Source organism: Vibrio tapetis subsp. tapetis, from assembly GCF_900233005.1.
In the GTDB taxonomy this organism is placed as follows: Bacteria; Pseudomonadota; Gammaproteobacteria; order Enterobacterales; family Vibrionaceae; genus Vibrio; species Vibrio tapetis.
Genome location: NZ_LT960612.1, coordinates 1,441,787 through 1,672,472 on the forward strand (window position 1 = coordinate 1,441,787; position 230,686 = coordinate 1,672,472).

General features: G+C 43.3%; 206 protein-coding genes, 10 pseudogenes and 1 riboswitch (2 of these 217 cut by a window edge). Of the genes and pseudogenes, 123 read left to right on the forward strand and 93 right to left on the reverse strand.

The window, feature by feature from the left end; genetic code table 11:
• From nirB to VTAP4600_RS23470, 9 genes and pseudogenes are all read left to right on the forward strand, one after another.
• Positions 1-705: the 3' end of a nitrite reductase large subunit NirB gene (nirB, locus tag VTAP4600_RS23430; protein ID WP_102525110.1), read on the forward strand. The gene continues 1,899 nt to the left of window position 1, outside the view; only the last 705 of its 2,604 coding nucleotides appear in the window; the start codon falls outside the window, past its left edge; the stop codon is at positions 703-705.
• A gap of 11 nt (positions 706-716) precedes the next feature.
• Positions 717-1,049, forward strand: coding sequence for a nitrite reductase small subunit NirD (gene nirD, locus VTAP4600_RS23435; protein ID WP_102525111.1), 333 nt, complete (start codon positions 717-719; stop codon positions 1,047-1,049).
• Positions 1,050-1,076: 27 nt separating this feature from the next.
• Positions 1,077-2,546: a NarK family nitrate/nitrite MFS transporter gene (locus VTAP4600_RS23440; RefSeq protein WP_102525112.1), complete on the forward strand. Its 1,470-nt coding sequence runs from the start codon at positions 1,077-1,079 to the stop codon at positions 2,544-2,546.
• A gap of 110 nt (positions 2,547-2,656) precedes the next feature.
• Positions 2,657-4,441, forward strand: coding sequence for a bifunctional protein-serine/threonine kinase/phosphatase (locus tag VTAP4600_RS23445; protein WP_231897945.1), 1,785 nt, complete (start codon positions 2,657-2,659; stop codon positions 4,439-4,441).
• Positions 4,442-5,077: 636 nt separating this feature from the next.
• Positions 5,078-6,647 (forward strand): annotated as a pseudogene (locus VTAP4600_RS23450) (L-lactate permease).
• A gap of 146 nt (positions 6,648-6,793) precedes the next feature.
• On the forward strand, positions 6,794-7,513 hold the full coding sequence (locus VTAP4600_RS23455; protein WP_102525114.1) for a (Fe-S)-binding protein: 720 nt from the start codon (positions 6,794-6,796) through the stop codon (positions 7,511-7,513).
• A gap of 15 nt (positions 7,514-7,528) precedes the next feature.
• The gene (locus tag VTAP4600_RS23460) at positions 7,529-8,938 is read left to right on the forward strand and encodes a LutB/LldF family L-lactate oxidation iron-sulfur protein (protein ID WP_102525115.1); all 1,410 of its coding nucleotides are present in this window, start codon (positions 7,529-7,531) and stop codon (positions 8,936-8,938) included.
• 41 nt (positions 8,939-8,979) lie between these two features.
• Positions 8,980-9,729 (forward strand): LutC/YkgG family protein, encoded by a 750-nt coding sequence (locus VTAP4600_RS23465; protein WP_102525116.1) that lies wholly within the window; start codon positions 8,980-8,982, stop codon positions 9,727-9,729.
• Positions 9,730-9,889: 160 nt separating this feature from the next.
• A pseudogene (locus VTAP4600_RS23470) lies at positions 9,890-10,357 on the forward strand (LysR family transcriptional regulator); the annotation flags it as partial.
• Between the two features lie 177 nt (positions 10,358-10,534).
• On the opposite strand, the gene VTAP4600_RS23475 reads toward VTAP4600_RS23470, so the two are convergent.
• On the reverse strand, positions 10,535-12,064 hold the full coding sequence (locus tag VTAP4600_RS23475) for a transposase (RefSeq protein WP_102525117.1): 1,530 nt from the start codon (positions 12,062-12,064) through the stop codon (positions 10,535-10,537).
• Positions 12,065-12,192: 128 nt separating this feature from the next.
• On the opposite strand from VTAP4600_RS23475, the gene VTAP4600_RS23480 reads away from it, so the two are divergent.
• Positions 12,193-12,624: a substrate binding domain-containing protein gene (locus VTAP4600_RS23480; protein WP_331813015.1), complete on the forward strand. Its 432-nt coding sequence runs from the start codon at positions 12,193-12,195 to the stop codon at positions 12,622-12,624.
• Positions 12,625-12,707: 83 nt separating this feature from the next.
• Here the strand turns inward: VTAP4600_RS23480 and VTAP4600_RS23485 are convergent, their stop codons facing one another.
• Positions 12,708-13,172, reverse strand: coding sequence for a YehS family protein (locus tag VTAP4600_RS23485; RefSeq protein WP_102525119.1), 465 nt, complete (start codon positions 13,170-13,172; stop codon positions 12,708-12,710).
• A 347-nt stretch (positions 13,173-13,519) separates the two neighbouring features.
• On the opposite strand from VTAP4600_RS23485, the pseudogene VTAP4600_RS23490 reads away from it, so the two are divergent.
• Positions 13,520-16,431 (forward strand): annotated as a pseudogene (locus VTAP4600_RS23490) (HD domain-containing phosphohydrolase).
• A 101-nt stretch (positions 16,432-16,532) separates the two neighbouring features.
• Here VTAP4600_RS23490 and VTAP4600_RS23495 read toward each other — a convergent pair.
• Positions 16,533-16,877, reverse strand: a complete 345-nt coding sequence (locus VTAP4600_RS23495) for a hypothetical protein (RefSeq protein ID WP_102525120.1) — start codon at positions 16,875-16,877, stop codon at positions 16,533-16,535.
• 299 nt (positions 16,878-17,176) lie between these two features.
• Here VTAP4600_RS23495 and VTAP4600_RS23500 point away from each other — a divergent pair, with 299 nt between their 5' ends.
• Positions 17,177-17,947, forward strand: a complete 771-nt coding sequence (locus tag VTAP4600_RS23500; protein ID WP_102525121.1) for a substrate-binding periplasmic protein — start codon at positions 17,177-17,179, stop codon at positions 17,945-17,947.
• 27 nt (positions 17,948-17,974) lie between these two features.
• Here VTAP4600_RS23500 and VTAP4600_RS23505 read toward each other — a convergent pair whose 3' ends face one another.
• Entirely contained in the window at positions 17,975-18,586 is a 612-nt protein-coding gene (locus tag VTAP4600_RS23505; protein ID WP_102525122.1) for a TetR/AcrR family transcriptional regulator, read from the reverse strand.
• Positions 18,587-18,692: 106 nt separating this feature from the next.
• On the opposite strand from VTAP4600_RS23505, the gene VTAP4600_RS23510 reads away from it, so the two are divergent.
• The 6 genes from VTAP4600_RS23510 to arsB all read left to right on the forward strand — a co-directional run bounded on the left by VTAP4600_RS23510 (position 18,693) and on the right by arsB (position 24,788).
• Entirely contained in the window at positions 18,693-19,778 is a 1,086-nt protein-coding gene (locus VTAP4600_RS23510; RefSeq protein WP_102525123.1) for an MBL fold metallo-hydrolase, read from the forward strand.
• An 818-nt stretch (positions 19,779-20,596) separates the two neighbouring features.
• A complete protein-coding gene (gene ltrA / locus VTAP4600_RS23515; RefSeq protein WP_102525124.1) occupies positions 20,597-21,880 on the forward strand; it encodes a group II intron reverse transcriptase/maturase in 1,284 nt (427 codons plus the stop codon).
• A 177-nt stretch (positions 21,881-22,057) separates the two neighbouring features.
• Positions 22,058-22,684 carry an HD domain-containing protein gene (locus VTAP4600_RS23520; RefSeq protein WP_415239695.1) on the forward strand — a complete coding sequence of 209 codons (627 nt, stop codon included), beginning with the start codon at positions 22,058-22,060 and terminating at the stop codon, positions 22,682-22,684.
• A gap of 15 nt (positions 22,685-22,699) precedes the next feature.
• Positions 22,700-23,167, forward strand: coding sequence for a GNAT family N-acetyltransferase (locus VTAP4600_RS23525; RefSeq protein WP_102525125.1), 468 nt, complete (start codon positions 22,700-22,702; stop codon positions 23,165-23,167).
• A gap of 113 nt (positions 23,168-23,280) precedes the next feature.
• Positions 23,281-23,625 (forward strand): ArsR/SmtB family transcription factor, encoded by a 345-nt coding sequence (locus VTAP4600_RS23530; protein WP_102525523.1) that lies wholly within the window; start codon positions 23,281-23,283, stop codon positions 23,623-23,625.
• A 107-nt stretch (positions 23,626-23,732) separates the two neighbouring features.
• A complete protein-coding gene (gene arsB, locus VTAP4600_RS23535) occupies positions 23,733-24,788 on the forward strand; it encodes an ACR3 family arsenite efflux transporter (protein WP_102525126.1) in 1,056 nt (351 codons plus the stop codon).
• A 103-nt stretch (positions 24,789-24,891) separates the two neighbouring features.
• Here the strand turns inward: arsB and VTAP4600_RS23540 are convergent, their stop codons facing one another.
• Positions 24,892-25,872 (reverse strand): DHH family phosphoesterase, encoded by a 981-nt coding sequence (locus VTAP4600_RS23540; protein WP_102525127.1) that lies wholly within the window; start codon positions 25,870-25,872, stop codon positions 24,892-24,894.
• Positions 25,873-26,279: 407 nt separating this feature from the next.
• Here VTAP4600_RS23540 and VTAP4600_RS23545 point away from each other — a divergent pair, with 407 nt between their 5' ends.
• The 5 genes from VTAP4600_RS23545 to VTAP4600_RS23565 are packed head-to-tail and all read left to right on the forward strand — an operon-like array spanning position 26,280 to position 31,823.
• Positions 26,280-27,503 carry a murein transglycosylase domain-containing protein gene (locus VTAP4600_RS23545; protein WP_102525128.1) on the forward strand — a complete coding sequence of 408 codons (1,224 nt, stop codon included), beginning with the start codon at positions 26,280-26,282 and terminating at the stop codon, positions 27,501-27,503.
• A gap of 9 nt (positions 27,504-27,512) precedes the next feature.
• On the forward strand, positions 27,513-27,965 hold the full coding sequence (locus tag VTAP4600_RS23550) for a hypothetical protein (RefSeq protein ID WP_102525129.1): 453 nt from the start codon (positions 27,513-27,515) through the stop codon (positions 27,963-27,965).
• A 12-nt stretch (positions 27,966-27,977) separates the two neighbouring features.
• Positions 27,978-28,751 (forward strand): ETEC_3214 domain-containing protein, encoded by a 774-nt coding sequence (locus VTAP4600_RS23555; protein WP_102525130.1) that lies wholly within the window; start codon positions 27,978-27,980, stop codon positions 28,749-28,751.
• Between the two features lie 40 nt (positions 28,752-28,791).
• On the forward strand, positions 28,792-30,312 hold the full coding sequence (locus VTAP4600_RS23560; RefSeq protein ID WP_102525131.1) for an ankyrin repeat domain-containing protein: 1,521 nt from the start codon (positions 28,792-28,794) through the stop codon (positions 30,310-30,312).
• The gene (locus VTAP4600_RS23565; protein WP_102525132.1) at positions 30,309-31,823 is read left to right on the forward strand and encodes an ankyrin repeat domain-containing protein; all 1,515 of its coding nucleotides are present in this window, start codon (positions 30,309-30,311) and stop codon (positions 31,821-31,823) included. The genes VTAP4600_RS23560 and VTAP4600_RS23565 overlap by 4 nt, the downstream gene beginning before the upstream one ends.
• Positions 31,824-31,920: 97 nt before the next feature.
• Here the strand turns inward: VTAP4600_RS23565 and VTAP4600_RS23570 are convergent, their stop codons facing one another.
• Positions 31,921-32,379, reverse strand: coding sequence for an Mpo1 family 2-hydroxy fatty acid dioxygenase (locus VTAP4600_RS23570; RefSeq protein WP_102525133.1), 459 nt, complete (start codon positions 32,377-32,379; stop codon positions 31,921-31,923).
• Between the two features lie 249 nt (positions 32,380-32,628).
• On the opposite strand from VTAP4600_RS23570, the gene VTAP4600_RS23575 reads away from it, so the two are divergent.
• From VTAP4600_RS23575 to trmY, 4 genes are all read left to right on the forward strand, one after another.
• Positions 32,629-32,940: a DUF134 domain-containing protein gene (locus tag VTAP4600_RS23575; protein ID WP_102525134.1), complete on the forward strand. Its 312-nt coding sequence runs from the start codon at positions 32,629-32,631 to the stop codon at positions 32,938-32,940.
• 2 nt (positions 32,941-32,942) lie between these two features.
• On the forward strand, positions 32,943-33,413 hold the full coding sequence (locus VTAP4600_RS23580; RefSeq protein ID WP_102525135.1) for a NifB/NifX family molybdenum-iron cluster-binding protein: 471 nt from the start codon (positions 32,943-32,945) through the stop codon (positions 33,411-33,413).
• Positions 33,414-33,427: 14 nt separating this feature from the next.
• Positions 33,428-33,640, forward strand: coding sequence for a (Na+)-NQR maturation NqrM (nqrM, locus tag VTAP4600_RS23585; protein WP_102525524.1), 213 nt, complete (start codon positions 33,428-33,430; stop codon positions 33,638-33,640).
• 80 nt (positions 33,641-33,720) lie between these two features.
• A complete protein-coding gene (trmY, locus tag VTAP4600_RS23590) occupies positions 33,721-34,317 on the forward strand; it encodes a tRNA (pseudouridine(54)-N(1))-methyltransferase TrmY (RefSeq protein ID WP_102525136.1) in 597 nt (198 codons plus the stop codon).
• 132 nt (positions 34,318-34,449) lie between these two features.
• On the opposite strand, the gene VTAP4600_RS23595 is transcribed toward trmY, so the two are convergent.
• The gene (locus VTAP4600_RS23595) at positions 34,450-35,007 is read right to left on the reverse strand and encodes a LysE family translocator (protein ID WP_331813010.1); all 558 of its coding nucleotides are present in this window, start codon (positions 35,005-35,007) and stop codon (positions 34,450-34,452) included.
• A gap of 149 nt (positions 35,008-35,156) precedes the next feature.
• Here VTAP4600_RS23595 and VTAP4600_RS23600 point away from each other — a divergent pair.
• Positions 35,157-36,537 (forward strand): annotated as a pseudogene (locus tag VTAP4600_RS23600) (aminotransferase-like domain-containing protein).
• A gap of 7 nt (positions 36,538-36,544) precedes the next feature.
• Here VTAP4600_RS23600 and VTAP4600_RS23605 read toward each other — a convergent pair.
• The 3 genes from VTAP4600_RS23605 to VTAP4600_RS23615 form a co-directional block, all read right to left on the reverse strand.
• Positions 36,545-37,222 (reverse strand): hypothetical protein, encoded by a 678-nt coding sequence (locus VTAP4600_RS23605; protein ID WP_102525137.1) that lies wholly within the window; start codon positions 37,220-37,222, stop codon positions 36,545-36,547.
• An 81-nt stretch (positions 37,223-37,303) separates the two neighbouring features.
• A complete protein-coding gene (locus tag VTAP4600_RS23610) occupies positions 37,304-38,176 on the reverse strand; it encodes a LysR family transcriptional regulator (protein WP_102525138.1) in 873 nt (290 codons plus the stop codon).
• A 3-nt stretch (positions 38,177-38,179) separates the two neighbouring features.
• Positions 38,180-38,482, reverse strand: a complete 303-nt coding sequence (locus tag VTAP4600_RS23615; protein ID WP_102525139.1) for an ArsR/SmtB family transcription factor — start codon at positions 38,480-38,482, stop codon at positions 38,180-38,182.
• A 108-nt stretch (positions 38,483-38,590) separates the two neighbouring features.
• Here VTAP4600_RS23615 and VTAP4600_RS26565 point away from each other — a divergent pair, with 108 nt between their 5' ends.
• From VTAP4600_RS26565 to VTAP4600_RS23630, 4 genes are all read left to right on the forward strand, one after another.
• The gene (locus tag VTAP4600_RS26565; protein ID WP_269459952.1) at positions 38,591-39,085 is read left to right on the forward strand and encodes a permease; all 495 of its coding nucleotides are present in this window, start codon (positions 38,591-38,593) and stop codon (positions 39,083-39,085) included.
• On the forward strand, positions 39,015-39,506 hold the full coding sequence (locus tag VTAP4600_RS26570; RefSeq protein ID WP_269459961.1) for a permease: 492 nt from the start codon (positions 39,015-39,017) through the stop codon (positions 39,504-39,506). Before VTAP4600_RS26565 ends, VTAP4600_RS26570 begins: the two co-directional genes overlap by 71 nt.
• 271 nt (positions 39,507-39,777) lie before the next feature.
• Positions 39,778-41,148, forward strand: a complete 1,371-nt coding sequence (locus VTAP4600_RS23625; RefSeq protein ID WP_102525140.1) for a DNA-3-methyladenine glycosylase 2 family protein — start codon at positions 39,778-39,780, stop codon at positions 41,146-41,148.
• Positions 41,149-41,208: 60 nt separating this feature from the next.
• Complete coding sequence (locus VTAP4600_RS23630) at positions 41,209-41,682, forward strand: methylated-DNA--[protein]-cysteine S-methyltransferase (protein ID WP_102525141.1); 474 nt, start codon at positions 41,209-41,211, stop codon at positions 41,680-41,682.
• A gap of 107 nt (positions 41,683-41,789) precedes the next feature.
• On the opposite strand, the gene pepE is transcribed toward VTAP4600_RS23630, so the two are convergent.
• Positions 41,790-42,521: a dipeptidase PepE gene (pepE, locus tag VTAP4600_RS23635; protein ID WP_102525142.1), complete on the reverse strand. Its 732-nt coding sequence runs from the start codon at positions 42,519-42,521 to the stop codon at positions 41,790-41,792.
• A gap of 558 nt (positions 42,522-43,079) precedes the next feature.
• Here pepE and VTAP4600_RS23640 point away from each other — a divergent pair.
• The gene (locus tag VTAP4600_RS23640) at positions 43,080-44,381 is read left to right on the forward strand and encodes a dicarboxylate/amino acid:cation symporter (protein ID WP_102525143.1); all 1,302 of its coding nucleotides are present in this window, start codon (positions 43,080-43,082) and stop codon (positions 44,379-44,381) included.
• A gap of 130 nt (positions 44,382-44,511) precedes the next feature.
• On the opposite strand, the gene VTAP4600_RS23645 is transcribed toward VTAP4600_RS23640, so the two are convergent.
• Positions 44,512-44,880 (reverse strand): DUF2700 domain-containing protein, encoded by a 369-nt coding sequence (locus tag VTAP4600_RS23645; RefSeq protein ID WP_145958611.1) that lies wholly within the window; start codon positions 44,878-44,880, stop codon positions 44,512-44,514.
• 280 nt (positions 44,881-45,160) lie between these two features.
• Between VTAP4600_RS23645 and VTAP4600_RS23650 the strand changes: the two genes are divergently transcribed.
• Positions 45,161-45,748, forward strand: coding sequence for a histidine phosphatase family protein (locus VTAP4600_RS23650; RefSeq protein ID WP_102525145.1), 588 nt, complete (start codon positions 45,161-45,163; stop codon positions 45,746-45,748).
• 34 nt (positions 45,749-45,782) lie between these two features.
• Positions 45,783-45,983: riboswitch (cobalamin riboswitch) on the forward strand.
• A 133-nt stretch (positions 45,984-46,116) separates the two neighbouring features.
• On the opposite strand, the gene VTAP4600_RS26035 is transcribed toward VTAP4600_RS23650, so the two are convergent.
• Positions 46,117-46,257, reverse strand: a complete 141-nt coding sequence (locus VTAP4600_RS26035; protein ID WP_172443216.1) for a hypothetical protein — start codon at positions 46,255-46,257, stop codon at positions 46,117-46,119.
• Positions 46,258-46,260: 3 nt separating this feature from the next.
• Here VTAP4600_RS26035 and VTAP4600_RS23655 point away from each other — a divergent pair, with 3 nt between their 5' ends.
• The 11 genes from VTAP4600_RS23655 (at position 46,261) to VTAP4600_RS23705 (ending at position 57,928) form a co-directional block, all read left to right on the forward strand.
• Positions 46,261-47,442: a cobalt-precorrin-5B (C(1))-methyltransferase gene (locus tag VTAP4600_RS23655; RefSeq protein WP_102525146.1), complete on the forward strand. Its 1,182-nt coding sequence runs from the start codon at positions 46,261-46,263 to the stop codon at positions 47,440-47,442.
• Positions 47,443-47,530: 88 nt separating this feature from the next.
• Positions 47,531-48,184 carry a precorrin-8X methylmutase gene (locus VTAP4600_RS23660; protein WP_102525147.1) on the forward strand — a complete coding sequence of 218 codons (654 nt, stop codon included), beginning with the start codon at positions 47,531-47,533 and terminating at the stop codon, positions 48,182-48,184.
• A 23-nt stretch (positions 48,185-48,207) separates the two neighbouring features.
• Entirely contained in the window at positions 48,208-49,476 is a 1,269-nt protein-coding gene (gene cbiE / locus VTAP4600_RS23665; protein WP_102525148.1) for a precorrin-6y C5,15-methyltransferase (decarboxylating) subunit CbiE, read from the forward strand.
• Positions 49,477-49,588: 112 nt separating this feature from the next.
• Positions 49,589-50,416, forward strand: a complete 828-nt coding sequence (cobI, locus tag VTAP4600_RS23670; protein ID WP_102525149.1) for a precorrin-2 C(20)-methyltransferase — start codon at positions 49,589-49,591, stop codon at positions 50,414-50,416.
• Positions 50,413-52,047, forward strand: coding sequence for a cobalamin biosynthesis protein (locus tag VTAP4600_RS23675; protein ID WP_102525150.1), 1,635 nt, complete (start codon positions 50,413-50,415; stop codon positions 52,045-52,047). Before cobI ends, VTAP4600_RS23675 begins: the two co-directional genes overlap by 4 nt.
• Before the next feature lie 12 nt (positions 52,048-52,059).
• Entirely contained in the window at positions 52,060-52,899 is an 840-nt protein-coding gene (locus VTAP4600_RS23680; protein WP_102525151.1) for a sirohydrochlorin cobaltochelatase, read from the forward strand.
• Positions 52,899-53,732: a precorrin-3B C(17)-methyltransferase gene (gene cobJ / locus VTAP4600_RS23685; protein ID WP_102525152.1), complete on the forward strand. Its 834-nt coding sequence runs from the start codon at positions 52,899-52,901 to the stop codon at positions 53,730-53,732. Before VTAP4600_RS23680 ends, cobJ begins: the two co-directional genes overlap by 1 nt.
• Positions 53,729-54,496, forward strand: coding sequence for a precorrin-4 C(11)-methyltransferase (gene cobM, locus VTAP4600_RS23690; protein WP_102525153.1), 768 nt, complete (start codon positions 53,729-53,731; stop codon positions 54,494-54,496). The genes cobJ and cobM overlap by 4 nt, the downstream gene beginning before the upstream one ends.
• Before the next feature lie 12 nt (positions 54,497-54,508).
• Positions 54,509-55,480 (forward strand): adenosylcobinamide-phosphate synthase CbiB, encoded by a 972-nt coding sequence (cbiB, locus tag VTAP4600_RS23695; RefSeq protein WP_231898013.1) that lies wholly within the window; start codon positions 54,509-54,511, stop codon positions 55,478-55,480.
• 49 nt (positions 55,481-55,529) lie between these two features.
• A complete protein-coding gene (locus VTAP4600_RS23700; protein WP_102525155.1) occupies positions 55,530-56,609 on the forward strand; it encodes a threonine-phosphate decarboxylase in 1,080 nt (359 codons plus the stop codon).
• Positions 56,609-57,928 carry a cobyrinic acid a,c-diamide synthase CobB gene (locus VTAP4600_RS23705; protein ID WP_102525156.1) on the forward strand — a complete coding sequence of 440 codons (1,320 nt, stop codon included), beginning with the start codon at positions 56,609-56,611 and terminating at the stop codon, positions 57,926-57,928. The genes VTAP4600_RS23700 and VTAP4600_RS23705 overlap by 1 nt, the downstream gene beginning before the upstream one ends.
• Before the next feature lie 67 nt (positions 57,929-57,995).
• Here VTAP4600_RS23705 and VTAP4600_RS23710 read toward each other — a convergent pair whose 3' ends face one another.
• From VTAP4600_RS23710 to VTAP4600_RS23730, 5 genes are all read right to left on the reverse strand, one after another.
• Positions 57,996-58,658 (reverse strand): HAD family hydrolase, encoded by a 663-nt coding sequence (locus VTAP4600_RS23710; RefSeq protein ID WP_102525157.1) that lies wholly within the window; start codon positions 58,656-58,658, stop codon positions 57,996-57,998.
• Positions 58,659-59,120: 462 nt separating this feature from the next.
• The gene (locus VTAP4600_RS23715; protein WP_172443217.1) at positions 59,121-60,080 is read right to left on the reverse strand and encodes a transposase; all 960 of its coding nucleotides are present in this window, start codon (positions 60,078-60,080) and stop codon (positions 59,121-59,123) included.
• 233 nt (positions 60,081-60,313) lie between these two features.
• Positions 60,314-60,925 carry an HD domain-containing protein gene (locus tag VTAP4600_RS23720; RefSeq protein WP_145958612.1) on the reverse strand — a complete coding sequence of 204 codons (612 nt, stop codon included), beginning with the start codon at positions 60,923-60,925 and terminating at the stop codon, positions 60,314-60,316.
• On the reverse strand, positions 60,922-62,004 hold the full coding sequence (locus VTAP4600_RS23725; protein WP_102525158.1) for a TauD/TfdA family dioxygenase: 1,083 nt from the start codon (positions 62,002-62,004) through the stop codon (positions 60,922-60,924). The genes VTAP4600_RS23720 and VTAP4600_RS23725 overlap by 4 nt, the downstream gene beginning before the upstream one ends.
• Before the next feature lie 17 nt (positions 62,005-62,021).
• Positions 62,022-63,026 carry a putative 2-aminoethylphosphonate ABC transporter substrate-binding protein gene (locus tag VTAP4600_RS23730; protein ID WP_102525159.1) on the reverse strand — a complete coding sequence of 335 codons (1,005 nt, stop codon included), beginning with the start codon at positions 63,024-63,026 and terminating at the stop codon, positions 62,022-62,024.
• 380 nt (positions 63,027-63,406) lie between these two features.
• Between VTAP4600_RS23730 and VTAP4600_RS23735 the strand changes: the two genes are divergently transcribed.
• Positions 63,407-64,117 (forward strand): SIMPL domain-containing protein, encoded by a 711-nt coding sequence (locus tag VTAP4600_RS23735; RefSeq protein ID WP_102525160.1) that lies wholly within the window; start codon positions 63,407-63,409, stop codon positions 64,115-64,117.
• Positions 64,118-64,186: 69 nt separating this feature from the next.
• Here VTAP4600_RS23735 and VTAP4600_RS23740 read toward each other — a convergent pair whose 3' ends face one another.
• The 3 genes from VTAP4600_RS23740 to VTAP4600_RS23750 form a co-directional block, all read right to left on the reverse strand.
• Positions 64,187-65,875: an ABC transporter ATP-binding protein gene (locus VTAP4600_RS23740; protein ID WP_102525161.1), complete on the reverse strand. Its 1,689-nt coding sequence runs from the start codon at positions 65,873-65,875 to the stop codon at positions 64,187-64,189.
• Positions 65,868-67,556: an ABC transporter ATP-binding protein gene (locus VTAP4600_RS23745; RefSeq protein ID WP_102525162.1), complete on the reverse strand. Its 1,689-nt coding sequence runs from the start codon at positions 67,554-67,556 to the stop codon at positions 65,868-65,870. The genes VTAP4600_RS23740 and VTAP4600_RS23745 overlap by 8 nt, the downstream gene beginning before the upstream one ends.
• Before the next feature lie 67 nt (positions 67,557-67,623).
• On the reverse strand, positions 67,624-68,481 hold the full coding sequence (locus VTAP4600_RS23750; RefSeq protein WP_102525163.1) for a helix-turn-helix transcriptional regulator: 858 nt from the start codon (positions 68,479-68,481) through the stop codon (positions 67,624-67,626).
• A 250-nt stretch (positions 68,482-68,731) separates the two neighbouring features.
• On the opposite strand from VTAP4600_RS23750, the gene VTAP4600_RS23755 reads away from it, so the two are divergent.
• Positions 68,732-69,568 (forward strand): MBL fold metallo-hydrolase, encoded by an 837-nt coding sequence (locus VTAP4600_RS23755; protein ID WP_102525164.1) that lies wholly within the window; start codon positions 68,732-68,734, stop codon positions 69,566-69,568.
• Positions 69,569-69,590: 22 nt separating this feature from the next.
• Positions 69,591-70,067, forward strand: coding sequence for a GNAT family N-acetyltransferase (locus VTAP4600_RS23760; protein WP_102525165.1), 477 nt, complete (start codon positions 69,591-69,593; stop codon positions 70,065-70,067).
• A 7-nt stretch (positions 70,068-70,074) separates the two neighbouring features.
• Here VTAP4600_RS23760 and VTAP4600_RS23765 read toward each other — a convergent pair whose 3' ends face one another.
• From VTAP4600_RS23765 to VTAP4600_RS23780, 4 genes are all read right to left on the reverse strand, one after another.
• Positions 70,075-70,362: a hypothetical protein gene (locus VTAP4600_RS23765; protein ID WP_102525166.1), complete on the reverse strand. Its 288-nt coding sequence runs from the start codon at positions 70,360-70,362 to the stop codon at positions 70,075-70,077.
• Between the two features lie 80 nt (positions 70,363-70,442).
• Positions 70,443-71,171 carry a type 1 glutamine amidotransferase gene (locus tag VTAP4600_RS23770; protein ID WP_102525167.1) on the reverse strand — a complete coding sequence of 243 codons (729 nt, stop codon included), beginning with the start codon at positions 71,169-71,171 and terminating at the stop codon, positions 70,443-70,445.
• A gap of 106 nt (positions 71,172-71,277) precedes the next feature.
• On the reverse strand, positions 71,278-71,976 hold the full coding sequence (locus tag VTAP4600_RS23775) for a helix-turn-helix transcriptional regulator (RefSeq protein WP_102525168.1): 699 nt from the start codon (positions 71,974-71,976) through the stop codon (positions 71,278-71,280).
• Positions 71,977-71,978: 2 nt separating this feature from the next.
• On the reverse strand, positions 71,979-72,305 hold the full coding sequence (locus VTAP4600_RS23780) for a hypothetical protein (protein ID WP_102525169.1): 327 nt from the start codon (positions 72,303-72,305) through the stop codon (positions 71,979-71,981).
• A gap of 118 nt (positions 72,306-72,423) precedes the next feature.
• Between VTAP4600_RS23780 and VTAP4600_RS23785 the strand changes: the two genes are divergently transcribed.
• From VTAP4600_RS23785 to VTAP4600_RS23795, 3 genes are all read left to right on the forward strand, one after another.
• The gene (locus VTAP4600_RS23785) at positions 72,424-73,140 is read left to right on the forward strand and encodes a hypothetical protein (protein WP_102525170.1); all 717 of its coding nucleotides are present in this window, start codon (positions 72,424-72,426) and stop codon (positions 73,138-73,140) included.
• A gap of 28 nt (positions 73,141-73,168) precedes the next feature.
• Positions 73,169-73,504 carry a hypothetical protein gene (locus VTAP4600_RS23790; RefSeq protein ID WP_145958613.1) on the forward strand — a complete coding sequence of 112 codons (336 nt, stop codon included), beginning with the start codon at positions 73,169-73,171 and terminating at the stop codon, positions 73,502-73,504.
• Positions 73,505-73,641: 137 nt separating this feature from the next.
• Complete coding sequence (locus VTAP4600_RS23795) at positions 73,642-73,950, forward strand: DUF4236 domain-containing protein (protein WP_102525172.1); 309 nt, start codon at positions 73,642-73,644, stop codon at positions 73,948-73,950.
• A 624-nt stretch (positions 73,951-74,574) separates the two neighbouring features.
• Here the strand turns inward: VTAP4600_RS23795 and VTAP4600_RS23800 are convergent.
• Genes VTAP4600_RS23800 through VTAP4600_RS23810 form a run of 3 tightly spaced genes read right to left on the reverse strand, consistent with a single transcriptional unit; the run spans position 74,575 to position 77,724 of the window.
• A complete protein-coding gene (locus VTAP4600_RS23800) occupies positions 74,575-75,303 on the reverse strand; it encodes a hypothetical protein (protein WP_145958614.1) in 729 nt (242 codons plus the stop codon).
• The gene (locus tag VTAP4600_RS25840; protein WP_145958615.1) at positions 75,218-76,873 is read right to left on the reverse strand and encodes a hypothetical protein; all 1,656 of its coding nucleotides are present in this window, start codon (positions 76,871-76,873) and stop codon (positions 75,218-75,220) included. The genes VTAP4600_RS23800 and VTAP4600_RS25840 overlap by 86 nt, the downstream gene beginning before the upstream one ends.
• Positions 76,873-77,724 carry a hypothetical protein gene (locus tag VTAP4600_RS23810; protein ID WP_102525174.1) on the reverse strand — a complete coding sequence of 284 codons (852 nt, stop codon included), beginning with the start codon at positions 77,722-77,724 and terminating at the stop codon, positions 76,873-76,875. The genes VTAP4600_RS25840 and VTAP4600_RS23810 overlap by 1 nt, the downstream gene beginning before the upstream one ends.
• Positions 77,725-78,242: 518 nt before the next feature.
• On the opposite strand from VTAP4600_RS23810, the pseudogene VTAP4600_RS23815 reads away from it, so the two are divergent.
• Positions 78,243-79,699 (forward strand): annotated as a pseudogene (locus tag VTAP4600_RS23815) (ADP-ribosylglycohydrolase family protein).
• A gap of 141 nt (positions 79,700-79,840) precedes the next feature.
• Positions 79,841-81,202: a metallophosphoesterase gene (locus tag VTAP4600_RS23820; RefSeq protein ID WP_145958616.1), complete on the forward strand. Its 1,362-nt coding sequence runs from the start codon at positions 79,841-79,843 to the stop codon at positions 81,200-81,202.
• 157 nt (positions 81,203-81,359) lie between these two features.
• Here the strand turns inward: VTAP4600_RS23820 and VTAP4600_RS23825 are convergent, their stop codons facing one another.
• Positions 81,360-83,282 (reverse strand): alkaline phosphatase D family protein, encoded by a 1,923-nt coding sequence (locus VTAP4600_RS23825; RefSeq protein WP_231897946.1) that lies wholly within the window; start codon positions 83,280-83,282, stop codon positions 81,360-81,362.
• A gap of 260 nt (positions 83,283-83,542) precedes the next feature.
• Between VTAP4600_RS23825 and VTAP4600_RS23830 the strand changes: the two genes are divergently transcribed.
• The 3 genes from VTAP4600_RS23830 to VTAP4600_RS23840 all read left to right on the forward strand — a co-directional run bounded on the left by VTAP4600_RS23830 (position 83,543) and on the right by VTAP4600_RS23840 (position 86,961).
• Positions 83,543-83,818: a hypothetical protein gene (locus VTAP4600_RS23830; RefSeq protein ID WP_145958617.1), complete on the forward strand. Its 276-nt coding sequence runs from the start codon at positions 83,543-83,545 to the stop codon at positions 83,816-83,818.
• A 157-nt stretch (positions 83,819-83,975) separates the two neighbouring features.
• Entirely contained in the window at positions 83,976-86,186 is a 2,211-nt protein-coding gene (locus VTAP4600_RS23835; RefSeq protein WP_102525177.1) for an ATP-dependent helicase, read from the forward strand.
• 19 nt (positions 86,187-86,205) lie between these two features.
• Positions 86,206-86,961: a lipase family alpha/beta hydrolase gene (locus tag VTAP4600_RS23840; protein WP_197708683.1), complete on the forward strand. Its 756-nt coding sequence runs from the start codon at positions 86,206-86,208 to the stop codon at positions 86,959-86,961.
• Between the two features lie 15 nt (positions 86,962-86,976).
• On the opposite strand, the gene VTAP4600_RS23845 is transcribed toward VTAP4600_RS23840, so the two are convergent.
• Entirely contained in the window at positions 86,977-88,695 is a 1,719-nt protein-coding gene (locus tag VTAP4600_RS23845) for a pseudouridine synthase (RefSeq protein ID WP_102525178.1), read from the reverse strand.
• A 101-nt stretch (positions 88,696-88,796) separates the two neighbouring features.
• A complete protein-coding gene (locus VTAP4600_RS23850; RefSeq protein WP_102525179.1) occupies positions 88,797-89,672 on the reverse strand; it encodes a LysR family transcriptional regulator in 876 nt (291 codons plus the stop codon).
• A gap of 82 nt (positions 89,673-89,754) precedes the next feature.
• Between VTAP4600_RS23850 and VTAP4600_RS23855 the strand changes: the two genes are divergently transcribed.
• Positions 89,755-90,174, forward strand: coding sequence for a PACE efflux transporter (locus VTAP4600_RS23855; RefSeq protein WP_102525180.1), 420 nt, complete (start codon positions 89,755-89,757; stop codon positions 90,172-90,174).
• Positions 90,175-90,260: 86 nt separating this feature from the next.
• Here the strand turns inward: VTAP4600_RS23855 and VTAP4600_RS23860 are convergent, their stop codons facing one another.
• Positions 90,261-90,608 (reverse strand): RidA family protein, encoded by a 348-nt coding sequence (locus VTAP4600_RS23860; RefSeq protein ID WP_102525181.1) that lies wholly within the window; start codon positions 90,606-90,608, stop codon positions 90,261-90,263.
• Positions 90,609-90,828: 220 nt separating this feature from the next.
• Here VTAP4600_RS23860 and VTAP4600_RS23865 point away from each other — a divergent pair, with 220 nt between their 5' ends.
• The 4 genes from VTAP4600_RS23865 to VTAP4600_RS23875 all read left to right on the forward strand — a co-directional run bounded on the left by VTAP4600_RS23865 (position 90,829) and on the right by VTAP4600_RS23875 (position 95,472).
• Complete coding sequence (locus VTAP4600_RS23865) at positions 90,829-92,211, forward strand: thrombospondin type 3 repeat-containing protein (protein ID WP_197708684.1); 1,383 nt, start codon at positions 90,829-90,831, stop codon at positions 92,209-92,211.
• Between the two features lie 24 nt (positions 92,212-92,235).
• A complete protein-coding gene (locus tag VTAP4600_RS26575; RefSeq protein ID WP_269459953.1) occupies positions 92,236-92,364 on the forward strand; it encodes a hypothetical protein in 129 nt (42 codons plus the stop codon).
• A complete protein-coding gene (locus tag VTAP4600_RS23870; protein WP_102525183.1) occupies positions 92,361-93,488 on the forward strand; it encodes a hypothetical protein in 1,128 nt (375 codons plus the stop codon). Before VTAP4600_RS26575 ends, VTAP4600_RS23870 begins: the two co-directional genes overlap by 4 nt.
• Before the next feature lie 205 nt (positions 93,489-93,693).
• A complete protein-coding gene (locus tag VTAP4600_RS23875; protein ID WP_102525184.1) occupies positions 93,694-95,472 on the forward strand; it encodes a bifunctional helix-turn-helix transcriptional regulator/alpha/beta hydrolase in 1,779 nt (592 codons plus the stop codon).
• A gap of 91 nt (positions 95,473-95,563) precedes the next feature.
• Here VTAP4600_RS23875 and VTAP4600_RS23880 read toward each other — a convergent pair whose 3' ends face one another.
• Together VTAP4600_RS23880 and VTAP4600_RS23885 are read right to left on the reverse strand one after the other, a co-directional pair.
• Positions 95,564-96,952: an SLC13 family permease gene (locus tag VTAP4600_RS23880; RefSeq protein ID WP_102525185.1), complete on the reverse strand. Its 1,389-nt coding sequence runs from the start codon at positions 96,950-96,952 to the stop codon at positions 95,564-95,566.
• Between the two features lie 201 nt (positions 96,953-97,153).
• Positions 97,154-98,059 carry a LysR family transcriptional regulator gene (locus VTAP4600_RS23885; protein ID WP_102525186.1) on the reverse strand — a complete coding sequence of 302 codons (906 nt, stop codon included), beginning with the start codon at positions 98,057-98,059 and terminating at the stop codon, positions 97,154-97,156.
• Positions 98,060-98,272: 213 nt separating this feature from the next.
• Here VTAP4600_RS23885 and VTAP4600_RS23890 point away from each other — a divergent pair, with 213 nt between their 5' ends.
• The gene (locus VTAP4600_RS23890; protein WP_102525187.1) at positions 98,273-99,907 is read left to right on the forward strand and encodes an alpha,alpha-phosphotrehalase; all 1,635 of its coding nucleotides are present in this window, start codon (positions 98,273-98,275) and stop codon (positions 99,905-99,907) included.
• A gap of 97 nt (positions 99,908-100,004) precedes the next feature.
• On the opposite strand, the gene VTAP4600_RS23895 is transcribed toward VTAP4600_RS23890, so the two are convergent.
• Genes VTAP4600_RS23895 through VTAP4600_RS23905 form a run of 3 tightly spaced genes read right to left on the reverse strand, consistent with a single transcriptional unit; the run spans position 100,005 to position 102,982 of the window.
• Positions 100,005-100,646, reverse strand: coding sequence for a sugar transferase (locus VTAP4600_RS23895; RefSeq protein ID WP_102525188.1), 642 nt, complete (start codon positions 100,644-100,646; stop codon positions 100,005-100,007).
• 9 nt (positions 100,647-100,655) lie between these two features.
• A complete protein-coding gene (locus tag VTAP4600_RS23900; RefSeq protein WP_102525189.1) occupies positions 100,656-101,843 on the reverse strand; it encodes a glycosyltransferase family 2 protein in 1,188 nt (395 codons plus the stop codon).
• Positions 101,840-102,982, reverse strand: coding sequence for a glycosyltransferase (locus VTAP4600_RS23905; protein WP_102525190.1), 1,143 nt, complete (start codon positions 102,980-102,982; stop codon positions 101,840-101,842). The genes VTAP4600_RS23900 and VTAP4600_RS23905 overlap by 4 nt, the downstream gene beginning before the upstream one ends.
• Before the next feature lie 186 nt (positions 102,983-103,168).
• On the opposite strand from VTAP4600_RS23905, the gene VTAP4600_RS26040 reads away from it, so the two are divergent.
• On the forward strand, positions 103,169-103,339 hold the full coding sequence (locus tag VTAP4600_RS26040) for a hypothetical protein (RefSeq protein ID WP_172443218.1): 171 nt from the start codon (positions 103,169-103,171) through the stop codon (positions 103,337-103,339).
• Here VTAP4600_RS26040 and VTAP4600_RS23910 read toward each other — a convergent pair.
• The 14 genes and pseudogenes from VTAP4600_RS23910 to VTAP4600_RS23975 all read right to left on the reverse strand — a co-directional run bounded on the left by VTAP4600_RS23910 (position 103,320) and on the right by VTAP4600_RS23975 (position 121,380).
• Entirely contained in the window at positions 103,320-104,744 is a 1,425-nt protein-coding gene (locus VTAP4600_RS23910; protein WP_102525191.1) for a GumC family protein, read from the reverse strand. The two genes, VTAP4600_RS26040 and VTAP4600_RS23910, sit on opposite strands and share 20 nt — an antisense overlap.
• The gene (locus tag VTAP4600_RS23915) at positions 104,741-105,859 is read right to left on the reverse strand and encodes a glycosyltransferase (protein ID WP_102525192.1); all 1,119 of its coding nucleotides are present in this window, start codon (positions 105,857-105,859) and stop codon (positions 104,741-104,743) included. Before VTAP4600_RS23915 ends, VTAP4600_RS23910 begins: the two co-directional genes overlap by 4 nt.
• 9 nt (positions 105,860-105,868) lie before the next feature.
• On the reverse strand, positions 105,869-106,609 hold the full coding sequence (locus VTAP4600_RS23920) for an acyltransferase (protein WP_102525193.1): 741 nt from the start codon (positions 106,607-106,609) through the stop codon (positions 105,869-105,871).
• A gap of 98 nt (positions 106,610-106,707) precedes the next feature.
• A pseudogene (locus tag VTAP4600_RS23925) lies at positions 106,708-108,096 on the reverse strand (O-antigen ligase family protein).
• On the reverse strand, positions 108,093-109,529 hold the full coding sequence (locus tag VTAP4600_RS23930; protein ID WP_102525194.1) for a lipopolysaccharide biosynthesis protein: 1,437 nt from the start codon (positions 109,527-109,529) through the stop codon (positions 108,093-108,095). Before VTAP4600_RS23930 ends, VTAP4600_RS23925 begins: the two are co-directional and overlap by 4 nt.
• Positions 109,529-110,749, reverse strand: a complete 1,221-nt coding sequence (locus tag VTAP4600_RS23935) for a glycosyltransferase (protein WP_102525195.1) — start codon at positions 110,747-110,749, stop codon at positions 109,529-109,531. Before VTAP4600_RS23935 ends, VTAP4600_RS23930 begins: the two co-directional genes overlap by 1 nt.
• A 1-nt stretch (position 110,750) precedes the next feature.
• Positions 110,751-112,001, reverse strand: coding sequence for a glycosyltransferase (locus VTAP4600_RS23940; RefSeq protein WP_102525196.1), 1,251 nt, complete (start codon positions 111,999-112,001; stop codon positions 110,751-110,753).
• A 172-nt stretch (positions 112,002-112,173) separates the two neighbouring features.
• Complete coding sequence (locus tag VTAP4600_RS23945; RefSeq protein ID WP_102525197.1) at positions 112,174-113,244, reverse strand: glycosyltransferase family 4 protein; 1,071 nt, start codon at positions 113,242-113,244, stop codon at positions 112,174-112,176.
• Positions 113,225-114,742 (reverse strand): sigma-54-dependent transcriptional regulator, encoded by a 1,518-nt coding sequence (locus VTAP4600_RS23950; protein ID WP_102525198.1) that lies wholly within the window; start codon positions 114,740-114,742, stop codon positions 113,225-113,227. The genes VTAP4600_RS23945 and VTAP4600_RS23950 overlap by 20 nt, the downstream gene beginning before the upstream one ends.
• A gap of 137 nt (positions 114,743-114,879) precedes the next feature.
• Positions 114,880-117,243, reverse strand: a complete 2,364-nt coding sequence (locus tag VTAP4600_RS23955) for a response regulator (RefSeq protein ID WP_102525199.1) — start codon at positions 117,241-117,243, stop codon at positions 114,880-114,882.
• A gap of 71 nt (positions 117,244-117,314) precedes the next feature.
• A complete protein-coding gene (locus tag VTAP4600_RS23960; protein ID WP_102525200.1) occupies positions 117,315-118,004 on the reverse strand; it encodes a P-loop NTPase family protein in 690 nt (229 codons plus the stop codon).
• Positions 118,004-120,154, reverse strand: a complete 2,151-nt coding sequence (locus tag VTAP4600_RS23965) for an SLBB domain-containing protein (RefSeq protein WP_102525201.1) — start codon at positions 120,152-120,154, stop codon at positions 118,004-118,006. The genes VTAP4600_RS23960 and VTAP4600_RS23965 overlap by 1 nt, the downstream gene beginning before the upstream one ends.
• Positions 120,141-120,992 (reverse strand): OmpA family protein, encoded by an 852-nt coding sequence (locus VTAP4600_RS23970; RefSeq protein ID WP_102525202.1) that lies wholly within the window; start codon positions 120,990-120,992, stop codon positions 120,141-120,143. Before VTAP4600_RS23970 ends, VTAP4600_RS23965 begins: the two co-directional genes overlap by 14 nt.
• A 58-nt stretch (positions 120,993-121,050) precedes the next feature.
• Complete coding sequence (locus VTAP4600_RS23975; RefSeq protein ID WP_102525203.1) at positions 121,051-121,380, reverse strand: STAS domain-containing protein; 330 nt, start codon at positions 121,378-121,380, stop codon at positions 121,051-121,053.
• Between the two features lie 270 nt (positions 121,381-121,650).
• Here VTAP4600_RS23975 and VTAP4600_RS23980 point away from each other — a divergent pair, with 270 nt between their 5' ends.
• On the forward strand, positions 121,651-122,835 hold the full coding sequence (locus tag VTAP4600_RS23980; RefSeq protein WP_102525204.1) for a porin: 1,185 nt from the start codon (positions 121,651-121,653) through the stop codon (positions 122,833-122,835).
• A gap of 147 nt (positions 122,836-122,982) precedes the next feature.
• Here the strand turns inward: VTAP4600_RS23980 and VTAP4600_RS23985 are convergent, their stop codons facing one another.
• Together VTAP4600_RS23985 and VTAP4600_RS23990 are read right to left on the reverse strand one after the other, a co-directional pair.
• Positions 122,983-123,768, reverse strand: a complete 786-nt coding sequence (locus VTAP4600_RS23985; RefSeq protein ID WP_102525205.1) for a helix-turn-helix transcriptional regulator — start codon at positions 123,766-123,768, stop codon at positions 122,983-122,985.
• Positions 123,769-123,840: 72 nt separating this feature from the next.
• On the reverse strand, positions 123,841-125,541 hold the full coding sequence (locus VTAP4600_RS23990) for an amidohydrolase (RefSeq protein WP_102525206.1): 1,701 nt from the start codon (positions 125,539-125,541) through the stop codon (positions 123,841-123,843).
• A 458-nt stretch (positions 125,542-125,999) separates the two neighbouring features.
• Between VTAP4600_RS23990 and VTAP4600_RS23995 the strand changes: the two genes are divergently transcribed.
• Entirely contained in the window at positions 126,000-126,284 is a 285-nt protein-coding gene (locus tag VTAP4600_RS23995; RefSeq protein ID WP_102525207.1) for a GNAT family N-acetyltransferase, read from the forward strand.
• Positions 126,285-126,342: 58 nt separating this feature from the next.
• Positions 126,343-127,170: an ATP adenylyltransferase family protein gene (locus tag VTAP4600_RS24000; protein WP_102525208.1), complete on the forward strand. Its 828-nt coding sequence runs from the start codon at positions 126,343-126,345 to the stop codon at positions 127,168-127,170.
• Between the two features lie 36 nt (positions 127,171-127,206).
• On the opposite strand, the gene VTAP4600_RS24005 is transcribed toward VTAP4600_RS24000, so the two are convergent.
• Entirely contained in the window at positions 127,207-127,812 is a 606-nt protein-coding gene (locus VTAP4600_RS24005) for a TetR/AcrR family transcriptional regulator (protein WP_102525209.1), read from the reverse strand.
• The gene (locus VTAP4600_RS24010; RefSeq protein ID WP_102525210.1) at positions 127,812-129,257 is read right to left on the reverse strand and encodes a coniferyl aldehyde dehydrogenase; all 1,446 of its coding nucleotides are present in this window, start codon (positions 129,255-129,257) and stop codon (positions 127,812-127,814) included. Before VTAP4600_RS24010 ends, VTAP4600_RS24005 begins: the two co-directional genes overlap by 1 nt.
• A 184-nt stretch (positions 129,258-129,441) precedes the next feature.
• On the opposite strand from VTAP4600_RS24010, the gene VTAP4600_RS24015 reads away from it, so the two are divergent.
• A complete protein-coding gene (locus VTAP4600_RS24015) occupies positions 129,442-130,188 on the forward strand; it encodes a substrate-binding periplasmic protein (protein WP_102525211.1) in 747 nt (248 codons plus the stop codon).
• Positions 130,189-130,262: 74 nt separating this feature from the next.
• Here the strand turns inward: VTAP4600_RS24015 and VTAP4600_RS24020 are convergent, their stop codons facing one another.
• Together VTAP4600_RS24020 and yegD are read right to left on the reverse strand one after the other, a co-directional pair.
• On the reverse strand, positions 130,263-131,585 hold the full coding sequence (locus VTAP4600_RS24020) for an IS4 family transposase (RefSeq protein ID WP_012397019.1): 1,323 nt from the start codon (positions 131,583-131,585) through the stop codon (positions 130,263-130,265).
• 96 nt (positions 131,586-131,681) lie between these two features.
• Positions 131,682-133,034, reverse strand: coding sequence for a molecular chaperone (gene yegD, locus VTAP4600_RS24025; protein ID WP_102525212.1), 1,353 nt, complete (start codon positions 133,032-133,034; stop codon positions 131,682-131,684).
• Between the two features lie 230 nt (positions 133,035-133,264).
• Between yegD and VTAP4600_RS24030 the strand changes: the two genes are divergently transcribed.
• The 4 genes from VTAP4600_RS24030 to VTAP4600_RS24045 all read left to right on the forward strand — a co-directional run bounded on the left by VTAP4600_RS24030 (position 133,265) and on the right by VTAP4600_RS24045 (position 140,200).
• Positions 133,265-137,713: a response regulator gene (locus VTAP4600_RS24030; protein WP_172443219.1), complete on the forward strand. Its 4,449-nt coding sequence runs from the start codon at positions 133,265-133,267 to the stop codon at positions 137,711-137,713.
• A complete protein-coding gene (locus VTAP4600_RS24035; RefSeq protein WP_102525214.1) occupies positions 137,714-138,520 on the forward strand; it encodes a response regulator in 807 nt (268 codons plus the stop codon).
• A gap of 144 nt (positions 138,521-138,664) precedes the next feature.
• Positions 138,665-139,261, forward strand: a complete 597-nt coding sequence (locus VTAP4600_RS24040) for a TetR/AcrR family transcriptional regulator (protein WP_102525215.1) — start codon at positions 138,665-138,667, stop codon at positions 139,259-139,261.
• 87 nt (positions 139,262-139,348) lie between these two features.
• Positions 139,349-140,200 carry an alpha/beta hydrolase gene (locus tag VTAP4600_RS24045; protein ID WP_102525216.1) on the forward strand — a complete coding sequence of 284 codons (852 nt, stop codon included), beginning with the start codon at positions 139,349-139,351 and terminating at the stop codon, positions 140,198-140,200.
• Positions 140,201-140,291: 91 nt separating this feature from the next.
• Here the strand turns inward: VTAP4600_RS24045 and VTAP4600_RS24050 are convergent, their stop codons facing one another.
• Positions 140,292-141,770: a peptide MFS transporter gene (locus VTAP4600_RS24050; protein ID WP_102525217.1), complete on the reverse strand. Its 1,479-nt coding sequence runs from the start codon at positions 141,768-141,770 to the stop codon at positions 140,292-140,294.
• Between the two features lie 440 nt (positions 141,771-142,210).
• Between VTAP4600_RS24050 and VTAP4600_RS24055 the strand changes: the two genes are divergently transcribed.
• From VTAP4600_RS24055 to VTAP4600_RS24065, 3 genes are all read left to right on the forward strand, one after another.
• Positions 142,211-142,711: a GNAT family N-acetyltransferase gene (locus tag VTAP4600_RS24055; RefSeq protein WP_102525218.1), complete on the forward strand. Its 501-nt coding sequence runs from the start codon at positions 142,211-142,213 to the stop codon at positions 142,709-142,711.
• 27 nt (positions 142,712-142,738) lie between these two features.
• Positions 142,739-143,089: a hypothetical protein gene (locus tag VTAP4600_RS24060; protein ID WP_102525219.1), complete on the forward strand. Its 351-nt coding sequence runs from the start codon at positions 142,739-142,741 to the stop codon at positions 143,087-143,089.
• 259 nt (positions 143,090-143,348) lie between these two features.
• On the forward strand, positions 143,349-144,791 hold the full coding sequence (locus VTAP4600_RS24065) for a methyl-accepting chemotaxis protein (RefSeq protein WP_102525220.1): 1,443 nt from the start codon (positions 143,349-143,351) through the stop codon (positions 144,789-144,791).
• Positions 144,792-144,921: 130 nt separating this feature from the next.
• Here VTAP4600_RS24065 and ltaE read toward each other — a convergent pair whose 3' ends face one another.
• Together ltaE and VTAP4600_RS24075 are read right to left on the reverse strand one after the other, a co-directional pair.
• The gene (gene ltaE / locus VTAP4600_RS24070; RefSeq protein WP_102525221.1) at positions 144,922-145,929 is read right to left on the reverse strand and encodes a low-specificity L-threonine aldolase; all 1,008 of its coding nucleotides are present in this window, start codon (positions 145,927-145,929) and stop codon (positions 144,922-144,924) included.
• Positions 145,930-146,104: 175 nt separating this feature from the next.
• A complete protein-coding gene (locus VTAP4600_RS24075; protein WP_102525222.1) occupies positions 146,105-147,019 on the reverse strand; it encodes a hypothetical protein in 915 nt (304 codons plus the stop codon).
• A gap of 482 nt (positions 147,020-147,501) precedes the next feature.
• Between VTAP4600_RS24075 and VTAP4600_RS24080 the strand changes: the two genes are divergently transcribed.
• The gene (locus tag VTAP4600_RS24080; protein WP_102525223.1) at positions 147,502-148,260 is read left to right on the forward strand and encodes a class II glutamine amidotransferase; all 759 of its coding nucleotides are present in this window, start codon (positions 147,502-147,504) and stop codon (positions 148,258-148,260) included.
• A gap of 22 nt (positions 148,261-148,282) precedes the next feature.
• Here VTAP4600_RS24080 and VTAP4600_RS24085 read toward each other — a convergent pair whose 3' ends face one another.
• On the reverse strand, positions 148,283-149,197 hold the full coding sequence (locus VTAP4600_RS24085; protein WP_102525224.1) for a DMT family transporter: 915 nt from the start codon (positions 149,195-149,197) through the stop codon (positions 148,283-148,285).
• 189 nt (positions 149,198-149,386) lie between these two features.
• Between VTAP4600_RS24085 and VTAP4600_RS24090 the strand changes: the two genes are divergently transcribed.
• A complete protein-coding gene (locus VTAP4600_RS24090; protein ID WP_102525225.1) occupies positions 149,387-150,280 on the forward strand; it encodes a helix-turn-helix domain-containing protein in 894 nt (297 codons plus the stop codon).
• A 73-nt stretch (positions 150,281-150,353) separates the two neighbouring features.
• Here VTAP4600_RS24090 and VTAP4600_RS26045 read toward each other — a convergent pair whose 3' ends face one another.
• Positions 150,354-150,506, reverse strand: a complete 153-nt coding sequence (locus VTAP4600_RS26045; RefSeq protein WP_172443220.1) for a hypothetical protein — start codon at positions 150,504-150,506, stop codon at positions 150,354-150,356.
• Positions 150,507-150,630: 124 nt separating this feature from the next.
• Positions 150,631-151,401, reverse strand: coding sequence for a hypothetical protein (locus VTAP4600_RS24095; protein ID WP_231897948.1), 771 nt, complete (start codon positions 151,399-151,401; stop codon positions 150,631-150,633).
• 450 nt (positions 151,402-151,851) lie between these two features.
• Between VTAP4600_RS24095 and VTAP4600_RS24100 the strand changes: the two genes are divergently transcribed.
• Positions 151,852-152,847: a GGDEF domain-containing protein gene (locus VTAP4600_RS24100; RefSeq protein WP_172443221.1), complete on the forward strand. Its 996-nt coding sequence runs from the start codon at positions 151,852-151,854 to the stop codon at positions 152,845-152,847.
• Positions 152,848-152,933: 86 nt separating this feature from the next.
• Positions 152,934-153,185: a DUF2999 family protein gene (locus VTAP4600_RS24105; RefSeq protein WP_102525228.1), complete on the forward strand. Its 252-nt coding sequence runs from the start codon at positions 152,934-152,936 to the stop codon at positions 153,183-153,185.
• 127 nt (positions 153,186-153,312) lie between these two features.
• Here VTAP4600_RS24105 and gcvP read toward each other — a convergent pair whose 3' ends face one another.
• Genes gcvP through VTAP4600_RS24120 form a run of 3 tightly spaced genes read right to left on the reverse strand, consistent with a single transcriptional unit; the run spans position 153,313 to position 157,923 of the window.
• Entirely contained in the window at positions 153,313-156,177 is a 2,865-nt protein-coding gene (gcvP, locus tag VTAP4600_RS24110; protein WP_102525229.1) for an aminomethyl-transferring glycine dehydrogenase, read from the reverse strand.
• Positions 156,178-156,204: 27 nt separating this feature from the next.
• Complete coding sequence (gene gcvH / locus VTAP4600_RS24115; RefSeq protein WP_102525230.1) at positions 156,205-156,585, reverse strand: glycine cleavage system protein GcvH; 381 nt, start codon at positions 156,583-156,585, stop codon at positions 156,205-156,207.
• Between the two features lie 42 nt (positions 156,586-156,627).
• The gene (locus VTAP4600_RS24120; protein WP_102525231.1) at positions 156,628-157,923 is read right to left on the reverse strand and encodes a serine hydroxymethyltransferase; all 1,296 of its coding nucleotides are present in this window, start codon (positions 157,921-157,923) and stop codon (positions 156,628-156,630) included.
• Between the two features lie 436 nt (positions 157,924-158,359).
• Here VTAP4600_RS24120 and VTAP4600_RS24125 point away from each other — a divergent pair, with 436 nt between their 5' ends.
• From VTAP4600_RS24125 to VTAP4600_RS24150, 6 genes are all read left to right on the forward strand, one after another.
• On the forward strand, positions 158,360-158,983 hold the full coding sequence (locus VTAP4600_RS24125; protein ID WP_102525232.1) for a helix-turn-helix domain-containing protein: 624 nt from the start codon (positions 158,360-158,362) through the stop codon (positions 158,981-158,983).
• 252 nt (positions 158,984-159,235) lie between these two features.
• Positions 159,236-160,363, forward strand: coding sequence for a glycine cleavage system aminomethyltransferase GcvT (gene gcvT, locus VTAP4600_RS24130; RefSeq protein ID WP_102525233.1), 1,128 nt, complete (start codon positions 159,236-159,238; stop codon positions 160,361-160,363).
• Positions 160,364-160,492: 129 nt separating this feature from the next.
• Positions 160,493-161,542, forward strand: a complete 1,050-nt coding sequence (locus tag VTAP4600_RS24135) for a S1 family peptidase (protein ID WP_102525234.1) — start codon at positions 160,493-160,495, stop codon at positions 161,540-161,542.
• Positions 161,543-161,703: 161 nt separating this feature from the next.
• Positions 161,704-162,702 (forward strand): S1 family peptidase, encoded by a 999-nt coding sequence (locus VTAP4600_RS24140; RefSeq protein WP_102525235.1) that lies wholly within the window; start codon positions 161,704-161,706, stop codon positions 162,700-162,702.
• 134 nt (positions 162,703-162,836) lie between these two features.
• The gene (locus tag VTAP4600_RS24145; RefSeq protein WP_102525236.1) at positions 162,837-163,316 is read left to right on the forward strand and encodes a DUF3015 family protein; all 480 of its coding nucleotides are present in this window, start codon (positions 162,837-162,839) and stop codon (positions 163,314-163,316) included.
• Between the two features lie 123 nt (positions 163,317-163,439).
• Positions 163,440-165,269 (forward strand): Lnb N-terminal periplasmic domain-containing protein, encoded by a 1,830-nt coding sequence (locus tag VTAP4600_RS24150; RefSeq protein ID WP_231897950.1) that lies wholly within the window; start codon positions 163,440-163,442, stop codon positions 165,267-165,269.
• A gap of 57 nt (positions 165,270-165,326) precedes the next feature.
• Here VTAP4600_RS24150 and VTAP4600_RS24155 read toward each other — a convergent pair whose 3' ends face one another.
• Positions 165,327-165,719, reverse strand: coding sequence for a nitrous oxide-stimulated promoter family protein (locus VTAP4600_RS24155; RefSeq protein WP_102525238.1), 393 nt, complete (start codon positions 165,717-165,719; stop codon positions 165,327-165,329).
• Between the two features lie 159 nt (positions 165,720-165,878).
• Between VTAP4600_RS24155 and VTAP4600_RS24160 the strand changes: the two genes are divergently transcribed.
• The gene (locus VTAP4600_RS24160; protein ID WP_102525239.1) at positions 165,879-166,151 is read left to right on the forward strand and encodes a hypothetical protein; all 273 of its coding nucleotides are present in this window, start codon (positions 165,879-165,881) and stop codon (positions 166,149-166,151) included.
• A 142-nt stretch (positions 166,152-166,293) separates the two neighbouring features.
• Here the strand turns inward: VTAP4600_RS24160 and VTAP4600_RS24165 are convergent, their stop codons facing one another.
• Entirely contained in the window at positions 166,294-167,208 is a 915-nt protein-coding gene (locus VTAP4600_RS24165) for a DMT family transporter (RefSeq protein WP_102525240.1), read from the reverse strand.
• A gap of 99 nt (positions 167,209-167,307) precedes the next feature.
• Here VTAP4600_RS24165 and VTAP4600_RS24170 point away from each other — a divergent pair, with 99 nt between their 5' ends.
• Positions 167,308-168,120: an AraC family transcriptional regulator gene (locus VTAP4600_RS24170; protein WP_102525528.1), complete on the forward strand. Its 813-nt coding sequence runs from the start codon at positions 167,308-167,310 to the stop codon at positions 168,118-168,120.
• A gap of 103 nt (positions 168,121-168,223) precedes the next feature.
• Here VTAP4600_RS24170 and VTAP4600_RS24175 read toward each other — a convergent pair whose 3' ends face one another.
• Positions 168,224-170,197: a tetratricopeptide repeat-containing diguanylate cyclase gene (locus VTAP4600_RS24175; RefSeq protein WP_102525241.1), complete on the reverse strand. Its 1,974-nt coding sequence runs from the start codon at positions 170,195-170,197 to the stop codon at positions 168,224-168,226.
• Positions 170,198-170,366: 169 nt separating this feature from the next.
• Positions 170,367-171,395, reverse strand: coding sequence for a dihydroorotase (pyrC, locus tag VTAP4600_RS24180; RefSeq protein WP_102525242.1), 1,029 nt, complete (start codon positions 171,393-171,395; stop codon positions 170,367-170,369).
• 211 nt (positions 171,396-171,606) lie between these two features.
• Between pyrC and VTAP4600_RS24185 the strand changes: the two genes are divergently transcribed.
• The gene (locus VTAP4600_RS24185; RefSeq protein ID WP_102525243.1) at positions 171,607-173,430 is read left to right on the forward strand and encodes a hybrid-cluster NAD(P)-dependent oxidoreductase; all 1,824 of its coding nucleotides are present in this window, start codon (positions 171,607-171,609) and stop codon (positions 173,428-173,430) included.
• A gap of 816 nt (positions 173,431-174,246) precedes the next feature.
• Positions 174,247-175,531: pseudogene (ltrA, locus tag VTAP4600_RS26645) on the forward strand (group II intron reverse transcriptase/maturase).
• Between the two features lie 92 nt (positions 175,532-175,623).
• Here ltrA (VTAP4600_RS26645) and nadE read toward each other — a convergent pair.
• Positions 175,624-176,454, reverse strand: a complete 831-nt coding sequence (gene nadE, locus VTAP4600_RS24195; protein ID WP_102525244.1) for an NAD(+) synthase — start codon at positions 176,452-176,454, stop codon at positions 175,624-175,626.
• Between the two features lie 133 nt (positions 176,455-176,587).
• Here nadE and VTAP4600_RS24200 point away from each other — a divergent pair, with 133 nt between their 5' ends.
• Together VTAP4600_RS24200 and VTAP4600_RS24205 are read left to right on the forward strand one after the other, a co-directional pair.
• The gene (locus VTAP4600_RS24200; protein WP_102525245.1) at positions 176,588-177,103 is read left to right on the forward strand and encodes a nicotinate-nicotinamide nucleotide adenylyltransferase; all 516 of its coding nucleotides are present in this window, start codon (positions 176,588-176,590) and stop codon (positions 177,101-177,103) included.
• 134 nt (positions 177,104-177,237) lie between these two features.
• Positions 177,238-177,624: a hypothetical protein gene (locus VTAP4600_RS24205; RefSeq protein ID WP_102525246.1), complete on the forward strand. Its 387-nt coding sequence runs from the start codon at positions 177,238-177,240 to the stop codon at positions 177,622-177,624.
• On the opposite strand, the gene VTAP4600_RS24210 is transcribed toward VTAP4600_RS24205, so the two are convergent.
• On the reverse strand, positions 177,621-178,229 hold the full coding sequence (locus VTAP4600_RS24210) for an AraC family transcriptional regulator (RefSeq protein WP_102525247.1): 609 nt from the start codon (positions 178,227-178,229) through the stop codon (positions 177,621-177,623). The genes VTAP4600_RS24205 and VTAP4600_RS24210 overlap by 4 nt on opposite strands.
• A gap of 277 nt (positions 178,230-178,506) precedes the next feature.
• On the opposite strand from VTAP4600_RS24210, the gene VTAP4600_RS24215 reads away from it, so the two are divergent.
• Complete coding sequence (locus VTAP4600_RS24215; RefSeq protein ID WP_102525248.1) at positions 178,507-179,625, forward strand: 1-acyl-sn-glycerol-3-phosphate acyltransferase; 1,119 nt, start codon at positions 178,507-178,509, stop codon at positions 179,623-179,625.
• 98 nt (positions 179,626-179,723) lie between these two features.
• Here VTAP4600_RS24215 and VTAP4600_RS24220 read toward each other — a convergent pair whose 3' ends face one another.
• Entirely contained in the window at positions 179,724-180,323 is a 600-nt protein-coding gene (locus VTAP4600_RS24220) for a leucine-rich repeat domain-containing protein (RefSeq protein ID WP_415239707.1), read from the reverse strand.
• A gap of 127 nt (positions 180,324-180,450) precedes the next feature.
• Here VTAP4600_RS24220 and VTAP4600_RS24225 point away from each other — a divergent pair, with 127 nt between their 5' ends.
• A complete protein-coding gene (locus tag VTAP4600_RS24225; RefSeq protein ID WP_231897952.1) occupies positions 180,451-180,738 on the forward strand; it encodes a DUF1496 domain-containing protein in 288 nt (95 codons plus the stop codon).
• A gap of 100 nt (positions 180,739-180,838) precedes the next feature.
• On the opposite strand, the gene VTAP4600_RS24230 is transcribed toward VTAP4600_RS24225, so the two are convergent.
• Positions 180,839-181,141 carry a YfcZ/YiiS family protein gene (locus VTAP4600_RS24230; protein WP_102525249.1) on the reverse strand — a complete coding sequence of 101 codons (303 nt, stop codon included), beginning with the start codon at positions 181,139-181,141 and terminating at the stop codon, positions 180,839-180,841.
• A 544-nt stretch (positions 181,142-181,685) separates the two neighbouring features.
• Here VTAP4600_RS24230 and VTAP4600_RS24235 point away from each other — a divergent pair.
• Positions 181,686-182,147 (forward strand): TetR family transcriptional regulator, encoded by a 462-nt coding sequence (locus tag VTAP4600_RS24235; protein ID WP_102525250.1) that lies wholly within the window; start codon positions 181,686-181,688, stop codon positions 182,145-182,147.
• A 122-nt stretch (positions 182,148-182,269) separates the two neighbouring features.
• Here VTAP4600_RS24235 and yiaY read toward each other — a convergent pair whose 3' ends face one another.
• Positions 182,270-183,418: an L-threonine dehydrogenase gene (yiaY, locus tag VTAP4600_RS24240; RefSeq protein ID WP_102525251.1), complete on the reverse strand. Its 1,149-nt coding sequence runs from the start codon at positions 183,416-183,418 to the stop codon at positions 182,270-182,272.
• Positions 183,419-183,833: 415 nt separating this feature from the next.
• Complete coding sequence (locus tag VTAP4600_RS24245) at positions 183,834-184,739, reverse strand: chemotaxis protein (protein ID WP_102525252.1); 906 nt, start codon at positions 184,737-184,739, stop codon at positions 183,834-183,836.
• Between the two features lie 170 nt (positions 184,740-184,909).
• On the opposite strand from VTAP4600_RS24245, the gene ppiC reads away from it, so the two are divergent.
• On the forward strand, positions 184,910-185,188 hold the full coding sequence (gene ppiC, locus VTAP4600_RS24250; protein ID WP_102525253.1) for a peptidylprolyl isomerase PpiC: 279 nt from the start codon (positions 184,910-184,912) through the stop codon (positions 185,186-185,188).
• 86 nt (positions 185,189-185,274) lie between these two features.
• Here ppiC and VTAP4600_RS24255 read toward each other — a convergent pair.
• The 7 genes and pseudogenes from VTAP4600_RS24255 to VTAP4600_RS24285 form a co-directional block, all read right to left on the reverse strand.
• Positions 185,275-186,381 (reverse strand): annotated as a pseudogene (locus VTAP4600_RS24255) (DUF3541 domain-containing protein).
• A 123-nt stretch (positions 186,382-186,504) separates the two neighbouring features.
• Positions 186,505-187,041 (reverse strand): hypothetical protein, encoded by a 537-nt coding sequence (locus VTAP4600_RS24260; RefSeq protein ID WP_102525254.1) that lies wholly within the window; start codon positions 187,039-187,041, stop codon positions 186,505-186,507.
• A 137-nt stretch (positions 187,042-187,178) separates the two neighbouring features.
• Positions 187,179-187,712 (reverse strand): YaeQ family protein, encoded by a 534-nt coding sequence (locus VTAP4600_RS24265; RefSeq protein ID WP_102525255.1) that lies wholly within the window; start codon positions 187,710-187,712, stop codon positions 187,179-187,181.
• Positions 187,713-187,820: 108 nt separating this feature from the next.
• Positions 187,821-188,744: a sensor histidine kinase gene (locus VTAP4600_RS24270; RefSeq protein WP_102525256.1), complete on the reverse strand. Its 924-nt coding sequence runs from the start codon at positions 188,742-188,744 to the stop codon at positions 187,821-187,823.
• A gap of 9 nt (positions 188,745-188,753) precedes the next feature.
• Complete coding sequence (locus VTAP4600_RS24275; protein WP_102525257.1) at positions 188,754-190,049, reverse strand: response regulator; 1,296 nt, start codon at positions 190,047-190,049, stop codon at positions 188,754-188,756.
• Positions 190,050-190,102: 53 nt separating this feature from the next.
• On the reverse strand, positions 190,103-191,734 hold the full coding sequence (locus VTAP4600_RS24280) for a sensor histidine kinase (RefSeq protein ID WP_102525258.1): 1,632 nt from the start codon (positions 191,732-191,734) through the stop codon (positions 190,103-190,105).
• 8 nt (positions 191,735-191,742) lie between these two features.
• On the reverse strand, positions 191,743-192,561 hold the full coding sequence (locus VTAP4600_RS24285) for a phosphate/phosphite/phosphonate ABC transporter substrate-binding protein (RefSeq protein ID WP_102525259.1): 819 nt from the start codon (positions 192,559-192,561) through the stop codon (positions 191,743-191,745).
• A gap of 216 nt (positions 192,562-192,777) precedes the next feature.
• Between VTAP4600_RS24285 and VTAP4600_RS26105 the strand changes: the two genes are divergently transcribed.
• Entirely contained in the window at positions 192,778-192,978 is a 201-nt protein-coding gene (locus tag VTAP4600_RS26105) for a hypothetical protein (RefSeq protein ID WP_102525260.1), read from the forward strand.
• A gap of 171 nt (positions 192,979-193,149) precedes the next feature.
• Here VTAP4600_RS26105 and VTAP4600_RS24295 read toward each other — a convergent pair whose 3' ends face one another.
• Positions 193,150-194,262, reverse strand: coding sequence for a mechanosensitive ion channel family protein (locus VTAP4600_RS24295; protein ID WP_102525261.1), 1,113 nt, complete (start codon positions 194,260-194,262; stop codon positions 193,150-193,152).
• 162 nt (positions 194,263-194,424) lie between these two features.
• Here VTAP4600_RS24295 and VTAP4600_RS24300 point away from each other — a divergent pair, with 162 nt between their 5' ends.
• The 4 genes from VTAP4600_RS24300 to VTAP4600_RS24315 all read left to right on the forward strand — a co-directional run bounded on the left by VTAP4600_RS24300 (position 194,425) and on the right by VTAP4600_RS24315 (position 198,760).
• Positions 194,425-194,874, forward strand: a complete 450-nt coding sequence (locus VTAP4600_RS24300) for a GNAT family N-acetyltransferase (protein ID WP_102525262.1) — start codon at positions 194,425-194,427, stop codon at positions 194,872-194,874.
• A 198-nt stretch (positions 194,875-195,072) separates the two neighbouring features.
• Positions 195,073-195,378: a hypothetical protein gene (locus VTAP4600_RS24305; protein WP_102525263.1), complete on the forward strand. Its 306-nt coding sequence runs from the start codon at positions 195,073-195,075 to the stop codon at positions 195,376-195,378.
• Positions 195,379-195,492: 114 nt separating this feature from the next.
• Positions 195,493-197,820 (forward strand): response regulator, encoded by a 2,328-nt coding sequence (locus VTAP4600_RS24310; RefSeq protein ID WP_102525264.1) that lies wholly within the window; start codon positions 195,493-195,495, stop codon positions 197,818-197,820.
• Positions 197,821-197,863: 43 nt separating this feature from the next.
• Positions 197,864-198,760 carry a YdcF family protein gene (locus VTAP4600_RS24315; RefSeq protein ID WP_102525531.1) on the forward strand — a complete coding sequence of 299 codons (897 nt, stop codon included), beginning with the start codon at positions 197,864-197,866 and terminating at the stop codon, positions 198,758-198,760.
• Positions 198,761-198,814: 54 nt separating this feature from the next.
• Here the strand turns inward: VTAP4600_RS24315 and VTAP4600_RS24320 are convergent, their stop codons facing one another.
• The gene (locus tag VTAP4600_RS24320; RefSeq protein WP_102525265.1) at positions 198,815-199,381 is read right to left on the reverse strand and encodes a putative hemolysin; all 567 of its coding nucleotides are present in this window, start codon (positions 199,379-199,381) and stop codon (positions 198,815-198,817) included.
• Positions 199,382-199,638: 257 nt separating this feature from the next.
• On the opposite strand from VTAP4600_RS24320, the gene VTAP4600_RS24325 reads away from it, so the two are divergent.
• Both VTAP4600_RS24325 and VTAP4600_RS24330 read left to right on the forward strand, forming a co-directional pair.
• Entirely contained in the window at positions 199,639-200,571 is a 933-nt protein-coding gene (locus VTAP4600_RS24325; RefSeq protein ID WP_102525266.1) for an exopolyphosphatase, read from the forward strand.
• A gap of 131 nt (positions 200,572-200,702) precedes the next feature.
• Positions 200,703-201,221 carry an NUDIX hydrolase gene (locus VTAP4600_RS24330; RefSeq protein WP_102525267.1) on the forward strand — a complete coding sequence of 173 codons (519 nt, stop codon included), beginning with the start codon at positions 200,703-200,705 and terminating at the stop codon, positions 201,219-201,221.
• A 64-nt stretch (positions 201,222-201,285) separates the two neighbouring features.
• On the opposite strand, the pseudogene VTAP4600_RS24335 reads toward VTAP4600_RS24330, so the two are convergent.
• Positions 201,286-201,705: pseudogene (locus VTAP4600_RS24335) on the reverse strand (tyrosine-type recombinase/integrase); the annotation flags it as partial.
• A 423-nt stretch (positions 201,706-202,128) separates the two neighbouring features.
• Here VTAP4600_RS24335 and VTAP4600_RS24340 point away from each other — a divergent pair.
• The gene (locus VTAP4600_RS24340; protein WP_102525532.1) at positions 202,129-202,656 is read left to right on the forward strand and encodes a GNAT family N-acetyltransferase; all 528 of its coding nucleotides are present in this window, start codon (positions 202,129-202,131) and stop codon (positions 202,654-202,656) included.
• A 227-nt stretch (positions 202,657-202,883) separates the two neighbouring features.
• On the opposite strand, the gene VTAP4600_RS24345 is transcribed toward VTAP4600_RS24340, so the two are convergent.
• Complete coding sequence (locus VTAP4600_RS24345) at positions 202,884-204,104, reverse strand: putative glycoside hydrolase (protein ID WP_102525268.1); 1,221 nt, start codon at positions 204,102-204,104, stop codon at positions 202,884-202,886.
• Between the two features lie 454 nt (positions 204,105-204,558).
• Between VTAP4600_RS24345 and VTAP4600_RS24350 the strand changes: the two genes are divergently transcribed.
• The 11 genes from VTAP4600_RS24350 to VTAP4600_RS24400 all read left to right on the forward strand — a co-directional run bounded on the left by VTAP4600_RS24350 (position 204,559) and on the right by VTAP4600_RS24400 (position 219,567).
• Positions 204,559-205,902, forward strand: a complete 1,344-nt coding sequence (locus VTAP4600_RS24350) for a glucoamylase family protein (protein ID WP_102525269.1) — start codon at positions 204,559-204,561, stop codon at positions 205,900-205,902.
• Positions 205,903-205,909: 7 nt separating this feature from the next.
• Positions 205,910-206,860, forward strand: coding sequence for a hypothetical protein (locus tag VTAP4600_RS24355; RefSeq protein WP_102525270.1), 951 nt, complete (start codon positions 205,910-205,912; stop codon positions 206,858-206,860).
• 12 nt (positions 206,861-206,872) lie between these two features.
• Complete coding sequence (locus VTAP4600_RS24360; protein WP_102525271.1) at positions 206,873-208,225, forward strand: hypothetical protein; 1,353 nt, start codon at positions 206,873-206,875, stop codon at positions 208,223-208,225.
• Between the two features lie 98 nt (positions 208,226-208,323).
• Positions 208,324-209,436: an ABC transporter ATP-binding protein gene (locus tag VTAP4600_RS24365; protein ID WP_102525272.1), complete on the forward strand. Its 1,113-nt coding sequence runs from the start codon at positions 208,324-208,326 to the stop codon at positions 209,434-209,436.
• 33 nt (positions 209,437-209,469) lie between these two features.
• Positions 209,470-212,826 (forward strand): GH36-type glycosyl hydrolase domain-containing protein, encoded by a 3,357-nt coding sequence (locus tag VTAP4600_RS24370; RefSeq protein ID WP_197708685.1) that lies wholly within the window; start codon positions 209,470-209,472, stop codon positions 212,824-212,826.
• 153 nt (positions 212,827-212,979) lie between these two features.
• Positions 212,980-213,966, forward strand: coding sequence for a LacI family DNA-binding transcriptional regulator (locus VTAP4600_RS24375; protein WP_102525273.1), 987 nt, complete (start codon positions 212,980-212,982; stop codon positions 213,964-213,966).
• Between the two features lie 10 nt (positions 213,967-213,976).
• Positions 213,977-215,218, forward strand: a complete 1,242-nt coding sequence (locus tag VTAP4600_RS24380; RefSeq protein ID WP_102525274.1) for an extracellular solute-binding protein — start codon at positions 213,977-213,979, stop codon at positions 215,216-215,218.
• Between the two features lie 29 nt (positions 215,219-215,247).
• Entirely contained in the window at positions 215,248-216,126 is an 879-nt protein-coding gene (locus VTAP4600_RS24385) for a carbohydrate ABC transporter permease (protein ID WP_102525275.1), read from the forward strand.
• Positions 216,126-216,944: a carbohydrate ABC transporter permease gene (locus VTAP4600_RS24390; protein WP_102525276.1), complete on the forward strand. Its 819-nt coding sequence runs from the start codon at positions 216,126-216,128 to the stop codon at positions 216,942-216,944. Before VTAP4600_RS24385 ends, VTAP4600_RS24390 begins: the two co-directional genes overlap by 1 nt.
• A complete protein-coding gene (locus tag VTAP4600_RS24395; RefSeq protein WP_102525277.1) occupies positions 216,944-217,426 on the forward strand; it encodes a hypothetical protein in 483 nt (160 codons plus the stop codon). The genes VTAP4600_RS24390 and VTAP4600_RS24395 overlap by 1 nt, the downstream gene beginning before the upstream one ends.
• Entirely contained in the window at positions 217,423-219,567 is a 2,145-nt protein-coding gene (locus VTAP4600_RS24400; RefSeq protein ID WP_102525278.1) for a glycoside hydrolase family 3 N-terminal domain-containing protein, read from the forward strand. Before VTAP4600_RS24395 ends, VTAP4600_RS24400 begins: the two co-directional genes overlap by 4 nt.
• Before the next feature lie 719 nt (positions 219,568-220,286).
• Here VTAP4600_RS24400 and VTAP4600_RS24405 read toward each other — a convergent pair.
• The 3 genes from VTAP4600_RS24405 to VTAP4600_RS24415 form a co-directional block, all read right to left on the reverse strand.
• Positions 220,287-221,168 (reverse strand): DoxX family protein, encoded by an 882-nt coding sequence (locus VTAP4600_RS24405; protein ID WP_102525279.1) that lies wholly within the window; start codon positions 221,166-221,168, stop codon positions 220,287-220,289.
• A 46-nt stretch (positions 221,169-221,214) separates the two neighbouring features.
• On the reverse strand, positions 221,215-222,402 hold the full coding sequence (locus VTAP4600_RS24410; protein ID WP_102525280.1) for an MFS transporter: 1,188 nt from the start codon (positions 222,400-222,402) through the stop codon (positions 221,215-221,217).
• Positions 222,403-222,506: 104 nt separating this feature from the next.
• Entirely contained in the window at positions 222,507-222,791 is a 285-nt protein-coding gene (locus VTAP4600_RS24415) for a Rossmann-fold NAD(P)-binding domain-containing protein (protein ID WP_197708686.1), read from the reverse strand.
• A gap of 469 nt (positions 222,792-223,260) precedes the next feature.
• Between VTAP4600_RS24415 and vapB the strand changes: the two genes are divergently transcribed.
• The 7 genes and pseudogenes from vapB (at position 223,261) to def (ending at position 226,956) form a co-directional block, all read left to right on the forward strand.
• On the forward strand, positions 223,261-223,494 hold the full coding sequence (gene vapB / locus VTAP4600_RS24420) for a type II toxin-antitoxin system VapB family antitoxin (protein WP_102524061.1): 234 nt from the start codon (positions 223,261-223,263) through the stop codon (positions 223,492-223,494).
• Positions 223,495-223,506: 12 nt separating this feature from the next.
• A complete protein-coding gene (locus VTAP4600_RS24425) occupies positions 223,507-223,908 on the forward strand; it encodes a type II toxin-antitoxin system VapC family toxin (protein ID WP_102525281.1) in 402 nt (133 codons plus the stop codon).
• A 17-nt stretch (positions 223,909-223,925) separates the two neighbouring features.
• Positions 223,926-224,027 (forward strand): annotated as a pseudogene (locus VTAP4600_RS26110) (DNA mismatch repair protein MutT); the annotation flags it as partial.
• Positions 224,028-224,248: 221 nt separating this feature from the next.
• Positions 224,249-225,085 (forward strand): helix-turn-helix domain-containing protein, encoded by an 837-nt coding sequence (locus VTAP4600_RS24430; RefSeq protein WP_102525282.1) that lies wholly within the window; start codon positions 224,249-224,251, stop codon positions 225,083-225,085.
• Positions 225,086-225,296: 211 nt separating this feature from the next.
• Positions 225,297-225,938: an AzlC family ABC transporter permease gene (locus VTAP4600_RS24435; RefSeq protein ID WP_231898014.1), complete on the forward strand. Its 642-nt coding sequence runs from the start codon at positions 225,297-225,299 to the stop codon at positions 225,936-225,938.
• On the forward strand, positions 225,938-226,249 hold the full coding sequence (locus tag VTAP4600_RS24440) for an AzlD domain-containing protein (protein WP_102525284.1): 312 nt from the start codon (positions 225,938-225,940) through the stop codon (positions 226,247-226,249). Before VTAP4600_RS24435 ends, VTAP4600_RS24440 begins: the two co-directional genes overlap by 1 nt.
• 191 nt (positions 226,250-226,440) lie before the next feature.
• Positions 226,441-226,956: a peptide deformylase gene (gene def, locus VTAP4600_RS24445; RefSeq protein WP_102525285.1), complete on the forward strand. Its 516-nt coding sequence runs from the start codon at positions 226,441-226,443 to the stop codon at positions 226,954-226,956.
• A 75-nt stretch (positions 226,957-227,031) separates the two neighbouring features.
• Here the strand turns inward: def and VTAP4600_RS24450 are convergent, their stop codons facing one another.
• On the reverse strand, positions 227,032-227,352 hold the full coding sequence (locus tag VTAP4600_RS24450) for a heavy metal-binding domain-containing protein (RefSeq protein WP_102525286.1): 321 nt from the start codon (positions 227,350-227,352) through the stop codon (positions 227,032-227,034).
• A gap of 216 nt (positions 227,353-227,568) precedes the next feature.
• Here VTAP4600_RS24450 and VTAP4600_RS24455 point away from each other — a divergent pair, with 216 nt between their 5' ends.
• The gene (locus VTAP4600_RS24455) at positions 227,569-228,312 is read left to right on the forward strand and encodes a phosphatase (RefSeq protein ID WP_102525287.1); all 744 of its coding nucleotides are present in this window, start codon (positions 227,569-227,571) and stop codon (positions 228,310-228,312) included.
• A 52-nt stretch (positions 228,313-228,364) separates the two neighbouring features.
• Here VTAP4600_RS24455 and gloA2 read toward each other — a convergent pair whose 3' ends face one another.
• Both gloA2 and VTAP4600_RS24465 read right to left on the reverse strand, forming a co-directional pair.
• Entirely contained in the window at positions 228,365-228,748 is a 384-nt protein-coding gene (gene gloA2 / locus VTAP4600_RS24460; RefSeq protein WP_102525288.1) for an SMU1112c/YaeR family gloxylase I-like metalloprotein, read from the reverse strand.
• A 40-nt stretch (positions 228,749-228,788) separates the two neighbouring features.
• Complete coding sequence (locus tag VTAP4600_RS24465; RefSeq protein WP_102525289.1) at positions 228,789-229,685, reverse strand: LysR family transcriptional regulator; 897 nt, start codon at positions 229,683-229,685, stop codon at positions 228,789-228,791.
• Positions 229,686-229,821: 136 nt separating this feature from the next.
• On the opposite strand from VTAP4600_RS24465, the gene VTAP4600_RS24470 reads away from it, so the two are divergent.
• Entirely contained in the window at positions 229,822-230,349 is a 528-nt protein-coding gene (locus VTAP4600_RS24470; RefSeq protein WP_102525290.1) for an NADPH-dependent FMN reductase, read from the forward strand.
• 7 nt (positions 230,350-230,356) lie between these two features.
• Positions 230,357-230,686 carry the 5' end (the start) of an MATE family efflux transporter gene (locus VTAP4600_RS24475; protein WP_231897954.1) on the forward strand. The gene runs 1,089 nt beyond the window's last position, so 330 of the gene's 1,419 nt are visible here — the first part of the coding sequence; the start codon lies at positions 230,357-230,359; its stop codon lies beyond the right edge, outside the window.

A 230,686-nucleotide genomic window follows, 5' to 3' on the forward strand; every position in this document is an offset into this window, starting at 1 on the left:
GGCCACGCCTATGGCAAATCCTTACGGACGGTCAAATCGTGCGTGGGCAGTTCTTGGTGCCGTTATGGTGTACAAGACAGCATGGACTTTGCCGTTAAATTAGAAAATCGATACAAAGGCTTACGTTCTCCTCATAAACTTAAGTTTGCGGTGTCCGGTTGTACGCGTGAATGTGCAGAAGCGCAATCAAAAGACATTGGCGTCATCGCAACAGATAAAGGTTGGAATCTTTTTGTATGCGGTAACGGGGGAATGCGTCCCCGTCATGCCGATTTATTCGCAACCGATCTGGATGACGAAACCCTCATTAAATATGTCGACAGAATATTGATGCTCTATGTAAGAACCGCGGATCGTTTACAACGCACGTCAGTCTGGCTAGAAAACTTAGAAGGTGGCTTAGATTACCTCAAGGAAGTTGTGATTGGAGATAAGTTAAAGCTCGCTGCCGAGTTAGAAAAAGACATGGCGTTTAACATCGAGCATTACCAATGTGAATGGAAAACAACGATTGAAAATCCGGAAAAGCTAAAACGTTTCCAACACTTCATCAACAGTGAAGATCGAGATGACGCTCTTAACTTTAAGAAAGAACGAGGGCAGCTAATACCGTGCGCCTCAGTGACGACTCCTAGTGATACGGGTGCGCAAGACAAGCAATTGGAAGCTCAAGCCGAAACACGTACAGCATCAACGGTAGAATAAGGATATGACTCATGACTAATTGGCAAACAGTATGCACCAAGGATGACTTGATACCACACACAGGGGTATGTACCAAGGTCGGGGATCAGCAAATTGCGCTATTTTATTGTGCAAGAACAGAGGGGCTTTATGCGATTTCAAATTACGACCCAATCGGTAAAGCGAATGTTTTGTCTCGGGGCATGATGGGGTCAATAACCGGGCAGCCGTGTGTCGCATCCCCTTTATACAAGCAGCACTTTCACCTTGAAACAGGGATATGTATTGAAGATCCGGATTTAAAAGTGGAGACTTTCGCCGTTCGTGAACAAGGCTCAAGCATTCAAATTTCATTATCTAAATAATTACCGTTGGAATTGAGAGGAAAAACTATGGACAGTACATCATTCTCACTATTTTCTTTTAAAGGGAAAATGAAAGTTTTACACCTAAGTTGGATGGCATTTTTTGTCACTTTTGTTGTTTGGTTTAACTTTGCGCCAATGCTTCAAATGGTGAAAACGACATTGGGTTTAACGACCGAACAGATAAAAATGTTGCTGATACTTAACGTCGCTTTAACCATTCCTGCACGGGTCGTCGTCGGCATGCTGACGGATAAATATGGACCAAGAATTGTTTATTCGGCCTTGCTTGCGCTGTGTTCGTTGCCTTGTTTTATGTTTGCTTTGGCAGATAGCTTCGTTCAAGCTGCAATCGCACGGTTTTTGTTAGGCTTTATTGGCGCAGGGTTTGTGGTTGGTATTCGCTTGGTTTCTGAGTGGTTCCCTCATCATGAATTAGGGACAGCTGAAGGTATTTATGGGGGGTGGGGTAACTTTGGTTCGGCCGCTGCAGCCTTTACTTTACCGACATTGGCTCTGCTATTTGGTGGTGAAGATGGCTGGAGATATGCCGTCGGGGTTACCGGAATGATGAGCTTGGTGTTCTCGTTTATCTTTTATGCGAATGTAACGGATACACCAAAAGGGGCGACGTACTTTAAGCCAGCGCACCTAACCGCGATGGAAGTCACCTCGAAAGGGGATTTCTTTCTCCTGATGTTGATGAAGATCCCGATGTATGGTGCCCTTGCGTTATTAGCTTGGAAGCTTTCTCCTTCCGGTGTGGGCATGTTAAGTACAGAGATTGTGAACAGTGTCTATGCCTTGCTTGGTGCGCTTTATTTGTATGAATTAGCTCAGGTATGGAAAGTAAATAAAAAGGTGTTCTCTGAGCCAGTAGAAGAAATCCACCAATATAAATTTAAGCAAGTTGCAGTACTCAATGTCCTTTATTTCGCTACTTTTGGTTCTGAGCTTGCTGTCGTTTCAATGCTTCCTTTGTTCTTCCTTGAAACCTTCGAATTAACACCAGTCATGGCTGGCATGGTTGCTTCTGCTTACGCCTTTATGAACCTAATGTCTCGTCCGGGGGGCGGTTGGATTTCAGATAAATTCGGGCGGAAACCGACGCTGTTAATTCTTACTGCTGGCCTTGCTGTTGGTTACTTTGTCATGGGTAAAGTAGACGCACAATGGCCATTGTGGCTGGCAGTGGTTGCTGCGATGGCGTGTTCGTTTTTTGTGCAAGCAGGTGAAGGTGCCGTCTTTGCGACAGTTCCATTGATCAAGCGCCGTATGACAGGTCAAATTGCAGGTATGACTGGTGCCTACGGTAATGTCGGGGCTGTTGTTTACTTAACGGTTCTTTCCTTTGTTAGTTATCAGACGTTCTTCTTTGTGATTGCAGGTACGGCAGTACTCGGTTTCATTACTCTGGCCGCTATGGAAGAACCGAATGGGCAGATAGCTGAGGTCAACGATGATGGTAGCGTAACCCTGATTGATGTATCCCATTAAAAGGTGTGATTAATTTCTAAATGAGATAATACACAGACCTCAATAAGCCCTTAACTCGACAGTTACTGAGTTAAGGGTCACTTCGTTCATCGCAGGCAAGGATGTTGGCAATGGAAAAACAACAGATAAATGAAACGAACACGCTTTCACTTCTTTATGGCGGTTTTACCGATGCGGGCCAACGTCGCGAAAATCAAGACGCGTTGGTTTTTCACCTGCCGGACTCTGATGAGGAAATAAGCAATAAAGGCTGCGTCGCGTGTATTGCGGACGGTGTCAGCTGCAGCGAAATGAGCCAACAAGCCAGTCAAACGAGTGTTATTCAGTTTGTAAATGACTACTTTGCGACCCCCAACAGTTGGAGCGTTAAACGCTCCGCGACGAAAGTACTCAGCACGACCAACTATTGGTTGTACGGTCAAGGCATAAAGCAGCCACTGAAGCACAATGGGCTCGTGACTACATTCAGTTCTATCGTTATTAAATCCAATACTGCTCATATTTTTCATGTTGGGGATTCACGTATCTATTTGTATCGTGATGATGAGCTTAGATTACTCACTCGAGATCATGTGCGGGCTGGTATGGGCAGCCAGACCTTTTTAACTCGAGCTTTAGGGATGGATAACACCGTTAATATCGATTATCAAACATTGCCAATTAAAGAAGGCGACTGGTTTTTGCTGACTACGGATGGGGTACACGATTTCAATTCGCACCAAGAAATTCAGGCTCAATGTTTTGAGTTGGTCGACAAACAAACGTTAAACCCAGAATTAGCGGCAAAACAATTGGCGCTTTTGGCACTCAAGAATGGCAGCAAAGATAACATCAGTGCGTTGTTTGTGGGGGTTAATGAGCTGCCAGAGAGTAGCCGTGCTGAACTGCAAACTCAGCTTGGTCAATTTGCTATTCCCCCGGCATTAAGAGTGGGGCAAACTCTGGATGGATTTCACGTATTAAACGTGATTTACGCTGGGAGTAGAAGCTATGTTTATGAAGTCAAAGAGCTACTGTCAGAACGAATTATGGTCTTGAAAGCTCCGTCACCAAGCATGGTCGATGATATGAATTATCTGGGCAGCTTCATACATGAGTATTGGGTTGGTAGGCAGTTGGATCACCCGCAGTTTATGAAAGTATACCCAAGCCCAAATCACGCAAAGTTTTTGTATCTGTTGTGTGAACCATTAACGGGCATAACGCTACGACAGTGGATGTATGATAACCCAAAACCTACGCTAGAGCAGGTTAGAACTATCATTGCTTCGTTGGTCACAGCGTGCCGAAAGTTGCAAAGAATGGGCATGGTACACCGAGACTTAAAACCAGAAAATATAATGGTCGACCGTGAAGGACAAGTCACGGTGATAGATTATGGCTCAATGAGTGTTGCTGCATTTGAAGAGCAGCAAGCCATGGATAAAGATGCGAATTTGTCGGTATTAGAAGAAGAAATCCCAATGGGGGATGCCAAATACATTGCTCCGGAATATTTGAATGGAGATAAGGCCACGTACGTTTCCGATTTGTTCTCTATTGGTGTTATTTGCTACGAAATGCTAACTGGAAAACTGCCATATAAATTGACGACAACGCAGTCTTTGAGAAGAGCGAGGCATCAAAACTGGGACTATTATTCAGCTTGTTTGCAACGTCCAGATTTGCCCGAGTGGGTGGATCCAGTATTGAAAAAAGTGTGCGCGCCAGCGCCAGAACACAGGTATCAAGCAATGAGTGAATTTATTGCCGACTTGTCGACGCCTAATCAAACCTTAATATTAGAAAACGAAAGACGTTCGTTATATGAACGAAACCCGCTTCTCTTTTGGAAGGGATTGGCATCTATATTCATCGGATTTAGTATCATTGAATTGTTCGTTTTGATTTCATAGCTAAAATAATAAAGCCTAATGTTTGTTGTTAAAAATAAATAGACTCATTTCGATGATGATAGATAAATAATCTAACTGAAGATTATTAGGGCGCATTGTATATTTTCTACCTACCCATTATTCGGCTTTATCTGAAGGGAATAACAAAATTCATTGCAATATGTGACATGTTATGAATAAGTTGCTTGAGTTAAAATTTACCCTAACCCGCATCGATATCTTGATGTCTAGTCACTTTTTACTGCCTTTCTCGTTCAAGTTTATCCGCTAAGTGTTACCTGTTGGTGTATTTTACACATAATAACTGTTTTGATTAGTCAACCAATTGCGTCGAATTAGGACATTCATTGTTTCCAAATGTAGAACAATGGCCATGTTAGCTTAAGTGATATTACAATTAACTTATTGTTAATTAATGACTAATGGTATTAACCTCTTTTATTGTATGTGATCCTTCTCACGAATAGCCAAAAGGCTCTGTAACGGCTTGGTAAATAAGTGATGGTCATTTGTTACACCGTGTTTACAATGACTTCCACATAAGGTCAGAAAATAAAAATATAACGACCAAAATAATAATTACTTACCTACATAATAATATTTATTTAGCCTCTACGAATAAGGTGGAATGGAAGAATGTTAAATTTAGTTATCTCTGTCGTACCGATATTGCTTCTCATTTGGATGATGACAAAAAGGAATGCACTACCATCACATTATGCACTGCCAATAAGTGCTCTGCTGGTGGGAATATTTCAAATATTCTATTTTGGTGTTGATAGTCAGTTATTGATCGCCAATATAGTTTCAGGGAGCCTGTCTGCAATTACTCCGATCTCAATAATAGCGGGCGCTATTTTACTTAATCGACTGATTGCATTATCCGGGGCTGAAGCGGTTATCCGTCAATGGTTGGAAGGGATCAGTCGTAACAAGGTTGCGCAGTTGATGATCATTGGTTGGGCGTTCGCTTTTATGATTGAAGGTGCGTCTGGTTTTGGTACTCCTGCAGCAATAGCCGCCCCAATTTTGGTCGGCTTAGGTTTTAACCCTCTCCGAGTCGCGATGTTAGCGCTTGTAATGAACTCTGTACCTGTGTCTTTTGGTGCGGTTGGAACACCAACGTGGTTTGGATTTAGCGGGTTGGGTTTGTCTGACGCTGACTTGTTGGAAGTTGGACAATTGTCGGCATTAATGCACTCCGTTGCTGCCTTCATTATTCCCGTTGTGGCGCTAAGCTTTGTTGTTTCATGGTCTACGATACGCCGTAACTTTTTGTTCATCCAGTTGAGCGTGCTGTCTTGTACCATTCCTTATTTTTTGTTCGCACAATGGAATTATGAATTTCCGTCATTGATAGGCGGTGCTATTGGTATGTCTTTATCGATAGTGATTGCACGTTTCAAAATTGGCCTAGAAAAAGAATCTGGGACAGAACTAGAACCTGTCGAGAAAGTGCCAATGGCAAAAGTGATTAAGGCTCTGAGCCCTACGCTTATGCTTATCGGTATTCTCATTGTGACACGTATCCAACAGCTTGGAATAAAAGGCCTGCTGACTGATTCAACGCCATTGTTTTCGCTAAACCTTGGGTTTGCAGATCTAAGCGTTAGCCAGGCTTTGATCATCAAGTTAAGCAACATTTTACAAACCGATACGGCTTGGGCATACAAAACACTGTATGTGCCTGCACTTATCCCGTTCTTTTTGGTTGTAATGATTTCTGTATGGATATTCAAAATGCCTAAAGAACAAGTAAAGCAAGTATTTACCGAAACAGGCAGTCGCATCAAGATGCCGTTTATTGCCTTGATTGGTGCCCTGATTATGGTCAAGTTCATGATGATGGGAGGCGAAGGCTCGCCAATCATGACGACTGGGCGCGCGTTTTCAGACTTAATGGGTACTAACTGCTTCTTACCTTGGAGCCTTGGGAGCCTTTTTCTCTGGTTCAGCCACGGTTTCAAACCTAACATTTGGTGGTATTCAACAGACGATCGCTCAAACGGTTGGACTGTCACAAAATGTGGTGTTAGCTCTGCAATCGGTTGGCGGCTCTATGGGTAACATGGTGTGCATTAACAACATCATTGCGGTTTCAACCATTCTTGGTATTTCTAATCAAGAAGGATACATCATCAAACGAACGGTTATTCCTATGATTCTGTACGGTGTGATTGTTGGTGTGGTCAGCATCGCGCTTTAACTTCTGCTAAATGTACGCAAATTATCGCTAAATTTAATAAACCTAGACAGAGCAAATCTAGATTCAACAACCAGAGCGGAAAACCGCCGATATTAAATTTAGCTTTTTCTAAAAAATTGAGCGCGCTGCGCGCTGGGAGCAATAATATGAAGGTGAACTTTTTCGCAACGTGTCTGTGTGACACGGTAAAGGCGGAAGTAGCCAAAAAATCGGTACTTCTGCTCGAAGAGTTGAACTGCGAGGTTATCTTTCCTGAGAAACAAGGCTGTTGTGGGCAACCATCACTAAATAGTGGCTACATTGAAGGAAGTAAGCCTGCAATGAAAAGTATGATTGAAGCATTCGAGTTGAACTCATACCCCATTGTTACACCAGCAGGCTCATGCGCAGCTACCATTAAAAAGTACCCAGAATATTTAGCAGACGAACCGCTTTGGGCTGAACGAGCTCAAGCACTTGCCGATCGTTTGTATGAATTGACTCAGTTTATTGTTAACGAAATTGGCGTCGAAAAAGTAGGCGCAAAACTGGCAGGTCGCGGAGTCTATCATCCATCATGCAGTTTAATCCGTAAGCTTGGCGTACGAGAAGAGCCAATAAAGCTTCTTTCTAATGTTGAAGGCTTAGAGCTACTACCGATAAAGAATCAAGAAACCTGTTGTGGCTTTGGTGGCACTTTTTCAGTGAAGATGTCTGAAATTTCCGGAGAAATGGTGAAAGAGAAGGTACAGCATATTTCTCAGGTAGAGCCGGATTACTTGATTGGCGCCGACATCAGCTGTTTGATCAACATTGCGGGGCGTATAACGCGTGAAGGTAAGCCTATTAAAGTACTGCACATTGTTGATGTGTTGATGAGCCGTTAACGAAGGGGAAGCAATATGTCGATGAAAACCAGTGATGTTAAATTTCGTGAGCGCATCAATGTACAAATGAAAGATGAGTTCATGCGTCAATCTGTCGCGAATGCTCAAGAGCGTATGTTTGCTAACCGACAAATTGCCGCTGATAAGTTGGGCAATTGGGAAGAATGGCGAGAGATGGGAATGGATATCCGTAACCATGTGCTTGAACACTTAGACTACTACTTGCAGCAATTAAGCGACAACGTAGAAAAAAACGGCGGCCATGTTTTTTTCGCTCAAACTTCTGAGCAAGCGACAGACTATGTAGAAAATATCATTAAGCAAAAAAAGGCCAAAAAAGTCGTTAAGTCAAAATCCATGGTGACTGAAGAAATCAACCTTAATGCCATGATAGAACGCAACGATTGTGAAGTGGTGGAAACCGACTTAGGAGAGTACATTTTACAAGTTGATGATTGCGATCCGCCATCGCATATCGTGGTTCCAGCGCTGCACAAAAACAGAGCCCAGATCCGAGATATATTTAAAGACAAGATTAATTACCAAGGGGGAGATGACCCTGAGGAAATGACACGTTTTGTTCGTAATCACATTCGTCATGATTTTCTGGAAGCGGATATTGGCATCACAGGATGCAATTTTGCTGTTGCAGAATCAGGTTCTATTTCTTTGGTTACCAATGAAGGTAATGCAAGGCTCGCGACCAGCCTGCCTAAAACGCACATAGCGGTTATGGGAATGGAGCGTATTGTTCCCACTTTTGAAGAACTGGACATTATGATCAGCTTACTGTGCCGCAGTGCAGTAGGGATCCCATTAACGGGGTATGTCACGGCTTTGACTGGGCCACGAGAAGACGAGCATTGCGATGGGCCAGAAGAATTCCACTTGGTGATCGTTGATAATGGACGATCAGACATATTGGGGTCTGAATTTAAAGATATCCTTCGGTGCGTTCGTTGCGCTGCGTGTGTTAATACCTGTCCGGCATATCGTCATATTGGTGGTCAGTCTTACGGATCAATCTATTCGGGCCCGATAGGTGCGGTGTTGTCACCTCTGCTAGGTGGATATGATGACTTTAAAGACCTTCCGTATGCCTGCAGCTTATGTAAAGCCTGTCATGATGTTTGCCCGGTTAAGATTCCGTTATCTGATCTGTTATTGAAACATCGTCAAAAAATGGCAGAGCAAAAGCTAACCCCAATCAGCGAGCGAGCGGTAGCCGGCGCATTCAATTTTACCAATGCACGACCGATACTTTGGGATACCACGGTTAAAATTGGCGCAAGAATGGCGGGTTACATTATTAAAGACGGCAAATTGCCAGTGAATGTTGGTGCGATCAGTGAGTGGACACAAGCCCGTGACCTACCTGAGCCTGATGGTGAATCATTTAGAAGTTGGTTTAAGAACCGTAAGTAAAACGCGCCCATAACCGAAAGTGGAAAGAGTAAGGAATCAATATGTCGAATTTGAATGCTCAACCATCACGAATTCATAGCCGTGAGTCGTTTCTAAACAATATTGCCAATAAGCTTCAAAGAGATCGTATTACGCAGAAAGTAACCAGACCAAAGCTGAAGCATAACTGCCATCATGAAGTTTTGGCCTCTTGTACTAAAGATGAGCTTAAGAAGGTGCTTGTCGACTATACACAAACCGCTCTGGGGGCGAACGCGTTAGTGACGACCAAAGCGCAGCTTTCGGAATCGCTGCGGATGGAGTGCATAAATTATTGTGAGAAAGAGGCCAAGGGCAGGCAAGAAATTTTATTATCAGCCGATGAGCGTCTACTCGATTTGATTGATGGCAACGTATTTTATAATCTCGATCATGAAGTCAATGTTTGGGATAAAAACAAAGGCTACGAGCGCAATATCACTTTGGCTGAACGAGCTAAAGTTGGCGTGGTGTTTGCTGAACAAGCGTTGGCAGAATCAGGAACGATGGTACTTTATAGTCAACCAAAGCAAGGCCGGGCGGTAAGCTTGCTACCCGAAGCGTCTATTTTCGTGGTACCTAAAAGTGCGTTGTTCGCTCGTTTAACCCAGGCTACGGCCGACTTACACCGTAAAGCGGATGCGGGCGAGCGTATTCCTTCGTGTGTTAATTTTATCTCTGGTCCAAGCTCAACCGCAGACATTGAACTGATTAAAGTCGTTGGTGTTCATGGGCCTGTTTATGCGACTTACATTATCATCGATGATATGTAGTTGATTAGCGGTAATAGGTTGCATATTAAGCCTAGAGCGTGGATCTAACCTGTAAAGTGATAGCTCGGCGTCACGTAATAAAAGGCAATAATCTTAGGGTTATTGCCTTTTGGCTATTATTGTATAATTAGAATCAGTGATTTAACCAAGGAAGTATCGCGTGCCACATATTGATGATTTAGCTATGTTTACTCAAGTGATTGAGCAGGGCTCATTTAGTAAAGTCGCTGATCTGAACGGCATTACAAAATCAGTGGTCAGTAAGCGTGTGAGTAAACTTGAAAGTGATTTGGGGGTTCAGTTGCTTTATCGAACCACTAGGAAGCTCTCATTAACGGAAGCCGGTGAAGTTTTATATTATCGGGCAAAAGGGATTAATTCATTGGCTCAATCGGCCTTTGACGCGGTTACTGGTTATAACGAAGCGCTATCTGGCCATATCAAAATGTCAGTTCCTACCATATCCGGGGAATTGTTACTCGCAGATGCGGTTTCCGACTTCTGTATGGAGCACGCAGGGCTTACGATAGACATGTCGATGGACAATAACTTCGTTGACTTATCGGCTGGAAATTATGACTTGGTAATTCGAACCGGTTATTTGGAAGATTCGAGCTTAATTGCTCGTTGAAGCTGTAGAATTTCTCGATTTTTCACCGATTTCCCATGTTTTTATCGTCATTAATCCTACTGGCAACGGCGTAAATACTGCTCGATGGTAGCGGCCTTTATCATGGTAAGGAAAGATAGAGCGACAGGATGAGAGTTAATTTGGGTTTTTCGCTGATTTTAGAGGTTTTACCCTCTAGATGATGCAATTCCGTAGCTTTTCCATGTTGTGAAGCATGCTGAACATCGCCCATTGGGCGTTCACTTTCTCTTGTCCTCTTAGCGTAAATCGATTCATCTGTTTGTTGACGGTGATGTTGCCAAAAACAGGTTCAACACACCCAAGCCGTTTACTGTATTGCCGCCTTCCTTCTGGGCTATCAATCTTGTCTTTCATGGCTTGCATGTGGTCAAAGTCTTTGGTGTTTTTGTAGATGAAGAAGACTTGTCGACCGACTTGCTTGCCAGGCGGTTTTCTCATGCACAGCGGTTGATGAACGCATTGTCTGCAGTCGTTTAGGTATCCACAAAACTGAGCACCACGCTCTCCACGGATGACGGCGTTCTTGCTGCTCAGCCGCATCATATTTCCTGCAGGGCATCGGCAAGTCATGTCGTCTTGGTTGAACTCGAACATAGAAATGGAGTAACAGGTTTTACCTGTTTTCGAGCGTTTCTTTCGTTTTTTCGCTTGCTCGGTCTGATAGGTTTCACTGTTTTGAAACAGCGGATTACGGCTGCGAAATCCAGTGTCTGCTATGTAACAATTATAAGGAGTCTCAGACAGGAACTTGAGGTTGGTTTTACTATGAAATCCGCTGTCTGCGGTGAACTTGGTGGTGCGCTTTGAGCTGTTGGGTAGCTTCTCTAATTGTTCTTTCAAAGCGAGCACTGCAGGCTTTAATGTTTGCTGTTCACCAACGCTTCCCCACACTTGGCTGTGTAAAATAATTTGGTGCTTGTCATCCGTGATGGCGATGCCGTTATAACCTTGAATCGTACCTTTTGAGGTGGTCATTTTAGCGCTGTCATTGTCCGTGATGTTGCTTTTTACGGGTTTTTTACTGCTGCCCAATTTGTCTTTAGTGCTCGCCAGAAATGAACCTATTTTATCGGCGCTGCTATCAAGCTTTTGTTTTTGTCTTAGGTCTTGTTCGATAACTTCATTTGGGAGCGAATCTTGGCTTTGATGACGCTCGATAATTCGCTGGCTCGCCCGCTGTAGTTTTTCTTTTTTACGGCGAAGCTCTTCGTGTGTGCCACTCCATTCCTTACTGGCATTGGATGAAATTTTACAGCCATCAATAGCAAACATGTTACGGCCTATTAGGCCTTGTTCATCGCATATCATGAGAACCTGAGTGAACAGTGGTTCGATGGTGTCCTTCATTTGTGCCATTAAAGCCGCGATAGTGGTGAAGTGTGGTCGCTCGTCGCCCTTTAAGCACATGAAAGTGACATTGTTGATGCAGGCTCTTTCTATGCGTCGGCTAGTTAACATGCCGAGGGAATAGGCGTAAAAAATAACCTTAAGCATGATGGAGGGTGGATAAGCCGCCGCCCCGTTTTTGTCGTTGTGGTAGTGCGCATCAAAGGGCGAGAGGTCGAGGTGGTTATCGACAATGTGGGAAATCGCATACTCAATAGTTCCGGGGATGAGTTGTTCATCGATGATGATAGGGACGAACATGTTTTGGTTCGAGTAATCGGTTTTGAAGTTGGGCATAACCGTGTCTTGTGGCGAATAATTTAGATTAGATCACAAGGAGTTAGTGCGTTCAAGTTCATATCGTGATGAAATGGCGGCAGGATCAGAATTGAGACGGGCGAGGAGAAATTCTACAGCCTCGTTATATATTTAACTCACGTTGGGTGATATGCGGTGCGCCGAGCTATTTTGAATCACATGAATGCCCGACGGAACCGAACGAGTTGCTGCGTCATAACTGCTTTGGTTACACGCATCCTAGCAGTGGAACGTTTGACTGGTTATTTAAACGCAACAGTGACACTTACATTCTTAAAGTGAATGGCAACTTTTCGTCCGACAACTCGGCCGCGCTGAAAAAAGCAGCATTAAAAGGTAATGGGTTGGCTTATTTACCGACATGCTTGGTTTACGATGAACTGCAAAGTGGCGAGTTAGTTGAAGTGTTATCCGATCACGTGGGAAAAGAAGTCGGTATTTACGCAGTTTATCCTTATACTCGGAAGCCCGCTAAGCGAATTCAAGCACTTATCGATCACATTCGTGATTGCTATCTAGAACGAAAGCACTGCTTTTGAGTACGGAAAATTATCAAATCGATTCAAAAAAGCCAAGCTGAACACGTTAGCTTGGCTTTTTATCTATTCAGTACATTGAAAAACTAGTCTTGCGGACGGAATTTCTGCTGAATACCGTTCAAGAAATTACGAAGAATTTGAGCTTTACAATCGCGGTAATGCTTGTGCTCTGGCTTACGGAAGAAGGCACTAAGTTCGTGCTTGCTCATTTCGAAATCAACACTTTTCATGATTTCTAACACATCTTCTGCTTTGTAATTCAAAGCAATACGTAACTTCATGAATATCATGTTGTTAGTCAAGTTTTGTTCTGGCGCTGGTTGTGCACCTTCTTTCTTACCGCGTTTCGTGTTGATCAGACCATTTAGGAAAATCGCCAATTCCGTATAAGTACAAGCAACGAATGCGCTGTCTTCGTCTTTCTTCAGCCAATTTGAAACTTGCTCACGGGTTACTTCGTGCTCGGCAGCAGCAAAAATATCGATCATGGTTTTGTCGTCAAAATCGAAAGTAAAGCGGATGCGGCGTAAAATATCGTTATTGGTCACTCAATTTTCCTAATGATTTGCAGCATTGGGTATGGCTGCTGAGTTTGTGGTCGAGCACTTTAACAGATTTCTAGGTTAAGGTCTGAATTATTCAAACGAATTTCACCGGCAATATGTCTTAGCGCTGCGATCCTACCGCACTTTAATGCTGAGTTATTTACGTGAAGCGGCTGATATTTACTGACCAACTTGTTCAGCGTGTGAGGCGCTGATTGGGTGATTCGGTCTTTATATCAAATAAATTGAATATAACCCGTGAGATCTGGTTCTTTTTTCAACAATTGCTTGCATAAGTTGTTATGCGATCAATACTTTAGGGTGTCAGTTGTAGAGCAAGGATGTTCATAATGAGAAAGAAGAAGCGCTACCCTCTTAGTATACATATTACGACGCTATTTTTAGCACTCGTTACCGCGATTGGGGTCAGCTTGATCACGATTAGCTATCAGCACTCTCAAACACTTTTAGAGGGGACGGCCGGCGAGCTAAGTAACGAAAATAGCCTAAAACTTCAAACGTTGTTTAAACAGCAAGTTGCGCCTGTCTTGACGACACTTGATTTTATGGCGATGAGTTCGTTTATCTCACACCAAACGGACTTAGCGGAAAAAAGTGGCTGGCTGTCATCAATCGATTTACTTTTTAACCGCAACAAAAGCTTGGTCGCTCTTTACTATGGTTCAAACGAAGGCCGCTTTACGCTTTATCGTCCACTTTCTAACCCCGTTGTTGCTAAGCAGTTTAAAGCACCTGAAGGCTCGACGATGTTATTTCGAGATACGGATCTAGAAGGGAGGAACGAAGCCGTATTTTATGATCCAAACATGAATGTAATCAGTGCGAACGTTCAATACGATAATAACTATGATCCTAGAGTTCGGCCTTGGTACAGCAAAGCAGAAAATGGCGGAAAAATAAGTTTAACCGAACCTTATCGGTTTTATTGGCTAAACGATTCGGGCGTCACCTTTGTGCGACGTTCTATTGATGATAGCCACGTAGTCGCCGCAGATTTTTCGCTATCAGGATTATCTGAAAAAATAATGGAATTGGCTTATTCAGAGCGCAGTCAACTCCTGTTATTTGATAAGAAGTTTCATCCACTTGCGAGCCATCAGGTTGATTTGGGTGAAAAAGGCAGTAGCCAAGATATTAGGTTAACACTTGCCGACAGCGTGTTTAGTGGCATTTTAAAAGAAACGGCATTAACTGGGGGTTACGATACCCAAGAAGTTGATGGCCTTGCTTGGTCTGTTGCTTTAACGCCGGTGCAATTAACCGATGGCGTTGAACTCTACTTAGTTGAAGCAACGCCGCAAAATGACCTTATGAGAGATCTGCTCTCGATGCGCGACAAACAACTCATGATGGCTTTACTCATGCTCATGGCTTGTTCTTTGATCGTAAGATACGTGGCAAAGCGTATTGCCGAGCCTTTAGATGGCTTAAACAAGCAAGCTGAAAGCATAAGACGGTTTGTTTTTACTAAGTCTAATTACTCTCGTAGCATGATAAAAGAAGTGAACGATCTTTCTCTTTCCGTTGAGTTGATGGAACACACGCTACATGATTTGATTATCTTGTTACAAGACACGGCAAGTAACCAAGATTTTAGTGTTCTGGCCAAAAATATTGCAAAGCAAAGTTATATCGTTACGAAAGCTGAAACCATCATTTTGTCTACTTGGGATAGAAAAACCAAGAAGTTTGATGTTACCGTTAATCATGCGATCATCCCGTTGCGTGTAGATATGAATACACTGCTAGCCAATGCACCATTGATGCATTCCCAACTTAAAAATGGCGAGGTCTTTCATCTTAATAAAAAGGATGAATTGCTTAAGCCATATCTTTTGCATTTCCATAATTCAGATCTTTACTTCTTTCCTCTCCTTAATCGAGACAAAGAACTGGTAGGGGTGCTTACCTTAGGTTATGAGCGCGCAGCCACTAAGTTACAGCGAGAAAAGCATGATTTCTTAAGTGAGTTACTTAATTTTGCGGCGATAGCAAAAGAGAATATCGATCAGATTCAACAACAAAAAGACATGCTTAATGCCTTTACAGAGCTACTCGCATCGACCATTGATACTAAATCTCCTTATACCGGAGGCCACTGCCAACGAGTACCAGCCCTAGCGGAAATGCTGACATTAGCTGCAGCGGAAGATAACGGGAAATTCCATGACTTTTCAATGGATAGTAAACAATGGGAAGAACTGAGTCTTGGCGCTTGGATGCATGATTGCGGAAAAATCATTACGCCAGAATACGTGGTTGATAAAGCCACAAAACTAGAAACAAACTACGACAGAATACACGAAATACGTATGCGATTTGAATTGTTGAAACAGCAAGCCCATACCGATTATTGGAAAGCGGTCTCGCAAGGTTCAGACGCGGCATTCGAAAAACTCAGACGAGACAAAACATTGCTCAGCTTAGATTATGATTTTGCCTTTATTGCGGAGTGTAATATTGGGTCTGAATTTATGAACGATCTTAAATCTGATCGGTTACAAAGAATCGCTAAGTTAACTTGGCAACGAACCATAGACGATCAAATCGGTATTTCGTGGGTCGAAAAAGAGCGTTGCGACGCTTCTCAACCCTTACCCGTTACTGAGTTAATGTTGTCGGATAAATCGGTACATAAAGTCGCATGGCCTTTGGGGCATAACCCTAAAGATACGTGGGAAGAAGCATTCAATCTCGTTCCGGGAGAATATCAATACAATAGGGGGGAACTGTACAACTTAAGCGTGAGAGTCGGGACGTTAACGGCAGAGGAGCGCTTCGTGATCAATAATCATATTGTTCAAACCATCGTTATGCTCGACAAACTACCGTATCCAGAACATATGAAGAATGTCCCTGAGATTGCCGGTTGTCATCATGAAAGAATGGACGGAGAAGGTTACCCAAGAGGTAAAAAAGGAAGTGAATTGTCGGTACAAGCCCGAGTGATGGCGATTGCTGACATTTTTGAGGCACTGACTGCCAACGATAGACCATATAAAAAGCTAAAAATTTACAAGAGTCACTGTCAATAATGACCCAACTAGCCACCACTGGCCATATCGACCCAGACTTGTATGTTCTTTTTCTAGAAACAGGCGTCTATAAGCAATATGCGGAGAGGTTTTTAAACGTAGATCAGATGGTAGATGTGAATATTGACAGTTATACCGAGCAAGTGAACCTATACCTAACCAAGATGAAGTTTGAGAAGGAACAGTCGGAATTGCTAGTTAGATAGTGCGTTATTACGGAGTGTTATTGCAATAGAGAGTCATTGCAAGAGAAAGTCATTGAGCCCGCGTTAACACTAACGCGGGCAACGAATTCAGTTGGAGGGTCTTAACTTGTTGGTGTCTCTGTTTTAACGTCTGTTTCCGCAGAGGTTTCTTTTGCTTGGTGATCCAAAGGCTCCTCTGGTGGTGTCATTTTTTTACTGACCGGGCTCTTTTTGATTTTAGGCTCATCGTGAGGCACTTTAAACATTGGCTTATAGTTTACGTTGTCGTTTCGCTCGCCGAAGATCAGATTTTTGATCAATAGCAGGAAGAACAAACCAACGGACGCAATAGCCACGTAAATTAGGGTATTAAAATCGCCACTTAAACTCTGATAAATACCATATGCAAACCCGCCAACAATAGCAATTAGCATCAGTAGTCGAAGCAGGCTGGTTTTTTGTCCCATGATGTATGGATTCCTTGTGACGTTTGAAACGTCTAGTGTGATAAAAACGTTTGTTAAACTATTACGTTTGATGCCCCAGTTTTGATGTACGGGCGTTGAAACGTTAGTAATCCTGAAGTATCTCCCGCATATTGGCAATCAAATTCGTTTTGTGATCAAGCAAAATACGATCTCTATCTAGATACTGATTCCAAAAACGACAAGGGTGTGCAAACAGATGTTTATGTTGAAGGTGTTATTAGACGAACCGCTATCGACTGCCTATGCTTAATACACAATGTGCGTAGGAGCGAGTAAGTATGTGTCAAGGTAGTCAAACTTTAGGGCTGCGATTACTGCTACTTATTGTTGTTGTCTCAATTTCCTTTGGGACGTTAGCGAGTCAGAATGTGGTTATCTATGGTGACGATAACTACCCACCTTATTCATACATTGAAAATGGTGAACCCAAAGGCATTTATGTCGACATTTTGCGACTCGTATTTTCAGAAATGGATGACTACACGGTTACGATCCGGATGGTGCCTTGGAAGAGGGGGCTAAGGTATATTGAACAGGGCAAGGGGTTTGCCTTATTTCCACCGTATTACACAGAAAAACGCGACCCATGGATGTTGTTTTCTGAGAGCATACTAAGAGAAGAAGTGGTTGTGTTTGGTAAACCGAACAAGCTTATCGGTAAGCGAAATTGGCCGGAAGACTTTCATGGAACCGTCATTGGTTTAAACCGAGGATATAACCCTTATTCTATGGGAGGCCATGAGTTCGGCGAAGCGGTTAAGTCGGGACACATAGTCGTTGAAGAAGCGACAAATGGCATTATAAATCTGAACAAGCTTGAAAAAGGAAGAATCGATTTCTATATCAATGATCGCTTAATTGACATCAGTGACTTTCCGGGCATTAAGCGCGGTATAACGGCCAACACGAATGATGGGTATCTAGGCTTTACTAAGTTAAATGTAGATTACCCATACTCTGCAGATTTTAAGGCTCAATTTGATCACGCTATTTTGCGTTTAAAGCAAACAGATACGATAGACAAAATCGTACATAGTTATGTTGATTAAGCTGAGCTACGTACTATGAGCGATAGGTTATGATTTATAGTGACTAAGGAACATCGCGACAGTTTGTTGTACTAAATAATGTTTAGCACTTTCTGAAAGCTCGGGTTGCAGACGCATTAGCTGGGGCCAAAAACACTGACCTTTAATAAGGCTATGAAGTTGGCTATTAGCAAACGCTGGATCTACGTTTTTCAATTTACCGTCCGCTGCTGCTGCGCTGATCCAACGATGTAACGTCGTTTCTTGGCTCGCAATCTTTTCCACTTCTTTAAGTAGCGCTTCTGGGTGATAAAACAGGTGGCCAAATGCCACTCTCGAAAGATCCAAATAATCTTCAGAACACATCAAATTAACTTCGGCAACCAGAATAGCGTGTAATTGCTCCTCTAGTGAAACATTGGCTTGATAGACAATATTCGGTTGAACGAGCACTTTATTCCATAGATCAGACAGAATAAACATAACCAACGCTTCTTTAGTCTCAAAGTGGTTGTAAACGGTTCGTTTCGATACGTTAGCCAACTCAGCCAATTTATCCATACTGGTGGCTTTAACGCCGTTTTCTTTAAACGAAATCATCGCGGCCTTGATGATCGCCTCACGCTTTATCTCACTTCGGGTCTTTTTCGGTTCGCTCATGTTGCCTGCTCATTCTAATACTTTTTGGCTATTTTACACCGAGTAGTTTACTTTTTAAAGATGAAACTATAAACTGCACCGTGTAGTTTACTTTTGAGTTATACAAATGAAAAAACGGTATTGGTTTTTAGGGGGTTTAATCATGGCAGCAATTTCGACGGTGGCATTAACGTCAGCAACGACCGATGAAAAAGGTAAGTTCGTCAATAGCGAGAAAGCGTACGAAACTGACGCAAGTAACCTATGGGAAATTATCAAGGCTTACACCGTGTCTAAAAGGCAGTCGGCTCAGCCAAACAATGCGCTTCCTTTGCAACCACTTACCGCTTCGAAAATTACGCAAGACGAAGGAGACCGAATTTATCGACTTGGTCATTCTACGATTTTGATGAAATTAGATGACAAACTCGTGTTAACCGACCCAGTGTTAAGTGAACGAGCGTCTCCAGTACAATGGGCTGGGCCAAAGCGTTTTCATCCAAGCCCAATTTCGATAGACGAAATGCCGCAGATCGACATCGTGGTGATAAGTCAAGATCATTATGACCACTTAGATAAGCATGCCGTTCTGGCACTGGCCGAAAAAGTTAAGCATTTTGTAACGCCTTTAAAAGTGGGTCAAACCATGGTTAATTGGGGAGTTGATGCGGCGAAAATCACCGAATTAGACTGGTGGGAAAGTGTCAGTTTTGAAGGCATCGAATTTGTTGCAACACCAGCTCAACACTTCTCGGGACGAGGGTTATTAGATAGAAACCAAACACTCTGGGCCAGTTGGGTGATCGACAGCGGAAGCCGAAAGCTATTTTTTAGTGGTGATAGCGGTTACTTTTCAGGCTTTAAACAGATTGGTGACAAATACGGGCCATTTGATGTAACAATGGTGGAAACGGGTGCATATAACGACCTGTGGAGTGATATCCATATGATGCCCGAGCATAGTTTACAAGCCCATTTGGATCTGCGTGGTCAAATTATGATGCCCATACATAACGGTACGTTTGATTTGTCATTACATGACTGGTTTGAACCATTAGAGCGGATTCAAGCGTTAGCCAAACAAAATGACGTAACTTTACTGACTCCTGTTTTTGGTCAGTCGGTATCACTTGATGATGCAGCTCAGAACCCAAAATGGTGGCGAGAGCCCGCGCTGGGTTATAAAACAGACTTGTTGGCTCAGTCTCAATAAGAGTTGCAGTCTCAATAAGAGTTTCAGTCTCAATAGAAGTTAAAAATAGTTAAAGGCGAATCAACGAGTTCGCCTTTTTGTTTGCCCAGCGAAGCTGGCAAACCCATTAGGCTGAAAGAAGCCTAAATCACCCTGATTGAGGGGAAGATAATCCGAATCGCAAGGGCGTTGCTGGCCAACGGCAGGGTTTGAAGGAAGCGATAGGAAGTTAACAGTACACAACGAAAGTGAACCTGATTCGGCAATTTAGGTGGGTAAGCGTGCAAAATAGCGTGAAGCCCGATACTCAATCAGACCTAGATTGTGCTTGAGGGTGGCATTGTTAACAGGGAGCCAGTGCAGTAACTGGGGAAGCCTGACACCACATCCGAGCAAACGTCGGAAGCATAAACTCAAGGCGAGAGCCAAGATCTATGTTGGTGCGAGGTGGCAGATGAATCCGTAGTAGTGAGTAAAGCTCGGCCGGTGAAGCCCAGTAATGGTGTGGAGGATAAAACTGAGCTGACCATCAGTAACACGTCTGATGGGACAACATTTTGCCAAAAGCAATCTGGTGTTGCGAAGGGATGAAGTACATTTTAAGTCTGTGATGAGCAGATGTTTTTTTTTTCAGTGGTATACAAGTTGATTAGCTATCGAGGTATTCCGTCTCGGTCTTTGTGAAAGCAAAGCACTGAAGCGAGAAACCGTACAAGGGAGTAACTCTGACTCACTCTAGTAAATTGCCATTGAGCTAGAAGGCTAGAGAGTGGAGTGAAATACACCAACACTGTGAGAGAGCATTTGTCCCCACACGGCACACAATCTAAAGGAAAAAGTTGAGAGTTTACTACAGTTTATATGGTCACTTGCTCCACAAAGAGCGACTCTATAAAGGATTTAAAAAAGTGTGGAAAGCGAAAGGCGCGGCCGGAATAGATAGGCAGAGCCTAAGCGACTACGCCCAAAATCTGAGTGATAACCTAGATCAACTTCTTCTGGAACTCAAAACCAAGCGATACACCCCTCAACCCGTCAGACGGGTAGAAATACCGAAAGATGATGGTGGGGTGCGATTACTTGGGATCCCAACAGTACGGGATAGAGTTGTCCAACAAGCTCTAAATGATATAGTAACCCCAATCTTCGAAGAGCAGTTTCACCCATCCAGCTTTGGGTATAGACCGAATCGAAGTTGTCACGATGCTATAAACAAAGCGACGATGTTCATCCGTCGATACGGAATGCAACACGTCGTAGATATGGACTTATCGAAGTGCTTCGATAAGCTCGACCACGAGCTTATTCTAAAAAGCATTAAGAAACGAGTCACAGACAGTAGCGTACTGGAGCTCATCAAACAGTTCCTGAAAAGTGGCGTAATGGTTGATGGAGAGTGGCAGCATACCGAGATAGGTAGTCCGCAAGGTGGAGTAATAAGCCCACTGATAGCGAACATCTATCTGGATGCGTTTGATCAAGAGATGCGAAAGCGAGGACATCGAATAGTCCGTTATGCCGACGACATACTGATCTTCTGTCGCAGCCGTAAAGGTGCAGAAAATGCGCAAGTACAGGCAACGAAGGTCCTGGAAAAACAGCTCAAGTTAACGGTGAACGAAACCAAATCACACATAGCGCACAGCGGCGAAGGTGTGAAATTCCTTGGAATAGAAATCGGTAGCCATTATAGCCGTATTCAGCCAAAGAAAATGTCGACGTTCAAAGGAAAGTTGAAGCGAGTGACAAGACGCAATGGCGGTAAGCCATTGTTAGAAGTCATTAAACAACTGAATCCACTTCTGAGAGGGTTCAGCCAGTACTTTCGAATAGCGAATGCCAACAGGGAGTTTAAGAAACTGGCCGCGTGGTTAAGGCGAAGACTTCGCAGCGTCCAATTACGATTATGGAAAAAACCGACCCGACTCCACCGCAGGCTAAGACAGCTAGGTTACGAAGGGTCATTCAGGTATATCTGTATGGATAGTTGGAGAAATGCTGCGAGTCCATTAGCCAGTTACTCGATGCCAAATCAATGGTTTAACGACCTTGGATTAGTGAATCTTGAACACGTTAGGACAGGATATGTGTTCAGCCATTATGCTGAATGGAAATGTGCATGAGCCGTATACGAGGTCCGTACGTACGGTTCTGTGAGAGGGATGAGGCGGAGACGCCTCACCCTACTCGATGCATTGAGTCGCATTCAAGTAAAGATTCATTGGAATATCTGGATAAAAAATGAATGTAATTTCATATCGGTGTATCCTCGTTAGCAAATATGCAGGAGGGAAGTACTGATGGAATCGATGCCAACAAGCATGAATCAACAAATTCAGTTAGACAGAGAGCCGATACACAAGATCTTGGATTTCATGGTCGAGATCGAGAAACTGAAAAACGTAATCAGAAAAACGAGGCCGGTCGGTCTTGATCGCTATGAGAATTCCGCCGAGCACAGTTGGCACGTGTGTTTAAGCGCCTTGATGCTAAAAGATCACGCAAACGAACCGATAGATATCGAAAAAGTGATGAAGATGCTATTGATTCATGACATTGGAGAAATCGATGCCGGTGACAAAATCATCTATGAAAGTGAGACCACAGAACAAAAAGGCCAAGAAGAAAAGGGTGTAGCGCGAATTCTTAATAACCTAAGTGAAGAGCAGGCAAGATACTATTTGTCTTTGTGGCAAGAGTTTGAACTAGGCGAAAGCGCAGAAGCGAGGTTCGCAAAGGCTATTGATCGAGTCCCCCCGTTGCTTCACAACATTCACGGCCAAGCTCATAGTTGGAAAGAGCATCAAGTCAGTAAAGAAACTGTGTTAGGCTTTAACAGCGAACGTATTTCAGCAGGGAGCGAATCTCTGTGGAAGGCGGTGGAAAGCCGTTTAAATACCGCATTTAACGACGGTATCTTAGATTAAGAAACAAGGCCAACAATGATAAGAAAAGCAGAATTGAGCGATCTGAGTGATCTGAATATTTTATACATCGAACAGAATCGTTTTCATCATAACATTACCCCCGATCGCATTGCCCTATGCGACGAATTGCTCACACACGAAGAACTGGCTGAAATGATTGCCGAGACCAGTACCTACCTTACGGTCTATGTGCTTGACGGAAAGCTTGTCGCGGCCTTGCTGGCCAACCTCCAACGCAATGAAGCGAAGCGGTGGACACCAAAACGTTGCTTTGTTTATCTCGACGAACTCATTGTGATGCAAGAATACAGAAGCAAAGGCATTGCGCGAGAAATGATGGATGCTTTTGAAGACTGGGCGATGGAACAAGGCGCCAGTTGCATAGATCTCAATGTTTGGCAGCATAATAGTAATGCGCTCGAATTTTATCAAAAGAACGGCTTTTATACAGAACAACGCTTAATGAGTAAGAATCTGGAGTAGCCGCTTCGAGCTATTCTTGTCGTAATTCTAGCCTTCATATCGCAAATAGATTGCATCAATCAAAAAGTGGCGTATAGTTAATCGTAAATCGACGATTAACTATGTGGTTAGCGATGAAAAAATCTTGTGCTGAAGCAAATAACACTGCTTTTTCTTCTACTGAGAAGCAACTGATTGAAGAAAAAGAGTTTGCGGCCCTATGTAAAGCACTGTCACACCCAGCAAGAGTAAGAATTCTTAATATTCTACTGACGCTAGATAATTTGGGAGGGTGCCTAAATAGTGATTTGGTTTCTGAACTCGGTCTTGCTCAATCTACAGTGTCAGAACACCTGCGAATTTTGAAACAGGCGGAGTTTATTACTGCGGAGCCGATTCCACCGAAGATGTGTTATCGAATCAACCGCAATCGAATTGATCTGTTTTCACAGCGTTTTTCAGGGCTAGTGAATTCATAGAAAAGTTATAAACGGTGCTTAATCGCTTACCCGCACAAGGGAAGTGGGTGAGTACCAATTTTTTAATTATATTAATCGCATTTCGACGATTGACGAATAGGTGCAATATGAATACTGAACACGCGCAACCTCAACTTGGTTTTCTAGACCGATTTTTAACACTATGGATTTTTGTCGCGATGGCGATTGGCGTCGCTATCGGGTTTGTTTTCCCGAACATTGGAGAATTCAATGAAAGTATGTCGGTAGGGAGTACCAACATTCCTTTAGCGATTGGCCTTATTTTGATGATGTATCCACCGCTTGCTAAGGTTAACTACCGTTTGTTAGGTAAAATAACCAAAGATAAACAAGCCATAACACTGTCCTTAGTGATGAACTGGATCGTTGGCCCCATCTTGATGTTTGTGTTGGCTCTGACGTTCTTGGCTGATCATCCAGGTTATATGGTCGGGATTATCCTTATTGGTTTGGCTCGCTGTATTGCAATGGTACTTGTTTGGAATGATATAGGGGGAGGCAACAAAGAATACGGTGCCGCATTAGTTGCGCTCAATAGTGTGTTTCAAATATTCACATACAGCTTTATGGCGTGGCTGTTCATCACTGTGCTGCCCCCTGTGTTTGGCTACGAAAGCATGGTGGTCGATATTTCAATGAAAGACATTGCCGAAAGTGTCTTTATCTACCTAGGTATTCCTTTCATCTTAGGCTTTGTTAGTCGCGTTGTGCTGGTGAAAAAGAAAGGCGAACAGTGGTATAACGAAGTTTTCATTCCGAAAATTTCACCGATGACATTGATTGCTTTATTAGCGACCATCGTGCTGATGTTCAGTTTAAAAGGTGAAATGATTGTTGAACTGCCAATGGACGTAGTGCGCGTTGCCATTCCACTGGCTATCTATTTTGTACTGATGTTTTTTATTAGCTTTGCAATAGGTAAAAAAATGGGGCTTCCGTTCGATAAGAATGCATCCATTGCTTATACCGCCACTGGCAATAATTTTGAGTTAGCGATTGCGGTGTCTATTGTTGTGTTTGGCATCAATTCTGATCAAGCTTTTGCCGGTGTGATTGGCCCTTTAATCGAAGTACCTGTACTTATTGCGTTGGTAAATGTTGCGTTGAAGATGAAGGGTAATTATCAAGTAAAGAGCGCTTAGAATATAAATAACAAACGACGCTGTTTAGTAGTTGAAATAGACAGTATGGCACGCGCAGCCGTTCCCAAGCATGGATTGCTGCGCTAATTGGCTCAATGCTAATCTAAACTGAACCCAGTTTTAATTTGGGGCGTATAAGATCGTAAACGAAATCTGCTTCATCGCTGAGTTGGTACATGTTATTGATAATGCCGCCAGCCATGTGAGCGTGACCACCTCCAAAGCCCAATCCAGAGTCCATTAGTGCGCCTCTTACAATATCCGCAACATTGTTATGAGTGCATTCTGAGCGTAGAGACAAAAAGGTTTTTTCCCTGTTTCGAGCGCTAAGTACAACGATATCTATCTCATCAACACTAAGTAAAAAATCCCCCAACACACCAAGCATATTCTTGGGACAACCTTCTGGTAATACGGCAAAAGCTGCGTTGTTTTCCTTTTTCATGGTAGCCAGCATTGAGTCGAATAATTTTAACTCAACAAATTCCATTTGGTTTCTACAAATCTTATTTACCATCGGCATATTGGCAATCGCCTGTAATTGCAGTAATGCACGAATATCGTTGGTGTCGACACCACGAGTGAAACTGGCCGTATCAAATGTTAACCCTACTAATAACGCGGTAGCGATGCGCTTTGGGATATCCAATTCAAAATGGTTAAAGTACTCGACCATGATGGTGGCGGTAGATCCATAGTTTGGGCGTATATCTGAAAACCAAACAAAGCTGGGAGCTTGGGTTTGATGATGGTCAATCACAGCGACTTCCAAGCCCGGTAAATCTGTCACGTTTTTCTCGCCAATACACCCATCGACGACGATTATCTTGTCGTCGGGTCTCATTTGAAGTTTATGAGGTTCCACCGTTGGGATTTCTAGCCAATCTATGAGATTGCGCAGCGAGATCCGATCAATGTAGCCCTTGTAAGAAATAAATGGCTTGAGCCCTTGCTTCTTAAGTAGATAAGCCAGAGCGAAAGCTGAGGCAATCGCGTCGTGATCAGGGAAATCGTGAGCTTGAACAATAACTCGTTCTGTATCTTTAAGTCGGCCGAGAAGCTTTTCAAAATTACGATAGTTCATGCGTAGAGGTGACACCTAATGGTAAGAAAATAAGGAAAGTAACTTATAGTTGAATGTCGCCACGGTTAGTTACATGTAGCAACGATGCGGTTAAGTGTTTCATAAGCCCATAATTAGGCGCGATATATGTTATTAAGCTAATCCTAATGATTATCAAATATCAATAGATTTATAAACGTAATATTCATTTACATGATAAACATCTCATCCCATACATTCGCTGGTTGTATGTCATTATCCGTAACGATAACTTGGCGGTTTGGTGTGATATTAGTCCCATACTGACTTTTGTAACAAAATCTAATGACATGTATTGAGCTTCATACTAACGAATTGAAGTTATTAGACGCAGGTTAAGGGACGCGTGGATCTTTAAGTCAGTAACGAGAATCATGATAAGGATATGTATGAAATTTGGAATGTGGCGAATGTCTCCACTTGCTTTACTTCTTGTTGCTTCCATAGGCCAAGCTGAAACATTAGAGCAGGCTTGCGATCTAAAACCTTCAATTAGCAACTGCCCTAGTGTTCAGCACTATATGAACAGACCTTTTGAGGCGAAGGATGATTTCGAAAAGTATAAGCTGTGCAGCGAGGCTAATTTTGAGGTCTATAAGGTTGAGAAAAACTGCGAATTTGATGCTTATCTCGCTAAGGCTGAAAAGAGTTTTAATCAGTACAAAAAACACGTTGCAAAGGTATGGGATAAACCAGAATTTAGCGACAAAAACTCGTGGATCAGCTACACACCATCGTTAAAAATGAAGCGAGAAGTTAACTTCGAAAAAAATGTTATTAAGGTAACCACCATTGAAGGCGAAACAACAACCGTTGAACAGCTGAAAGAAGAAATTGTCTCGACGTCCAAACTTAGTATTGGGTCGGCGCAAAAACAAGACAAATTTACCTCTGAGCTTATTGAAGCAACGAAAGTGAGACAGCTCAGTAAGGCTTCATTTTTGCCTTTGTCTGAGAACAAATCGACCAATAAGAAAGAGTTAAGTAAAGCTTTAGAAAACATCAAGATCACCAAGACAAAAGACTTGAAAGGAAACGAGGTTGTTTCGGCTGAGATCTCGTTTCCTTCAGCTTGGTTGACGCGCAAAGAAAAGCGCTTTATCGACTCGGTTGAAACCTACTCTAAGAAATATCAATTAGAACCTGAATTTGTTCTATCTATTATTCGTACCGAAAGTGCCTTTGACCCTCGTGCTGTATCTCATGTCCCTGCGTTTGGTTTGATGCAGATTGTACCAAGTTCTGCAGGCCTTGATGCTACAGACTATTTATTTGGTGAACAGCAGTTATTGAAACGTGATTACTTGTTTGATCCCGATAAAAATATAGAAGTAGGGACGACCTATTTGCACTTGCTCAAAAACCGATATTTCAAGGGGATTGAAAACAGTGACAGCATGAAATATTGCGTTATCGCGGCATATAACGGTGGTATGGGACCTATCTATCGAATATTCGGTAAAGGAAAAACAAGCGCAATCAACAACATTAATGCGCTTTCGCCTCAAGAAGTCTTCGATAAAATTCAGAAGAAGCATGCTGCGGCGGAAACTCGTACCTACTTAAAAAGAGTACACAGTGCCGAGTTAAAATATCAAAATAATATGATCTAAGGAATGACCATGAATAAGACAGTATTAGTCACAGCGTTACTAGCAATGAGTGCGAGCTTAAGTGCTGCAGAGCAATTTCCTGAATGGAGAAGTTACCCACAAGACGGATTAGAAGAAGGCCTAATTGCAGGAGTATCTTGTGTTGAGAGTATGGGTGACATGACACTAGACATGGACATTGCTGCTATGGAAGCAAGAGCATCTTTAGCGTCATCTTTAGAAACGATGGTGCATAAAGAAGTAGGAACCGATAGAAATAGCGAAAAGAAAACCATCATTACGGCCGATCGAAAAGATAAAGTCGTAACGACAACCATATCGGCTAACTCAACGTCGAAACAGATAACTAATCAGTTGATGAAATATACATGGATCAAAGAATCAGTATCAGTTGAAAAGGGCGTAGATGAATACCTATGTACCCGTATTGTCGCTCGCGTTCCTAAGTTCGTTGAAGAATAGAGATAATGATTCATGGCTCAAGATGCAGAAGTTGAAAAAGAACCGTCCAAAGCAGAAGATCAGTTTTTTGATAATCTAAGAAAAAAACTCCCTACACCGCTAGTGATCGGTGCGGTTTGTGCGATATCTATCGGTCAATTTAACGATACGATTGATATGGTACAAAAAGGATCTGAAGCGATTTTCTCTACATTTTCAGACGCTCCTTCAAACAATCGACTGTCGAAAATCTATATTAGGGCGTCAAGCGATGTACTTAATGAAACCTTTGGTGCACCGATCTACACCAAGTACTCAGACGGCGAAACAGCGATTAAGTACTACAAAGATGATAACTTCCTACTTTCAGCTGTTACCTCAAACGGCATCATTGATGCCTACTTGGTGTTTCCAGAATCGGGTTTTACCCCAGAAACAGCAGAGCACGCTGGTGGTGAACGTTATTTAGATGTCAGCTTTAGTCAATCGACCACACCAGTGACTGCAATTTCGAACATCGCCCGTTCAGGGAATTATTACATTGAGTCATCAGATGGTGGGCGCTATCAATTACTTTATACCTCAATCGGTGGTTACAGTGAGTACTTGTCTTCCTTGACGGGTGAGCAAACGATCAAACTCGCCAAATTTAACGATAAACTCATGATGGAAGAAGATGTAGAGGCATCGCTTAAACAAGTGAGATCTAATATTAGTCCTAATTTCTACGGCTACAGCACGGTCGATCTTGGCATTTTGGAATCTGCGATTTTGACTAGGTTAGAGTACGAGCTGATTTCCAAGTAGCAATCACGTTTATGTAGAAAGTTTTGGTAAAGGAATAACCATGAGACCGATGTATTTAGGTGCCGCCATGTTGTCATTAATGACCGGTGGAGTGCATGCCGCTGATGACGCTGTTTGTCAGTTTTTGCCCCAGTCAGATATGCCCAAGTGGGTAAATCAAGATATCAGAGACGATGATTTTTATTACGCCGTAGGTGGTGCCAGTGGTAAGTCGGGATCATCATATGTCCCAATTAATACGTTTATTAATAATGCCCGAGAAGATGCTGTTGCCAACTTATCTAACTCGATACGTAGCTCCATAAAGGTTTCTACTAAGCGCACCATTGAAAGCAAGAAGTCGAATAAGTCTAAGGCCGAAGTACGTAAAGAGGTAAAACAAAAAACGGAAGTCGTCAGTCAAGTAGCACTTGCTGCGGTCATTGACGACGCAAAGTGGCTAGACACGAAACAATGTTTGCTCTGGTACCGTGTCAAAGTAAGCAAAGCAGGGGCTGAATTCGCAGTAAAAGCGTATGTAGATGAAGTTTCTGAAAGACTTCATAAAAAAATCGAACAATTGACTCATCGTGAAATCGAACAAATACTCTCTGATAATGGCTTTTCTCCAACGCTAGAGAGTGCAGTCCAATCCTTATTAAATAATAGCCAGGCCTATTACCGTGGTCAGGTTTATGATGTTGCAGAGCTCTACCAACAGAGCGGCTTTGATTGGATTAATGAAAGCGATAATTCGTTTTTCATGCGTTCTATTTGGGGAAATAATAGCCCTATAACTCGGTTTGATTACCTCTACTACCAAAATAATGCTGTGACTTCAGTCGTAAGATCTAGCAGCAGTTTAAGTAAACAAATACACGCATTAACCCAACTCAAGTCGTTTGGTGTTGATCTTAATGACGTGCGTATTAGTGCAGGGCAGTACTTCCCAAATGGCGGCACGGACACTTATATTTCCAAGAAAACTAACTCGTTATTTTCGGAACATGATGATGCTATTTACAGAGCAACTCGTGAAGCCACGTTAGGAGGAACGTTAAAAACACCTCTAATTTATAATTTTACAACAAACTCTAAAAAAGAGAGCCTAGGATTATTACACTTTGCGGTGATTAGTCATCGTGCTGATTTAATTCAACCATTACTATCACTTGGTGTTGATATAAATCAAAAGACAACTCTAGGTTATACGTCACTTGCTTTAGCCGTAGAGTATGGCCAGTTGAGCTTTGCACAACAACTGCTTAAGTTGGGTGTTAATCCGAAAGAACAAGATTATATTGCTTATAAGATTGCTTACTTATTGCAGCACTTAAATACTCCAGATCTATATAGTGCTGAGTTTTCTGTACCGAGTGCAATGAACCTTCCCTTACTTGAGAAGGTGATGTCAGAGATGGAGTTGAATGCACGAGAGGTTAATAAAGTTAAAAAGATGATACTGAAGAAATATCCAGTCAATCTGACGGTCACGACGGTTAAGATGAGCGATGATCTTTATAACTACGATTATGACAATATAGAAAAGCAGGTATTTCTAAACGGTAAGGAAGTAAAATGAAACTAATCCTGAAAGCCTTATCTGTCGTTACGGTTATCTTAATACCATCCATCTCAGTGGCGCAAACTTGTCCTTTTGGAGAAGCATCACCTCAACCATCATGGATAAGTGATACTGAGTTTAAACAGGAGATGGTATCCGCTGTTGGAGTAGAGCAGTATGACTCATCAGTTCACAGCGATTTTTTTGCCCTACGAAAGCAATCAGAAGTACGAGCAAAAAAAGCACTTGCACAACGCTTGAGTGCTTCGATATATCATTCGATATTAAGTAACAAAACGCTATCTCATGGGCAACTAGTTAAAAAAGGTCAGTCTGTTGTTGAACAAGTAACAGAATTAACAATGCCAGATAGCCGAATTACCGATAGGTGGTTAGATAAAGACAATTGCTTATTATGGAGCAAAATAGAAGTTGGTAATGATATTGTTACTGAATACGTAGACGAAATCAGCGAAATGGAACAAGAGGTAAATGATACCCTTGAAGTAAGTATCACAAAGTCGGTAGTAGAGACTCTAAATGCAAAGCAGTTCTATTTGAACTATGATGGTTTTAGTAAAGCTCTTGACCAGCAAGCAATGTTGACCTTTCAAGGTGTTAGCAAGCCTGCACTTACTTGGATGATTGATAGCGGCTTTGACGTGTTGGAACCCTCATTCGTGCGGTCATACCTTCTTAGTGATGGAATGGCATTGCCTTATAATACCAGCTCTATTGAAACTTATATGGCAGAGAAAGACTTAACGGCTGAAAAAATGGCCTATATTGTTCGTGCATTTAAAAAGAGCCAGTATTCAATTTTTGATCTAAGAACGCCTATTATTCAGCATGAAGGAAGTAAAAATATTTTCATGGATAGGAATTCGGGTATTAATTTTCTGCAAGAGCAGGGGAATAAATTGGATGCTGCATTCGCTTTAGGGCTTCGCTTTAGTAAAGAGCAACCTTATTGGGACTATCCTAAAGTGACTAATGTGTATGAAAATGAAAAATCATTAGCTACTGGGAATCTTTCACTGTTGCATATTATGACTATTTTTCAACGTACCGAGTTAATTAGGGTTTTACTGGACGAAGGTTTTGACCCGAATGTCGAAGATATTAACGGCATGACGCCAGCTCAATATGCAGTAGTGTTTGAAAATGAATCCATTACAAAATTGTATTTAGATAAAAGTAAAAGCCTTAAAGGGGTTTATCTTATTGCTGTAAAAAAAGCAATCTATACGAGTAATAAGTATCTTTATCTAATGTCATATGACAAGGGTACGATAGATATTATGACGACAAGTACTGGTGTGGATTACGAAGGTAAGTTTCTTAAGAAATACAAGAAAGCATTTAAACGTAAAGATCCTAGTAATGTCAAAGCAGCACAAAAATTGATAAAGCAAAGTGTACATGCTCTGAATGTTTTTTGGCAAAGTGATAAGTATCATGGCGCTAATCGGTCGTTAACTAAAAATTACTCAGATAGAAACATTAAACGCCTAACTGATTTAATATAATAATTATACCTAAACGTGATGTCGTCATTGTTACCTAATGAGGCATCACTATACCGAGTACTGGTCACTATCCTGATTTCGCAATGATTTTTTCTTATCAATCATCATCTTGATTAGACAACTTATGCCCTTTAAACACCCATACAGGGCCAATCAATAGAAACGAAATGTCGTCTAAGAAAGACGGCTTTTTGCCTTCGATTTTATGGCCGATAAACTGAAATACCCACAATACAACAAACAGCCCGATAGACATGTCTAATATTGGAGCCTGTTCGTCGCTGAGAACGGCCACGATACCGATACAAACTGTGCTGTAGGCAGCCATCATCAAAAAAGTAATAACCGAAAGCAAAGCGTAAAAAGTTAACACAGGCGCAAGAGCGATGAATACCCAGTTCAAAGTGATGCCGAATAAGTTAAAGCTCGGAATACTCCATATCAGCCCAACGATAGAAAGATAGATCCCAGGTACTGCAATCGTGTGAATGCGTTTGTTCGCTGGGTTTTGGTGGCTTTCTGCGTAAGCCGCTAGCCATTGTTCTTGGGTACGCATAATCTAATATCGCTCTCATTTATCTGTTTTATTTAAATAAAGTTGGCAGTAATAGCGGCATAAATCAAATAATGATGGTTAGGATCCGGTTTTGTTTTCTTGTCATGTGCACCCCGTCATATCCTATCGATCATTTACGAAATTAAAGGTTACTGGCATATGCTAATTATTGTGTGGTGCAACATCATAATTGGCGTATGCTAGTAACGATAGAATGTAACAACAATGAATTTAAGAAGGAGGCTATTAATGGCAAGGCCCAAAAAATGTCGACGTGTTTGCGGAAGACCTGCGCACAGTTGCTTTAAGCCAAATGGCGTTCCAATGAATCAACTAAAGCAGGTTGAATTATTATCAGAAGAGTTTGAAGCCTTGCGATTGGCAGACCAGCTTGATTTAAGCCAGCAAGAAGCGGCTGACCAAATGGGGGTCTCGAGGCAAACATTTGGCAATATCGTCAAGAAAGCCCGCTTCAAAGTCGCGACGTGTTTAGTTGAAGGTAATGCATTGGTCTTAGCAGAGCCGATGACACAAGAATCGAACGAAGTAATAGGAGAATAACTATGTATGCGATCCCTTACCAAAATGATCGAATCGCTGGGCATTTTAGCAAAGCAGCCCAAATATTGTTTATTGAAGACGGGCATTTTCAGCTAATAGATAATCCCGCGGTGGCAAGTGTAACCTGTAGTGGAAAAAAATCCTTGGTGGCGTTACTGAAGCAGCAAAAAGTGACAAAACTTGTGGTTCGTAATATTGGCCAGCGAATGCTTGCGAAACTGTTTGAAGCCGATATTCGAGTTTTTCATGCTCCTGCGCGCATGCCCGTTGAACAAGTGCTTACGTGTGAATTAAGTGAACTGACCAATATTTCACAAGCACGGGAGTCAGTGAATGCTAAATCTGGTGGTTGCGGTAAACACGGAGGAGGCTGCTCGCATACCAATAAGCAAGAATCGTTGATCGAAGCGGCAGACAGGCTATGCACAATGATGGTTCGTTCGATTGGACCTAACAATCAATCTAAATCATAGATAGAGAGTAAATGATGGCAACGTTACTGGTTACTTTTGGCGTATTCCTATTGGTTATAGTGTTAATGGCAATAGGAGTATTGATGGGAAGAAAGTCGATTGCTGGAAGCTGCGGTGGGCTTAATAATGTCGGTATTGAAAAAGAGTGTAATTGCGAAGTAACTTGCGACAGCCATCGTTTGTATCAGATCTCTGAGCCTAGCGTTAAATATAAAATCAACGAATAAATAGCGTTATGCCAACTTCTTTAGCTGTGATATTGTCTGCCCATTATTGATATTAGAAATTAGATAGCAGGTCGTAACCCATGCGCGCGTTTGTTTTAAGAGCTCGTTCCGCTCCAACGGACAGTGAACAATTCCTAGCCTCAGTAGGACAAGAAGCTCACGTAGAAATATTGGCTCACACTTTGATGAATACGATCTTTGTTGCGCAGTCTCATCGTGACGATGTTATCGTTTATTTGGTATTAGAGAGTACCAAGGATTACTCAAGAACCATCTGCTTCAAGCCGAGCGAAATCAGTAATTTTGGTGGGTTTCACGAGCAGGCTTTGCTTAAGAAAATTGCAGGGGCGTTAACGCTTTCTGTGGGTATGACCAAAGAGCAAACGCGTCAGGTTGAAGACGGTATTACGGTTCAAACCATTAGCTTCGAGAAGTTGATTCAAGAGTTAGCGGAAGATTACAACATCTACATGATGGATAAAAAAGGCACTCACATTCGTGAACAGGCGTTTGAAGGCGACTCGTGCTTTTTACTTACCGACCACATTCCAATGCCGAAAAAGAGCTTTAACAGTTTAAAACGCTTAGGAACACAAAAAATCAGCTTAGGCCCTAAGATGTTATTTGCCTCTCAATGCGTGGTTCTGATTCAAAATGAGTTGGATATGCGTGAGTAAGTAACCTCGTGACTAAAGATTTATAATGATGAAAAAGCCTTCATTGTCGTGAAGGCTTTTTTTGTGCGTGTCGTTCTTCGTTTTTTAATTAAGGGATTAATAACGGCAAGATAGATAAGAGCGTCAGCAGCCCTAATGAAACTGAAAATGCTCTTTTTTTCTCGATGTGTCCAGTTTTTTGCTAATTCCTCGACCTAGAAACGCCCAGCTGGCATTGGCTATCAGCCCGAATAAGGTAAAAGCGACAATAATCACCATGACGGAGAACCAATAGTCATTGGGCAGAGTATATCCACTGATTAAAGCCAGGCAGGCCATCCATGCCTTTATGTTGCCAACTTGAAAAAAAGAGGCTTGTATCAAAGTAAGAGGTGTCGCGGATCCTGATGTGCTATCGAACCGGCTAGTAAACACCAGCTTCACTACTAACCAAAGCATATAACTGGCACCGAGATATCGAAGTATTTGATGCCAAGTCGGGTGTTGTTGTAAGGCGACGGCAACACCGCTTGCACAGAGAAGCAGCAGACCAATAATGCCTAGTCTTATTCCCAGTAGGTGATAGACCGATTTCCGTACCCCAAATTGTGCTCCCGAACTCGCAAGTAGAAAGTTGTTCGGGCCCGGTGTAAAAGCGGTAACAAATGCGAGCAAACTCATCGCAGGTAAAATATCGAAGATAGTGTTCATGAAGATTCCTTGTTTTCTTACACCCTAACCAATTTCTTTTTGCTCTCCCTAGGCTTAATGCGTCACCATGACAATAATGTTGTTTGCTTTTTTTAAGTGCCTAGCTACTCTGTTATCTATATTCAATTGTATCCGCCAAGAGGGGCACAATGTTTAAGCCAGAAATAGAAGGCCGAACTGGGCATAAGTACATTGCTTTGGCTGATGCTTTTGCTGAAGCGATCGAAAGCGGGGAATTAGAGGCCGGGAGCAAGCTTCCCCCCACAAAGGATTTTGTCATACAAAATTGGTGTTACAGTTGGCACGGTCACCCGAGCGTATCAGGAGTTGTTAAGGCGCGATTTGGTGGAACCAAAAGTTGGCAGTGGTACCTACGTAAAAGATCGTGAGAGCGAACATCATGGGTACTATTATCCCGTTGCACCGAGGGAGGGTATTGATATGGCCATATGCCGTCCTCTGTTGGTTAATCAACAAAGCCACTTTCACGACAGTTTATTGCAATTGGCGCAAGAGCCGATCGCGCAGAATGCGGTGCTAGGTTATCACAGTGCAGCCGGGCTGCATGGGCATAGTCAAGTGTTACGCTCTTGGTTATCGGAGAAGTGGCAGCACGATATCGATAGCAGAAGACTATGTTGGACCTACGGCGGGCAGCATGGATTGTCGGCGATAATACAAGGTATGACTCGGCCTTCAGATGTGATTCTAGTTGAAGGCCTTTGTTACGCTGAATTTGTTCATGCCTGCCAACAAAGTGAACGCAAAGTCGTACCGATTAAGCTTGATGAATATGGCGTAGTACCAGAAGACTTACATTTGCAGTGTCAGCGACACAGCCCGAAACTGTTGTATTTAACGGCTGCAGTTCAAAACCCTACCTGCGTGCAATTAAATGATAGCCGACGCCTACAGGTCATTGAAATATGCCGAAGGTTTGGCGTGATGATCATTGAAGATGATGTGTTGTACTGTCCTCCAGAAAATAGAAAGTCGCCTTTGATCGCCATCGCGCCAGACATCACTATCTATGTTGGTAGCTTTTCTAAGTATTTTTCTGGTGGTATCCGAGTTGGTTTTCTCATCTTTCCCTTGGCACTGCAATTGGCGTTGCAAAAGTCTTTACGAGCAAGCTGTATGAATGTGAGCCCGTTGCTGGTGGACTTAGTCTGTCGTTGGTTGTCGAATGGAGCAATGAATGCCGTTGATGAGGAGATTGCTCAGGAGTTAAAAGCGCGGTATCGAATATTTGAAACGTTCTTTCCGCATCAAGCACAACATGCAATTGCTGGGTTTAATGTATGGCTGGAGTTACCAGCCCCGCTTAACAGTGCGTCGTTTCGTGAACAATTAGCAGAAGAGGGCGTTCATGTTCGGGAGGCAGAGTTGTTTGCTGTTGGTCACCATATCATCCCACCGTGCGTGAGACTGTCTTTAACTGGGCCAACAAGCCGCAGTCAACTCAAGGAGGGGTTAAGGATCATATACGATGCGATTCATTCTGATACAACAACCTGTTTAATTGAATGATACCTGTTTAACTGAGTGATGCTATGGCTTCGGTCACTCCCATATCAGGGCTACTTAAGATAGGAATCGACTTGGTAAAATAAGCACTGCAACCCGCCATTGAAGCTTGAGCCAGCACAATGATGTCGGCGTCGATAGCTAAGATATTGAGGTAGCGAGCAATGGATTGATGATATTTTTCCATGTCGCCTTGTTCAAAATGAGTCCAAGCGTCAGGTACAACAGAGTGGGTAATATCGACGTCCTTATTTGCCTTTTGCGCTGAATTCCGAATTAGATCCATGGTTGGTCTAATGGTACTTTTCAGCGCAGCCGCCACTAAAATCCTATTGCCATCTTGTACTGCTTTGTCTGCCATTGCGCGATCAATTCGTTTTACGATAGACCGATTTAAGCCGTTGAAATCTTCAGCGATGCCACCGATGGATGAACAGGTACAGACGACCATACGGGCATTTTGACTAAGAGCGTCGATCGTATTGAACATTGCCGACTTTAAGTCGTCATCGATGCCTAGGTTTATCGCATGAGTTAAGAATGCTTCTTTAACGGTGTGGCTTATCGTTAATGACGAATTTTTCTTTTTTGCGAGTGCGTCAAAGGTATTAACGTGTACATCTCCGGTGTGCAGAAAAGCAATATCCACTTGTTTTTCAGGCATTATTTGTACGGTTAAATTGTCCATAAAGTCTTTATCCATCTCGTTCTAGAATCAAAAAAAACAACTAAAATTAGGCTATGATAATCTGGCTACGTCAGTAGAGAGTTACTCAAATGCTGAGCGTATATTTTCCAACACAAATTGGTGGATACTGTTAGCAGGCTGATTTTTAGGCCAAATAACGTCATATTGCATTTGCATTTGAGTTCGTACGAAATCAGGAGCCAGTGTGACCAATCCAGTACGATTGTGCTCTGACGTTCGACTCAAAAATGCCCAACCTACACCTGCTCTCAAAAGTTCAGCGATATTGCTGTGTCCGTTACTTTCGCAAATCGTTGGGGACATTTTAACGGCACTGACAAGCGGGTTACTTTGCATGATCGAAGAGCTGATGACTTGTGCGTGAGCCATTAAGTCATCATTAGTTATTTGCTTTTTATTCGCGAGAGGATGCTTTTGACCGCAAACGATGTCTAACTTTAAGTGGCCAACGGCTTTAAATTCGTAAACTTGGCTGTTGCCTTCAAGGCTTGGGGTGATGCCGATATCGACTTCTTGGGTCAGTATTTTCTCAAAGATGTCTTGGGTCTGTAGGGTGAGCACCGTTAATTTTAGGTGAGGCCATTTTTGTTGTAGCTGAAAAATTAAGTCGGAGAAGGGGCCCAACCCCGCATCTTCATCAATGGCAACCGTCAAGGCTGCCGGAATGCCCATAGAGAGCTGCAACGCATTTCGGCTAAATCGCTCGATACTATCGACGGCTACCTTAGCCCCATCGTACAAATTCAAACCTGCTTCCGTTAATTGTGGGTACTTGCCATTTCTATCGAACAACAAAACCCCAAGCTCATCTTCAAGTCGTGCGATATTACCACTCACTGTCGCCAGGTGTTTACCAAGCAGTCGCCCGGCGGCACTAAATGATCCCGTGTCGGCAGCGGCAATAAAGCACTTAAGTAAATCAGGTTTGATCATGTGTTAGTCCTTTGTTTGGCTTTCGTCTGCGCAGCACTCGTCTTGTAAAAAACCGATGACAGAGGCAAGTTTGTCGTATTCCGCAACGCAATATAACGTTCTGCCTTCTCTACGCTGGGTAATCAGGTTGGCTGATACTAAACTTGAGATGTGATGAGACAAGGTCGAACCGGGAATGTCCAATTTTTCTTGTAACCCACCTACAGCGATACCTTGAAACCCTGCACGTACTACGCTTTTGTAGATCGTTAATCTTGTTGGATGTCCTAATTCTTTTAGCGCTTTAGCGATGATTTCGATTGCCATCAGTATTACCTCGTTAGATTATATTTCGATATTACTGGAAATAACTTGATCCTTCCATGATTAAGGAATATATTTCGATAGTACTGGAAATAACGAAAGGTTAAATTTATGTTTACGATAGACAGCAACATGGCTTATGAAGCCCTTAATATGTTTGTGTTCCTAGCCGCAGAGCTAACCGTGTTGTTTCTGCTTATCAGCTATTTGGTAGGAGTGCTTCAAGAATATGTCCCACCCGCTAAGATCCAGTCGATTTTAAGTGGTAAGAATGGGCGGGGTTATATCATCGCCGGATTCTTGGGCGCCATTACTCCGTTTTGTTCTTGTTCTACGATTCCGTTCTTAAAAGGACTACTTAGGGCAAAAGCAGGATTTGGCACCATGATGGTGTTCTTGTTTGCTAGCCCATTGCTTAACCCAATCATTATTGGTTTGTTTGCCGTGACATTTGGCTTACAGGTGACTGTATTTTATTTTGCGGTTGCGATGGGCGTGTCGGTCATTGCTGGCTATTCTCTTGAAAAGTTGGGCTTTGAAAAATACGTTAAAGAAGAGGCTTATATCGCGCCAGAACCTAAAGGATGTGGTTCTGGCGCGATATAAGCCACCAAAAAATAAGTGGAAACGAATTTGGGACACAACATGGACTGATTTCAAAAAAGTACTGCCATATTTGATGGGTGGCATCGCATTGGGCTCTTTGATTTACGGATTCATGCCAACAGAGTTTGTGGCAAAAGTCGCGAATGGTGACAATCCGTTTGCAGTCCCAGTTGCGGCGGTAATTGGTATCCCACTATATATCAGAGCTGAGGCGGTCATCCCGCTTAGTGCTGCGCTTGCCGCGAAGGGCATGGGGCTGGGGGCAGTCATGGCGTTAATCATTGGTAGTGCAGGGGCGAGCTTAACGGAAGTCGTTTTGCTTAAGTCTATTTTTAAGAACCAGATGATTGCCGCGTTTTTGTTTGTGATTCTTTCAATGGCGATTGGCGCGGGCTATTCATACGGTTGGCTGTTTGGCTAAGGCTCATATTCTTAGCTACAAGCTACAAGCTACAAGCTACAAGCGATAACCCCGCGAGAGCAAGGTGTGGTCAGAGAGATTTGATCACACCTTGTTGCGTTGAGGCCTAGATTAATGGCACCCATCGCATGTGCCATCAGTGCGATCATATCAATGTGTTTTAGCTTAGCATCACTTGTTATCATTGAGTTCCGAAAATGGCTACTTTGAGTTTATTTAGCGGTTACACTTAACGGACACTAGCAGCAATTGCACTGAATTAGGCGCGGTTATGGAAGATCAAAAAACGAAAATGAGCCAAGAGGAATGTCAACGAGCGAGGACAGCAAGAGACGCGCGTTTTGATGGTAAATTTTATGTCGCAGTGAAAACAACCAAGATTTTTTGTCGCCCTATCTGCCCGGCGAATCTTCCTCTGGAGAAAAATGTTGAGTATTTTCATGATAAAGCGCAAGCATTGCAGTCGGGGTATCGTCCTTGCCTACGTTGCCGACCCGACAGCGCACCGAGTTCTTGGGCTTGGAAAGGCACGGAAGTTTCCTTTCAAAGAGCAGTAAAGATGATAGAACAAGGTGACTTACACAATACGACCCTAGCGCTATTGGCCGAAAGACTGGGTATTACCGATCGGTACTTACGCCAGCTGTTCGACAAATACATGGGTATGTCACCAAAGCAATACGCTCAGTACCACCAACTCATGTTTGCCAAGCAGTTACTCCATACCAGCAGTATGACGATTACCGATATTGCCTTTGCTAGTGGTTTTAATAGTGTTAGACGTTTTAATGATGCATTTAAAAAACTTCTACGCCTTTCACCAAGTCAGATACGAAAAACAAACCTGAATGACCAGAAAACGAATCAAATTCAATTGGCTTTTCAGGGGCAACTGAACTGGCATCATATGCTGAATTTTTATCGCTTGAGGGCAATTGACACTGTTGAACGTGTTGGAGATAACAGTTATCAGCGCACCTTTACGCTTAATGGTACCTCGGGGTGGTTTAAGGCAAGCATGGAAACAAATAATGCACTAACTGTGGAGTTTGATATTGCCGAACCATCACAGTTAAAAGCGTTAGTGGTAAGGCTGAGAAGAATGTTTGATTTAGACACGAATGTATTGGATATTGAAGCTCAATTAAGTCAGTTAGCTCCCGACTTAATTACGGAATCGGGCATTCGAATTCCGGGACTGTGGAATGAGTGGGAAGCCGGAGTTAGGGCGATATTAGGCCAGCAAGTCTCAGTAAAAGCGGCAATTAATCAATTGAATGTCTTGGTAGAGCAGTGTGCGGATCAAGTGGACGGAAAAATGGTTTTTCCGAGTGCTGAAACGGTATCAACTGTGGATCTGTCCTTTTTGCGAATGCCTCAAAGTCGCAAAGATACGTTAGCTCGATTTGCCCAGTTTATGCTTGAGAACCCTCATGCTCCAGCTCGCGATTGGATCGAGCTAAAAGGCATCGGCCCTTGGACAATAAATTACGCGCAAATGCGTGGTTCATCTCAGCCCGATCTATTTCTAGATAACGACTTAGTGGTCAAAAAAGCGATGACCAAGTGGCCCGAACTAAACAAAACGGATGTAGCTCCTTGGGGGAGTTACGCAACACTGCATTGCTGGAATAATGCGTGAATACAATTACCAGAGCTTAATCCAAATTGAATAAATTACAGAAAGTCTAAGGATTGAAAAATGACCTTTTATGATGAATATCACTCGCCAATGGGCCGAATCACCATCCAAGTCAGTAATGAAGGCCTACTAGGAGTGTGGTTTGATGTCCACACCACCAAACCGGATGAGTTGGGAGAGAGAAAAGTTGATCATTCACTCATCGATAAAACAAGGTTGCAACTGGCGGAATATTTCGCAGGTGCAAGGCAGAACTTTGATATCCCGTTAGCGGCGACAGGCACGGATTTTCAACAAAAAGTATGGAGAGCGTTAACGACTATCCCGCATGGCGAAACATGGTGCTATCAAGATCTCGCGAATGCAATTGATAACCCCAAAGCAGTTAGAGCTGTCGGGTTAGCGAATGGCAAAAATCCTATTTCTATTATTGTGCCATGCCATCGCGTGATTGGTAAAAGCGGAAAGCTAACAGGCTATGCTGGTGGTGTTGATACGAAAAAGAAGTTATTGGAACTTGAACGTGCTATTTAACGGGGGGAGTGGTGATGTAGGTACATATAAAAAGTTCGACGCAAATATGCGATGTCGCAAATAAATACGCCGAACTTGGGTTCTTCAGTTATGAACTGGAATGTGGGTTAGCAACCGTGGTTCATTAAGAAGCTAAAGTCATCACCTTCATTAAAGTATTCAGATTCTTGTTGGTGCCTGAACAGTTTTAACGGAGCTTGGTTAGCACTGTGGTAAGTGAGCTTATCGCCAACAACTTGGAGCATGGTTCCTTCAGGGATACCAACCACGACTTCGTGAGGATTAACGACTAAGAACTCTTCGATACGTTCGTCGCGTGTCTCACCCATATGGCCAGAAATGTTGGCCTCAATATAGTGTGGGTTAATTTGGAATGGCACTAAATTCAATGCAGGTAAGATAGCCGCTGTAACGATCGGCATGTCATTGGTTGTGCGTATGGTTGGCGTGCCAATGTTGGTTCCCGCGCTCCAGCCTATGTACAGCTTGTTGTCATTCAAGACAGCTTGGCGAATAGGGCGAATAAGCCCTAAGTCATGAAGCGTTTTATTCAGTACCCAGGTATTGCCACCGCTCACGAGAATGCCATCAGATTCTTCAATCGCTTTTACTGGATCGTCAGCTTGGTGGATGCCTACAACTTCACAACCATAAGGCGAAAGCACTTCATTAAGGGCATCAACACGCTCGCTGTAGTCTCCGCGGATCATCGCATAAGGAACAAATACGAACTTTTTGGCGCCAGTGCGCTTAACGGCTTCTTCAATCCACTCCAAACCGTATTCGAGAATTTTCTGGTTTCCAGGCAATTTACCATTGCTAAATAACATGACGTTCATATATTGAGTTCCTACTATTTGAAAGGGCACGAACAGTCCGTGCTGCCGATTTTAGATGTTGCGAATCTCTGGATACCATTTTGTATCACATCCTTGGTTTGAGTGCTCGTTGAGTTAAGTCAATAAACTGTAAAATGGTAAAAAATCAGTGTTAAGCACTGTGTGGTTGGGTTAGGGGAAGAATAATGATTATGTTTTATACGTTCACTTACTGGTTTGTAAATGCGAAGAACGACCAAGGTAAAGATAGGCATAGCCTTAGAATAAAGCCTAAACACTGAGCTAAGAATGTAATTAGATTACTATGTGGGAAGATTCATATTGTTATGTGTTTATGGTGATATATATCGCGCAGGGAGCATTTGTTTAATTATTATTCTGTTTTGTTTCCGCTTGGTGGGTCTTATGTTGGTTTTTTGTTGCGGCGTGGCGATTTGTAGTGAGTTAGATCACGTTAATGATTGAGCGGTGAAATTTAATTTCAGAAAAATTTGGATGTGCTGCTAATCTCCTTGGCGCTTTGCAATGATGGCAAAGTGTACAACAAAAGGAGTGTTCATGAAGAATACCAAAAAACCAATGTCGCTAACCGGTCGAGTAATTATCGGTATGGTAGCGGGTATATTGACAGGATTTATAATTCGCGCATTGTTTGCAGAAAACGGGTTTGTCGACGCCTATATCGTAAATGGCCTTTTTGAGGTTGGCGGCAAAATCTTTATCGCTAGTTTAAAAATGCTAGTCGTTCCTTTAGTCTTCGTTTCTCTGGTGTGTGGCACCAGTTCTCTAAAAGATGTCGCAACACTTGGGCGCCTTGGCGGTAAAACCGTAGGCTTCTATGTAGTCACCACTGCTATCGCTATTTCTTTGGCATTGGCCATGGGTACGATTTTCCAGCCGGGTGCTGGCGCCGACTTAACGGCAGCCAATTCGTTCCAATCTGCTGCTGCGCCTTCTTTGGGGCAAGTGATCATTGATATGTTCCCAACCAACCCAATTAGCGCAATGGCTGAAGGTAAAACACTTCAAGTTATCGTGTTCGCCGTATTATTCGGTATTGCAATCAGTGCCGCAGGTGAAGCGGGCGAACGTGTTGCTGCCGTCTTTAGCGATTTAAACGAAGTGATCATGAAGCTTGTCGCTTTACTGATGAACATTGCACCATACGGTGTATTCTTCTTAATGGCGAAATTGTTTACCGGCTTGGGCTTAGGGGCGATCCTTAATCTGGCCGAATACTTCTTAGTGTTGTCTGCCACTTTATTGCTTCACGGTTTGATCACCTACAGCTTTATGTTGAAGTCTTTTGCGGGTCTAAATCCAATTACGTTCCTACGTAAAATGGAAGATGCTGTGATGTTTGCATTCTCTACTGCGTCATCAAACGCGACCATTCCGGTAACACTTGAAACCGTAAAGAACCGTTTAGGTGTGCATAACAAAGTTGCGTCATTTACCGTACCGCTAGGTGCAACCATCAATATGGATGGTACTGCAATCATGCAAGGTGTGGCGACGGCGTTCATTGCGCAAGCCTACAATATTGACCTTACCATGGCGGATTATTTAACGGTTATCTTCACGGCAACGCTAGCGTCTATTGGTACTGCGGGTGTCCCTGGTGTTGGCTTGATTATGTTGGCAATGGTATTAAACCAAGTTGGTCTGCCATTAGAAGGTATCGCTCTGATTATGGGTGTAGACCGTCTGCTAGATATGATCCGTACTGCAGTTAATATCACCGGTGACAGCGCAGTAAGTTGTATTGTGGCTAAATCTGAAGGTGCCTTGGATCTAGAACGATTCAACGACCCTAAAGCTGGCGAGAAAGAAGAAGAGGTTCATCTTTCGAAGTCTTAAAAGCTAAAAGCGAAGTGCTAAAAGCTAAGTATGTATGGTGGTCATCAAGGTAGTGGGGGAACCCATTTTTGATGGCCACTTTATGTTTTTAACGGCCACAGCGAAAAGGCAGATATGATTTGCCAGGTCGCTACTGCTGAATTTTTCTGTTGCTCCATAATAACCCAAATACTAGAAAGTCGGTTATCAAAAATATGATGATGTCGACACCGATATCGCTTGTTTGTTCCCAATAAAAAAAGACAGGCATTAACATGTAATACAGTGAGTTAACCATATAGGTAACAGCAATTACACGATAAGTGTTGTGGGTAAAAACGTCTTTGTTATAGGCGAGGCCAAATAGCGCGATTAAAGTGAAAAGGATAATAGGAAACTGGAAAATATCTGTAAATTCAAAGTAACTCTCACGCAGTGAATTTGAAGGGAAATAGGTTCGAATTGAATTGGCGAGTATTAATAGCCCAAAAAAGCATCTAGATAGGTACATAGATTTCATACTTAATCAGCCTCATAGTATAAATGAGTGAAACCTAACACATATTCCTTATATCGATTCAGAGTTAGGAAAAAGTTGCGAGTGATAAGTAAGTTTTAATCAGTGAATTCTTACAACGGATCTATTTGCAGGTGACCGATGTTGATAATGAGTACTAGAGAGCTTGCCATTGGTATGTCCGTAGGAACCAGAATAAGCGGATAACCCCTTTACTTTATTGAGGTGTAACTTTATTGTTCTCGCTAAATTTACGCTCATTACTCAACCGAGATCAGGCTGAATGTCGCAAACTCGTATCCTCCTTGTTCGCCATGCAAAAACGCAATGGAATTTAGAATCGAAATTGCAGGGGTGGAAAGACAGTAAACTCAGCGCTTCTGGGAAGCGTCACTTCCAAAATGTTGATTTTTCCCGTGCGGTTCATTTAGCTAAGACTGAACATCAACCTTCGCATCCTCCTATCTATTGCAGTGATTTAGGCCGAGCCTTGTCTTCGGCTCGAATTATCGCAAACCAAGTGAATGGTTACCTTATTCCTAATGACAACGTTCGCGAAAGGCGTTTTGGCGAATTAGAGGGTAAGCAGGTAACCAATCAAGTCTATTGGGATTGCTACCATCGGCGTTTTGATCAACCCTTTGGTAATAAGTATGGGGCGGAATCAGATTCGGACTTTGAATCACGTATTGCGAGTTTTCTGAATACGTTAATAAAGAGACACCCATTTGAAACGGTTTGGGTCGTAAGCCACGGAGAATGGATACGAACCGCGCTTAATCTTGCACATGGGCGAAAAGGCTGGGAAATTGGCGAGGGCATACCGGAAAACGGTCAAATTACATTGTTAGATATGAAATCAATCAAATAATCGGTTTATAGTTCTCGTCATATCCATTACAATCCATCTGGTTATTATAAGTAATGTTTTGTTTTACAAGACCTCAACGGACGTTGAGCAGGGAATTAGGTGAGAATCCTAAACTGTACCCGCAGCTGTATGCGATGAGTATTATCAAGGCCACTGACTCTAAGATCGTGAGTTGGGAAGGCGATAATGCGTTTTAGTCGTGAGTCAGAATACCTGTTACTAACCTTTGCATCATCTGCAAAGGACATGGAATTTTCGAATACTGGGCGGGGCTACTCAGTGAAAGCCAAATTTACTGCATAATTGTCTTTAAATTATAGCAGGGCGCGGCAGTATTCGACTTTCTGTAACTCACGGTTTTGACGCTTTTATAGGCCGACGAACGAGACAGACAGGCGAGACAATAGCGCGGTGTTACACACATTTTTATCGACTTTACCCATTGCTATTTTACAACGAGCTTGCGCTTTTTTAAGCGTTAGAGCGAGCGTTTGCTTATGGGAACCCAACCCATGGTAACTCCGTCTTCGGTAACTAAGCCTACGGGGCTCCAGTCCTCAGTAACCAAAGTCAAGCGCTCTAAAAATCGTTCGGATCTTCGAACTGGTTTTACGACGGGCGCATGCGCTGCTGCCGCGAGTCGAGCTGCCGTCTATGGTTTATTGCACAACACGCCTCTTGAACACATCACAATTACTCTCCCAAACGGCGAACCCGCGACATTTGCATTACAGCGATTTGATATTACCCCGCAGGGCGTACTGACGGGTGTCATTAAAGACGCTGGCGATGACCCAGATTGCACCCACGACGCTGAAGTTCAATGTTATTCAACTTGGGGTGAGAAGCCCGGGTTTGAGGTTGATGGTGGTGTGGGGGTGGCAAGAGTCACCTTACCAGGCTTAGAGCTTCCTGTTGGTGTGGCGGCCATTAATCCTGTGCCGCTACGTAATATTCAGGACATGGCACTTTTAGAATGGGCTCAGGCCTCCCAAGAGCTGAAGTTGGCACAAGGCATGCGTTTAGAAATCCGCGTACCTGATGGCGTAGAGCGCGCCAAGCAAACCATAGGTCCGAGACTTGGTTTGATAGGCGGGATATCCATTCTGGGTACTCGTGGTACTGTGAAACCCTATTCAACGTCGGCGTTTTCCGCCTCTGTTAGGCAGTCGGTACAAATTGCGCAAACGAACGGCCAGCGCCACGTTGTGCTGACTACCGGATCTCGCTCTGAAAAATCCGCCATGACCATGCTGCCAACACTTGATTCACTTTGTTTTATTCAAGCGGGTGATTTTGTTGGAGTGGGGCTACGAGCATCGAAACGCTACGAAGTACCAAAAGTAACCGTTGTCGCCATGATTGGTAAGCTCGCCAAAATGGTGGCCGGTCATATGATGACACACGTATCAGGCCGTGCGATTGATTTTTCTCTGCTTGCTGACCTAGCCGTGCAATCCAAACTCGATGCCGATGCATGCGCGCAAATACGCCAAGCAAACACCGGAAGACACGTGTTGGATTTATGGCGAGAAACCAACCACCAACCTTTTTTAGACCTTTTATGCCAACAAGCAGCGGAGCATGCTGCTGTGTACGTTAAACATGCGGTGACAATTGAATATCGACTGATTGATTTTAATGGTGAATTGTTGGCGAAATATTGTGTTCAAGGCTTAGGGCTTAAGGCATAAGGCGGGGGAAGAAAAAGCTATGGGGAAATTGAGATATGAGCGTTTGGAATAGTCACACGGTTGATGAACAAAATTAAGGAATAGTGAAATGGAAAAGATGCGTCAAATGACTCAGCAAGGCCGTCAAATAGAGAGTGATTCGTTCACCATTATTGATGACGAAATCGAACGCTTTCATGGTGGTCATTGCTTTACTGCAGAGCAATGGAACATTGTTCGTCGCGCCATTCATACCACCGGCGATTTTGAATACGCTGATTTGTTTAAATTTAGTGACGATGCCGTGGCATCGGGTATTGCCGCGTTGCAATCGGGCGCACCCATCATTACCGATGTGAGCATGATCGTCACGGGCTTAAATAAGCCAAGACTCAATCACTTTGGCAATGAAGCGAGTTGTTTTATATCTCATCCAGATGTCATTCGTGATGCAAAAGCAACGGGACAAACGCGTGCAATCCATTCTATGCAATACGCTCGCGATAATGGGTTACTTGACGGCGCAATCGTTGGCGTCGGTAACGCACCCACGGCATTGTTAGAGCTACTAAGAATGATCGAGGTGGGCGAAGTAAAACCTGCGTTGGTGATTGGTATTCCTGTCGGCTTTGTAAAGGCAGACGAGTCAAAACAAGCTCTATACGAACAAAATAAAGTGCCGTTCATTGCGAGTTTAGGGCGTAAAGGCGGCAGTCCATTAGTGGTGTCGACCATTCATGCCCTGCTTGCTCAATCTATTTAATTGCCAGATAGGAGATCATCTAGATGGTGTGTATTGAGCAAAAAGAAGCGGCTGTGACGGTTATCGGCGTGCCGGAAGATGGCTGTTTAAGCTTGACGAGCAGAGCGGTAAACAGGGTAGAAAAGGCTCGTGTATTAGCAGGTAACACGCGCTTACTTGAATGGTTTCCCCAATTCAAGGGTACGGTACTGAACATGGAGGTCGGCTTTTCGACATGGCTTGCTCAAGTACTGGAAGAAAGCGAAGAAGGCGGTGTGGTTGTGTTGGCTTCTGGTGATCCTTTGTTCTTTGGCATCGGCAGCACATTATTAAAACGTTTACCCAATGATGAACTGCGCTTTATTCCTTCTCCAAGTTCTATGCAATTAGCTTGCAGCCGCATTGGCCTTGCTTGGCAGGATGCAAAATCCGTTTCACTGCATGGACGATCCCAACATTACGGCTCAATTCAAGGGCTGTCCAGTCAAATGCAGCAGGGTGATTTGTTTTGCCTATTAACAGACAAACAGAACCACCCGGCTCGCATTGCCAATCATTTACTGAAATTTAATAACGCGAATTGGCAGGTTTGGGTAGCAGAAAACTTAGGTGGAACCACGGAAAATATATCCGAGTGGACGGTCTCTTCACTGGCAGAGTCGGAGCGTGAATTTGACTCCCTTAATGTCGTGATATTGAAGCGCCACCTAAATCCCGATATTCAAGCATGGGGTGGGTTAGGCCAGTACGCGAGCGATGATGATTTTGAAAAACGCATGCCAAAACGTGGCCTGATCACAAAGCAATCAGTACGCCATTTAGCATTGTGTAGCATGCGAATCAAACCAACGGATGTGGTGTGGGATATAGGCACAGGTTCGGGCTCCGTCGCGATAGAAGCCGCTAAACAATGCGCTCAAGGTCAGGTGTTTACCCTTGAGTCCAACCCCGATTGCTACCCGTCGATTGAAGCGAACATTCAAGCGCACAGTACCGATAACGTGACGTTAGTGAAACAAAAAGCCCCGTTAGGGTTAGATGACTTACCGCAGCCATCTAGTGTGTTTATTGGCGGCAGTCGTGGGCAAATGGACAGCATTTTGGATACCGTTTGGCAACGGCTCGCCAATAAGGGCGTATTAGTGGCATCGGCGGTAACTGTAGATTCCGTATCTGAAATCTACAGTTGGGCAAAACGTCATGGTGTTGCCGTACAGGTGCAGTTGGTATCGATTTCAAATGGGGTGCCTTTAGCGCATTACACCCGTTATCAAGCGGATAACCCCATCCACCTGTTCATCTTTAACAAATAGAAAAGAACAACAGCAGCACTCGACCAAACCGAGTGTGACCGTCACAAATTCAAGCCTGCGAGGTCTCCACTTTCGCAAGGCAAAACAACAGAATATTAAGAGAAAGTAAATCATGACATTAGGAACTATGTACGCCATCGGAGTCGGAACAGGTGACAGCGAACTGTTAACGCTAAAAGCGCATCGCTTGTTATCTGAAGTGGATGTGGTGGCTTTTCCCGAGAAAGACTTAGGTTCTAATCATTCATTCGCAAAGCAGATTGTTGCTGGTGTTCTAGAAGAAAGCGATATGCAGGGGCAAATTTGTTACCTGCATTTTCCAATGACTCGAGATCCTAGCATCAACATGCCAGCATGGCGTAAAGCGGCAGAAACTCTGGCTGAGTATCTTAAGCAAGGTAAGTCAGTGGCGTTTGCAACCGAGGGGGATCCATCGGTGTATAGCACGTGGGCGTATCTTCAAGAAGAACTTGCAGAGCTACTACCTGCATTAAAAAGTGAAATCATTCCGGGCATTACGTCGATTACTGCGATTCCGTCTCAGACTCAAATCCCTTTGGCGGATGGTCAAGAGCGCTTTTGTGTTGTACCAGCAACATGGGGTATTGAATGCTTAGAGCGCCTGTCTAAAGAGTTCGACACAATCATGCTCATCAAAGCGGGTCGTGTTATTCCTAAATTGATCGAACAGCTAACCAAACTTGATCTACTGGAGTGTGCAACTTACGTATCTCACGCAACAACAGATAAACAAGAAATTTACTGCAACCTCAGTGACGTACCGGAAGAAAACCGCTACTTCTCTATGGTTCAAATCTCTATTCGTTCACGCAGAGGCGTATTACGCGGCACATCCGAGGCGCAAAAATGTAAGGCGTTAGATTCAGCGATAGAACCTGTGAGTGAGCGCAATGGGGTAAGCAAGGACGAAGCCGCATGAAAATAGCCATCTACGCCATCACTCTAAATGGAGCAAAGCAGGCCAAGCGGTTAGCATCAACCTTACCTTTTGCGGATGTGTTTGTCGCCCCAATTGGCCAAGAGGCCTATGAAGAGGCTCAAACGTTAACCTTACCGCTTTCAAGCTTTTTGGCGCCTAAGTTTAACCAATACGATCACCACATCTGCTTTTTTGCAGCGGGCATTGTAAGCCGTATGATTGCGCCATTATTACAAGATAAACGCACTGATCCGGGCGTGTTATGTATTGATGATCATGGTCATTTCGTTATTCCTATGTTGTCTGGACATCGAGGTGGCGCAAATAGCCTTGCTTGCCAAGTGGCAAAAACATTGGCGGCTACCCCTGTTGTTACCACCGCCTCCGATGTCGCGGGGACATTATCTGTTGATATGTTAGGCGCATCATTTGGTTGGAAGCTAGATCCGCGTTGTGAAAGTGCCATTACGTCAGTCAGCGCGGCGGTTGTTAACGAACAAAACGTGCTCGTGGTTCAGCAAGCAGGGGAACAAACTTGGTGGCCTCATAAACGTTCTATGGCAAGTAATGTGCAGTGCCATCCCGATCTATCGTCGAATCATTTACCCGAACACCGCTCTCAGTTAGAGTCGCTTGAGCCGAATAAATGGGATGGTTTGGTGCTTATCTCCGATCAGTTGGAACCGAAAGGTGCGCAGCAATGGGAAGACAAAACCGTACTTTGGCGGCCTAAGTCGTTGGTACTCGGCATTGGTTGCGACAGAAACACGCCAGCGCATGTGATAGAAACCGGCATTCGTTTGTTTCTAAATGAACATAATCTTGCTCATCAAAGCCTGTCGGCATTGGCCAGTATTGCCCTTAAAGCTGATGAAGTGGGCATATTGGAATACTCGCAAGCGAGCCAAATCCCGTTTGTGACTTATCCAGCCCAAGAACTAGCAGACATAGAAGGGATTGAAAACCCGTCTGAGTATGTCAAAAAAGTAACGGGTGTTGCATCAGTCGCCGAAGCCGCGAGCTTGAAACGTAGCAGCACCAACAAATTGGTGGTGGGTAAATGGAAGTACAAACAAGACGGCTTTAACATCACACTGGCCTGCACACGTATTCAATATGACGAACCATTAGCCCGTAAGAAATGGAAAAACTGGTTAGATGAAGTTGTCAAAATCAACGCCCATGGCAATGAAGTCGTAGAAGGTTTTGAATGCAAGCCCAAGCACGTTGATTTGAACCGACCAATGCTTTACCACAGGCACCACTTACTGGTGTGTGAAGGCGGTCGCTGCGCCAAGCAAGGTAGCCGAAACCTTGCTCATGATTTACGTCAAATCCTTAAAACCATGGGGTTAGACAAAGGCGATAAGCGCATCAAAATTAGCCGTACTCATTGTGCTGGCGCATGCAGAAATCGCGCTGCGATGGTGGTGTATGAGCGGTTAACTCAACACGAAACGCCGATCAATAACGGTGTGTGGCTAAAAGCCATTGATGAATTCACATTGGAACAATGGCAAGCGTTGTTTGATGCATTGCACACACGTACACCATTACAAAACATATTATCAGAGCAGTTTTTTGCACCCATTGAAGGTGCGAAAGAGTGTTTAGAAGAATTAAAAGATTAAGGAAAATACATCATGAAACGTTTACGTCATTATAACCAAGGCACTGCCATCGTATTAAGTTGCTTTGGCTCGGTAGTAGAACAAGACCGTTATGAGCAAGTGGCCCAGCACGTACAAAGTAACCACCCTGAGGCTCTCGTACGCATTGCAACCAGCTCCAAAATGGTGATCAAAAAGCTGGCCAGCAAAGGGGTAGAGTGCCATAGCTTACCGCAAGTGCTAGCCGATTTAGACACCAAAGGCTACCAACGAATTTTAGTGGTATCGGTGTACCTATTCCCAACCGATGAGCACCGTTATCTAACCAGCATTGTTGATGGCTTTAAGCAGTTTTCATTGGCACACATTGAGCAAACGCCAGCCATTATGCATCACAGCCAGCATACTAGCCGCCTGATCGGCGCTTTGCATCAGCGTTTTGTTTCAGATAATGGCTTCAACTTATACGTGCATCATGGTGCGCCATTGTTGGATAACCCGGGTCATCAATCTATCCATTATAGTGATAGCCTGCTGGGTAAATTATCTTCACGCAACTTTGCTTGTTCTTTGGAAGGCGCATGGCCGTTTGACTTGGTTAAAGGCGAGATCTGTCAGCAAATCAAAGCTCAAGCTAACGAAGATAAACCTCAGCTAACCTTGATTCCTCTATTGCTTGTCTCTGGCAATCATTTTGTAAAAGACATGCAAGCGATCAAATCAGAGCTAGACGATCAGTTTGATGTGTCAATTGCCAAACCGGTGAAAGGCGACAAATTCTGCATGTTAGATATGCCGGAGCTTATCACCATCATGGACAAGCAAATCAACGAAGGCTTGATTCGTTTGAACGCACCAGAGGCTAACAAATAATGGCCAAACTTACGCTAATCGGATTAGGGCCGGGCAGTATTGACTTGGTGACGCCTGCCGCTCGTAAAGCCATTGAAACCGCTGATGTAGTGGCAGGGTATAAAGCCTATGTAGATTTGATCCGAGAACTGATTTTAGCGCAAGAAGTCATTCAAAGTGGCATGACTCGCGAATGGGAACGAGCTCAAGCCGCAGTCGAAGCGGCGGCGGCAGGCAGACAAGCGGTATTGGTTTGCTCTGGCGATTCTGGCATGTATGCCATGGCCCCTTTAGTATTAGAGCTATTAGAACAAAATCCCGAACTCAATGGCAAAGTCGAGCTCGATATTATTCCCGGCATCACGGCTGCGAACGCCTGTGCATCTTTAGTTGGTGCACCGTTAGGCCACGACAGTTGTACTATTTCCTTGTCGGATCTTCTCACGCCTTGGGATGTGATTATTAAACGCGTTGAAGCGGCGGCAATGGCGGATTTTGCGGTGACGTTTTATAACCCTCGCTCTAAAAAGCGTACCGAGCACATTGAAACTGCCCGTGAAATATTACTAAAACATCGAAGCCCAGAAACCCCTGTAGCGGTAGTCAATGCGGCATATCGAGACGATCAGAAAGTGACGTTAACGACACTGGCAGAATTCACCAAAGTTGAGTTCGGTATGAACGCAGCTGTTATTGTAGGCAACAGTAATAGCTACCGTTTTGGTGACTGGATCGTCACGCCTCGTGGTTACAAAAACAAATACCAATTGGCAGACGGCAAAGTGTTAGAGGGCCAAAAACGCGGCCACTCACTGAATACTACCGAAGCACAGCCACAAGAGGTGAACGTATGACCGTATACTTTATTGGCGCAGGCCCCGGTGATCCAGATTTAATCACAGTGAAAGGGGCACGCTTGGTAGAGCAATGTCCTGTGGTGATGTACGCTGGCAGCCTAGTCCCTAAAGCCGTGATTGAACGTGCTCGCGACGATGCGCAAGTGTATAACTCAGCGGATATGGATCTTGATGACATTACCAAAGTGTATCAAGACGCTCATGAAGCCGGTCAAGATGTGGCGCGGGTTCAAACGGGCGATCTCTCTATTTATTCATCTTTGGCTGAGCAAACACGCCGCCTAGATGATCTGGGCATTGATTGGCAAGTCATCCCCGGGGTATCGTCTTTTCAAGCTTCTGCTGCGGCGTTGGGGCAAGAGTTAACCTTGCCTGAAAAATGCCAAACCATCATTTTAAGCCGCGCTTCGGGTAGAACGCCCGTGCCAGAAAAAGAGAACCTGCGCTCCCTTGCTAAGCATGAAGCAACCTTGTGTTTGTTTTTAAGTGCGACCTTGATTCGCAAAGTGGTGCGTGAATTGTCTGATGTGTATCCACAAGATTGGCCAGTCGCCGTGGTTGAAAAAGCGTCTCATCCAGAGCAGCGTATATTACGTGGGACGTTAGCCACCATTGCCGATCAAATGCATGACGCAGGCATTCGTTCAACGGCGATGATCATCGTAAGCAAAGTGTTAGGAGAGCAAGATTTTGTCGACTCAAAACTCTATGATCCGACCTTTTCTCATGCATGCCGCAAAGCCAAAGTGGTTGAGGAATAAGCCTTGTCATTAGTGCTTTGGATGGCGTTGTCTGTAATTAGCGCGTGCCTACTTGACCGATTATTTGGGGAGCCTAGAAAATGGCACCCACTAGTCGGCTACGGCAATTATCTCTATTGGCTAGAGAAACGTTTAAATCTCGATGTTCTGCGCGACAGCGAGTTTGATGTCTCCCAAGCTCATCAATATAAAACCAAACGCCGAGGAATCATTGCTTGGTGTTGCGCTACCTTACCTCTTGTGATGATAGCGGGGGGGATATTTGAACTACTTTTCCACGGATCTTTTCTTCTCTATTGGATCAGCAGTACTTTGGTCTTGTATGTGTGCATTGGTCAAAAGAGCTTATTGCAACATGCTGATTGGATTCATCGGCCCTTGGTCGCAGGAGACATAGAACAAGCAAGAGAAAAAGTGGGTTGGATAGTCAGCCGAGAAACCAGTGAAATGGATGAATATCAAATCACCTCTGCCACCATTGAGTCGGTATTGGAAAACGGCAACGATGCTATCTACGGTGCTCTATTTTGGTTTCTTGTTGCGGGGCCAATTGGCGCAATTGTTTTTCGTATGGCGAATACTATGGATGCCATGTGGGGGTATAAAAACGCGCGTTTTATTCATTTTGGCTGGTGCGCCGCCAAACTCGATGATGCCCTTGGTTATCTTCCCGCCAGACTGACCGCCATAAGCTACGCCTTAGTGGGCAATACCCATCTTGCGTTGAACTGCTGGAAGCAACAAGCTGATCACTGTGAAAGCCCGAACGGTGGCCCAGTAATGACCAGTGGAGCAGGAGCGTTAAGTATTGCGATCGGTGGCCCAGCGGTTTATCACGGCGTGTTAAAACAAAAGCAATTCATGGGGCGTGGCATCAAAGCTTCAGGGTCAGACATAGCCCGAGCGTGCCAGTTGGTTCAAAGCACAACACACATATGGTTGGTGACAATGTCACTTATTGCGGGCTTGTTATCAATACAATAACAACCGAAATAATCACAACTAACGTTTCGGATAATACAATGGATATGACATGCTAAATCATGGAGGCAAGCTTCGCCAATACGCGAAGCAATTTGAACGCCCTTTTAATGAGTGGGTGGATCTTTCCACAGGCGTGAGCCCGTTCACTTACCCAATCGGGAATATCCCAGAACCAATCTGGAATCGATTACCAGAAGACGAAGACGGACTAATTGAAGCGGCTTGTGGTTATTATCAATGCAACAATCTACTGCCTGTCGCAGGGAGCCAAGCGGCCATTCAGTTATTGCCTAAGTTGGTTTTAAATCGATACTTAACCTTGCCTAACATCGCCCAAGACGATGTGCCTATTTTTAGAGTGGGCTTGCCAAAGGTTGGTTACAAAGAGCACCAGTTAGCATGGCGTAATGCCGCTTTTATCTATAAGCAAAGTGGCGTGCTGTTAGAGTATTATTTTTATGATGGAGAGCCAGCGCCAGCCGATTTAGTTCAACTGGATGCGCTACTGGTGATCAACCCCAATAACCCATTGACGGACAAATTCACTCCAGAGCAATTGTTAGCATGGCGCCGTTCAATGAAGCCCGATGCAGTATTGCTGGTGGACGAAGCCTTTATGGACATGACACCAGAGCAAAGTATCCTTCATCACTATGCGAGTCATTTCGGTTCCAAGTCGTTACCTGAAAATATCATGGTACTCAGATCGCTTGGAAAATTCTTTGGGCTAGCAGGGCTGCGTGTCGGATTTCTATTTGCCTGTCCCCTGATATTAGAACGGGCAAGGTCTCACATTGGGCCGTGGGCGCTAACGGGCCCTAGCCGTTTTGTTGCAGCCCAAGCATTAACGGATCACCCATGGCAGCAGCAAAATCGTTCAAGATTGCTAAAAGAAGGGGATCGAATGCAGCAGTTATTGGCGACTCATTTTTCCCAGCCACCTAATGGACATTTTCTGTTTTATACAGTAAAGCTCGATAACGCAGAAGAAGTGCATATCGCGTTAGCCCAGCAAGGCATTTTGACCCGTTTATGTGATGAAAAAGACGCAGTTCGCTTTGGTCTACCAAAAACAGAGCAAGAATGGCAAAGCTTGGAACAAGCACTCAATAGAATTAAGGAAGTTTGATGAATACCAAACCTGACTCACAGCACTGTCCTGCGCTTGTTGTTGCCGCGCCATCTTCTGGTAGTGGTAAAACAACCGTCGTCGCCGCATTAGCAAGGTTACTGACTCAACAAGGAAAGAAAGTTCGGGTGTTCAAAACTGGGCCAGATTTTATCGACCCACAATTTCTTTCTTTGGCGTGTCAATCGCCGGTTTATCAATTGGATTTATGGATGTGCGGAGAAGATGAATGCCGACGCTTGTTAGCCGAAGCCGCAGCAGAAGCCGATATCATCCTAATCGAAGGTGTGATGGGCATGTTTGATGGGCAATGCTCCAGTGCCGACATCGCGGCCAAGTTTGGCATTCCCATCCTAGCGGTGGTAGACGCTGGAGCCATGGCTCAGACTTTCGGTGCCTTGGTACATGGGTTGGCCACTTATCGAGAAGACGTTTCCATCTTCGGCGTGATGGCAAATCGAGTCGGCTCGCCTCGACATGCTGAAATGTTGCAAGAAAGCTTAAAACCCGGTGTTGAGTTTTGTGGCTGGCTAGCCAAAGATACTGACCTTAGTTTGCCTGAGCGCCACCTAGGTTTGGTGCAAGCGTGTGAGCTGGAAGACATTGAACAAAGATTGGACAAAGCCGCGTCTGCATTGGCAGAACATGGTGATATACCGCTCCCTGAACCGATTGATTTCAGTTTCGAAGTTGATGCTGCTAATAAAACCTATTCTTACGCGCTGGAGGGTAAAACCATCGCCGTGGCCTTTGACGCCAGTTTTGCTTTTTTATATCAAGCAAACATCGACTTGCTACAGGAAATGGGTGCAAACATCGTTTATTTTTCGCCCCTCGCCGGTGACACTTTGCCAACCTGTGATGCCTTGTATTTACCGGGTGGTTACCCTGAGCTGAACTTGGCCGAACTTGCCAATAACGCAAGTTTGATGGCTGAGATAAACGAACATATTAGCCAGCAGAAGCCGTGTTTGGCAGAGTGTGGTGGCATGTTGTATTTGAGCCAGTCTCTAACCAACAAGCAAGGTGAAGTTCAAACTCTGGTTGGCGCGTTAAATGCCCAGTCTGAAATGCAACCGAAATTGGCCGCGCTGGGTATCGTAAAAGCGAAATTTGGTACAGAAGAGCTCAGAGGACACACGTTTCACTACTCAAGAACCATGAGCGATGAAGCGATTCTGGTGCGTCCTGTGTCGCAATATGGCAGAGAAACCGACCCAGTTTGGTACAAGCATCAAACCATTGCCTCTTACATCCATTGGTATTTTCCTTCTAACCCGAACGTGGTGGCTAAAATGTTCAATGGGGAACTGTGCTAGCGAGTCTTTTCTTTGTTATCAGCGCTTCCTAAGCTTAGTTTTCTTGGAAGCGCGAATAAGCTAGCTTTTAACAAGTGGCCTCATGTTCCGATTCAACAAGCGGGATCACATCAAATAGTGAGTCGAAAATGTGCGTAGCACGGGCGGCAATGTCTTCTCTGGGTGGTAAAATATCAGGCACCATTGCGGCCATGCAGCCAGCATCTAACCCAGATTGCATGCCATTATTGGAGTCTTCTAACACGAGGCAGTGCTTGGGCTCTATCGCTAATAACTGAGTCGCACGAAGGTAACAATCGGGTTGTGGCTTTCCGTGTTCAATATCTTCTGCTGTCACGATGGCATCAAACTGATTCAGATAGTCTGAATGTTTGAAGTGATGCTCGACTTCTGGGCGATGAGACGAGGTGACTAACGCACACTTCAAGCCGTGTTTTTTTAGCGTTGCGAATAAGCGGTCGAACCCCATTTTGTAAACCACACCAACGGCGCGTTGATTGCGCAATTCTTGTTTGCACACGCTGCGATAGCGCTCTAGATCCAACTTATCACCAAATTCCGCTTCAAGCAGCCGTTCACATTCCGGATCTTGAGTGCCGATGAAGTGCTGGTAGACATCGTCGGTCAGATCCAGTCCTTGTTCTTTGGCTGCATATTGCCACGCAGCCTTGTAAATGTGCTCACTATCGAAAATCAGCCCATCCATATCAAACAGCAGTGCTTTTATCATGGTTCTTCCTATTGATTATGACCGTACCGTTTTACCAAGTTTTGGAAGAAAAATGAGCCGCTTAGCTCACACCCTTGAGACTGTTAACCTGAATTTTACAAATTTGTGCCTCCATTGAGTGTGAGTAAGCTTCGGTCAACTACATGGACCAACTACATGGACAGGCAACTACATGGACAGGCAACTACATGGACAGGCAACTACATGGACAGGCACCTAAAGGCAACTACATGGACAGGCACCTAAAGCTCAAAAACATGGACACACACTAAATACGATTTAGCCTGAATGATTTACGCAATCAGTACAATCGAACTGTCTTGATTAATTTTGGTATGTGGGAAGAAGGTCGTAAGGTGGTATGTTTAAGAAAAGTGACTGTTTGTGAGTTTATGATTTAGATGCAGTTAGCCAACTTAATGCTGGCGTAGTGTTTGTGATTATAAAATGCGAACATTTCTTTTATTCGAGCTGATAACAGTGAATTTTTGTTTTACCTAGTGCCGTTTTGGCTTGTGCAAGACTACTCGGTGAGCCTATTGCTGTGGAACGTTTCCTTTCAAGCGTGGTACAGACTTCAAGCCAATCACTTTGATTGAAATTAAGTCTCTCCAAAATGGGTGGCAAATTGTTAGCCATTGTTGCTTTATTCTCTCGAAACTGCCTTGCTGTCCAATCTACTAATTCGATGTAATCTATTAATCTAAAAGGTATTCCATCCATCAACTTGTTTGTTGCATTGCCAATAAAGGGGTGCAAACAAGGCGCGGTTACAAGGTTGTCATTAAGCGCCTTTAGCCTTGCTTTTATTGAGGTAAATTCAGAGTGTTCAGGGGACTTCGCTATCCCCGCGCGAACCGGATTTAAGTCCACATAGGTCATGGCAGCGGCTAAGGCCTTTTCATCAAGCAGCGCTTGGCTTTTGAAGCGACTTTCCCAAAAGTGGCCAGTACATTCATCCTCCTGATTGGCTTTACATGCAATGTCGTAGTTGAGCTCTTTCATGAACCAACTTAATGACCATAACCTCTCTCGCCAGATATTGATGATTTCTATGCACTTATCTTGCTCTGCTTGGGTCTTTAATTCCTTTCTTAGCCAACGCTGAACCAAGACAGGCAACTTGTGAGACTGACTCCAACGCTCAATCACTTCATCCAGTGTTAATCTAAGAGCCTTGTCGCGATTGATGTGCAACACCAAATGGTAATGATTCGACATCACCGCATAGGCGCAGACATCAATGCAATAGGTGCGAGTGAGGGACTGAATTTTGTGCTCAATCCATTCTCTTCGGTGTTCGTAGCTCTTGTTAGTCGAGGCATCGCTGCCACATAAAAAACTTTGCCTTACACATCTCGACACACAGTGATAGTAGGGCGTTGCCTCGACGGAGATAAGCTGCTTTCTTGCTGTAGCCATGAACATTTCCAATGAGTTTTTTACTAAGATAGCAATGGCGTAGAGAAGGATAAGTTTTGAAGAATAGAAGTGGAGTGGTGTCGAGGTAAAGTCAGTCGTTTGGTCATACTATTTGGTGTGTGTCCGGTTAGGGCATGTTCTAAATAGTGAGCAGCTGTTTTAGTATCGTGGTGGTGGTTCACTCGTTACTGGCTGCTCATCGTATATTGTGTGGCTTTAGTCGTGGAGGCAGGTTAGGTGCTTGAACAGCTGTCTGTGTGCAAGGACGTTTCTGCCTTCATGCTGTTATTTGAAATCAGCAGTGCTTGGGTTAAGCATTGTTCGGTTAATGCTAGGTAGTAATCAAGACTAGGATGCGCTAATGCTTCTTCTTTGCCTAGGTCGTCAAATAATCTCACTTGAATCGCATCTTTGTGGTAAGTCTCAGCTTCAAATAGTTGTACTTCACCATCGCTCATTATTCCACCTTGGACATGCAAAGTGTCTTTCGATGCTTGGCTGAGTTTAGCCATGTAGCCGGGCTTTACCGTACACAGGTAGCGCTTTGCCGCGACATGAAGCTGAATTGGGTCAAGGATACTGCTTGGCAGATATGGGCGTAGAAAATCAGCGCCAATATTTTCGTGGAAACCGTCTATACCGTTTTCTGTTATATCTTCAGGAAGCCCTAAAATTAAATGGCCAAAATCATGCAAAAAAGCGGCGACAACCACTTCGCGAGTGCTGTTTTTCTTTTCGGCAAAGTACGCGGATTGCATCATGTGTTCAGCCATAGAGATACGTTCACCATAGGCGACATGACCGTTCTCGATGAATTGCTGGTGGATAAAATCGATAACTTTCATTGTCGCTCTCCTTGAATGGTACGCATGGTACTCAGTAAGGAGTCCTTGTCGGCATAGCATCCCTGCAAATGACGCTTACCTATAGCGGCCACTTCACGACCATGCAGCACACGCTCGTTATCAAACATCATTAATTCGCCAGGCTGTAGCTTGCAAGTGAACTTACATTCTTCACTGTGTAGCACCGCCATAAAGCATTGGTAGGCTTCGTAAAAAGCGCGCTGTTCATCGAATGGCAAGCGGATAGTTTGAATAGAGCGGTTGTTAAGGCGTACTTTCGTAACTTTACCTTGGCTATCTGTTTCAATAACACTGCCACAGCTTTGTAGGTCTGCTTCGGTGCTTTTAAAGCGGTAGCTCAGAATGGCGCTGTTCAAGATGTCGAAGTGATGCTTATAGCGTTCTTTTACTATCTGCGCAGCATAAAAGCCATCGGCTAGGGCGGTAATACCACCTTCAGGTGCCGCCACTAAACAGTGCAATAATTGCAAGCTAGGGACAGGGTGGCGATAAGGGTTATCGGTATGCAGGCTCAGTGGCTTCGGTGTAAAGGCCAGATTCTCTGGGTTATCTTTGGTGATGACTTCGAAGTATTTGCCGTAATTGGTTTCACGAACGTAACCGAATTTATCGACGACTTCTAATAGTTGCTGATCGTGATTAGGTACATGATGAAGAAACGCAATGCCATGTGTATTGACATGATTAAGCCACTGATATTTTGATTCTGGTTTATCAAGGTCGCGGTAATCAATACTGAATGCGGCTTGATCTAATTGGCTGCCCCATAGCGTTATACCTTCATCGGTATCGGAACTAAGACTCACTGCTTCAGAAGGAAATAGAAGCGAATCAGGGTAAATTGATTGATGGCCATCCTGCCATTCAACAAAGAGCTGATCGTTATCGTATCGGGCGTCAATGATCTCGATGTCGAGATTAAGGTTAATGACTTCTTGTAGTCGCTGACCAGACGGATGTAGGCACTCTGAGCATGGGCAATTATCACGCAGCCAGAAGAAATGAAAAGGCGTGTTGTTAACCGTTAAGTGTGTGTCAAAAATTGATAATACATTCATGTAAATACTACTTCTTATTAGCTTCTGTTTTCTGTGCGAGATTCAAAATGCGCAGACCATTTTTTTAAAACAGCAGCGCGGTCGTTTGCCATGGCATTAAAATCAATATCAGCAATAGCGGATTCAACATCGGGGTAGTTTGCTACCTCGCCGTTGACCTCTTTATGAGCAACGACGGGGTAGACGGTGTTGTAGAGCTCGTTGGCTTCTTTGGTGATAGACCAGTTCACCAAGGCTTGTGCGGCTTTAGAATCGGTATTAACCAATGCAACTGCTTCGGTATCCCAACCAATCCCTTTTGGTAATATCAAATCAATCGGGGCACCCTGCGATTTGAGCTTAGCGGCGCGAAGTGCGAATGAGATACCAATCACCGCTTCTCCTTGGGCTGACTCAACGCATGGTTTTGAGCCTGAATGGGTGTACCTGACGATGTTATTGTCTAAGCGCGTCATGTAATCCCAGCCTTGTTCATTACCCATTGTTTGTAACCATGCTGAAACTTGGGTATAGCCCGTACCGGAAGAACTCGGGTTAGGCATGACGATGTGGCCTTTGTAAATCGGGTTGGTGAGGTCTTCCCAGGTGGTGGGCTTAGGTAAGTTAAGCTGCTTGGCGATAATTTCGTTAAAACAGACAACGTTGAAAAAAGCGTCGTGACCATACCAAGCTTGATTTTCTTGAGGATCGATCATGGTCGATTTTAATGATTGTAAGCCCACGGGAGTAAAGGGCTTGATGACGCCTTGCTCTTTAAGTAGTGCCAGTGAAGAACCTGCCAGACCCCAAATAACATCTGCTTGGGTATTTTTCCCTTCAGCGAGCAACTTAGCGGTGATGACGCCCGTTGAATCTCGAACCCAATTAATGTCGATATCGGGATGGCTTTTTTGAAATGTATTTTTGAAATCGGCCAATAAGTCTGTTTCAAAAGCGGTATAGACTGTGATCGTTTCTTTTGAGTAAACGTGGGATGACGTAGCAAGTAATAGCGTTGCGCCGAAGCAATGTGCAAGTTTCATTTTGCATCCTTAGTGATTGTGAGCTTGGCGATAATAAGAGTGGTTAATGAAGACTTGGTGTGATTTTTGTTACGAATAGGTTAATTGTTTTGGTGGGTAGGTAATAAATACACTTTAGCTATTTTCAACAAGTACTTGTATTGCGACGGCTTAGTACTAATTGACGTCTTTAGTTCATTTTTGTCTCTCGTGACGGAGAAACATTCATCGTCGTTTCCTTGTGATGGCTCCGTTGATCTGGGTGAAAATCCATCAATCTGAACAATCGATATTGACGATCTACCATAGCTTTACCGAACGCTGACAAATCATGACTGTACCTGTTTGATTTCAAGAGTAATATGAACTCACTAAAACCTACAATTAGGAGGTAAGTTTTTATGACTACTTCAAAATCATCTTGGGCCATTGGTGTGGGCCTTGTACTTGGGCTTGCGTTGCTGGGTTTCCAGTTGCAGCAGGCTGTTATCAGTTTTAAAAGCTACGAGCGGGTAGTGACGGTGAAAGGCTTGTCTGAAAGGGAATACCCAGCAGACACCGTTATTTGGCCAATTGAGTTAACGGTTGCCGACAACGATTTGCAAAAAGTGTATCAAACCCTCGAAACACAAACCAAGCAAGTGCGGGAGTTTTTAATTGAACAAGGCATAGAGGATTCAGAGTTTTCGCTCTCTTCGCCAAGTGTCGTGGATAAAAAAGCCCAACAGTACGGCGATAGTTATGTTGAGTTTCGCTATCTTGCTAACCAGAGCATCACGATATACAGTACCAAAGTGGACACGGTTCGAGGTGTAATGAACAAACTTGGCGAGCTTGGAAAGCTAGGGTTGGTTTTAAACCAAGACAGCTATAGCAGCCAACCTGAATACCTTTTCACTCAGCTAAATGACGTAAAGCCAGAAATGGTAGAAGAAGCAACCCGTCAGGCAAGAGAAGTCGCGCAGAAGTTTGCCGCGGATTCGCAAAGCCAGTTGGGTAAAATCAAGCGTGCTTCTCAAGGCCGTTTCAGTATTTCAGATCGAGACAGCAATACCGCACACATTAAAAAATTGCGTGTTGTTTCTACGGTTGAATATTACCTTTCTGACTAAATGGTCTTAAGCGTGCTCACCCTCCGTCAAGAGAGCTTTTGGTAAGGAGAGCACGCTTTAATGGCTCGTTTAGGCGACTCTCCCTGCATACCATAACTCTTGATACTGAGAGTTGTTGTTTAACAATTCATTATGATTGCCATTGGCGACGATCTTTCCTTTGTTTAACAAATAGATGGTATCGGCATCGGTGACGGTGTCTAAGCGATGTGCGACGGTAACGAGAGTTTTGCCTTTGCAAAGTTGTTCGAGTGTACCGAGCACCTCTTTTTGTTTTACCTGATCCAAGGCCGATGTGAACTCATCCAAAAGCACGATAGGCGCGTTATGAAGTAGGGCGCGAGCCAAACTCAAACGTTGTCTTTCTCCTCCAGATAATTGGCAGCCATTTTCGCCAACCTCACTGTCTAGCCCTTGAGGTAAACGTTGCAGTAATTCATTCAATCCTGCGTTGGAAACCGCCTCTTGTAATTGCGCTAAACTCGCGTTGTTATTTGCAATTAACAGATTGTCTTTCAAGCTGCCTGCAAACAACTGTACTTCTTGCGTCACGTAGCTGATGTGCTGATACAACTGCTCTGTTCCTATGTCCTCTAGTGTTTTACCGCCAATCTTAATAAGCCCATGTGTTGGGTTATGGAAAGCCGCAATAAGGTGCAAAAGGCTAGACTTACCTGATCCACTGGGACCGACAATAGCGACGTGCTCACCCTCAGAAACAATCAAATCAATGCTATTTAATACGGTTTGCTCCCCGAACGTTAGGCTCACTTTTTCCAGCGAAATATCATAATGATTCGGTGCCTGTCCCTTCTGGGTTTGTTGAGGAGAAGAGGCGAGCTCTCGCAATCGACGAGCTGAATTGATAAACAACCGCAGAAGTGTCGAGAACAAAGCAAGACGGGCCAAAGGGCGAACCGTAGCAATGGTGGCCAAAATGGCAGCAAGGCAGTCCGTTAAAGAAATGGCACCATAGCCATACAAAGTTGATGCGACGGCGATCATAGCGGGTAGGCTCAACTCAAGTATTAACGTTGCGCCCATAACACCTGTACCCCCAGCCCATTCTAAGCCGAGCCCGCTTTGCCTTACTTGTTCGATGCGTTGGTTGAGAGGGGCAGACAACCTTTCGGAGCGACCAAAGCTTTTTAGCATCGGTAAACAAGCGATAAACTCAAAGATTTGATTAGCACTTTGGGTCGTATGCTTGTGGTTGTCTTTGGCCATACGGCTTAGTCGACCTTCTGCCATCATCAGCACTAAGATGGCGAGGGCGACAAATAAGGCCAGTACCGCCGCCAGTGTTGGTGACACCCACAGCATAAACACCAGCATACAGGCGGGGATCACCCAAGCGGCAAAAAAGTCCGCCACGAGGTGACTGAAGATGTCTTCAAATAATTTAAGGTCGGTGGTGACCAGCTTCATTCGCTCGCCAAGCCCTTTGCCGATTAATTGCGCCAAAGGCTGCTTACGTATGTCTGATAACAACTGGCTACGTAAGTGATGCGTGATGTCGTATGCACCAAGAAAACTTTGTTTAGCGGTTTGGCCCGAGAACCATTGTAATGTAACCACTGCTCCTGAAATGCATAACAACCACGTTAACTGAGGCGCATCTTGCGTATAGAGAAAAACAAATATCATGGCCCACACGATGGCGGATAATAACTCCGTGAACATTTTACCTGCAATGCCAACAAAAAAATCGTGGCTGCTGGCTTTACTGTATTGCAAAAGAAATCGAACGTTATCCATGTGTGCATTCCTTTAACGAGCCGTTATCAATAGTCCAATGCTGTGTAGGGCGAATCATGGTGCTGGCGACTGCGTTAGTCAGCGACGAACCCTTGCCGCGGGTTCTGTGGTTGATGATGATCTGAATTTGATCAGGAAAAGCGTGGTGAATTGAATCCAATATGCTGAGTTCTGATTTTTGATCCAAGTGAGCAGTGGCTTCATCCAAGACCAGAATAGGTGTGTTGGCCAACAAGGCTCGAGCGATAGCCAATCGTTGCATTTCTCCGCCACTGAATGTGCGGTGTGTTTCTCCCATGTCGGTATCAAGCTGATTAGGTAAGGCGCGAATTAATGTAGTCAGTTCCAATCTATCGAGGGTTTGCCAAACCGTAATATCGTCGCATTTTGGGTAGGAAAGTAAGAGGTTATCTCGAATGCTGCCACTGAAAAATTGACTGTGCTGGCTAACCACCGCAACATATTTGGCTCGATTTTGATCCGTAAGAGTCGAGACGGCTTGATCGTTGATATACCAACCGCCCTGTGTCGCACTCAAAGCCCCCGTGAGTACCTCGATGAGCGAGCTTTTACCAGAACCGGAAGGGCCTTGAATGAACACGCGATCTCCTGAACTTAACGAGGCATTGATGTCTCGTAGGACAGATTGCTCGCCTCTGTCTAAGTACAGTTTCTGACAGCTTAGCGTTTGCACAGAGCCTGAGTATAAGGCCAAGTTTGTTTCCGAATAACCGAACAAGGGGATCAATCGGTCTAAACACAAAAACGACTGTTGAGCTTGGCCGAAAACCTGAGTTAAGTCGAGCCATGGCTTTAACAGGCCAGCGGTAATGGCAGAGATCATGATGAGTTCGGCAATAGACAACTGACCCTGCATGGTAAAGCCAATAGCGACAGGGACCACAAGAATGAAAGACGTTTGAGCGATGGTGATAAAGCCAACCCATGCAGTGATGAGTTGCTTAGTGTAACTGGAAACCATTTTATTGTGCTTTTCCATGGCTTTATGCAGTTGTTGGTAGCTTTGCGCATCGACGGAAAACAATTTCATGACGCCAATGCTACGTAGGAATTCAAGCTGTGCTGAATGCATGGTGGCTACGATGCTTTGGTACTTCTCGAAACGGCCACTGAACCCTTTCATCATGAGAATTTGAATGGTTGCTGCAATAGGCAAGGGGATGAAAGCGATCAGCGCAATACGCCAGTCGATGTAAAAAAGCAGTCCTGAAAGCAATATTGGCATCAGTAAGCCGTTAATGATGTCGGTGCCGTGGTGCGCAATGAGCGGCTCTAATTGTTGGCAATCGTTAGAAATACGCTTTTCTAGATCGGCGCGTTTGTAGCGTTGTAGCTGCTCCAATGGCATGGCACCGAGTACTTTCACCATGTGTTGTCTTACTTTTTGAATGACATGATAAGCCACAAGGTGCGCCTGCCAAACCGCAGCGATGTAGAACACATAGCGAACCAATAGCGCGGAAGCAATGACAACAGAAAGAACAACTACAGAGCCTTGGTTCATGATGGCTTCAATTGCCAAATACACGGCAATCCAAGGGATGAATTCAACTATAGTGGCAAGCAAAGCAAATATAATCGAAGCGTACACGCGCAGTGTTTCACTTCTGAGCATGGTAAAAAACGCGTCTTTACGCGTCATGGTTTGAACTAAATGCATAAACAACTCCTTAATAGGAACTATTCTCGTTTAATGGGCAAGATCTGGCTGTCAAATATGGGAGAAATTATGTTCGATTGCGGAAATTGTTCGGCGTGATGCCTACATGGCGTTTAAAGACTTGAGTGAAATGACTGCTAGATTGATAGCCAAGGGACAAGGCTATGTCAGTGATAGGCTGAGTTCCGTGCTGGAGTTTGTCTTTGGCTAAGCTTATTCGGTGATGCTGAATCCAGTACGCAACGCCGACGCCTAACTCTTCTCGAAATGCACTTTTGAGGTAGCATTCGTTTGTATTTAACGCTTTAGCAAGTGACTTTATGGTCCAACGGGTGTCGGGCCTGTGTTGCACTTCGGAACAGGCTCTATCGACAAGGCTTTGTGGTTTTGGTCTTGTCATGATGAGCGCGAGTATTTCTAACATTTTTCCATGTAACCAGATCTTGCGTGCTTCGCCTGAGTACTCGCATTCCCATACCGTTCGAACCACGGCCGTAAGCTCTTGAAAAAGTGGCGTTTGCCAGCCCGCGCTGTAGCCTTCAAATGGCAATAAGAAGTCGTCCGACTGGCTGGTGGCAAGTGAACTGGCGATGCCATGATTGAGTGGAAACTGCATGCGAATGGCCTGCATTTTCCCGCCTTTAGGTAAGATGATGGTCTCTTTCTTCAATGGCATGCTGATGACGGTCGCCATAAAGCGGTTTTCGAATGAAGAAGCAGGGTAGTCAGGATAGTTAGGTGAATAGGCGTCATTCGCACCCATGACACTGATATAGCAGCCAGAATCGACAGGATCATTGATAACCGTATCAGCGCTAGCACGGTAATTCACGATTTGAGCAGTACACTGAGGCCCTAAAACGATCGTATCGCAGCATCCCATTAAATGTTTGGCCTGCGTTAGACTGTTGACGAGATTACCCATGACTCCTCCCTATTTAATGAGAGTTATTATCATTTATTGTAATGCGATGAGCAACCATTTGAGCATTGAGTGAGCGTCTTTTTTTGAAGATAAATACGAAATTTCAAGCGAGGGTTATAGTGTGCCGTATGGTTTATTTCGTTGTAATAACAAATAAAATCAACAGAGTAAGGGCAATTACCGCTTAAGTTGCGCTGCCTGTTGTGGCATATTGAAAGTACTAAAATTTGCTATGAAAAGGAATCACTGAGTGGAACTAAAAGTATTGGTAGACAATAACACCATCATCGATCGCTATTTTCTAGGGGAGCCGGGCGTTTCTTATTTGGTCACAGATGGCGATACGAAAATTCTTTTTGATGTCGGTTACTCAGATGTTTTCATTCAAAATGCGATTAAGATGAAAGAGTCGCTGCTCGACATAGACTTTGTGGTGATTTCGCATGGTCACAACGACCATACTGGTGGGCTCGTGCCACTTTCGAAGCTCTATTCAGAAGCCAAAGCCGAATCCACCCAACATAACAGCCCAACCTTGGTCGCCCATCCCGACGCTTTTTCGTATAAAGAATACGACGGTGGTGAAATTGGTTCGGTATTGGATGGCAGCAAAGTGGCTAAGTATTTTGATACCCAACTTAGCACTAAACCAATATGGCTCACCAAGAATTTGGTTTTTCTTGGTGAAATCCCAAGAACGAACGATTTCGAAAACATTGAACCGGTTGGATTATACGAACATGAGAGTGGGTTGCAGGACGACTACGTTCGAGACGACTCTGCAATGGTGTATCAATCAGAAGATGGTTTGGTGATCATCACTGGCTGCTCACATGCAGGGATTTGCAATATCATTGAATACGCAAAGCAGGTCTGCAATGAAGATAGAATCTTGGATGTGATTGGTGGCTTTCATCTACTTGAAGCAAGCAAGGCGCAATCGGAAGGCACGTTGAAATACTTTGAAGAACATGCCATTGATACCATTCATCCATGTCATTGCACGGGCCTTGAGCACAAAATCAAATTGTCACATTGCGCGCAAGTCCAAGATGTCGGCGTCGGTCTTTCTTTGAGTTATTCATGAGTATCTAAAAAGAGTACAAGTAATGGAATTGGTACCGTTTAAAGAAAAGGATTTTGACGTACTCTTGGGGTGGGTCGATTCAGAGCAGCTCAATTATCAATGGGGTGGGCCGCTATACGTTCACCCATTAACCGCAGAACAAATCGCCAAACATTGTGACCAACCGGAAGTGCACTCTTATCTTTTCCAAGTCGATGGACAAAATGCGGGCTTTATAGAGCTGCGTCACCTTGAGGCCAAAAAATACCGATTGTGTCGCGTTTTCATTGCCGACCCATTTCGCGGCCGAGGCTTATCTAAAATCTTGGTGACTCGCGCAATAGACAAAGCTCAGTCACGTTTTGGCTGTAATGAGCTGTCTTTGGCTGTTTTTGAGCCAAACACCAGTGCGAGGCGGTGTTACTTAGGGTTAGGGTTTATCGAGGTCGACAAGATTCAGGGCAGCCGGATCTTTAATGGCGAAATTTGGCATACCATCGAAATGCAAAAACACCTTTAAGCTGTTGTTAATGGTTGTCCATAATACGGCCATTTCGAACTAGCGCGCGCCTCACATTCTTACACATCTTCCCAAAGCGATTTAGCTCTTCAAATGTTGGCGCTATGCCTCGTTGGACTTGGTGTTCCCAATAGGTTAAATCGCTATCGACCAATTCCATCAGTTTCTTCGGGCAGCCTTGGCAGCTGTTATCTGGCCCACACACAAACGTGTCTTCGTCATACAAAGGAAATTGATGTTTTACGTCATCAATAATGTTCTGCATTGCTTCAATAAGGTTAGGCTTACCGGCCATAACGAAACCAACTTACGGGCTCAATTTGAGTGGGGCGACATTGTAGAGCAAGAAGTTTATTTGCGCAGCACAATTTGTTGCTACACCATTTGTTTGTGTACAAGGGTAAGCCACTTTGCCGCCAAATGATTGCAGATCTTTTGTTGATTAAGGAACTGATTTTTCGTTGTGTTGAGCATCGCCTGATGAATAGGGCGCGTTGTTTCATCTAGATTGGTTGCTACCCTATCGGCCCAGCCATTCACAATGTCAGCGGTTGCTTCAGGATGAAATTGAACGCCGTAGCTGAATTGACCCACTCTAAAGGCTTGGTTTTGGCAGTGCTTTCCGGTGATCAGCAATTGCGCATCGAAAGGAAGCTCTAGCGTATCTTGATGCATCTCGTACATAGATAAAGTTTCTGGAAGTCCGGATAATACTGGGTCTTGTTGACCAACTTGGTTGATGGACAAGTCAGTAAATGCCACTTCCCACCCATCATTAGAGCGATATTCACCGCCAAAAGCGCGAGCAAGAAGTTGAGCGCCTAAACAAATACCAAAAATGGGCTTCTGTTGACGATGATACTCTTTAATAAGGTCAACAACACCCGCTAAGAATGGCGCTTGGTCATCATCAAAGGCACTCATTCTTCCACCGAGTACAACTAACCCGTTAAAGTCTGCAGTGGCTAAGCTATCAAGGCTGTCGATATAAGAATGATGAGTTGTAAGCTTGCATCCTAGCTGTTGTAGCGCTTTACCGAAGTCACCAATCGGTACGATGTCATCATTTTGTATTACAAGAATTCTGCTTAGACTTTTATTCACATAGACTCCCTGTGTTCGTCGAACAGTCGAGTGGGTAGAAGGGTAAACTTGAACGTAACATTTATGATCTTATGTTACGGTGATGTTTATCATATTAACGTTACTGTTAGCAGGCACCCGAATACAACGTCTGCGCCGCATTAATTTTGCTTAACAGCTTTTGCCGTAACGCTTGCGGTTCAAGCACTTCTACAATATTGATGTGTTTGAGTAGCCACCACTCGAACCCATTGCAGTCGCGGACGTTGGCTCTTATTACAGTATAATCTTCTTGCTCCTCGACAATGGTTTGACAGTCAGATAACTTGGTTTCAAACAGAATATGCTCACCGCTGTAGTTTTCGACTCTAAGCACAACATCCATGAGATTCCCGCCAGAGAAGTAATTCCAGTTGTTCTCAATCCATGTCCCTGTATCAAATTCGTTTTCATAGTTGAGTGCGCTAAAGCTTGTTTTTAACGACTCGATACGGTGGACTGCGAATGTTCGATGTTCATCTATGTCATTTCTCTTGGCCAATAAGTAAAAACTGTTGCCGTGTAAGGTCACGCCTAATGGAGTGACATCATATTGCGATGGGGTTTGCGCACCTCGTTTACGATACGACATGGTCAGAGTAAGTTTATCCAGAATGGCCCGCTCAATTATGTTGATATGTTCATTGTTAATCTCGGCCGGAAGCAATTGAAACTCCATTGGCGCGTAAGCAAAACGTTCCCGCCATAGACGCTGCTTTCTATCACTTTCTATATTGGCGGTGCTAATTAACGCCGAAACTTCATGATGCATGCTTGGTGGCAACATGTTCAAGATTTCATGTTCAAGATTTCATGTTCTATCATTTGAAGCGATACAACAGAAGACATCGCGCTGGGATTAATCGGGTGTGCTTCTCCGCTGCGTATTTGATAGCGGTGTGGGCGGCAGTTTTCAATCTTCTCAATACAGGTGTGCTGCTCACATATGGTAGCCAGAATCCGTTGCAGCTTACGCATTTGAGAAGGGGAGTCGAGCTGTTCATCAATCAACTGGCAGTTCACCAAGATCTGTTTTAACTCAGTAGTGGAGATACTGTCTGGAGCGCATGGGATTGACTGCAACGTTTTTTGATATCGATTAAATATATTTGACATAAAATCACCTCGGATTGTTTTTAGAAAATATCAAACAATTAATCACAAAGCGACACTTTTTGTCGTCTACTGTTGGCATACTGTTTTGGTCGTGTGAGTTAACCAAGTTGAGGTAAGAATGCAGCGAGTTTTATTGGCGGTAACAGGTAATCATCCGCAAGTCGTGACTGAGACACTATTTAGTATGCATCAAGCTAAACAGCCGATGCCGGAAAAAATCATCGTTATGAATACTCCGGACAGTCGCGTTAATCGTGAGCATTACCTTCTCATACAACAAGGTTTAGAACGTTTTATTTCTGAGCATCAGTTAGACCCGATAGAGCTGAGTGAACAGTGCACGACTGGAACAAAAGAAAGGTCAGTTAAGCCCTGCCAGCGTCTTACACTGATCATCAACCCACGTAAGCTGACACTCAACATTGCTGACGAAGAAATCAAGTTAACACCCAAGTATTTTGCGTTCTATTCGTGGTTACTAAAGCGTGAATCACAAGGTCAGTCATTGCTCGAAATCGAAAGAGGTTTTGAGGACAATACCCACCTAGCGCGTGACTATTTAGATTCAGCGTACGATGTGGTTCGTGACCCTCGCTTCTATGGAACGTTTGGTATTGAAAGGGAAGACATTACAGACAACAGCTTGGGCTCGCTTAAAGGGATGGACAGAAAATACGTAGAGCAATGCCGTTCCAATTTGAAACGTAAGTTCAGAGAAGCGTTGTCGGCTGATCTGGCTAAGCGTTTGGAAGTTAAGTCAGGGAAAGTAGACAAAGTACACGCATGCTGGTTGAAACTCGCCGCGAATGATATCGACGTTCAGTGGGCGGCTTAACTCACCATGAGACGTTCTATAGGGCAGAATGATGCGCAATAAACTCAAGCAAAAGAACATACAAAGAGTCGAATTTTTTCGCCGGCAGTTACCAAAACTGTCGGTCTCTTTGCCACAGAAAATTCGCGTTTATCGCCATCTAGATCGTGTGAAACACATCCGGCGTCACTTCAATCGATTTGGCTTTGAACTTGTATGGCAAGAAGCTGAGTACTGCTCACTCATCAACATGATGCGAGTGCCTCACGTTAGCCACAAAGGTGTAACGCATCCGGCTTTCAATACGGTGTTTACGGATATAGAGGAACTGCCGTTAGAAAAACGCCATTTATGGGGGCGAATTGATGCAAAAGAACACGACTGAAAAATAATTGTTCATTGTTGTACTTACCTCTGTGGGTGACTATTATCTGTGCGGCATTTACATCGATATACTGGTGTCCAAACTTTGTAGCACGAGTGTGTTAAAAGAGCTTATATTTACACGTAAGGCAAAACAAAATGAGATTTCGTAAAAGAATTAAAATTGCCCCGGGTCTTCATATTAATTTGAACTGGTCTAGCAAAAAAGGCGTAACAACCAGCGCAAGTGTTGGTGTACCGGGTGCGAATGTGAACATTGGCAAAACCAAAGAGGGGGTTGGGTTAAAGCGGGGTACGGTAGGGCTTCCGGGGAGCGGATTTTCTCATCAGGTTAATTTGGACAATTCGAACCAAACGATACAAGTACAACCCAAACAAAGCGGAAATATCTGGAAGTACGTGTCGATATTGTTGGCCGCGATGCTGTTGATAAATATCTTTGGATAAAACAACAAATATCTAACTAAAACAGGGAAGCAGAATGTCTCAACTTTGGCTTATAGACGGAGACCAACTCATTAAGCAGGCTGTCGCCGATTTTTGCATTTAAGTGGCAAATTGTGATGGGCTATATGCCAGCGGCATTTTGTAGAGAGTCAGTCAGAGCCTGTAAAGCGTGTAACCGATCGTACACTTTAGTTCGTAGATTAAGGCTCTAAATTAAAAAGGTGTACGTTATTACACTTTTTTCTCGTTTGGCTGCACACTCAATACTAAAGTAACTGTAGTGGCTATAGTTGATTTGGTCACCTAGTGCTTCCCGAAGAGTGCAGTCCATGGAGATCCGGATGAATAGTTAGAAAAAGTAAAGTCAGGCCTAGGGATGTTACTCATCAACAAGGTTAGGGAATAAGGTAGTAAATCAGCCGCTATTGTTCTCCATCAATAGCGGCACTTTCACAATATTACGATATCAATCCTTCTGCCATAATGCAGCGCTAACACAAGAGATTGCTATGACAAATTTCGACCAATACGCTTCTCGTGCTGAAGGTAGGTGCTCTGGTAGTCACCGAATCAAGAATGGGTAAGCGTAAGAGAATGTGTGAATTACAGGCCAATAATCGCACCTTATTCTGTTATTAATTCCGGTATTTTATTGAGACCGCTATCGCCAATAGTATTTGCACCATCTATAGTTACGCCATCACAACTTACATAAACCTTGCCATTACGTCGGATTTGTGTACATTCCTCCGGGATTACTTCGACTTCTTTTTCAACTATCTTTTCTTTTTCTACTATGGTTTCGACAGGGACTTCAACTTTTTTTATCACTTCCTTGATCAGAGGTGTTTCTACTGTCCATCGGTATAAGCGATAAATCCCTAGGCATAATAGTGCGATCAGAAGCAGCGCGATTATGACAATTAGAGCGTTTTTGATGCGGTTTCGAACGACTTGTTTTTGTAACTCCTGCTCTTTTTCAATAAGCTTTAATTTTTTTAACTCATGCTCATGTTCTTTGTCGAGTATACTTTGCTTTGTATCATGGGTTTTGAGCTGCGTAGAATTCGATGTCTCTATGACTTTCGTTCGAAGTTGTTCTGTTTCAAGTTGGTTTTTAAGAGCTTCAGCTTCTTCAAGAGCTTTAGTATTTTCCGCTTCCAATCTGTGTAGCTCTGCTTCGTGCTTCTTCTTAGCTACTTCAATATCGTATTCTAATTTATCCAGCTCATTTTGAGGTGAAGAGGTTGGTTTTTCACTCCCATCATCAGTTGGCTGCGAGCGGTTGTTTGTGCTCTCTATGAGCCTCTTCCTCATTATCGCGTTGAGATCGGTTAAGCTCATGCTGTGCATTTAAAAGTGCCTCTAGTTCAGCGCCAGTAATATCTGCTGGGACAGGAATAATTCGTTCATGGATAATTACTTGTGGATCCTTTATAAAATAAGGTTCAGGTTCTTTCTTGATTTTTTCAATGAAGACAGGTACTTCCTTTGGTACTTCCACTATACGGTCAACCTCAACGGGCACTTCAACTCTTATCTCAATAGGAACTTCCTTTATTACCTCAACCGTTTTCTCCACTTCGACTTCAACGGTAACTTCTTTAATGACTTCAACCGTTTTTTCGACTTCGACTTCAACAGTAACTTCTTTAACGACTTCAACTACTTTTTCGACTTCAATAGGAACTTCAATTATCTTGTCGACTTCCACTTCAACCGGGATTTCAACGGTTTTTACCACTTCCTTTTCAATGGCTTTTGTACGGCGATGTGCCCAAACACGAAAATATTGCATCATCCGGTTATAGAGAGCTTCACGGCGAGTAGCACGACTTTCTCGAAGCTTTATTGCCGCATCAAGTTTTCGTAAGGTAGCTTTCTTTTTACGTAGGAGCCTTGACCTAAAGATGCAGACAAGCTTTTTCAATAGTTCAATACGAGTAGACTTGCGCTCCTTCTTGATGGTTTTTTCTCCAATACGCTCCTTTCTTGCTTGTATGTTTTCTGGTGAGTCTAACGCTATAAACAAATTCAAAATGAAATATACCGGGTAAATTAGCCCTGATACTAGTCCGACAAAAATGCCAAATGGATCTTTTGGTATATAACCGAAAAGGCTTGCTGAAGATCGAATAACTTTTTCATATGCGGCTTTCTTCATTTCAAAATTAGACTCAACACCCGCGTGCTGGTTAATTTCCTCTGTATCAGATAGCTTTTGCTCGCGAATGACCTTTAAAACTGTGTCGAGGTCTTCTTCTGTTTTAATTATGCGTTTGTCTAACCGATCGCGGTTTGAGTACAGATTAGGTAACTCTTTTCGTAAACGGTCAGCTTGATCTTCAAAGCTGGCTACCGAATCGCGGCAGTCTGCAACGGCTGAACAATCTAGAGCTTTTAAGCGCCTTTCACTTGCAGCTTGAGACATGATATTGATCTTTTCGTTTAGATCACCGATCTTTGCTGTTAGCTCTTCACGTTCAGGGCGCATGAGCGTAAGTTGCTCTCGTAGGGTTAGCACTTCTTTTTCTCGTGTGTCCAAATACGCAGCATTATTTGAGTTTCGAGTTCTCACCTCTTCAACTTGTCGAATTTCGTGCGTAGCGAGGGATGATAAGTAGCTGTTTATACCTGAGTAACACAAAAATGCGAAAGCAGGAACTAATATAAAAATAACACTTTTTAGAATTCGGCTGATCTCAGGCCATTTACTAATTACAGCTGACGTCCAAAGCAATACGGCTATTTCTGCACAGCCAAGAAGAATACCGAAAGGAGAAGCCAACCCAAACCATGGGTCGTCATGAAATAATTCATCGTAGCCTTTTACGTTAAAGGCGATGACCAAGAACCCCATCACAAGTAGGACTATGCGTAATAATGGGTGTCGTGGCCAATGTTTTTTTAATAGGTCAAACATTAATATGTCTCTGTGTTCATAAATTTATTTACATTGTCAGTTCGCAAGATATACATGTCGTCTCTTCCATAGTTTTTCATGAATATGTCATATAACTCTTTGTTACCACCAATGTACTGCCAGAAATATTGGTACTCTTTGTACATCTGCTGAATGATTTCAGGGGTATCAGGTTTACTTGGGAAAAACGGACGATGAAACCCGACTTCAGCACCCTTTTGAATGCGTTTCGTTGTCCCTGCTGCGTAGATAAATCCACATGAAGAATAGCAACGCATATATTTATCACTGTCTGTTGTCCAGTTATTATCATGAATATAGTAAGCAATTTGTAAACCTTCATTCACTAGTCCGCCAGGGCTGTGTAGCATGATACGGTTTAAGTGAATTCCGTTGCTTTTAAAGTGATTTACGTATTTTAAAAACTTTGAATATGCCCCTTTTACAATTGGGCCTTCACCATATAGATAATGGCCATATGAGTCTTCGCCCAACATAAACGTTAAGGAAGTTGCATTTTTTAAAGGGTGCTCTAACTTTTTCGGAGCGCTTATATTTGGTGAAAAAATGGGTAACTTGGTTTCCTCAAAGCTAGGCTCTGGCTTCCATTTCCAATCATCTTGTTTTTTTTGTTTTAATGTGGAGCTAGGCTCATTGTCTAATTCAGGCTCTTTTTTCGGATTGGTGCTAGGCTCGGTAGTGGTTTTAGGCTCTTGTTCTGGCTTGGCGTTAGGCTCGGTATTGGTTTCAGGCTCTTTATCCGGTTTGGCTCTAGGCTCGGTATTGATTTCAGGCTCTTTATCTGGTTTGGCGTTAGGTTCAGTGAAGGGGCTAGGGACAATCGTAGGCATGGATTGAGTCTCAGAAAGATTATTATCACTATTGGTTTTTGATTTGATTCGCGATTCTTTTGAGTTACGTTCGTCGGTCGCTTTTTTGTGCTACTTGATGTGATGTCGAGTTGTCCAGTGGTGGTGCTATTGGTTGAATAGCTACAACCAGACAAAGCTAGAGATAGAGTGCTGGTACATAGTAGAAGGTGTGTTATAAGACGAGGAAAGTTCATCATTTTTATTAGCTACCAATTGCCCTTGTTTATTGGAAACAAAAAAACGCCAGGGATTATATTTTCTCCCTAGCGTCATACTTAGCATTCTTTGATGTCGTATTATTGCATTATATCAGTGGTAGCACAACATAGATTGAATTTTGAGCTTAGTAAGATTGCGTATATATACGGATTTACGTGCAACTCCTATATTGGGGCTTTGAAAGCGCGCAAGATGCCTTGTGCCTATTTTCACAAGCTTTCAATATCACACCTTTTCAAAACTCCTGCCAAAATGCACCTCTAATACAGGAGATTGCTATGACAGATTTCGACCAATTCGTTTCTCGTGCCAAAGGCGCATTACTAGGCTTAGCTTTAGGTGATGCGCTCGGCACAACCTTAGAGTTTAAAGCCAAAGACTCATTTGAACCCATTACCGACATGGTAGGTGGTGGTCCGTTCAATTTGGAAGCTGGGCAGTGGACGGATGATACGTCAATGGCGCTTTGTTTGCCGACTCGCTTTTAGAGCAACGCGAGCATAATGCACAAGACCAGATGCAACGTTATCTACGGTGGCGCAATGAGGGGCACAACTCAGTGACTGGCCACTGTTTTGATATTGGTAACACGATTGCAGCAGCGCTCGACAAATTCGAGGCAACAGGTGAGGCTTACTCAGGAAGCTACGCTGGACATACCGCTGGTAATGGTAGCTTAATGCGTGTAGCGCCTGTTGTACTCTTCTACATGAACAACCACAAAGACTGCCGTAGAGAAGTGAACAATTACGTGGTGTTGAGCTCAAAAACAACCCACAGTGAAGCTCGCTGCTTAAAAGCTTGTGAGGTCTTGTCGAACCTACTGCATGACATCTTGCTTGGCGAACAAGACAAAAACACATTAATCGATAACCTAAAGTCTTATCAGTTTGAATGCCCAGAAATACTGCAGGCCATTATGGATGCGAGTAACACAAAGACGTCACGAAACGAGATATTTGGTCGTGGATACGTGGTGGACTCACTAAAAGCGGCGCTGTGGTGCTTTATGAACTCGGATGATTTCTCACAAGGAGCGTTGCTTGCCGCTAACTTAGGTGACGATGCCGATACAACCGCTGCTATCTACGGGCAAATAGCCGGTGCGTATTACGCAGAAGAGGGCTTACCTAAACACTGGCTTGAAAAACTCGCGTGGCGGGAAGAGATCAGTCAAAAAGCAGAAATGTTGGCGTTAAATGGCCCGCAACCTGAGCGAAGTGAACATGTCTTTCAGGTAAGGCTTCGAGACCCTGTAAAACAAGAGCCGCTTGAACCACAAGAGCTGCCTCAAAAAGAACTAGAAGCAATGGCAGCGAATTGCCCTGTTTTGGATATGCGTCAACCATTGACTCGCACGCAGATCTTGATGCACGTGCAAGCTTATTTTTGTCATACGTTTGATGCGCCGGAACTGGTTGTAACCGAATCAAGTAATGTGATTGAAGACCTAGAGCGTTTTTATTACGCAAAAGTTGAGGGCATATCTCAAGATGATGTGGAGTATAAATCGTTTATTGGTGCCTTATCAGACCGAGGTTTAGTTGGCTATTTGGCCATTTGCTATGAGTTGCCAGATACCATGGGCTTCGATGCCACTACCCTTGTAGAGCCTGACTTTGACTCTTATTTTGCTGTTGAAATCAAAGACACCAACGATTGGGAAACGGTCGGTGATTTTATTAATAGCTGTATGGCGATCAATCAAGCATATCTTGCAATAAGCGCCAACTGATCCGCCAGAATGACAGCGCAAGTAACGCTTATTGTTCGATATCAAATTTAGTTTAATGTAAAATAGAACAAAAGTCGCAAGTAAGGTAGCCAATGATAGGGTTACCTTACTTTCGTATCAAATTCCATGATGAGAGAAAAAATGACCAATCCGTATTTGCTTCCTAACGATCTGTATTCGTTGTTATTTATTGGTGATGTTCACGGCCGTGTTGATAAGCTTAATGCATTGTTAGAGCAAGAGTGCTTTATTGAACACGAGCTCGTTGATGAAGATGAAAAATCGGACTTTTATACTAGCCGAGTTGTGTTTGTTGGCGACCTCATTGATAACTCTCATGGCCATAACGCAGACCATATTACGACGCTTGAGCGTGTAAAATACTTGATGGACAAGGGCGTCGCACATTGTGTGATGGGCAATCATGAGCTCAATGCGATTGGTTGGCTACTTAAGAATGACCAGGGTCAACCTCTGCGTAAACATAGCGATAAAAACCGTAAGCAACACGCTCTTTTCCTTGAGCAATTAGGCGAAAACAGTGAGCTTCATCACCAATGGGTGAACTGGTTCAAAACGTTGCCTATCTTTATCGATTTTGGCTCGATTACAGCAATACACGCATGCTGGAAGTCTTCGATAATCGAGAAGTTGAAACCCTATCTTAATTCAGATAACTCACTCAAAAGTGAATATTGGCACAATGCATTTGATGAGCAACATGAATTGCTCGAATTACTTGAAGTCGCACTAAAAGGCCCTGAATACGAGCTTCCTGCCAGTTACTCATTTAAAGATAAAACGGGCTTTGAGCGTCGAAATATTCGTGCTAAATGGTGGATGGAAGATGCAACGACGTATGCCGATGTCGCTCAGGTGCCTGCTTCTGAAGTGGAAAATATCCCAGAAATCACGTTGGCTGAAAGCGCTCGAATAGAGCCGTTAGATAAGCCTGTTATCGTTGGCCATTACACACTATTTGGAGTCCCTAAGCTGCAATCTAGTAAAGTCGCTTGTGTGGATTACAACGGTGCTCGAGATTCTAATCCATTAGTAGGTTATCGTTTTGAATTGCAGCGAGATGAGTCGGATCTTGTTCAATTAGATGACGAACAATTTACTTTTTCCTTTAAACGAGAAACGATGGATAGCGTTTCGAAAGGAAAACTTGAATTACTTGAAGGTTATTTAGACTCACTCCCAGCCATTGGCGAACACGAACTTAAAAAGTATCACCATCAATTAGAAGCTATTTCGGATACGCTTCGCTTAGAGTGGGATCCTATCGGTGTAGGTAGCGAGCCTGAGATGGACGATGAGTATTACGCCTACATTCAACCGGTATTGCAGTTATTGCTACACAGTGAGCGTAATGTACTGGCGTATTACTTGCTCGCGTGTGAACAAGAATACATGGGAGTAGAGCGAGAGTGCGCAGAACTGTCGTGTGGCCTAGTTGCGAATCAATTAACTCACGCTTGGGACTTGAATCAACCTAGTTAGATTATAGCCGTCATATACAAAAGACCTCGGTGAATAAGCTCACAGAGGCCTTTTGCTTAGTTTTAAGTATTTACCCTATTAGAACAAGGGTGAAGCCAATCAAAGGCGATGCTTTAAATTGTCCTGAGGACAAGCTTTTTTTGGCAAAACGGCATTGTTAAGGAAATTTGACCTTCTCCCCTTGGCCAGTCAACAAACAAATCTCTTTTGGTTTCCCATTTTCATCGAGTCGTAATTCCCCGATGGCGCTTTGATTAACCAAGCGATAAAACTCTTGGGTATCTGGGTTGCGTTTAGTGATCTTTAGGCGTTTACGCTTGGTAAACCAGTTTAATGGAGAACGAGGGCTGTACAACACCGTGTCCAACGCATCACAGGTTTTGAGTAAGCGATCAGGAAACTGATTCTTAATGCCGCTACAGGTAATTTGATAGATGTTTGGGCTATTTTTACTGTGCCTCAGTTTTGCGTCATACGCGAAAGAGTAATGCACATCGCCAGATAGAATGACAAAGTTGGTCGGGGTTTTCGTATGGGTGAAAATACTGATAAGTGTGTTAGCGCTACCTGGATGTGCCATCCAATTTTCTGCATCAATAACGAGAGGTTTGCCAGCAATAGTCATGGTTCTTTGTAGCATCTCAATGAACTTAACACCAAAAATCGGAGCGGCAGAAATAATGATGACTTTGCTTTGATCGAGCAATTCTTGTTGAAACTCGGTCATGGCTTCCCAGTCGAGTAGCCCGGAAGGTTTGTTCATTTTAGACTCAGAACGCCAGCGTCGAGTCCGAGTATCCAAAACGACCACTTTGGGAGAGGTGTGAATGGTGTAATGCCAACCTTCAAAGCGAGATAGATGCAAAATCAGGTCATCATGAGCGTCGAGACTTGGTTCTGGTAAATTCGCTTCATCAAGGAATCTTTCCACCTTGGTGAGAAACGCTTGGTTGAACTTTTCAGGCGCATTGCCCCAACCTTGACATAACCAATAGGCGATGAGGCCATTGCCAATTATTCGACGAGAAAATAGATTGTCATACGCCGCTTTTTCCCAGCCGACGGTGAGGTTCCAGTCGTCAGTAATGTCATGGTCATCAAAGATCATGTAAGTCGGAATATGAGCCAATAACCGTTGAACTTGCTTCAGACCAGAGACAAATTTGCGGATGTGTTTTTTCTCTTCGTGCCACTTTTTTTGCCATTGAGGAGTCATGGCTTTCCCGTCAATTTCAAACCCTCGCTGTTCAAGTTGCTCAAGATCAATGAGATCCCATACTGTCGGTGACCACACCAGCAAATACATGGCGAAGTATTCCGCGAAACTGATCAGATGATTTTCACATTCGGTGGAACTGAATATCGGGATATTGCGATGTGGGAACAGTTTAGTCAGTAAGGTTCCGTCATCAACGTAATGGGGCAAGATCTTATCGCGACCATAATAGCATTCAGCGTGCTGGTACAACTCATTACTGTTGGTGATTGGCGCTTGTTTAAAGCTCTCCGATGGCAGGCCGAGTAAGCGAATGGTTTGTTCGATCGCGCTGAGCGTTGGGCCCGCTACATGATCTGCGTAGATTTGATCTCCGCTCATGATTAGCATGTCTGGTCGAGATGTCGTGTCTAGCGTTGATATTTTAGTATCCGCGGCGACTAATGCATCGTCACTAAAATGATGTGGATTGCGGCATGAACCATGCAGTACGTAATCCGCTTTTTCACTGATCACAAAACGGATACCTGCAAGACCCTCTGTATTGTGAGCGTAATTCAAATGAGGCACCAAGGTGGTAACTGGCCCATGCTGAGTGTCTATTTGGTAGCTTAAAGCCGTTTGAGTGGGGAAGTTAGCTGAAATCGTCAGCATACAAACCCACGCGTTTGTGCCTATTTGTAGCTGTTGTTGAGACTCGATTGTGTGCTGAGTGCAAAAATCGTCTGTTTCGGTACTCTTAATTTCAACGCTACCGGTTAACGGTTCAGACGTTACTAGCCATAAATTAACCTCATTGTTGGTAACTTTACGCAGTATGGGACCGGCAAGTACGAGAGGTAAACGGGTTGCTTCTACAGACAAGTCAGCTTCCTTTATATGAGGCAAAGATGGATAAAGACAGAAAATAGGATATCGAAATTTGTATTTGTTTGCACTGTGTGATGTAGCCAAATTATCAATGAGACGTTAAAAAATACGCTTTATATAAATTTTATGAGTTAAAGCTCATATTGTGACGTATGCCCTTGTTTACTTGCTGTGTTTTGATAATTTCTAACCTGAATCATGGAAATAATTTGAAGGCGAACTTAGATTCGCAGCTGCTAGGTAAGGGATTGAAAATGAGTAATTGTGTATGGAACAATTTCGGGGTGTTAACGGAAGTTAGAATTGATGAGAATTTTGTTTGGGTATCAAACCAAGATGGTCGAAGCCTAAAAATGAGTATCATCAGCTACAAAGATAAGTACCAAGATGTGTATCAAACTGCCCTCGGTTTGGTAGGCAAAAAAGTACGCCTGAATACAAGCCAAAGTAATGGCGAGCAGGCTGTTTGGTTTAGTCACATTTCAGAAGTTTCTAAACGTCGTGCTGCGGTATTAGAAACAGTAGAATAGTCAATATCGGTGAGTTTCCATCCTGATATTGTAAAGAAAGGTCGACTTTTTAGGAAGTCGGCCTTTTTGTTTGTCTAGGGCTTAGGGTTAATGCAATTCTTACCCAATCTAAGGTAAAATACCGCTCTGTTTTAATTAAACGTCCAATTCTTTCCTCATGGCGCAATTTACCGAAGAACAAAAATCAATAATCAAACACCGTGAAGGCAATGCGTTGTGTTTAGCGGGCGCAGGAACAGGTAAAACCACCACGCTTGTTGGTGTTTATCAGGCACAAACCCGCCTGGTGCCTGAGCAAAGTATTCAAGTGCTCATGTTTAATAAAACCATTTGTGATGATTTTAGAAGCAAGCTATTAGATAAGGGATATAACCCGCACCGAACGGTTAAAACCTATCACGGGTTTTGTCAGGAACTACTAACACGTCAAGGGCTTGGTTCTAGGTTGGTGTTTGAGCCCATGCGCCGCACACAGCTCATTAGAACCGTCCTGCAAAAAATGGCGCTGAGTTGTCGTCTTCCAACCACTAAACGCTTACTCAAAAAGCCTAAAACTGTCGCCGTGCTGGAAAGCTTTATTAGCTTGGTAAAAGCCATTGGGCTGAGTGAAGACGAGGTCTTCGAGGCGCAAAACTATGGCGAAGAATATGATTTTTTGCTGGACGCCTATAAAGTGGTCGAGCAAGAAAGGTTGCGCTCTGGATTACTGTTTTTCGATGATTGGTTAATCGAATCGGTAAAGCTTCTCTCAGAAGATTTGGAGTTCCGAGCGCGAATTCAGCAATCAATTCAGCTCGTTATTGTCGACGAATTTCAAGACACTAACCCAGTTCAACTTAAGCTTCTCAAGCTTATTGTGGCAGACGGCGCACGGATCATGGCTGTGGGCGATATTAACCAATGTATCTATAGGTGGCGGGGCAGTGAGCCTTCCATCATGCTGCGATTCGTTCAAGAGTTTCCACCTTGTACCACTTACAAACTGAGTCATACCTTTCGATTTGGCCATAGTTTAGCGATTGCTGCAGATCATTTGATTAGCCATAACAAAGAAAGATTCAAAGATTTTTGTACCGTGCCTGCTCAAAGTGTTGAAGACACGCAGATAGAGCACATAAAAACCTCGACCATTGCCTCGCACGTGGTGAAGGCGGTGAAAGGTCAATTAGAGGAAGGCTGCGAATCCGGTGAAATAGCCGTCTTGGTTAGGCGTTGGTCACAAGCCATGCTGATTGAATTGGCGTTTATCAAAGCGAATGTGCCGTACATGGCACCGGAGGGCAGTACGCTGGCGAAAAGCCGCGAGGTTAAACTTCTACTGCAGTTAATGAACTTAGTTATCCGCTGGCATGAACACCAAAAGATAGACAGCCAGATACTGCAAGAACTGTTCAGTTATCCTCATTGCTATTTGCGTGGCGAGATCCTACAGCCACTTTGTCGTGCACTGGCTAGCGTTCCACCAACCAGTTGGGTTAGGGAAATTGATAAATTTTCGGCTGCCAACAAACGTAAAGATCAAAATTTTGATAACGCGATTGAACGAGTCACATTGATACGTTCATTACTTAAAAAAGACATGAAAGCTCGGCAGATCTTTGAAGAATATCGAGCCGGGTCGGATCTGGATCATTGGTTAAGAAAGTCTGAAGCCACTGAAGGCGACGTTGAAGAAAGCTTAGATAAGCTCAACGCATTAACGGCGGTACTGAAAGGTTTAAATTATGACTGTAACCAAGCCAAAGACTTTTTTGAAAGCACGCAGCAAAGAGCGGCTCAAAGTTCGAAGAAATCAGACGGTGTGCGTTTAACCACGATATTTAGAGCGAAAGGCTGCGAATACAACAATGTGCATTTACCCTTCTGGGATAGAGGCATATTCCCGACGGAAGCGAAATTCGATACAGGACAAGGGCCAGATTACGAAGAGGAACGTCGCGTTGCGTATGTTGCGGTTACCCGAGCGAAGCAGAGAGCCAAAATCTACACTGGTGATTCACCGAGCCCGTTTGTGTCCGAGTCTTATCTGCCGTTGGCACACGCATTCGGGCCAAGTTTATACAAAGAACAGAGCCTACCGTACTTTGAAACCGAAGCGCTTGAATTGTATTTAACGCAATTGGGCCGAGTTGATGATTGCGCCGAAGCGCCTAAAAAGCCGCTTAATACTCGGCTAAGAGACAACAATCGTAGCCAATCAACCGAGGAAGGAGTGGCAGCGGTAGGAGACAGAGTTCGACATATTCAAGGTGATAAAGGCACTATCACCAACATCTCTGGGCCGAAATTTACCGTGAAATACGATTCCAATAAATCGCATCAATATCAAATGGTGATGTTCAGTCGATTTTTTGATTTAATCGGTTAGCGAGCAAGGTTAATAACGCATGAAAACAATGAACAAATGGTTGATTGGACTTATTTTATTGGTAACTGTTGGTTGCGCAAATATCAGCCAGGATCAGACTAATTTAAAACAAGGTGATGAGTTAGTTGTGCTTGCTCATGGCCTAGCAAGAAGTGGCAATGCTATGTGGAAGCTGGCTCAAAGAATAGAGGGTGCTGGCTTTCATGTGTGTGTCATCGATTATTCCACTATCGGCCAGTCACTTGAGTCAACATTACAAGAGACAGAAAACGAAATAGACCTGTGTTTAAAAAATGATAACCGCGTTCATTTTGTCGGTCATTCACTGGGTGGTTTAGTCATACGCTCTTATCTAGACAAGCACAAAGAGTTAAAAAATACTCAACGCTTGGGTGAGGTGATTTTTATGGGAACCCCCAACCATGGCAGCGAAGTTGCGGACCATTTTGACGGTCGTTTGTTGATGAATATTGCAGGAGGAACCAGCCAATCTTTAGTAACGGGCAATCGTTCGTTAGGCGAGGTCATTGCAGAGCCGGACTATCAAGCGGGGGTGATAGCGGGAACCAACAGTAATGGTGCAACCAATCGATTTTTCGACGGTCCTAACGATGGCTTGGTTTCTGTAAACTCAACTAAAGTCGCCAACATGAAGGATTTTATCACGATCGAAGTGGGTCATTCCATAATGCGTTACGATGAAGTGGTGGCGAATCAAACGATACACTTTCTAAACTATGGCGTGTTTGATCATCCAAACACGCCTGTCCAGTAAGAAATCGGGCAGTATTTAGAACTGGGCGTCGACCTGAAAGTGCATCGGCTGTTTGGTGTATGGGTGATCGAATGACAGGGATTCTGCGTGCAAGTGTAAGCGGTTCGCTTTCATACCATACAAATCATCGCCGATAATAGGCATATTTAACCCCAAATAGTGAGCGCAATGCACACGAAGTTGATGGGTTCTGCCAGTTTTAGGGTGCAGATATAGCTTGGTTTTTCCGTCAGCTCGCTCGATGACTTGCCACGTTGTTTCAGCCGCTTTACCGTGTTCTTCACATACCATTTGTCGTGGTCGATCATCAAGATCGCCGCGCAATGGTAATTCAATTTTACCAACATCCTGCTCTACGATGCCATCCACCAAAGCCACATAGCGTTTCTCGACATGACGAGTAATAAACTGCTTTTGTAGGCTTTTATTGGCGCGTTTAGTGAGGGCGAACACTAAAATCCCAGAAGTAGACATATCCAGTCTATGGATGACGAACGGGCCTTCTACATCTGTAAACTGTTGTTGTAAGCGATAATAAGCGGAGTCCTTAATGGTACGGCCAGGGACGGAGAGAAATTCAGCGGGTTTATTTACCACAACAATGGCTTCATCTTGGTAAAGGATATCGAGTTCTTTGCCTTCGGCTGGGTTCTTTAATAATGGGTTGTCATCCACTTTCATGCCTTTCAGCATGTGCCCTAAAATTGGCTCACATTTACTCTGACAAGATGGGTAGTATTTTTTATGCAAACGAACTTCTGATTTCGGCGAGCTCCCCCACCAAAATTCTGCCATGCAAATAGGCTCCAGTTCATTCTTGTAAGCGTAATGCAATAACTTAGGTGCAGCACATTCGCCAGCGCCGGCTGGTGGCGTAGGGTTTTTAGTCGGCTCAAAGATATCGATCAGAGACTTTTGTTCACCTAAGCGATTAAGAAAGTGATATTGAGAAAACAACCGATGTTGCAGTGCGAGCGATAAGATAGCTCGTTGTTCTTTAAGGTTATCCAGCTCCTGAGTGAGCTGAGAAAGCTGTGATTGAACTGAATCTAGTTTTTCTTGCCATGTTCGTTTTAAGATCTTCTGTTGGTTTTTTTCCGCAACACTTTGTTTACCTAGCCGGCTTTTAAGATCGTCAAATTGCTCACTGCATATAGTTTGAGCGCTCAATGATTTTTCTGCTTCAACGCGCGTAGCTTTTCTTGCCGCTCGACTCAAAATCATGCTTTGACGTTGAGCTTCAATTTCATAGTTCGCATGGTTTTGTAGCTGCTGAAGTTGAGTACTTAATTCATCAAATAGAGGGTTATTTCGATGTTGTGTTACTTGCAGGTTGATGGCGGTGATTTGATCGGTATCGTCACGGAAAAAACCGTCTTCTTTTAGCATATCAAACACTGGGGGTACAAACCCACTTAAGATATTTTGGTCAGCTATCTTTCCAGAAAACGCGCTCAAAAATCCAATCTCGCCTTGAGTGTTTTTCACTACAAGTACGCCAAACATTTTACCCGTTGCCTTTTCCGTGTCATCAAATTGATGGGCACTAATACTCGGATGCCCAAAGTGATGTTGCCATTGTGTTTGCGTTTCTAAGTGATGCTGGAGTTGACGTGCGGCTTGCTCACATAATGGGTGCGCTTGGTAATAAAAAGGGAAAGTGAACTTATCAGGAACTGAAGACGCATCAATAGGTGACGCGAAATGAGTAAAGGCGTTGTGTTGAGTAGGCATTTTCAGCTCTTTTGTCTAATGGTTATCAAATTCCGAACGTCGGATTCTAACCTCTACTGCTTACGAGAACAAATCGACCAGTAAAGGGCTGGGTGCGTTGGCTAGAACACCGATTCTAATGCATGGCATAACCAGGTACAGGCCGGCCCTTTGCTACTATCAAGTTGAGTGATCCGATCTACCGGAACTTGCCACGTTTTGATATCAAATTGCACTGGCAACCGAGTCAATTGACCTAAGTCTATGCCTATTTGAGCAATGTGAGCGGGAAGGTAAGACCAACCTATTTTTGCTTCAGCCATTTTACGCATGGCGACAAAGTCATTGGATTCAAAAATGATAGGAGAGAGCAGCGGTACGTAATCTGGAACATAGTGAGTTTCTTCACGATTGATAATCTGAGGATATTTGGTTAACTCTGTACGGGTGACTTCTTTTAACTGACTTAAAGGGTGCGTTTTATGGGCAACGGTGAAAAAGGCGACTTGCCCAATAAATCCTTGTTCAGTACCAACGTGCATATTATTGCTGATCAGCATGAGTCCGATGTCCGCTTTATTGTTTGTGATTTCCGCTGGTACACGCGCACTGTTGACAGTATTAAGAATCAGTTTTGTCGTCGGGTAGCGCTGATTAAATGATTTTAATACGTCAAAAAGCTTTGGAACCAATAGTGCCGGATCGGCACACAAAACGAGCTGAGTTTCATTTCCCACCGCCATGTTTGAGGCTGCTTGCTCCATTTCCTGAGCTTGTGTTAATACGCATTTCGCATATTCCAACAGCTTTTGTCCAGATTCTGTTAAAACAGGTGAGCGAGAGCGTCTATCAAACAACGTCTGATTTAAGTCTATTTCTAGATTTGCAATCGACTGACTCACTACCGACTGAGCCTTCCCCAACTTTCGTCCAGCAGCTGAAAAGGATCCTTGTTCGGCACATACAACAAAGGTTTGTAATTGAGCGAGATTTAACATATCTGTTTTTCCGATAGAAACTAACTTTGAGTTAGCTTAATTATAGATAGAATGGCGACATATATCTAGAGGGGTAAACCGTATGTCGAACAAAGAGCGTGCATTTCATAGTGTGCTATTTGAGCTATTTGCAATTATGTTATTGATTCCATTAGGCAGTCTGATTGGGGGGATTGATACCCATACCATGACAGGCGTCGCTATTTTCATGAGCTTGATTGCAATGGGATGGAACTACCTGTTTAACGTGTTGTTTGATAAATACTTTGGGGCTGATCGTTCGAAAAGGAGTGCGCGACTCCGCGTGAGCCACGGCGTCATGTTTGAAGGCGGATTGTTAGTCTTAACTTTGCCATTGTTGATGTGGTTCTTACAGCGCAGTTTCATGGACGTGGTGGTGTTAGAACTGAGTATGATTGCCTTCTTCTTGCTGTATGCGATCGTATATAACTGGGTTTATGACGTACTTCGAGGTCAAGTATTAAAAGCAAGGGCCGTGTAGATAACCAACCTTTGTTCTACGAAGCGACCATAAAAAAGCAGCGGGATCATCGATCGCGCTGCTTTTAAAAATAGATTCAGAATGGTTTACTTCTCAGCAGCAACCACTGAAATCTCTACAAGTAGAGTATCGCGAGCCATGCTTGCTTCAACACAAGCACGTGCAGGTGCGTGACCTTCAGGAACCCATGCGTCCCACACTGCGTTCATTTCAGCAAAGTCTTTCATATCTTTGATGTAAATAGTTGCAGAAAGCATGTGCTCTTTGTCACTACCAGCTTGGTCAAGTAGAGTCTCTACTTTGTCTAGCATGGTTTGAGTTTGCTCAGTGATGTCTTTAGTCGCATCAGCACAAACCTGGCCACATAGGTAGATCGTACCGTTATGCTTAACGATACGGCTCATGCGTTGCTTAGTTTCCATTCTTTGGATCATGATAATCTCTATTTGTTTTCGGAATACAGAAGCCGATCAGTTTATAAGAACTGACGAATCATTCAATATCTAATCAAAACTATTTGCAAAATAACGCAAAATAATAAAAATTTTTTATTTTCAAGGCTATTTTCCCCCCTTATACCCCATTTGAGTGATGCCAAGAGAAAGACATTATCTTAACTTTCGAGTGATAACTCACTTATCAAGGAAGAAGGTCATGAAAGCATCTCAATTTTACCCCGCCTTGACGCTCATTGCAGCCGCAATGCTTAGCGCATGTGGCGGAGGTGATGGCTCAGATCCTGTATCTAAGTCCAACTACTTGAACGTAACGGCCATTGATGGATACCTGAAAGGAGCCGAAGTTTGGTTGGATATAAACAAGGATTACCAGTGGAACACAGGAGAGCCTAAAGCCATAACAACTGACGGCGGTAAAGCCAATTTAAACGTAGATGGGATACCCAATTCAGAGAGCTACCCCATTGTTGTAAGAGTCATTCCTGGACAAACCGTTGACGAAACCACCCCCGATCAAACCGTGAAAACCGGTTACCTAATGTCGGCTCCGTCAGGGGAGTTGGATATCACGCCACTATCAACATTAGTACAAGTTTCAATGGTGAACGGTTCGCTAACAAAAGCACAAGCCACTGAAAAAATTGCGATGGATCTCGGAGTATCCAAAGAAGAGGTGCTGGGGGATTATATCGAGAAAAGTGCGTCCGGTGCTGCGATGAAAGCAGAAGCACTCGTGAAAGCGGAGGTGATGCCTCAAAGTGCCGTACATGCCTCTCAAGCTGATAAGGTCGTCGACCAAGCGAATTCTATTGCACCATACCTGAAAGATCTGAAACAAGATGAAATCATTATTGTTGATGGCGATACCTGGAAAGTAGGAGTTGATGATAACGATGACGATGATGACGGTGTGATCGATAGCGAAGACGCATTCCCATACAACGCGCAAGAAACCGTAGATTCTGACGGCGATGGCATCGGTGACAATGCCGATCAATTTCCCAATGATGCTAACGAACAATTTGATTCGGATGGGGATACTGTCGGTGACAATACCGATGTCTTCCCAATGGATCTCACAGAGAGCAAAGACACTGACGAAGATGGTTTAGGGGACAACGCCGACAAGTTCCCAACCGACCCAACCGAGAAGTTTGATTCTGACAAAGACAAAGTCGGCGATAACGCAGACGAATTCCCCAATGACCCCACGGAAACAAAAGATACAGACAAAGATGGTTTAGGTGATAACGCCGATAAATTCCCAATCGATCCAACTGAAAAATACGATTCTGACAACGACAAAGTCGGCGATAACGCAGACGCGTTCCCCAATGATCCGACTGAGACAAAAGACAGCGATAAGGACGGCACTGGTGATAATAAAGACAAGTTTCCTAACGACCCGAAAGAATCAAGCGATGCCGATTCAGACGGCATAGGCGATAGCAGCGATAACTGCCTTTCAACCGCAAACCCAGACCAAGCAGACAGTGATGGTGATGGGGTGGGTGATGCGTGTGAAAGCGTAGAAATAACATTTGATAATGCAGTATTTGACCAAGCGACTTGGCAATAACTCCAACGAAAAGGACGACAAATCATGATGAATTTAAATAAATATATGCTTGCTGCGATTGCTGTTGGTGGATGCTTAATCAGTATGCAGAGTATGGCGGCAGATAACTTGACGACATTTAAGCGGGTGATGTTATCAAAGCGGCTGAAATGAACGACAACTTCACCTACCTTGAGGGACTGGCTAATCAAGCAAAACTCGATTTCTCTGCCAAAACTGTCAACATTGACTGCAGTGCTGATGCACAAGCACTAAGAACGTATCTGCTTTCGGTTCAGCCTAGCCAGTTTGCTAAAGTAAAGTTAACGGGTGTTTGTGAGGGCGACAGTAAAGGGGAGCTGGCAATCACACGTAGCGATATTTGGATTGAAGGTGGAGAGATTTCAGCTCAAGTATTAGTAAGAGGGAAGCAAGACGTCAGTTTCGCGGATGTGAGTTTTACCAGTAACCTCAAACCAGAATTTTGGATCGATGGCGGTGGTTCCGCTTATTTACAGAACCCAGTTTTTACCGCGGGAGCAAACCCAGTTGTAACGGCCAACAGTGCGTTAGCCTATCGAGGTGATGTTACAGGGATCAATTTTTACGCAAACCAAGCATCCCGTCCCTTTTTCTTTTCTCCGACGGGCACTGCAAGCTCTGTGAGACTTGAAATTGGCGCCGCTATGGAGTTTGGTGGGCTTACTACGACCTCTTTAGATGCAAACACAGGGGGAAGCCTTAAAGGAACATCACTTACGGCTGACTATATTAATATCAATAATGGCGCATCTGGAATGGTGGAAACCATCGTCGCAAATGAAGAGCTTATCCTGAAAGGAAATGGTGCTTTGTTTGCGGGTAACATGACGGGGAAAAACTTGAACGTGATGCAAAGTTCCTCGCTAAAAACCACGGGTGACGTTACGGGTACGGAATTGTTTGTAAGTTACGGTGCAAGTGCACGAATCAAGGGCAATGCAACAGTAACAGACTTCCATGTAGGGTCTACCTCTAGTGCTCGTATTGATGAGAAATTAACATCGACCAACGTTTCAGTTGTTGAGGGCTCGACATTGAGAACAAAAAATCTAGCCGTTAACAATAATCTGTTTGTGCGTAGAGCAACCGTTAAGGTAGACGATGAGATTAGCTATACCACGGTGGATGCGGGTTCATATAGTGACCTGTATCTTAATATGTCCCTCTCCAAAATGTGTGCTGACTTCAACCCGGCAGCTGTAATGGCTTGGAGTACTTTAGATTCACAGTCATTCCCAGAAAACTGCAGTAATTAAAGTTGGCTAACTTAACGTAAAAACAGTCAGTGGTTGTATAAACAAAGCATTAGAATAACTTGTAGTTATGAATGGCGCCTTGCTTATTTGAATTTCATCTAAGTTAGGTGCCATTTTTTATGACTATCGCCCACTATGTGCAGATCCTAAATGCTAGTTTTAAAAAGAATTAGAGCAAAAACCCAACTTAGGGCAAGTAGGAACTATGCACAGCAGTCAACTACCAGATCGATTGGTAGGGAAAATTTATGATACCGCGCTAGAGCCTCGCTTATGGCCAGAATTGCTCGAACATATGGTGACGTATTTAAAGCCGAATATTGAGGTAGGCGAACAAGGGAAAATAAACACAAACCTGATATGGGTAAAGGAACCAAAGGAGGAAGTCCCAAGTTCTTATACACAATTGCTCGAACACATGCAGCGCAGCAGCGATATAGCAAAGCGTTTAGGTGTTGTTAAGGAGAAAGAATGCATACAGCGTAAGCTCCTTAATCAAATCCCGCTTCCCTGCGTGTTATTAAGGGCAGACAAGCAGATCGTTGAAATCAATGATTCGGCGATGCGCTATATGTCGACGAATAGAGAGTTGTCGGTCAATGGCAGTCATCTTACTTTTGAAAGTGGGCGATTAAGGGCTGAATTTGAAAGCGGCATGGCTTCGTTGTTTTTCCCCGGACAAAAGAATAAAGAAATCGCATTTGTTGTGAGGCCATCATTCGATACAAACCCTACGACGATTAATTTAACTCGCGTGGATAATCTGCAGGGCCTTGAAAGTCATGTGTTGATGTTTATTGCGACAGTGGATCAAGCGCAAAAGGTCGATGTTTCGTCATTTTCAACTCGCTTTAAATTGACGCAAGCGGAACAAGAGATCCTTAAAAGTCTCGTTGAGGGCAAGACTCTACAATTGGTGGCGGCGCATAAGAAGGTGTCGATTCACACGGTGCGATCGCAATTAAAGTCGATATTTGGTAAAACGGGTTGTCATCGGCAAAGTGAGTTGGTGAAGTTGGTGTTACTGCAATCTACACAACAAGAACGGCAACAAAAAGAAAAGCAAAACATCATCCTATTGGATGCACAGTGCTTTCACCAAACCATGCTATTACCTGATGGCAGAAAACTAGGCTATAGCGATGTCGGAAATAAGAGTCACGCGCCATTAGTTATGTTGCACCCCTCGACGGGGTCGCGTTTGCAGCAGCATCCTAATAAGCAAATCGCATTCGAACAAAGAGTCAGAGTTATATCGATAGATAGACCTGGATACGGTTTATCTGATACTTGTGAGGGAGCGAGTTTAAAGAGCGTGGCCAAAGATGTGGGATATTTGATGGATTCACTTAATATCCAACGCTTCGCTGTCGCGGGTTTTTGTGGAGGAGGACCATATGCCCTGGCAGTGGCGGCGCAATTTCGCCATCGGGTTGTGCATACCAACTTAATTAGCTCCGTTACCCCATTTCAAGAAATTAACCTGTTACACGGAGTCAAGACAACCAACAAGATGATGGCACATTTGGCGTTAAAAGCGCCAGAGGTATTGCGGCATCTCATTTTCTTGATTGCGAAAAATGTCGTGGATGAGCCAGAGCGATATTTTGACCAAGTCATCGAGCATTTGGGTGTGAGTGATGCGTCGGTCTTGCAAGAGCCTGAAGCGTTGGAAAACTTTGTCGTTGCATTTCAAGAAGCCATGAGGCAAGGCAGCGCAGCATTTGTGCATGATCTTTATACGCTATCTAACCCGTGGGAAACTGATTATTCAGCGATAACCTCTCCGATTACCATGTGGCATGGTCATGAAGACAGGCACGTTCCTATTCAGTATGCCCAGCAACTAGCTCATGTTCTTTCAAACGTAACGATTAAGAACCAGCCTCAACATGGACACTTTCTTATTTACTACTTATGGGGGGATATTCTAGCAGAATCGGCTGCTGCGTTTGAGCAAGATGAACAGATAGAAAGCGCCTAATAGAAAGTCTTTTAGTAGGCGATAAAAAATCACGGATGGTATCTCAGCCACCCGTGATTCTGTTTGAAGAGCGCTTAATTTAAATGATGTCTTAAGTCCACAATATGACCGCTAATAGAGTTAACGTCCCGATACAAGCAATGTTGAGCAAAATACCAACTTTAAGCATCTCTTGTTGTTTAATATGACCAGATGCATAGACGATGGCATTTGGCGGAGTCGCAACAGGCAACATAAACGCACAGGATGCCGCTACAGCAATTAATACAGACAAAATGATAGGTGACATACCGAAGGCCTCGGCAACCGCCGCAAATACCGGAATGAGCAGAGCGGCACTGGCCGTGTTACTGGCGAACTCAGTTAAAAACACAACAAAGCCTGCCACAATTAAGATAATAAAGAACAAGCCAAAATGAGAGATAGCATCACTCAATTCAGAAGCCAAAAACAAGCTTGCTCCGGTTGCTTTTAATACATTACTTAAACAAATACCGCCACCAAACAACAGCAACACGCCCCAGTCAGCGGTTTTTTCGACGTCTTTCCAGTGAACAACTCGAGCGAAGTTAACTAATACAATAGCCAACAATGCCACTAATGTATCAAACTTAGAAAAGCCGCCTAACATGGCATTAATGGGTTTTGAAAAAATCCATAAGCAAACGGTCAGTGCAAATATAGCAAGAGTGACTATCTTGCCTTTGTCCCAATTAACTGGCTCATAATTGATCTCGAAATTGCCCTTTAAGTCAGGCTTTAAAACAAAATAGAGTAGAGAAATAGCAACAGGAAGCAACACAATAGTTGCAGGTACGCCAAAGGACATCCATTCTGTAAATGTGAGCCCGACTTCAGCCGCTGCAATAGCATTGGGCGGGCTACCAACGATGGTCGCAATCCCCCCAATACTGGCACTGTAAGCGATGCCAAGTAACACGAATACATAGGTTTTATGGCCTGACTCTTCGTTTACTTTACTTAGAATACCAAGCACTAATGGCAACATCATTGCCGTTGTTGCGGTATTACTGATCCACATCGAAAGCCCTGCGGTTGCGCCAAATAGCATGAACACGGCGACGCTCATTTTACCTTTCGCCATGATAAGCACTTTGTCCGCAATGACTTTGTCTAGCGCTTGACGCCGCATGGCAGCCGCTAAGGCAAAACCACCTAAAAATAAGAAAATAGTAGAGTTAGCGAAATTATTGAGCGCAGTTTGAGTATCAAATACCCCGAGGCCAACGGCCAAAATAGGCACTAGAAGTGCGGTTACCGTTACATGTAAGGCTTCGGTTAACCACAAAATAGCGATGAAAGCTAAAATGCTGATCCCAAGTACGACTTGCGGATCATACGGCAGGGTGTTGTACAGAACCAAAAATAAAGCGATGTCAGACAAAATGATGATGCTGTTGCGGTTAAAAAACCATTCTCTGGTGTTCGAGGGAAGAGGGACGTTGTCGTTTCTATTCATGTTGGGCTTCCTTGAGGGCGACACAAGGTTCAAAAGACGCAAATTAACGCCTTTTGACGTTGTTATTATATGTTTTAGTATGCATATGTAGTGGAACACAAATTTACAATCGTCACTGTTAACCGCATCAAAACTATGGATAAAATCATTAGGAAGTTAAGCGCATTTGATAAAACTTTTAAGTCGCGCAGAGATAGAGAGTTAGGAGACCGTCCCTTCAGAAGCCAGTTTGATTTGACTGATCAAGGACTCAATTTTGTCGGGTAATTGGCCTAGTGGTACATATATTCCAATACTGCCGATCTTTTCATTATTGACGGTGAGGCATTTCAGGCCTTTTTGTTCCAAATAAGATTTGAGCTTATGAGTGTACGGCATCACAGCCTGAGTCATTAGCAGCATATCAATGCTGGCAGAAAGTGAATCAACGTCATATATGATTTGATTAACGGGCTGTTGTAACGGGTTATGTGCATGAGGTTGATCGATTAGCATGGAACCGTGACGAATATGATCAGGTGTTGCGCGAAGTAAAGGGAACTCATCCAATAAGTTCATCGGAGTATCGTTGATAAGCAAAGGGTGCAAAGGGTGCACATAATAAGCTTCGAACTCTTGGAAAAGAGGGATAAAGCGCACTTTAACCTGAGGGGATAAGTTCGCGACCTCATGACCGATGAAAAGGTCAAGTTCGCCTCGTATTAAATGGTGCATCAATGACAAGTTGTTGCCAAACTCAAGGTGAAACGAACTAGAAGGCGCAGTAAGCTGATATTGTTTTACGCTTTCTTTAACAAAACACTCCCACCACGCTTCACCTGTACCTAATTTTATACGGCCAAACTGTCTCTGTGATAATTCATTGAGGCTGTGAACCATCTCTAGATGTTTATCTTGCTGCTCCCGAGCATAGCGTAAAAATACATGGCCATATTCTGTCAGTTCTACCCCCTTAGAACGTCGGTCAAACAAGGCAACCCCAAGTTGTGATTCAAGCTTTTTAATGGCGGACGTTAACGAAGGTTGGCTAAGCTTAAGAGATTCGGCAGCGTGCTTAATTGATCCGTGATGGGCGACGTGTAAAAAATAACGATGATTCTTGTTCATCTAAATAGGCTCACAGTGACAAAGATTTAGTGTGATACCGCTAGAATAAATAACAAAGAAATTTTGTGATGGCTATATCAATAGTTTGAATTTCGTCACTTTAGGTAAGGTTTGTATAGTTTTAATCTATATCATTAGGGGTTGAGTCTATTTTTTTGTTGCAGGAGAAGGCGATAGGATTCACCGTAACAGTAATCAAAAAGTGTAATGAATATGGAACAGAAATGGTGGCATGACGCGGTAGTCTATCAAATTTACCCGCGAAGCTTTTGTGATTCGAATAAAGACGGTATTGGCGACATTACGGGCATTATCAGTAAGCTAGACTACTTACAGACGCTAGGCGTGAATGTTCTTTGGTTATCTCCGGTTTATCAGTCGCCAATGGACGACAACGGATATGATATTTCAGATTACCAAGAGATAGCCCAAGAGTTTGGTTCAATGGAAGATATGGAAGCCTTGTTTTATCAGGCTCAACAGCGAGACATTAAGATCGTGATGGATCTTGTTGTTAACCATACTTCCGATGAGCACGAATGGTTCAAACAAGCTCGTGAATCGAAAGACTCACCCTACCGTGATTTTTATATTTGGCGAGACGCAAAGCCAGACGGCTCAGTGCCGGATGACCAGTGTTCTGTTTTTGGCGGTTCAGCGTGGGAGTGGTGTGAAAAGTCTCAACAATATTTTTATCATATTTTTTCGCGCTGCCAGCCTGATTTAAACTGGAATAACCCAGAGATGGTTAAGCGAATCCACGACATGATGAATTGGTGGATTGACAAGGGCATCGGTGGTTTTCGTTTGGATGTGATTGACCTGATTGGTAAAAACATAGATAAGCGAATCATGGGGAATGGCCCTAAACTGCACCAGCGATTGCAAGATATGAACCAAGCAACGTTCGGAGATAAAGACTTATTAACCGTCGGTGAAACCTGGGATGCAACGCCAGAAATTGCCAAAATGTACTCAGAGCCGAACCGCAATGAATTGTCGATGGTGTTTCAATTTGAACACATTACATTGACCTGGCAAGACGGAGACAAATGGCGACCAAAGGCCAAAGATATTAACGCACTAAAAGAAGTGTTAATTAAGTGGCAATTGGAGTTAAAAGACGGTGGTTGGAATTCGCTGTTTTGGAATAACCATGATTTGCCACGTGTTGTCTCTAAATATGGCTGCGTTGGTGAGCATAGGGTTGCGTCTGCAAAAATGTTAGCAACAGCAATGCACATGATGAAAGGTACGCCGTACATTTACCAAGGTGAAGAGATTGGCATGACCAATGTCGCGTTTGATTCTCTTGAGGACTACCGAGATATTGAAACGCTTAACTTTTATGACGTAAAAACCGGTTCGGGCACCAGTCATGATGAAATGATGGAAGCGATTTATCAGAATAGTCGAGATAATTCGCGTACGCCTATGCAATGGAATGGGAGTGAAAACGCTGGCTTTACTCAAGGAAGCCCTTGGATAAACGTCAACCCTAACCACAAGGACATTAACGTCGAGCAAGCATTGGAAGATAACAACTCCATTTTTTATCATTACCAGTCTTTAATCGCGTTAAGAAAAGCGCACCCGGCGATTGTTTATGGTGATTTCACACCAATCTTGCGAGATAACGAGCAGATATTTGCTTATCTTCGTCATGATGATAACGAACGCTTGTTGGTGATCAATAACTTTAGTAATGAAGAGCAGGCGATTGTTTTGTCAGAACAATTTCAGGCCCAAGAAGTAGAGTGCTTATTGTCTAATCGGCAGCCAGTGACAGAGCTTAGCAATAAGCTGTACCTGACGCCGTATGAATCGATGGTCTTGAAGCTGAAGTAGTTGCTTGTTAAATATTGAAAAGAAAGCCCAAAACCTTCAGTAAGGTTTTGGGCTATTTTTATGACATTTTGTTGCTGTTCTGGCGCTTTCTCTACGCTTAACGGCCTCGACCGTCAACCATGATGAGAATGGTTTTGGTCAAGATACCTAAATCGGTGATTAGCCAGCTTGATAAAGAGTTCATTGAAAGCGCGTAGCTGTGATCAAAACCTACTTTACGACGAACATCATCGATGCACGTGTCGTAACCTTGATTAACTTGAGCAAGGCCAGTAATACCGGGCAATACACCATAAGTACGGTCAGCAAAGTAAGGGATAGCCGTTTCCAATTTGCTGTAGAAGGTTGGGCGCTCTGGACGAGGACCAATCAATGACATTTCACCGCGCAGAACGTTAAAAAGTTGTGGTAATTCGTCTAAACGAGTCTTACGTAAAAAGCGGCCTACCGGTGTGATGCGTGGGTCGTTCTCGGTTGCCCATACGGCACCTGAACGGGTCTCTGCGTCTTGGTACATGGTGCGAAATTTGATGATATCAAAGAACTCCATGATTTCTGGGGTCGATTTACCGACACGTTGTTGGCGGTATAACACTGGGCCTTTAGAAGTAAAGGCGATAGCCGCCGCGATGATTGGGAAAATTGGCATCAAAAGAGCTAAGCCAACCACAGAGCCAACTAGGTCAAAGGTACGTTTTGCAACAGCGATGATTTTGTTTGAATTCATTAAACGGTTCATAGGTTTTCCTTAACGATTAACTCGTGTCCATGGACTAGATTCTAAGCCGATTAGGTAGCGTAAGCCGCCTACCAAGTTTGCAAAGTGGCCGATAAGCAGGTAGCTCAACCAGCGACAGATTTTGTGACTAAAAATGTTCGGTAATAAATGACCTAGTAGGCCAATACTGTAAGCCGTTATTTGTATGATAAGCATCGACATGAAAATAATATGACTCGATAGCAAGGCCGAACTTATCAAACACGCCAGCATCAGGTATGGGCTAATGAGCCTTAAACCTTTGCCTGAAAAAAAGGTAAATGCTGTGCCTCCAAATTTCGGATTAAACAAGCTTGATAACGTAATGGCTTGCTGCATGTTGCCCGCAGAAATACGTAAGCGGCGTCTAAAATCATTGTTTAGGTCAGTCGGTTCTAATTCAACTGATACCATGTTGCTGTCGTATATCGCTTGGTATCCTTGCTCGACAATCTTCATCGGTAACACAAAATCGTCATTAATGGTGTTAGCCGCAAGCGGAGTAAATAAGTCAGTACGGAAAAAGAATAAAGCACCGTGTGAACCCAACGAAGAGCCAAGTGTGGTTTCGTTGGTTTTAACTTGGTTTTGATATTCCCAGTACTTTCTTTCTCCTTCGTTACTTGATGTTCTCAGTTGATACGTTGCGTTTACAACGCCGATATGGTCATTTTTAAAGTGAGTATCAGCGACGATTAATGCGTCCATCGCGATGAGTGCAGACACATCACTCAAGGCCGTAATATCCGTATCGACATCTTCCATTGCTCTGTTAATCACCGCCACTTTGCCTAGGTTTTCTGAATACGCTTTAACTTCAATGTGAGTATCCGCACAGATAGCTTCTTGCAATGTCATTTGTGCTTCTTCTACCGTGTTGTCTGTACAACCGTCACAGGCAATGATGACTTTTAACCTATCTCGAGGGTAATCGAGTGAAGCGATGTTACGAATTTTTTCACCTATCCACTGTTCTTCATTAAACGCTGGTACCAAAATCGTTATGCTAGGGCGAGTTTGGTCTTGGCGGTTCTTACGGTAGCCATACCATTTTTGTTGAGCATGGTTTAAAGGGTGCTTTTTTGAATACCATTTCAACAGCAGTGGGTAACCAATGTGATGGTAAACCACCAGAAATGCACAAGTTAGACAGATAATAATCAGTGTCCAATCCATCATGCTACTACTCCTGTTGTTAAGTCTAAGTATGCTTGAGCCATTTTGTTTACATCGTTGTTTTCTAAGACAAAATCTCTTGGTGATTTTTGGCTTGGGTTTTCTAACATTTCCAAGACGACACTGGCCATATTGATAGGGTTATTCGGGCTCATGAGGCGGCCAGAGTATGGGCAGAGAGTTTCTTCGGCTGCGCCCACTTGGGTAACGGCAGTCGGTACACCACAAGATTGAGCTTCAAGCGGTGATAATGGGAACCCTTCATGACGGGAAGGAAGACAAAAAATGTTTAAGGTCTGATAGAAGCGAGCCATGTCGTCAACGAGACCAACAAACTTAACGCGCTCTTCCAATTCCAATTTCTTGACCAGATTTTGCAATGCCTCTTTTTTAGAACCATCGCCTGCAATCACAAGCATGATATTGGCAGGAAGAAAGCGCATTGCACTGATGAGTAAATCGTGACCTTTTACATGCTCAAGGCGACCCGCACTACCAATGATGGTTTTGTCCATCGGGAAACCATAATGCATGCGAGCAAGCGGTAAGCTATTGGGTAAAAACTTCGCGCAATCAATGCCATTTTTTATGGTCACTGTGTTTGCGTAACCAAAACAGCTGTCTAAGTGCGCTTTTACTCGAGCGGCATCCGCAACCAATGTCGGCGTTGCAATTTTCAATGCCCATTTTTCCAAACGAACCGCTTTGGCGTTCTTAAGGTGCCATGCATCATGCTCTGTATGAATTCGATGAGGAACGCCAGAAATTTTTGCAGCGATAGAGGCATAAACAAGTGGCCCAATATGATGGGTATGAACAACATGAGGTTTAACAAGGTTGAACAGTTTGATCAGTTCTTTAAGAAGGTTAACCTGAACGCCAGCGGCTTTGTTTAGAAAGACAAGTTGATCGGCGTGCGACTCAAGTCGAGGCCAATCTTGCAGTGCTTGTTCTTTATTACCTTCAAGACTCACAATGATGACATGGTCTTGAGGTTGGGCGTGATTCGCTAAATCTAACGTTAAGGTTTCTAAACCACCAGGGGCTAATTTTTGAACCACATGAACAATGGTCTTTGCTGTTGATTGGTTGCCTAATGTCAGAGCAACTTCTGTGTTTTTAACATCTGAGAATACAGTCATAACATTTATCCTTGAGTCATTTTGCAGTTTAGAGAAAGTTAATTTTTTACCTTCTCACCGTATACAATAGATATTGCACAAGGCGTGCCATAAATGGATTGTCATTAGATACAACAACTTAGATTTTTTGTGTCAGTTTGTTATTTTGATTTCTTGTTTTGACAGTCATTTTAAAATAGGAATTGAATGTGGCAGAAAGGCAGAAAGGCAGAAAGGCAGAAAGGCAGAAAGGCAGAAAGGCAGAAAGGCAGAAAGGCAGAAAGGCAGAAAGGCAGAAAGGCAGAAAGGCAGCGCCTAGATGCCAGTAACATAGTGTATTGGGGAGCTAAAGAGGGGGTTAACGAATACGTGGAATAACCGTTAATACAGGAACGCCGGTTAATTGCTCTAATTCCTGACGAAGGCGAATGGAGGTATCGAATATTTCCATCAGCACGGCCAAGCCAACGCCGAGAAACAATCCAGCAAATAGCCCTGCGATAACAAAAACGATCGTTGGGAAGTTTGTCGGCGTACTTGGTGTATAGGGTAGATCGATTATTTTAACGCGATCGTTTTGTTCAAAGATACCAAGAGAGCCAGTCAGTTGCGCCATTTCGTATCGAGACATTAATTCTTCGTAAAGGGTTCGTTTTATTTCAACATCACGAGTTAAGCGGTAGAGTTGTTTGGTGTTATCACCAAAATTGGTCGCTTTCATTTCCAGTTCATCAATCATGCCTTTCAGGCTCTTGGTTTCTTCTTTTAACGATTCGTAATTGCCTCGAGCAACTTGCAAGTTATGCAGCTGAGATACTAATAATGGTTGAACGCTTCTAAGCTCATCGGTGTTGGTTGAACTGGCAATATCCCATAGTTGGTCACTATTTAATCCGGGTTGCTTTTGTTGCAGCATGATGGTTCTTTCTTGTTCTAATCGATTCAATTCACGTTTCTTCGCTTGTACGGCGCTGTGGTTGTCGGTGTATTTTGCTCGCAATAAGGTGAGTTCACTGCGTATGTCGATTATTTGTTCCTCGATTCGACCGACCACAGGGTTAGTTTTAGATAATTGCTCGTCAAGTGACCCCATACTTTTTTCAACGCCAGCTAACTCGGCTTGTTTTTCTGCCAAGCTTTGCTTGAGGGTCGCCAAGCGGCTCAAGCTTTGATTTTGCATATCCGGCGTCAAAGCAGAATTTAAGTTCGTGTATTGCGCCAACGCCTGTTCTGCCTGTTCAAGTTCCGTTGCTCGCTTTTTGATATGAATGGTTAAAAACTCACTCGAATCGGTAATCGAAGAGCGTTCTGGTGCTAATAGCTGTTCGATGAAATGTCGACTAACCGACTCGAGCATGGCTTTCATGCCATCTGGTGAGTTTGATGTGTGGTTGATTTTAAGGAAGTCTTTACCGAGTTGCGAGACACTCAAACTGTTTGATATTTTTTGAATGACGCGCTCTACTTCCGCAGGTGACATGTCATCGTTAATTAACTTGAGCTCAGCGGCTACAGAATGTAAAACATGGCGACTTTTTAACAAGGTTTTCACCGCGCTTAATCTTTCGTTGAGCATGGTAGAGACCGCAATATCTTCAAGGAAAGGGTTCATTTTCGCGGTTTCTTGCAACAACATACTGGTATGAGAACGGTACTGTGTTGGTGCCATTTTACTCACACTTAAGCCAATGAAAGGCATGATTAAAATGGGCACAAAAATAACGTACCGACGTCTCCAAGCTGCGCTTAATAATATCAATAAACGAAATTTTAGTTTAGTCATAGAAGTTCCAACATTCTGTCAACGAATTCGCTCCGTTTGTCCCAACTGTCTTGCCCAACCAGAGGTCGAGTGTTCGGCGTGTCGTTTTGAACCTGACGAATGGCCTGTTCCATGAGTTCGGCACTATTGGCTACTTGGACGTGGTCCTTGTAAGGCGCTAAGGCCGGAAAATCGGTGGTGACGATTGGGCGGTTAGCCGCAAGGTACTCCATCAGTTTTAGAGGGCTACAGGCTTCAATTTGCGAATTATGCTTGAAGGGAAGTAGGCTCACGTTCCAGTGTTGCGAATATTGTGGTAACAGATGATGAGGTTTTGCCCCTAAATAAAATAGGTTGTCAGTTTTAGGAAGCTGTAATTGATTTTTTTCATTTGGCCCAATAAAAACAAAATCCCAGTCGGTCATTTTTGCGGTGAGTTCACGTACGAGATCATAATCCAGCCATTCAGATAAACTTCCATAAAAGCCGGCTATAGGGCGGTCACCATTGGGTAGATCATGAGCGCGTGGGGCCGGTGTCGCAAACAGTTCTACATCGACACCATGCGGAAGTAATTCGGTTTTTTGTGCTGGGAATTTGGTTTTGATATTACTGCTTGCAGCAAAAATGAGGTCAGCTTTTTCGACCAGCTTCTTCTCATGACTTCGCACCGTGTGATGATCGACACCCGCGAGAGACTCGAAATCATCGCCGCAGTAATACACCACCGCCGCTTCATTTAACTCACCGCATAAATCGGCGGCAGTGGGCAAAGAAGACCACAAAATAGGGGACTGAAGTTGTTGCTGTTCAATAATAGGAAGCAGCTGACTCAGCATCCATTTCTTGGCCAGACTGCATGCAAAGTTTGACGCAGGAGCGGGTATGGTTTTTAAATTCACGATCGTAATATTAGGGTTGTCATTTGCTTTCGCCATCGGTTGATAATGAGCTTTACTCTTCCCCATCAATTTGTAGGCCGCGCGCTTGGCATCACCGAAAGAGAGTTTAGGTTGACGTAAACCAATGGAGTTTACCCACACCACTTTACGAGAGTCAGCCAAACGAGAAACTAGATGCTGGGTGCTCGACGGAAGACCACCAAAATCTTCTCCAAATACAATAAGATCGTGCATGGTAGCTCCTTAAGCTTGCGCTTTTAAAAGTGTAGTTGTTGATTCAAGACTGCGAACGACTTTTGCTGGATTTCCCGCTGCGATCACAAAAGGAGGTAAACTGCGCGTTACGACGCTGCCAGCAGCAACAATGGTACCTTCACCAATCGTCACGCCGCCCTTTACCGTAACGTTTGAGCCCAGCCACACATCTTTTTCCAAAATGATGTCTCCAACTTGGCTATCTTCGTCAGGCAAGCCAAGTGCTCGTTGTTTTGCATCTAACGGGTGGCCTGAATAACCAAATAGAAAGGCTTTGCCGGCAATGCGCACGTTGTCTTTAATGATAACGTTGCGTCCAACGGCGATCGTGGTTTGCCATCCAATGCCGACATTATTGCCAATTTCAAGTTTAGGATTAATGCTGGCACTGCGGCCGCTAAACGTTGTTTGGCCACTAATTCGACAATGGCTGCCAAGGTTGATTGTTAAGGGGCCAGTAACAAGAGGGACTCCCCCATAAACGTAAACGTTTTTACCGCGTTGATTAAGACGCCCTTTGAAGGCTGGTGTATGGACAAAAAGGCGTAAAGTGCTATTTAACACAGACAGCAACAGTTGATGGATAAAGTACACTGCTTTGTTAAAAAGCCGTGGCGTGGGGAACTCAAAGTTACGAACGGCTTTTAACTGAACAAACAAGCGACGATAACTTGGATTTGGGTGGTTTTGAAGCCATTGCTTAAACTGATTCGTTTTGAGAGCTAGCATACTATTCATCCTTAAAATGCGATTCTATATCTATGCTATTTCACATATCGTGCCAAAATATAAAATATTATTTATCAGTTACTTACGTTTGCTTGTATCTAGGTGGAGGGTAAGTTCTCTTTTTGAGTGGCATTTTGACTAGCGTTTTGAGTGATGTTAGCAACAGCAATGGTTAGCGCGGCGAGGATATAAATGGGCCAATTGAAGCCTTGCGTGAGGAAAGTGCCCGAGATGATGGTACCGATTAGTCCGGCATAAACAGCATTTGCCGAGGCGGTTAAATAACTTCCGCATTGTGCGGGGCTCTCATTTAACGTTGTTAAGGTTTTGCGCGCAGTGATGATAAGAGAACCAATGAAGCAAACGAATATGATTAACCCCAAGATCCCTGTTTCTGCGAGAACGCCAAACCAAGTACTGTGCACCGCGTGATTGAGGCCATCCCAATGCGAGCTATAGTAATAATAATTGAAATAGAAATTGTTAAGCCCAACGCCTGTTAGCGGATTATCAAGAGACATTTTGAAAGCGGCTTCCCATGCGTATAACCTGCCCATTGCAGAGGCATCGACGCCGGCTTCGGCTGCGCCTCCAGATGCTCGCTCACCTATCCCGGCTACGAAGTAGAGAACCAGAGCGCCGATTGCGCCCAATGACATGACCAGGGTTTTAGATTTGATCAGGCGATAGGCGTAAACAGCGAATACCGCAACTGCGCCCATTAACCCACCACGACTTTGGGTAGCGATGACGGCCATCATTAGAATGATACTCGTTATGCCACTTAACACTCGCAAATAGCTAGGGATACCTTGAGTGGTCACCAAGCTTATAGAAAACGCCAAAGGAAACATAAGGACGAGAGCCAAATCGTTAGGATCGCCAAGCATAGAACCAAAATCTCGGCCGATGGTGACACGGCTCCCTTCGACCAATCCAATGCCGTTGATAGAATTGTACATGGCAACGCAACCGACCAATAATCCGGAAAACGTGATTAAAACCGACATCCTAGCGAGATTTTTGCTGCTGTCGAGTAACCACGTAATGGCCAACGTCATCACGATGATTTTCCAGTACATATTCTTGAAGTAATCAAGCGCGATAGGGCGATTAGAAGCAAAAACCACCCCAATGATGACAAGAACCTAAAAAATGGCCAACCAAGTTAGGCTACGATGCCAATAGATTTTAAGTTCACGGCTAATAAGGCTATGCCATAGCAAAGCAGAAAGTGCGCCCAATGAAAGGAGTAGAGGTATCTTAAGCGGGTACAATGCTGGTACAACTTCATGAATTCTGAAAAATGAAAACAATACAAATAAAGTAACAAACCAAAACGTTTGGCTAATAACCACGAGTATGCCCAACGGCAAAACTGAAATGACTAACGCAACGGCCGGGTTAGGGACAAGTCGCCATACCATTGCTATTAGCAAACAGACAAAGACGGCGATGAAAACATGCGTGCGATTAGATTTGGTCATTGCTGCGTTCGCCTTGTAAAACGTTGGGATACATCATGCCAAATCGTACTTTGAGCAATCGGGAGTAACGCTAATTTCGTTGCGAGTAATAGTATGAGTATAGGTGCACTCAGTGCCATTAAGCTAATAACGGTGACTGACAAATCTTGGGCAAACAAATACAAAAGCCCAAAGGTGACGACAAATAGGGTTGAAAGTTTACTGAATTGATAAGGCAAAACAGAGAGCATCTGACTTAAGTAGGTGACGGCCAGCATACGCACGAACTGAGCACTAAATAATGCGAACAGGATCCCCCAAATACCGTAGGATGTTAGCGCAAATGCGACAGTGAGACCGAATAAGGTCGCTGCGATATTGGTATACAGTAACCATTGTGTTTTTTTGTGGAAAAGAATGCCTATATTGGTTAATTCAGTGATTTCTTTACACCAGGCAACGGCAAGAGTCGCGACCAATAATTTACTCGCATCATGGTACAAGTCAGGAAGAGCAATCAATATAAAGACTTGTCCGATGCCTGCCATGAATAATGTCAAACAAGAAATAAGAACTAAACCATATTGTGTTACCCGTAAAGTAGCGTTCGCACCTTTGTTGTTTAAGTAATCAAAACGCTTGGGCATCCACCACATTCCAAAGGGCTGCACCAAAATACACATAGCGAGAGAGAATTTGGCTGCAATAGCGTATTGCCCGAGTTCTGCGAGCGAAGTGGAAGCGGCGAGTATCCAGCGTTCTGCTCCGTTTAAACCAAAAGCGACCAAGCCGGAGAGCATCATAGGAATGCAATACGTCAAATAAGTTCGAAATGGAATGGTGTTTTTGGTCGATAGATCCAAGCGGCTATAGACTTGAATTGCTATCAGCTGGGCTAGGTGAGCGATAAAACTAGCGAATAGAATACCAGCAACACTTGGCATGAATTGCAGAACCAGTAAAACCAAGGTCACTTGAAATACACTGGTACCAATACAAATCTTGAGGAAGGCTTTGACTTGGTCTTGCATGCGTAACCAAGCTAAACCAAGGCCAATGGCACTTTCTAAAGACAGTGATAGCAGTAAGACATTGATTTCAATTTGAGAAGCAGGAATCCATTGCGTAACGGGCAAGGTGTTGGCTGCAAACAAGAGGCCGGCTGAAATGTTGCCTGAAATCATCAGCCCATTCCTAAACAATTCACTCGCAATGGCTTTTCGTTGCACTGAATTCGTTTGTTCACCTGCAAAGCGATAAAGCGCCTCATGCATGGCTAACCCCATCAGTAGGCCAAAAAACATGCCAATCGAAGCGAGCAGTTCGAGCTTCCCCAGTTGTTCAGGGAGTAAGTATCTCGCCATGATCGGTAGCATAATGAGGGATATTCCCTTAATGAAGAATAAGCCAAGTGCATAGCCAGTCATATTTTTTAACGCAGATGGGATTTTCATTAGTGAGCCCTCGTAGTTAAAGAAGAGCTAGAGTCTTGTGTACCTGACTTTGCCATTGTGCTGGCATTGAACGGCAGCGTTTCTATTGCGTTATCGTTAACCGCCTGATAGATGGCTTGATAAACCAATTCGGCTTGGAAGTGCATCGCCATTTTTTTCGCCTGCTCTCCCAGCGCCGAGATTAAGCCTGTATTTGAGGTTACTTTAATAACCGCGGCTTTTAGGCTTTCTACATCGTTAGGCAGGTATTTGATGCAATGGACATCTTCGATTAGAACGTTATCCCAATAGGCGCCGTCTGCTGGAATGATGACACACATGCCAGCCGCCATGGCTTCTAGAGTGGCGAGTCCAAATGGTTCGCTGGTACTTGTCGATACATAGATATTGCTCTCAGATCGTATTTGATCCAGGTTGTTTGGCTGTTGAAACCAAGTCACGCCTTGAATCGCAATAGGCGCATCACTCACCGTCAAAGTCGTATTTTGAGGTTTGATATAACAAATATTAGTACTGGTAAGGCTACGGTTAGGTAGGGTTTTTAAGCAATCGACCAAAAGATCCAGGCCTTTCCATTTAAGTAGCGATGCAGACCAAAACAAACGGGGTTCGTCGTATTGACATTGAGTTGGCCATTTTTGACGCGAGAGCCCATTATTAAACGTTTGGCAATGAGGCCGTTTGAGATAGGTCTTAGCCAGTGTCTCGTCGAGATCGTTGTTAATCTTATTGCGTAAATAGAGATTAAGTGCAGTAATGACCGAAGATTCGCTACTAGCCAGATAGAAGAGTTTGTCGGCGGTTGATAAACAATAGCCAATGGAACGAGAAGCGCCAACAGGGCCATGAATCAGTTGAATGATGGTATAGCTAAAGAGGAAGCAACACAGGTAAAGTGCCATATCAACGCCGGGACCTGAAGCGCCTATGGCTTGGTTAACTTTTGCAATGCGAAGCAAAGTGAGCAATAAAAACAGGCTGAAATAGCCTTGCTTTAACCAATAACTGATCCCCGATGATGCTTGGGCTAACCTAGTTGGGCAAGGCAAATAGATAATGGAAAGCTGGCCGTTATCGAGTTCAGAATTTTCCCAGCATTTAGGGCTGGCCGTTATGACGGTAAACTTGATACGGTCCTGATCACAATGTGAGAGAGCGCAGCTGGTGGCAATTTTAGAACCACCAGAGAATGGGATTGGATCAAAAATTAAGTTCATCATATTACCCTCGCATCATCAGCGTAGTTGGAAGGCGGCGCAGAGGACGCAATCCGCTAAACCAAGAAGGTTGAAAATCACCGTGACTGTTTATGCTTTCGTTAAGAGCTTGTTGATAGATGCGTTCGATCTTCTGGCAATTAATGGCTAAGGTAAATGTGCCGTGAATGTGTTTTTGCGCATTACTCGCCAGAGTTTTGTTCGGGTGTTCGGGGCTTAACTGACCGTCTAAAAACCGGGTGATGGCATTGGTTAAATCCGCGTCATCGTTATTTGAATATAAAATCCCTGTTTTTCCATCGGTTATGATTTCAGGAATACCACCAGTATCAGGCGCAAGAATGGGGAGCCGAGCCATGCCCGCTTCTGCAACGACCAAGCCAAACGCTTCACTTCGAGCTGCACTAATAAAGGCGTCCACTCCGCCTGTTAACCAGTCTTGTACATTGTGCTGTTCGCCTACGAAATGAATGCGACTTGCCAGACCGACGGTTTGTGCTTGTTTTATTAAGGTGTCTTTCTCGCACCCGTCACCAATGACGATCAGGTGTAAGTCGGGATTGGATTGCTTTAATTGAAATAAAGCGTTGATGATGCGATCAACACCTTTACGATAGATTAGAGAGCCTACTGTTACGAACACGGTGGCACTTTCTGATATACCTAAGTGTCGACGCGCGTTGAGTGCATTGCCTTGTATGGCATCGTTAACCTCTGATGCTGATGCCTGTGCCGTATCAATGCCATTATGGACGACACTGAGCTGCTCAACTGGGTAACCATCTTTAATCAGGTTATAGCTGATCGCTTTACTGACGGTGATTATACGTGGAGAAAGGTGAAGGCCAAGGGTTAAACGGTCACGAAGGGGATAGTCACTGTGCAGTTGCGTCACGACAGGGATACCGGCTAATCGACCCACTAAGCACATCCACTGACAAGGGGCTCCACTATTAATATGAATCAGATCAATTTGATTCTCTTTTACCATTTTCAGCCCCCGGTGAACCAACTTCAACCAGCCAAAGGCATTGAACTTGTTACTAGACCATCCAAGTAACACGGGAAAAGAGTCAAGTATTGATGGTACGTCATTTCGCAAAGCGACGTGGTGTAGAGCGGGATTATTGGTCCATAAATAAGGACGATATTGATGAAGGTTGAGTTGACCTAATAGATTGACAAGGCAGTGCTCACTGCCGCGTAACCAGTTGTCTCCATAATGTACGTATAAGATGTTCTGTCTGTTGTTCATCTTTATCTCTTCCTAATCGTCCTGAATGGTAGAGATATTGCAAACTCAGTGCCAAGAAATGACTATTACTATGATTTTGTATTTAAAGGAGTTTTAGGTTTTTCAAAGGTGGGGCTGTCGTGTTTCTCAATCTGAGAATCAGATTAAGGAAGAAATAAAGGGAGCTAGGCGGCTAACTTTCAAGGTGATAATGATGCAAAATTTGCGGGATAACCGCTTGGCTAGAGTAACTATGAGTCACGGTATTACAGGCATTAATGGCCACTTCATGTTGTTGGCTAGGTGACATTTGTAGCCATTCCATAAGGCAAGCTGAAAGCTCTTCAGGAGAGTTAGCTATCCAGCCATTCGTTCCATGGGTGATGAGTGTACTTAATGCGCCCACATTCATCGCGACGACAGGAATGCCTCTTGCCATTGCCTCAAGAGCAGCCATAGGTAGGCCTTCAAATCGAGAGCTGATGACCAATATGCCTACCGACTCCCAAACCTTACTCATGTTGTTTTGATGACCATGATAGACAATATTGGGTTCACCTCGATCAAGGAGTTCAGTTTCCATAGGGCCAGAACCATAGATATGAAACTCTAAGTACGGAAACTGACCCGCTAGGTTTACAAATCGGTCAGGCCCTTTTTCTCGGCTAAGACGACCAACAAAAGCGATTTGTTCTCCTTCACTGAGATGCAGTTTGTCTGTCGAGATAAAGTTGTTCAGTACAATTGAGGTTGATTGGACTTTATCTTGTACCAATTGGCTGACCGCAAAATTGGCTTGAGAGATAAATGCACTGTAGCGATCAATGGCATCATAAAGTCGGACTTTACCCGTCGGACTCTCACCGGCATGGAAGGTCGTAAACTGATTTATAGTGCGGCCACTGGGTGCGAGCTTAACAAGCTTGCTAAGAATGCTTGCCTTATAGCCATGCGCGTGGAGCAATTTGGGGCGGTGGATTCTAACGGCTCTAGACAGTGCTCGAAGTGGGTTAAGACGTTTCGGTGAGCCACTTATTTGATAGAGGTAAGAATACTGAATATTGGCCATTTGCAGGCGATCGACAAGCGGAGATGCGTGGTCGTATTGTGTCACAAATACAACGCGAACCGAGTGACCAAATTGGCTCAGCCCGTAAGATAACTCAAGAACGTGTGTTTCAATGCCACCGAAGGTTAGGCTGTCAATTAACAGCCATATTTCGTTTTCCTTAGGAAGGTGACGATCACGCTTGCTTAATGTCATCTTCTGCTTCCCACGCTTGCTTCTTACGGTATACCGTAGATGGGCTTAAATCGAGTAAAACGGCGGCGTTGAGCACATTACCATCACACAAGTTAATCGCGTTTTGAATGGTTTCTCTTTCGACCTGCCACATGGGTTTAATGTCGGTATTCGTGATTGCATCTTGATTGCGTGATGCGAAGTCTTCGTTAGCGACGTTATGTTCGGTTGCGCCTTCATCTACGTCGTTAATAGGTGCGGTGAAGCTATTTGATGAGAGGCGGTCTTGGACGTGGGTCGTCTGTGTTGACGGATCATGTGAACGTTCTGTTGCTGGTCTTTTTCGGGCTGGACCGTTCACTGGAGCCGGGATATGGGCAACAGACACAAGCGGCTCGTCATTGAGTACAACGATATTACGAATGATGTTTTGCAACTGACGTACGTTACCCGGCCAAGGATATCGCGACAATAAACTCTCGGCATCAGGTTGGAAGCCGGTGAACTTTTTCTTGTCTTGTTTTGAGTACACCTTAAGGAAGTGTTTCGCTAAGTTTGCAATGTCTTTTCCGCGTTCACGTAAAGGTGGCATGTCGATAGGGATGACGTGTACACGATAATACAAATCTTCGCGGAATCGGCCTTCTTCAACTTCCAATAAAGGATCTCGGTTGGTTGCACAGATGATCCGAACGTCTACTTTTACCTCGCGGCTCCCTCCGAGTGGAGTAAACGTACCCGTTTGAAGAAAACGCAGTAATTTCTTCTGCATTTCTAATTCCATTTCACACAGCTCATCTAAGAACAACGTTCCGCCGTTGGCTTGCATGGCGGCACCCTTTCGGTCCGTGGTTGCGCCGGTAAAAGCACCTTTGACATGGCCGAATATTTCGCTTTCCATTAAATCACGGGGAATGGCGCCACAGTTAATGGCAACGAATGGTTTGTCTTTTCGTTGGCTTTCTTTGTGAATGGCTTCCGCGCAGACTTCTTTACCTGTGCCACTTTCTCCGCAAATGAACACGCTCGCCGTTGTGGGTGCGACCGCGTCAATGGTTTGATATACCGTTTGCATTGGAAGACTTGAACCTATGAAACCGTGGAAGCGGGTACGGTCTAACTTACTTTCAAGGCTTTCAACAAGGTGCTCTAGTTTGGCTCTCTTCAGATGTAAGCTTACAGAGGTTTTAAGACGGTCTGCTTTGATTGGCTTTTCGAGAAAATCTTCGGCACCTTTTTGAATCAGACCGACGGCAATATCAACGGAGCCATGAGCCGTTGCGATCACTACAGAGCTTGGTAGTTGGTTTTCATTTATCCAGTCAAGAATGTCCTCACCGGACATGTCAGGCAACTTGAGATCTAAAATGACTAGCTGCGGTACGTTACGTTCGATGAAGTCTTTGGCTTCACGCCCCGTCTCTACGTGAAAAAGATCATAGGGTTCGTCTTTTACGTACTGCTTATATAAAATAGCAAGTGAGGTGGAGTCCTCAACGAGCAACACTTTTGGTCGCATAATCACATCCTGTATATTTTCCTAACTGACGTTTATTACTATGAAACTTATTGATAAACATTTCGAGCTAAATGATAGAAATGGCGTCTATTTTTATGAAAAGTGTTAGCGCGTACCATTCTCAATCACAAACTTGTTTACAATTTGTTCGCCGTTTTCTGTTGACTGTATTCCACAAGCGAAGCGAGAGAGAGCTGAGCTAATTCAGGTAGCCCTTGGCCTAACGCTAATGCTGTCGTGATATCGCCTTCTCGACACTCTTTCTCTATGGCTCTTGCTAAATCTGATAGTTTTCGGTTACCAAGTGCTAATGACGCACTGCCTAACGTATGGGCTTCAAATTCAAGCGATTCTGAATCTGAAGACTCGAGTGCTTGAATTACTTCACCAACCCTTAAGTGAGTCTCTTCAAGGTAGTGCTCTACAAGTATAGGCAATACCTCTAAGCTAGTGTCTTCGATCATCTGCTCCAAAATGGCCTCATCGACGATTGCACTGTCATCTTTGTTGACGGGTTGACTGTTATTTTCTTCATGGTCACTGGGCTGGCTGTTGCTTGGGTCTTTGAGCATCGGATCTTCTATCTCTTCGTTTATTAATTCTGAAGTTGACGAGTTTGGAGCGACACCCTTGATGGGAGGATCAAGCTCGTTGTTATTATTTGGAGACAAGTATTTATAAAGTACGTCGATGAGTTGGTTTTTTCTGACAGGTTTTGATAAATAGTCGGTCATACCTATGCTTAAAAAGTTTTCTTTATCTCCAGATAAAGCATGAGCGGTAAGTGCGATGATGGGCAACTGAGCTTTAACTTCGTCGGTCATTAATCGAATTTGTTGGCAGGCTTCAATTCCATCCATTTCAGGCATGGATATATCCATAAATACAATGTCATAGTCGTGCAGTTGTATTAATTCTAAGGCTTGTTGGCCATTTTCTGCGAGATCTATGTCGATGCCTGCGTGAGAAAATAAGTTTTTAATTACTAGTTGGTTGGCCTTGTTATCCTCGGCGACTAAAACAGAAGCGCTGAGCATTTCTTTAGGCAGAGCATTATTGACTTTATTACCCGTGATAGACATTACGGGTTGTTTTGATGTTTCTAGGCTTACGTGAAATTCAAAACGACTACCAATATCAACAGTACTGGTTACTGAAATTTCACCTTCCATCAAAAATGCTAACCGCTTGCAGATGGCTAGCCCTAATCCAGATCCTTCTTGTGATCGCGAGTAGGTTTGATCGACCATAGTAAACTCATCGAAAAGGTAACCTTGTGCATCTTGCGCGATGCCAACCCCTGTATCAATTACAGCGCATGAAACCGTAAAGCGTTCGTCGGCAATTTTCTGTGCGCCTATTTCAACACTAACACTACCATGCTGGGTAAATTTGAAGGCGTTGGCGAGTAAATTAAACAGAATTTGGCGGTAGCGATTTGCATCGCCATAGACGTACTCAGGAACCTCTGGGTTAATCGTATAATTCAAAATGAGTGCTTTGTCTTTGGCTAAGGGCTCAAAACTGCTTACTACATTGGATACACAAGCGTGAAAGTCGAAGGCCTCACGTTCCAATATCAGTGTGTTGGCCTCCATACGTGAAAAGTCTAAGATATCGTTAATAATCGACAGCAAAAACTCACCGGAGTCGGTTGCTGTTTTCAGCAGTTTTTGTTGCTCTATGGAGAGTTCCGTTTCTTCCAACAATGAGAGTAACCCGAGCACGCCATTCATTGGTGTTCTTATTTCATGAGACATCGACGCTAAGAATCGACTTTTCGACTCGTTGGCATTTTCTGCTTCTATTCTGGCACGCTTCAATTCTTGGTAGCTGTGTTCAAGGTTACGAGACATGTCGTCGAAGGCATCCGCCACATCACCTAACTGGCCGGTTTGGTCTAGTTGCAATTCGTATCCGGGGCCCTTTTTACTTAAGGTATGGGCCACTTTGGTCAAACGGAGCAGGTTTTTTGCGAGGTACGAGCCTAAAACAAATGAAAAGAAGGCAACCAGTAGAACTTCAAGCGAGGCGATGGCGATGATCGATTTTTGTGCCTGTGCCAACATCTGGTTAAGAGCCGATGTTCCAAACCCCATGTCTACATGACCGTAAACAATGTCGTTCTCTGTAATAGGGACTCGGGTATCGAATACACTGTCGTCGATAGAAGACAAATCTTGGTCAATGTTGGATGTTTGGCTGAGTAAGTAGCTGTCTCCGCCAACAGCCAGAACTTTTCCCTGATAGGTAATTCGCACATAAAGCACGTCTTCTTGCGTCATGATGTCATTGACTAGGTCTTCTATTGTCGCAAAATCCATGGACAAAACTGCATTGGTGCTTGCATGAACAAACATCGATGCTGTGACGTTGGCGCGTTGAATCAGTTGTTTTTCATTGGATGTGGAGAGGAAAGAAATAGAGCTGAATACCAAGATCATTAAAAGTGAGATCTGTATGATGGCGATGCCCAAAATAGTTTTGGTTACGAATGTCATAGTCTTCCTTGATGAGTCTTTTAATTCAAATGGTTGCCCCTAAACAAGCATAGCTCAGTTTCATGCGTTCACTAGACCGGAAGGTTCAAAAATGCGTTTTTCATCAACGATTTGGATATCTTATTACGCCAAGATTGAGGGATGATTTTTACGCGTTGCACTTCTCGGCTCAATTCTTCAGCTAACGTGGGTTGATCTCTTAGGTTTAGTACGGAACCTAAAAGGTGAGTGTTACCTGCCTTTAACATCGTCATTGCTTGGCTCACTTGGTTGGCGTTGGTCGTGCCTCCAAGTGTGACTAAAATGGTTTCGTCACAGGCACTTGCAACACTTTGAGCAGGGATATTTCCTCGGTTGACTTGCAATAACGGTGAGGTATCGACGATAACGCGGTCATATTTTTCTAACCAATCGGTGACGGCAAGTTGCATATTTGTGGGGTCTTTATACGCGAGTTGAGTGGAGAGATCGCGTGGAACGGCTAAACCAACAAATAATTGATGACTGCTTTCGTGCTCGATCCATTCTTCGGCGCCATCTTCTGTGCCAATTTCAATGTTACGAAAAGCCGGATTGAACATATTTAGGTCAACCAATAGGGTGGTGTGGCCTGCGAGTAAATAACGTTCTGCCAAAGCGGAAGCAAATGATGTTACACCGTCACCCGAATTGCATGCAGTGATGCACAACGAGCGACATTCTGCGAGCTCGGCCGCTAAGTAAATTTGTTCTATTTCAGCGTGGGTCGAAGGAATCATCATTACAGAGCTCCTATTAGTACTATCGTGGTGGTGAGCTGTAACACGTCAGTTAGCCCTTGACGCGCTTTTTCCAATATGCTTTCACTTTGATCCGGAATATAAATTGTGTCTCCTGCGCGTAATACGGGTAGCTGGTAGAAATCCGCTGTTTTACTAAATTCAATTAAATCAAAGGTTCTGGCTTGCCCTTGGCAGCAAGACATATTGACCACACTGATCTTTTCTAGGTAAGCACTTTCGCGTGGGCCACCCGCTTCAGCAAGTAAGTCTAAGATGGTCATGTTGTCATTGAAAACGTAACGGCCTGGTTTATTGATCGCTCCCAAAATTCTTACCGTAGATTCTTTTGAACGGTCTAACCAGTTTTTGTCTTTTTCAGGGATGTAAATTGTGTCGCCTGTTTTTACATGTGGAAGCAAAGATTCATCGCCAGTTTCGAAATATAAAGACAGGTTTAACTTACTCACTTGGGAGTAGGTTTTGTCTCGATGAGTAATACGAATGTTGTGTATGTCGGCATCCTTTGTTGGGCCATCTGCGGCGGATAGAATGTCGAGAAAGTGCATTTGGTTGGTAAAACGGTAACGTCCTGGTGCATTGACTTGACCAAAGACATAGATTGACGCATCCGAACTTTGACGAACCCATTGAGACTTGTTGTCTGAAGGGTCTTGAGGTAGGTCATGCACACGAACGATGGCGCCAGAAGTGATGACAGGTAAATTGGAAACTTGCGCGCCACCAATGATGTATTCATCCAAATTGAAAACAACCATTTTTCGGTTACCAGAGACGACTTCAATTTTAGTGGTATCGGCTCTCAATGTTGGACCACCAACGTGAGCAAGTAAGTCCATAAGGTTCATTTCATCAGACCATTCAATACGGCCAGGGCGGACGACTTCTCCAATAACACTGACCGCGCGGTTTGGTGCGATTTTTAACCAAGATTTTTCGTTCATGTCTGTTTTTTCAGGAACAAATATCGCGTCACCTGATTGTATCGCTGGTGGTTGCGCGCCTGTTAAGCCCTCGGTATAAGCAGTAAGGTCAAATTTGATGACTTGTCCTGTTGATTTCAATACTCGAATTTGGCGAGATTCAGCAAATCGGGTAGGGCCTCCCGCATTGGCTAATATGTCCATAAAGGTTGCGCCTTTTTTGCCTTCGAAAGCGCCAGGCTTCGCCACTTCTCCCATGATGTAAACCATGTTGGCGCCGGATTTGATTTCTTCTTCCATCATTGGAACGAAAATAGTAGATCCAGGAGTCAAGGCTGGCAGCATTGACGCATCGCCGGTATCTAAGTAGCGCTTGAGATTAAACAGCGTAGGAGCATTGTTTGTGATCACTCGGATTTGTTCGACGCCGGCATAACGTGTAACACCACCAGAGCGCATCAAAACGTCGACCAAATTGGTGCCTTCTTTGTAGCTAAAAGATCCGGGTGCATTAACTTCACCAAAGACTTTGATGGCTTGGCGAGCATCGGCACTGTCTCCTGCGTTCGCTAATTTCGCAGCGTCAAACTCTTGTTCGATGTTACCAACCAGTGGTGAGGCTGGGATGAATAGGGTGTCTAGCGAGCGAAGTTTAGGTAAGTCACTGTCGTTACCGCTATCTAAAAACTTCTTATAGTTGAATTTGGTTTGCTCCTTGTTACGTTTAAGGATCATAGCGTTAAGCTGTGCTCCCGAGCGCAATCCATCAGCAGCATAAAGAGCCATTTGTATACTGGCACCCTCAGACAAAGTGTATTCTCCTGGTGACTCGACGTAACCTTGAATAGACACCAAAATTTGACGCTTAGTTACGTACACCTTTGCACTGGATAGGTCTCGGAACATTTGCCCTAGCGCACCCTTTACAATTTGTTCTAGCTGTTGGTCGTTGTAACCTGCGACCAGGATAGGGCCAATTTCAGGCAAGGTTATGCGGCCACGTTTATCAACCTGAAAGCTTTTATTTAAGCTGCTTTCACCGGGGAGATTCACCTGTACTAAATCACCGATTTGTACGGTTTGCGGTTGGCTTTCCGCCTTGTTTTCGGTGCTGTTTGTCTGAGCAAAACAAGTTAATGTAAAAAACAAAGCCGCGATCAATAACAGCAGTTGTCGTGTAAATATCGATGAAGGTTTAGTAACGATCATGTTGACCTCCCAGAGCAGATTCAGCAGTGTTTGCGGGGGCGATGACTTCAATACTCACGCGTCTATTGGTGAGTTTTACCGCCGCGGTGTCGCCTTCAAATAACGGCAGGCTGGAGCCTAATGAAGAGGTCTTGATTCGTTCAGGCGCTAAGCCAAAAATACTTAGGTAACGTTTGACTTGTTTGGCGCGCCCCATAGCGAGTTTATCATTGTGTTCATCTGTTCCGCTGGAATCGGCGTGACCAGTAACCACAATAGTGAAGTCTTTGTGCTCTCTTAAAATGGTGGCAGCTTCGGCTAAGTGGCCCATATATTTTGGGTTAATTTCGATGGAGTCGTAGGCAAACTGGTTATCAACATTAAGAAGTTCAAACAGTTGATTGATGATGTCGAGACGCGATAACAAAACGGCTTGGTCTCGTGGCGGTACACAGCGGGTTTGACTAGTGACGTAATCTAGCCTGAGTTCTAGGTCATTTAATGTTCTTCTTAGGATGATGATGTCGTTCGCGGCATCCAATAGTAAACCACCTTCAAGCTCCCGAGCGATTCTGTTTTGTTTTTCCTGAGCTTGCACGACGGATGCTGGAAAGCACCATTTTGCACCTTCACGGATCAACGAATCTAAATGGAGCTTGGCAATTTGCCAATCGAAGCGTAAGCCGTGCTCCGGGCCAAGAGGTTCATCGGGCATAACGGGAGAAAAACTCGTACTCGCATAATTTGATCCGGTATAGTTTTCTGCCAGTCCTCCCGTCCCATTGTCTGGGTAGCTTGTGCACCCAGATAACCAGGCCGTCGCGAGTAATCCTATTGCATATTTAAATGATAATTTCATGCCAACGTCCTTTGTTAGAAATCTTATTATTTTTATTGTTTGTAATAGCTTAGTTCATTTACGCGAAATCTAAACTTTTTGAGTTAACTGGAATTGCATGGCCAATTCGAAGCAGTTTAATTATTTCAAGTGGCTGCCCCTTTGCGTTTTCGATGCGCATGCTGCGGTTATGTTCTACAAGACGTTTGTACAGGTAAACCATCGCGCCAACGCCAGATGAATCAAGAAATTTCACGTTGTTAAAGTCAATCTCAATTTCAGAATGCTCGTCGGTTGAAATGATACTGTCTATGTGTGGTTGGGCGGCACGAGCGCCAGTTGCATCGAAGTCACCTTCTAGTGATAGCGTTAGTACGTTTTGGTTAGTTTCAATTGTTGTAAGTTCCATAATGTTTCTCCTAACGGGGTTTAAGTAAAGCGAAAGAATGTTGTGTTGTAGTTATAACAGCAGGTTTTGTGCCAAGTTTTTACTTCAGTAAATACAGTGAGTTAAGTTGTTGTTTGGGTGTTTTCTCAAATTGGAATTGGGTTGTTTGTCAAATTGAGAATCAATCAGAATGAATGGGACTAACGCATTTGCGTTATTCCTCTTCGTTCGCACAGGTGGTGCAATGGTGGTGAATCAATTGAAGTGAAACACTCTCAAGGAAGGGACATCATGACCAACACGACACCTTTTAAATTACGTAGCAGTGCTATGTGTGTATCGGTTGCTTTATTAGCAAGCCCGACGGCAATGGCGGCGCAATTATATAGTGCAGAAGGCACCAGTATTGACTTGTATGGCGCTATTGCTGCGCATGTAACCCATAACAATTTTGATAACCCTGAAAAGCTTCTGATGGAAAACGGCATTCATGTCGAAGACCCGGGCTCATACATCGGTATCTCTGCCTTTCACGAATTGGCGCCTTTTACATTGGGTGGCGTCGCGGAAGCCGATCTAGAATTCAACACAAGCAGTGACTCGGTTCTATCGAGTTCTGAAGATTTCCTAAATAGTCGTCAGGTCTTTGTATCTATTGGCCATGAGATGGCGGGCACATTATCAATCGGTAAACAAGAGTCACCGTATATGCAAACTGACATGGGATACTTCAGTTACTGGGCGGGTGGTTCCGGAATGATGTTATCTGACGAACTAGGGAGCCGCCGTACTGCAAACACCATTGTCTGGACTAAGCAAATTGACAATCTTTATATCGGTTTGCAATATCAAGCAAAACGCAGTGAAGACAAGATAACATTTGGTAATGGTTACAATTCGGGGGCTATTTTTGTCGGGAAAAATGCATTGCCACCTTCTTACGGTGGTGATCCATCGAGCATTTCAGCCATCAAAGTTGAAAAAGGGTATGGCCTTGGTTTGTCTTATCAATTCGATCAAGGTGCCAAAGTGGCGGCGGGTTATAACAAATCAGAAGGTATTACCGGTGATGGTCTTGATCTCCTAGCCGGTACGGCCTTATCGCTTAAAGATGCAAAACACAGTTCGTGGGCCGTTGCGGCAACCGTGCCAGTGGGCGACTCATTGGATCTAGGAGGCCGTTTTGAAAGCGTTGTGAACGACTTCAATAACAATGCGGCCAAAGGTGAATATCAAAATCTTACCTTAGGTGCGAACTATCGTTGGGTGGAGTATTTACGAAGCTACGCCGGTGTTGACCGTGTATATGACCGAAGTGAAGGTGCGGCCGACAGTGAATTGTTTACTGACTTCCATGTTGGTACTGCATTTGCTCCAGTCGCATGGGGTGAGATTTACGTAGAGTATTATCAAAGTAAACACAGCAATAGCTTTAAAGGTAATGCAGTTTATATAGGTGCAGGTGCGATGTTCTAATGCCTGTTTGTTGTTTATGAATAAAGGGACGTTTACCGATAAGCGTCCTTTCTTAAAACTTTAACGTAAACAAAAAAGTGCTAACGGTCAGAAGCTAGCACTTTAAATACAAACAAAAGCAACGTTACTGATAAAGCAAAGAATAATTTAACCGGCAAGCTGTAATGGCTTGCCGTTTTCGTTGTTTGTCAGTAAACAACGTAATAACTCGCATTGACTGTTTATTTGAAGTTTTTGATAAATATTAGTGCGATGTACACGCTCTGTAGCAGGGGAAATATCCAACATCCGAGCCGCTTGTTTTGAGGAGTAGCCTTCAAACATGATCTTAACGAGTTCGGTTTCACGTGGGGTTAGTCGAGGTTTTGCAAAGTGTTCAATGGCTTGATAAACCAATTCGTTTAAAGAAACGTTGGCTTGTAGCCTGTCGTAGTGCGCGTTGATTAAACGATCAATCGTTGGCAGCCAGTGCTCCACACGAGCGATTTGATTGTCGGTAAACGTCGGAAAGTCATCCAATAGATCGAGTACTATCCAAATATTTTGGTCTTGCTGCGTTGCCGGTGGTGTGATCACTAGCTGATCGTGAATGTGTAATGCATGGCAATGATGCTTCCATTGAAACGAAAAGATATCACGAGAGGGGAAATCTCCGGTGTGTAATGGTCGATAGAGTTTTGCATGGGTGTGTTTTAGTTGATGGGGGTGCTTAATGCCATCGAGCAATTTTGTTAAACGTGTTTTATGGGTCTTTGGGCCGTAGTGATAGAGCATTTCAGCTTGATTGGGTAAGCAGTTGATAACGAAGAATGCTTGATGGGGAATAACAGACTGAAAGACCTGTTCGAGCATGGCGTAAAAGCTGGCATCACCGCAATGTTCAAACATGTTCGCGATTTCTAGTTGTTGAATGTGACTGATAGCTGCGTCCATATGAGATCCTTTTAGAACAGAAATTTTGAGCAAAAAAAAGCCCTCCTTTGAAGGAGGGCAAAAAGCCAGTGATTATTGGGCGCGGAAAACCTCTTTGCCTTCAATCACAGTACTAAGCACTCGGGTTTTATGAATGGCTGTTGCCGGGACTTTAAATGGGTTTTGATTCGTTATGATGAAATCAGCGTATTTGCCAACTTCAATCGAACCAATATGATTTTCTTGGTATTGAGCGTAAGCACCGCCAATGGTATAGGCCTTTAGCGCAGCTTTGAGGCTAATGGATTCTTGTTCAGCAAGGCCTTCTCCTTCGCCGCCAGGTTGTTTACGTGTGATCATACTTTCGATCGCAGGCCAAGGGTTAGGAGTGGCTGAAACCGGCCAATCTGAACCGACGGAAATGTGAACTTTCTTCTCAACCAATGAGCGGAATGGAAAAACCCAAGACAGGCGTTTGGCACCTACGTCTGGTTCAATCATTTGTGTGTGCGGACCGCGATACCAAAAATAAGGAGAAAACTCGGCCACAACGTCATGCTGCTTAAACAATTTTTTATCAGCGGGATTCACAAAAACAGTATGAGCGATACTGTGCCTTAGTTTACTGCCATTTTTTCGGGTATTTCCTATGCCTTCTAGGCCTTTACGAATCGCCCCGTCACCCACTGCGTGGATTTTGACTGTCAGTCCAAGTTTGTCGTATTGTTCAATTTTCTCTAAAAAATAGTCTGGGTCGTCACGCCAATAGCCATGGTTATCCGTGCCTTCAAAAGGGTCGACCATGACCGCAGTTTGACCCCCTGCCGATCCATCGAGTACAAACTTGACTCCGGCAACAGTAAGGCGGTCGGTATTGTATGAATCGATGTTTTCAATAGCCTCAGTGGCGATGTCTTTCATCCACTGGGATTGCCATTCAATAGGGTCGGCAATATATGCGAATATTCTCACGTTGAGTGCATTTTTCTCAGACAGAATTCGATAGCCGTCTAATATCCATGCACGAGCCCACACATCCGAGATACTGGTAATGCCATAACTGTTGACCATATCAAAAGCAGGCTTTAGGCCTTGGTAAGCGATAGCTTCGTTGGACGGGCGATTTTTGAGAATGAATTTTTCCCACGCTAACGTTGCAGTGTTTTCTCTAAGTACCCCAGTGGCATTGCCGTCTTTATCACGGACGTAGACACCACCAACGGGATCAGGCGTATTTTTGTCGACCCCGAGTAGTTCAAGTGCTTTGGTATTCACCAATGCCGCGTGAGCGCCTATGTCCCAAAAAAAGGCTGGGCGGTCACTTACGAATTTATCAAGAATTGAGGCGTTGGAAGGTTGGTTGAAAACATCAATGTTACCGTTGTCGTCAGATAACCAGTTAATCGGCCCGCCAAATACCCACTCACTATCTGGGTTGTCTTTCATGTACTGTTTTATGCGGTTCCCGAACTCTTCATAACTGGTGTTGTACTCGCTCATTACATTCATAATGCTTTCAGCGACCATATCTGGGTGAATATGGTCGTCGATCAGACCGGGCATAACGAATTGGCCTTCTAAGTCGATAATAGTCGATTTGTCGTCGGCGATTTCTTTTAGCGCTTTAGTTGTTCCAACTTTGACAAATTTACCGTCTTCGACAACAAACCCTTCAGCCCATGGTTGTTGTTCATTGATCGTATATACGTTGCCATTTATGTATATAACATCGTTACTTAGCGAATTAGTAGAACACAGAATTGCCAATGTCGTTAGACATGTCCTTAATTTCATTATTGCTTCCTTTGCTGGTCAATATGAGGCGAGTGAATTCTAACTCTATCGACAACAGGCATATTTTCCTCGATATATTTAACATCACATTAACAATTTAACTAACATTGGCTGGTTGATCAAATATTAATTCGAATTAAATCGAGAAATGTGAAATTGCCTTATGCAACTTGTTCGTATTTAGGAGGGTGAGATCTAGACGTTATTTGCGGGATAACCTCTTAACGAATTGATTTTATGTTGTTTTAATTGGTGCGATAAGTACGTTTATTGAAAATTGGATTTAAAGGTACGACCAGTTTGTTAGTCCCGCGCACTGTATCGTAGTGAGGGAGAACGGTCATTGTTGCAAAGGAATACAAGTTTGGCACACCGTCTGAGTTAGTTCACAATGAGATAAATCGACGGAAAAATTGAGTAGGTTCAATCTAACCCAGAGCAATGATGGAGCGAGAGATATGACGACGATAGTGCAGCACGATCAGGAAAAGAATGAATTTCGCATCGAAGTGGCGACAAATGAGTGGGCAAAGGTCAGTTATAGATTGGTTGATGATGTTGCCTATATTGACCACTCTTCTGTTCCTTCTATCTTACGGGGGCAGGGTAAAGGCGCAGTAATGATGGAAGCGGATTTGCCAGAAATAGCACGTCTTAAATGGAAAATTGTGGCGGAATGCAGTTACGTAAAACATTATTTAGATAAACATAGCCAGTGGAATCACCTGCTATATCAAGGTTAAGAAGTCAGCGCTGATCCTGTAATATAATGAATGTTGAATAAGGTACTAAGGAGCTGTGATGTTTTGGACTAAGGCGCGAGAAGTCAGCCAACGTGCGATGGAAAACGAAACGTTAGTTCCTATTGCGTCGAAGGCCTTTTACTTTGAAAGTGAAGGGTACCGATGTTTTGGGCATACGCTCAGTGATAATATTCGTAAGAAGCCGGTGGCGCATTTTTCCGATAACCCAAAAGCCGTGCGTAACCCATTTTTGCCTTATGAAAAGGCGATGTATGTTTCCGAAGCCGGTGATGATCATGTTTGCATACTCAATAAGTTTCCCGTGATCACCCCGCACCTTTTGATTTGTACTCGCCAATACGCCCAACAGAACCAGTTGCTTGACCTGTCTGATTTTACTGCATGGTTGATGGCATTTAAGTTTGAACCAAACGTTACGCCTCTGCCAAACGAAAGTCACGATGCTGACGATGTGTTGGGATTCTTTAATGGCGGCGTTATGGCAGGGTCAAGCCAACCTCATCGACATATGCAAGTCGTGAAATCTCAAATCCCTTTTGAACAGGCGATTGCAAACGGTGAGTTGCCTTTTCCGCATCAGTTATCACTCATTAGTGAATTAAACCCGAATAAAATACATCAAGGGTATCTTGAGATGATGTCTGAATTACATTTATTACCAGAGCACGATGATGGGATTTGCAAGCCTTATAATTTGTTGCTCACGAAGCGCTGGATGCTTATTGTTCCGAGGAGTGTCAACCAAGTGGGGGGCATGTATGCCAATGGTATTAATTTTAGCGGCCGCTTTGTCGTGAAAAATGAAGCGCAATTGCAATGGCTAAAACAAAGCGGTGTGTTGGCGTTTTTAGGGCAATGTACGTAACATTGCCCTTAGAGAAAGGCCTTGAATATTGGTGTGTTAGTTGACTTTCATTAAGCTGTTAAGTGCCGATGAGCAAGCTTGCTGCTTAAACGTTTCAGTATTGTGATTTGGGTACAGTAACAAAAACTCAGCATTAGAAAATATGCTGTTTTGTGCCATCAGAGCAAGATAATCTAAGGGCATATCAATCACGATACTCTCATGCAGACACTGGTCAAAGAAGTCATAAAGGTACTGGTGTAACTCCTTGAATATAGCCATAGTGTGAGCTTTGTCATCGACTTTGTTTGTAAGCGCTTCAATATTTAAATAGTAGCGTTGCAAAAAGCGTAAAGCGTTTGGATTATTAAGGAACCATTCCAATGCCTTTAGCCATAGAGTTTGCCCTTTAGAATATAAATCGCCGTCGAGATCTTGGTTTATCTCAACACTCAGTTGGGTCTTTATTTCCCGATACAACTCATCACAGAGGAGTTGTTTGTTAGCAAAGTGATGAAATAACGTACCTGTTGCCACACCGGCTCGTTTTGCAATGCTGGCGGTTGAAGTATTGGTTATGCCATTCTCGACGAAAGAGGACAGCGCTGCTTCAAGAATCAGCGCCTTCTTTGAGGGATTAACCGCCTTATTACTGTCAGTCATTATCGTAAAAAAACCTTCTGCAGGAGTTTGGTCATTAAATCACGATTTTTGAGCAGTAGTGCACTACGTGGTAACCACGAGGCGGTATGAAAGACCGTTTTACTGTGAGAAAACGTTTTAAATCCTTCGATACCGTGATAGCTCCCCAGGCCTGAATGACCGATACCACCAAACGGGGCATCTTCGGCAGCCACGTGCAATAAAGTATCGTTGATACTGAGTGCGCCACTGTGCACTTGATAGGTCGCGCGCTCAATCAACGCCTTGTCGTCGGACATGACATACAGTGCAAGCGGACGAGCACGATTATCAATATATCGGAACGCTTCATCAATGTGATCATAGGTCATGATCGGTAAGAGGCTGCCAAAAATCTCATTCTTCATGATCAACATGTCATCGTTCACGTCGCTCACCAAGGTCGGCATCAAATCAGATGGGGTATTGGCTGTTGAATCCTGGCTAACAGGGTGCAGTTTGGCGCCTTGTTTTTCTGCATCCACTAAGTAGCTTTGTAGACGGGATAATTGACGTTCATTGATGATGCAACCATGACGACTTGCTTGTACCTTTCCTCCATAGAAATGCTGGAATCGCTTAATGTAAGTCTCGATGAACTCTTGCTGCCTAGACTGGGGCAGCCAAATATAATCTGGCGCGACACAAATTTGGCCTGCATTGACGGTCTTGCCCAGAATGATGCTATCAATTGCACTTTTCATTGATATTTGGTCATCAATGATCACTGGGGACTTACCACCTAACTCAAGGGTGATCGGAGTCAGGTTGTCTGCGGCGGCACGGGCTATATGTTTTCCAACTTCAGTTGAGCCGGTAAAAAATAGATGATCAAACGGCAGTTTACTGAACGCACTAGATACTTCCATTTCGCCTTCAATGAATATGACCTGATCATTGATGCTACTCAATATGTTCTTGAGCACTCGGTTGGTATTAGGTGTGAATTCACTCATCTTAATCATGACTCGATTGCCCGCAGCCAACGCGGTAATCGCAGGGTTGATGCTTAAATTAATCGGGAAATTCCAAGGAGTAATGATGCCAATCACGCCTAACGGTTGTTGATGAACCGTAACTTTCGAAGGGAACAACAGTAATCCAGCGTGACGTTTTTCTGGTTTGACCCACTTCTTTATGTGTTTGAGTGTGTAATTAGCGTGTTGAATCGTTGCGATGATATCGGCGAGTAAGCTATCAAATTGGCTGCGGTACCCGTAATCGTCACTTAAGGCCTGAATCAAGTTTTCTTTTTCTGCCAATAATACTTGTTTGATGACTGTAATTGTTTCGATTCGGCTATCAATCGGCAAATATGGTGTTTGTTTGAATTGAGCACTCAGTGAATGGAAGTGTTCATTGAGCGCCTCAATTTGTGAGTCTTCATGCTGGGTATCTTGTTGAACGATCGTTTCGTGAACTGCCATAGTTTGTCCTTATAAATAAACCGACTGATTAGTCAGTTTATGGTGGTGCAAAATTTGGACAAGGTCAATAGGAAATTTGTACCATTGGATTAGAGGAGAAAAATCGCAATTTTTGGATAACGAGCTAACGTTAACAATATGCAGTTCAACAACAGAACGACAGTCTGTTAAATGCGAGGCTAAGATGAAAATTATTGGGTTGATGTTACTGACATTGGTTTGTCTTCCGTTGCAGGCGAAAGAAATAAAAGTAGGTATATTTTATCTTGGGCCACACATGATTGTGAAGAGCGAAGATAGGGAACATCAAGGTTACGCCATCACGCATTTTAAAGATATTGCGTCAAAAATGAGCATTGATAAAGTAACTTTCATGGCGTTTCCGTTTCCTAGAATGGTGTATGCCTTAGAGCATAATCAGATTGACGCGGCACTACTATTGGCTAAAAATAGCCAACGCTCAGAGCGGTTTGTCTATCCTGAAGAACCGTACTACAGAACAACCCCTGGTATAGCGGTGAGAGAGGATTTCCCATTAAGTAGCATTGAAACGATTGAGGACATTCTGCCGTTTACTATCGGGATCACCGCAAAAGTCTACCGTACTCCTATGATGAGAGACGAAAGAATCAAGTACGATAGAGTGGCATCCGGTAAACAAATTTATAAGCAACATTTTAGTAAACTAGAGGCGAGACGAATCGATGCGATTTACCTGCCTGACGTCGAGGGTCTTAAATATGAAGCAGATAAGCTAGGGTACGATCAGTTTCGCTACATGACGTTACCGGAACTTCCGACACTTGTGTATACCGTGTTTTCCAAAGAGTCGGCAAAAGTTTACCTTGAAGATTATCAAGATGCATTAAGGCAACAAAATTTGTCGTTGACCTATGAAGAGCTTGTGGAGAGCGAAAGTGACGGCATGTAGAGGGTAAGCCACCGAGAGCGGGGTATCAATAGAGAGCCCCTAAAAATGGGGCTCCTAAGACTAATGCCACTCGCTTAAGAGCGAGTGGCATGTTTATTGGGGTATCGGGCTGGCTTTTTTAAAACCGCTCTGGGGTATGGTTTCCTTTTCCGTTTCTTGGGGAGAATAAGCCGCTTCCCATTGTCCCTGAGAGCTTTTAAGTTTTTTGGTATCGCTCCTGGACTTCGAGTGTCGCTCGCCCAAATCATCTCATCCATAATCAAAAATAAGGCATTAATGAAGCTGATCCGTAGAGGCTCAACTTCATGTTGTTTAGCCATCTCAGCCATTTCCAGCCTCACGATGTTATAGCTGGTTAATATTCCCCATAGCTCCTGATATATCCCGACTTTTTTCTTACTTCGTAATGTTGGTTTGTTTTGTAACTGATACTGCTTTAGTTCGCCGTAACTGCGTTCGATTTCCCAACGCTCCCAATACACTTTAACTAAGTCATCAAACAGATAGCGCTCAGGGCATAAGCACGAAGTAATGAAGCCTTTGATTTCACCTTTAGGGGTTGGAATTAGAATAAGGCGTGCTTGCCATCTCTTGCCAAGATAGGGAGTCTGCTTTTGAGCTTGTGGTGAAACAGGCATCTCAATGAGATGATCATAATCAGTATAACTCTCGATTATGTCATAGCGCATTTTGGTTTTGATTGGTGTTAACCAGTGGCTGTTACTGCTAGCACCCTGCCAGCTGGTAAATAACTCCGCAGAAGTGAACCCTCTATCAAAAAGTGTTAATGAGTCATCTGGTGCTGACCCCACAAGTTGTTGGGCATATGATATTTCACTGTTTGTTACTGGTCCAAAAGCAGCATCGGACACAAGGTGGCTACGTGTAGACATTAATGTTACTGCCAACACGCTTGGAAATGATGCACCTTTTTGAGCAAACCCAAAATGCTGATTTTCTTCGGTATTGTGAGTTTTGAAATACGTTCCATCGACACTAAGAAGCTTTAAGCCACAAACTTCGTCAAAGTCTGATTGTTGCTCCCACTGTTGGGCTGTAGTTTTAAATAAGTAACGCATAGGTTTATCGCCGAGGCGTTCTTTCCCCTTGATAATACTGCTTGTTGCCATAGGTGTGAGTTCACCATCTACATCAGGGAATGCTAACTCCAACTTGTCGCAGACATCTTGAATGGAGCGATTACGTTGGAGCCCAATCCCTAATACTAACCAAACAGCTTGCTCTGCGGGGAGGCGTCGCTTTCTGAGCGATACTCGTCCAGTTTGTTGAACAGCTTCTTCAACCCATTCCCAAGGAATGTGTTTATTAAACACATCGATTGGACGTTCGTGGCAAAACTCTGCGGTAACCTGTAACTCTTTTGAAAACTCAGACATAAAAAATCGGCCGTAACTTACGTTACGACCGATTATGAGGCCTCTGGAGGATCGTTCAAGTAGCTAAACGATCGGCATTAGGCTCCTAAGACAAACTTATTTAAAGCACAGTTCAGCCCAGTGAGTAAGACCGGACGTAACAGAACCAAAGTAGTTACCACTTACCATAGGCACGTTTGGTAACTTCTCTTCGATTGCTTGGCGAAGTATTGGCGAACGAGCGGTACCACCCGTTAGGTAGATAACGTCGGGCGTTTTTGCACCTTGTGTAAGCGCTTCGCTAATCAATTCGATCATTTTTTCTTTCGGTGCTTCTATGGCTTCAGCCATTTGGCTCACGCTCACATCAATTTCCAAAGTTTCAGACAACAAATCAATATTGGCTAAATAATGGTTAGAGTTTGATAAAGCAATTTTGGCTTGTTCTGCTTGCCTTACAATGCTGTAGCCCAGAGTTTCTTGATACACCTTAAGCAGTCGATCAAGCTTTTCTGGCTCTTGGGCATCTTTTCTAAACTGCTTCAGTGCTTTTAGGTTTTCTCTGGCGTAAAAGTCACGTTGCGCTTCAACATTGTTAATGGCGATAGGGTTCCAAAACTGATTTAAAGGTATATCGATACCTGCATCGGTTTTACTGCCTTTTCCTAGTGGCGACATCAAATGTTTAAACGCCAAATAGATATCAAGGTCATTACCCCCAACGCGCTGACCGCTATGGGCCAATAAGCTGCTAGTTCTGTCAGGCTGATTAGCCCACGTTGGCCCCATTTCTATTAACGAGCAATCTGTTGTACCACCACCAATATCCACGACCAACACAGTTTGATCATGTTTTAAACTGTTTTCGTAATCAAGCCCAGCGGCAACAGGTTCAAACTGGAATTCGATGTTCTTAAACCCAGCACGTAGCGCCGCTTTTCTAAGAATGTTTTCAGCCTGAATGTTGGCGTCTTCACCACCACGTCCATGAAAATTAACAGGGCGGCCAATCACCGTATCGGTAATCACCTGTTGAGTTTGAAGCTCACTTTTCTGCTTAATGTTGCTCATCATGGCACACACTAAATCTTCAAAAAATGAAATTTGAACTTCATGTAAACCACTTGCACCCAAAAAGGATTTGGGTGACTTGACGTAATAGACTTCACGAGGGTCTTCTAGATACAAATCAAGTGCAGCTTGACCAAATAACAAATCACCTTTAAGAACTTCAATGTCTTCATCGCGGTTAAATGCGATAGAACGACGCAAGACTTGTTCTCCAACAGGGCTGCTCGGTGAGATGTTGTAATGGCGAAAAAGGTACTCAGATACCGCTTCTCGAGTAGGGGCGCATAGTGTTGAAGAAATAAAAGGGCTGTTGCCTTCTAAGTTAAGTAAATTTGGTTGGCCATTAACCATTGAAGCAACGGAACAATTGGCGGTGCCATAATCGAAACCAATAAACATCATTCAACCCCAAGTAAATAAAAGGCTGGCGATTCTACATCAATTCAAAATTCAACGCATCCGTTAATCGAAAGAAAACTAGGCATTATTCAATAATTTGCATTGCTTTTGTTCAGTTAGGGTCAATACTTAATTTCATAACCACAAAATAATAAATGCAATTACTTTGAGGTAGTTCACTGAGCTGTACACAATGGTCTTAACGTAAACGTCAAATGGATAGTGGCTCAATGAAACTAAAGCGTAAAAATGGAATATTACTTGCCGTTATATCGAGCGCGTTACTCGTCGTTGCGATGGTCCTTATCTCGCAGGCCGCACGGTATGCTGAAAATGTTGAGTCGGCTTATTATCAAAAATCTGTCGAAGAAATAGGCGATGAGGTAGAAAAATTCATTCTTGAAAGGACGAAGGACGTGAGGGTACTCCGTGAAAGTACTCAGGTTCTTGAACAAACGAGTAAAACGAGTTTTGTTGATTCATTAACCGACAAGTTTAACCTCTATATTGATAGCTATCGAGTCTATCAAAATATGGTTCTGTTTAGTCCTGATGGCAACGTATTGGTGGAAAATACTCAATCGTATGATGGTGATGACGTGAAACCGATTTTGGGTGATCCGATGACATTAAGTACTCGTCCTTGGTTTAAAGATACACTAAAAACCGAGCGAGTTAGTATTTCGCAGGTGTTCGGTAAGGACATCTATTTTTCGGTACTTGATAAACATAAGAAAGTACTGGTGTTGAGCTCACCAATTTTTGATGAAAAAGATAACGTTTCTGCGGTATTGGCGGTCGTGGTCGATATCAGCAACATTAAAAATATAATCAGTGGCCACTTTAGTCACTTAGCCGCACTATCGACGCACCGTTATTCAACGTATGCAACAACCGAGCAAGGTAATCATGTCTATGTCGTTGCCAGTGAAAATTTTGATATTAAGAGTAATTTTTCACGTACCACGGTAGCCGAAACACTGACTCACATTAGAGAAACGAATGGAGCCAATAGCTTTACCATTCAAGGTGATTACTTAGTCTCTTGGGCGCAAATAGTCAGCAATGAAAATGCTCCTCGTATCATTTTGTTCTTTATTCCTACCTCTGATGTGTTTAAAAACATAACCCTTGGTAAATGGTATGCCATGGCAATGGCTTTTGGATTAGTACTGACCTTGTGTTTTGCAGGATTTCATTTTATTTCTCGTATCGGCAGTCCATTACAGAAAATTGAGGGTGTGATTGCCAGTTTATCGAAAAATGACTTGGACGTAGATCTGCCTGAATATAAAGAGCTCGATGAGATTTCCGGTATTATTGATTCGCTCAAAATCTATAAAAATCAATTAATTGAACGCGGTGAGTTGTTTGAACGAGTGCAAACGCAAAAAGAGCAACTGGATGTTCAATTTCAGGCAATTGAATCAGCAAATGCCTGCATTTTAGTTCTAGCAGCGAAGAAAGATAATGCTGTTTTGTATGCCAATAAAGCAATGCTGTCGTTAGTCAATAAAGCTGAAGATGAAATCAAAGGAATGCGGGTACGGGATTTATATGATTCAGAACTTAACTTAATTCAAGTCGAAGAAATCATCCAGGCATTGGACAGCGAGTTATCGCTTGAAACGAGTGTCTGCTTTAAAGGACACGATGATGGGTTGATGTTTTTCAACCTATTTTTAAGCCCTGTATACTCAGACTCAAAAGAAATTGCCAGTTATATCCTGGTGCATAATGACGTGTCCGACTTAAGAAGAGTCGAAGCAGAAATTTTAGATACCAATTTCAAATTAGAAGAAATGGTTGAAAAAACCACAATGCAACTTGAAGGTTCCGAAAGCCAAATGAACCTTATTTTTCAGTCGGCACTAGATGGCATGTTGCTCGTAGGCTCCGATGAAAAAATTATGGATATTAACCTATCAGCAGAAAGGATGTTCGGCTGGAAGAAAATAGATATTGTAGGAAGCCTATTCGAGTCACTAATATCAGAAAAATTTAATATCGGTAACATCAATTACCTCAAGGATTCCAACGAGGGGAAAGAGGGCACGATTTCTGAACGCCTCCGTGAAGCGATAGGTGTGACCAAAACAGGTAATTTCATTCCCCTGGATATACTCGTGACTCAAATGTCACTCGACGACGAAACCCTCTATTTTGTGACGTTCCGAGATATCAGCGATCGAAAACACACAGAGTCAGAATTGAAATACAGCAAACGTAGTTTGCAAGAAACCATCAGGCGTTTAAACCTCACGACAGAGGCTGGTGAAATTGGTATTTGGAACTGGAATTTCATTACAGGTGGGCTGGAGTGGGACGACAGAATGTATCGCATGTACCAGAAAGATCCGGATACCTGCGATAACACATACGATACTTGGCGCACCTGTGTTCTTGAGGAAGACGTCGAACAGGCCGAAGTCGCATTGATGGAAGCCAAGAATAGCCTCACCCGATTTTTTGCGGAGTTTAGGATACGTTGGCCTAACGGAGAAATACGTTGGATAAAAGCGTCAGCCGATGTCATTTTCGACGAAAATAGTGGTGTCGCAATTGGCATGGGTGGCGTGAATCTAGACGTCACCGAAGAAAAAAATTCCCAAGAATTACTAAGAAGAGAAAGTGAGGCCGCAAATGCGGCGAACGGAGCGAAATCACTGTTTTTGGCTAATATGAGCCATGAAATTCGGACGCCAATGAATGGTGTAGTTGGCATGATTGACCTGCTTAACGATACTGACCTATCGTTTGACCAGCAAAGTATGACGACGACAATAAAAGATTCATCGTTACACCTTCTTAGCATCATTAATGACATTTTGGATTTTTCAAAAATTGAAGCGAATCAAATGTCGGTCGAACATTTACCCGTACCGTTGCAAGTAACAGTAGAGAAGACCGCTGACGTGTTATGGCTACAAGCGAACCAAAATAACGCGGCGATATACATTGTTTACGATCCTAACATTCCTAACCTTATCTTGAGTGATGGCGTTCGTTTAGGCCAAGTGTTGTTTAACGTACTAGGAAACGCTGTTAAGTTTTCTAAAGGTGATGAGAAGTCACGGGGTGAAATCTGGCTCAAAGCACAGCTTGAATCGAATGAGAGCAATGCCGATAAAAAAGGCACAAATAAAATCGCGGTTACCATTCAAGACAATGGTATCGGTATGAGTGCAGAGCAACTAGAGAACTTATTCAAGTCATTTACTCAAGGTGATGCATCAACAACGAGATTATATGGCGGCACGGGTTTAGGTTTATCGATTTCTCATTCACTTGTCGAAATGATGGGAGGAACGATTAGTGTCGAGAGTCAACAATGGGTGGGCACGACCTTCAGGGTGGAATTGCCTTGTGATGATGCTTCTGTGCTTGACGCAGAGTGTGAAGATCGATGCCTAGAGAACATGAATATTGTAACGGTTATTGGAGAAGAGTCGTTACAAACAGCAGTAAAAGAAAACCTAGAGTTGCAACAGTGCAAAGTGCTTAGTCTCAACTCCTTAGAGAAACTAAAATTACTCATGGCTAATGATGATTCATTTGATGTCGTGATTCTCGGTTCCGAGTTTAGCCATGAAGAAATGAAGGCAATAACCAAGGTCGTTGAGTTAAGAAGTACCCGTATTATCTTGCTAGCAAATGAGCCAGCCGTAAAATTGAAAGGGCTTCCAGGTGGTAATGTTGCGCTCGGGGTTTGTCCGCTTAAACCGAGTGAATTGGTCGATGCGGTTTTACAAGCCAATGGCCGAAAGCACAACAGCAATGAAATCGAAAACCAAGAATACAACGCATTAGAGGATAACTTTGATGACAATATCCGTTGGAAAATCTTGGTTGCTGAAGATCAACCAACCAACCGAGATGTGATTGAGCGTCAACTGAGTAAGCTCGGGTATCAGTGCCTAATGGCTGAGAACGGCTCAACGGCTCTTGAACTCTGGAAAAAACAAAGCTTCGACTTAGTGTTAACCGATTGCCACATGCCTGTTATGGATGGCTTTGAATTGACGCGAGCGATTCGTGACATAGAGAAAGAGCAACAGGCTAGTCATCCAGTTCCGATTGTAGCGCTGACTGCAAATGCGCTTTTAGGTGCGGCAGACTCCTGCATTGAAGCAGGGATGGACGATTATCTTTCTAAACCGATCGAATTGCAGAAGCTGAAAACCGCACTTAATTTATGGTTAAACGATGACACCGTTTCCCGTGAAAATTCAGCGCTATTGAATCATACAAATACTGACCTTACTGAAGCCGTGTCAGATTTGACCGTAGAGCTGAACACGACCCTCGATATTGACCAATCGCGTTTACCTATTGATTGTGAACGACTCTCAGAAATATTAGGCACTGATGAGGAAGAAATACTTTATCCGTTATTAGAAGGGTATTGGGAGTCAATACAGGACGATCTCGCCTCTCTTACGACCTCATTTCAAAGTAAAGATCGAGAACAAATACAAGGTATAGCGCACGCGGCAAAAGGGGCGGCTAAGTCAGCGGGTGCCGATCCACTTGGGGATACCTTTAAAATCATTCAAGATGAAGCGTTAGAAGCCGACTGGGAAGAACTAAACAATCATTTAAATCAAGCGATCACAAGAATAGAAGAGATAGAGCAATGGCTAATAGAGCGTGCGATTATCAGCAAGGGAGCCGCATAAATGAACGAGAAATCTGAACTAGAAGGTTACACGGTTTTGGTGGTGGAAGATCATCAATTTTCTCGCGCAACCTTAGTATCATTGCTACAACGTTTAGGCGTTGAAAGCGTATTGACTGCGAAAGACGGTATAGAGGCTGAAACAGCGCTTAACAGTAATAAAATAGACGCGGTGATTACTGATATTAATATGCCCAATATGAATGGCATCGAGCTGTTAAAAAGTATCAGGATGGGTAAAACTGCCAACAAATGCGATATGAGAGTATTAGCCGTGACGTCATACTCGAATGTAGAAGTCATTAGAGCTTGTATGAGCTTGGATATCAGCGCTTTTTTGGTTAAGCCAATAACGATTGATAATGTAAAAACTAAGTTGATTACCGCATTAGAAGAAAGTGCTGATCTTTCAAATCAAAAAAATTATTCTGAGGTAGAAAGCGACTTCGATTGTATCTCAGAAAACCCGACTGCTCGCAAAGCGGATAAGCACCAACCCGATCGAACGCTTAATAAGAAAATCAACTGGCCTTACGGCAAAGCACAACCAAAAGAAGAGCCTCCGCGTGTACTGCCAGAAAAAATCAAAGGCAAGTCGATTTCATATATGACCGTTAGCCAAGTGACAAACTTAGAGTCAGGGATGATTTTAATGCAAGATTTGTGTGCCAAAAATGGTGTATGTTTGATTGCATCGGGCGTAGTCCTTAATGGCAGGTTAATCAATCGGTTACACGAGCTCAGTTCGATTATTGAACTTGATCAACTTAAAGTGAAAATGCTGGTGGAAGAGGCCAAAAACAGTTGAAGGGTAACTAAAACGTATGCTGCATTTCTACCGGTAGATGCAGCGTGCCTTATATTGAATCAAAATATTAATGTCAGTTTTAGGTTGCAAAAAAGTACGAACGTGCTAAATATGATTATAGATTTGATTGATTAGTAATATTGGATGAGAAAAGGCAAGGTAACACGCGAGCATATATTGAATATTGCGTTTAAGCTAGCGAGTGAAAATGGTCTAGAGAGCTTAACCATCGGTGAGCTTGCGAAGCACTGCGGAATGTCGAAAAGCGGTCTGTTTGCACATTTCAACTCCAAAGATAATTTGCAAGTTTCAGTGTTGGAGCAAGCTAACCTTGTCTTTGTTCATCGTGTGATTTCGCCTGCGCGAGAAAACCTGCATCTGTCCATTGAAGATAAACTTCGAACATTAATGCAAAATTGGCTGGGTTGGAATCATTCGTTTCAAGGTAGTTGCATGTTTTTGGATGCTTGGAAAGATGGTGCGCATAGTGACAGTGTAACGCAAAAAGCCTTAAGGAAAACCATTACAACCTGGGTTAATTACTTAACTATTCAGATTTCAAAAGGTATAGACTCAAACGAGTTCCGAAAAGATCTCGACGCAGAGCAGGCGACATTTGAGTTGTATGGGCTGTATTTAAGTGCGCAGTTGTTTTACTCAATTAAAGGTGAGCAGGCGAGTAAATTACAGTTTTGGCAAGGAGTGTCGGATTTGATTGCTAGCTGGAAATCCACACGATAGGACTAACACTAAAAGGGATTCGTCTCTTTCTTTACTAAAAAATAGCACGGTCGTTCGAATAATTTGGCGGCCTTAAGGAATATGGTCATGAGTGAAAAAATCTATTTTAATACGTCGGATAAGTTCAGCCTTAAAAGGACGGTCGTCAATATGTCTACGAGACTGCATCATACGATAGCTCCTGATCATGCAAAAAAGACGGCGAGAAAGCTGCTATTAACACCGGTAAGGACTTCACCAAAAAATATTGAGCCTGAGGGGCTTATTAAAGGTGAATTAGAAGGCCGTGATGGCAAAGTACAAACGTATCAATTGGGCGAAGGGCCGATATGGGTTCTGACGCATGGTTGGTCTGGCACAGCGAGTCAGTTCTTTCCACTGATGGAATACATGGCTAGCAAAGGGTTTACCGCACTCGCATATGATCACCCGGGTCATGGTGCAAGTGGTGGGGTATATGGGCATCTACCTGCATTTGTAAATGGCTTAGAGACTGTGCTCGATAGTGTGGATAAAGTTGTTGGTATTGTCGGACACAGCATGGGGACGGCGTCGGCCGTAGAATGTCGCCACGCCAAAATCCAACATGTGCCAATGCTTCTAATTGCTCCGGTTTTAGAATATTTAGAAAACTTGTTTGGCAGTATTGAGCGCTCGGGTTTTTCAATGAAATTGTTTGAAGAGGTCGTATTAGAAATTCAAGACCAATATCACTATCCCCTCCAGTCGGTAGACCCATACCGAAAGCTGGCATTGAGAGAAAGTAAGACGATTATTGTCCACGATGAAAAAGACAAATTTACCAAGTTTTCAGTTTCAGAAAAAGCGGCAAAAGAAATGGACAATGTCAGCTTGGTTGCGACTCAAGGGCAGGGGCATGGACGCGTGATGACATGCCAACAAGTGTTTGATAGCTTTGATGCGTTAACGTCACTCTAGTCTGCGATTAACATTGAAAAAAAACAGGCAGCGAATTCGCTGCCTGTTTTGATTGTCCTCTAATTACCCAGTCTCAGTCAGATTTCATGCACTAACTCTTAGCTTCGGTTAGTTCGACTTCTTTCGTCAGGTTATTGGCTTTTTCAAGCATCTTACGAATGATCACTGATGCAGCCAACGCCACTATGACCATCACTACTGCAAGCATAGTTAGCAAACCAAAGTAATCGCCATAAACCGTTTGAACGATTTCTTGTGTGATCTCTTGGCCTTTTTCTAATGCGATAGAGGTAGAGAATACCGCGCCCACAATGCCACTCATCGCTATGGCAACCGAAAACAGGCTAACAGAGAAGTTTTCAATGTGCTTAGGCGCAACAGAGAGAATAAACGCAACAACCATACTGCCGACAATTACTTCAGCAAAAGCTTGGAAGAAGTGGATCAGTAGGAAAACTTCAGGGCGGATAATGACGTCTTCACCGATGTTTTTAACAGCAAAGGCAAGGATACCAAAAGCAATTGCGGTGAAGATAAATGCAAAGCCAATTTTTGTTGCGGTAGTGAAGTTTATGTTGCGCTTTTCAAGATATGAAAAAGTACCCGCGATAACCGGGCCAGCAACGATACACCAAAGAGGGTTCATCGACATCGATGCCTCAGGCGCGATAGGTAGGATACCAAATAAGTCGCCACGCATTGTGTTGATGGTTACCATTGTCATGGAAGTCATCATTTGTCCGTAATAAACAAAGAATGCGGTTGTTAGTACGGTTACGATGAGAATCGTGCCCATCTTAAGAGAATCCGATTTTTCAGCCTTTAACATCAAAGATATAAAATAACCGATGGCCGCAAGTCCGATGGCATAGACAAAATTCTTACCAATATCCATGTTAGAAAACATAAAGAATACTAATGCAATCATACCCGCAGAGACAATGCTGAAAATGATCCAGTTTTTTGTGCTTACAGGCTCCTGATCGATTTCTGCACCAATACCTGATAGTTGCTTGTTAAATGCGACAAGCAGACCTAGCGCGACAAATGCCATAACAGCCGATAGAGTGAAACTGCCATTAAAACCAATGTACGCTACGATGAATGGGAACAAATACTGGCCCAATAACGCGCCAATATTGTTGATGGAATAGTTGACTGGGTAGCCGTTCTCGAAATCTTCTTGTGTGGCAAAAGTACGTTTAAAAAGGCTTGGGTAAGAAGGAGACATTAAGCCACGGCCATAACTTGCAAGTGCAATACCAGCAAGCGCGAGGGGAACGTTCGTTGTTGATGCCCCGATAACAAGTAACGCATATCCAGCACTGAAGCCAAGATAAGCAATCGTTAATGAGCGATATGCACCTAAAAATTTGTCGGCAATAAAGCCGCCAGCAATTGCGAATAATGGACCTATTGCCGAGAACGCACCCACAACCATCATTGTGTCTGCTTCGCTATAGTTTAGAGTTTCTAGGAAGAACCTCGTTAAGATTACCATGACCCCATAAAATGATAAGCCAAACATCATTTGGCAGAACATCATGGACCCATTTAGTTTATTCCACATGTCAATATCCTTAAAATAGTTATATTGTTAGAATTATTACTTGGAAGATCTTACCAGACACAAATGGTTACAAACCGACGTTCTGTCGCATTTATCTTATAATATGCATTACAATTACTAATGAATAAGGTTAGCTTTTCTTGTTTTGATTAAGTATTAAACTTGTTTGTTTTGAATGATAAATAGAATCGAGTTTATTGTTAATGTTGTGTGTAATTTGACGTCCTTGGTGACAGCACTTATTGAGGTGCGATGAGTCTCCATCGAGAAGTCGAGAGTAGGTGGGGTTACGTACGGTAATTAAATTATGTGCATATAGTGTTGATCTGATTTTTGGAATGTGTTTTTCTTATACAACTGATTGAAATTAAAGCAATACAAATTAATTAGCGATTAGACAAGCCAAGTAATTCAGGTAATAGAACAGCAAGGAAGTAGAAATGAGCGAGATAACAGTAAGGCATTCAGAGCCAAGTGACGCAATTGCGATTAAAGAAGTATATTCTGGAGTCATGGCCTATTCTGGAACACTTCAGTTACCCTTTCCTGCTAATAGTAATTGGGAGAAGCGCATATCGAATGTGCCAGACAATGTTTATAGCTTTGTTGCTGAAATAGACGGTAAGGTTGTTGGCAATTTGGGCGTAGGTATCTGTACTAATATGCGACGTCGGCACGTCGCTGAATTTGGTATGGGGGTTAAAGACGAATTTCAAAGCCAAGGTGTTGGTAGCGCATTGCTTACTGCGTTAATCGAGTTAACAGATAATTGGCTGAACATCAGACGACTAGAGTTAACAGTGTTTGTAGATAACGAGTCCGCTATGGCTCTATATCAGAAGTTTGGTTTTGAAATTGAAGGTGAATCTAAGGATTATGCGTTTAGAAATGGCCAATATGTCGACGCTTATCATATGGCGCGGATCAAAGCTGTATCTTGATGTTGTAAGCTGCTAACAGGGAAGGCCATGTTCAAGCTGATTAAACAGGTAGCGATAGTTAACGCCATCGCAGCAATAACGGTATATATACTGTCTAACTATGTTGCCGTTTTTAAAACGACCACACTTGTGGATTTTCTCTTCTATATCGTGATTGTCATTTGGATAGTCGCAAAACTTACTTGGGAAGGCGGGATGCACAGTAAAACCTATAACTACGATGATTCCGCAAGTAGTCGTGTGCAGTCTATGGTTGAACATGATGTCGAAGCTGAGAAACAACGTAATGCGACGCAAAATTATCAATTCGGTTTTGTCATGTTTCTGGCAGGAATACCCGCATTTATAACATGCTTCATTCTTCAGTTTTTGCTTTAAGTCGCCCTTCTTGATTGAAACTTACGCCAAATATAATCCATAGCCCCAATAATGACTTTACCAGCCTTAAGTTTTATGGGGGTTCGATTTAGCGCGATGGATCATATTTTGGTTGTTAATCACGGTTTGTTAGTAATTAATGAGATATCACTCAATATTATTCCTGTTACATTCCATTAATATTACATGATTAATGTGATTCAAATCTCGTAAATGTCCAAGTGCAGACGAGATCCGTTTTATAACGCAAGGAATGAAAATGAGAGAAGTCGATTTTAGAACCATTGATCGGTTATTTGTGAAGACCAATATTACCGATAAATTCTGGGCAATGTTTATCATCATCACAATAGCAATCGTAGGGGCGGCAAGTTATCACTATTCGTCGTCTATTGAAGCGTCAAACGAACAGGCTATGGCTGTTGCTAATGCCTCGCTTAAATCAATGATTGATGTGACTTCTTCCTACGATGCGGCGGCACAAAAAAGCGCGCTTGAAGCAGAAGGTATTAGATTGTCGTCTTCAATGGTCAAATCAAACGTATCAGATAGCAGCGTTACGATATCATTGCCCCTAAATGGTGGCTATGCCATATACCAAATGCCTGTTAACACAACAGAAAACAATCCTGAACAATTAACATTCATTATTTCAATTCTTCCTTTATTGTTGATTGGGCTTGGTTTCTATTGGATTGCGACTTACTTACTTGGTGCGCTTTGGGTCATGCATCAGGCGACCAGACGCATCGCTGATGGTGATCTCACGTCTCGTCTTGGCTTCCACGTTGGACGTGACGAATTTGGTATTATCGGTTCAGAATTAGACAGAACAATGGATACCATCAGTGAGTTGGTTGATACCGTGAAACACAGTTCTTCTAATTTGGTTTCAACGTCAACCTCTTTCGAGCAGCAAGCCAGATCTTCAGAACAAAATGTCAACCAGCAGTACGCGGCCGTCGATTCAGTGGCTACCGCTGTTGAACAAATGTCTGCTGCCGCCAACGAAATAGCCAACTACGGTTCTCAAGCGGCAGAGCATGCGAATAAGGATTCCTCACGTATTGGTGAAAGCCATAACCGTGTGTTGTCGGCCATTGGTGTTATGGAGCGATTGACCGAGCACAGTCAGGAAGCATCCGGTTCGATTGCGAGTTTGAATGAAAAAACCATTGAAATAAACGATGTATTGTCGACCATTACCGCAATTTCAGAGCAAACTAACCTGCTCGCATTAAACGCGGCTATTGAAGCGGCGCGAGCAGGGGAACAAGGTCGTGGTTTTGCGGTTGTTGCTGATGAGGTGAGAACCCTCGCTGGCCGTACTCAACAAGCGACGATTGAAATTCGAAGCACGATTGATAAATTGCAAAGCGAGACTAAAGAAATTTCACAAATGACAGAAGAAACATTACTGCAGACCCAAACGAGTCATGAAATGATCACAGAAATTGGTCGAGATATGGGCAACATCGCAGAGTCTTCCAAGCAAGTTATGGATATGAGTGTGCAAATCGCGGCCGCAGCAGAACAACAAAATGCGACTGTTCATTCAATCTCCGAAGATCTGACCGAGATCCGTAGCCAGTCTAGTAACCTACTAAATGCGACCCAAGAATCTGTTACTGGAATTCAAGGGCTGTCTAGCACCTCACAAACATTAAGTTCATTGTTAACAAAATATCGCACGAATGCGTAACCTTGTGAGGAGGTAAAAGCGCTTTATCGCAGCGTCATTATAATCAGTGACAAACCGATCAGAAGGAGAAGCATGCGCTTCTCCTTTTTTATTAAAACACAACTCTAACCAGAGCGAGTCGCTCTAGAGTCTAGAGATGAGATTTGATTGCCGTGATTAATGTATCAATATCCTTTTGGGTAATGTCCAAATGAGTCACCATTCGCATTGGTGAACCGGACGATATCAAAATATCTTGTTGTTTTAGTTTGTTGCATAACGCCTTTGTGTCAATGTTGTCGGCGACTTTCGCAAAAAGAATGTTGGTTTGTACATGTTCAACGTTGACTGAAAAACCGTCGAGCTTATTGAGTTCAGAAGCCAAGTATTTAGCGTTGGCGTGGTCGTCTGCCAGCCTTTCAATGTTCTCTTCCAATGCGATTTTTGCGGCAGCAGCCAAGATACCGGCTTGACGCATGCCACCACCAAGCATCTTTCTGATTCGACGGGCCTTTGTAATTAGAGCCTTATCACCTAGTAGTAGAGAGCCGATTGGCGCTCCCAATCCTTTTGATAGGCAGATCGTCATACTGTCGAAATGCTTAGCAATCTCGGTTATATCCACATTGCTAGCGATGGCAGCGTTGTAAACTCGAGCGCCATCGAGGTGAAGGCGAAGGTCATGCTTATTGGCAAACTCTCGTGCGTCCGCAAGATATTGCATTGGCAGAACTTTACCATTAATGGTGTTCTCAATACTCAATAAGCGCGTCGGGGCAAAGTGAATGTCGTCTGGCTTTATCGCGGCTTCAAGTTTTCTAAAACACAGCGTGCCGTCTTTTTCATTTTCGATAGGCTGGGGTTGAATGGAGCCCAATACTGCAGCACCTCCACCTTCAAATTTGTAGTTGTGTGCTTGTTGGCCGCACAGGTATTCGTCGCCGCGTCCACAGTGTGCCATCAAACCAAGTAGGTTAGCTTGAGTACCCGATGTTGTAAAAAGCGCAGCTTCAAAACCGTGTCTGTCAGCAGACCATTGTTCCAATGCATTAACGGTCGGGTCGTCGCCGTAAACATCATCTCCAACAATCGCGTTTGCCATCGCTTCACGCATTTTTTGAGAAGGTCTTGTTACGGTATCAGAACGTAAATCTATCATGCTTCATCATTCCTTATTGATTTGTACGACATTGCCAAATAACATCGCATGAAATGACAAAGAAAAACAGAATAAATCGAATCTTATTATTGGTATAAAGCTCAATAGATATGTTTAACAAAAAAAGGTACGCGTAATGCGTACCTTTTGTATATCGACATCGGTTAACTACGCATTAGAACGTGTAGTTAATCGCGATGTTGTAGAACATGCGGCTTTTGTTTACGCCACGTGTTTCAGTCTTAACATTGAATGTTTTTTCTGCTTGGTAGTTCACATCGAAAACAACGGCAAAGTCGTTGCCTAGGTTGTATTTACCGTTTACACCAGCACGGTGACGGATAGGTGCAACAGAGTTGTTACCTACCGTAAGGTCACGAGACAGATCGATACGAGCGTATGGAGAAACCGTCAGGTCTGCAAATTTGTGAGCGTAAACTAAACGTAGCTGCCATTCGTTAACAGTAGAGTCTTTCGCTTCAAGTTTAGCTGCTTCATTGTATAAAGAAACACGTGCACTTTGAGTATCGTTAAACGTCATGTTTACACGGAAATCTGCTTCGTGCTTAAGATCAGAAGTGCTCTTACGGTTAGTTTTGTCTTTAGGACCTGATGATTTAAGTTTAACAGGCGCAACAAAACCGTCGAACGCTAGTGTGATCATGTCGTTCATTTTGTAAGACATGTTCGGGTGCATGCGGTACTCAGTAGCGTGAGTATCGTTAAAGCTGAAGTTGTCGTGACGGATAGTCAGCTTAGGCATGATAGTGAATGCATCTGAAACATTGTACGTGTAAGAAACGGCGTAATCTTGACGGCCACGGTCACTGCTGAAGCCGAACAGGCCATTAGCATCTTCTGCGTGCTTAGTGCTTGCAATCGTTTGTTTATCGCTGAACTTAAAAGAGAAAGCTAAAGATGAATCAGCAGATGGTTTGAAGCCAGCACCAAGGTAAGGCATTACGTTGTCAGAGTTTTTGAAATCGTCGTTGTAGTATTCCTGTTCTACGCCTAAGTCAATGTATGCAGCGTTTGCTAAAGTAGAGGCAGCCATTGCCATCGCTAGTGTAGTCAGTGTTAGTTTAGTCATTACGGTTTCTACTATTTTGTGTTGGTATTAAGAAAATAACCCCTTAGTTATGGAGGCCATTTCGAATTTAAGTTTAGTATAAAACCATTTTTTATAAATGCAATCGTGTGCGATGTTAAATACTGAACCTTTGTGCCTCCTTGTTGTCCCGTCTAAAAGTGTGATCAAGGTCATTAATGTTATGAAATTATTCCTTTATTTACATAATGTTAGTGATATTATTGTTAGCATCTTATCCATGTGCACTATCAATGGTTTGCTTTAAAGTATAATTGTGTTTGCATCTAATGCTTTAAAATCAAATGGTTATAATGTTACGTGAGATGAACGCTTGTGATGAAAAAATAGTAAAAAAAAGCAAACGTTTACGCGGTAAGTTAAGAATTTGGCATCTGTGGCTTTTTCGCCCAACAAGGTTCAATATTATCTCCAACATCGAATATCGTTATAGTTTGATGACCACCTAAGGAAGGAAATCGGTTATGTGTCGTTGGTTAGCCTATCAAGGAAGCCCCATTTATCTAGATGAGCTGGTTTATCAGCCAGAACACTCTCTAATACAACAAAGTTTGGATGCTCGAAAAGCGGTCACGCGTGTTAATGCTGATGGTTTTAGTCTTGGGTGGTATACCGAAAAGTCTTCGCCAGGGCAGTTCCATGAAGTTTTGCCTGCATGGGGGGATGAAAACTTACGATCGTTGGCACATCACATTCGGTCTCACCGCTTTATGGCTCATGTGCGATCTTCTACCGGCGCTCAGGTATCCAGAGCGAATTGTCACCCATTTGTTCACGATAATTGGATGTTTCTGCATAACGGCCAAATTGGTGACTTTGACTCAGTTAAGTTTGAACTCGAGCGCTCTTTACCTGAAGCGCTTTATTTGAAGCGGTTAGGTACAACTGATAGCGAGCTGATTTTTCTTCTCATGCTAAAAAATGGCCTAATTCAAGATCCAGTCGAAGCTATACGTGTAACCATCAACGAAATAGAGCAAACCTGTCGTTCTAAGGGGATCAGTGACCCATTTAAAGCCTCCATCTGTATTTCTGATGGCGCCCAACTCTGGGTCGTGCGATACAGTACCGACGATAATCCACCGACGGTATTCGTAAAATTGGATGAGAAGAATGTGATCTTAGCATCCGAACCACTAGACAAGGAAAAAGGTTGGCAGAGCCTAAAGAGGCAGTCTATCTCTTTGTTTCAGGCAAATCAGACAACTAATTTCGCTCTATGACATCATTTTCTTGAGTCAATTCTCAACCAGAATTGGCGTTTGCGTTTGATCGTACCCAGCGCTTCACGGGTTCCGGGAGCCCAAAAACGCGCAGGTTACCGCCAATGACTAAAAAGACGCCTAAAATAGAAAGCGGGCTCCACTGGTAACCTTCGAATACTGTTGAAAGAGATAGGGCAACGAGTGGGAAGAGCACGGTGCAATACGCTGCTTTTCCTGCGCCAATGCGTCCAACTAAAGCGAGGTAAGTGTTAAAGCCAATGACGGAGCCAACAATGGCGAGGTAAATCAGCGCACTCAGATAAATAGGCGATGTGCTCACCATTAACGACTCGCCCATCACCAATGCAATGGCGAACAAATAAATGGCGCCATATCCCATTGCCCATGCGGTTGTAGGAAGCAGGGGCATGTTATTGTTTTGAGCACGAGCTGAAACCATGTTTCCCAATGAAAAAAAGTAAGTTCCAATTAGGCTTAAAGATAAGCCAAGTAAAATAGACCAGTCCATTTTTGCATGGAGAAACTGCGACGCAAACAGAAGCACGACGCCAACGAAGCCCATCAAAGCACCTTGTATAAAAATCGGTGTTGGTTTGCGTTTTTCAAGCATCCATAAATTAAGCGCATTCAGGATCGGGGCGAGAGAAAATACAACGGCATTTAGGCCACTGGGAAGGTATTGAGTCGCCATGTAAAAGCATAAGAAATTGTTAGAAAACAGACATAAGGCTACTAAGACCGCCATTTTATGATTTCGCATCGAAAGTGAAGGCAAGGACTTCCGCCATATTAGAAGCGCAAAGAGTACGATCGACGCTAAGCCAAACCGCCACCCAACGGATACGACGACAGGGGCGTCTCCTAATTGGTACGCAATGGCGAGCCATGTGGAACCCCAGATTAAAACGGTGGCTGCGTATAGTATTCCATTCATCATGTCACTCCTTTGTGTAGCAATGAAAATATAGATTACTGTATGGCTAACGATGCTTATTCCTAGATCTTGTGGTTTTTATAGATTCTTGCGCTTTTCTAATGCGTAGTGTGTTAAAGCTCGGTTCAAACGAGTATATTCGTACTAAGTATGAAGAATGCATGAGCTGGTTAATCAGCAGGAGAATGAATGAGAAACGGATCTTCTCAGGATGAAAAAGAACAGCGCGTATTTAACGTCCTGTCAAATAATACGGCAACGCTACATAACGAGATGTGGCTTGACAACGGCATGGGTTCGGCTGTCTGGAGTAATAGCCATGGTAGCGCAACTTATGACAAACCTGGCCACCACACGCTCAGTTATTACCTGCAAGGCGGAGAAAACACCCAACGAGTGATGTCTGCTGGTAATATTTCAGGCGAACCGAACAAGTTGTGTTTAATGCCGCAAGACCACCGCTCGGACTGGTCTTTCTCTACTCATTTCCGATTTTTCCATTTCTATTTTGAGCAAGCCAATTTACAAAATTTTGCTGAGCAAGTGTTTGATAAGGAAGGACGACATATCGAGCTTAACGAAGTCACATTTGTCGATGACCCGTTTGTTACTCAGTTAGTTCGAGAGACCATGCTGAAGCTTGACTGGGAAAACTCTGCGGATAAATTGATGGTTTCGCATGCTCAACAAATGCTTTTGCTGCATTTAGTTCGCCAATATTGTCACAAGCCAGTCGCATTGCCAAAGAGATCTGGCGGGCTGTCACCGGTTAATCAACGACGAGTAAGTGATTTCATTGAAGCGAACCTGATAGGCGCATTTAGTTTGGCTGACCTCGCCGGCCTGACCCTACTAAGCGAATTTCATTTTGCACGGATGTTCAAGGCTAGCTTTAACGTCACGCCACATCAGTATGTGATTGGCCGTCGAATAGAACTCGCGAAGCACTTGTTAGCAAACAGTGATGTACCACTCGCGGAACTGGCACAGCTTTGTGGGTTTTCGTCGCAACAGCATTTATCGGGTCAGTTTAAGCAACGCGTAGGGAGAACGCTTACTGAATTTCGTAGGGCGAAAAGATAGCCATTGGCACAAGCAGTAATAGCAATAAAGGGTAACGAGAATGTCACCCTTATTGGATGAGCCAAGCGGGCGCTTAAGCTTTTTTCAAATCTAGTGAAGGGTATGTTAGTGTCATGCCGTTTACTAGAACATGCGCATAATAGCCACCTGCACTTAAACCAACAACAATCATAGGACCTAGCTCAACGCCCTTAGTCGCGACAACAACATCATCAATAGCAAACATCTTAATACCTACATGAGAATAATATAGAACCATCTTCTATGCGCGTATTTGACCAGAACTCGTTAAAGAGTCCTAATCAGGATGTTTGTCGTGAGGATAAGCGTTATCTATCATCATGAGGCCGTTAACTCTTTGCGCTACATAGCTTTACGATCAATGAACGCATTGCTGGATTCACGTTAAAATGGGTATCGAGAAAATCAAGTTGAGCTAAGATGGATTGGGGCGTGCGTTCATATCCTTGCGCAAAGGTAGGGAGCGACTGTGCGAAGTTTGGATATCGATTCTCTAAGCGCCTGTCTGCAACAAAGACATCAATGTTACCGTCTTTCGGAGTCTCTATTCGATTAACAAGGTCAATTAAGCGGTCAAGTGCAAATGACTGACAAAACCTCATCGCGGAGAGCTTTTCTCCTCGGCTATATCGGCAAATAGCGACGTATAAATTAGTTAAGGCTTCACCAAGTACCCAATCTAGATCCGTTGTGTCTTGAGGTTCGGGGCAATTCTTAGGCGTGCAACATGCATCGTCAAACTGACTGTCTTGCCATACTAATCGCCCAGCAGTGAAAGGAATGTTATCGAGCTCATCGGCTTCAAAGACCGCAAACTCGCAGAAGATATCGTCACTCATTAGCACCTTGTATCCATCTACAGTATTTCTTACTTGATAACTGATGTCTTGCACGCTCTCTAGCCACCATAAACTCTCTAAGAACACCTGTTTTTGATTAGGTTTTACAATGACGAAAAAATCGAGATCAGAGTAGTTATCTAACCTGTGCGTTTCTGTTCCTACCGAGCCAAGCCCGAGCAGTGCTAGTGCTTTACCTGAGTCTTTCAGTGACGTTCCAATTTCGTCTAATCTTTTTAACAGTAATGAGTTATTTGGCATTATCCTCTCCATTTAATAAATGAGGTGCACCTAATTCAGGCTGGCACCTCCAATGTGCCTTAACGTTTTGGCAACAAAGTTTTGAATGTACTTCACGGGCAGGCCTACATATTGTGATGGGGTTTAGATTTTATAAGAAAAGTGAAAGTTGGGTAATAGGCCTAACATGGGCTACTTTTAATTAAGGATCGCTTATTTAACAACCCCATAGTCATTATTAGCGCTATTTCACATGTACGTCTCATAAGGGAAACAGTGGATATATTTCAGTTAGACATTAGAACGCTTTCGTTTATAACCGTATTGCTATCGTTTGTGTTTGGAATAGGGTTTCTTTTTTTGTCCTTCATTCAGAAGAGTAATCGAGGCATAAAACACTACGCGCTTGGCCTTTTATGTATTGGCCTGGGCTTTTTTCTACTAAGCATGAGGGGCTTTGTTTCAGATTTAATGTCGATTATTGTTGCAAATTCATTGATATATTTAGGTTACATACTCATTGGATTGGGTTTGGAGTTGTTTAGCGGGCTATCTGGACGAGTCGGTTACATTTCCCTAGGACTGCTCACATGCTTAATCGCCATTTTCATTTATTACACTTACGTAGAGCCTTCATTACTCCATCGACTAGTATGGATGAGCCTTGCTGTGGCGTTGCAGTCAGGTTTATGTACATGGAACCTATTAAGAGGAAAAGTAAAAGAGTTAGGCATTGCAAAGTGGATGACCCTTATTCCGTTTGCATTGTCCGCCATTTACTTTGTTTTTAGGGCGCTATGGTCAACGGGCCAACGTGAACTTGTCGAATTTATGTCTGCGGGTAGCGTTCATCAGCTCGCATTTATCATACTCGATTTGCTTATTGTAACGAGTAGCTTTGGACTGCTTTGGATGATCAGCGCTAGATTAGAGAAAAAGCTAGGCAAGCAAGCCCGAAAAGACGATCTAACGGGTGCCTATAATCGCAGGGCGCTAAGTGAATTAGCGCCAATTGAAATATCTCGAGCTTATCGACATCAACTTCCGTTGTCTGTGATTATGCTAGATCTCGATCATTTCAAAGTACTTAACGACACTCTTGGTCACAATAAAGGCGATCTCATTCTCTCGACGTTTTCCATTTTATTACTGAAGAATATTCGCAAAGAAGATCTACTGTTTCGTTATGGTGGCGAGGAATTCGTAATTATCTGCCCAAACACATTAGACAGGGCAGAAATTCTTGCCGAGAAGCTGAAAAATAAAATAGAAGAGAAAATGGTCATTAAGAGTGCCAACATTAAGGTCACGGCAAGCTTTGGTATTGCGGAGTTGTCCCCGGGAGATGACCTAATTTCAATAATTGCAAGAGCCGATCAAGCGATGTACAAAGCGAAAGAAAACGGCCGTAACCGTGTAGAATGCTCGTTCGATCTGTTGCATCAGGGGCACGTAGGGGTGCATTAACGGAAAAATTACGCCTGCGAGTATAACGAAGTTGAGCCTAATGATAGACTACGCCACTATTATTTTTATAAGTTTAAGGCAATAAAATGAACCCGATTCTAGCGATATTGAAAGAAAATAATATTAGCGACCAGCAAATCAGTGAATTGTTCAAGACACTGACAGAAAACCCTCTCGCAGCTATGGCAACGATCAGCCAACTTGGCTTACCTCAAGAAAAGCTTCAACTGTTAATGGGGCAGGTCATGCAAAACCCTGTACTTATTAAAGAAGCAGTAGAAGAGTTAGGCCTAGATTTCTCTAAAGTTGAAGCTGCAAAAGAGCAACTGAACAAATAACGAGTACCACTCTGCATTTAAGAAATCAAAAAGGCGAACCACTTGGTTCGCCTTTTGTTATTTAAGTTAGTTGCAAATTTAGTTATGAGCTTCCAACTTAGTTATCTGTGATCAATCAACGCTAGAACTAGTCTTCGTAGTTATCAATGCTAGGGCATGAACAGATTAGGTTACGGTCGCCGTAAACGTTGTCGACACGGTTTACTGTCGGCCAGTACTTAGACGCTTTGGTTTGTGCGCTTGGGAAACAGGCTTCTTCACGTGAGTATGGGTGTGCCCACTCTGCACTTGAAAGGTCAACTTGTGTGTGCGGTGCGTTTACAAGCGGGTTGTCTTCTAGTGGCCATTCGCCGTTTTTGACTTTGTTCATTTCGTTGCGAATGGCAATCATGGCTTCACAGAAGCGATCTAGCTCGGCAAGATCTTCAGATTCTGTTGGTTCTACCATGAGTGTGCCAGCCACTGGGAATGACATAGTCGGCGCGTGGAAACCGTAATCCATTAAACGCTTAGCGATGTCTTCTTCACTGATACCTGTGTCTTCTTTTAGCGGACGAATGTCGATAATACATTCGTGCGCAACGCGTCCATTAGTACCACGGTACAGAACAGGGTAGTGTGGGCGTAGGCGCTCCATGACGTAGTTAGCATTCAGAATCGCTACTTTCGTCGCGTCAGTTAATCCTTCGCTGCCGGTCATCGCTATGTAAGCCCAAGATATCGGCAAGATAGACGCACTGCCTAAATCAGCGGCTGAAACGGCATAGTCTTCACCAACAACACCATTTTCAACGTGACCTGGCAAGAACGGCGCTAGGTGTGATTTTACACCGATTGGCCCCATACCAGGACCGCCGCCACCATGTGGAATACAAAACGTTTTGTGTAGGTTTAAGTGCGATACGTCTGAGCCGATGAAGCCTGGGCTAGTAAGGCCAACTTGAGCATTCATATTAGCACCATCAAGGTAAACTTGACCGCCAGCAGCATGAACCATTTCACACACTTCTTGTACTTGTTCTTCGTACACGCCGTGAGTAGATGGATAAGTGATCATGATGCTTGATAGGTTCTCTTGATGCTTCTCAATCTTGGCAGCTAGGTCAGTCATGTCGATGTTGCCATCTTCATCACATTTAACCACAACTACTTTCATTGATACCATAGAGGCCGTAGCAGGGTTTGTACCGTGCGCAGAGCTTGGGATCAAACAGACATTACGATGACCTTCACCGCGGCTTTGGTGGTAACGTTGAATCGCAATCAAACCTGCGTATTCACCAGAAGCACCAGAGTTAGGTTGCAGTGAGAAATCGTCGTAGCCCGTAATTTCACACAGTTTTTCTTTTAGATCTTGCGCAAGGGCAGTGTAGCCCGCCGCTTGTTCTAATGGTGCGAACGGGTGAATTGAACCAAATTCAGGCCAAGTCACAGGGATCATTTCAGCTGCCGCATTCAACTTCATGGTACAGCTTCCTAGTGGGATCATACCGTGAGTTAAAGAGAAGTCTTTATTTTCCAGCTTCTTAAGGTAACGCATCATTTGTGTTTCACTGTGATGCGTATTGAATACTGGATGGGTTAGGTAACGAGTTTCGCGACGAAGTGTTTCTGGAATCGCAGCCAACTCATTAGAACTGATATCTGTTGAAAGCGCTTTAGCGTTTTCATTTACGCCGAACACAGCAAATAGAGCGTCAATATCGGCTATCGTCGTGGTTTCATCAAAGCTGATACCCAATTGAGTATTCAGGTTACGCAGGTTGATGTCTGCACTTTGTGCTTTTTGATATAACGCTTGCGACTTGTCACCCGTATTAATGGTTAACGTATCGAAGAAGCTGTTGTGCGCCAGTTCGTAACCAGATTTGGTCAGGCCAGCTGCTAGAATTGCCGTCATGTGGTGCGTACGACGAGCGATAGTTCGCAAACCTTCTTCACCGTGATACACCGCGAAGAATGAAGCCATGTTGGCCAGTAATGCTTGAGCAGTACAGATATTCGATGTCGCTTTTTCACGGCGAATATGTTGTTCACGAGTTTGCATTGCCATGCGAAGAGCTTGGTTACCCTTGGTATCAATAGATACACCGATAACACGGCCAGGCATGGTTCGCTTATGTTTTTCTTTGGTTGCCATGAACGCAGCGTGAGGACCGCCGTAGCCCATAGGGACACCAAAACGTTGCGCACTCCCGATTACAACATCTGCGCCCATTTCACCTGCAGGTTTCAATAAAGCAGAGGCGAGTAGGTCGGTTGCAACGGTTACTAGTGTTTTTTTCGCTTGTGCTTGTGCAATAACGTCGCTTAAGTCGCGCACTTCACCTGTGGTACCAGGGTATTGCAATAATGCACCAAATACATCGTGTTCTGGCAAGGAATCGACAGAGCCAGTCACCACCTCAAAACCAATAAATTCAGCGCGTGTTTTTACAACTTCTAACGTTTGTGGATGAACGTCATCAGCAACGAAAAACACGTTGCTTTTACTTTTTCCAGCACGCTGACATAAAGTCATGGCTTCGCCGGCTGCTGTTGCTTCATCAAGAAGAGAAGCATTTGCGATTTCCATCCCTGTAAGATCCATCACCATTTGTTGGTAATTGAGCAAGGCTTCAAGGCGACCTTGTGAGATCTCTGGTTGGTATGGCGTGTACGCCGTGTACCATCCTGGGTTTTCAAGAACATTACGTAAGATGACATTTGGCGTGAAGGTATTGTAATACCCTTGGCCAATGAAAGTACGTTTGATCTGATTTTGGTTCGCAAACTGTTTCATTACAGTCAGCATGTCGGCTTCGCTCATTGCAGGAGCCGTATTCATTGGTGTTTCTAGACGAATTTGAGCCGGGACGGTTTCTTCAATAAGGGCGTCCATACTTACTGCGTTAATCGCTGCAAGCATTTGTTGTTGCTCTGAATCATTAGGTCCGTTATGGCGACCGATGAATTCGTTATCCGTGCTTAGGTGTTGAAGTAGCTCTGTCATATCTTAATCTACCAGAATCGAATGTGCTTATTCGTCTTCCAAAGAGTTTTCATACTCTTCAGCGTCTTTTAGGTTTTCTAGCTCAGAAGGGTCGCTGAGTTTTACTTTAACGATCCAACCGCCTTCGTACGGTTCTTCGTTAATAAGCTCAGGGCTGTCTTCTAACTCTTCGTTGATTTCAACAACTTCACCTGTGATTGGTGCATAAATGTCTGAAGCGGCTTTTACTGACTCAACCAATGCAAAGTTTTCACCTGCTTCAAGCTCATCGTCAGTATCAGGAAGGTCTACAAACACAACGTCACCCAGCATTTGCTGTGCGTGCTCAGAAATACCAATCGTTGCAGTACCGTCGCCGTTATCGCGAACCCACTCGTGACTTTCGGTAAACTTCAGTGTTTTATCCATTGCTTTATCTCCAAAAATATTTGTGTAACGTGTAATTAAAATTTATTGGTAAAGAGGGAACTTAAGGCAAAGCTGTTGAACTTGGTTCTTTACGTGTTTTTCAACGTCAGCGTTGCCCTCAGGGTGTTCAACAAGGCCATCCAGCACGTCGCCGATCCACTCACCAATGAGTTTGAATTCCTCATTGCCGAATCCGCGACTGGTTCCCGCTGGTGTACCTAAACGAATCCCCGAAGTAATCATAGGTTTCTCTGAGTCAAATGGGATGCCATTTTTGTTACATGTGATCCCGGCACGTTCAAGTGCTTCTTCAACTTGGTTACCTTTCAATCCTTTAGGTCTTAAATCAACCAGCATCAAGTGGGTATCGGTACCGCCAGTGACAATGTCACAACCGCGTGCTTGAAGCACTTCCGCGAGTACTTTAGCGTTTGAGATAACCGTATTGATGTAGTTTTTAAAGTCAGGGCCTAATGCTTCTCCAAAGGCGACGGCTTTAGAAGCGATAACGTGCATCAGTGGGCCGCCTTGGAGGCCTGGGAAAACCGCACTGTTGATCTTTTTAATCGTGCTTTCATCGTTGGTCAGGATCAGACCACCGCGAGGGCCTCTCAATGTTTTGTGCGTTGTGGATGTAACAACGTCAGCAAATGGGATAGGGCTAGGATGCGCGCCAGTAGCAACTAGGCCTGCGATGTGTGCCATATCAACCATCAACAACGCGTCTACTGCATCTGCAATAGCGCGGAATTTTTCGAAGTTAATTTTACGAGGGATCGCGCTTCCGCCGGCAATAATGAGCTTAGGCTTATGCTCTATCGCTAACTCGCGAACCGCTTCGTAGTCAATTTCAAGGGTATCTTTGTCTACACCATATTGAATTGCATTAAACCACTTGCCTGACTGTGCAGGTCTTGCGCCATGAGTTAAGTGGCCGCCAGCGTCTAGCGACATACCTAAGATCGTATCGCCAGGCTGTAACAAAGCCAGCATGACTGCTCCGTTAGCTTGAGCGCCTGAATGAGGTTGAACGTTGGCGTATTCACAGCGAAATAGCTTCTTCACTCTTTCAATCGCAATGGTCTCTACAGAATCAACATGCTCGCATCCACCATAATAGCGACGACCAGGATAACCTTCAGCGTATTTGTTTGTTAAACAAGTGCCTTGCGCCTGCATCACCGCTTTTGACACGATGTTTTCTGAGGCGATTAATTCTATTTGTTCATTTTGGCGAGTTTGTTCAGCTTGAATACCTGCAAAAACGGCATCGTCAGTGGCAGCGAGGTTGGTCGAGAAGAAATTTTCTAAGTTATGTGTTTTGAAAGATTGAGTCATTGTAGGGACCTTATAGCTGGTTCGTATTCGCTTGATTCTTTGATCATTGATAGGAATACGATCTTCCTTTTGTTATTCGGCATAGGGTGAAGTATGCGTCACCATATGGGCGTAATTCTTTGTTATTTCATTTGCCTGACATCTACGGATTTGAAAATCGTTAAACACTCTGCGTTATGCATATAAACGTTTGCTAATTTTCTTCTACCGCGTCCCTGAATGGGTGATCTGAACACAAATGAAATCGTTGAACGGCTAACAAGGTTGTAACATAGCGCTTGTCGAAGGCACATTCAACCAAAAATTTCCTATAGGAAACACGATTTCCTGTTTTGTTACCTAGCGCACTCTTTATTTGCCCTCTGCTACTTTTATGTTCAGGCGACTCTGTGCACAATGAAATAAGCGGATCAGGAAACAAAAAATAGAGGGACTTATGTCTGAAGACATGCACGATGAATACCCATCATTAACGTTAGCCAAAGAACAGCAACAAGAAAGTATTGAGCCGTTAAAGTTAGGTAAGCGAATTAAAGAGATTCGTATGGAATTATCACTGACGTTAGAAGACGCCAGTAAACGTACCGGTCTTGCGCGTTCGACACTCTCGAAAATTGAAAATGAACAGATTTCACCAACCTTTCAGGCGATGCAAAAGTTGGCGGGTGGTCTTAATATAGATATGCCACAACTATTTGAACCACCTAGAAAAAAGGTGGCTACAGGTCGAAGGGATGTGACTCTGTCAGGGCAAGGGAAACCGCACCCAACACCGACCTATGAACATGAGTTGTTAGCCACTCAGTTATCGAATAAAAAGATGATGCCCTTTAAGAGTCGAATTCACGCGAGAAACTTCGATGATTATTCTGATTGGGTGCGCCATGATGGCGAAGAGTTTCTGTTGATTCTTGAGGGGGAAGTGTTGCTCTATACCGAGTTTTACGAACCGGTTCCGTTAAAGATGGGAGACAGTGTCTATTATGATGCAAACATGGGCCACATGTTGGTGTCGACGAGTGAAGAAGACGCTCACATTCTTTGGGTGACGGCAAAATAGCATTTTTAATCAAGTTTCCTATAGTAAAGGCAAACGTTTTCTATGCGGCTTTTTTGACCATGTGAAAACGTTTTTTTCGTTTTTATGATTGAAATATCACGTTAACACCTGTAATAAACTTGTTAAAGATCACATTGTGATGGTTGCAAGGCAATTGTCGGTTTCCAATCGAGTAAACATTATCTACTATCGGAAACGCTAGCGGTTTATTGGAAAGACCAACTGAATCATCGCGCAGTAGAAACTGACGATATGGAGAATAGAATGACAGTACTCAACAAGACTTCACTTCACGAATTACACGTAGAAGCTGGTGCTAAAATGGTGCCTTTTGCCGGTTTCGATATGCCGGTACAGTATCCACTAGGTGTAAAGAAAGAGCATTTACATACGCGTGATTCAGCTGGTTTGTTTGATGTGTCCCACATGGGGCAGTTACGCTTACACGGTTCGGATGCTGCAAAAGCATTAGAAGCACTGGTTCCTGTAGATATCATCGACTTACCACAAGGTAATCAACGATACGCTTTCTTCACCAATGAAGACGGTGGCATCATGGATGACCTAATGGTTGCCAATTTTGGTGACTATTTGTTTGTTGTTGTTAATGCCGCGTGTAAAGAACAAGACATTGCGCATCTGAAAGCAAACTTACCTGACTCGGTCACAATGGAAGTGATAGAAGACCGCGCTCTACTTGCACTTCAAGGACCAAAGGCTGCGCAGGTTTTGGCTAAGTTGAACCCTGAAGTTGCTGACATGGTCTTTATGGATACGCGTGAAATTGAGTTGGTTGGTGAAACGTGTTTGGTTAGCCGTTCTGGTTATACGGGTGAAGATGGTTACGAAATCTCAGTTTCTAACGACAAAGCAGAAGAACTGGCTCGTACGTTAACTGAATTTGCAGAAGTAGAATGGATTGGCCTAGGTGCTCGTGACTCGCTTCGACTTGAATGCGGATTGTGCTTGTACGGCCACGACTTAGACACAACAACCTCTCCAGTCGAAGGCAGCTTACTGTGGGGGATCAGCAAGATCCGTCGCACTGATGGTGAGCGTGCGGGTGGTTTCCCAGGAGCCGATATCATCCTTGACCAAATCGCAACGAAGAACGTGACGCGTAAACGTATTGGTTTAGTTGGTCAGACAAAAGCGCCTGTGCGTGAAGGGGCAAAACTGTTCGACGCTGCGGATAACGAAATTGGCGTAGTAACCAGTGGTACTGCTGGACCAACAGCGGGCAAACCGGTATCTATGGGTTACGTTAAAACTGAATTTGCTGTAATTGGTACTGAAGTATTTGCTGAAGTTCGTGGTAAAAAGCTGCCAATGACGGTTGAAAAGATGCCGTTTGTGCCACAAAGATACTTCCGCGGATAATATTACTTGCTAATCATCGCTTGAAAACTCGCCAGTTGGCGAGTTTTTTTATGGAATACGCATAATCACACAGAAGTATAATCAGTATTGATGCTAGGATGCGATTAAAAGGCTTGAAAGGATAAACTGATGTTAAAAAAAAGGAACTTCATACTTTCTACTATTCTGTTTGCCATGTCGAATGTAGCAGTAGCAAGTGATGCACCAAATAGTTCTAGTATTGCACCAGCAATAATTAATGGCGATCATGCAGACGTAAGTAATTATCCATACTTTGCTAGTCTGTACTTCGATCGTATTTCCGAATCAAACTACTATGGCAACATATGTGGTGCCACAATTTATAATCAAGAGTTTGTATTGACAGCGGCCCATTGTGTTAGCGAGGCAAACGACTCGTTTCAAAATTTATTCTTGAAGGTAGCTACGGGCGTTCAATACGAGGAAGCGGGTGTCCAAGGTGGATACCAGACAGAGTTAGCCATCCCTGTGAAAGAAGTTTATCGACATCCTGATTATGTCGATAGTAACTCTGATTTTTTCCCTAATGATATCGCATTAATTAAACTGGCGTCTCCTCTACCGACAAGTCAAGTATCGCAAGCAAACTATGTGTCTAATAATGTAGCTAGCGACAAAAATTCGTACCGCAGTAATTCTGAACAGTTACTTATTATTGGGCATGGAAAAAATCAAACTTTAGGTGGGGGTATTACAGCGGATACTGCCAAACAGTTAGAACAGGCCGTCATGATTTATACACCCTCATGTAATAGCCACGGCTCTACTGGAAGCAAAAAACTTTGTGTTTTGTCTGACATAAAGTCTGACGGTAAGTACAGTTCAGCATGTAGTGGAGACTCTGGTGGCCCGTTATTGTGGCTAGATAATGGGAAGTACAAACAAATTGGCGTTGCAAGTTACGCTGTGAAAGATTGCGGCTTAGTTAATGACCCAGTAAGCGGTAATCCATACAATTATGCTAGTGCATACACTGAGATATTAGCTTATCAGGCTTGGATCGATGACGTTACCTCTGGAAAAGTTTCGCCTTCATTTACTGTAACTGATGAAGCGAAAACTAAGTTCAAAAACTACCAGACGGATAACGGTGGTTCATTTGGAACTTTCGGCATTCTCATGCTCTTTATTGCGGGCTTAAGTCGAAAAAACAAATAGAAATAGCTTTTAGTTGTCATTTCCTCCCAAAACCGCCTCAGGCGGTTTTTTTTGATCTGCTTCACATAAACCTCATATCTCTTCTAGACTAAAAAGAAAATACTCTGGCTTTTGACTCAGTTGCACTCCTCAATCTCGCGTTTATCGTACAAGGGGGATACATGAACAAATGGTTCCTAAGTGTCGTATTTCTTTGCATTACAAAAGTAACCGTTGCTGCAGAATTTGAGGCGGTGCCCATGATCGTAAATGGACACACAGCCTCAATCTCCAATTACCCGTACATGGCGAGCTTGTATTACGATCGTCGTACAGATTATGGGTATTATGGGAACTATTGCGGCGCGTCAATATTAGATTCGTGGCATGTTATGACGGCGGCACACTGCGTGCAAGATGCCGATTATAACGATCATACGACCGTGGTCTTACAACTTCAAAATGAACGTGATTTTTGGTCGGCACAAAAAATCCCAGCAGAAAGCTTCTATTTTCGTGACGATTATCGAGGTGGCGCAACCTACCTCTGGGCCAATGATATCGCCATCATAAAGCTCGCATCAGAGATTCAAAATATACCGTCCAGCAACTATGTCAGATTACCAAAATCTGGGGATGACTCAAACTACAGGGTGAGCAATGCAGTATTTACCGCTATAGGGCATGGTAACACAGCGAGTAATGTCGATAGCTCTCTCGACTTACTACAAACCCAAGTCAATTATTTATCCGCAAGCGCTTGCAGTACGTTTGGGGCAATAAACAACAGCCATCTTTGTACCCAAGGGGATTACAGTAGTTTAACCGGGTTAAGAAATGGCATATGCCAAGGAGATTCGGGCGGTCCGTTACTTTGGTTTGATGGGAATGTCTTCAGGCAAGTCGGCATCGCGAGTTTTGGCCCAGGAACCTGTGGGCATGCTGGCTCATTATCACAAGGGGTGTTTACTGAAGTTCTCGATTATACCGGTTGGATACAAAGTGTAGTGAGCGGTGCCGTTGCTGCTAAACACACAGTAAATGGTGTATCTAATCTCGAATTTGGTACGAGTCAAGCGACGGAAGAAAGCGCTGGAAGCCTTGGTGTCGTATCCGTACTCGTCGCCTTTGGGGCGTTTATCCGACGCAGACACCGAGAAAAAGAAGCGCTAAATTATTAGAACGAGCTTATTTGAGCCTCAAGCCAACGCATAAAAATTAAATGTTGTCCTATACTTAACAGTGCTGCTCGGTCGAACAATCGAATTTAGGATGGAAGCAGCTTATTGATAACCTATGAATTATGGATAATAGAATGAAAAAAATTCTTTTGGCAGTGGCTCTGATAATGGCAGCAACCCCTTCTTATGCAAACCTTTGGAAGAGCTGTGGTATTGGTCACTGGATTGCGGGTCCGACATGGAACGGCTACCTGGCGATTACGACAAACGTGACTTGGGATTTGGGTACAACCGCAACGACATCCAATTCTTTATCTCCGGGAACGTGTGGTGGGCCTTTTTGGGCAGCAGCAAATTTCATTAATGACACCTACCCACGTCTAGAAGAGGACACCGCGCAAGGTCAAGGTGAACATCTAATGGCGATGCTGGATATCTTCGAATGTGATGCATTGACACGAACTGAAGTAGTAAAAAGTATTCGTAGTGATTTTGGTGGTATGGTGGTTGAAGCTGACTACGCTTCCAAGCCTCAAAACGAAAAAGCAGAAGCTTACTTCTTGTTAGTAGAAAAGAATGTCAATCGCTATTCAGCTCAATGCAACGCGGTTTAGCTACCAGTAATTGATCAAAGCGCATGGCCAGTCCCTGCGCTTTCTCTTTGTCTCACGTTAGTTGTAGGTAAATATGGCAGACGCTTTAGTCTGCTGTTGGTTGCAATAATAGCGGTGAACGCTGTGATTATTACACCAATGGTACACGCAGCAAATACCAAGCTGTCCTCTTCCTCATCCATTTCAGATATAGCGCGAAGTAGCCAATGGAACAAATTACTTCATTTTACTGGCTCACAGAGTGACATTAATAGCTCTGAGTTTTTTCTTAGTGAAAAGGGGGCCCGTTACCCTGAATTGGAACTACTCGCGACCATCAACAGCATGAATCAGCCAGTAAAGGGCGATATAAACCTTCATGCTCAGTGCCGATTTCCAGCCCGAAGATTGTGGTTGGATAGCATCTTGGGAACCAGTTGGCTGGACAATCCAGTTATTTGCCCTAATTTTGAAGCCTGGAAAAAGGAAAACAAAACTGAATCGATCAGCCTAATATTTGTCACTGGTTATTTGGGTAACCCAGCTTCATTTTTTGGTCATTTGCTCATGAAGTTGAATATGAAGAAAGGAGGGAAAATCTCTGATTCACCATTGTTAGATCGCAGTATCAATTTTGGTGCAGACGCCTCAAGGGATGATAACCCAGTTAAATACGTAACCTATGGTTTGTTTGGCGGTTATGACGCGAGTTACAGCGACGCTGAATATTATAAACTTGAATACGGCTATGCCGAAAATGAACAACGGGAGTTGTGGGAATATGAGCTCAACCTGAGCGCCAGTGAAGTGTCCCTGCTTGAAGCGCACCTTTGGGAGTTGTCTGACGTTAAGTTCACCTATTTGTTCCTAAGTGGTAATTGCTCTACCGAAATGGCGAAGTTTATTGAAATAGTGCTCGATGACGAGTTGGGCTTATTAACGTCGTTTCAACCATGGGATATGCCACTCGATATATTTAAACACCTGCAAGATATCGAACACAATGGCCAACCTTTGATTCGAACTATTACCCGGCGCGAATCCAAATACACGCGAATTCACGACAAATATCAAGATCTCTCTACTAAGCAACAACAGATCACACAATTGATTGTTGATGACAACCAAACGTTACGTGGTGACGAGTTCTCAACCCTAAATGATGATGAGAAGCACAGAATCATCAGTTTATTGTTTGATTATTATGAACTGGCGATTACTGAGCGTAATGACGAAGCAGCTAAGGCGTCGAAACGCTTGTTAATGTTAGAGAGTTTGAAACTTCCCGTTGCTGACATCAAATGGAAAAGTAATGTCAATCAGCCGCCGCATGAAGCACAGAATCCAAATCGAATTAATATTAGCTTGGGTTACAGCAGTGAGTTTACGGGTATAGGAACGTTGAGTTACCGTGCTGGTTACTACGATTTCTTAGCCAAAGAAGCTGCTCGCTATAAAGATTCTAATGCCGTTTTTTTTGAAACCGAAATCAAGTTTACGCATGGCGAGGCGTGGCTTAGCAAGTTTGACTTATTTAACGTGACGACTTTGAATTTACTTCACGTCGATCTATTCAAAGACCGGCGCTGGGCATGGAATGGCCGTTTAACCATTGAACAAAAAGACCTGTCCACAAACAACGATGAAAGAATTCGGCTCTATGCTGGTATGGGGTGGGCAAGACACGGTTTTGGTGGCATTTCGTTTTATGCGCTGCCACAACTTAGGGCAGATTTTACCGAGTTAGAAGACACAGGAATCGGCGTAGAGTTTGGCGCTCTTTATACAGCAAGTGAGATCTGGAAGACCTATTTAACGATAACGCCTTCAGCCACATTTGGCAGCACGTCGACAAAAAAAGTGGCCGTAAAGTGGGATAACCGGTTTGGAGATAGCCAGGAATGGGATGTTCGATTTGCTTTAAATCACGATATAGCAACAGAAATGAATTTAAGTTATTCCGCTTACTTTTAATTGCCGTAACGTGATTTCTTTTAAAGCGTGATTTCTCTTAAAGAGAGACCAACAACGTTAATTTTTAGTAGGTGAGTTGTCTTTGCGTTTAAATCGATTTGAATTATTACGTGGCACACTCTCAGGCGCTGGCTTTCTCTCATGAATTAAGTGACGAATTGCGAGAAACGGATGATGCAGCAGCATTCTTGGCCCCGAGTAGCGCATCACCAAGCGCATTTGTTCTTTAGGCTCAGGTTTGTAGCAATGAATAGGGCAACGATTACATGTTGGTTTTTGATCACCGTAAGGGCAACGGTCGAGTTTGGTTTCAGCATAGGCAATTAGCTCAGAGCAGGCGCTGCATAAGCTATGTGTATTGTGATGTGCTTTACAGTAAATCTCTACCATTGCAGAAACAGTGTTGAATTCTGTATTTAGAGACTTCACTAATATCGATGAACGTTGCATTACATTTACTTATTAAGGTGCATTTCAAATGTAAGTTTATACCAACTTAGTCAGATTGAATATAGCGCATGTGAACTTTTTTCTGATGATTCGGTATGGCATAGAACCTAAACTACCGCTCTGTTACAATCGCATATTCAACTGTATATGAGAATAACAATGACGACCGAACAAGACAGCGTAATGAGCGGAGACGATCTTCGCGAGATAGTGGAAAATCAACTAAATGATGGTGATCCGATTAAAGTAAAAGAAACACTTATGCGCTTAATGATGACAGGTACAAAAAGAGAAGAAGCGATCGAAATGATGGCATGCGCTCTTGCATTAGAAGTCTTTGATGTCATGAAAAATGAGTCTGCTTTTAATTTGAAACGCTACAATTCTCATTTAGATGAATTGCCAGAAATGAGCTGGATGGACGAAGACTAATTAAATTGATAACCGCAACGTGGTGATCAAGTTCCGCAAGGCTCAATATGAATTAAGAAGGCCCGTTATTTATTCAGTAACGGGCCTTTCTAATTTGATGATAGCGTCGAAATGGGTCTGTTGCTATAAGATTGGCCCGTCGCTAAATAAGCTTCGTTGCCTGTGTCGTGGTAGAAGGGATACTGACCGCAGGGATTTGACGCTTTTTAATCTGCGCCAGAACCACACCGGAGATCACCATGAGGCCACCAATAATATGAAACTCTGAGATACTTTCTCCTAACAATGTAGAGGCAAGAGCAACTGCAATGATTGGAAGTAGGTTCATGAACATGGCACTTGAATCTGCGCCGATTGCATCGATAGATTTTACCCAAAGCCACGGAGCAATGACTGAAGCGGCTAAACTGGCGTAAGCAACCAAAGGTAATGAATCAGTCGGTGGCAATAATACATCACTGCTCAGCCATAATGGGAATAGCATAAGTACTGCAAAGGCACCTTGCATGTAGATGAATTGCCAATTGGTTAACGGCATTTTCCATTTCTTTATCAGCACGCAATACAGAGCATAAACAATCGCAGCGACCAGCATCATTGCATCACCAGGCGTGACTGAGTTTTGGAAGATAAACATGATATCGCCTTGGCCTAACATGAAAGCTAACCCAGACAATGAAATAACCGCACCCACAACACTAAGTGGAGAGATTTTTTTCCCTAATAATGGCACGCTGATGAATATTGAAATCAACGGCACAAGTGCAATGATCAATGCCATGTTCGATACGCTGGTAGTCAGGGCGGCGTAGTAGCCTAAAGATTGATTTAAAACCATGCCGAGTAAGGCGAGCGTAGCAAGTTTTAATATGAAAGGCTTAATCGTTTTCCACGATCGGATGATCGATGGTAATACAAACGGCGAGAGAAAAAGCATAGCAAAAAACCAACGAAAGAAGCTCATTGCACTGGGTTCTATGCTCTCTACGGAAAGTTTATTTACAATGGAGTTACCGCCCCAGATGATAATTGTGAACAGCGGAAATAGATAAATCATGTGAACTCCATCAAACTAATTGAACTAGACGCTAGTATGTCACGTCAATCTGATAATATATATCTCCAATCGGACACCATCGACGCAAAGTCAGACAGAATGAAAAAAACGAGTAAGGCCAGCACTGCGAATATTCATCCATCCATTTCGATCGATGAACTTCCCGCTCCAGTGTATTTTAATTTTGATGCATTTTTATCAAACACAGTAACCAGAAATCATTCTCACACTTGGGGGCAGGTTCAAATAATACGAGGTGGAATGTTGGAGTTGAATGCAGAAAGTACCCGGTTTTTAGCACCGCCACATTTGGCTATCTGGGTGCCAGCTGGTGTGATGCATTACAGTTTTAATCGAAAACCTGTGGATTATTGTTCATTGAATATTGCTCATGACAAAACCTTGGCACTACCTGATCAAACTTGTTTACTGGGCGTTACACCGATTCTGACTGCTATCATTGAAGACTTTCGTGTGCGAGGTGTGCGCATGGCAGAAACCGCAGCAGACGGTCGTTTAATGGACGTGATGTTAGATCAACTGTCGTTAGCAAAACCAGAGCAGCACTTTTTGCCAACCAGTGATCACAAGGTGTTGTCGCCAATCCTAAATGGCTTAGAAGATAACCCAACGGATGCAAAAACGTTGGGGCAATGGGCCAGTATCGTCCACACTACAGAAAGAACAGTAGCCCGTTATTGCCAAAGTGAATTGGGTATGAGTTTTACGGAATGGCGCTTGAGGATGCGTTACCTGCACGCTTTAACCTTGTTACAAAAAGGCATATCAGTGAAAGAAGCGGCGTTTTTATTGGGTTATAACCAAGCTAGCCCCTTCATTACCATGTTTAAGCGTTACGCTGGTATAACACCAGAGCAGTACAAGATGAATAAAGCGAACGCCCACGTATAAGCGAGTCGTCTGCTGAGTAACTTCAGTTATTCGAATCACGAAACGTTTTGCTGGTTATCAACTAGCCTGACTTATTGACCGTTATCTAAATAAGCTTGGTGTTTTAGTTGATTTCGTCCGTCTTGCTTGGCGCGGTAAAGTAATTTGTCTGCAAGTTGAGGGTCTCTCCCCAATTGGCCAGCAACAGCGTGCGTGGCATGTTGGTTACCGCACCACTCGAAGCGGTAATCACAAGTGGCCCAACGGAAGTTGCAAATTGGGTGGTGCTAAATGTATCGGTAATTCGGTTTAGTAACGGTACGAAGGCATCACTTTGTTTGTGTTCAATAATGAAAAGAAACTCTTCACCTCCCCATCTGGCGAGCATTCCGTCATCACCTATCAGGCGAGTTAATCGACGGCCAGCTTCAATGAGCACCTCATCACCTACATTATGGCCGTGTGTGTCGTTCACCTTTTTGAAGTGATCAAGATCCAACAAGCAGACTGAGTAACGTGCATCATCAGAACTCGTATAGGTTTCGTTATTGATGTTTTCTAAAAATGCTTCAACAAATCGTCTGTTGTGCAACCCGGTTAACGTGTCTTGCAGAGCGTCTTTAGAGAGTTCCTTGTTTGATGATGTTAGCGTCTGATTCATTGCCGCGAAGTAATGCGAACGGTTCTTTTGATACAAAAAGGCGCCAAAACCTAAAACTGCAATGGCGATGAATAAGTAAATTCGAAGTTCATCTTGTTGTTCTCGGATCTCGCTTAATGCTTTTTCTGATTTCAATAAGGCGATTTCATCTTTTTTTCTTGAGGCTTGATAGGCTTCTTGCATTTGATTAAAACTGAATTCCCGCTCACCAAACAACAACTCATTATTTCGTTGGTGATACTCTTCTAGGTACATATAGCCTACGCCAAAATCGCCCTTATTCGCATGAATATCCGCTAGTACTTTAATGGATTCGATGATATCTACTTCACTTGGCACTGATTCGTAGTAGGAGAGGGCTTTTTGGAGCTCGTCTAATGATTGTTCGTAATGACCTAAATAGACCGAAATCTCCGCTTGTTGCCTCATGCAGCGGCCAGACTCTAATAAGAAGTTATTTGCCTCAGGCAATGACAGGCACTCTAGTGTTGCTTGTTTGGCTTCATTAATCCTGCTTTCCAAAAACCGTAATTTTGACAGTGCTTCGTAAGCGATCATTTTTAATCGAGTGGGTGAAATATCGGTCAGTATGTCGAACGATGCATCAATATAGCGATTGGCATTATCGAGGTCGTTTAGGTTCATGTAAGCTGTTGCTTTAGTAATGTAAGGTACGACTAAAGCATCGCGTGATTCGATATTGCTAGCATTATAGAGTTCTATTGCGTCGTCTGTGTATTCTAGCGCTTGCTTCCAGTTCTTGGATTGAGCATACAGATAACCAAGGTTAGTTACGATGTGAGTTTGAGTGGTATCGTCAGGGTAGTTTTTCGCGATCTCGAGCCCTTTGTGATAATAGTGTAGCGCCTGATTTCGTTTGCCTTGAATGCTGTTTACAATCGCTAACACGTTGTAGTTGGCCATGGTTAAGCGTTCATAATTAATCGAACGAGACAATTCCAACGATCGAACCAATAACTCTCGAGCCTTTGATAACTCACCTCGTTTTGTGTACTGAGTTGCGATATTTTTAGTGGCCATTGCTTCTGCCCAAATAAGGTTATGAGCTTTTGCGTCTTCTAATACTTCAAACGTAATGTCCAACGATTTATTGGCTTTCCCTTGATTTAGGTATATCCGCGCCAGCGTAAAGTTAGCGTGGATTCGATAAAATGGTTGTTGATAGAGCGGGCTATGCGCTTTTATTGTTTCTATTAATACCATCGCTTTGTTTGGCGCGGAAAGAGATAGAGCGTTTACTTTAATATAGAGCTCGCCAGCAGGGCTTTTTTCAACCATATCATCAGGATTGAAGCTGTTTGTTTGGTGAAATTCTGATGTTTTGCTCTCGGTTGAGACGAATGGAAGTGTGCCCCAATAGGTGACAGAGCCTACAAGTAATATTGTCAGTATTATTGAAGAAGAGGTCAGTTGCATTAATTTGTCTCGAGAAAAAATGAGTGCAAATTATACAATGTCGTACAATTAAGGTCAATTTCATAATTAGCTCAAAACATGCTTTAAAAAAACGCTCGCAGTGGCGAGCGTTTTAAAGCTGTGTAGCTAGAGACGAGAATTACGACTTAGCCGTCGGTTTAGGCTGGTATTACTTAACTTTCCATTCGATGCTTTCGCCGCCACGAATTGGCACAACGATGTCATTGCCAAATGGCATGGTTTCGGCAACATCCCAGCTCTCTTTAACAAGAACTATTGTATCGCTGTTTCGAGGAAGGTTGTAGAAGTCCGGGCCATTATGGCTTGCGAATGCTTCTAAGTTTTCAATTTTACCTTCTTGCTCAAACACTTCAGCGTACAGCTCAACCGCTGCATGAGCGGTATAAGAACCCGCACAGCCACATGCTGCTTCTTTCATGCCTTTTGCGTGAGGAGCTGAATCTGTACCCAAAAAGAACTTTTTGCTGCCACTTGTCGCCGCGGCAACCAGCGCTTGCTGGTGAGTATTGCGCTTAAGGATAGGTAAGCAATAGAAATGAGGTTTAATACCGCCAACTAACATGTGGTTACGGTTGTACATTAGGTGATGCGCGGTGATTGTTGCCGCTACGTTGTCATTGGCGTTGTTTACAAAGTTAGCGGCGTCAGCCGTTGTAATGTGTTCTAGCACAATCTTTAGATTTGGGAAATCATTAACAACGGGAGCTAGCACTGTTTCAAGGAAAACTTTTTCACGGTCGAAGATATCAACATCGTGCGCAGTTACTTCGCCGTGAATAAGCAGTAACATACCGACTTCTTCCATGGTTTCAAGCACTGGATAAATGTTTTTTGCGTCGGTAACGCCTGAATCTGAGTTAGTAGTAGCGCCTGCAGGATAAAGCTTTGCTGCAAAAACTTTTCCGCTTGCTTTGGCTTTACGAATTTCGTCTGGTGTCGTGTTATCCGTAAGGTATAGTGCCATAAGCGGCTCAAACTGTGCCTTAGGCTTAGCAGCCATAATGCGGTCACGATACGCTAGAGCCAACTCAGTATCAGTAATAGGTGGAATGGTGTTCGGCATGATCAGAGCACGGCCATTGTAACGGCTGATATCGCGAACTGTATCTGTTAGTACTTCGCCATCGCGAAGGTGTACATGCCAGTCATCAGGACGAGTGATAGTTAATGTAGTCATTTGATGCTCCCACCGGGTGTTAGAAAACGAATAAGGAGCCTAAGCAGTAAAAACACAACAAAGTGTGATAACGCAACCGTTTAGGCGACAGGATAATAGTAGAAAACCACATAGGTTTCACGTTTTTTTTCATCTAATTACCGATTACAATGGTAAGCAACTGTGTTTAAGCGCTGATATTTATAATAAGTAACTAATTTGAGAGTATGTAATGTCGAATCCAAAACAATCCGAGTTAACCGAGATCAACGTATATCCAATTAAATCTGTTTCCGGCATCGCTATGTCTAGTGGTTGGGTAGAAAAGCAGGGGCTCTGTTTTGATCGTCGTTTTATGCTTGCATTTGCGGATGGCGCAATGGTCACTGCTCGCAAATTCCCTCATATGGTCAACGTGAAATCAAGCCTGATTCCTGACGGTCTGGTGTTGAGCTATCAAGATAAGCCTTCGTTAGTTCTTCGTTATAAAGAATTTTTAATGGAAGAAGTGAAAACCCAAGTCTGGAACGACCGATTTGTTGCATATAGCACTGTGCTGGCCGCTAACAAGTGGTTTTCAGAAGTGGTCGGTCGGCCCGTTCAACTTCTATTTAGTGGCGAACAATCGAACCGTATCCGTGACAAGGTGGGCCATAATGTCAGTTTTGCAGACGGTTACCCACTTTTGGTGATTAGCCAACCATCGCTCGACGAGTTGAATCGCCGTAGCAGTGAACAACACTTAATGGATCAGTTTAGAACGAATTTGGTGGTCTCTGGCACTGAAGCTTTCGTAGAAGACAGTTGGAAGCGAATTCGAATTGGAGAGGTTGAATTCGAAGCCGTTAAACCTTGTGAGCGTTGCATATTAACGACTGTCGACACAACAACCGGCCATTTAAGGGCGAACAAAGAACCTTTAAACACGTTAGGGAAATTTCGTGCTAACGAAAAAGGCGGCGTGTTTTTTGGTCAGAACTTAGTGGCAAAAAACGAAGGGATGATCCGCGTTGGTGATGCCATTGAAGTGCTAGAAGTTAAAGACAAAGAAATCTATCACGACGAAGAAGCGACATTAGTTCAGCTTACGTGCGTGGGTAAACGTGAAATCAGCCCTAATTTTGTTGAGTTCACTTTAGAAAGTAGTGAAGGCATATTATCTCCATTTAAAGCAGGGCAATATTTGCCAATAGAGTTGAGCATTGATAACAAAAAGCATACGAGAAATTATACGTTGTCATCGCATCCGTCAGAACTAAAGCAGTACGAAATCTGTGTGAAGCGAGTAGAAGATGGGCAGGTTTCAAATTGGTTATTAGATCACTTTAAAGTGGGTGACGGCCTCTTAGCTAAAGCCCCAAGTGGTGACTTTTGTTTAACTAATGCGGATGAACCATTGCTGCTGGCCGCGGCGGGAAGTGGGGTTACGCCGATGCTTTCGATACTGAGGTACTTAGAGCAAATAGATAAACTTTCTGATGTGATCTTTTATTATCAATGTAAGACGCTTGATGATGTCCCTTGTAAAAGTGAGTTACAGAGGTTAGAAGCTCGCCATCCTGGCTTGAAATTGCATATTGCGTTGAGTCAACCAGCTGGCGAGTGGAACGGGCTGAAGGGGCGAGTATGCCTTTCTCATTTTAAATCGCTTTCTGAGTTAACACATAGGCAAGTATTTGTGTGCGGCCCTGACGGGTTCATGAAGAAAGCCGAAAATTTATTAATGAAAATGGGCTTACCTCAGAGTCATTACCACCAAGAGGCTTTTGGCGTAGCGGCATTCGATACTGGGATCGAAAAAAGTGTTTCAATATCGATTAATGGTGCTCAGTTCATTGGGAATAATAAAGCATCCATCCTAGAACAGGCAGAAGATGCGGGTATTTTTATCGCCAACAGTTGCCGAGCGGGATTGTGTGGGGCGTGTAAAATAACTATGGCCGAGGGTGACTACCTACAACCTGATGTTCCGGCATTACTTCCGGACGATAAAGTAAACCGTCAAGCTTTGGCCTGTTGTTGCATTCCACAAAGTGACGTTGTAATAGAAAGCTAACCATCAGATATCTCTACTTACTTAAGGCTGGACTCAGAGATAACTTAAAGAAAAAGGAGCGTTTATGCGCTCCTTTTTGTTTGCCCAGCGAAGCTGGCAAACCCATTAGGCTGAAAGAAGCCTAAATCACCCTGATTGAGGGGAAGATAATCCGAATCGCAAGGGCGTTGCTGGCCAACGGCAGGGTTTGAAGGAAGCGATAGGAAGTTAACAGTACACAACGAAAGTGAACCTGATTCGGCAATTTAGGTGGGTAAGCGTGCAAAATAGCGTGAAGCCCGATACTCAATCAGACCTAGATTGTGCTTGAGGGTGGCATTGTTAACAGGGAGCCAGTGCAGTAACTGGGGAAGCCTGACACCACATCCGAGCAAACGTCGGAAGCATAAACTCAAGGCGAGAGCCAAGATCTATGTTGGTGCGAGGTGGCAGATGAATCCGTAGTAGTGAGTAAAGCTCGGCCGGTGAAGCCCAGTAATGGTGTGGAGGATAAAACTGAGCTGACCATCAGTAACACGTCTGATGGGACAACATTTTGCCAAAAGCAATCTGGTGTTGCGAAGGGATGAAGTACATTTTAAGTCTGTGATGAGCAGATGTTTTTTTTTCAGTGGTATACAAGTTGATTAGCTATCGAGGTATTCCGTCTCGGTCTTTGTGAAAGCAAAGCACTGAAGCGAGAAACCGTACAAGGGAGTAACTCTGACTCACTCTAGTAAATTGCCATTGAGCTAAAAGGCTAGAGAGTGGAGTGAAATACACCAACACTGTGAGAGAGCATTTGTCCCCACACGGAACACAATCTAAAGGAAAAAGTTGAGAGTTTACTACAGTTTATATGGTCACTTGCTCCACAAAGAGCGACTCTATAAAGGATTTAAAAAAGTGTGGAAAGCGAAAGGCGCGGCCGGAATAGATAGGCAGAGCCTAAGCGACTACGCCCAAAATCTGAGTGATAACCTAGATCAACTTCTTCTGGAACTCAAAACCAAGCGATACACCCCTCAACCCGTCAGACGGGTAGAAATACCGAAAGATGATGGTGGGGTGCGATTACTTGGGATCCCAACAGTACGGGATAGAGTTGTCCAACAAGCTCTAAATGATCTATTAACCCCAATCTTCGAAGAGCAGTTTCACCCATCCAGCTTTGGGTATAGACCGAATCGAAGTTGTCACGATGCTATAAACAAAGCGACGATGTTCATCCGTCGATACGGAATGCAACACGTCGTAGATATGGACTTATCGAAGTGCTTCGATAAGCTCGATCATGAGCTTATTCTAAAAAGCATTAATAAACGAGTCACAGACAGTAGCGTACTGGAGCTCATCAAACAGTTCCTGAAAAGTGGCGTAATGGTTGATGGAGAGTGGCAGCATACCGAGATAGAGTAGTCCGCAAGGTGGAGTAATAAGCCCACTGATAGCGAACATCTATCTGGATGCGTTTGATCAAGAGATGCGAAAGCGAGGACATCGAATAGTCCGTTATGCCGACGACATACTGATCTTCTGTCGCAGCCGTAAAGGTGCAGAAAATGCGCAAGTACAGGCAACGAAGGTCCTGGAAAAACAGCTCAAGTTAACGGTGAACGAAACCAAATCACACATAGCGCACAGCGGCGAAGGTGTGAAATTCCTTGGAATAGAAATCGGTAGCCATTATAGCCGTATTCAGCCAAAGAAAATGTCGACGTTCAAAGGAAAGTTGAAGCGAGTGACAAGACGCAATGGCGGTAAGCCATTGTTAGAAGTCATTAAACAACTGAATCCACTTCTGAGAGGGTTCAGCCAGTACTTTCGAATAGCGAATGCCAACAGGGAGTTTAAGAAACTGGCCGCGTGGTTAAGGCGAAGACTTCGCAGCGTCCAATTACGATTATGGAAAAAACCGACCCGACTCCACCGCAGGCTAAGACAGCTAGGTTACGAAGGGTCATTCAGGTATATCTGTATGGATAGTTGGAGAAATGCTGCGAGTCCATTAGCCAGTTACTCGATGCCAAATCAATGGTTTAACGACCTTGGATTAGTGAATCTTGAACACGTTAGGACAGGATATGTGTTCAGCCATTATGCTGAATGGAAATGTGCATGAGCCGTATACGAGGTCCGTACGTACGGTTCTGTGAGAGGGATGAGGCGGAGACGCCTCACCCTACTCGATGCATTAACTGTTAGAGCAAATCTCTAGTCGTAAATGGTAGGAATCGGCTCACGCTTATGTTGAGTCCCGTTATAGATTGAAATCAGGCGAGCTTGCGCATCGGCTTCTATATCTTTGCCTTCCAGAAAGTCATCGATTTGGTCATAAGTGACGCTTAGTGCATCTTCATCGGCTTTTTGTGGGGCTAGCTCTTCTAAATCAGCCGTTGGGACTTTCTTAACTAAAAGCTCAGGAGCACCAAGGTAGGCCGCGACTTGACGAACTTGGCGTTTATTTAAACCAAATAGAGGTGCGAGGTCGCAGGCACCATCGCCAAATTTTGTGTAGAAGCCTGTGATGTTTTCTGCTGAGTGATCCGTGCCCAGTACTAGGCCGCCAATGTAACCTGCAATTTCATATTGAGCGACCATACGTGCTCGAGCCTTCACATTACCTTTTACGAAGTCGATTTTAGCCGAATCGTTAGGAAGCAGAGGTGTGCCCTGTAGCGCAACATGTGAAGCGCTGTGTAACCCATCTACACCCGGTTTGATGTTAACTGATACAGAATGAGTCGGCTTAATAAAGGAAAGCGCTAACTGTGCTTCATCTTCATCTTTTTGTTCACCATAAGGTAAACGAACCGCAACGAATTGGTAGCTGTTAGTATCGTGCTGCTGGTTTAGTTCATCGATGGCCAATTGAGCCAAACGGCCACATGTAGTTGAGTCTACACCGCCACTAATACCTAACACCAATGACTTGCAACCGGATGCCGTCAGCTTTGATTTAATAAAATTCACGCGTCTTTCAACTTCGTATTGTTCATCGATAGACGGTAAAACACGCATCTCTTTGCGGATATGATGTTCCATTTCAGTTCCTTTTCATGCAGCAATTTGAAAACTGGTTTATCATACCTTAATCAATTGATTATTAAATACTGAAATCCTAGCTTGCGCCGTCTTTACAGGGCTTGAGAGGAGCAGTTGAAGGTTTATTGCTCGAATGAGAAAAATTGCGATCTTTGGAAGTGCTTTTAACCCGCCATCACTGGGGCATAAAAGTGTTATTGAATCACTGACTCACTTTGATGAAGTGTTGCTTTTACCCAGTGTTGCACATGCTTGGGGAAAGCAGATGTTAGCTTATGAATTACGTTGCCAAATGGTCGACTTGTTTATACAAGATCTAAAACTTCCTAACGTGAGGCGCTCGACGGTTGAAGAATCACTGTTAGAGCCAGGGAAGAGTGTGACAACCTATGCGGTACTCGAGGAACTTCAGTGTCAATACCCAAAGGATGAACTAACCTTTGTTATCGGTCCCGACAATTTCTTTAAATTTGCTGATTTCTATCGTGCGGAAGAGATTCTGTCTCGTTGGTCTGTGACGGTTTGCCCAGAAAAAATAATGGTTCGTAGTACAATGATTCGTGATAAGTTGAAGGCTGGACAATCAATTTCTGAGTTGACTACACCTTCTGTGAATTATTATTTGTCGACTCATTCCTCTGGTCAATAGCTTGGTGCTGTTGATTCAACGTTGTTTTTATAGGTCTCATTATTAAGCTACAGATTCTTATACCATTAGCCGCCCTGTGTGCCAGTACCTTAGCGGTACAGGCATGGGCGTATTGTGAAAATAGCACTTCTTTAATGCTGGCTGATAAAGATGACCGATCATGCTCATTTGTCTATAAGCGAACCGATGGTGTGGCCGGCAATTTCTTCGCTATCAGCGAGTTCGGACAAAAAACAAAGAAAACAGATTATTGGTCGGAATGGATATTAAACAGTGAAAGCGAACCTATTTTTACGTCGAAGTTAGACAAAAACCATTTTGGGTTTGGTGTTTGGACCCCAGAAGAATATGCCGACAGGTTTGATGATCTTAGTTATTATGAACAACTTAAAGCACAAGGATTTTTACTTAGCTTAGGGTTGGGGGAGCAAGATGGCGATGAGCCAAGAATGCGTATCGACTATCGTTGGCATAATAAAGCTGAAGGAGATGTTTATCTTCAAGTAGAAGTGCCTTTTTAAAGGCACTCACCCATAACTAATCCTGAAAGCTGCTCAAACTCTTCTTCACAGCCACCAAAGTACTCTTTGATAACGTCGTCGCGTTTCACACCCGACTGCATTCTCTTTTTCGCTTCACGCAAACTCAGCATCAGTAACAACTCTTTACTCAAATCGGAATCATGATCTGCAGACCATTGACTGATTTTTTGGCTAAGCGGTGACATATCCAAAAGAGGGCGTAATGTTCGAACTTCGTCACGTATGACGCTCATCAAATTGTTTCGATGATCCTCGCTAACATTACTCGTCAGAAGTTTTGAAAGAATAGCTTGAGAAACGGGAGGCAGATTAACGAATCCAGCTTGGCTTGGGAATTTGTCTTGTAAGCGTATCGAAAAATCAATTTGTGATACTTCGCACCCAGGCAAATAGCTAATGGATGTTAAACAGTCAAAAGGTAGCCAAATCGCAGCACCGGCTTCTAAGGCGTATTCGTTTTTACCTAATTTAACCAATACCAATCCAGATTCAACTTGGATAAGGGTAAATTTGGTTTTTTTTCTACGTGGCGTGCTGACTAAAAACGAATAGACGGTATGTTGATGTTCAACTGCATAATTCATGGTGATTTCTCAATTTTTTTGGCGTCCTTAGAGTAGCTTTTTCACCGTTAAAAGCCAATTGTTGCAAACAGAAATGTCGTGATTATTTGAGTACTAATAGTGCCTCGCGGTTATCATAATTGATATTTGTATGTAATTTGGACGCCTGAGTTCGTGTTATAGTTAAACTTTCGCTTATTAATCTGGTCTGACCTGAACTTAAGCTGTGATTCTCTAGCTGATTAACTCGGTAACTATGAGTAGAATAAGCCCGATTTTGTATTGATATTATAATTAGATGACTGACATAAACGATCCGTACCACGACATCCGTCCATACAACGACGAAGAAATTCCTGCAGCGATTGAACGCTTGATTAACGATGAAGAATTCATCAACGCAATTCTACAGCATCGCTTCAGTAATCATGCCTCTTGGTTTAAGACTTTGATGAGTCCTATTCTTAAAGTTTACCTTAAACTTAAGTGGGCAAAATTCACTTCGGTAGAAGCGATACAGATTGAAGTAGGAAAGTACCTACGTAAGTCATTAAAGGAAACCACAAAAGGCGTTACGTTTTCCGGTTTAGACAAGTTAGATAAAAACTGTTCCTATTTGTTTATGTCTAATCATCGCGATATCGCCATGGATCCGGCTCTGGTTAATTTTGGTCTCCATAATGAAGGACACAGAACAAGTCACATCGCGATTGGCGATAACTTGCTAAAGAAGCCTTGTACAACAGAGCTAATGCGAATCAACAAGAGCTTTATCGTTAAGCGAAGTGCAAAAGCACCACGCGAAATGATGAAAGCGCTCAGCCAGCTTTCTTCCTATATTAAGCATTCGCTATCAACGGGGAATTCAATTTGGATTGCTCAGAAAGAAGGCAGAGCTAAAGATGGTAACGATCAAACCGACCCAGCAATCTTGAAAATGCTTCATGTTGAAGGGCGCAAGCAAAAAATGCCGTTTGCTGATTACATTAAAACCTTAAAGATCGTACCCGTCGCTATTTCTTATGAGAATGACCCGTGTGATCTTGCTAAAGCAAAAGAGCTGTTTGAAAAGTCTGAATCTGGCAGTTACGAGAAAGGCGAATTCGAAGATATTGAAAGCATTATTCAAGGTATGATTGGCTTTAAGGGCCGGGTGCACATTAGTTTTGGTGACGTCATTGACGGCGATATCGAAACACCTGACGAACTGGCAAAAGAGATCGACAATCAAATACACAATATCTATAAGCTGTTCCCAATAAATTATTGTGCAGCGCAAGTAGACTGTGAAGAATGCACTCAAGAAGCTAAAAATACGCTAGATGAAAAATTGGCTCAACTACCAAAAGGTGCGCACGATTACTTAACGGGTATGTACGCTTACCCGGTGCAAAACCGACATAGTCTGAGTGATTAGTGTTACGCTGTTTGATTAAAAAAAGGAACCTAAATGGTTCCTTTTTTATTACTCTTCATAAGACTATCGGGGATCGTAACAGACGAAATACCATCGATTTAACGAGCAACCGCCCCGCCAAGGTTAAGATCGTCTGGCCATTTTGAAATCCTTGTCCCCCCTAGATAGAGGTTTCCGTCAATCTGGAGGCGCTCCGGTAGCTCGGTTATTGTGGTGCCGCCGATGTAAAGGTCTCCCTTAATGGTCAGCGGGGAAGGGAGCTCTGTAATCTTGGTACGTACGATACTCAAGTCACCCTCAACGGTCAGGCCTGCAGGCAGTGCTTCGATTGGTGTATCGGTTAAATTTATGTAACCTCCAACCTTAACGCCTTTTGACCATGACTTCATTTTTGAACCGAGTAAATTAGCATAACCTTTAATGGTCGTACCTTTAGCGATGGAAGTTAGTTCACTGTTGGAAGCGTCTAAACTCCCTTGAATATCTAAACCTTTGGGCAGTTTTTTAATCGGTGTTTTTGCAATATTGAGGTTGCCCTTCACGGTAAAATTCTCTGGGAGTGACGTATAATGAGTATTACGAAGGTGGAGGTTACCGTAGGAATCAATGTGATTAAGTACTTTGTATTGATCTAGCGGCGTTGCTCCGATTGTAAAGGCCACGGAAAAAGCGCCTAGAGCGATAGCGTGTTTTATGATGCTTACAGAGGGTAGAATCGTTGAAGCCCATCGTTTAATCATTGTGAATTCTCATGTTTATCTTTCGAGAGTATATAACAGAATTAGTTGCTTGGGCGGGTATTCGTTCCCAAGAAAGGAGTAAAGTTTGAAGAGCTATCTTGTGGGGTTGTTGCTTATTGTTGTTCCAATTTCCAGCGCGTGGAGTGAGGGAAAAAGCTATGGGACATCGAAAACAATAGTGACACCAAAGAACAGTGTTATTGTCACAGATGGTAAAGCAGGGGCGCGGATTTGTTATTACGACGATCGTGCGTATTCAATTGGGGCGGTAATACAGGTAGGGAAGGTATACTTGATATGCCAACGTCAAAATGACTATGAGCTAAACGGACAATTAGCATGGGTGCTACTTAACCCCAATAAGCCCCAATAGTTTAACCCGAAAAACCTCGCTCTATCGTTGTTGCTCTTGCCTCAACGGCGTATTAAAAAGACAGCCGTTAGCTGTCTTTTTGGGTAGCAGAATGAACAGATTAACGCCCTAACGTGCGGGTTTTTAGTTCAAAAATTAGCTTTTCAGCACTGCAAGTAAATTTGAAGCGAGCAGTGAGAAGCGTCGCATCTTCACTCATAGGTTGAACATCATATTCAACGTCACTTGTCACTTGCTTTGCAAGTTCAAGGTATTTCGAAAACTCGGCTTCTAGAGATGCTTTGTCGGCTGCATTAATTTCAAGTAGCGCAACTTCATCGCCCTCTTGAATGATAAAACCGATCTCGCCAGCGCATCCACAAGCTTCGCATACTTCTTGATTGTCTTTTACTTCTGTAACCATTCGCAAACCCCTTATTAAGTTGAGGACATTTTACCGATAGATGATGCGCTTAGCTAGAATAAAGTGAACAAGTTCACACTTTTATTTTGTCTGTATCGGAATGGTCAAAATCACATCAAGAAGTAAAATTCTATTTCAAGCTCACTGATTGTTTGTCGCTATTGATGTGATCATCATCACGTAATATCAAAAGGGATGAGATATTGAACATTAAGACGATTCAACACCTTGTGCGCAGATGTATTTTATAAGAAGATTCCTCAATTCGAAAGTATTCACCAGATTTATAGGCAATAAGCAGCACATCAAGATGCTGGCCATACTTATGGGCTAAAGTGCTTTCGATATTTTAAGCCGATTTAATTTTAGTTTTCGTGGTATTGAGTCTGTAACCAAGCGTTTATGTAGCTCACCATGCTAACTTTTCTCATTGTATTGAGATTTTATTATTTTCGAACATAATAGTAATAATTATGATCAACGCCCAACTAATAGTAGTGAACTATGTTGGATGTTGAAGTATGAACAGAGAAGAGCCCCAAATATGCCAAAGCGTAGTAAAGAAGATACTGAAATTACTGTACAGACAATAATGGATGCCGTCGTCGAACAGTTAATCACTCTTGGTTATGACAAAATGTCGTATACGACACTCAGCCAACAGACAGGCATTTCTCGTACAGGGATCAGCCATCATTTTCCGAAAAAGACTGACTTCACAGCAGCGCTTGATGGTCGTATTTATAAGATGTTTGTCGAGCACTTAACCCTAAATACTGATTTGGATAGCTTCAAAAACAGTTGGTTAGCGGCACTTCACAATAGAGAGTTCTTGGCAATTTTACGCTTGCTATTCCACCATACGGTTGTGTCTGAAAGCACACATCCTTTTGCTAAAGCGGGTATTGAAAGAATATATAGCTTGATTGAAGAAAAATTTGGTGAGCATTCACGAAACGATCTAGACGCGCTTCTTGGACGTAGCTTGGTTCACATGGCGTTCTAACAGCCGTTAGATCTTTCTACATCTATACTCATAAATTTAAAAACGGGCTCAGTAACGATTACTGAGCCCGTTTTGTTTGTACCTTGACTGCCGAATAGTGGAATGATTCAGCTAGTGACTGGTTACATCGCAGCGACGAAAATCTCTGAAATTTCTTCGTGAGTCGCTTGTTTTGGGTTTGTAAAGCCACAGGCATCTTTCAATGCGTTGTCTGCTAATACGGAAATATCTTCCAGCTTGGCGCCCAGATCTTTAAGGCCAGCAGGAATACCCACATCTTTTGATAGTACGCCAATTGCATCGAGTGCTGCTTGAGCACCTTGTTGTGGGCTCAGACCATCAACGTTTACACCCATTGCTTTTGCTACATCCGTTAACCTTTCAGGGCAAACTTGTGCGTTATAACGTTGTACGTGTGGGAGTAGAATCGCATTACAGACCCCATGTGGTAAGTCGTAAAATCCGCCCAGTTGGTGAGCCATTGCATGTACATAACCTAATGAAGCATTGTTAAACGCCATGCCAGCCATAAATTGCGCGTAAGCCATTTGTTCACGAGCTTCAAGATCAGAACCATTTGATACGGCGGTACGAAGGTGAGCTTGGATCAACTCGATGGCTTTAATCGCCACAGCATCTGTTACTGGCGTAGCTGCAACGGAAACGTATGCCTCAATAGCGTGAGTTAATGCGTCCATGCCTGTTGCCGCGGTTAAAGAAGCTGGCTTAGCGAGCATTAATTCAGGATCGTTTACAGAAACTAGTGGCGTTGTGTGCTTATCAACAATCGCCATTTTGATATGACGTTCTTCATCGGTGATGATGCAAAAACGTGTCATTTCAGAAGCCGTACCCGCAGTGGTATTGATTGCAATTAGCGGTAATTGAGGTTTCGCAGATTGGTCGACACCTTCGTAATCACCAATTTCTCCACCATTCGCTGCTAGTAATGCAATGCCCTTGGCGCAATCATGAGGAGAACCTCCACCAAGAGAGATAACGAAATCGCATTGATTTTCTTGCAGGAGCGCTAGACCACTTTTTACGTTTCCGATAGTTGGGTTAGGTTGTGTTCCGTCAAATACAACAGCGTTAACGCCGCGTTCAATTAATAAATTCTCAACCTGCTTAACCACACCGATTTGATTAAGCACCTTATCTGTTACGATCAAACCGTTTTTAAAGCCTTGTGCCTTAATATTGTCCATTGCCGTTGTAAGACAGCCTGCACCCATTAAATTTACGGTAGGGATGTAAAATGCACTTGTCATTGTATTGCTCCAAATATTATAGATTTTATGAATTAAAACTTTAATGTCTGGTTATAAAATTGGACATAACGCATCTATGCTTAGTTGATCTGGCGCAATTAGTTTGGCTATCTGTAGCACGGTAACGGTTAATTGAGAAGGCAATCGAAAAACCACGCAAAATAGGTTCGATGAAAGTGGAGTGAAAGGATAATAAATCGTTAAAAACTGGTGATAATATCTTTATTATCAATAGTATATATTTTTGTTAATTCAGGCTAGGCCAGTAAGAACACCAAAAACTCAGGAAATACAGACAAAAAAATCAGCACGGGAGTGCTGATTATTGAGGGGGTATTTACGCTTAGTGGCGGCTACCTAGTCGCGGCTACTCGGTTGCTACTGATGACTGAGCACGACTGAGTAATTTCGTAAGCTAGAGTGCGTCACTGCTCTCTTCTAGCTTTTTCGCGCCTCGTAACATCGCATTGACTAATTCAGTCGCATCAAACTTGGTAAGTGCTTCGTGGGCACCCACCTGGTGCGCTTGATCAACACAGATTTCGCTCGATAATGACGTATGCAAAATCCGATAAGAACGGTTAAGCGCGTTGTCATTTTGAACTTCAAATGCTAATTCATAACCGTCTAATCCGGGCATCTCTATATCACTGACTAGAATATTGACAGGGTTATGTTCACTGGCATCATTTTTCATTAACGCTAGTGCGTCCATACCATTTTTACAAACTTGGTAAGGAATGTTGATACTATCTAAAGCGTCGGACAACTGCTTCCGCGCCAAACTGGAATCGTCTACCAGTAAAATACTCAGCGGTTTTAGCCGTTCACGTTCAACGTCCGTGAGAATTGGAATGCGTTCTGAGTCATGATCGGGGTAGATTTTAGAAAGCAGTAATTCTACGTCTAGCATTTGAACAATGCGGTCTTTATGACGCGTAATACCCGTAACAAACACGTTGTCGCCTGCAGTATCTGGAGTTGGTTCTATGTTTCGCCAGTCGCACTCAATGATCTTTTCAATTTCACGAACCATAAAAGCAACCACGGTTCGTAAGCAATCAGTCACAATAAGGTAGCAATCCTTATATTCTTCAGGGGAGATCGGCCTAAAGCCAATAGCTGCCGCCATATCAATAACGGGAACAGTGATCTCCCGGATTGGAACAGTACCAATTACATGAGGATGAGAGTAGGGGATTTGAGTCGTTTGCGCATACGGAACAATTTCACGTACTTTTAATGTACCAATTGCGAAGCTATGTTGAATGGTCAACTTGAACATCAACATACCTTGAGACTGATTAGCCTTACTTTTCATATCTGATTCCAAGAGTAGGTTCTTTATTAGTGTATAATCTAACACTAGGTTTGGGGTTAACTTATATCAAATTTTTGACTGAACATCCTTTATTAATTGGCGCATAACAGATGATTTTGTGCATCGTTTTAGTTAGAATTCGCCGATAGAGACTTAGTGAGAGACGTATCATGGCAAGAACCGCAGCAGCAGTGCACATTTTAGTGAAGCATAAAGAGCAAGCAGAAGACATTATCAAGCAGCTCAAAAAGGGTGCAAAATTTCAAGTTTTAGCGAAAAAGCACTCTACTTGCCCTTCAGGCAAGAAAGGCGGTGACTTAGGTGAATTCAAAAAAGGCCAGATGGTGCCACAGTTTGATAAAGCCGTGTTTTCTGGCGAGATTTTAACGCCACAGTTAGTCAAAACAAAGTTTGGCTGGCATGTGCTTAAAGTGTTGTACAGAACCTAATAAGATTGAAAACTTAGATAAAAAAGCGGCTTTGATTTTCCAAGGCCGCTTTTTTTGTTTGAGACTAAGATTAAAGAGAATTCGAGTTATTTTTTTATTAGCCCGTAAGGAACGTTAGTCACAATCTTAGGGTTATTGGTTACATTCGGCACGGCGTGTGCTCCTTGCCAGTCTAACAACATAATGGCCAGTACATTCCTGTGTTCGCCGTACGTTAGATCTAAGTCCCCGGTAACGGAAGGGATCAAACCGTGGTCTACGTTTATAGACGCTTGAATGTGCTTTCTTGTTTTTTCAACGACCGGATCGTTGTCTAATCCTGCCAACAAAAATGCAATACCTACTTCGGCAATCACATCTTCTTTTGCTCGGTTGAGGATGACATCGATATTTTCTCTTAGATAATCATAAAGCCATTGGTATTTTTGCTCATCAATTTGGCGCTGATAGTAGCCTGAATCTGCGAAGATTATATGCGTTAGGCCGTATATTTTATTGCCAAATTGTTGTTTGGTCAGCGTGGCATCGAGATCATCCGGATACGTTTCTCTGAATGCATCGATGAAAGGTTAAACAACGTCTTGTTCACCTAGCTGTTGCAACCAAAATACTTGATTTGCCAGTTGGGCGGCCCACGCTTTGATCATTTCCTGATTAGTGACATAAGGAAGAAAGTCGTGCCTACGTAGAATGGATCTCAGCTTTTCGTCTTGCTGATGCTTAAGCCCATATTCATTAGCACGAGCCATTGACCCAAGAAGTGAGACACCCAAAAAAACGTACTCGGGCATTTTGATGGTGGCGTTGAATCGGCGTAGGCTGCGTTCATCGGTCTCGTCTAGGTAGCCTGAGAGGCGGTTAATCGAATAGGCGTGAATTTGCTCGTCAGTATAAGTTTGACCAGAAATCTTATTGAGGTTGTCAGCAACGCGCGCAATATCAGACCAGATAGCAGATTTGTATTTTGGGTCTAATGTTTGTCTGTACATTCTCAAGCCATAGTGGCCTTCTTTAAACGCGGGTAACGTATACAGTTGTGTTTCGTAGGTGTGTTTAATGATGGTTGCTGAGTCAGAATAACTCAATTTTTGATTGCTAACGGCAGGCGGTGCGGTGCTATCTTGCGCATAGGCAGGAAGACACAAAGAAAGTACTAATGCACTGCAAACGCATCGGGCCATAATAGGGAGCATATTTACCTACGAACAAGAAAGATTTTAGTAATAGTACGGCAGTAAAAATTCATAACCGTCATAGTAATGTCAGGCTTGATGACTTAATCATAAAGGCAATAGGGAGGGACTATTAGGTGAGTTTTAACCCAGCCAAGCTTTAAGCCTGTCAAAAATATTAGGCCTTTTATCAGGAATAGGGCTGGCGTTCTGGCCAACGTAAAAGGCCTGCATGATACCTGAACGTAGAATATCAGGGTCTGCACCTAGTACGTTGTTGACGAGCTTAGCCGAGTTCAACGCATGGTCGTTTGCCAAACTAAAGTCCATTTTTAAGTACCCTTGAACAAGCACCCAAAGTTTGGTGAGCATCAGCAGTTCGACTGTTGCGGTATTTTTAAATTTGTCAGCATGCTCTTCACCGACGCCTTCATTAATTGCTTGCTGCATTTTTATTAGAGAATGCAGATGGTGTTCCAGTTGAGAAGACTGTTGAATGTGCGCTTGGGTTAACGTCCCAAGTAGCATGTGAAAGCTTGGCTTGTCTTGATTGTGCTCACAGGCGTTATTAAATGTCGCTTGATAGCGATCGCACAGTTCTTGGTAAATGGTCTGATCCTGTGGATTTAGCTTTAATTCGCTTAAACCAGCCTGATCAAAGTAATCACTCAAAGAGGTCAAAATAAATCCTTGTTTGACGTAGATATCGTGGATGCATAGTTGAACTATTATTGAAGCAAAGATAGTTCATGGCAGCAAAGATAGTTCATGGCAGGAAATTTTGCCATGAACTTAATTTTATATCTGGCTCAATCTCTCTATTCTTGAAGTGTTTCCCAGTTAACTTCGCAGTCGCCATTATCTGCTGTAATGTAGGCCGAATTGCCGGTGATCATGACAGACATATCCATGGTACGCGTTAATAGTTGAGACATCGCATCAATACCACTCCAATCAAAGCGAGTTACAGAGGCCTTTAACAAGCCAAACTTACCTTTATTTTGGTTCCACCACACATCAGACTTTGTATTAAAACTGTAAACATGAACCTGTTTGGCGAGTCGAGTTGCTTTCTTAACACGTTCAGTATCGGGTTCTCCGACGTCTATCCATAGTTGAATTTGGTCATCTAAAGATTTTAACCAAACAGCAGGCTCTTCGATGTTCGATAGCCCCTTAGAGAATTGCAGATCTTCATGAGCGTTGATACAGAATGCTAATACGCGGGCCATCATTCGCTGCTCATTCTCTGAAGGATGCTGGGCGATGGTAAGGCTAAGGGAGTCGTAATAGTCGCGGTTCATATCAGTCAATGTGATACGAAACTTGTAAATGGTAGGTTTAAGAGCCACTTTATTTGTCTGCTTAGATGAGAGTGGGCCTATTGTACGACAGTTCTCAATGAATAGGGAAAATGTCGGTTAAGTTATTTTTTGGTATTTATCCAAATTATCAATATTTTACTCAGCATTCAAAGGTCGATTGTATTGAAGGCGTAACAGAAATTCTGTGTTTTTCTGGTTATTAATATTCAACGCCAAGGTCCCATTGTGTCGTTGTACGATGTCATTCGATATCGCGAGCCCCAATCCGGTTCCTTGAGCGTTTGTCTTTGTTGTAAAGAAAGGATCGAAAATCTTATCTTGTATATCTTCAGTGATGCCCATTCCATCATCGCTTACTGAGACTTCGATGTATTGCGTACCGTTGTGGGTGATTTTATGGCTTTGTACCCAAATGTTGTGGTCATTATTCGTGTTTTCTTTGTTGGCTTGCTTAGCATTGAGTAACAAATTGACCAGTACCTGTTGAATCTGGCCAAAATGAAACGGAACCAATGGTAAGGATGAATCTAGGTCTTGGTGCATCGAGATTGTGTATTTTAGTTCGTTTTTAACGGCATTAAGTGCGCTCGTAATACACTGATTAATGTCTGAAAGTGGTACGTCATCATAACTAGAGGTCGATAGGGTCTTTAGGCTATTATTAATGTCCGCGACTTGTTTTAGGCCTTGATTTGTTTCAACTAACAACTCTTTCAACTCTTGTGTGGCGTTATTCTCATCCATTCGTTGGTGTTGGATAAGATACTCATCGCTTACCGCGTTGTAGGCAATGATTTGCCAAGCAAGAGTATCGAATTGAATTAATTCATTAACGTGATTTTCAATCAATTGGAGGTTGGCCGTCGAGACACTAAGTGGGTTGGTAAGTTCGTGGTGAACTCCAGCGGCGAGGTAACCAATAGAGGCGAGTTTTTCACTGTGGTACAGTTTAGCCTCAAGCTCGTGCAACCTTTCTTCTAGTTGGCTTACCTTTGATTCTTGCTCTATAAATGCCTTTTTATAGTCGAAATCGTCAGCGTTTGCCGTTGGGTTATTCATATTGTACTCCTAAATAAAGTAGGCTAACGCGGTACGATGTTCGGATTCGTATTCTCTTAAACGATCAAGTGTTGACTGATTGATCTCGCTACCTTGGGTTAACATGGTTGTGCCGTTTGGTAATACCACGTCACGCTTGATGATGACACCAACGGCCAAATCAGACACACTCACGCAATACACAATGTTATGGATATCATCTTGAGGCCTCTCTTTGAGGACTTTCTTAAACTGAGCCAGGACACTTCGGTCGTAGATGGTGCCACAGTGCGTTTCAAGATAATTCATGGCAGCAGCAGGGGATTTAGTTTGCGATTTATTACTGTTGGTCACCATGAAATCGTAGTCTTTGACCACGCGAATAATGCGAGAAGCGATAGGAATGTCATCGCCCTTTATATGATCAGGGTAGCCTGTGCCATCAAGGTTTTCGTCTTGAAACTTAACGAGGTTTGCAAGGGCGCTAAAGCGAGACATATTGGAGATTATCTCGTGGGCTATAAGAGGGTTATTGGTTGGCGCAATATGAGATTGCGCGAAGTTTTGACTGCTTGTTGCACTCGGGTCTTCACCAATTAGCCCCAATTTGTGCATTATTCCGCTCATATAAGTCTGCTTGACGTCTGCATCACTCATATTCAATAGAATCGCGACTTGTTTACATTGATAAGCGATACGTTCTAAGTCATCGGCATCTATATCTGTACGGTACTCAATAAGAGTCGTGATGAGAGACAATATATCGCGAAATAATGCAGAGCGACTGCTGTGAGTTGCTCTAAGCTTTGTAAATGAAGCTCTTAGTGCTTCAGTACGTGTGACGACTTTCTCTTCTAGAGTGGCGTTGGCAAGTTCAAGTTCTTGGTTTTTCTGCTCGATTTCGGCCTTAAGCCTTTTCTTTTCTGATTGCAATGTAAATAAAGAGGCCGATTGCAATAACGAAAACCTCAAATTGTTGTTGTCCCACGGCTTGGTGAGGTAACTGTTCACTCCACCATCGTTTATTGCTCTGGTTGTCGCTTCGACATCTGAGTAGCCGGTAAGCAGTACGCGAATGGCATTGGGTTGAGTTTTACGAGACTGTGCAAAAAATTCTGCGCCATCCATTTTAGGCATTCGCATGTCAGAAAGAATGATGTCTACATCGTGCTCGGCTAAGAACTCTAGTGCCTCCAATGGGTAAACAAAAGCGGATATATCAAAATCTTTTCTCAATACGCGCGTAAGCGCTTTTACGATATCTGGCTCATCGTCCAAAATCAGTAATTTGGGTTTATCTATAAAATTATTTAGCGAAACGTCCATTGCTTCTCCTAAAACCGTAATTGCAATACCTATACATACTCGCCGTACTGATCTTAACTTTCAGACCGGAATGCCAATTCCAAATCTGTTTCTGCCGGAATAGAAAACGTCACCGTTGTGCCAATGTCTTCCGTACTTTCTATCTTAATCTCACCGTTATGGTTTTCTACGATATTTCTAGCAGATGTAAGACCTAACCCCGAACCATCACCGAATGTTCGGGTTGTGTAGAATGGGTCGAATACTCTCGATAGTTCTGCACTATTCATGCCACACCCTGTATCTTTTATCTCCAAAGACACAACGTTTTTAGATTGGCTAGTGGTGATCTCGATTTTTGAATTGGGTTTGTCTTTAGTTGCAAGATAAGAGTTTTTTATAATATATACAATGGCTTGTTGCAACTCTGTAGGGTTCGCGGTGAGGGCTGGAACCGTGCCAAAAGTGATGTTCAAATTGAGGTCTGCATTCAGTGTTAACTCGCTTTCCTTAACCGCTAATGCCACGAGTTCATTAACATTAACGTCATGGGACATCGTTGAATTCTCAAAGTGAGAATAATTTTTTAATCCTGCAACTATCGATTTGATTCTTGTTGCATTTTGCTGTGATTCTTCCAAACATTCTACAAAATCTTGTTGGAGGTAAGTGAAATCTTCGTTGTTTAGAAGTGGGACTATATCTTGGACTTCCGTTGTTGGCTGAGCGAGTTTAAGTTTTATCTCTGATGTCAGGTTTTGATAGTCAGCGAGATATTGAGTTGCGGATTGAAGGTTACTGTTAATCGTCGCTAACGGGCTGTTAATTTCATGAGCATAACCAGAGGCCAGCGTGCCAATAGCGGCAAGCTTCTCCGACTGTATTAACTTTGCTTGAGCGTCTTTGAGTTGAATGTTCACCTGCTCCAAGTGGACATTTTTCGCTCGTAATTCGTGCGTTCTCTCTTTAACTTTACTTTCCAGTGAGGCATTCATTAATTCCAGTTGTTTCTGATAGCTAATAGAAGCTCGTTCGGATTTGCTCAGTTTGGTCACCATGTTATTGAATGCCTTGGCTACATTCGCAACTTCATCATGACCATGTTCAGCTAAACTAATGTCCCTGCGCCCGCTGGCTATTTGTTGTGTCGCTTTTTCAAGGTGGGTTAACCTACGGGTTAAATAGGCCCCTAACACGTAAGAGAAAAGGGCAACGAGAGCCATTTCACCGGCGACGATTAGGCTACTCCATTTTTTTGCCTGATTGATCTGTCTGTTCAGTGATGACATATCAAAACCAATTTGAACAAGGCCATACCGAATACCAGACTCTTGAATGGTATAGGACACATCGTAGATACCATCGGTAACAAATTCGGCACTTTGTTCTGGCTTATGGTAGTTATTTACAAACTCATCAGGCCCTCGGGTTGAGAGAGGTCGGCCTTCATTGTCTATTACTCGTACGTAAACAATGTCTGCATTGGTCATTAATTCGGAAGTATAAGCTTCCAAAGAGGCAAAATCCCAAGATAGAACCGCGTCTTTAACCGTCGATCCAAAGAGTTTCGCGGTTGAATCTCCCCGTTTGGTTAACCCGTCAAAGTTGGTCGTTTCGAGATAACTTAAAGTCAGGGTTAACAGCAAGGCCAATAAAACGGCTTCGATTACGGCAATGCCTAAAATGGTTTTGAGTCTCAGTGACAATGTAACACCTATTCCTTAGATAGAAGTGGCTGTAGCAGTTTAATATTAAGTTGCCTCACGTCATCCCAGTCAGAGTCTTGAGCGGTGACTATGCCTTTAAAATTAATGGATTTAAGAAGCTTTTGGCCTTCAGGGTCGGTATTCATACCTAACATAGCTTGTTGAATGTCGTTGACGACTGCTTTGTCTAAATTGGGATTATAGGCGAATGCATGGGGGGTATACGCGGGGGTTTCCCACAAAACACGCAGTTGCTCTGTGACTTCAGGAGCAGCATTACCAAAAGTGCGGTAGACACCGCCTCCTGCGACGAAAAACCCTTTAGATACCCCAATGTAAACGGAGTCGTGGGACGAGACGTAGCTAGGAGTGACCTTTATACCGTCTTGTTCTAGCTTCGCCCTCGGCAGTACACTGGCCGCAAACGCCGCCGGTGAGGGAAACGCTAGAACTTTGGTGTTTAATTCAGACAAATCCTCAATGGGGCTGTCTTTAGGCACAACGATGATGCCTTTTATTTTCTTGTCTTTTTGTTTCGCGAAGGCGCTATATCCAGGTTTTTGGTTAAAAACAGTGAAATGATAGGGGTTCATATAGGCCATGTCATATTGGCCTTCTAGCAACCTAAGCTCAAAACTTGGGATGTCCTTGGCCGTGGAAAATGTGATTTGATGACCGGTCTTATCGTTCAGGTATTGGAATATTGGCCCCCATTTAGAAGCCAGCTTTTTTGCCGATTGCTGTGGAACGATTCCAAAGCTGATGTCTTTTGCTGTTACATTGGTGGCCAATGTACTTAATAATACTACCGCTATTGTTCTTAACATGCCCAATCCTTTGCCGTGTTATTAACTCTTTAATATTTAAAGAATAGCGAATCGTTAGCATAATGCGAGTACGTACGGAAATTAATGCAATGACATGCGTAAAAATGGGTACTTGAGCGTTACTGACATCAGGAGAGTATCTTGGTAGACTCGCGTCTTGGTTTTTAGCAAAATTGACTGAATAACTGCTAATTTCGTAAAAAGGATTAATGAAACATGATTAAGTACATTATGATTGCTCTTGTTGGGCTCGGCGTTTATGTTGGCGTGACGTACAGTGATGATATTAAAGATGTGATCAACAGTGATCAGGTAGAGAATGCCCAAGAGCATATCGATACGTTAAAAGATGCGGCAAGTAACATGACTGAAGCTGCTGGTGACATTGCGGATAAAGTATCCGAAACGCTGAATTAATAACGTGTTTTTATTTCGTTTCGAACTGAATGGCTAGTGCGTTCAATACGACTCGGGAAGCGATCAAAATGAAAAAGAGCCTACTTAAATAGAGGCTCTTTTTTTATGTGTTTATTATGTATAGACGGGTCAATTGCTAGTCGCTAGTCGTAAGGTCAGCATTTAGCGTTGTTATTCATGTTCAAAGTTAATGTGCTCGCCTTGCTGTAACGGTAACCCCTGAAGGTGTTTAATGTTAACCGTTTGAGTTGGGTAGGCGATATCAGCATCGTGTTTTTTTATGATCGTCATTACTTCTAGTAAAATTGCTTGTTTTACTTCATGAAATTTTACCCAATTGACGGTTTTCGTGAACGTGTAAATAAAGAAATCTAATGAAGAAGGCCCGAAACTATTAAAATTGACGATTAACGTTTGTTTGGCATCTATATCTGGGTGATTGACCAGCATTTCTTTTACATCCGCGATGATCATGGCGACTTTTTCGCTGTCGTCGTAGCGCAAGCCTATGGTTTCAAGAATACGACGGTTCTTCATTCTTGATGGATTCTCAACGACTATATTGCTAAAAACTGAGTTGGGCACATACAGCGGGCGCTTATCGAACGTGCGAATCACCTTCATTCTCCAACCAATTCTTTCCACTGTGCCTTCTATTTGTCGATCAGGTGAACGAATCCAGTCTCCAACTTTAAATGGGCGATCGAAATAAACCATAACGCCACCAAAAAAGTTAGATAGAAGGTCTTTGGCTGCCAAACCCGCGATCAAACCACCAACACCACCGAAGGTTAATAGCCCCGATAAGCTAAGCCCAAAGCTTTGCATAATGCTTAGCAAACCGAGTAGGGCGAACACCAAACGCGCAATCTTTGCGATGGCTTGAACGGTCGTTTCGTCATGCCTGTTTTGCTCGAGCATTTCAGTTTCAATGTTATTGACCAAACGGAACACAATCCAGACCGCAATCGCAATTGAAAACAACATTTGAATTGACCCCAGCCAGTTCAAATTGCTGTCTACATAGGTTTGTAAAATTAGACCAATGGAAGAAATAGCAGGCCAACACCAAATGAGTGTACTGATCGGTGTTTTAAGAGCATGTATGACCGCGTCATCCCATTTGTTTACGGTCTTCTCAGTTAGGGTTTCAATACGAGCGTAGATAATGCGCCAAGCAATCCATATAAAAAAGCTAAGGCCAGTGATGAGAAGTACGTCACTGAACCAAGATTGTTGAACGAGAAAGATATCGTTACGCAAGTAACTGATTAAAGCATCCATAGGTTATTTATGTTCCTAGAAATTGAGCCAAAATTGTAAGGGGAATTAGGTCGACTCTCAATAGAAATAGCGACTTTGTCGAGAAGCTTTTCAATTCGATTTGAAAAATGAGGTAAATCAGCAACACTTGTAAAAGCGTCAGTTAAGGAAATGGACATAATTATGGTGTGTATCAATACAGCAGGGTACCCAATTGCGGCTAATAACATAACGACGTTTGCGTTCGATGACGTGTCTGGTGTCTGCAGTAAACGATTTAAACAATCAATCGAACACGACCTGTTTCATCTGCATACGTTATTAGACGACCAGAAGCAGCCGATTGGTTACTGCTCATTTTGGACCGATATTGTGCAAAGCCCGAGAAACAACGATAAAAATGTGTATTTCTTTCAAATTCATTATGTCTATATCCGCCCAGATCATCGAGGCTTGCGTCTGGCCAATACCTTAGTCAAAATGTTTGCTTGCCATGTTCTAAATGAGTTGCGAGATAACCCCTCGGTGACTGCATTTTGCGATAAATCATACTATACCAGCGATGGGGGCGTGGCCTTTGGTCAAAAAGTGCGCCAATTACTGGCTGGAGTAAAAAACTTACGTTTTGTCTGAGTCGGGCTGTTGAACAGACAAACAATTGATAACAATGACCCCTGTCGTTTCTTAAGCCACCTCTATCACAAAATTGTTGCGCAAATACGAGGTTAGTCGTTGAAATATTGAGGCTATACGGTTTCACATGCTATGCTTTGTTAATATCAGACTAATTTTATATACATATTGTAGACTTTCCTAAAAGGACCCCGTTTAATGATTAATCCTTCCTCTAAAAAATTGGTGATTTGGTTTTGGGGGTTGGCGTTAGGTTACTTTTTTAGCGGTATTGTGCTGTCAGAGTTTCTGACTCAGTCTCAAGTTGTGTCGGTATGGCTTCCTGCTGGTGTTGGTCTATTTGGTTGTTATATCTGGTCTTGGAGATTCATTCCTGCCATTTTCTTCGCCTCTATGGCATTCAATTTATCAAATCATGATCTGTCTAATCTCATCGCTGACAATTGGCGAGAGGTTTTCATCATTGCTTCTGGCGCTTCACTGCAGGGGATAGTCGGAGGGTAAATCTTACGTCGCTGGCTCGGCAATCCATTGGATTCTAATTCTGATTTTAACTCTTTATTCTTCGTGTCCGTCATAAGTTTATTAACAAACCTAATCTCCTCAAATATTGGCGTTATGGCGCTGAGTACATACAACATCGAGTACAGTGCGGAGCGTTATTGGTACAACGTGATGAACTGGTGGCTCGGAGATTCATTGGGTGTGTTGCTGGGGACCTTATTACTTTTTTGTTTACTGAATTTTTCATCCAAAGACATCCAGATAAAAAAGGCACGTGCGGCCATTATGGTAACCACGGCGATCATGTTTTTCTCTGTGACCATGACCAGTCATTATCTGGCATCAAACAGTCGAGAAACGACAAGAAACATGGTTGAACATGAAATTAAACTGATAGAAAACAGCTTATATCGAGAGATAAATAAAAGTTTGGCTCACATTCAAACCCTCTCGAGCTTTATTCAAAATAGCCCCTATGTGAGCAAGAGTGACTTTGAGCTTTTTGCAAAAAGTCTCATGAAAGAGCAAGCAGCGATCAAGGGGATGTCTTGGAACGTTATTTTTCCTCAGTCTCACGTTGGTCAGTTTGAAGCGCAGTTAGCGGATTTATACGGTAAACCGATAAAGACCAAGGGTGCGCCCCTTAACGACGAAGATCATTTAGTCGCCGTGAAATTTATTACACCGGAAAAAGGCAATGAGGCTGCGATTGGGTTTAACGTTTACTCTAACCCTTCCCGAAAGTCGGTTCTATCAAAGCCAGATTCGTTGTTTAGGCCTCTTGCAACACCTATTATTCAATTGGTTCAATCTGAGTCTAGTGAACCCGGATTTTTGTTATTTGCTCCTGTATTTGCCGTGCCCGAAAGAGCGTCAAATAACGAGGTATCGATACCACAAAGAAAGCTAGTGGGTTACGCCACAGGGATATTCCTCGTACAGCAAATGCTCGATGTCGCAATGGAAAAAGTACCGCCAGGGTTATTCCTTTTCGAAATGGTGGAGGATGGCAGCACTGATGTTTTCTTGGGTAACACGAATGAGCAAAGCTCTAGCCTTGTAGGTGAGCCTAACCTTAAAGTCATAAAGCTAGAAATGGCAGGGCAGACATGGTCAATGAATCTTGTCGCACGAGATAATTTTTTGCTGCACTACCAAGAAGAATCTACCCGCATCATGATTTTGCTCCAATTTACGGTTGTTACGTTTTTGGTGCTTTTCATTCTTATTTCGAACAACCGAAGAATTGCGCTAGATACAATGGTAGAGGAACGTACCAAAGAACTTGAACTTGCAAGAAAACTCTCAGAACAAGCGAGTGAAGCTAAAAGTCGATTTTTGGCCAACATGAGCCATGAAATACGGACACCATTGAATGCGGTGATTGGGTTTTCTTCTTTAGTAAAACATTCCGACGAACCTGAAGAAGTCGGACTGTATCTACAAAAAATTGAACTCTCCTCAAGAACCTTGCTAAATATAGTTAATGATATTTTGGATATCTCTAAGATTGAAGCTGAAAAGCTTACTTTAGAAACCATCCCCTTCGATTTAAATCAGATATTGCACCAACTGCAAGTTATCTTTGAATCGAGTGCTGTTCAAAAGAAACTGGATTGGACTGTCTCATCAGAGATGAACTGGAACGGTTGGTTTGTTGGCGATCCAACCAGGTTAGAGCAAATATTGATTAACCTGTGTGGTAATGCATTTAAATTTACTGGGCAGGGCGAAGTCGCGCTTGAAGTGAACGAAAAAATGCAAAAAGATGGCCGAAGCTTGATCGAGTTTAAAGTGCGCGATACGGGCATTGGGATATCTAGTGAAGGGCTTGAGAAACTATTTGAAGCGTTCAATCAGGCTGATACCTCCACCTCCAGACGCTTTGGAGGAACAGGGCTCGGCTTGACGATATCGCGGGAACTTGCTAGTTTGATGGGGGGGAATATCTCTGCCAAAAGCATCGAGGGGCAAGGTTCTGAGTTTATTGTTACGTGTTGGTTTGAACAATCTCCGGCTCAAGCGACGTATCAAAGCGAGAATAATGACCATGACTTGTCCGGGTTACGAGTATTGGTTGCGGAAGATAACGCAGTGAATCAAATGATGATTCAAGCAATATTGAAAAGGGCGGGAATGGATCCTGTCTTGGCCTCAAATGGACAAGAGGCGTGTGAACTCGTTAAGAGCAATAAGTTTGATGTGATTCTCATGGACATACAAATGCCGGTCATGGACGGTTATCAAGCGACGAGAAAAATAAGACAAGACTATCCGCTTAACGTATTGCCGATAATTGCATTGACAGCAGATGTTATGCCGGAAGACAAAATAAGAGTCATTGAGTGCGGGTGTAATGATCATATGCCTAAGCCAATCGAAGTGGACAAATTGCTTGGTTGCTTAAGTGAAATAGCCGTAGCGAACAAGGCTGTTTCTTAGCTCATTCTTGTTGTTTATATTAATTGCGAAGCAAAACAAAACTATGAAAATAGAACACCTAGTCATTGTACTTGGAAAGCGACTTCAGAATAATGAACTTACGGCAGAAGGTCGCTCTAGAGTTGACGCTGTTATTGATTACATTTCATCGACCAACATGGATAGGACTCTGATTAGCTTTTGTGGTGGTATAACGGGAAGGCAAGTACGTTCTGAAGCGAGTGCGATGCACGAATACTATGTGAATCTTGCGAGTGCCCTCAACTTGAATGTCGCCGATATCCCCGTCCTGCTCGAACAAAAATCCACTAGTACAATAGAAAATATTCGTCACCTTGCTAGCGAAATAATTGAATCTGACTTTAAACTCGAACAGAAAGAGATAAAGGTAACTTTCATCTCAAATGCGTATCACCTAGAGCGTATTTTTGAAATTCAGCAATATTTGGATGAGCAAGGCCTCTTAAAAACACTAAAGGCGACGTGCTTAGACGCAGGATTGAAACTGAATATTCCTTATCAACTGGAACAACATGTATGTGTGCCGTACCCTAAAAAAACGACACAAGCGGATCTCTTTCTGGCCATTGAAGCACTAACGACTTATAGGGTTTACTTAGAAGGTGTTGTAGCAACGAGTTTTACCAGACAGCTTGCCGATGTAAGACGTCAGCCTCTTAATATCGCCTTAAGTGCTTTTGAGCGTGTGGACTTAATTTTGCGATCTCTTCCAAACTTACAAAGTGCAGATGAGTTATCAGAAAAGTGTGCGGTATTACGTCAGATTCTACCAATATTAAAACAATGTGTGCAGGCTACTCATCATGAAGCGTCATTAAGTTGTCATGCCCATTGGTTAGCCGTGTTAGATGTTAATTTGACGATGTTAAATCGGCTATTAGATCCAGAAACCGAACCCCAGTCACGTTGGTGGAGATAAAAAAATCCACGCATTTAAGCGTGGACGGTTAACTTAGCCTTTAGCTTTTCGCACTTACTTGTTGTGCTTGTGAAAATATTCCCATTCTTCAACTTCAGTTCCGTCTTTGAATACGCACATACCGATTTGTCCATCATCGGTTTCTACTATCGTACTCGTACCGCCTTGTTCGACACAAAATACTGATGACGGGTTCGCCATGCCAAGAGGTGCGTTTTGTGCGTCTTTGTTGTGATTCTGGTGGTAGAACTCCCACTCTTCGATACGAGTGCCGTCGGAAAATACGCACATACCAACGCCGTTTTCAAAGTCGAGCGTGCCGCCTTGTTCTTCACAATAAACAGACGCAGGATTTGCCATACCAATCATTCCAGACTCCGCTTCGTCATTATTGTTTTGGTTGAAGTAGTCCCATTGACCAATTTCGGTTCCGTCACTTAAAACGCAAATACCTTCGCTACCCGCGTCCGTTTCCTTGGATTTTAGCGTACCACCTTGGTCGATACAGAACGTTGCCGCTGGATTGGTCATCGTTAACATTGGTGCTTCATCGTTAGCAGAGGCGTTAGTTGAGAATAGTGCGAAAAGGCTCATTGTTACAGCAAGGATCGTTTTTTTCATTATTGACTCCAAAAAACTGAAATTTCAGTGATCTAATCAAGAATTCTAGCGATGTTAGCGGAAAAATAAATTCAATCGGTCTATATTAAAACATAGGAGCCGAATCGCTAGCGATTTCAAATTGAGAATGATCGTGTTCTTGGCAACAACTATAGACAATAATGCGTTTTATGAATAGTTGTATTATGTCAAATCTATGTCATTTGTTATATGAATGGTGAATGACTTCCATTTTAAGACAGGCTAAAGGAAGAATAATGTCTGAGAATAAGTTTCGTTTGGTTACCAGAAGTGATTTCGATGGTTTAGTGTGTGCGGTCTTGCTTAAAAAGCTAGACCTTATCGATGATATTAAATTTGTGCACCCAAAAGACATGCAGGATGGCAAGGTCGAAATCACAAGTAATGATATTGTAACTAACTTGCCTTATGTCGAAAGTGCCCATCTTATTTTCGATCACCACCTATCTGAAACCCTGCGCAATAAAGACGGGTTAGAAAATCACGTTATTGATGCAGATGCCCCTTCTGCTGCTCGCGTTGTTTGGGAATACTACGGCGGTTTCGATACATTCCCCGCCGAATGGCAAGCTATGATGGAAGCGGTAGATAAAGGAGACTCGGCACAATTTTCTCGCGATGAAGTATTGGATGCACAAGGCTGGAACCTACTGAATTTCTTGATGGACGCTCGAACAGGGCTAGGTCGGTTTAGAGAATTCCGTATCTCAAATTACAACCTGATGATGGATCTTATTGATTACTGTAAGAACCATACTATTGAGCAGATCCTTGATTTGCCTGACGTCAAAGAGCGTATAGAGCTCTATGAAGATCACAATACAAAATTTGCCGAACAAATCCAGCTAAACGCCACCGTTCACGGCAATCTTGTATTACTAGACTTAACCAATGAAGACGTCATTTATGCAGGGAACCGCTTCTTAATTTACGCTTTGTTCCCACAATGCAACATTTCGATTCATAAGATGTGGGGCTTTCAAAAGCAAAACGTTGTTTTTGCTACTGGCAAATCGATCTTCGATCGTGGATCGAAAACTAACGTTGGCGAACTGATGCTTAAATACAATGGTGGCGGCCATCAAGCAGCAGGTACTTGTCAGATCCTCGAATCTGACTCTCTGCGGGTGCAACAGGAATTAATCGACGCTATTACCGCAGACGGTTAGTTATCGGGCGTAGAGATCATTTAAATACCGATGCCTCTGAATAAGATTTAGGGGCATTTTTCTATTGGTTCTTTCTATTATTCACCAGTCCTATTACACTGCGCTCAATTACCATGAATTGAAGCTGTATTATGAGACATCTACGCATTACCACCCACCCAGATATTGGTCATTTAGATAACAAAGTCATTGTTCAACGTAAAGCGGCCCGAGCTATCGTTTTAGATGGTGACAACATACTGTTGCTTTATACTGAGCGTTATCATGACTATTCAATTCCTGGCGGCGGCTTGGATCAAGATGAAGATGTCATTGCTGGCATGGTACGTGAGCTTCAAGAAGAAACTGGCGCGCAGAACATTCATTCCATTGCTCCTTATGGCATCTATGAAGAGTTTCGTCCTTGGTATAAAGATAATGCCGATGTGATGCACATGGTGTCGTATTGCTATACCTGTAAAACGGATAAGCAGATGGGTGAGACTAACTATGAAGATTACGAAATTAAAAATGGCATGAAAGCCATCTGGATTAACATTCATGAGGCAATTGCACATAACGAGAAGACCATGGCCGAGAGCCCTAAAAAGGGCATGAGCATTGAGCGGGAAACGTTTCTGCTGCATTTAGTAGCGAAGGAAAAGCTATAGGCCAAAAACGTTTGAAAGCCCTTTTAAACGCTAAAATACATCCTCTGTCGCCGCTTTTTGGCGGCAAAGAATTCAGAGGATTAAAGTGAATAGCATCGCTCAGATGGCTCGGTGCAAAATGTGAGTAACGCATCGTCATCGAAATATCGGTGTGACCTAAAATGTTCTGCAATATCAAAATATTCCCTCCATTCATCATAAAGTGACTTGCAAAGGTATGGCGTAGAACATGCATTCCTTGCCCTTTGGGTAAATTAGGCAATGCTCGAGTAAGCCATTTATAGACAGTGCTATATGCACAGCTAAATAAACGACCTGATGTGTCTTTGTAAATCAGTTGATAAAGCTCTTCTGATATAGGCACTGTTCTATTTCGTTTTCCCTTGGTGTTAATGTAGGTAACTTTGAATTTAGAGAGTTGAGCTCCTTTTATCTCGATAGCTTCTCTAATCTTTGCTCCTGTTGCTAGGCACAATTTTATTATGGCAGTGAGCTCTTCACCCATTGGGCTACCTTTTACTTCATCAAGCAGGTGAGTCGATCTCATCGACGATTAGAAACGCTTACAGCAAATGGAGGTGGCACTACAAAGTAAATGACGCATAGATGTGACTAATCGATGATTAATTATCAATTATCAATTATTTAATTACATTCCGGGTTGAAATAGGACGACTGTATTATCGTCTACTCTTCTTCGTGTTACAGCTTGAATTAAACAGGGTATGGAAAGAATATTTTCGGACGTTATTGGGCGCGACATAGTAGAATCGGGTGGGGGTGAGTCAACTGGAGTAGCCTGAGCATAGGTCATGTAGCCACAATAATACGCGAATTGGTCTTAAACATGATTAACGAGGCGCTTGTCAATACGTGGAACATCAGGCGGCAAAACATTGAGGGAAATATGGAATCAACTCGGATTATATTAACGCCGCCGTCACATAAATACACCAATGCAATGTGGCGCGTGATCACCAATAGTCAGACCGAATTGTCAACGTTTTTGCCGTGGGTGACCGAGTCATTGACGTTGCAAACGTTGGAAAACAATGTGCAAATGGCCGTCGATAACTATCATCAATTTACCGATGGATTTTGGTTTAATATCGTTGAAAAGCAGACTCAGTCGTTTATCGGTGTTGTGGGGTTTATTATACGAGATGCGACCGTGCCTTATTTCGAATTGGGGTATTGGCTGGACTCAGGGAAAACAGGACAAGGGTTCATTTCGGAAGCGTTGCCCTTGGTAGAGCGTTATGCGTTTGACGAGAAAAAGGCTAAGCGACTAGAAATAAAGATGGCTGGATCTAATCAACAGAGTCGGGCAGTCGCAGAACGATGTGGCTTTTGTCTGGAGGCGAAGTTAAGCCATGCTCGGCGTTTGCCCTCGGGCGTTATCGATAGCACTTGGGTATACGCTAAATTTGCCTAGGGTACGATGAGAATTTAAGCGACGAAACCTATGGGTTTTTACGCTTATTCACAGAAAAATCAAATGAATCTCAACCAATTAAACTGATTGCAGCAATTGGCTCGTTAGTCATTATCGGCATACAGTTCTTTCATCAACTCATAAATATATGTTTAATGTTTTCATCCTTGATGAAAGCCAATACTCACATCACCAATAGAGGATTAGTGATGTGAGTCATTATAAGCTTAAGGGTTCATTACTAGTTTCACACCAGCAATGGTGTATTTCATTCCTGCTAGTGTGTCACCATCGCTCACCCATTCAGGAAACAGAGACATAGGTTTATCGATATTTCTTAAAACGTTAATATCTATGTTTCCATCTTTGCTGGTAAAGAGTGTTTTGAGTGGAACTCTTACTTGTTGCCAAGAGTTTTCAGCAAAAGAAGCTGGAAGCAGGTAGGGCTGAGATCTCCCCTTTGCAGATGATTCCATTTGAATCTGTAAGCGTTTGGTCGGGTGGCTTCCATAGCTCTCAACGTTAAGCATGAATTCCAGTACACCAGTGCTGACATATGCAGCAATATCCCTTGCCGTACTATCATTTGGTTGCAAAATTACGCCACCGTTAGATCCGGCTGCAGGGCTTGGGTAAGAAATAGAAAAACTGTCATGCCCCCAATCGATTTGCAAGCTAGACCCATCGCTCATCCAGGTTGTAAGCTTCGTCGCCCACCCTTGGGAAGGACTGCCAATGATAAGTAGGTTTGAATCTTGTGAGCCTAAGTCTGGTTCTAGAAAGGTACTGGTATTGGTACATTCTAGAACTGATTTATCACCGTCAATGGAGTTACTAATAACTCTTATATTCCCAATATCAGCATTAAAGTTTCCATTGGTATGTATCACAAATGGAGCCAGTGTTTGTGCAAAGTCCATATTGAAACAAGAAAGCGGTATTTTGAGAGTCTGGCTAGAGGACTTGCTTAATGCTAGTGCTGCACTGCTTAATGACACCTGAGTAGAATCTGTCCCAGAAACTTTCTGTGCAGATACATATATAGCTTGCTTAAGAGTTGGCTTCTCTAAAGAACGTAAATCAAACTGCAGCGTTGAGTTGTCCTTCTCAATGCCCATATCGACGGAGTTACCATTTGCTGATTTAGCTATCAGGCGGCCCTTATTAGAACCTGTAACTTGAAAGTTCACAGGAGGGTTCGTGTTGCTATTAAGCCCCGTCGTGCTGACGTTACCTTGTGAAGCGTTACCATTACTGTCGAGCTGCATTTCCAAATCGGTTTGGTCCACAATGGATAAAGCGTACGTACCATCACTTTGGGCGCTGTAGATCTCTTTTTTTGTTGATGTAGGGGGAGGTGATGGGTACTCATATGGATCGTCCAGACAACCATTCAAGAGGCCAAGTGATATTGCCGCAGTCAGCAGCGTCTTAGTGTAATTTTTCATGTCCTTTATCTCTTTATGTTAAAAAGTTATGAGAGCTTAGGTTCCATTGTATGACTGGTATAAACGTTTAAGCATTTATCTTCATCATCTCGTGCACTTTAATCAAGTTAAACTGAACGTCTTAGTGTATTAATGTGATCAAGGACTATTTCTCATTGAGATTACATATGGGTTTAGTTGTATTTATTATGTTTTAAAGGGTGGTTAGAAGTGGGCAAGGTGTTAACTTAAACGGATTATAATCGGATCGATTGACTGATTTTATTGTAAGTCATTGTTTTATATGATTTTCGTTCTTACTCTCTCTCTATATTTCAAATTTTGTATAAAAATATATATAAGTGGATCACATAATGATGCCTATGTAGATTGACTGATAGTTCTAAATCTGAAAAACTAATTTAAACGTTTAAATGGTTGCATTGTGATTTTAATTAAAAGGAAACTTTGAGCAATGAAAAAAATATTAACTAGCTTAACGGGAGTTATTGCACTTTCGTTAACTGCTATAGCAGACGCTGGAGCAGTTACCATTGATTCGTTGGTACTTAGGGATCACCTATATCCAACAGATTTTCAAGCTGAATTACAAAACAACCTAAACTTTTTTATTGACGGGGTTGGTGTTGACCCAGAAACGAAAGTTCCTTTCGACACTATTTTGGTTAAGGATGGCATCATTGAACATCGTTATTATGTGAATACATCAGAAATCGGACTGTACCTAAATATTCTTGTGGAAGCAGATAAAGGTGGGACGCGACATGCAATTGAACGTATCGCTGAAGTGCTTGATACGCTCGAAAAAGCACCACATTGGAATGGTTTATTTTATTGGCCATACGATATTGTAGGTAAAGAGCTTAAGCCCGTAGCTGATGGCACCGTTCCGGCCGTTGATAACGGTAACCTTGCCTTTGCTTTGGCGGGGGTTGCGGGAGCTTTCCTAAATAGTGAAGACGAACTTAAACAGAGTATTTCGAAACGAATAGAAAAAATACTCGACGCGCAAAAACCTGGGTGGGTCAAATTATACGATGAACAACGTGGACTTATGGTTGCTGGGTGGTCAACTCAGAGCGATTCAGCTTTAAGTTATTATGTAGATCGTATGGCTAATGAAAGTAGACTTGCTCCTATGTGGGCTGCGTTAATCACTGCTGATATGGGGGGCGATGCAGTTCCTGCAAGCGCTTTTAATGATATGGAACTTTATACTAAACAGTATCAATACAAAGGTCGTACATATAACCCGATGTTAACTTGGGATGGAGCTTACTTCCAAGCTATGTTACCAGCAATCTGGCTCAATGAAGAAGAGCTTATGCCCGACTATACGATGGTTAGAGATATGACGTTTATTCAAATGGCATATGCTGCGGAGCATAACATCCCTTTAGTTTCATCATCTGCAACGGTGGATGATGAATATGCAGCGTTTGGTGTTCCTTATTTGTCTGAGAGTAAAGTGAAATTTTCCAACGAAATTCACGACGGAAAAACAGGCACCCCACATGCGGTAGCACTTTCTTATATTGTCGATCCAGACACGGCTGTACAAGCTCTTAAATCTATAAAGAAAAATTATCCAGAAATTGAATCACCTTACGGTTGGTACGACGCACTAGATAGCGAAGGTCGCATGTCGACAAAGATCCTGTCCTTAGATCAAGGAATGTTCGTTGGTGCGTTTTTAGCTGATGAAATAAATGCAGATGTAAAACGTTACCTTGATTCAAAAGGGTATTCTGAAGCGGTAGAAGAAATGTATCAAAGTTTCGTGCCAAACAAGGGATAAGAATAAGATGAGACATTATTTATTAGCAGTAGTAGTAGTAGGATTGGCACCTGTTGGAGCCGCTTTCGCAGAGAATGGAATTTGGGATGACATTGAATTAACTGGATATGGACAGCCAGAACTCCAGTTTGAAGCGCTAGAAAAGGTCGGAGGATTTGGTGAGATCTTAGTCGCTTCGCCTACCCCCTTGGCTAAACGTAGTCGAATATTGACGGGATTTGAATATGAAGAATACGTCTACAAAAACGCACCAAGCCAACTGTATCAATCATATATTTTTGCCGATGGGAACACCAAAGTAGCAGAAAACTGGCGAGTCGCTTATGTGCTAAAAGAGATCCATCGCTATGAAGGCGAAGATAAAACCTCGAAAGGTCAGCCGATGTTAAATCTTGAGCTGATGCCTCGCTATGAGAAGTGGGTAAATGAAGCGTTTAATTATGCATTAGAAGTTGGTTATGAGAAAACCACGGGTCTTGAAGAAAAAACACGCTATCAAGTGACGCCTGAAGCCAATTTTACCTTCGGTAAGCATTTTGTTCACCTCAACGTAGAGATGGGCTATTGGCAAGAGGAAAACGCGAGTTTTTATGAAACCGAACCATTATATGTATACCGATTAAATGATTGGATAAACCTTGGAGCCAAAGCTCTATATCATAAAGACAACAACGATTTTGCTTGGACTGAAAAGGCTATTAAGCCTTTAATTCAATTTCGTTTTGATAATCAAGTGTATTTGGAATTGAGATACGAGCGTGGTGAAACCGAAATTCACGATGGTTCGGGTTATGCGTATGACAATTATGCACTTTACACTCAGATACCTGTGAACGATACCATCAGCGTTTTGGCGGATGTTGCCTATCGTGACCATCGTCAACAGAACGGTAATCAGTACACTTGGGGCGACAAAAAGGGCGCATTTGCCAAAGTCGGTTTGATTTGGACTTTCTAGAAGGGGACAACAATGATCAAGCAAATTAGTTATTTTGTTACGGGGATCTTATCCCTTAGCCTTTTAGGCTGTGTTGAGGAAACTCGAGCTACAGAAAAAATCAAAATCGACTCTAAATATTATCCGAAAGGATTTGAAACCGAATTACAGTCAAATCTTGATTTTTTCATGGATGGTGTTGGTGTCTCTCCTTCTGTTAAGGTGCCGTATGACCATATTATTCTTGGGAGCGATGGAAATACGGTTGCAAACTATACAAATATTACCGGTGTGGGGTTCTATCTTAACTTACTCACGGAGATGCAAAGAGCGGGCAGTAGCAGTGCTGTTCTTCGTATGGAAGAAGTGCTTAGCGTCTTAGAGTCTGCGCCTAAATGGAACGGATTGTTCTTTTGGCTCTATGGCTTTAGTGAAAATGAGTTGACCGTTTCCAATGATGGAAAAATCTCTGCAGTAGATAATGGCAATTTAGCCCTATCATTAGCTGCATTAAGTGGTGCGTATTACGACAGCAATAACGATCGACTTAAAGCGATAGCGACTCGATCTGAATCTCTGCTATCAGCACAGAAACTAGGCTGGTCTAGTTTATATGATACCAATCGAGGGTTACTGCGTGCCGGTTGGAGCAAAGATACTGGAACGTATCTTGGTTACCACATTGACCGGAAGACAAATGAAAGTCGTTTGGCCGTTATTTGGGCTGTCTTGTCGACAGAAGGCAGCGCGCAAGCCGTACCCGCGAGTGCTTTTACCACTATGCCAATGCCTGTAGGGCGCTATAATCATGATGGGGTTTACCTTGAGCCGCTGTTAAGTTGGGACGGATCCTACTTTCAGACAATGATGCCTTCGTTATGGATTAATGAAGCTAAACTCATGCCAGATAGTCGTTACTTGGAAGCCGTTAACCAGCTCCATAAGCAGTACTCTGACGCAAACAATGGGATACCTTTTGTGTCCGCTTCTGCTACACCGAACAATGGCTACCACGCTTACGGTATTAAAGAAGTATCTGAGAGTTATTACAAATACCAAAATTCAATTTCGTCTGCAGCGGGAACTCCTCATGCATCAGCGCTTTATTATATGAGCGACCCAACTGATGCTGTGGCTCGCCTTAAAGCGATTAAAGCAGGTTATCCGATGATTGAGACGAAGGCTGGTTGGAGGGATGCAGTGGCTCCAGATGGAACCTTATCAAATAAGCTTATTGCTATTGATCAAGGGATGTTTGTTGGTGCCTTTATAGCTTCTTCTGTACAGCAAGATGTCAGTAACTATTTTGAACGTAAAGGGTGGAAAGCGTCTCTTGAGCAAATGTACGATACATTTGTTCCAACTGAATACATTAATTATCCCTGAGTGACTTGTTTGGGGCGTATGACTCGTATTACTGTGGCATCGCCCCCAATAGGTTCAAATTAGAGACGTTTCTGCCAAATCGCAAACAGGACAAAGTAATGGCACGAGTAGTATTAGATAACATGAACAAGGTGTACGACAACGGGTTTCATGCGATCCGCGATGTCAGTTTAGAAATTGAAGATGGGGAGTTTATGGTCCTTGTAGGACCGTCAGGTTGTGCCAAATCGACCATGCTACGCCTCATTGCAGGTTTAGAGAATGTGACCAGTGGCGAGCTAAGTATCGGTGAGCGTATTTGTAATAATCTAGCTCCGAAAGATCGCGGTATAGCGATGGTTTTTCAAAATTACGCGCTTTATCCCCATATGACGGCCTATGAAAATATGGCCTTTGGTTTAGAGACAGCGAAAAAGCCTAAATCTGAAATAGAGAAACGCGTTGCTGAGGCGTCAGAGCTATTAGAGATCCAAGACCTTTTGGACCGAAAACCTAAGCAGATGTCAGGCGGCCAAAGACAAAGGGTTGCTTTAGGCCGTGCTATGGTACGTAAACCTGAAGTATTTTTGTTTGACGAGCCTCTTTCAAACCTCGATGCGAAGTTAAGAGTTTCAATGCGTATGAGAATTACTCGTTTACACCAAGAACTCAAGTCTTTCGGTAAGCCAGCCACAATGGTTTATGTTACACACGATCAGGTTGAAGCAATGACCATGGGGGATCGAGTTTGTATCCTTAATAAGGGACAGATTATGCAAGTAGATACTCCGATGAATGTCTACCGTAAGCCGAAAAATAAATTTGTCGCAGAATTTATAGGATCACCATCTATGAATATGTTTTCGGCAACGTTATGTCGCCATGACAATAAACTTGCGGTTTGCGTAGAAGATAAGCCCTTATTTATACCAGAAGATAAACAAAACAAGGCAGTCATGTGGCTGGACCATGCCGTTCATTTGGGTATTCGACCAGAAGATTTAAAAATCAACGATCAACCGTGCGATGGCTCTCTTGAAGCGACGGTCGTTGCGGTAGAAGAACTGGGTTCAGAGGTATTCGTGTACATGGAGGTATCTGGGGCTGAAGTGGTATGCAAGATCGATCATCAACAAGCTCTTCCTAAAGTCAGCCAGATCTGCTGGTTGAAACCGGATATGAGTAAATGTCATTTATTTGACAATAAAACAGAACACAATATCTTTTTTTGATTTATGGTTTGCGACTCTGGAGTATTTTTCGCAATGAAAGACTTTTTTAATTCACCGGCACATACTGTCGGTTCAACTGAACTAAGATTGGATTTTAATCAAGATTACGCATTACGTGCCGTTCATAGTAATGGACTGATGGTGTCAATGTTTGAAACCCCAACTCAACAACGGCCATTATCAAATCTGTATTTGCGTCGTTATTTGAAAAACGGCTTTGAAGTGACGCCACTTCTTTTTTTTGGTGATTCTGTTGAAACGTTTAAACTGGACGGCGGAGCGATTGGCTGGAAAACACAAACTCAGCATGTAGAAGCCTACGTTTCATTGCATACAAATGGCAACGCCTATTTTTATGATGTCGAGTTGAGAAATACATCCGATTTTGACCTGCAATATGATTTGATCTTTGGTCAAGATGTGGCTTTGGCTGACGAAGGTGCGGTGAAGACCAATGAAGCTTATTGTTGTCAGTACCTCGATCACCAGGTGTTTGATACGGATAGCGCGGGCTACACCGTTTGTAGTCGTCAAAATTTACCTCAGAGTACGGGGAATCCACTAATTCAGATTGGCGCTCTGTCAAGCGTCACTGGTTATAGTACTGATTGTTTTCAGTTTTTTGGTACTGAATGCAAATTCACTGGTGAAGCTCAAGCTCTTCAGAAACCTTGCTTAGATAATCAAAAATATCAATTTGAAATGGGCTATATTGCCCTTCAAACTCAAGATCGAACTTTAACTGGTGGCGAGTCACATCAGGTTACTTTCTATGGTTTGGTATTACCGGACTGTCCTGAGGCTAATGTTGAAGAACCGATTCCTCTGGAAGAGATCAAATCGATTAGAAGTGCCTCTGTACCGAGCTGGAAAAATGCTCAGGTGTTGTCACCATTAAAGGCTGAGTACCCTAAGCTAGTTAACGGAGAAGCGCTAACAGATAAAGAGATCACAGACCTATTCGGATCGATTCAGTTATTTCCTGAGACACGTAACGGTCAGCTCCTTTCGTTTTTTGGCAATCGTAGCCAATATGTAACATTAGCTGAGAAAGAGCGTTACATGGAGCGGGCGACTGGCCATGTAATTGCTTCAGGTAATAATGTTGATTGCCAAAATCCGATAATGAGCGCTAGTCACTATATTTTCGGCGTATTTAATTCGCAATTGACGCTCGGTAACACATCGTTTAACAAACTGCTTGGAGTCACTCGTAATGCTCTGAACCAGTTTACAAACAGTGGCCAGCGTATTCATATTCGCGAAGATGGTGTACTTAAGACTTTAGCGATGCCATCTGCGTACGAAGTGGGCACAAATTATTCTCGTTGGGTATACAAATATCGGGGTGGTTATTTAGATATTCGCTCATTTAGCTCAGTTGATCACCCGATGATTCAATTGGATATCGAATTGGTTGGTCTCGATACAGCGCTTGACCTAGAAATCTCTCACCAGCTGATATTTGGCAATAACGAAGCAGAATCTGCAGTGAGCGTGCTTGCTGACGGTAATCAGTTCCATGTACATGGCGATAATGCTCTGATTGCGGCTTCAACGCCTGAGCTAGCTTTTACCGTATTAGCTTCATCCGCTTTGAGCAAATACGCTCTGGTTTGCGATAATGGTTCAGTTTCTTCGTTAGTACTAAAAGGGCGAGTCACGAATAAAGCGAGCATTTCTTTTGGTGGCCGCATGAGTGAAGTTGATACTCGTGGTCAAACCCTAGACTTTGATTCAGAAGCGACGTCTGGCTACGATCGAATGCGTGGCCTTACTAATCAGTTCCATTTAGATATTGCTAAGGAAAAACAAAACAGCCAAAAACTAAATCAAACGATGCATTGGTTTACACATAACGCATTAGTTCACTACGCGACGCCACATGGTCTTGAGCAATACTCTGGTGCAGCCTGGGGAACAAGAGATGTTTCACAGGGACCTTTTGAGTTGTTCATGTCCTTGCAAAAGTTTGATAAAGCAAGAGAAGTGTTAGAAATTATTTATAGCCATCAATACCAAGAAACGGGTACTTGGCCACAGTGGTTTATGTTCGATAATTACGCTCATATTCAGCAAGAAGAAGCTCATGGAGACATTGTCGTTTGGCCATTAAAAGCATTGGCTGATTACATAGTAGCTACAGGTGACACGAGTCTTCTGGTTGAACCTCTGCCTTATACGCTAGCGCATAGTGATTTTTCTTTAAGCGAGATCAAACCCACACTGCTTGAACACGTCGAGCGTCAGATCCAGCATATTGAAGATAATCTTGTTCCTGGAACTTGGCTTTCGAGCTATGGCGACGGTGATTGGGATGACACGCTTCAACCGGCTAATCAGTCTTTGAGAGAGAACATGGTCAGTGGGTGGACGATACCACTCACGCTTCAAGCACTCAAAACGATGCTGAAAGCGCTACCGATAGAGCACGTTGAAATTAGAGAGCGCATTCTTACGTTGGCGACAAATATGGAGCAGGACTTTAATCGGTATCTCATCAAAGACGGTGTGGTGGCAGGGTTCATTCATTTCGATCGCGAAGAAAATGGTGAAGTACGTGATATCGAGTACCTCCTACACCCATCCGATAAGAAAACAGGCATCCAGTTCCGTTTACTTCCAGCAAGTCGATCCATTATCTCGGAAACGTTTGAACCAGAAATGGCAGCTGCTCAAATGGCCTCTATAAAGGATAAGCTGTTGTTCCCAGATGGCGTTCGTTTGATGGACCAAATGGCTGAATATAAAGCAGGCAAACAAACTTACTTCAAACGTGCTGAATTAGCTGCATGCCTAGGCCGTGAGGTTGGACTTCAATATTGTCACGCTCATATTCGATTTATCGAAGCGCTTTGCAAACTCGGTGATGCAGAAGCCGTTTATGAGAATTTATATAAAATCTTGCCTATTGGAATTGAATCTGCAGTACCTAATGCAGAGCTTCGCCAATCAAACGCTTACTTCTCAAGTTCAGATGGCAAGTTTCACGATCGATATCAAGCATATCAGGGGTTCGACCTTCTTAAGCAAGGAAAAGTGAACGTGAAAGGCGGATGGCGTATTTATTCTAGTGGTCCTGGTATCTATATTAATCAACTGATCTCCAACGTTTTGGGTATTCGTTTTGAAGATGGAAACGTGCTTCTTGATCCTGTCATAGCAAAAGAAATCGGGACGGTCTCTTTACGCTTTCAGCTAAATAACTGCCCAGTCGATATTACGATAAAGCCTGAGTCGGGAGAATTTACGCCGAAGTCGATTGAACTGAATGGTAATGCTTTGCCTTTCACCGTCTCTTCCAATCGTTATAGAACGGGGGGAGCAGTTATTAATAAAACAGAGTTATTGCTAGATAAGGAAAGTAATCAACTGGTTATTAGGCTCTGATAATTATTAGTTAAGAATGGAAGTTACAGAGTTCGTATGCAATTTAATACTCTCGGGCATGAGACACTGATATAATCGTTTAAATAAGAATGAACTGTGCTCGTCATGGGCACATTGAAGGCGACAGTTGATAGTGTTTTTTGTGGGAGAAGTATGAAAATAACGATTAAAGACGTAGCAAAGAAGGCCAACGTCTCTATTGCTACGGTATCTTATGCGATCAATGGCAGCCAGCGTATTAGCCAGAGTACCCGTGATCGAGTACTGAAAGTTGTAGACGAACTCAATTATGTGGCAAACAGCAACGCCAAGTTTCTGAAACAGAAGAACTCTAAAGTGATCGGATTGTTTTTTAACTCTTGGTTTGGTCCCGTTTACAGTGAGTTAGTAAAAGGGGTTGAACAAATAGTTCACAAGTCGGGATACGATTTAGTCGCGTGTAGTATGTACGGTAACGAAAACTCTACTGCTTACAAGTATATTCGCGATCGCATGGTTGACGGAGCAATAGTACTAACAAACTCGTTTGATGACGAGTTTCTTAAATCCATTGCAACAAAACAGTTCCCTTTGGTGGTGTTAGACCGGGAAGTGTCTTCACCAAATGTTTATAACATTCTGATCGATAACTTTGGCGGCGCTTTCGCCGCAACTAAAGCGCTCATCGTCGCAGGTTGCCAAGAGGTTTACTATTTTGGTGGCCCGGAAGACTCTTATGATAATCGAAAACGATTAGAAGGGTACATTGCTGCGTTGGGCTTTTTTAACATTGGTTTTAACAGTGATTTTTTAATTCAATCAGACTTTACCGAAAAATCTGCCCATCAACAAATGACGGCATTGTTGCAAGAAGGTAAGCAACCTAACGCGGTTTTTGCTGCTAATGATGAGATGGCCATTGGGATCTTGCGTGCCGCACAGGAAGCTGGCATCGCTGTACCCGAGCAATTGAAGATTGTTGGATTCGATGATATTCAAATGGCCGAGCTAATGATCCCTGCTTTAACCACTATTTCGCACCAAAAAGTGGAAATGGGGGAGTTAGCGGCTCAGACTCTGATCAGGGCACTGAAAGGTGATGAAGAGATTGAAGAAGAAAAAATTCTGCCGACCAAACTGATAACAAGGGATACCTTGTAAGGTTTCGAGTATGAAAAAGTGGTTGTGTGCTTGCCTTTTGATTTTAAGTAATCAGGCATTAGCTGGAACCCGTATTGAGGTTATGTCACCAGCGGGGAATTATATGAATTTTCTGCGTCAGGAAGTTATCCCTGAATTTAATCAGCGCTTTCCTGATGTGAAAGTTGTCGTTTCAAACGATGAAAATTTAGAAACACGAATGGCCGCTGGTGATATGCCTAATTTATATGCAGGTGTATTTGGTTATCAACCCGCTAAATATGCCAAAATCGGTAAATTAGTTTATTTCGACCAATTCGAAGGCTATCAAGAATTAGTTGATAGAATTGAACCTCGTTTTATGCGTAAAAACTTTGGCCGGACGTATTACATCCCATGGAATGTCACTACGCAAATGATGCTATACAACAAGGACTTGTTCCGTGAGGCTGGTCTTGATCCCGATAAGCCACCTCGCACCTGGGAAGATTTTTTGTTTGTTGCAGAGAAAATCAGCGATTTGCCTTCGAGAGCAGATGGGAGTCCTGTTTACGGAACAGTTCTGTGGAATGATGTGTTGTCTTCTGGTAGCTGGTATTGGGGGATGCTTGCCCAGTTATATTACAACTTTAACCAAGGGCAATATTCACTATTAAATCGTTTTGGTACTCATCCGGTTTTTGATAAACCTGAAGCCAATATGGAAGAATTCTTAAGTACGATGCAGAAGGTGCAGAAGTATGCGCCGTTGACGATGGAAAAAAGTTTCTTCTCTCGTAATATTGGTATGTGGCCGCAGTTTGGCTTTGGTTGGAAAACCAATCTACAAGAAGCTGCGGGATATCCTATGGTGATTGGTGAAGACGTGGGTATCGCCCCTTTACCCACCTTAAATGAGGGAGACGTGCCTGTTTCTACCCTCGATGGTCGTGCATTAATGATCTTTAAAAGCAATAGTGAGCAGGAATTTCTTAGTTGGAAGTTTGTGCAATTGCTAATGGATGATGAGATTAATCATAAGGCTAATGTCACGTTAGGGCAGCTTCCTGCGTTAACGGCACTTAAAGAACGTCCATATTATCAGAGCGCAGAAGCCAAGCCTTTCGTTGATCAACTGACCAATACAGTAATGAGTGAACCATTCTCTCAGTCTGCAGATATGGCTAATATTATTTTACAGCAGTACTCGAAAGTCGTACTGAAGCACGAGTTAACTCCGAAGCAAGCTGTAAGTGAAGCGGCAGAGCAAGCACGTAATATTTTCAAGAAATAAATAATAATTTTTAATTAAGTGGTTATCCTATGAAAAATAAAAATATCGTTACAGGGTATGTATTTCTCGCACCTTGGATTATTTATTTTACGGTTTTTTTGCTCTATCCGTTCTTTCTTTCTTTTGAGAGTAGCTTTTTAAATGTCAATATATTAACTCCAGAAAATACTCGTTTTGTCGGTTTGGCGAACTGGGTGTCAGTAATTACAGATTTTACTTTTTGGAAATCATTATTTAATGTTTTATTTAATCAAGTGATTTTTGTTTCACTTAGTTTTGGTATTGGGTTAGGGTTAGCATTATTACTTAATGAAATAACAGCATTTGCTAGTTTTTTTCGTACAGTAATGTTTATTCCAGTAATCACATCGATAACAGTAGCAATGATCATCTTCGATTTTATTTCTGGCCCGTCAGGCCCAATTCAGACCAGCATGCTTAGTGCTGAACTGTTGGAACAACCGGTATTTTGGAAATTTGATGAGTGGTTACCTATGCCTGTGATTGCCGTCTTCAGTGCCTGGAAATGGTTTGGCGTTCAGATGATCATTTTCCTAGGTGGAATTGCAAGTGTTGATAAGTCGCTGTTTGAGGCTGCAAACATTGATGGTGCCTCTTGGTGGAGAAAGACCTGTAAGATTACTCTTCCGATGATCATGCCACAAATCGTATTTGTGATGACAATGAATATTATCAATGGATTACAGATGTTCATTGAAGTGTTTATGAACTTTGATCTTAGCGGCGGCCCGTATCAGTCAGCCCTGACTCCTGTGCTCTATTTGTACCAAACGGGCTTTGAAGAAATAAAAATGGGTGAAGCTTCGACTATCGGTCTTATGTTGGCTGCGGTTATTTACTTGCTCACGATGATGCAAATGAGAATTACCACAAAAGGAGCGGACTAATGAGTAAATTAAACAAAAATATATTGATATATGTATCGTTGATTCTTGTATCTATTATTGTGATATATCCATTCTTTTATATGGTCATTAATTCATTCAAAACTGGCCCAGAGATAATGCACTCTCCAAATTCTTTGCCGAAAAATTGGTCATTGAAAGGGTATGTTGAGGTTTTTAATACTGTAAATTTGGGGCGGGTTTTTTTTAATACAATTTTTATTTCGATGTCCGTAACTTTTCTTAATACTATATTTTCTGCCATGGTTGCTTTTTCGATTGTTAAAACTAACCTGCCTGGTCGTGAGTTTTGGTTGAAGGTTATTTTAGGCTCAATGATGGTTCCAGCGATATTGTTTACCATTCCAACATACATGATGATGTATGAATGGGATTGGATAAACACGTATCGCGTATTAATTATCCCTGGCTCAATCAGTGCTTATAATATTTTCCTGTTAGTCCAATTTATGAAGCAGATTGATAATGCATATCTAGAAGCTGCTCGTATTGATGGCGCAAGTGAGATGAGGATCTTTTTCCGTATAGTTCTACCGATGCTCCGTCCAGCATTGGCTACTGTTGGTATTCTCACGTTCATGGGAGCTTGGAATGATTTTATGGGGCCATTACTCTACGTACGCGATGAATCCTTAATGACATTGCAATTAGCGCTATATAACTTCAAAACTGAGGTTCCGGGAACCAACTTAGAGCAAATGTGGGCGATGACGACGATGATCGCAGTTCCTGTCGTTCTTGTATTTTTCTGTTTGCAGAAGAATTTTATTAAAGCCTTTACTGGTGTAGGAGTTAAGTAATGTCAGGACGAATAAAATGGCTCGTATTTTTGTTGGTTATAGCTACTGCGTACGGAGTAGCTTGGCATAAGGCTTATGTTTTGTCGTCCGACTATTACGATTTTGCACAAGAACAATTCCAACAAGGAAATTATATTACAGCCATTAAAGGGAAGAATAAGCTCGAGATGCGCCGCAGTGATACGTATCTTGGTGGGTACCAACAAGTTGTTGAAACATGGGAACATATGGTTTTGGGTCTTAGACCCGACTTTTACTATTTAGCTAAACAAAAAGTAGACGAAAGCTTATCTAAATTAAGTAGCGATGAACTTTTATTGCTAATTGAAACTTACGTAGAACTCGACTTACGTTATGTGCCCGAAGCCGCTCTTAGGTTGAAAAACTTGGCTTCAGCTCAGGGAAACCAACTATTGTACTCTGAAATGGATGAATTTCTTATAGAGGCATTCCCTGAATTTAGTCAGGAGGGAGACCAATGACATCGTATCAAAGCCCTGATCTAAGTATTGAGCAACGAAGTGCCAATCTGTTAGAGATGATGACCGTTGCTGAGAAGGTTGGGCAACTGTGCCAATCACCGATGCTAGAGTACAGACATAATAGAGATGAGTATTTAGCAGCCGTAAAAACAGGAAGGGTTGGTTCTCGTATTTTAGCCGACACAGCTTGGGCTGGTAACACCCCGGGGGAAACAGTTGATCCATTACAACTTAATGAAATACAAAGAGCGGCAGTAGAGGAAAGTAGATTAGGTATCCCGATCATTTTTGCTCGAGATGTAATTTATGGGCAGAAAACGGTTCTTCCGATTCCACTTGCTCAAGCCTGCTCTTGGAATCCTAAATTGGTTGAACAAGCTTATTCAGGAATTGCAAGAGAGGCGGCATCTCTTGGAATAAACTGGACGTTCGCGCCTATGTTAGACATTGTTCGAGATCCTCGCTGGGGACGTGTTATTGAAAGTAGTGGTGAAGATCCATTTGTAGCTAGTACTCTCGCGCAGGCGGTAGTAAAGGGTTTTCAAGGGGATGATCCGTCTAAGCCAGATAGACTGTTAGCGTGTGCTAAGCATTTTATTGGCTATGGTGCCGCTGAAGGTGGCCGAGACTATGATACGACTGAGATAACGGATAATACCCTGCATAACGTGTATCTCCCCTCTTTTAAAGCGGCAGTTGATGCAGGTGTGGCGACGTTGATGTCTGGTTTTAATGATCTTGGCGGTACTCCAGTGACCGCGTGCCGCGCTTTAATTCGAGATTGGCTAAAAGAGCAGCAGAAGTTTGATGGGGTCGTCGTGAGTGATTGGGGTTCGATTTCAGATTTAGCATATTTCGGTGTTGCAAACGATGAATCCGAAGCTGCGAAGCAGGCGTTGCTGGCTGGAGTTGATATAGCAATGACGAATAAGGCGTATGAGGGGGTGCTTGATGCACTCGTTATAGATGACCCGAAATTGATGAAATACCTTGATGATGCTGTATTACGAGTGCTGAAAGCTAAGTTTCGAGCAGGCTTGTTCGAATCGCCATACGTAGATCCGAAGTTACATCAGACTGTGCTCGGTCATCCGCAGCATCAACAATGGGCTCGTGAGTTGGCTCAACAATCAATGGTATTACTAAAGAATCAAAGTCAAATACTGCCATTACCCAATGAAGGCCTGAAAATTGCTGTAATTGGCCCACACGCTCATAGTCAACGACAGCACTTAGGTTCATGGTGTTTGGATGGCGACAGTCGGGATGTAGTTTCAATCTACGAAGGTATTAAGCTGCATGGCGGGATCAATACAATAATGACTGAAGATTCGACGTTCAGCGATGAGATGGTTGAATGTGCACATCTTGCAGATGTTGTGGTTTTATGCGTCGGAGAAAGTCACAGACGTACCGGAGAAGCAAGGAATATTGCTGAATTGACGCTACCTGCTGGTCAGGAGGATCTGATACATGCAGTTGGCCGCACGGGTAAACCATTAATAGTTGTACAGTGTACGGGGCGACCTGTACCGTCACCTGCAACTGAGCAACATGCTAATGCACTGCTGTACGCGTGGCAAAGCGGTACTGAAACTGGCAGGGTTGTTGCTGATTTACTGTTTGGTGATGTATCACCTAGTGGAAAATTAACAATGACGGTTCCACGAACTACGGGTCAAATCCCTATGTATTATGCTCGCAAACCTGTCGGTAAGATGCGCGACTTCAGAGAGTATCAAGCATATAAGGACTTTGATTGTAGTCCATTATATCCGTTTGGTTTTGGATTAACTTATAGTCAGTTTCATTATGATGACTTAAGTGCCGCTAAACAAAATGATGGCAGTTTACGTGTTGTTGTTCGTTTGACGAACACCGGATCAGTGCAAGCATCTGAGGTGGTGCAATGTTATTTGGCCCACTCACATGCATCAACTACTCGACCAAGTCGAGAACTCAAGGCGTTTGCTCGTGTTTGTCTGTCTGCAGGCGAGAATGAAAAAGTGGTAATGAATATTTCGGCAGAGCAACTCATTCACTATGGGGCCGATAAGAAATGGCGACTTGAATCCGGGAAGATTACATTGTTCGTAGGCAGCGATTCAACCTGCGGTTTATCGACCTCTGTGGATGTATAAAAAGCCCGATTCACATGAAAGGCGTAGCGCTGCTTGAATACCTAGTAGTCATTGAGTTTGGAATGTTTCCAAGCTGGTCTGTGAGAGCCCGTGTCGTTGGGGCAATGACGATACGGTTTTGCAGCGCTAACCTTAATTAGATTGGCTTAACGTAGGTTTGTTTACTGATAGATCCCATCCAGTTTTTAACGGCTGGATCCCAATTGTTCTCTTTCCGGCTGAAGAATCCGCGATGTATAGACAACACGCCCGTGTTATCAACAACATTCATTTAATGGTGAGAATTGAGAGAGAGAACAGACCAGGGTTTATCAATTAATGCTTCCGCTTCTGTACGATTTCAACTTAGTCAGCGATTAGCTGGTCAAAGTTAAGTGTTTCCGTTCCTTTTTTGCGCGCCAAAGTGCCTTTGTTGAACCAGAGCCAAACTTTCCAAGACCTACTCGATACTAGCGTGGATATCCAATCTTTTGAAGAACACCGAATGATTGCTTTTGCCATTCCGTAATTGAATCTGAAGGGATCCCTTTGTTTGTTGAGTCAAAAGGCTAAGAAAGTACCCAATAATTTCAACAGTCGTTTGTTCATCATTAGATCTAACAATAATTTCTGAATTGATGTTTCGCCTGCCAGCGACGTAACGTACTCGTGCGCAAAATGGGCAGTGTTCATCGGTGTATAAGCTTGTTTGTTTCGATCCTATTCGTTATCTAGTCGAACTAAGCGATTAAAGCTTTAAGCTTGCTTGAGTTATATCGATATTTTTCTCTTAACCAATGATCTGCGGATGATTTCCCACCTCCCGCTAACACGAATATGCCTGAAACAAATATCCACATTGCTGGGAATTCCCAACCGCCAGTTGGAAGTACCCAGACATACCCGACAGCATAGTGGCCACCAAGACCGACCGAAACGAAGAGATATATTGCAGAGACAAAACCAGCCAATCGAGTCATTAGCCCAAATGAAAGCATTATGGTGAGAGATAGCTCAATAACACCCGCTAATACGACAAACGCTTGAGGGAATGGAAGCCCAATGCCACCAAAGTAGTCGGAGAAGACGGCAAATGGGGCGCCCCCGGCCAAGATATGACCAGTGAAATGAGCGACGAACATCATGCCAATGTAAATTCTTACTAGCGTCATGCCCCATTCGTAAGCGTTTGGACTGATAATGGGTGGACTTTGAGCTAACCGCATTTTTTGCCAAGGAAGTCTTATGATCTGTATAGCCAATAACGCGAAAAGTAACGTACTTGTGAACGCAATGCTTTGTATTCCAGGTCCTGTTTCAGCAACCATGAGAGGGTCAAGTGATGACAGCGTTGAAAGATCTATCGTTTCAAAATGCATTGTTGAGAACAGTCTCCCAAGAGTTAACCCACCAAGCATTGAACCAATTAACCCAAAAAATTCAACGTGACCTTTTTTGTACGTCTTAACGAGTGAGACAATGAGCACCGTTATAAATGCACCCGTTGAAATAAATACCCAGGAACTCAGCCCGTACTCTAGCAAGGCGTGGACTGAAAAGAAGATAGTGACCACTGCAGTCATGATGGTTAGGAGTCGTAATGACTTATCAAAAGTGTTCATTTCATTCACCTTTAATTACTGGCCCAGTAGATGGGCCTTATCTTGATTAATTGGCTATTGTCGCTGGTTTTGCATTTTCGGCTTCGTCATTGCGGTTTGCTTTAGCGATGAATAACAGACCGATAATAGGCACTATAATGGCGGCGTATGGGATCATTCCTGCGCCAAGGTGGCTATCCAGTACCATTCCACCAAGGAACCCACCAAATGCGTTGGCCAAGTTGAAGGCTGAGATGTTGGCGGTGGCAGCGAGTTCTTGACCATCCCCCCCATGCTTCATCACTCGAAGTTGCATAGCAGGCACGTTGGCGAATGAGGCAACACCAAAAATGAAGGCAGCGAGGACGAATAGGAGCTTGTTATCAACAACCAGACAAACCACAACAAGTGAGACGATCATCGCAATGGACCAGAACATTGACGCTTTATTTAGATCTTTGTCAGAAGAGCGACCGCCAAGCATGTTACCAATGATCAGACCCGCACCCACGATGACAAGGATCCATGTCACAGCATTGTCACCGTAACCTGTTACGTGCATAGCAATCGGTGCTAAGTAACCGTAAAGCGTCATGAATCCAGACCAAGCAAAGACCGTGATCGCTAAGCTGAGCAGTAGGGCAGGGTTTTTGAAGGCGCGTAGCTGAGACTGAACATCTTTCGCCTCACCGTGCCCCGTTGATTTGATGAAGGCAATAATAGAAAGCATTGCTAAAGCACCTAATGCAGCAACAACGAGGAATGTTGAATACCAGCCATAAGTAAGACCAATCCAAGTCCCTGCTGGAACCCCAAGAACGTTCGCCAAGGTTAGGCCTGCGAACATCTGACCAACCGCACGGCCGGCCATTTTTTCAGAGACGAGGTTCGTTGCCACAACAGCGCCAATCCCATAGAACGGACCTTGAACAAGACCGGCAATGATACGGCTTACAAACAGAAAATTATAATTAGGCGCATAAGCAGAAAGTACATTACCGATGATGAATAAAATCATCAAGCCAGATAAAACGCCTTTCTTATTAAAACGTGAGAGATAAATAGTAAGAATGGGGCCGCCAATTACAATGGCTAAAGCATAGGCACTGATTAAATAACCGGCTTGGCCCTCTGTAATGGTTAAGGATGTGGCTATTTGAGGAAGAATACCTGCAATAACAAATTCAGCAGTACCAATTGCAAATGCCGCGAGTGTTAAAATCCAAACTTGGAATGGTATAGATTCTTTTTTCATTTTATTTTCCTAGGCTATTGGCGGTTGATTAGGCATAACTCAGCCGCTTATTCTGATTGATTAGTTAACGAACTCGCCGCCATCAACATCGGTGCTCGAGCTTGTCATGTATTTGTTGCTGATTGCCAATGAGTAAGCAATCGCTGTTTAAGATGCTTCTCTTGATTTTTGCCTGGTGGAGCATATGAGCCCACAGTAATCATTAGATGATCAAAAGCACCGATTGACTCGAAGTAAGCAACAGTTTGTTTCTCGTCATTCACATCGAGTCCAGTGCTAAGGCCAGCAACATGAATGATATTGGCATCACCTAGAGAATGGTTGGCGACAGCTTCACCAAAACCAGAAGTTCTACCAATGATCACGATTGTTTGCTTTTGTTTTATCATGGGTATTTCACCTTTCCCGCTAATGGGAGCCATTATATTCATAAAATTTAAATTAATAATGGTGCAAATTTTGAAATCATTATTCGGATTAGCTGAATAGTCGGCATGTGCTGTATGGCGTTATAGAGATGAGTAATCAAATGGGGCTTGCGGAAAACATCAATTCAAGTAGGAAACAACCATTACCTGAAGTCAGCAGCGGTAAACTCGATGGTTAACGAATTCAAATCGGAATACTCTGCTCATAACCCTTTAAAATGACCCGGTTTAATTAGAATGGGACAAGGCAGAAAGTCTTTATACCAAAGAAGTTTCTGGATCAGGTAAGACAGTTCAAGCCATTCTTTAACAGTAACATCCTATAAATTACGTATGAATTTATGTCTCAATCCGCATTCAGTTGCTTGACATAGGCAGTGTGTTATTTACACTATTCATATGTCAAGCATATGCCAAATGAGAGTGTATTATGAGAACAGTATCTATTTTCAAAAATGGTAAGAATCAAGCGGTTCGTCTACCAAAAGATTTTGAGTTTGATGGAGTTAATGAGCTTGAAATTCACAAGGAGGGGGATGTGATCACCTTGCGCCCAGCTCGTCCAGACTGGTTGTCATTTGGTGAGCAAGAAAAGCCCGATGAGGATTTCATGGCTAACCGTGAAGATGTGATTAAAGATGAAGGACGATTCAATTTTGAATAAAAAATCAACTACATGCTCGATACGTGTATTTGTTCATTCATTATGAGAGAACAACCTATCGCGGTATTGAAAATGTTACAGGATGTGGTTGGTAAACAACACCGAATCGTCATTTCCGCTATCACCTATCAAGAAATGCAGTACGGGTTATTAGGTAAAAAAGCTTCCCCTAAACATGCTGTGCTTGTTGCCGAATTTCTAAAGCGTGTTGATGAAATATTGCCTTGGGATAAAGTGGCAGTTGATGCAACAACCGAAGTAAAGCGCAGCCTAATGGCAAAAGGTACACCGATTGGTAATAACGATACGGCTATTGCTGGTCATGCCATCGCGACAGGTTGTGTGTTAGTCACCAATAACACGAGAGAGTTCCAGCGTGTCGAAGGGTTGAAACTGGAAGATTGGGTTCATTAGCAATTTCACCGTAAACCCTTGCCCATAATGAAAAAACGATTGCTGAGAGTGATAAAAAGGGCATGAGCATAGAGCGAGAAACGTATCTATTACACTTAGTCGCCAAAGAGCTGCTTTAATCCAAATGCATATCTATTTTAATCACATGTCATGAGCACCTTTTTGGTGCTTTTTTTTCGTCACTATCTACAGCAAGTACTATGGAGTAGTGAATACCTTAGTTCATGAGAACAGTGCTAAGATGAAATTGAGCAAGTTTGTACAAAACAATCATTGGATGATGTGGTAAAAAGTCATTAGCGGTATTTAATGGGTAAACCAACACGCTTTAGAGGAATGGATGAGTACAACTAAGGATGGGGATATCGGGGAATTTGCCGACTTCCAAATTGCCAAGGAATTAGGTGGATTAGAGTTACTTGACGCAAGCTACAACAAGCAAAATTTTTCTAGGCATAGTCATGAAGGGTTTACTGTTGGAGTGATAGAGCAGGGTGCTCAACGCTTTTTTCGTACTGGCGGGAATCACATTGCGCCGCAAGACAGCATCATATTAGTTAATGCGGAAGAGGTTCACAATGGACATTCAGCCACCGATTACGGTTGGTCGTATAAAGCAATGTACCCATTACCCTGTCACTTTGAGTCGTTATACTTAGAAGGCACACAAGATCAGCACCGTGTTCCGTATTTCCCAGAACCCGTTGTTCACGATCCTCATCTAGCGACGCAACTTCGATTGCTCTTCAAAACGCTTAAAGAAGACAAAAACCGGCTCCTTCGAGAGAGCTTGGTTTACGCGACTTTGTCGATGCTTATTCAAAGGCATGGGAAGAAAAAAGCCGACTTATCCACTAAAAACCCAGGGGAGGCACTCGTCATTGTCAAAGAATTTCTTGATGATTTTCCTCAAGCCGATGTTTCCCTCGACGACCTCGCTAAGTTGGCCAATTTGAGCCCATTTTATTTTGTACGTTGTTTCCAGAAGCAATTTGGCCTTCCTCCGCATGCCTACCAAATACAAGCAAGGCTGAGATACGCAAAATCACTTCTACTAAAAGGGTTCAAAATTTCTGACGTGGCGTTGGAGGCCGGGTTTCATGATCAAAGCCATTTTCACCGGCACTTCAAGAAAGCGATGGGGGTGACGCCCGGTGATTATATTAAGAATATGTGAGCAATATCGTACAAGTTTACTTGTGACAATTATGTTTTGATTCGCTTGGAATCCATTTTTAGGAAACACCATGAAACAACCAGGACTCAAACAACAGAGCATCAATCAACAAAGTGTCGATCCGAACAGCCTCGAGCCGAACCGTCTCGAACAAAAAAATACAAAGCAGCAAGAGTCGCGTGTCAAGCTCTGGTCTCAAGGGGCATTGAGAATGCTCCCGTTAAGTATTGCCGTTATACCGTGGGGGATCTTAGCCGGGTCGTTTGCTATTGATTCTGGTTTGACCGGGTTAGAAGGCCAAGCGTTTTCACTGGTTTTGTTCGCTGGAGCGGCGCAGTTAGTTGCGATGGGGATGATCAAATCAGGGGCGACGTTAAGTGCCATGATAGTTACGACGTTTTTTATAACATCACGGCACTTTTTATATGGTGCAACGATGCGAGACAAGCTGAGCATACAATCTTTGCGTTGGAGGCTCATCTTGGGTTTTCTACTGACCGACGAGCTGTTCGCCTTTTGTGGACATCAATCGGTAAAAGAGTTTAATCGGTGGTATGCATTTGGAGCCGGGTTTAGTTTTTACCTTATTTGGAATCTGGCCACGTTCTCTGGAATCGTTGCAGGTAACCTGATTCCGAACTTAACTGATTTTGGCTTGGAGTTTGCAGTCGCGGCAACCTTTATTGGTATTGTCATTCCACTGGTTAAAAATATCGCCATTTTAGTCTCTGTTAGTGTGGCGATTATCTTATCCGTTTACTTTGCCTATCTAGAGTTAGAGTCGGGGTTAGTCTTGTCTAGTGTCATCGCCATGATGGCAGGCTATGGCTGTGAAAAAGTGAGGGAAGGGTAATGGTTTATTTAACAATCTTGGTTTTAACGCTGGTGGTTTTTGCAAGCCGTTACCTGTTCATTGAGCCCAAAGTTCCACTCAGGCTAAGCCACAACGCGCAACGATTTCTAAATTATGCGAACCCTGCAGTATTAACGGCAATTTGGGCTCCCATCGTATTTGTTCCTGACGGAGAACTTCAATTAGCCGTGACGAGCCCATACTTACTCGGGGCGACATTTTGCATTGCGTTAGCGTGGTGGAAGAAAAATGTCTTGTTGACGACCTTGCTTGGAATGGCGTTCTTTCTATGTCTGAAATTAACAAGCTAGCCCTGATGGAGTAACAAAGATGAGCAGTGCGGTTGATTTAATTGGTTAGAGAAAGGCACAAGAAACTTGACATTAATGGTCAAGTATTTGGATAATCAGCGCCATTATTTTTGTTTACCCCATAATTGCGCAGATGGAAGGTTGAAAAAGATCTTTGGAAAGCGCGTTTATGCCACTTTTTTAGGAAAACCATGGCTGTTTTAGAAGTATTTACTGCACCCGATCCGCGCTTGAAAATTAAAGCTAAAGATGTCGCTGATGTTTCGACGGTTCAAACTCTGATCGATGACATGTTAGACACGCTTTATAGCACGGATAATGGCATTGGTTTAGCATCAACACAGGTTGGCCGTGAAGAAGCCGTGATCGTCATTGATCTGTCTGACGAACGCAACGAACCGCTAGTGTTGATCAATCCTAAGGTGGTAAGTGGGGAAGATAAACAGTTAGGTGAAGAAGGCTGCCTTTCAGTTCCTGATTACTATGCTGAAGTAGAGCGCTTCACATCCGTTGTCGTCACTGGCCTTGACCGCGAAGGTAACGATGTAAAAATCGGAAATGATGAGTTCCTCGCTATCGCACTTCAGCATGAGATTGATCACCTAAGTGGTAACCTGTTTATCGACTACCTTTCTCCGCTAAAACGTAATATGGCGATGAAAAAAGTTAAGAAATACGTAAAAGCGATGGCTAAGCAAAAAGCTTAACGCATTACTCTACGAAACGTAATAAAACGCAAAGTAGCCGCTACTTTGCGTTTTTTAGTTTATATCGGCAGAGGTTTAAGAAACAACGACCGCAGTCCCACTTGCAGAGACCATCAACATGCCATTTTTCTGCCCAAGTACTTCGTAATCAATATCGACACCGACGACTGCATTTGCTCCCAGCTCTAGTGCTTTTTGTTCTAATTCTTGTAGTGCTATCTCTCTTGCGCGCTGTAGCTCTGCCTCATAAGTGGCGGAGCGACCGCCGACGAGATCGCGAATACCAGCGAATAAATCTTTAAACAGGTTAGCCCCAAGAATCGCTTCTCCCGCGATAACCCCTTTATATTGACTGATTTTTTTCCCGTCGATGCTTTGCGTCGTTGTAATTATCATAAGTCCTCTCAATAACATGATTTCTATCGATTGATTGACTCTACTCTAAACGTATAAACACCGACAATTCGAATGGCCTGTTTGTTTAAGAGTTTGCAGGGTTGTTCTAATTTTGAGAAATGAGTTGTTAGATATAATCATTTTCATCTTTACCCACCAGTGAGCCTGCTTGTGTATAATGTGAGGAATTGACGTTTCGAATTTAAAGGGCGAACAATGAAACTTCTGGTAGACACCCATACGCACACTTACGCAAGTGGCCATGCTTATAGCACATTGATTGAAAATGCAAAATCAGCGTCAGAAACAGGCATTAAGATGTTTTGTACCACAGACCATACTGATTCTATGCCCGGTGCTCCTCATTACTGGTTTTTCAGTAACCAACGAGTGTTACCTCGTTTTCTTGAAGGCGTTGCGATAATTCGTGGTGCGGAAGTCAACATTCTTAACATAGATGGCGAAGTCGATTTGCATCCGAGTGTTGATCGAAACTTAGATTGGGTGATCGCCAGTTTCCATGAACCCGTATTCAAACCATCCAGTGCCGAAGCACATACTCTAGCGTTGATTAACACGATTAAGTCAGGCCGTGTTGATGCTCTAGGTCATCTGGGAAACCCAAACTTTGATTTTGATTTCCATGAAGTCATCTCCGTGGCAAAAGAGCATAACGTTGCTATAGAGCTTAACAATACCTCGTTAACCGGTACGAGCCGGGTTGGTAGTGAAAACCGATGCGAACAAATAGCAGAAGTTGCAAAAGGAATAGGGGCCTACATTACTACCGGATCTGATGCTCATTTCTGTACTTATATTGGTAAGTTAGATCTCGTCGCAGCGCTTTTAGATCGTATAGATATGCCGACCGATAAAGTGATTACCCACAACCCTAGGCAGTTTTTGCAATTTCTGCAGCTTCGTGGCCGTGAACCCATTACAGAATACGCTGACTTGTAACAAGCTTAGCTCGTAAAAATCTGTGCTTGTAAAAAACTATGCCTGTAAAAGTCTATGCTTGATAGAGTTCCAGCGGCAAGTCATCAGGGTCTTTGAAAAACGTAAATGCTTTTCCGGTGAATTCATCGACTCTGATTGCTTCTACCTCAATCCCTTTCGCTTCCAACTCACGTTTAGTGTGTTCTACATCATCAACCACAAACGCCAAATGTCTAAGGCCTTGAGCTTCAGGAGTTGATGGCCGTATAGGCGCATTCGGAAAAGAAAACAGTTCGATCTGGCTGCCATCGGGTAAAGCCAAATTCAGCTTATAAGATTTGCGAAGCGGTCTATAATTTTCGGCGATAACACTCAACCCTAGAGTCTGGGTATAAAATGTCTTCGATCGTTGGTAGTCAGAGGCAATAATCGCGACGTGGTGAATTCGTTTAAACATTATGCGTATTGTCCTTTATCTGTGTTTATTCCAGTGATAATTATTCGCCAATTTCTTGCGTAATAAAATTTACAAAGCTTCGTACTGTCGCCGATACGTGTTTTCTACTGACATAAACAACGTAAATATAGATAGGTAATTTGGGTAACTCAGGAAAGAGCTCAATCAGCTCTCCGGTTTTTAATTCGTCACTTAAGTTAAAAACGGGCATTCGAGTGATGCCTTGCCCTGATTTACACAGCTCGAGTTCAAGCTGAGAGCTATTGGTAATAAACCTTTTGTTCACTTTTACTGTAACGCTATCGCCAGCTTTTGTTTCAAAATCCCACTGGTCGTCATTTTTAGTCAGGCTATAACAAAGAGCATGATGGGATGATAAATCTTCTGGTCGCTGAGGCGTTCCGTACTTTTTCAGATAGGAGGGGGCGGCAATAGTGACGCTATGGGACTTCAACAGTTTCTTTGCAATTAAGCTTGAGTCATCGAGTTGCCGTCCTCCCCGAATAGACACATCATAGCCTTCTGCAACTAAATCCACTTTACGGTCGCTTAGGTCTACCTCTAAATTGACTTCTGGATACATCTCGCTGTATTTGGCTATGATTGCTTTTAGGTGGGTCAACCCAAAGCTAGTCGGGCAGGAAATTCTCAGATTGCCTTTTGGTTTGGCATGTTGCCCACTTAGCATCGCTTCCAGATCTTGTGTATCCGAAACGATTTGCTGGCAGTAATCAAAGTAGACTTGTCCTTCAGAGGTTAGCCTTAATGTTCGTGTCGTACGGTTGAGTAAACGAAGGTTAAGACGAGCTTCGAGCTTACCCACTTCCTTGCTAATGTACGAAGTCGAAAACCCGGTACTTTCTGCCGCTTTAGTAAAGCTTCCTTTCCTAACGACTTCAGTAAACACCGTCATTCCATCAAATAGCTGAGTATCCATACTCCACCTTACTCATAAGTTCTGTTGAGTTAATTTATCCTATTGCCCTTCAAATGGAAATAATAAATCCACGAATAGCGACTTAATAAACAATTGTTTCCAAACTATAGTAAGTACAACTATCAAGGAGAAATGAATGAAAATTATTGCGTTTTCTGCTTCAAGCAGCCGAGAGTCTATCAATAAAAAACTTGTTACATATGCCGCGAGCCTAGTAGAAGGCGCAGATGTTGAGGTGATAGATATTAATGAGTACGAAATGCCGTTATTTAGTGAAGACAGAGAAAAAGAACTCGGTCAGCCTGAATTGGCAAAAGCGTTTTTTAGCAAACTGGGTGAAGCCGATGGCATCATCATATCGTTCGCTGAACATAATGGTTCATACACGGCAGCATATAAGAATTTGTTTGACTGGACTTCACGGGTAAACATGAAAGTGTTTCAAGACAAGCCGGTTGTCATGCTATCTACATCACCCGGCCCTGGTGGCGCAAAGTCTGTATTAGGAGCCGCTACGGCATCGTCCCCTTATTTTGGTGCGAATCTTAAAGGTCAGCTTTCAGTCTCTAGCTTTTATGATGTCTATGACGCGGAAAATGGCGTGATCAACGATGAAGCGATCGCATCCGAGTTGAAGACGGTTGTGAACGCGATTAACGTATAGGAAGTCGATGATGTCAATAAACATGCTTGAAGGCTCGGTTACGCGCTCACTGACAACCATGGCAATGCCCGCCGCTTTCGGCATGTTGATGACATTTTTATTCCAGTTAGTCGATAGTTATTTTGTTGGCCAGTTAGGCACCAAAGAACTGGCTGCAATGAGCTATGCCTATCCTGCCTATATCTTAATCATTAGTTTGTTTATGGGGTGTTCTGCCGGGGTTTCTGCCGTTGTCGGTGGTTTTCTGGGGAAAGGGGACTCGAAAAAAGCAAATCAAGCCACCATGATTGCGTTACTTACTTTTATGGTTTTGGCCATGCTTTTAGGGCTAGCGGGT

What these genes read in the sequence shown, in the direction of transcription:
- cobM (WP_102525153.1), top strand. Translation starts at nt 53,729, where the DNA reads ATGACCGTATACTTTATTGGCGCAGGCCCCGGTGATCCAGATTTAATC.
- VTAP4600_RS24285 (WP_102525259.1), bottom strand. Translation starts at nt 192,561, where the DNA reads ATGTTAAGAACAATAGCGGTAGTATTATTAAGTACATTGGCCACCAAT.
- VTAP4600_RS24000 (WP_102525208.1), top strand. Translation starts at nt 126,343, where the DNA reads ATGTTTTGGACTAAGGCGCGAGAAGTCAGCCAACGTGCGATGGAAAAC.
- VTAP4600_RS24410 (WP_102525280.1), bottom strand. Translation starts at nt 222,402, where the DNA reads ATGAAAAAAGAATCTATACCATTCCAAGTTTGGATTTTAACACTCGCG.
- VTAP4600_RS24035 (WP_102525214.1), top strand. Translation starts at nt 137,714, where the DNA reads ATGAACGAGAAATCTGAACTAGAAGGTTACACGGTTTTGGTGGTGGAA.
- VTAP4600_RS23730 (WP_102525159.1), bottom strand. Translation starts at nt 63,026, where the DNA reads ATGAAACTTGCACATTGCTTCGGCGCAACGCTATTACTTGCTACGTCA.
- VTAP4600_RS23775 (WP_102525168.1), bottom strand. Translation starts at nt 71,976, where the DNA reads ATGTTGCCACCAAGCATGCATCATGAAGTTTCGGCGTTAATTAGCACC.
- VTAP4600_RS24320 (WP_102525265.1), bottom strand. Translation starts at nt 199,381, where the DNA reads ATGAAAAAAACGATCCTTGCTGTAACAATGAGCCTTTTCGCACTATTC.
- yegD (WP_102525212.1), bottom strand. Translation starts at nt 133,034, where the DNA reads ATGTTTATTGGTTTCGATTATGGCACCGCCAATTGTTCCGTTGCTTCA.
- VTAP4600_RS24055 (WP_102525218.1), top strand. Translation starts at nt 142,211, where the DNA reads ATGAGCGAGATAACAGTAAGGCATTCAGAGCCAAGTGACGCAATTGCG.
- VTAP4600_RS23575 (WP_102525134.1), top strand. Translation starts at nt 32,629, where the DNA reads ATGGCAAGGCCCAAAAAATGTCGACGTGTTTGCGGAAGACCTGCGCAC.
- VTAP4600_RS23530 (WP_102525523.1), top strand. Translation starts at nt 23,281, where the DNA reads ATGAAAAAATCTTGTGCTGAAGCAAATAACACTGCTTTTTCTTCTACT.
- VTAP4600_RS23745 (WP_102525162.1), bottom strand. Translation starts at nt 67,556, where the DNA reads ATGCATTTAGTTCAAACCATGACGCGTAAAGACGCGTTTTTTACCATG.
- VTAP4600_RS24205 (WP_102525246.1), top strand. Translation starts at nt 177,238, where the DNA reads ATGCTGGCTGATAAAGATGACCGATCATGCTCATTTGTCTATAAGCGA.
- VTAP4600_RS24230 (WP_102525249.1), bottom strand. Translation starts at nt 181,141, where the DNA reads ATGGTTACAGAAGTAAAAGACAATCAAGAAGTATGCGAAGCTTGTGGA.
- VTAP4600_RS24330 (WP_102525267.1), top strand. Translation starts at nt 200,703, where the DNA reads ATGAGACATCTACGCATTACCACCCACCCAGATATTGGTCATTTAGAT.
- gcvT (WP_102525233.1), top strand. Translation starts at nt 159,236, where the DNA reads ATGGAGAATAGAATGACAGTACTCAACAAGACTTCACTTCACGAATTA.
- VTAP4600_RS26575 (WP_269459953.1), top strand. Translation starts at nt 92,236, where the DNA reads ATGATGAATTTAAATAAATATATGCTTGCTGCGATTGCTGTTGGTGGA.
- VTAP4600_RS23580 (WP_102525135.1), top strand. Translation starts at nt 32,943, where the DNA reads ATGTATGCGATCCCTTACCAAAATGATCGAATCGCTGGGCATTTTAGC.
- VTAP4600_RS23725 (WP_102525158.1), bottom strand. Translation starts at nt 62,004, where the DNA reads ATGAATGTATTATCAATTTTTGACACACACTTAACGGTTAACAACACG.
- VTAP4600_RS23955 (WP_102525199.1), bottom strand. Translation starts at nt 117,243, where the DNA reads ATGACATTCGTAACCAAAACTATTTTGGGCATCGCCATCATACAGATC.
- VTAP4600_RS23985 (WP_102525205.1), bottom strand. Translation starts at nt 123,768, where the DNA reads ATGGACGCAGCTATCAGTCACATTCAACAACTAGAAATCGCGAACATG.
- VTAP4600_RS26565 (WP_269459952.1), top strand. Translation starts at nt 38,591, where the DNA reads ATGTTTACGATAGACAGCAACATGGCTTATGAAGCCCTTAATATGTTT.
- VTAP4600_RS23540 (WP_102525127.1), bottom strand. Translation starts at nt 25,872, where the DNA reads ATGAACTATCGTAATTTTGAAAAGCTTCTCGGCCGACTTAAAGATACA.
- pyrC (WP_102525242.1), bottom strand. Translation starts at nt 171,395, where the DNA reads ATGACTACATTAACTATCACTCGTCCTGATGACTGGCATGTACACCTT.
- VTAP4600_RS24440 (WP_102525284.1), top strand. Translation starts at nt 225,938, where the DNA reads ATGGTTTATTTAACAATCTTGGTTTTAACGCTGGTGGTTTTTGCAAGC.
- VTAP4600_RS24050 (WP_102525217.1), bottom strand. Translation starts at nt 141,770, where the DNA reads ATGTGGAATAAACTAAATGGGTCCATGATGTTCTGCCAAATGATGTTT.
- VTAP4600_RS24465 (WP_102525289.1), bottom strand. Translation starts at nt 229,685, where the DNA reads ATGGATACTCAGCTATTTGATGGAATGACGGTGTTTACTGAAGTCGTT.
- VTAP4600_RS23630 (WP_102525141.1), top strand. Translation starts at nt 41,209, where the DNA reads ATGACCTTTTATGATGAATATCACTCGCCAATGGGCCGAATCACCATC.
- VTAP4600_RS24015 (WP_102525211.1), top strand. Translation starts at nt 129,442, where the DNA reads ATGAAAATTATTGGGTTGATGTTACTGACATTGGTTTGTCTTCCGTTG.
- VTAP4600_RS24325 (WP_102525266.1), top strand. Translation starts at nt 199,639, where the DNA reads ATGTCTGAGAATAAGTTTCGTTTGGTTACCAGAAGTGATTTCGATGGT.
- VTAP4600_RS23960 (WP_102525200.1), bottom strand. Translation starts at nt 118,004, where the DNA reads ATGATGATTCCTTCGACCCACGCTGAAATAGAACAAATTTACTTAGCG.
- VTAP4600_RS24430 (WP_102525282.1), top strand. Translation starts at nt 224,249, where the DNA reads ATGAGTACAACTAAGGATGGGGATATCGGGGAATTTGCCGACTTCCAA.
- VTAP4600_RS24120 (WP_102525231.1), bottom strand. Translation starts at nt 157,923, where the DNA reads ATGACTCAATCTTTCAAAACACATAACTTAGAAAATTTCTTCTCGACC.
- VTAP4600_RS23675 (WP_102525150.1), top strand. Translation starts at nt 50,413, where the DNA reads ATGAAAATAGCCATCTACGCCATCACTCTAAATGGAGCAAAGCAGGCC.
- VTAP4600_RS24350 (WP_102525269.1), top strand. Translation starts at nt 204,559, where the DNA reads ATGAAAAAAATATTAACTAGCTTAACGGGAGTTATTGCACTTTCGTTA.
- VTAP4600_RS23440 (WP_102525112.1), top strand. Translation starts at nt 1,077, where the DNA reads ATGGACAGTACATCATTCTCACTATTTTCTTTTAAAGGGAAAATGAAA.
- VTAP4600_RS24075 (WP_102525222.1), bottom strand. Translation starts at nt 147,019, where the DNA reads ATGACTAAACTAACACTGACTACACTAGCGATGGCAATGGCTGCCTCT.
- VTAP4600_RS23545 (WP_102525128.1), top strand. Translation starts at nt 26,280, where the DNA reads ATGAAATTTGGAATGTGGCGAATGTCTCCACTTGCTTTACTTCTTGTT.
- VTAP4600_RS24200 (WP_102525245.1), top strand. Translation starts at nt 176,588, where the DNA reads ATGAGAAAAATTGCGATCTTTGGAAGTGCTTTTAACCCGCCATCACTG.
- VTAP4600_RS24040 (WP_102525215.1), top strand. Translation starts at nt 138,665, where the DNA reads ATGAGAAAAGGCAAGGTAACACGCGAGCATATATTGAATATTGCGTTT.
- VTAP4600_RS23765 (WP_102525166.1), bottom strand. Translation starts at nt 70,362, where the DNA reads ATGGCCGGTAAGCCTAACCTTATTGAAGCAATGCAGAACATTATTGAT.
- VTAP4600_RS24390 (WP_102525276.1), top strand. Translation starts at nt 216,126, where the DNA reads ATGAGTAAATTAAACAAAAATATATTGATATATGTATCGTTGATTCTT.
- VTAP4600_RS24315 (WP_102525531.1), top strand. Translation starts at nt 197,864, where the DNA reads ATGAAAATAGAACACCTAGTCATTGTACTTGGAAAGCGACTTCAGAAT.
- VTAP4600_RS23705 (WP_102525156.1), top strand. Translation starts at nt 56,609, where the DNA reads ATGAATACCAAACCTGACTCACAGCACTGTCCTGCGCTTGTTGTTGCC.
- VTAP4600_RS23890 (WP_102525187.1), top strand. Translation starts at nt 98,273, where the DNA reads ATGGAACAGAAATGGTGGCATGACGCGGTAGTCTATCAAATTTACCCG.
- VTAP4600_RS24435 (WP_231898014.1), top strand. Translation starts at nt 225,297, where the DNA reads ATGCTCCCGTTAAGTATTGCCGTTATACCGTGGGGGATCTTAGCCGGG.
- VTAP4600_RS23565 (WP_102525132.1), top strand. Translation starts at nt 30,309, where the DNA reads ATGAAACTAATCCTGAAAGCCTTATCTGTCGTTACGGTTATCTTAATA.
- VTAP4600_RS23660 (WP_102525147.1), top strand. Translation starts at nt 47,531, where the DNA reads ATGGAAAAGATGCGTCAAATGACTCAGCAAGGCCGTCAAATAGAGAGT.
- VTAP4600_RS23680 (WP_102525151.1), top strand. Translation starts at nt 52,060, where the DNA reads ATGAAACGTTTACGTCATTATAACCAAGGCACTGCCATCGTATTAAGT.
- VTAP4600_RS23455 (WP_102525114.1), top strand. Translation starts at nt 6,794, where the DNA reads ATGAAGGTGAACTTTTTCGCAACGTGTCTGTGTGACACGGTAAAGGCG.
- VTAP4600_RS23845 (WP_102525178.1), bottom strand. Translation starts at nt 88,695, where the DNA reads ATGCCTACTCAACACAACGCCTTTACTCATTTCGCGTCACCTATTGAT.
- cobI (WP_102525149.1), top strand. Translation starts at nt 49,589, where the DNA reads ATGACATTAGGAACTATGTACGCCATCGGAGTCGGAACAGGTGACAGC.
- VTAP4600_RS23780 (WP_102525169.1), bottom strand. Translation starts at nt 72,305, where the DNA reads ATGTCAAATATATTTAATCGATATCAAAAAACGTTGCAGTCAATCCCA.
- VTAP4600_RS24095 (WP_231897948.1), bottom strand. Translation starts at nt 151,401, where the DNA reads ATGCCAAATAACTCATTACTGTTAAAAAGATTAGACGAAATTGGAACG.
- VTAP4600_RS23720 (WP_145958612.1), bottom strand. Translation starts at nt 60,925, where the DNA reads ATGAAAGTTATCGATTTTATCCACCAGCAATTCATCGAGAACGGTCAT.
- VTAP4600_RS24185 (WP_102525243.1), top strand. Translation starts at nt 171,607, where the DNA reads ATGTCGAATCCAAAACAATCCGAGTTAACCGAGATCAACGTATATCCA.
- VTAP4600_RS23760 (WP_102525165.1), top strand. Translation starts at nt 69,591, where the DNA reads ATGGAATTGGTACCGTTTAAAGAAAAGGATTTTGACGTACTCTTGGGG.
- VTAP4600_RS24170 (WP_102525528.1), top strand. Translation starts at nt 167,308, where the DNA reads ATGAAAAAAACGAGTAAGGCCAGCACTGCGAATATTCATCCATCCATT.
- VTAP4600_RS24065 (WP_102525220.1), top strand. Translation starts at nt 143,349, where the DNA reads ATGAGAGAAGTCGATTTTAGAACCATTGATCGGTTATTTGTGAAGACC.
- VTAP4600_RS24160 (WP_102525239.1), top strand. Translation starts at nt 165,879, where the DNA reads ATGACGACCGAACAAGACAGCGTAATGAGCGGAGACGATCTTCGCGAG.
- VTAP4600_RS23885 (WP_102525186.1), bottom strand. Translation starts at nt 98,059, where the DNA reads ATGAACAAGAATCATCGTTATTTTTTACACGTCGCCCATCACGGATCA.
- VTAP4600_RS24100 (WP_172443221.1), top strand. Translation starts at nt 151,852, where the DNA reads ATGTCGATTATTGTTGCAAATTCATTGATATATTTAGGTTACATACTC.
- VTAP4600_RS24310 (WP_102525264.1), top strand. Translation starts at nt 195,493, where the DNA reads ATGGCGCTGAGTACATACAACATCGAGTACAGTGCGGAGCGTTATTGG.
- ltaE (WP_102525221.1), bottom strand. Translation starts at nt 145,929, where the DNA reads ATGATAGATTTACGTTCTGATACCGTAACAAGACCTTCTCAAAAAATG.
- VTAP4600_RS23920 (WP_102525193.1), bottom strand. Translation starts at nt 106,609, where the DNA reads ATGCTAGCTCTCAAAACGAATCAGTTTAAGCAATGGCTTCAAAACCAC.
- VTAP4600_RS24395 (WP_102525277.1), top strand. Translation starts at nt 216,944, where the DNA reads ATGTCAGGACGAATAAAATGGCTCGTATTTTTGTTGGTTATAGCTACT.
- nadE (WP_102525244.1), bottom strand. Translation starts at nt 176,454, where the DNA reads ATGGAACATCATATCCGCAAAGAGATGCGTGTTTTACCGTCTATCGAT.
- VTAP4600_RS23810 (WP_102525174.1), bottom strand. Translation starts at nt 77,724, where the DNA reads ATGCCTACGATTGTCCCTAGCCCCTTCACTGAACCTAACGCCAAACCA.
- VTAP4600_RS23940 (WP_102525196.1), bottom strand. Translation starts at nt 112,001, where the DNA reads ATGAACAACAGACAGAACATCTTATACGTACATTATGGAGACAACTGG.
- VTAP4600_RS23505 (WP_102525122.1), bottom strand. Translation starts at nt 18,586, where the DNA reads ATGAGCGAACCGAAAAAGACCCGAAGTGAGATAAAGCGTGAGGCGATC.
- VTAP4600_RS23445 (WP_231897945.1), top strand. Translation starts at nt 2,657, where the DNA reads ATGGAAAAACAACAGATAAATGAAACGAACACGCTTTCACTTCTTTAT.
- VTAP4600_RS23970 (WP_102525202.1), bottom strand. Translation starts at nt 120,992, where the DNA reads ATGAAATTATCATTTAAATATGCAATAGGATTACTCGCGACGGCCTGG.
- VTAP4600_RS24415 (WP_197708686.1), bottom strand. Translation starts at nt 222,791, where the DNA reads ATGATAAAACAAAAGCAAACAATCGTGATCATTGGTAGAACTTCTGGT.
- nirD (WP_102525111.1), top strand. Translation starts at nt 717, where the DNA reads ATGACTAATTGGCAAACAGTATGCACCAAGGATGACTTGATACCACAC.
- VTAP4600_RS24165 (WP_102525240.1), bottom strand. Translation starts at nt 167,208, where the DNA reads ATGATTTATCTATTTCCGCTGTTCACAATTATCATCTGGGGCGGTAAC.
- VTAP4600_RS24235 (WP_102525250.1), top strand. Translation starts at nt 181,686, where the DNA reads ATGCCAAAGCGTAGTAAAGAAGATACTGAAATTACTGTACAGACAATA.
- VTAP4600_RS23495 (WP_102525120.1), bottom strand. Translation starts at nt 16,877, where the DNA reads ATGGGACAAAAAACCAGCCTGCTTCGACTACTGATGCTAATTGCTATT.
- VTAP4600_RS23710 (WP_102525157.1), bottom strand. Translation starts at nt 58,658, where the DNA reads ATGATAAAAGCACTGCTGTTTGATATGGATGGGCTGATTTTCGATAGT.
- VTAP4600_RS23800 (WP_145958614.1), bottom strand. Translation starts at nt 75,303, where the DNA reads ATGCACAGCATGAGCTTAACCGATCTCAACGCGATAATGAGGAAGAGG.
- VTAP4600_RS23840 (WP_197708683.1), top strand. Translation starts at nt 86,206, where the DNA reads ATGAAAACAATGAACAAATGGTTGATTGGACTTATTTTATTGGTAACT.
- VTAP4600_RS23930 (WP_102525194.1), bottom strand. Translation starts at nt 109,529, where the DNA reads ATGAAAATCCCATCTGCGTTAAAAAATATGACTGGCTATGCACTTGGC.
- VTAP4600_RS23945 (WP_102525197.1), bottom strand. Translation starts at nt 113,244, where the DNA reads ATGACATTAAGCAAGCGTGATCGTCACCTTCCTAAGGAAAACGAAATA.
- VTAP4600_RS24105 (WP_102525228.1), top strand. Translation starts at nt 152,934, where the DNA reads ATGAACCCGATTCTAGCGATATTGAAAGAAAATAATATTAGCGACCAG.
- VTAP4600_RS23850 (WP_102525179.1), bottom strand. Translation starts at nt 89,672, where the DNA reads ATGTTAAATCTCGCTCAATTACAAACCTTTGTTGTATGTGCCGAACAA.
- VTAP4600_RS23610 (WP_102525138.1), bottom strand. Translation starts at nt 38,176, where the DNA reads ATGATCAAACCTGATTTACTTAAGTGCTTTATTGCCGCTGCCGACACG.
- VTAP4600_RS24380 (WP_102525274.1), top strand. Translation starts at nt 213,977, where the DNA reads ATGAAAAAGTGGTTGTGTGCTTGCCTTTTGATTTTAAGTAATCAGGCA.
- VTAP4600_RS23750 (WP_102525163.1), bottom strand. Translation starts at nt 68,481, where the DNA reads ATGGGTAATCTCGTCAACAGTCTAACGCAGGCCAAACATTTAATGGGA.
- VTAP4600_RS23700 (WP_102525155.1), top strand. Translation starts at nt 55,530, where the DNA reads ATGCTAAATCATGGAGGCAAGCTTCGCCAATACGCGAAGCAATTTGAA.
- gcvH (WP_102525230.1), bottom strand. Translation starts at nt 156,585, where the DNA reads ATGGATAAAACACTGAAGTTTACCGAAAGTCACGAGTGGGTTCGCGAT.
- VTAP4600_RS23820 (WP_145958616.1), top strand. Translation starts at nt 79,841, where the DNA reads ATGACCAATCCGTATTTGCTTCCTAACGATCTGTATTCGTTGTTATTT.
- VTAP4600_RS24355 (WP_102525270.1), top strand. Translation starts at nt 205,910, where the DNA reads ATGAGACATTATTTATTAGCAGTAGTAGTAGTAGGATTGGCACCTGTT.
- VTAP4600_RS23980 (WP_102525204.1), top strand. Translation starts at nt 121,651, where the DNA reads ATGACCAACACGACACCTTTTAAATTACGTAGCAGTGCTATGTGTGTA.
- VTAP4600_RS24455 (WP_102525287.1), top strand. Translation starts at nt 227,569, where the DNA reads ATGAAACTTCTGGTAGACACCCATACGCACACTTACGCAAGTGGCCAT.
- VTAP4600_RS24300 (WP_102525262.1), top strand. Translation starts at nt 194,425, where the DNA reads ATGGTGTGTATCAATACAGCAGGGTACCCAATTGCGGCTAATAACATA.
- VTAP4600_RS24425 (WP_102525281.1), top strand. Translation starts at nt 223,507, where the DNA reads ATGCTCGATACGTGTATTTGTTCATTCATTATGAGAGAACAACCTATC.
- VTAP4600_RS24405 (WP_102525279.1), bottom strand. Translation starts at nt 221,168, where the DNA reads ATGAACACTTTTGATAAGTCATTACGACTCCTAACCATCATGACTGCA.
- VTAP4600_RS23740 (WP_102525161.1), bottom strand. Translation starts at nt 65,875, where the DNA reads ATGGATAACGTTCGATTTCTTTTGCAATACAGTAAAGCCAGCAGCCAC.
- yiaY (WP_102525251.1), bottom strand. Translation starts at nt 183,418, where the DNA reads ATGACAAGTGCATTTTACATCCCTACCGTAAATTTAATGGGTGCAGGC.
- VTAP4600_RS23865 (WP_197708684.1), top strand. Translation starts at nt 90,829, where the DNA reads ATGAAAGCATCTCAATTTTACCCCGCCTTGACGCTCATTGCAGCCGCA.
- VTAP4600_RS24060 (WP_102525219.1), top strand. Translation starts at nt 142,739, where the DNA reads ATGTTCAAGCTGATTAAACAGGTAGCGATAGTTAACGCCATCGCAGCA.
- VTAP4600_RS24305 (WP_102525263.1), top strand. Translation starts at nt 195,073, where the DNA reads ATGATTAATCCTTCCTCTAAAAAATTGGTGATTTGGTTTTGGGGGTTG.
- VTAP4600_RS23465 (WP_102525116.1), top strand. Translation starts at nt 8,980, where the DNA reads ATGTCGAATTTGAATGCTCAACCATCACGAATTCATAGCCGTGAGTCG.
- VTAP4600_RS23790 (WP_145958613.1), top strand. Translation starts at nt 73,169, where the DNA reads ATGATGCGCAATAAACTCAAGCAAAAGAACATACAAAGAGTCGAATTT.
- nqrM (WP_102525524.1), top strand. Translation starts at nt 33,428, where the DNA reads ATGGCAACGTTACTGGTTACTTTTGGCGTATTCCTATTGGTTATAGTG.
- pepE (WP_102525142.1), bottom strand. Translation starts at nt 42,521, where the DNA reads ATGAACGTCATGTTATTTAGCAATGGTAAATTGCCTGGAAACCAGAAA.
- VTAP4600_RS23555 (WP_102525130.1), top strand. Translation starts at nt 27,978, where the DNA reads ATGGCTCAAGATGCAGAAGTTGAAAAAGAACCGTCCAAAGCAGAAGAT.
- VTAP4600_RS23870 (WP_102525183.1), top strand. Translation starts at nt 92,361, where the DNA reads ATGAACGACAACTTCACCTACCTTGAGGGACTGGCTAATCAAGCAAAA.
- VTAP4600_RS24090 (WP_102525225.1), top strand. Translation starts at nt 149,387, where the DNA reads ATGAGAAACGGATCTTCTCAGGATGAAAAAGAACAGCGCGTATTTAAC.
- arsB (WP_102525126.1), top strand. Translation starts at nt 23,733, where the DNA reads ATGAATACTGAACACGCGCAACCTCAACTTGGTTTTCTAGACCGATTT.
- VTAP4600_RS23570 (WP_102525133.1), bottom strand. Translation starts at nt 32,379, where the DNA reads ATGCGTACCCAAGAACAATGGCTAGCGGCTTACGCAGAAAGCCACCAA.
- VTAP4600_RS23860 (WP_102525181.1), bottom strand. Translation starts at nt 90,608, where the DNA reads ATGATCCAAAGAATGGAAACTAAGCAACGCATGAGCCGTATCGTTAAG.
- VTAP4600_RS24020 (WP_012397019.1), bottom strand. Translation starts at nt 131,585, where the DNA reads ATGTCTGAGTTTTCAAAAGAGTTACAGGTTACCGCAGAGTTTTGCCAC.
- VTAP4600_RS24175 (WP_102525241.1), bottom strand. Translation starts at nt 170,197, where the DNA reads ATGCAACTGACCTCTTCTTCAATAATACTGACAATATTACTTGTAGGC.
- VTAP4600_RS24370 (WP_197708685.1), top strand. Translation starts at nt 209,470, where the DNA reads ATGAAAGACTTTTTTAATTCACCGGCACATACTGTCGGTTCAACTGAA.
- VTAP4600_RS23795 (WP_102525172.1), top strand. Translation starts at nt 73,642, where the DNA reads ATGAGATTTCGTAAAAGAATTAAAATTGCCCCGGGTCTTCATATTAAT.
- VTAP4600_RS26105 (WP_102525260.1), top strand. Translation starts at nt 192,778, where the DNA reads ATGATTAAGTACATTATGATTGCTCTTGTTGGGCTCGGCGTTTATGTT.
- VTAP4600_RS24135 (WP_102525234.1), top strand. Translation starts at nt 160,493, where the DNA reads ATGTTAAAAAAAAGGAACTTCATACTTTCTACTATTCTGTTTGCCATG.
- VTAP4600_RS23615 (WP_102525139.1), bottom strand. Translation starts at nt 38,482, where the DNA reads ATGGCAATCGAAATCATCGCTAAAGCGCTAAAAGAATTAGGACATCCA.
- VTAP4600_RS23475 (WP_102525117.1), bottom strand. Translation starts at nt 12,064, where the DNA reads ATGCCCAACTTCAAAACCGATTACTCGAACCAAAACATGTTCGTCCCT.
- VTAP4600_RS24005 (WP_102525209.1), bottom strand. Translation starts at nt 127,812, where the DNA reads ATGACTGACAGTAATAAGGCGGTTAATCCCTCAAAGAAGGCGCTGATT.
- VTAP4600_RS23905 (WP_102525190.1), bottom strand. Translation starts at nt 102,982, where the DNA reads ATGACTGTATTCTCAGATGTTAAAAACACAGAAGTTGCTCTGACATTA.
- ppiC (WP_102525253.1), top strand. Translation starts at nt 184,910, where the DNA reads ATGGCAAGAACCGCAGCAGCAGTGCACATTTTAGTGAAGCATAAAGAG.
- VTAP4600_RS23935 (WP_102525195.1), bottom strand. Translation starts at nt 110,749, where the DNA reads ATGATGAACTTAATTTTTGATCCAATCCCATTCTCTGGTGGTTCTAAA.
- VTAP4600_RS23975 (WP_102525203.1), bottom strand. Translation starts at nt 121,380, where the DNA reads ATGGAACTTACAACAATTGAAACTAACCAAAACGTACTAACGCTATCA.
- VTAP4600_RS23525 (WP_102525125.1), top strand. Translation starts at nt 22,700, where the DNA reads ATGATAAGAAAAGCAGAATTGAGCGATCTGAGTGATCTGAATATTTTA.
- gloA2 (WP_102525288.1), bottom strand. Translation starts at nt 228,748, where the DNA reads ATGTTTAAACGAATTCACCACGTCGCGATTATTGCCTCTGACTACCAA.
- VTAP4600_RS23640 (WP_102525143.1), top strand. Translation starts at nt 43,080, where the DNA reads ATGAAGAATACCAAAAAACCAATGTCGCTAACCGGTCGAGTAATTATC.
- VTAP4600_RS24375 (WP_102525273.1), top strand. Translation starts at nt 212,980, where the DNA reads ATGAAAATAACGATTAAAGACGTAGCAAAGAAGGCCAACGTCTCTATT.
- VTAP4600_RS24085 (WP_102525224.1), bottom strand. Translation starts at nt 149,197, where the DNA reads ATGAATGGAATACTATACGCAGCCACCGTTTTAATCTGGGGTTCCACA.
- VTAP4600_RS23910 (WP_102525191.1), bottom strand. Translation starts at nt 104,744, where the DNA reads ATGACTAAACTAAAATTTCGTTTATTGATATTATTAAGCGCAGCTTGG.
- VTAP4600_RS24030 (WP_172443219.1), top strand. Translation starts at nt 133,265, where the DNA reads ATGAAACTAAAGCGTAAAAATGGAATATTACTTGCCGTTATATCGAGC.
- trmY (WP_102525136.1), top strand. Translation starts at nt 33,721, where the DNA reads ATGCGCGCGTTTGTTTTAAGAGCTCGTTCCGCTCCAACGGACAGTGAA.
- VTAP4600_RS24145 (WP_102525236.1), top strand. Translation starts at nt 162,837, where the DNA reads ATGAAAAAAATTCTTTTGGCAGTGGCTCTGATAATGGCAGCAACCCCT.
- vapB (WP_102524061.1), top strand. Translation starts at nt 223,261, where the DNA reads ATGAGAACAGTATCTATTTTCAAAAATGGTAAGAATCAAGCGGTTCGT.
- VTAP4600_RS23460 (WP_102525115.1), top strand. Translation starts at nt 7,529, where the DNA reads ATGTCGATGAAAACCAGTGATGTTAAATTTCGTGAGCGCATCAATGTA.
- VTAP4600_RS23875 (WP_102525184.1), top strand. Translation starts at nt 93,694, where the DNA reads ATGCACAGCAGTCAACTACCAGATCGATTGGTAGGGAAAATTTATGAT.
- VTAP4600_RS23835 (WP_102525177.1), top strand. Translation starts at nt 83,976, where the DNA reads ATGGCGCAATTTACCGAAGAACAAAAATCAATAATCAAACACCGTGAA.
- VTAP4600_RS23605 (WP_102525137.1), bottom strand. Translation starts at nt 37,222, where the DNA reads ATGGACAATTTAACCGTACAAATAATGCCTGAAAAACAAGTGGATATT.
- VTAP4600_RS23595 (WP_331813010.1), bottom strand. Translation starts at nt 35,007, where the DNA reads ATGAACACTATCTTCGATATTTTACCTGCGATGAGTTTGCTCGCATTT.
- gcvP (WP_102525229.1), bottom strand. Translation starts at nt 156,177, where the DNA reads ATGACAGAGCTACTTCAACACCTAAGCACGGATAACGAATTCATCGGT.
- VTAP4600_RS24365 (WP_102525272.1), top strand. Translation starts at nt 208,324, where the DNA reads ATGGCACGAGTAGTATTAGATAACATGAACAAGGTGTACGACAACGGG.
- VTAP4600_RS24275 (WP_102525257.1), bottom strand. Translation starts at nt 190,049, where the DNA reads ATGGACGTTTCGCTAAATAATTTTATAGATAAACCCAAATTACTGATT.
- VTAP4600_RS23995 (WP_102525207.1), top strand. Translation starts at nt 126,000, where the DNA reads ATGACGACGATAGTGCAGCACGATCAGGAAAAGAATGAATTTCGCATC.
- VTAP4600_RS23830 (WP_145958617.1), top strand. Translation starts at nt 83,543, where the DNA reads ATGAGTAATTGTGTATGGAACAATTTCGGGGTGTTAACGGAAGTTAGA.
- def (WP_102525285.1), top strand. Translation starts at nt 226,441, where the DNA reads ATGGCTGTTTTAGAAGTATTTACTGCACCCGATCCGCGCTTGAAAATT.
- VTAP4600_RS23950 (WP_102525198.1), bottom strand. Translation starts at nt 114,742, where the DNA reads ATGCGACCAAAAGTGTTGCTCGTTGAGGACTCCACCTCACTTGCTATT.
- VTAP4600_RS23520 (WP_415239695.1), top strand. Translation starts at nt 22,058, where the DNA reads ATGGAATCGATGCCAACAAGCATGAATCAACAAATTCAGTTAGACAGA.
- VTAP4600_RS24360 (WP_102525271.1), top strand. Translation starts at nt 206,873, where the DNA reads ATGATCAAGCAAATTAGTTATTTTGTTACGGGGATCTTATCCCTTAGC.
- VTAP4600_RS23500 (WP_102525121.1), top strand. Translation starts at nt 17,177, where the DNA reads ATGTGTCAAGGTAGTCAAACTTTAGGGCTGCGATTACTGCTACTTATT.
- VTAP4600_RS26040 (WP_172443218.1), top strand. Translation starts at nt 103,169, where the DNA reads ATGTGGCAGAAAGGCAGAAAGGCAGAAAGGCAGAAAGGCAGAAAGGCA.
- VTAP4600_RS23655 (WP_102525146.1), top strand. Translation starts at nt 46,261, where the DNA reads ATGGTAACTCCGTCTTCGGTAACTAAGCCTACGGGGCTCCAGTCCTCA.
- cbiE (WP_102525148.1), top strand. Translation starts at nt 48,208, where the DNA reads ATGGTGTGTATTGAGCAAAAAGAAGCGGCTGTGACGGTTATCGGCGTG.
- VTAP4600_RS24245 (WP_102525252.1), bottom strand. Translation starts at nt 184,739, where the DNA reads ATGAAAAGTAAGGCTAATCAGTCTCAAGGTATGTTGATGTTCAAGTTG.
- VTAP4600_RS23715 (WP_172443217.1), bottom strand. Translation starts at nt 60,080, where the DNA reads ATGGCTACAGCAAGAAAGCAGCTTATCTCCGTCGAGGCAACGCCCTAC.
- VTAP4600_RS24295 (WP_102525261.1), bottom strand. Translation starts at nt 194,262, where the DNA reads ATGGATGCTTTAATCAGTTACTTGCGTAACGATATCTTTCTCGTTCAA.
- VTAP4600_RS23625 (WP_102525140.1), top strand. Translation starts at nt 39,778, where the DNA reads ATGGAAGATCAAAAAACGAAAATGAGCCAAGAGGAATGTCAACGAGCG.
- VTAP4600_RS24385 (WP_102525275.1), top strand. Translation starts at nt 215,248, where the DNA reads ATGAAAAATAAAAATATCGTTACAGGGTATGTATTTCTCGCACCTTGG.
- VTAP4600_RS23735 (WP_102525160.1), top strand. Translation starts at nt 63,407, where the DNA reads ATGACTACTTCAAAATCATCTTGGGCCATTGGTGTGGGCCTTGTACTT.
- VTAP4600_RS24340 (WP_102525532.1), top strand. Translation starts at nt 202,129, where the DNA reads ATGGAATCAACTCGGATTATATTAACGCCGCCGTCACATAAATACACC.
- VTAP4600_RS23855 (WP_102525180.1), top strand. Translation starts at nt 89,755, where the DNA reads ATGTCGAACAAAGAGCGTGCATTTCATAGTGTGCTATTTGAGCTATTT.
- VTAP4600_RS23915 (WP_102525192.1), bottom strand. Translation starts at nt 105,859, where the DNA reads ATGCACGATCTTATTGTATTTGGAGAAGATTTTGGTGGTCTTCCGTCG.
- VTAP4600_RS25840 (WP_145958615.1), bottom strand. Translation starts at nt 76,873, where the DNA reads ATGTTTGACCTATTAAAAAAACATTGGCCACGACACCCATTATTACGC.
- VTAP4600_RS23560 (WP_102525131.1), top strand. Translation starts at nt 28,792, where the DNA reads ATGAGACCGATGTATTTAGGTGCCGCCATGTTGTCATTAATGACCGGT.
- VTAP4600_RS23510 (WP_102525123.1), top strand. Translation starts at nt 18,693, where the DNA reads ATGAAAAAACGGTATTGGTTTTTAGGGGGTTTAATCATGGCAGCAATT.
- VTAP4600_RS24215 (WP_102525248.1), top strand. Translation starts at nt 178,507, where the DNA reads ATGACTGACATAAACGATCCGTACCACGACATCCGTCCATACAACGAC.
- VTAP4600_RS23550 (WP_102525129.1), top strand. Translation starts at nt 27,513, where the DNA reads ATGAATAAGACAGTATTAGTCACAGCGTTACTAGCAATGAGTGCGAGC.
- VTAP4600_RS24125 (WP_102525232.1), top strand. Translation starts at nt 158,360, where the DNA reads ATGTCTGAAGACATGCACGATGAATACCCATCATTAACGTTAGCCAAA.
- VTAP4600_RS23785 (WP_102525170.1), top strand. Translation starts at nt 72,424, where the DNA reads ATGCAGCGAGTTTTATTGGCGGTAACAGGTAATCATCCGCAAGTCGTG.
- VTAP4600_RS23900 (WP_102525189.1), bottom strand. Translation starts at nt 101,843, where the DNA reads ATGATGGATTGGACACTGATTATTATCTGTCTAACTTGTGCATTTCTG.
- VTAP4600_RS23895 (WP_102525188.1), bottom strand. Translation starts at nt 100,646, where the DNA reads ATGAACCGTTTAATGAATTCAAACAAAATCATCGCTGTTGCAAAACGT.
- VTAP4600_RS24470 (WP_102525290.1), top strand. Translation starts at nt 229,822, where the DNA reads ATGAAAATTATTGCGTTTTCTGCTTCAAGCAGCCGAGAGTCTATCAAT.
- VTAP4600_RS23645 (WP_145958611.1), bottom strand. Translation starts at nt 44,880, where the DNA reads ATGAAATCTATGTACCTATCTAGATGCTTTTTTGGGCTATTAATACTC.
- VTAP4600_RS24345 (WP_102525268.1), bottom strand. Translation starts at nt 204,104, where the DNA reads ATGAAAAATTACACTAAGACGCTGCTGACTGCGGCAATATCACTTGGC.
- VTAP4600_RS24045 (WP_102525216.1), top strand. Translation starts at nt 139,349, where the DNA reads ATGAGTGAAAAAATCTATTTTAATACGTCGGATAAGTTCAGCCTTAAA.
- VTAP4600_RS23965 (WP_102525201.1), bottom strand. Translation starts at nt 120,154, where the DNA reads ATGATCGTTACTAAACCTTCATCGATATTTACACGACAACTGCTGTTA.
- VTAP4600_RS24210 (WP_102525247.1), bottom strand. Translation starts at nt 178,229, where the DNA reads ATGAATTATGCAGTTGAACATCAACATACCGTCTATTCGTTTTTAGTC.
- VTAP4600_RS24140 (WP_102525235.1), top strand. Translation starts at nt 161,704, where the DNA reads ATGAACAAATGGTTCCTAAGTGTCGTATTTCTTTGCATTACAAAAGTA.
- VTAP4600_RS24010 (WP_102525210.1), bottom strand. Translation starts at nt 129,257, where the DNA reads ATGGCAGTTCACGAAACGATCGTTCAACAAGATACCCAGCATGAAGAC.
- VTAP4600_RS23650 (WP_102525145.1), top strand. Translation starts at nt 45,161, where the DNA reads ATGTCGCAAACTCGTATCCTCCTTGTTCGCCATGCAAAAACGCAATGG.
- VTAP4600_RS24155 (WP_102525238.1), bottom strand. Translation starts at nt 165,719, where the DNA reads ATGCAACGTTCATCGATATTAGTGAAGTCTCTAAATACAGAATTCAAC.
- VTAP4600_RS24270 (WP_102525256.1), bottom strand. Translation starts at nt 188,744, where the DNA reads ATGAATAACCCAACGGCAAACGCTGACGATTTCGACTATAAAAAGGCA.
- cobJ (WP_102525152.1), top strand. Translation starts at nt 52,899, where the DNA reads ATGGCCAAACTTACGCTAATCGGATTAGGGCCGGGCAGTATTGACTTG.
- VTAP4600_RS24400 (WP_102525278.1), top strand. Translation starts at nt 217,423, where the DNA reads ATGACATCGTATCAAAGCCCTGATCTAAGTATTGAGCAACGAAGTGCC.
- VTAP4600_RS24080 (WP_102525223.1), top strand. Translation starts at nt 147,502, where the DNA reads ATGTGTCGTTGGTTAGCCTATCAAGGAAGCCCCATTTATCTAGATGAG.
- VTAP4600_RS23990 (WP_102525206.1), bottom strand. Translation starts at nt 125,541, where the DNA reads ATGAAATTAAGGACATGTCTAACGACATTGGCAATTCTGTGTTCTACT.
- VTAP4600_RS23880 (WP_102525185.1), bottom strand. Translation starts at nt 96,952, where the DNA reads ATGAATAGAAACGACAACGTCCCTCTTCCCTCGAACACCAGAGAATGG.
- VTAP4600_RS24450 (WP_102525286.1), bottom strand. Translation starts at nt 227,352, where the DNA reads ATGATAATTACAACGACGCAAAGCATCGACGGGAAAAAAATCAGTCAA.
- VTAP4600_RS26045 (WP_172443220.1), bottom strand. Translation starts at nt 150,506, where the DNA reads ATGTTTGCTATTGATGATGTTGTTGTCGCGACTAAGGGCGTTGAGCTA.